The sequence below is a fragment of the Pseudomaricurvus sp. ABR4_320 genome (assembly GCF_056159445.1).
In genome coordinates this window covers 172032-397641 of record NZ_JBSWVF010000006.1, presented here as the reverse complement: position 1 = coordinate 397641, position 225610 = coordinate 172032, and the positions used below count along the sequence as shown (strand labels likewise).

The window sequence follows — 225610 nt, the reverse complement described above, 5'->3', positions numbered from 1 at the left end:
CCCCCCTCCCCTCTTCTCCTTCCCCCTCCCCCCCCCCCCCCCCCCCCCCCCCCCCCCCCCCCCCCCCCCCCCCCCCCCCCCCCCCCCGCTACCGGCATGAAAGATGACGACTTTCATAAGCCCATCATTGCCATTGCCAACTCGTTCACACAATTCGTACCCGGTCACGTCCACCTGAAAGACCTTGGACAAATGGTTGCCCGAGAGATCGAAAGTGCCGGCGGAGTTGCCAAAGAATTCAATACCATTGCCGTTGATGACGGCATCGCCATGGGGCATGACGGCATGCTCTACAGCCTTCCCTCAAGAGATATTATTGCTGACTCCGTCGAATATATGGTGAATGCTCACTGTGCCGACGCTCTGGTGTGTATTTCGAACTGCGACAAAATCACCCCCGGAATGTTGATGGCTGCGATGCGACTCAATATTCCCGTCGTTTTTGTCTCTGGCGGGCCAATGGAAGCCGGCAAGACCAAGCTTTCAGAAAATAAGCTGGATTTAATTGATGCCATGGTGGTCGCCGCGGACGACAGTTATACCGACGAACAAGTCAGTGAGATTGAGCGCAGTGCCTGCCCGACATGTGGATCCTGTTCCGGCATGTTTACCGCCAATTCAATGAATTGCCTGACCGAAGCACTGGGCTTATCACTACCCGGAAACGGCACCGTCGTCGCAACCCATTCCGATCGCAAAGAGCTGTTTTTGCGGGCGGGTCGATTGATTGTCGATTTGGCGAAACGCTATTACGAGCAAGACGATGACAGTGTGCTGCCAAGAAATATCGGCGGCTATAAAGCGTTCGAAAACAGCATGTCGCTCGATATTGCCATGGGTGGTTCGACCAATACGATTCTACACCTGCTCGCCATCGCCCAGGAAGCTGAGCTCGATTTTACGTTAAAAGATATCGACCGCTTGTCACGTAAAGTACCTCAGCTCTGCAAAGTCGCCCCGAATACCCAAAAATACCATATTGAGGATGTTCACCGCGCAGGCGGCATTATGGGCATTTTAGGCGAGCTGGACCGCGCAGGCCTTTTGCATATCGATGTTCCGACCGTGCATAGCGCAACCCTTGGCGAGGCGCTCGATACCTGGGATATCGTCCGATCATCGGATGAAACGGTTCAGGAGTTCTATCGCGCCGGGCCGGCCGGCATTCCAACCCAAGTTGCTTTCAGCCAGTCTACACGCTGGCCGTCACTCGATGGAGATCGCGCAGAGGGCTGTATTCGTTCTCTTGAACACGCCTTTAGCAAAGACGGCGGACTTGCGATCCTTTACGGCAATCTTGCGCAAGATGGCTGTGTCGTCAAAACCGCAGGGGTTGATGACTCTATCCTGGTATTCGAAGGCAATGCCCATGTAACAGAATCCCAAGATGAAGCTGTAGCCAACATTCTCGAAGACAAGGTTAAAGCGGAAGACGTTGTCATCGTCCGCTACGAAGGGCCAAGAGGTGGACCTGGTATGCAGGAGATGCTTTACCCAACGTCATACCTGAAATCTAAAGGCTTGGGGAAAGCCTGCGCGTTGCTGACTGACGGACGCTTTTCAGGAGGAACCTCAGGTCTTTCAATCGGCCATGCGTCCCCCGAAGCTGCGGCTGGCGGAATCATAGGGCTGGTACAGCAGGGTGATAAAATTCGCATCGATATTCCCAATCGCTCTATCGAGCTTTTGGTGGGCGACGACGAGCTGACTGAACGCAGACGAATTCAAGATGAGAAAGGCTGGAAACCAGAAAAACCTCGCCCTCGTAGAGTTAGTGCGGCACTCAAAGCCTACGCAATGCTAGCCACCAGTGCAGACAAGGGAGCGGTTCGCGATCTATCTAAACTTGATTAATCAAGAAGCTAGATTGCCTCCACCAATAAAAAACCCCCGAGATCGGAGATTTCGGGGGTTTTTTATTATGAACAAACAGAAATAAATATGCTCTAAAAGCGCTTAGCTTTTCAATGCATCCTCTCTCTGTTTTTCATTCTTAGCAAAGTCGATCCACTGCAAGGCGAACTTCTTACTACGCTCATCCTTTGCAGCCTTTTCGAAGGCTTCAATCGCCGCATCGTAATTACGCAGGTTGACATTCGCCATGCCTAACACGATCTGCAACTGATCAGGACGCTTGATTTTGCCACGCTTGTTTGCCTGAGTACCTGCTTCAATAGCTTTCTCATTTTGATCGCTATCCAAATACACACCGGCAAGACGAGCATACAAGTTACCGTCTTCAGCTTTTGACGCAGCCTGCTCCATATAGGGAATAGACTTCTTGACGTTCTGTGCCAAGCGCCACGCTGTTGCTAAGGTTTCCAGGTTTTTCGAAGTCTTTTCAATTTGACCCGACTCAATGCCTTTCTCAAGTACCTTGGCTGACTTATAAGGTACTTCTTTTCCGAGATACAGATAAGCGAGGTTAAGAAGCTCTTTCTCATCCGAAAGCCCCCCCATCAAGTAAACAGTCTCCATGCTGTAAAGCTGCTTACTTTCTTCCTCAACCGCTCCGTACAAACCTGCCAACTGCTTCCAGTAGGTTGTTTTAGGATAATGACGAATCATCTTAATAAGAATTTCGATAACCGTCTGGTTATCGCCCTTCTCATAATAAACAGCCCGTTGCAAAGAATACCAGTTCTCTTTAGGAACCTTATCCTTGCTCTCGTACTGCTCAACAGCGATGTCGATGTTCTCCATCGCTTTATCCATATCACCTAACTGGTAGTAACCTTGAGCCAGTAGAACGTATGCATCAGACCCTTTGATCGGCTGAAGCTCCATCCAACGTTCAAGGTAACCAACGGCACCTTTGTAGTCTTCCTGCACAAACAACAGCTGCGCCAAGGTATAAAGCGTGCCAAGCTCTAAGGCTTCACTAAGCTCTTCTTCCTCGAGCAGCATTTTGTAGTAGCGAATCGCCTCGTCATAATTCTCGAGGGAGTAATACACCCAGCCAAAATAGTTGTATAAATTGGCCTTTTCATAACTGGTATATTTTTCAGCCTTGCTACTTTCCAGCTTCTTAAGAACTTCCAACGCCGTAGGCCACTCATTTGCATCAGTGGCTTCCTGCACATCGGCAAAGTCCTTAAAGACATTCTGGCGCAGTGAATAGGTCTTCTTGGTTTTGTATTTTGGTGCCGCCTGCTCTTCTTCATCTTGAGCATAGGCTTTGCTAACAAAACCGGTGATGCCAGCACCTTCCAACGCCTGCCCCAGAAATACCGGGGACAGACCTAGAGGAATGGCGACCAGAGAGCGACCAATTATCCGTGTTAAAAAGGAGTTTGTTTTGCTCATCAGCTTCACCTCTTATTCAGCGATCGCAAAGGTAATCTTATTGCGAACACCTGGCACTTCCACTGCCTCACCATCGATCACTCGTGGCTTGTACTTAAACTTGAGAGCAGCTTTCTCGGCAGCGCTGTTGAAAATGGTTGAAGGCGACAGATTTCCGTTGCGACCGGCCATACCTTCAACGGTAACCGGATCACGAACTGACCCGTTCGTCGTCACAGTAAATTCAACAATCGCGTAACCTTCTATGCCTCGACTCAACGCACGAGATGGATATTGTGGTTGAACCTTAACGATTGGCAGATATTCACCATCCGATCCAAGATTAATCCCGCCCACGTTAATGTCTGGCTTGGCTCTGGGCGCCGCCATGTTAATCGAATCAGGATTAACATCCGGCTGCTCAAACTCAGGCTCAGGCATGTCTGGTGGTGGCTGCTCTGGCTCTTCAGGCTTATCAGGTTTTTGCGTTTCGTACTGGGTTTCAATCTCACGCTGAGGCATAAGAATGTCTGCAACTTTACGCTCTTCTGCCTCTTCCGGCGCTTTGGTATTCGCTGCAATCAATAATTGCATGAGAAACACCAAAGCGAACGTTGTAGCCGCAGCCAGTACACCGGCTAATAAGACTCTTGCTACACTCATAACGTTTTATTTCTTCTCGGTTGAGACGGAGACGTCAGTGACACCCGCTTCCCTTGCGGCTTCCGCCACTTTGGTCAGCGTTTCGATATCAGCTTCGTCATCAGCCTGAATCACAACAGCACCTTTAGGGTTCTCTGCAAACAGTCTCTCGATATTGCCTTTCACCGCGCGGATATCCACGCGGTTTTTGTCAATCCAGACTTCATTGTTTGCATTTACCGCGACCAAGATGTTGGCATTCTTTTTCAAGATTGCCGTGGTGGCTTCAGGTCGATTTACTTCGATACCGGTTTCCTTAATAAAGGACGCCGTGACGATAAAGAAAATCAACATAATGAAGACCACGTCCAACATTGGCGTAAGGTCTATCGTATTCTGATCATTCTCCGCCGAACTACTTTTTCTAGCCATAGTACTTTCTCAAAATCTCAGGTTAGGTCAGTCAGTTCGAGCTTTAATGGTCCATTGTCAAATGATCAGCCAACAACTGGTTTTCGCGCTCTGCAGTACGAGTAACGTAAGTGTTACCAAATACTCCAGAAAGAGCAGCAACCATGCCCGCCATAGTTGGAATGGTTGCTTTCGAAACCCCTCCAGCCATCGCTTTAGCATCGCCACCACCGGTAAGCGCTAAAACAGTAAAGACGTCAATCATTCCAGTAACCGTGCCCAGAAGACCAAACAGCGGGGCAAGAGCAACCAGGGTCGCAATCATGTCCATGTTGACACTGACTTTCTCGGAAACCCGAGAAATCAGTGCCTGACGGACTTTGTGTGCGCCCCAGGATTTACGCTCGGGCCGTGCCTCCCACGTATCCAACGCGCCTTGAACTTCTTTTTTGAGGCCACTGTGAAAGTACCAGATTCGCTCAAAAATCAGAGTCCACATCACGAATGTCAACGCAGCGATGAGGTACAGCACCATCCCGCCCTGGTCCATAAAGGCCACAACAGCAGCGAGCGCGTCCATCAATGCCAACATTCGAATTCTCCTATTACTTGCCGGACTCGACGTTTTCGGCTACGAGACCCGCAGACTGTTCGTCAAGAATATGGAGAACACGCTTGGCGCGACCGTTCACTACGGTATGCAAAAGCACGGTAGGAATCGCAACAACCAGACCCAATACTGTCGTTACAAGAGCACCAGAAATACCGCCAGCCATCGCTTTCGGGTCACCGGCACCAAAGATCGTGATCGCCTGGAAGGTAATGATCATACCGGTAACGGTACCAAGCAGACCCAGCAGGGGAGCAACCATTGAGATAATTTTCAACAGATTCAGACCCGACTCAATGGCTGGACGCTCTTTAAGGACAGCCTCTTCAAGCTTGAGCTCGAGAGATTCGCCATCGAGACCACGGTTATCTTCCGCAACTTTCAATACACGACCCAAGGGGTTGTTGGTATTGGCAGAGCTGGATTTCAACTGAGAAGAAACCTTGGCGCTGATTGTTGTCAGAACAATGAATCTCCACAGAGCCAGCAAGATGGCGAAGACACCGACACCGGTAATGATGTAACCGACGATGCCGCCCTGATGCCAACGTTCAACCAAAGAAGGACTGTTAATCAACGCAGCCAGGAAAGAGCCGCCACTTGGTCCGGTAGGGTCGATACCAACTTTAGTAAAGCCATCGGTTGCTGACTGCAGCTGTGATGCGGCAGACAACAGGCTGGAGGAAGGCTGACGAGTCAACTCTGCCATTTTTTCGTTTGAAGGCAGAAATTCAAGGTACTTACCGTCAGACAACAACTGGAAGTTACCGATACGTACGACGTCTTGAGGCGTTTGCTCACCGTTGGGCTTAACAACGGTACCGCTAAACTTGACGATTTTACCGCCCTCAATAGTCTCGCGCTGAATCTCGTACCAAAGACGCTCAATTTCTTCGATGGTTGGCAAACGAGTGTTGCTGTTCATCTTGTCGATCAGCTGGTCTAAGAATTCTGCACGACCAGGATATTGAGCAGAAACAATAGAGGTTGCCAAATTGGTACGCAAATCACCCGCTGTGGAGGTCAGGTGGCCAAAGAGTTCTTTCAGTGAACCCAGACGCTCCTGGTATTGTTTGCGTTTTGCTTCAACTTCCAACTCTTGATCAGCGTAAGTTTGCTCCAGCTCTTCAGAGCGAGCTTCTTCATCGGCTTTGGTTTGCTGAGCCTGATTCAACAATTCTTGCTGATTCGCTTTTTGCTGAATAAATTCAGCTTCACGCTGACGGTGCTCTGCAGTCTCTGCAACCTTGCTTTGCTTGACCATGTCCAGCAATTGGTCGAGAGATTTTGCTTGATCCGCGTCCTGAGCAAAAACATTCAAGCTGCCGCCTAGGCCCAATGCAGCGGCAATAACGACATTACGGATTGTACTAGATTTCATTGAGCAGCCTCCGGCGCCGGAATCGGCATATTCATAACTTCAATGGACGCTTGTTTCTTGGCGATGCGCAAACCTTTAAGAATCGCGCTGCGGTATTCACCAGAGTCCAATTCGGTCCAAGTGCGTGCTTTCTGATCCCAAACACCAGACATTTCAGTGTCTTTAGTCTGATACATCAAAGCAACACGTCCGACACGCAAAACATTGACTTCACGTTCTTGACCGCCGATTTCCAGAGTGTCTTCGTAAGCGTCGATCTTACGGCCATACTCAGACTCAATTTTGTACGCTTCCAATACCTGACGGAATTTCTCAGCGACAGAAATGTCCGAACGCTCCTGACTATTTCTCAACATTTCCAAACGCTCTTCACGCTCGTCCATGTGAAAGGGAACATCCAGCGCGACAAACTGCTGAAGCGCATCCAGCATCTTTAGAATCATTGGCTGAATCTGACGCTCGATGACGGTGACATTTTCGATGGATTCTTCAAGATCATTGATAACTTCCAGCTGACCAGCGATTTGCTTTTCAAGCTGAGAGTTATAAATACGGAGACCTTCGATTTGCTTGTTAACGACTTTAAAGTCATTAAGAAGGCTGGTGGTTTGCTCGGCGATGTTATCGATTTTTTCTTGCGAGTCTTGTGCAATTTTAACTTTTTCTTCGCCAACCTTAAAAATTGCGTCTAAGGTTGGATCTGCTTGGACTGCACTTGTAAAAAGCACACCAGCAGAAAGCGCCGTGGACACAGCCACAGCCAACAGTCGCTGCTTCTTCATAAATCCCCCGAATGGGTACAATCAATAAATCAAAATATTTATTGCGGTTTGTTGTTAAAAACGCATCCCGCTATATCTAGACTTTTGTCGAATAACGACAGTCAGAGATTCGCAATTTAATACTAGGGACCACAAACATTCAACGGTTAATCTGCCTTCCACCCGCCTCCTTCAAAGGTCTATAACGAAAAGTAACAGACCGAACGAACTCCCTGAGTCAAAAAGTAACACGACTCAGAGAGAGGCGAATTCAGGAATTTACACTCCTTTCAGACACATTCTCCGCTCGCGCAATCTCACCAACAATAACCCTATTGGTGAGGTTTACGCACCCTGTCCAAGGTAACAAAGGAGTAAGCGAGACCGCTGTCGCGATCAACCTCATCCTTTCGACTGACTTCCTGCCATTCCTCCGGATCTAGATCCGGGAAGCTGGCATCCCCAGTGAAATCGTCGTGAACCTCAGTCAGGTAAATGCGATTAGCAAGAGGTAGACCGGAATGATAAATCTGCGTGCCACCGATGATCATAATCTCGTTTGCGCCAGATTTTCCCGCCTCTGAAATCGCATCACAAAGGTTACTGACCACAACAACGCCTGAGTTGTTCCAATTGGGTTGTCGAGTAAGTACGTAATTAACTCTTCCTTTCAAGGGAAACCCTATGGACTCAAACGTATTGCGCCCCATGATCACGGGCTTCCCCATAGTCACCCGTTTAAAATACCGCAAATCCTCGGGCAGACGCCACGGCAGCTGGTTGTCACAACCAATAATTCCGTTGTCAGCCCGCGCCACGATCAAGGCTACGCGAGGCCCGGCTGGTGCAGACATTAGACAGCCACCGGCGCAACAATACCGGGATGAGGGTCGTATCCTTCCAGTACAAAATCATCAAACTGATATTCGTAAATGGAGTCTGGTAGACGACGAATTTGAAGCTCCGGCAAAGGACGAGGCGAGCGAGCTAATTGTCGCTCAACTTGCTCGTAATGATTTGAATAAATATGAGTGTCACCTGTCGTGACTATGATCTCAGCAGGCCGAAGGCCACATTGTTGTGCCAACATATGGGTCAAAAGCGCCAAGCTTGCTGTATTATAGGGCAGACCTAAAAAGGTGTCCGAACTGCGAATATACAATTGCGCCGATAATTCACCATCTGCGACGTAAAATTGATATAAAAGGTGACAAGGAGGCAGTGCCATGCGCCCCGCCTCGACATTTTCCTGAGGCGACATGGATTCATCTGGAAGATACTCAACGTTCCAACCATGAAACAGAATTCTTCGGCTGTCAGGTTTATGTTTGAGGCAGTTCACCACGTAATCAATCTGGTTTACTGAGCCACCGTCTGCAGTGGGCCAATCGGTCCACTGCTTGCCGTAAATCGGACCCAGATCGCCGCTAGATGTTGCCCACTCATCCCAAATGGACACCCCGTGTTCATTGAGCCATCTGACATTTGTATCGCCGTTGAGAAACCAAATCAGCTCATTAACGATACTCTTAAAATGCATTTTCTTTGTCGTCAGAAGCGGAAATCCATCCCGCAGATCATGACGAAACTGCCGAACAAAAACGCTCCGGGTTCCCGTACCAGTGCGATCAGACTTTTCCTTACCGTTCGCATATACATCCTGCAAAAGTTCCAGATACTGTTTCAATCGTTGCTCCCGGGTTGTGTAACACGCGCATCATTTTGGTGCGGATGTTTGTAGGCTAAAACCAGTAAAATGGCACCAAGAAGGATCATCGGTAAAGAAAGTAATTGGCCACGAGTTAACCAGCCGAGGGCGTCAAATCCTATGTGAGCATCTGGCTCACGGAAGAACTCAACACCAAAACGGAAGGCACCGTAGAGAAGTAGGAATAATCCACTAACCGCTTTACTGGGGCGCGGCCGAGATGAAAACAAATAGAGAATGGCAAACAATAGCAGCCCCTCAAAAAAGGCCTGATACAGCTGCGAAGGGTGACGCGGAATTTGCAAAGGATCCTTAGGGAATATCATTGCCCAGGGTACATCTGCGGCACGTCCCCAAAGCTCCTGGCCGATAAAGTTCCCAAGCCGGCCAAAGCCCAAGCCAAGAGGCACCAGAGGAGCCACAAAATCGGTAACCGCGAAGAAGCGAATTCGATTCCTCCACGCGAATAACCACATCGCGAAAATAACACCGAGCATGCCGCCATGGAATGACATCCCACCTTCCCAGACTCGGAACAGCCAGAGAGGATCCTCTACAAAGCGGTCCGCCTGGTAAAAGAAGACATAACCAAGTCGACCGCCCAGCACGACGCCCAGCGCACCATAGACGACGAGATCTTCTATTTGCTCTTGACGGACAGGCGAATCCGGACGCCGACAACGCCACATTGCCAAACCCCAGGCGGCGGCAAAGGCCAGCAAGTACATAATGCCGTACCAATGAACCTCTAATGGGCCAAGGGTTTTCCCCAAAACCTCAAACGGCCCAAGACTAAATGCAATAGGATCAATCGTTGGATAAGTAACCATAACTCCCGACACAAAGTTTTGCAGACGCGCCAAACGTCATCTGCATAATTGATTCATTGTAAATAAGGACCTACTTGCCTCGATTTCTTAGGAAGCCCCTGATTGACCTATAAGCGTAATCACGCCACTGACCAACAATTCTGATGCAATTACCAGCATAATGATCGCGAAAGCCCGCTGTAATTTTTCGCCAGGCAATTTATGAGCGAGTTGAGCGCCAAGTCTCGAGGTGGGGACACTGCAGATCAACATACCCAATGCAGCAGGTAAAAAGACGAAACCGACGGCGCCCTCTGGCAACCCCTCACGCCCCCACCCCTGATAGATGTACGCCATGCTACCAGAAATTGCCAGAGGCAAACCAAGCGCCGCCCCCGTCGCCACAGCTCGGGCCATGGGTGTTCCAAATGATCTCAAAAACGGTACCGTCATCGCACCACCGCCAACGCCGAAGAGAGACGAAATTGCCCCGATAACAACTGCCACGGATGACAACACCCAGGCACTGATCGCTCGGGCCTGGCCGGCCGGGATGGTAAATAACATTTTTAACGCAATGGCGATCAGAAAGATGGCGAAGGCAATCCTCAGCTCAACCCCATTTAAGAAAACGGCAATCTTTCCCCCAAGCGCAGCGCCAATAACAACACCTGGTACAAGCCATTTCAGTAAAGGCCACTCGACAGCATGCTTCTGCCAATGGGTCCAGGTTGCCATTGAAGCCGTAAAAACGATACAGGCCAGAGATGTTCCGATCGCGAGGTGGGTGGACACCTCAGAACCGACACCAATGATGCCGAAAGTATAAATCAGCGCAGGGACCATGATGACCCCTCCACCGAGCCCAAACAGCCCTGCAATTAACCCGGCGATGACGCCGACCATGGCAAAAATAAGAAAAAGGGAAAGCAAAATGACGTTATCCGGCGATATCTACTGCGGGCCCGCATTATGCCCCGTCTCCCAACCAAACACTAGGGAGCTCGGCCAATGGCGCCCTCCCTCTGAAAACCTGTCTTTTTGTGGTAACAGGTTGATGATTCAATCCATTCAATTCAATGCATTGATCATAATATCGCCATGTGCTTAATTTTCGCGGCTCTTCACCAACACCCAGATTTCCCTCTGATCATCGCAGCCAATCGAGACGAGTATTTTTCGCGCCCAACCTTGTCTGCTCACTATTGGCCAGATAAACCTGGTGTATTCGCAGGGAGAGACCTGCAGGCAGGCGGGACATGGATGGGAGTCAACCATGAAGGAAGATTTGGCGCTGTTACTAATTTCCGAGAATCACGTCGCCCTCCGCTTAGATCATCCTCTCGGGGCGAACTTATATTGCCTTACCTATCAATGAAACGCGACCTGGCGACAGCCAGTGCAGATATTCAACTCAATGCAACACAGTACGCTGGCTTTAATCTTATTCTCGGTGATGCCAACCATCTACAATGGTTTTGCAATCGAAATCCGAACAATGGCTGGGCACCCATTTCACCCGGTATCGTGGGTCTAAGCAACGGTCTCATGGACGCCCCTTGGGCGAAAATTCAGCGTGGCAAGATGGAAATTATCCAGCTACTAACCGGCAACCGCTTGAGCCTTGATGAGCTAGCAGACAGTTTATGGACAGTATTATCCGACAGGAAGAAAGCCGAGCTACATCAATTGCCAAATACGGGTGTTGACCTGATGACGGAATGGAAGCTGTCACCCAGATTTATTTCTATGGGGCGCTATGGAACGCGCTCGTCAACACTGGTATTTTTCGACACCAATAACGAAATTACCTTTATCGAACGAGAATACAACGCTAAAGGCGAGCCTATAGATCAACGCCGTCAACAAATTACTTCGACGTCTTTGTTGAGCGCAATCCCAGCAACCGCGTAAAGCCACCTTTCTCCATAAACTCTTCCAGGCAACGGTTTACGGACTCGGCATCTTCCTGCAACATCACCTCGGCGAGGACTTCTTCAGCCTGCTCGAGAGTGACACCACGAATGACTTTTTTAACCTTCGGCAAATTCGTGGCGTTCATCGACAAGACATCAAATCCCATGGCCATTAACAGGACGGCTGCGGCCGGATCGCCGGCCAACTCACCACAAATCCCGACGCTTGCGCCCTGACTGTGACCATCCCGAACGATTTGATTAAGGGCCCGCAACACTGCGGGATGATATGCTTGGTAGAGATCGGCGACACGTGGATTATTGCGATCAACCGCAAGTAAGTACTGTGTTAAATCATTACTGCCCACCGAGAGAAAATCCGAACGCGCGGCGATTTCGCGGGCCTGATACACGGCAGCGGGAACTTCGATCATTACGCCGATTGGGGGTAGCTCTAACTTATAACCTTCTTCAGATAACTCGTGATAAGCGCGATAAATCAAACTTTTTGCCGCTTCGAGTTCAGATATGCTCGCCACCATCGGCAACATAATCCGCATATTGTTCAAATGCTCACTGGCTTTAAGCATCGCCCTAACCTGACCGAGAAAAATCTCTGGATGATCCAGGGTAATTCGAATCCCTCGCCAGCCGAGAAACGGATTCTGCTCTTCAATAGGAAAATACGGCAGGGATTTATCACCGCCGATATCAAGCGTACGCATGGTTACGGTGTGAGGTGCAAAGGCCTCTAACTGCTCCCGGTAAATCAGACGCTGCTCTTCCTCACTGGGGAAACGATCACGTAATAGAAAAGGAATTTCTGTGCGGTAAAGGCCAACACCTTCTGCGCCACGTTCCAAAGAGCGTACCACGTCCGCAAGCAGCCCAGTATTAACCCAGAGCGGGACTCGATGCTTATCCGGAGTTTCACAGGGCAGATCCCGAAGAGCTTCGAGCCCCTTAACCAGCTCTTGCTCTTCGGCGCGAATACCATCGTACTGTCGCCGTAGGTTTGGACCGGGATCGGTATAAATCGCACCCCGATAGCCGTCTACGATAACCTCGCGCCCTTCTAACTGTATAAAAGGAAGATCGACTGCGCCCATAACAGTGGGCAACCCCATAGCTCGAGCAAGAATTGCAACATGAGAATTGCCCGACCCCTGCACAGATACCAATCCCACCAAACTGTCCCGGGGGATCTCTCCCAGCATTGAAGCGGTTAATTCCTCACCGACAAGAACGGCATTTTTAGGGAAAACACGGCTCTTCTGGTTAGATTCCTGCAAATATGCCAATACGCGGCGCCCCAAATCCCGCACATCGGCTGCCCGCTCTCGCAGGTAAGCATCGCTCATACTGCTGAAGTTGCGCTCGTGTTCGAGAATCACTTCACTCCAGGCGTAAGCGGCACCCAATCCCTGGCGAATTCGCTCAGTTACTTCGCCACCGAGCGACGCGTCATCCAACATGGCGATATAGGCATCAAAAAGAGCACGCTCTTGGGCATTTAGACGCGATTCCAGATTTTCGCTCAAGGCACGGACGTCGTCCCGGGCCTTACTCAGGCAGTCATTGAAGAAATCCAGCTCAATATCAACATTGTCACAGGTTTGATACGGCACACCGCGAAGATCTGCAGCTGGAGAAACGACAACAGCCTTCCCAATAGCGACACCTGGAGCGCCAGCGACTCCTCGAAAACGGGCCTCCTGAGCATTGCGACCCATGCGCTTCAATGCGCCCGTCGCCTCCGCGTGAGCGATCACGCCTGAGAGCTGGGCAGAGGTAGTTACCAGAAAAGCCTCTTCACCCTCATCAAACTTACGGCGCTCAATTTGCTGAATAACGAGCACCCCCAGCACCTCTCGCTGATGGATGATCGGAACGCCGAGAAAAGAACTGTAGCGCTCTTCTCCCGTGGCTTCGAAATATTGATAATTAGGATGGTCCATTGCCCGTTCAAGGTTTATGGGCTCTTCTCTCAGAGCAACCATCCCCACCAGACCTTCACCTGCAGCCAGACTGACCTGCCCGACTGACGTGTCATTGAGTCCGTCGGTGGCCATCAAAAGAAAATTACCTTGCCCATCCCTCAAATAGACGGAACAGACATTGGTTTTCATAACAATTTTGACCCGGTGCACAATAATGTTCAGTGCCGCCGGTAGATCCCGCGCTGAATTGACTTCCTGAACTAAGCTGCGCAGAGAATTAAGCATTAGACGCGCTATCCCCCGTACTGCCTCCAAGTTGCCAATGGCGGTTTTCATGATCGCTGTGAGTTGGCGCAAGTTCACGCATTGCGCGCCGATAAACATCCCGCTTAAATGCCACCACTTTATCCAGCGGATACCAATAACTGACCCAACGCCAACGATCGAATTCCGCAGGGCCGCCGTTACTCAAGCAGATCTCTGATTCATCTGACAGCAGCTGTAACAAAAACCATTTTTGCTTTTGACCGATACACAAAGGAGAGGAACCATGGCGCAGGAGCCGCTTCGGAAGCCGATAGTGTAACCACCCTCGAGTACAGGCAAGAATTGAAACGTCGCGCTTGTTTAAGCCGACCTCTTCTTTCAGCTCCCGAAACAACGCTTGTTGCGGGCTTTCATTTTTCTGGATACCCCCCTGAGGAAACTGCCAGGCATTCTGACCACCAATACGACGCGCCCAGAACACCTGTCCGCGGGTATTGGTCAGCACAATGCCGACGTTGGGTCTGAAACCATCAGGATCAATCACCAAAGCACTCCAGAATTATCTTTCTTGCTGCCTGCTCTAGCCGATCATTGTTCCACACTCTCGGAAAGTTCATCAATGCAGGCAAGGACTTACAAGCTATATACCACAGATCTCGCTTTTGTGTGACTCCTTCGTAACACTTTCCCGGCATCTGGGTTATCCTACAACGGAATTTCTGGCATCTGGAGCAATATACCCTTGAGTCTCGCGATTTTTGACCTGGATAACACCTTGATCGGTGGTGATAGTGACCACGGCTGGGGTGAATTTATGGTCACCCATGGACTGGTTGATGCAGAAGCCTACCGTAAGGCAAACGACCAATTCTACCGGGACTATGAAAATGGCCAGCTAGATCTACAAGCGTATTTGGAGTTTTCTCTTGCCCCTTTGGCCGCCCACTCAATGGAAGACCTTCTGTCCTACCGAAACCAGTTCTTAGAGGAAGTTATTAGTCCTTTAATCCTGCCAAAAGCGATAGATCTACTGAAAAAACACAAAAATGAAGGTGATTACCTTTTAATCATCACCTCTACCAACGATTTCATCACGACCCCTATAGCTGAAAAATTGGGTGTAGATCACCTTCTGGCAACACAGACAGAGCTCACGGATAATCGCTATACTGGGCGAATCACTGGCACACCTTGTTTTCGCGAAGGAAAGATAGAAAGATTGGAAAGCTGGTTAAAAGACGCTGAACACTATGGCTATCGTGGGACCAACAGCGGCGCAACCTTCTATAGCGATTCAATCAATGACTTACCTCTTCTCGACTGGGTAGATAACCCAATTGCTGTGGATCCAGATCCGCAGCTGGAGAGCGTTGCCATCGAAAAAGGCTGGCCGGTTATTAGTCTGCGATAATTTTGAGTTATGTGGCGAAGACTCTGGATAACGTCGATCCTTTTTACCCTGGGCGCCTGTACGCCCCCATCTGGGGAATCTCCATCCCCAGAAAACCTTCGCAGCGGCGTTCCGGGAAATCAACCCCCCCCTAAACAGACGGCTCACCCCAGCCACGCCGGCGACTACCCCTGGCACTATAGCGTTAGCGCGGCAGAACAGCTGGTCAACGCAAGCGAAAACCTTCACGAAACCATTGTGTCCTTTTTGCAGCGACCGAGTGGTGCTGGTCTAAACAGCGCTCGCAATGCCTGGCACCGAACCCACAACGAGCTACTGCAGCTTTATCCACTGTTCTATGCGGGCAGGCACAATCCTCAAATCGTACGACAGATTCCCGGTTATTTTTTCCTCTTAGAGCAGTGGCCAGTATCACCGGGCTACTTAGACGCCTTTGGCATCTATACCCACAGCGGCATCATCAATGATCTTACGCTACCAATGAATGCTGCAACCTTGCGGGAACAACACGGACTGACAGACAGCAGTGAAGTTGTCCTGGGTCTTCATGGCATGGAGTATTTGCTCTGGGGAGAAGACAGCAATCGAGGCGCTGAGGACTTTATACCCCCCGAGCTTACACCTGCGCAGAAGCAGGCCGAACTCTCCATTGTAGACCTTCCCGCCAGCCGCCGAAGTACAGCATTACACCTGCAATCAGAGCTTTTGTTAAACGACGCCAAACAACTCGAAGAGCGTATGACGCAACCTGGCAGCACCATGGTGTCCGAGTATCAGTCCCTGGGGAACAATAGTCAGGTCGAATTCTGGCGCGGCGGCCTGGTCGCTCTTTTACAGGATATGGTCGCCGGAGATGACACAGAGCACCAACCTTTCGCAGGTCATTTGGGTGACCTGCGAGCAAGACAAAGGGACTCACTGCAACATCTCCTGTTTGTCCCCCCAACAACCGCGGAACCTTCAACCTTAGGTCAGGCTCTATTAACCGCTGACGAACTGCAACGAGTCGCCCGTCATTTGTCAAAGGCTAAAGTTGCTTTGGAAAATACGCCTAGTTCCGATTTGCAGCCTCCCCCCCAGGCTTACCGAGATGCACTTGCCGAAATTATTTTGATATTGGATCCACTGGCAACATCAATCAATTCGAGAGAAGAGGGCCTTTAAATAGTCCGTCTCCGGAATTGCTGGGTGAATTGGATGATCTGCGCCCTGACCACCACGAGCAATCCACTGCATCGAACGCTGAGATTTATGTCCACAGGCTGCGACTATGTCGCCCAGTCGCTCATTGGGCAAGTGCATGGAACAAGATGCAGAAACCAATACGCCGCCCGGTGCGACGAGCCGAATACCAAGATCATTAATATGCCGATAGGCCGCCTCCCCCTTCTTTTGATCTTTACGGCGCTTAATAAACGCCGGAGGATCCAGAATGACAATATCAAACTGGCGCCCTTCTGCCGCGAGTTCTTTTAAACAATCTACAGCCTTCCCAACCTTAAAAGTCACTCGATCAGCAACACCTTGAGCCGAGGCATTCTCAGCGGCAACATCGAGCGCCAAGCCAGAGGCGTCAATCAGAGTAACGTCACGGGCGCCAGCAGATGCCGCCTGCAGACCCCAACCGCCAAAATAACTGAAAACATCGAGAACTCTGGCTCCCTGAGATAAACCTTGGACACGTCGGCGATTATCACGGTGATCATAAAACCACCCAGTCTTTTGACCTTCGAGTAGCGGGATCTGAAAGTAAGTACCATTTTCGACCAACGCAATTCGATCCGGCAGCTCGCCAATCACTTCATTGTATTCTTCCATACCCTCCAATTGGCGGGAGCTGTGATCGTTGCGCAAAACGATCGCCCGAGGCGCCAGCACAGCCTGCAGTGCATCTATAATCACTGACTTACGATTTTCCATACCGACAGTAGAAATTTGGACGGAAAGGTAATCACCGTAGCGATCGACGACCAAACCCGGCAGGCCGTCACTGTCACCATAAATTAACCGATAACACGATTTTTCATAGCAGCGCTCCCGCCAGGATAGCGCACTCAATATGCGCGCCTGCAGCCATTCAGGCGAGAAACGATCTTCGTCGTTACGGCTCAACAACCTTGCACAGATCAAGTTATTTGGGCTGACCAGGGCGACACCAAAAGTCATCCCGCCAGCCCCTTGGACCAATACTTGGCCACCGGCCTCCATCCCTTTTAAAGGAGAGCGCTCTACGTCCACCTCGTTGGAATAGATCCAAGGGTGTCCACGCCTCAACCGAAAATCTGCTTTGGGCTTTATGTAAAGAACGGGAAGTTCCGAAGCTGGCATGTTTTTCATCCAATCGAGCAAAATCTAAAAATTATCGTTGAATAGGAGGTCCGAGAACCCGGACTTCACCTAAACTCAAGTCTATGTGGCTGCGCCTCTGGTGCCATCATAAATGGTGATCACCACAGACCAGCAACAGCGACGAAAAGCAGTTCTTTGTCGGATACACAATAGATACCCGCTCGCTACAAAGCGTTGCCAATGGATTATCGGATTGAGTATGAGCGAACTCGAACACGACAACATCAGCCGTCTACTGCAAGGTATAACCATTCCACCTCAACCACAGATTCTGGTTGACTTGCAGATGGAACAAATGCAGCCGGATTGCGACATTGCCGCTATGGCAAAATTGATCAGTCAGGACGCGGGCTTATCGGGAAGCATTCTAAAAATCATCAATTCAGCCGCTTTTGGTATGCGCAGCCAAGTCACTTCAATTCTACAGGGCGTCAACTTACTGGGCATCAATTCTGTTATAAATTTGGTAAATGCAGTGTCAATCAAAGGCGAATTGTCTGATGGCGATATCGTCGCTCTCGGAAAGTTCTGGGATAGCTCAATGGAAGTGGCACTGGTCGCGTCGTTTCTCGCCAAGCAAATTCAGCTGGACAGCCCGGATGAGGCCTACACCTTAGGACTCTTCCACAATTGTGGCGTGCCGTTACTTATGAAGCGATTCGAGCACTATTTGGATGTGCTGCAAAAAGCCTATCAAACGGATTCAGATCGCCTTGTCGACCTCGAAAACGAAACGTTCAAAACCAATCATGCGGTTATTGGCTATTACGTCTGCAAATCGTGGAAACTGCCAGATTATATTTGTCGGGCCGTACATGATCATCACTCACTGGATCGCGCATTTATCGATAAGGATACAGCGACTCGCAAGCACAATTTGATTGCCGTGCTCAAAATGGCAGAGCACATTTGCGCCTTACCACACTACCTTGGAGAAAGTGAAGCCGACTGGGAATGGGAAAAGCATGGAGAAATGCTCCTCTTCCATTTTGGTCTCAGCGACTACGACTTTGCGAATCTACAAACTCAAGTCAATGAACAAGGTCTTGGCATGAGCTAGTCCGCCAACCACTTCTCGGAGGAATTGGCCCTTACGCGCGCGCGACCCACAAACTCTGATCGATCCTGTCTGGATAGGCATCGAGCGCCATCTCGATAGTACGATCAAAAACCGCCGGAAACGTGGACTCAACCTCATCCAAAACCGCGAAGAGCTGATGGCCTGCTGAGACAACCGGCAGAGGATGGCGAAATCGCCGCTCTATAGATCCGAGAACATCGATAACCCGGTCTCGGCTTCCGTAACTTGCCAGTAGATCATTGCGAGATGCATGACTGAGGAAACTCTGAGCGGATGGAGGCAACACCGAATAATGTTCAGTGCCAAAGTGGTAAAACCTGGCCGTAAATGCATCTAAGGGCATCGTACAATAATCGCCCCAATGGCGACTGAGAAAATGATCCAACAGCAAATCGGTCACAATTCCGCCGACGCGTTTCTCAGCGGCGGACAAGTACTTTTTTACGTCTTGCAATTCAGGTAGGGCGTCGACCTGCTGATCCAGCAAACGATGAAGTTTGATCCCTTCTATAACTCCATCAGACCAGTTTTCATAGTGTTCATGCTGCGAGCTCTGCAACGGACCTTTGACAAAATCGCCGAGGAAGCCCCCCAACTGCCAGTCCAGCTGGGCGCCTGAAACATACAAATGCCCAAGAAAATTCACGAACCTGTAACCGCCTATTGGCAGCACATATACTGACCGTAGTAATTATCCAGATAATCTTCAAAATCCACCTGCGGAGAGGCCTCCAAATCCCTCTGCTTTTGCAGAGACTCTTCAGCGGATTTCGCCATAGCTTCAAACCGATCTCGAGGCAAAGGACAACCATGAAAATGGCGGCTGTGAGCAAGGGACTGGTGAAGTGCAAACTCGAAAAAGGTCTCATTGGTGGAACGCATATCAGCGAGAATACGGGCCGATGGCGTCAATTCAGGATGACTCAGCTTTTCTTTCTGGGCCTTAAGCGCCGATGAAAAGTCACGGGTGTTATGACTGGCATCCAGAGCACAAGCGACACACGACATTTCGTCAAGCAAGGCATTGCCCCATTGAAACAGTGACTGCTCCCCGACGGCACTGAGCAATCTCACCTCAGGGTCTCGCCCGTAGTTCACCACCCGGCGTTGATTTTCCAGGGCTCGGAAATACTTATCCGCGTCGGTTTTGGGGCTCTCACTCAACAAGCAGTACACCAAAAACACATCCATAAAATGGATCTGTTCAGCCGTAATGCCAAGGGGCTCATAGGGATTGATATCCACACAGCGAACCTCGACATAATCGACACCACGCTCGAAAAGCGCATTCAGCGCTGTCTCACCCGATTCACTGGCCCTCTTGGGTCTAATAGTTGAATAGAATTCGTTTTCAATCTGCAAGAGACTGGTGTTCAACTGTTGATAATCACCATTAGCGTCCCGCAAACCCTTGCGTACATAATCTTCATGGGGCTGTGTGATGGCAGAGCAGAGTGTCTGAACATAGCTATCGAGATCGTTGTAAGACACAACCAAGGACGACTGAGCGTTACTCTGGTAACCAAGATCTCCCATACGCAAAGAGGTCGCATGGGGCAGATAAGAACTCAGCCCGCCTTCATCGAAAGCGAGCAGACTGTGACTTCGCCCCTTTACAAAGCTGGAACACACCGCTGGAGACGCGCCGAAGAAATATAGCAGCAACCAGAAGTAGCGACGGAAATTACGAATTAGATCAAAATATCGCCGGTTCTTATAATCCTGCAGTGTTTCCGCTACCGCCTCTCGGGAAAACCAGTACTCCCAAAATTCATCATTAATCGAAAAATTGTAGTGAATACCCGCAATGGTTTGCATGGCTCTGCCATAACGAACGCCCAGCCCTTCACGATAAATGGTTTTCATCTTGCCGGGGTTAGACGTGCCATAACGACCAACCGGAATTTCCGCGTCTGCACCTAACAAACAAGGCATGCTTGCTCCCCAGAGGAACTCGCCGTTCAGATTTTCATAGGTGTACCGATGAATATCTTCCAGCTCCTGCAGTAACTGTCTGACACTACTGACTGGTTGAGTGATGAATTCCAGTAAAGACTCACTGTAATCGGTCGTGATCGCTGAATGAGTCAGCGCTGAACCGAGTGAAGGCGGGTGAGGCGTCTGTGCCAGATGCCCCTCTGAGGTGACACGTAAACTTTCTTTTTCCAGCCCTCGAGTGAGGTGAAGAAGGGACTGATTGGCGGATTCCTGCAGAACCGCCAGGCGAGCACTCAATATTGACACAGCAGGCTTCCGTACAGTGGGTAACGAAGAGTTAGCGGCGCCAGTGTACTCGAGTGGGCAGGAGACCACCAGCGACAGCGGCCATCCCCCACCGGGCAAATCGCCTTTACAGGCGCTTGCCTTTATTGCGCTTTTTACCGGCTTCCGCAAAGAGAGCCGCCATGGTCGGCGCGGCCGCTGGCTGCTGGTTATTGCGGCCCCGTCCACCACCATTTCCATTCGCGCGGCCTGCTCCGGCGCGAGGAGGACGCCCTGACTGAGCCTGACCGGATGCTCCGGCCGCAGGCAACTCATCGGACAATCTCATCGTGAGAGCGATACGTTTGCGCGCCGCATCCACCTCCAAGACTTTGACCTTAACGATATCGCCGGCTTTAACCACTTCTCTCGGATCTTTTACAAACTTGTCCGAAAGCGCGGAAATATGGACCAAACCATCTTGATGCACACCAATATCAACAAATGCGCCAAAGTTCGTCACATTGGTAACAGCCCCCTCCAGAATCATCCCCGGTTTCAGGTCAGCCAGAGTCTCAACGCCGTCTTTGAACTGAGCATTGCGGAATTCCGGACGCGGATCTCGGCCCGGCTTGTCCAATTCAGAAAGGATGTCAGTCACGGTTGGGAGTCCGAAACGATCATTGACAAAATCTGTCGGCTTTAAGGATTTTAAGAAGTAGGTGTCACCTATAAACCCTTTGACCTCGCGCCCACTGCGCTGAGCGATTTCCTGCACCACATCATAAGATTCAGGGTGTACCGCAGACGCATCAAGAGGGTTGTCCCCATTGGCAATTCGCAGGAAGCCCGCGGCCTGCTCAAAAGCTTTGGCACCTAACCGCGGAACCTTCTTGAGATCTTCACGACTGCGAAACACACCATCGCGGTCACGCATTTCCACCAAATTCGATGCAATAGACTGATTCAAACCGGATACAGCGGCCAATAATGGTACGGAGGCGGAGTTCACCTCCACGCCCACTGCGTTTACACAGTCTTCCAAAACGGCATCGAGTGTTTTTGCCAACTGAGTCTGAGAGACGTCGTGCTGATATTGGCCGACACCAATGGCTTTGGGCTCAATTTTAACCAGCTCAGCCAAAGGATCCTGTAGGCGACGCGCAATAGATACCGCACTTCGAATCGTGGCGTCCAAGTCTGGAAACTCTCGAGCAGCCACTTCTGATGCGGAATAGACAGAGGCCCCAGCCTCGCTGACCATAACCCTCTGCGCGTTGATATCAGCATTTGCTTTTAGAACATCTGCGACAAATCGATCCGTCTCGCGGGAGGCTGTACCATTGCCAATGGCGATTAGCTGAACGTTGTACTTGCGGCAAAGCTGAGCGACGACCGCTTCTGCCTCCTGCACTCGCCCCTTGGCGACCGTAGGATAGATTACCGTGTGCTCAAGCAACTTACCCGTTGCATCGACAACGGCGACCTTACAACCCGTCCTCAAACCAGGATCGATCCCCATGGTGATCTTCTGCCCCGCCGGTGCGGCCAGCAACAGGTCCTTAAGGTTACTGGCAAAGACACCAATCGCCCCCGCCTCTGCACGCTCGCGCAATTCCGTTAGCAGATCCGTCTCCAAGTGGGGCAAGAGCTTGATTTTCCAGGTCCATCGCACAACTTCATTCAGCCACGTATCAGCGGGGCGTCCTGCATTCGACACTTGCCAAAACTGGGCGACGATTGCCTCACAGGGGTGGCCAGCAGATTTTTGCGCACCTTCCGCCAGCTCGTCTTCAAGCTTAACTTCAACAGAGAGAAAACCCTCCGTACGACCCCGAAAAATCGCTAGGGCTCGATGAGACGGCACTTTGCTGAGCGGCTCAGAAAATTCAAAATAGTCTCGAAATTTAGCCCCCTCATCCTCTTTTCCCTCAAGGATACGAGTGACCAACACACCGTCTTTTTGCATCATGTCACGCAATCGACCTAATAGTGCTGACGCCTCACTGAAACGCTCCATCAGGATGAACTTGGCGCCATCCAAAGCGGACTTAAGGTCAATTATCTTCTGGCTTTCTTCGGATTCGACCCAGGCATCGCCGCCAACCATGTAGCGCGCTGCTTCTTGCGCGGGATCGAGAGTAGGATCGGCGAGCAAGGCATCAGCCAGAGGCTCGAGCCCAGCTTCTCTGGCGATCTGCCCTTTCGTGCGCCTCTTTGGCTTGTACGGCAGGTAGAGATCTTCGAGCTGGGTCTTTGTTTCAGCACTTCGAATATCCGCCTCAAGAACATCTGTCAACTTGCCCTGGTCGGCAATGGACTTCAGCACAACCTCTCGGCGCTGCTCCAAATCGCGAAGGTAACCCAACCGCTCCTCCAGCTGACGCATCTGTGAATCGTCGAGACCACCTGTGACTTCTTTTCGATAACGGGTGATAAAGGGAACCGTCGAACCTTCATCAAGAAGGCCGACAGCTGCCGACACTTGTTGTTCTTTGATCTGTAGTTCGTCAGCTATTCTTGCGGCAATGCTCATCATGTTGGGAAAAATTTCTCGCTAAATAGATATGATCGGGATAATGGTAGCGGAGGGCTCCAGGGTACAGAAGCGGGAATTATGCAGATAACCCCACAATTAAAACAGTCTTGTCAGATAGGGAAATTCTGTGCTTTGGTGGAGAACGATGCGCTCGCCCCGCGACCGTCTATACGCCCCGAGAATTTGCGTACCTTGGGATGAAGCGAACGTTTCCGCACCTAAGACCAGAAAGAATAGACAGAGTTTTGCGAATTGAACAAATATATCCCGTTATTTAGGGACTGTCGAAACAACCATCACTGAGAGGAGGCACGCTCTGCATCCGAATCCTTCGGAAAAAGCTCCGCAAATCTCGCTCTATCAGCGTCGTATTTATCGCTTATTTCATCGTACTGCTGCTGTCGCGACTCGGCCAGTTCACGAGTGCGCTTAAGCTCTTCCTCAAGCGCAGCCAGAGAGTCGAGTATATTCTGGGGAATTTGACGACCGGCTCGCTCAAAGCCAGCGGCCCTTGCCTGCTCCTCACCAATTTGAGCTTTGAGGGAATTCATATTACCTTCAAGCGCCGTCATGTTGGATTGCAACTGCACCAGCTTACGATGTTTAGCAACCTCAATGTCTTCGATACTGCTATAACGGCGTCTGAGTTCAATATCTCTCTGTCGAGCCCGCTCTTGAGCCGCCCTCTCCTCCGCCAAACGGTTTGCCTCTGCTTCAGACAGAGCCGGAGCGACGTCTTTGATCACATAACCGCTTGGCGTAATAACCTGATAACCCTTTTGAGCCTGGCCGGGCGGCAATTGCGCGTTGATCACTAACAGCCCCTCAGCATTGACATAGCGAAAGTACTTGAGACCTTTATAGCCCGTATCATCCGCCGCGAACACGCCAGCCGCCGCCAGCAAAGAGAGACTTCCCCCCCACAGAAGCTGTAAAAATATCTGACGCATTCCAACTCGCAAGATCTACCACCCGGTCATATCCAATGGATAACAGCGCCGAAATTGGTCTTGGCACCATTACCCCCATCAAATCCTATTCGATGCCATAGGTCGACCTATACGTCGCTATGGCTTTAATCAATTCGGCACTGTCGCCCTTTTCTTTAAGAAACGACATGATATGTTCCAGTTTAACGATACTGACGACCGGAATACCGTACTGCTCCTCAATTTCTTGAATTGCTGAGCTTTTTCCCTGCCCCCTTTCCTGCCTATCAAGCCCAATTAGAACAGCTGCGGGAACGGCGCCGCTATCGTTTAATATAGTCATTACTTCGCGAACTGCTGTGCCTGCAGTAATAACATCGTCAACAATAACCACCTTGCCTTCGAGTGGTGCACCAATAAGGACGCCTTTTTCGCCGTGATCCTTGGCCTCTTTACGGTTAAAGCAAACCGGAGTATTGCGTTCAAAGCTGTTGGCCAGCGCAACAGCGACCGAAGTGGCGAGAGGGATTCCTTTATAAGCTGGGCCAAACATCATGTCGAAATCGACTCCAGATGCCATGAGTGCTGAGGCATAATAATTGCCCAGGCAAGCCAATGACTGCCCATCTTGGAACTTGCCTGCGTTAAAGAAGTAAGGACTGACCCGTCCAGACTTAAGCGTAAAGGCACCAAAACCCAATGCCTCTTTTTCTAACGCCAATTGAATAAAATCGCGCTGATATTGTTCCATAATTAATTACCTACTTTTTTCACAAAGCCCGTTTATTTAATATTGGCATGAAATGTGTATTTCTACGAACTCCGTTAGCCCGAAAACTGGGGAAAATAACGATAATCGCAGGGTACGAAAGACTGGCCGGTTGGCATTGATCCCATAAATATGACCAGTTAGCTAATTTTTATGACAAAAAGCGAACCAGCTCGGGTATTATAAAAGTCTGTTTATTAAGGGACCAACATGCGAATTATCAGTCTTAGCGTCGATGGTATTCATCTGGCAGCTCAACGCGGTTTATATGAGTGGCTCGCGGAACAGGACGCCGACATCATCTGCCTTCAGGATCTCAGAGCCCTGGAGTACGAACTGGATGGGGACCCTTTCCAGTTGGATGGTTATTTCGCCTACTTTTTCGACAGCGGCCAACAACACTTCAATGGCGTCGGTATCTATACCCGCAAGCAACCCAAGGCACTGATTTTTGGGCTTGGCTTCAGCAGCGGCATCGATATGGAAGGTCGCTATCTCCAGGCGGATTTTGATCAAATCAGTATCGGCTCACTGTTGGCGCCAGCCATATCGGCTGACAGTAAGGATCCAGAACACGATCAAGAAAAAAAGCTGCAGTTTTTCGATGATTTTCAAGCGCACCTCGACAAAATCACTCGCAAACGTCGGGATTTCATCTTCTGTGGTAATTGGGCTATGGCCCATAAACGCGTTGATGTGCAGAACTGGCAGAACAATGACAGCGTTCCCGGTTTTCTTCCCCACGAACAACAGTGGATGAATCAGCTATTTACCCAGGTTGGTTACGCCGATGCATTTCGTATCGGAAACACTGACACAGACGAATTTAGCTGGTGGCCAAGCGGTATTGTGGGCGAGGGTGACGGATGGCGTACGGATTACCAAGTGGTTTCAGAGAGCCTAGCCAGCCGGGTAGAGTATGCAACGACCTATAAAAGCAAACACTTCTCAAGCCATTTGCCTGTCATCATAGATTACGATCTGGAAGTTTAATCATCAGATCTCTGCAAATTTACGGTGGGGAAACGTGAGCTCAACACACCCACCGGTCAACATTCACCGCTAATTGTGCTGTTGTAACAATCAAATAAATCAGGGAATTCGGATCACTACACCCATAAACTGACGGGCATGAAGGCGGGCATTTCGGATGGAAGTCGTTGGCAGACCGAAAACTTGGACGTCCGTCCGCCAACAGCGATCTTTTAACGTTTACTGAACAGCTTCCACCATGTGATCAACGGCTGCTTTGACTTCATCGTCAGAACAATCCATGCATAAGCCTTTCGCTGGCATAGCATTAAAGCCGTTCAACGCGTGGGTATAAAGCGTCTCCACACCTTGCTCAACCCGGGGGCCCCATGCTGCGGCATCACCAAATTTCGGCGCACCCGCGGCACCCGTGCCATGGCAGGTAACACAGGTGGCATCGTACACTGCGGTTCCACTGCGCGGCTCGGAAGGGCCTGCAGCAACTGGCGCTGCGGCACAATCATCACCGGACATACAGGAGTCTCCAACCGGGGCCAACCGGTCTTCCAGCGTACTCTCAGAGAAGGCTGCTGCAGTCAGGCCGCAAGCGGCGAGTGTCAGAGTTACCGACAGGGTACGCTTGATTTTTCTATTCACATTATGAAACACGGTTATTTCCCTCTTGTAGAAAGTCAAAGCCCGACTTATAAGCGCCGCGCATTATAGCGAAAAAAACCCCGTGAAAAAAATGGATTATCGTCGCATTTGTTGTCAGAAATCAGGACAATGTCCACCAATTATCATCAGCAGACGATCTTTCTCTCAGTGAATTTTCATGATTCAGCGGGTCAATATCCCAATCTTCGCGTCAATCACCATGACTCAAATTATTAGATGCATCAATCTAACCTCATGACGAACACCTTTGACCTTAGCAAATCTGTCGCTGTCAGCGAGCTTGAACCCTTTGCTCGAGGAGGGAATAGGCTCTGTTTTGTACATCCAGACTACCCGTCTCTTTGCATTAAAATCCGCCGACCGGACTTCCCCCTTGAAGAATTGAGACGCAAAAAAGGCTTTCCAAAATCACTGAAACCGCTGATTTTCTTCGATGACAACCGGGAAGAATACTTGGTTTTACAACGTATCGCCCAGCGTTGGGGTGATCGAGGGTTTGCTCACATTAGCCGCTGCTACGGCTATATCCCAACAGATTCGGGTCGAGGACTGGTACTTGAACTGATAAAGGACGCTGATCAGAGGATTTCACGTTCGCTGAAACAACACCTTTGGGAGGAGGGGCGCAGCCCTTCATTCGAACGCGCATTTGACGAATTTTGCGATTACTGGGCCGCCGAGGCGATCCCCTCAAGAAACCTACTGTTACATAACATTGTTGCCCAAAGAGACAAGCACAGCGATGTCACCCGGCTGGTGGTGATTGATGGACTGGGAAACCAAGGTTTAGTCCCCGAAAAATTGCTACCAAGCTATTACTGGCGTCGTAAAGCGCTGCGCAAAATTGAACTGTTACGCCACCACCTGGAAATCTACTGGCAGGAATGCCAACAGGGAAAAACGCCCAGTCATGTAGGCAGACTTCTCCACGACGGCTCAACCCCACAGCAGTGACAATATATATTATCATTAATAAAAACTAAAAATCCTGCCCAGCAAGCTCATCCTAGGAAACTAAAAAATATATAAAATTTATTGACTTAAGTAGTCAGTAAAAGAAAATTCTTTGCGCAAAAAACCCTCTCGAAATATGCCCCCCGCGTAAAGGAGCCTATGCGTGAATATAAAAAAGTTATCGCTGATTTGCCTGTCACTTTTACTGTTAACACTTCCTTGTTTTGCACAATCCCGGCTACAACCCGCGCTTCTGATTATTGGCGCCTCTTTTGCCAAAGGCACGACCCCTTTTAATGACAATCTTGACGCCCCTCTCGGAGGAAGTTCCGTGAATTTCGGCAGCTACCTCTCGCTCGGAGATGCATTGGTAAAAAGCTGGCTGCTCAATGGCTTTTTGATCAATGAAGCTCAGGCCGGCGCAACGACCTTTGATCGGCTAAGTTGCTACCTCGGAGAGACATGCGGCCCAGCCTATTACGAAGGCTATGAAAAACAATTAACAAAAGCCCTAAGTAGAGTCGCAATGCCATCCTCGAATGGAAGCTCACCCGACTTCAACAGCGAGTATGTGTACGTTAGCCTACCCAATGACTGCCTCCACTCTGACGCCTTCGGCGTACCACAGAGCATCGCTGAGCCCTGCTCCTACGAAGAGTTAGACGCCATCGGTGCCCGCATCGTCGCTATTGGGCAGCAAATTTCCAGCCTCGGGCTTATCCCAGTACTGCCCCTCTTCCCATCCTGGGAAAGTTTTGACACTGAACTGGCAAAAACCTATTTCAATTTTTCTTTTGTCATTGACCGTGACAGTTTTATTTACCTTCGTAGGTCTTATGAGCGTCAATTACGGCAAGCACTGCCTGATGCTCTTATTGTAGATACCTGGGGCGCCGGCTTTAGGCATATTGGCGACGGTCTTCATCCATCTCCCAACTCTGTTAAAGTTGCGGCAAACCGAATCGCCAGCGCCATTCTTTATGATAAATTTCGGCGCACTTTCCATCATGATTAACCTTTAATGTGACAGATCACTCAGTCACGAGTCAGCGCTGACATCTACCATCTCCTTTTGAACTTTTTTAAGAAATGTAAACTCAAAGGAAGCGTCAACAAATTGACGATACCTTTGTCGATTTATCGGACAATCGTTACTGCGGCAATTGCTACCAAGGCAGTAATTACATTCTTATTTTCAATGGGAGAGTCCCGATGGCCAGGGATAATGCTGGCCAGCAACAACGCATTTACGCGTTGGACTGGCTGCGCAGTGGCGCGTTTATTTTGCTGTTGTTCTTTCACAGTGCCTTACTTTTTACCCCTTATGGATGGCATCTATCGCTCGATACTTTGCCATCCATTGAAGGTTTTGTTGAATTTTGTCGCCCGTGGCGCATGCCTCTGATCTTCCTCGTCTCTGGCGCAGCACTATCCTTTTCATTTCAACGGCGAGGCGCCTGGGCATTCGGCATACAAACCCTCAAGCGGCTTTTACCGCCACTTATCTTTGGAATGTTCGTGTTGATTCCTCCGGTTTTGTACATTGAAAACCTTGATGGCAATCGAGAAATCACCTTTTGGCAATCCTATAAGGTGTATCTGCAGAATTTTGCACACGGTGACTTCCGCTGGTTGCATCTATGGTATTTGGGATACTTACTGGCCGCATGCGGCGTAGCTACCGTAGCCTGGACGCTGCTTGCGGGGCCTATGCAGAAAATTCGCGACTACCAAGTAGGCTCCAGTATTCCGAGCTATCTGTTATTGATTGGAATGTCTTTACCTATCGTTATCGCTGAAGCCAGCTTGCGCCCCCACTTCCCAATTCAACGCAACTTTTTTTCCGACATTGCCTCTCTGGCCACCTTCTTTATCGTTTTTACCTATGGCGCAACCTTGATTCGGAATCGCTCCGTTCTGGCGCTAATGGCCAAATATGTTTGGCATAGTTTGGTGCTTGGTTGTCTTTTCTATGTCCTGTCCGTCAGAATCAGCAGTCAATTTCAGTATGGACTCGAAGCGATCAACCTGTGGATGTGGATATTGTTTTTCACTGGTTTGACTTATCGCTACTGCAATCGTCAGAACCGATGGATCGAGTCGTTTAACAATATCGTGTTTCCGTTTTATCTGATCCACCAATTGATCATTCTGATCGTTGCCTATCTTCTCTCCGATGTTTTCAATCATTGGTGGCTTTATATCTCGATCGTTGGGCTATCTTTCGTCCTTTCGGTAATGCTCGTCAAACTCACCTTTAGCCCGGCAACCATGATTCATTCACTGGTTGGGATGCAAAAGGCTTAATTTTCCGTGTGCGCGAATGGTCACCAATTTTGATTGGTGACCGGGCATCCTTAGAAAGTACCATTTGAAAAATAGCCCGCCCGAGAGGGTGGAGTGAGCGCATTATGCGAAGCACAGCTTCGCGCGAACGAAACGCCAGCAATCTATGATTGATGGCAGGGAATCCGAACAAGGGCTCATGACGAAGGAGTGGCCCGCCCGAGAGGATTCGAACCTCTGACCTCAGCCTCCGGAGGGCTGCGCTCTATCCAGCTGAGCTACGGGCGGTCAATTAAGACACTCAGATTTCCCATCCGGATAGAGCGCTTGCGCTCCCCCTTCGGGGACCGGTCCTGAATCGCAGATTCAGGCCGTTTCGCCGGGCGAAAGCAGTGCTTTCGCATCTCCGGCTCCACCCAGCTGAGCTACGGGCGGTCAATTAAGACACTCAGATTTCCCATCCGGATAGAGCGCTTGCGCTCCCCCTTCGGGGACCGGTCCTGAATCGCAGATTCAGGCCGTTTCGCCGGCGAAAGCAGTGCTTTCGCATCTCCGGCTCCACCCAGCTGAGCTACGGGCGGTCAATTAAGACACTCAGATTTCCCATCCGGATAGAGCGCTTGCGCTCCCCCTTCGAGGACCGGTCCTGAATCACAGATTCAGGCCGTTTCGCCGGGCGAAAGCAGTGCTTTCGCATCTCCGGCTCCACCCAGCTGAGCTAACGAGGTGGCATTCAATCAGCTCCACGACCTGAGATTCAGAATCTAGCGTCGCTCGCCTATAAACGAGGCGGCAATCATACTGACTCTGCCAGACGGAGTCCATCCCAAGCGCAAAAACGCACACGTAATTTATCGACAGTAATGTTAGCGGCTACAGCAGAAGGACCTACACTTATTGAAAAACCCCTTCAAATGAATGGTTGGTGCCATTGTATGAACACCCATGGCTCAGAAATATATGTTCTGGCAGCAAAAATTGCATCACATCTGCACTTTGCCACCAAAGTTGCGGAGAATCTGTCATTGACCGCAAAAAATGCTCACGCCGTCAGCGCTAGGGCTGGTCAGCAAGCTTCGGGTTTCCGAGCGATCACCAGCTATATCGAAGATCTCGCTGCGTCGACTATTTCTCAGGCAAAGCGCATAAACATAAATGCAATTGAAATTTCTCGCTTGGCAACTACGCGCGAGCATTTGCTTAAAGCGTACCGCTATTTTCATCAGACTCAACATTCTGCTGCGGACGCGCCTTTTTTAAGCTCTTTAGATACGCCAATCAGTCGCACATCAAAGGAGCTCAGTGATCTGGAAGGAGATTTCAAAAGCCGCCTATGGCAGCTGGAACAATTGCTGGAAGAAACTCAACAGCAGATTCGCGCCGCCGATATTATCTCCAGCACCTCCAAAGTGGAGGCATCCCAAGCGGGTGCTTTTAAGCCTCAACTGGAAGTGATCGCAGAAAATATTGCCGATTCAGCCAGCAGTATCAAGAAACACCTTTACCAGGCTCATCGATTGCTTCTCGACGTAACCGTCGCGCTTCAAACCACAGGAAGAACCTCATGAAAGTCCACAAGCTCGCGTCAAACTCCAGAACACAATGGTTGATGTTTGGACGGGACCCTGGCAAAGCGGAAAAAATAATTGATACCAATCAATACTTACTTAGAGCGGGCGACAAAGCTCTTTTAATGGATCCAGGTGGGGTGGAAATTTTTGCCCCAATGCTTGCTGCGATTTTGCGAGAAATCAGCCTCGATGAAATCAGTTACCTATTCGCGTCTCACCAAGACCCGGATATTATCTCGTCACTGGGACTATGGGATCACACACTTCCCAAAGCGAAACTTTACGCACCTTGGCTATGGGAGGGTTTCATTCGCCACTTTGGCATGAATAACATCACCTATGAACCCATCCCGGATGCTGGTGGCACCATCAGCCTTAACGGTATCGATATCACCATGGTTCCAGCACATTATCTGCATTCGTCGGGCAACTTCCACATTTATGATCCCCACGCAAAGGTATTGATGAGTGGTGACGTCGGAGCAGCCTTGGAAGATCAAACAGCGCCTTTAGCCGTTGAAGAATTTTCAGAACACATTCCCAGAATGAAGAAGTTCCATCAGCGTTGGATGCCTTCAAACGACGCCAAAAACGATTGGGTGCAACGAGTACGACAGCTGGATATTGACATTATGGCGCCGCAACATGGCCGTATTTTTACTGGCGACAATATTGATCGATTCCTCGACTGGTTTGAAGCACTGGACGTCGGCACAGCTATTTCTTAGGTAGGGCGTGCACCGGTTACCAAAATCAGCTTTAAGCCAGTAGCCTGCCATATAGCCGGCAGGCCCTACCGAAACTCAACGGTTTAGGACGGCAAAAGCATCCCGAGTTAAATTTTCTGTACCAGAACTTGTGACACAAATGTTGTCTTCAATCCGAATACCACCGAATCCCATTAACGCTTCAATCTGAAACCAATCAACCAGTTTCGCATCTCCGTTACTGCGCAGTTTATTCAACAACGCTGGGATAAAATACAGACCTGGCTCAATCGTAAATACCATATTCTCTTCAATTGGCCGAGTGAGGCGGAGGTAAGGATGCTGATTGGGCGGAGGTAGCTCACTGCCATCCGTTGACTGCATCCAGCCACCTCGATCGTGCACCTGCAAACCCAGCAAGTGCCCTAATCCGTGAGGAAAAAAGAAGCTCGTCAATCCCCTCTCAGTTGCCACATCGGCCGAACACAACAACAGCTTCTGTGCGACAAGAAGCTCTGCCAACAAGCGATGGCAACGCAGATGGAGATCCAAGTAATTTTTGAAGCGAGGAATTTCTTCAATAACCTGCAACTGAAGCTTTTCCATTCCTGCGACGAGTTCAGTGAATAAGCCACTCTCACGAGCATAAGTTCGGCTAATATCAGCGGCATAACCGCCACAACCAAACCCCGCATCTATAAGAAAACTTCGAGATTCCTTAGGCGCCTGAAGCTGTTTTTCTGTGTAGTGAAGAATTGCACCGTGATCGTTCAGCGCGATAATATTGCCATAGGGAAGATGCTCTTCCAACGTTCCCGCAGCTTGCAGATAAGCCAAGTGAATCTGAAATTCAGAAGCCCCATCGTAAAACGCATTTTTTGCTGCGATATGACCAAGTGCCGCCCGACAAGACGCGAGCCTTAAACAGGCGAGCTCATATCGCCCTTTAAAGGCGCGTCGATAGTCCAGCTCACTGAGTAATTGCTCCGGCTGAACATCCGCATGCTCGAGAGGACAATCGGTCGGCTGACCAATAAATGCAATCGCTTTGGCCGCCAAATCTTTAAGCAACCGGGACGCCAAATGGTCAGGGTCGCTAAACACAACCACATCAAATGTATCGCAAATAACGACGTCATCAAGCGGGTTAACCTTGTGCCAAATATCTTCCGGACAAAAGTAAAACAGTCGAGGCTTCTCATCCTCGACACCGATCCAAAGTAGGCACCGGGGGCGATCGAGAATGGGTACCCAAGCTTTAAAATAGGGATTAACTCTAAATGGATAACTGTTATCGTCACGATAGGCATACAGGTCAGAACCCGCGCTGATCAACAATCCATCATAGCCGCAACCCGAAATCAGCCCGGTGGTAGTTTCGAACAGTTTTGCGACATGCTCTCTGTAATCAGACTCCAGGCCTCCAGGAATGCCTGCCAATGTTACCTCTTGTGTCATACGTTTAACTCCGATGGTCTCACCCCCGACTGTTGGCTGCCATGCCGAGGCAGTGATTGTGCGCTATGCGAGCACTCAAAAAGGCCTGCAGCCCCGTTACCCTTAGATTACGTAGACGAATAATGCACCCTTCCCCGCCAGACATTCTCTGAATCTTACCGTCCAACCTCGCTACAAGGCAGGTGAAAGTTCGCCACAAACTACCCGACCATCAGGAAAAGTGATACAACTAGCCAAAGGGCACCTCTATAAATAGTGGTTTTGGGATTCTGGCAAGAAAGGACTGAGCGAGCAAAGCCTTGATACCATCAGGATTCAAAGGGTGTATTTTTAAAGATGCCCTTCAGGCAACGGGAAAAACGGAGTTACAATGTCGACATCACTATCACCCTCGCAATTGCGTGAAAGAATTCGTCAAGGTGAACATACGGGACATACCTCGGGCTATTGCGAAGGTTACGTGCAATGCAATTTGGCGATACTTCCCCAAGACTGGGCGGCGGAATTTCTACAATTTTGCCACTTTAACCCCAAACCATGCCCTCTGGTTGCCATGTCGCAAACACCTGGAGACCCGCTAATCCCTGGGGTTGCCGAGCAGTTCGATGTACGTTCTGACCTGCCATCTTACCGAATTTGGCACAATGGCGAATGCGTTGATGAAGTCACCGATATTCACGCAGCCTGGCGAGATGACCTAGTAACCTTCCTTATAGGTTGCTCATTTTCCTTCGAGGAAGCCTTGCTGGCGGATGGTTTGGAAATTCGTAATATTTCTGAAAACAGAAACGTTCCGATGTACGATACCTCCATTAACTGTACCCCTGCGGGTCGCATAAACGCCAATATGGTTGTCAGTATGCGCCCCTTCAAGCCAGCCGATGCGATACGGATGATTCAAATTTGTTCACGATTTCCAGAAGTGCACGGCGCGCCCGTACACTTTGGTGATCCGTCAGCCATCGGAATCAGGGATATTCAGGAACCGGATTACGGCGAAGCGGTAACCATTAATACCGGTGAATATCCGGTGTTCACTGCCTGCGGAGTCACGCCACAGGCTGCCATTCGAGCCGCAAAACCTCCATTTAGCATCACCCACAGCCCAGGCTGCATGGCAGTGACAGACATCCCAAACAGCAAACTGTCAGTTTTCTAGCGTTAATTAAGAGGTACAATTCCCAATGACGTTGCTATTAAATTGTGATCTTGGCGAAAGTTTTGGCAACTGGAAGATGGGACTTGACGCTGAAGCAATGCCGCATATTGATCTGGCTAACATTGCTTGTGGATTTCACGCGGGCGATCCCCTGGTCATGCAAAAAACGCTGACATTGGCAGCGCAACATCACGTCACCATAGGTGCCCATCCGGCGTATCCTGACTTAGTTGGCTTTGGCCGCCGCTCAATGACTTGCTCCACAGATGAGCTTTCTGCCCTTTTGCTGTATCAGATATCATCCCTAGACGGCATGGCCCAATCCATGGGTTTGCAAGTGGACTATGTCAAACCTCACGGAGCTCTTTATAACGATATGATGGCAGATGCGACGATTCGCGCCACAGTCATGGCTGCAGTCGCCTCCTATCACCGACCCGTAAAGCTTATGTTGCTCGCCACCAAAGAAAGCGAAATCCATCAGCAAGAGGCGTCTAATCTTGGACTCAATTGCTTGTTCGAAGCCTTTGCAGATCGGCGTTATGACGAACAAGGCATGCTTGTCTCCCGCCGACGTGCTGCTGCCGTTCTCAATCGAGAACAGACACTCGAACAAGTGCAAAATCTGGCTAAGAATCAGGCCGTAACAAATATTGCGGGGCAACAGCAATACTTTCCAAAGGTTGACACACTTTGCGTTCACGGCGATAACATCGATGCCGTCCAGGCCATTAAAGACATACGACACATACTTAGAACATGAAAATTGTACCCGCCGGTGAAAACTCACTGATGATTTACCTGGCAGACGAAGCCTCGTCTGCAATCTTCGATATTCTGCAGAGCTTTGTTTCAGAAATTCAAAAAACGCTGGGCGACGGCCTTATCGATGTCGTGCCATCTTATGCATCCGTACTGGTGATTTACGCCGCAGATCAGCTTTCAGCGGCTGACTTGATGACAAAATTGCAGCGCGCTTATGAACAGGCGCAGACAATATCATCCGAACGACCATCACAGGTCATCGAACTACCCGTGTACTACGGTGAAGACGTAGGTATTGATCTCGAACGCGTATCTTCCCACTCTGGCCTGAAAACAGAAGCTGTCATCGAACTGCATCAAATGCAGGAATATCGTGTCTATGCCATTGGCTTTGCACCAGGCTTTGCTTATCTCGGCAAGCTGGATCCCAAGATTGCAACACCGCGGTTAGCCACACCACGCAAACAAGTCGCTCAAGGTGCTGTCGCCATCGCCGATCGACAGACTGCTGTCTACCCCGCGCCGTCCCCGGGTGGATGGAACATTATAGGTCGCTGCCCAACACCACTCTTTGATCCCAAAACACCTCCCCATATGCCGGTTCAAGTTGGCGATCGGGTACGCTTTTTTGCCATTGATCAGCAGGAATTTTTACGTCTTGGAGGACATCTTTGAGCTTTGAAATACTCAATCCCGGCATGCTAACCCTACTTCAGGATGGCGGTCGTTACGGATATCACAAACTGGGACTCACCACCGGAGGCCCCATGGACAGGGACGCCTTCCACTGGGCCGATCAATTGGTTGGCAATGAAGAGGAATCCTGCCAGCTGGAAATGACCATTGGCGGACTCAAATTGCTGGCGCACAAGCCATCATGTATCGCAATCACTGGCGCCAACGCGCCTTGCCGCATCAACGGCGAGAATGTCCCACAATGGAGCACGCTGCAGCTAAACAGCGGCGATATTCTGGATATTGGTTACGCACGAAACGGCTGCCGCCTGTATCTTGCCGTTTCTGGAGGCTTTCAGATTGCCCCCCAATTTGGCAGTTGCTCAACCGTCATTCGTGAAGGACTCGGCGGCCTTGATGGTGGCCCGATTCAAAAAGGCGATATCTTGGAAACCCTGGAGAGCAGTCACCAAACGTGTTTTCGTCTACCCAAAGAACAAATCCCCAAATACAGCAATTGGGTTACTCTGCGCGTATTGGCGGGCTATCAGTACGATGAATTCAATAGTGCCACTCGCGATCTTTTTTTTCAGTCCACCTATACAGTCGGCGAACTCTGTGATCGTATGGGTTATCGATTACAAGGTGAAAAAATTCATACGCCAAGCAAAACGTTTCTCTCCGAAGGAATCTGCTTTGGCGCGATTCAAATACCACCGGATGGCCAACCCATAGTCCTGTTAAACGATCGCCAAACAATTGGTGGCTACCCCAAAATTGGCAGCGTACTGTCACTTGATGCAAACCTCTTAGCACAGCTGACAGCGGGGGGACGCGTCAACTTTGCACTGATTGATCAATTGGCCGCAGAGAAAGCACTGCGCTTCTCTCGGCAACGACGCCAATCAACGCGCTTGGATGTGATTACCGATTAAATTCAAGGAACAAGTCTTGCTTTGTTATAACGGGTAATCGCCGGAATCTGCAACGACCGGACAAAAACTATGGCTGTCAGCTTATAGCCAGGATAGAAATTCACGTTGGAGAGAAACCACATCATGAGCAGCAGCAATGAACACGCCAGCCGCTATAAAGATCTGCTCGAACTCAGTGGTACGATCGAAGACCTCTTGGTGTGTCGCAACTTAAGGGGAATGCAGACGCTGCAACGAACCCTGGAAGCGGGATACTGCTTACGCACAGCGCAAAAATTGCTTGCCTGCGATGATCAGATACTAATCGCCACTGGATTTCCCGTCGGTAATACCCAGGAAACCGATGGTCCAGCGGGGGCTATTGCTCTGTCTGACGCCCTACAAACTCTGGAGAAATCGGTACAGATTGTCTGTGAAGATCCATTAGCCAGCCTGCTGGCAACTCAACACCCCGTCACTCGCTTGGCAACCGACCACAACGACTGCACAGCCTCACTACAGAAGCTTTCGCCCGGATTAATCATTGCCATTGAACGTCCGGGAGCTGCAGCCGATGGCAACTACTACAACATGCGGGGCGAACAGATATCTGACCGGGTTGCCCCAATCGACACCTATTTCAGCGGGTTCTGCGGAGATAAGCTTGCCATCGGCGATGGCGGCAACGAGGTCGGTATGGGTCGGGCGGCATCTTCCCTGGCTCTATTGGACATCGTTCCCGCGGCCACCAGTTGCGATGAACTTCTGGTTGCAGACGTCTCAAACTGGGGATGTTTCGGCATTATTGCGATGCTCGAAGCTCTAACCGCACAGCCTCTTCTACAGGATATTCGGCACGTGGAAGTCCTTAACTGGCTAGCGGCTCAAGGCATTGTCGATGGCGTCACTCGGCAAGCAGAACCAACAGAGGATGGGTTTAGCGCTGAGGCCAGCCAAGAACTATTAGATGAACTGAAACGTCTTTTGAATATATTTTTTAACATTACCTAGAGTCAACAACATATTACCAGGGCCAACGCCCCCTAACCATGTCACAATTACCATACCGGATAACGAATGGATCGGTAATCCGGAGTGTTTAGCCCGTTAAGTTGGAGAGGCGACATGCAACAGGTTTTTCTGAACGACCGTTTTTTGCCCGCCGCAGAAGCACGTATCTCACCAATGGACCGAGGTTTCCTGTTTGGCGACGGCATCTACGAAGTAATTCCATCGTACAGCGGGAAGATGGTGGGATTTGCTTATCATATTGAACGCCTGCAACAAGGCCTGGATGCCATTGGCATTCCTTTGCAATGGAAGCCAGAACACTGGTTCGACATTTTTCAAACATTACTGTCGGAACACACGACCACTAACGTCGGAATTTATTTACAGGTGACTCGCGGTACTGATGACAACCGCTACCATGCATTTCCAAAGGGAATTCTGCCCACCGTTTTTGCCTATACCTTTCCAATCAGCGACCCTCCGATAGCAGACATCGAAAAGGTAAAAACCTATCGTGTTAACACAGAGCAGGATCGCCGCTGGCGCCGCTGTAATATCAAATCAGTATCCCTGCTCGGCAATGTTTTACATTTTCAGTCCGGATATGCTCAAGGGTTAAATGAAACACTGCTGTACAATGAACAACAAGAGCTGACGGAAGCCAGTGCATGCAACGCCTTTATCGTGACAAATGGCAGGGTTATCACTCCACCGCTCGATCACCAGCTGCTACCCGGAGTTACTCGACGAATCGTTCTTGAGGCTCTAAATCATTTTGGCGAGATCTCCGTTGAGGAGCGGCCAATACCCATGGCAGAGGCACTCGCTGCGGACGAAGTCTGGATCACCAGCTCCAGCAAAGAGATCGCTCCTGTCGTCGCCATTGACGGTAAGCCGGTAGGCACAGGCAAACCCGGACCTGTCTGGCTCGCGGCTCAGCAGCAATACACTCAATACAAATTCGATGTCTGATCTATGACCCGCCCAGCTCAAGCCATTATCGATCTGGCCGCTCTACGCCACAATTACCGCTTGGCCCAACAACTCGCACCCCATAGCGATACGCTCGCGGTCGTGAAAGCCAATGCGTATGGACACGGAGCCGTTGCGGCTGCAAAAACGCTTGAACCCACAGCACCGGCTTTTGCTGTCGCAAGCTTCGAAGAGGCGATGGAGTTACGGGAGTCGGGAATCCATAAACCCATTATGCTTCTTGAAGGACCGTTTTCTCCGGAAGAAGTTAAAACAGCAGCCCAGTTGGATTTTTGGTTATTACTGCATTCTGAAGAACAAGTTAACTGGGTTTTACATCGTGACAAGTCCAGCAATCAGCAGCTCGCTGTCTGGCTGAAAGTTGATTCCGGCATGCATAGACTGGGATTGTCGGGCGAATCCCTCGTTCGCGCCTACCAAAAACTAAGCCAAGCGGCCGACATTCGACAGCCGATGGTACTAGCGACCCACTTTGCCGAAGCGGATGTCCCTGCCAGCAATTTTACCAGTCGTCAGCTGGAGCAATTTCATCTCGAAACAGGCCGCTTTCAGTGCCCCTGCAGCCTCGCAAATTCCGCCGGGGTTCTCGCACATCCTCAATCCCACGGCAACTTCAATCGGCCCGGGATCATGCTTTACGGCAGCTCACCCTTCTCCTCTCCTCATCCAAATGCGGCCAAATTAAAGCCTGTGATGACTCTGACAACCGAAGTGATCGCTGTTCATCAGGTTGCTCGAGGTGAAACCGTTGGCTATGGAAGAGCATGGACGGCACGTAACGACTCCACCATTGCCACTCTGGCTATAGGCTACGGGGATGGCTACCCAAGACTGACCCCTAACGGCACACCTGTATTAATAGAAGGTCAACGCGCCGCTCTGGCAGGTCGTGTTTCCATGGATATGATTACCGTCGATATCACAGGACTCGACAATATCCATATTGGATCAAAAGCAATTTTATGGGGTAATGGGCTTGATGTTAATCACATCGCTGAACTGTGCGGCACTCTGGGCTACGAATTGTTGACGCGAATGCCTTTAAGAGCCCCTCGACGCTACATCAATCAGGATTGACGTGGAAGCAAGTTCGCAGAATTTGAATAAAAGGACGACGGCAAATGGCGAGAGAACACCGCAACTGACGGGCAGTGACAGGCTATTCCAGGGTTGTTCCCTGCTGCAATTCAGAACGAGGTTTGGGATCACTGGCAAAAGCTTCGTTGAAATCAAGGGTACTGACAAAAACTCCCAGCGTAAAAACCAAAGTAACGATGGTTATCACGTCGAACTTCATGCGCTGCCTAGCCCCTTTCCTTGCCATATAATATCGCGAATTGGCTGGTAGACGCTTGACGCCAAAAGTTTCCAACCCCATTTCTCCACCAGTTTACCCAAAAATATTCTAGGCGCCAGCTTTTTGACGTTTTCAAGGAAAAGTCATTGAGAAATGCGCCCCATTCCAGGTGATGGATAACCGTCAGCTAACAAAAAATCTACCAGCCATTTCTACCAAATAGAAATAAGCCAATGATCTGTAAGTGAAATTTCTGAAACGGCAGACGGAAATTAAGTAAAACGTTGAAATGCCTCGTATCGCCTGAGCTCACAGAGGGGAAGAATTGGCGACAAGGCAGCGAGTTAGACCGGCAAGTGACGCGAACCTCTATCAGCGAGGCGACAAAATAACGTCACCTCGCCATGAGGCGGCCTTGTCATCCAAGAAAGAACTGATAGGCTTCGTTATCCGTTTCGTCCCAATAACGATAACCGAGTGTGTCGAGATAACCGTTCACTTGCTCGAGCTGCTCTTCAGCCAATTGCATGCCCACCAACACCCGGCCATAAGCCGCGCCGTGGTTGCGGTAGTGGAACATGGAAATATTCCAGCGCCCGGCAAAATGGGAGAGAAACTGATAGAGCGCGCCAGGCCGTTCGGGAAACTCAAATCGATAGACTCGCTCATCGGAAACCCCAGCCGCGTGCCCTCCAACCATGTGTCGGATATGCAGTTTCGCCATTTCGTTGTCGGTCATATCAACAACGGAATACCCTTTTTCTCTTAACTCCTGCAAGAGGTTGTTACGGTCTTCGGGGGCGGGTGCCACTTGGACACCGACAAATATCCGCGCCTCATCACGATCCGCGTAGCGATAATTAAATTCGGTGATATTGCGTTTACCCAGATCTTTACAGAAGGTCCGATAGGCGCCCGGCTTTTCAGGAATAGTCACCGCCAGAATCGCCTCTCGCTTTTCCCCGGTTTCAGTTCTTTCCGAAATGTACCTTAGCCGATCAAAGTTGGTGTTCGCACCGCTATCAATAGCGATCAACGTCTGACCTTCGCATCCCTGCTCGGCAACATATTTTTTCAAGCCTGCTAAGGCCAAGGCACCCGCTGGCTCAGCGATCGAGCGAGTATCTTCGAAAATATCTTTTATGGCCGCACACATTTCATCAGAGTTGGCAGTGATAACGCCGTCTACCGTGTCCTTCAGCACCCGATAGGTCTCTTTACCAATTTGGGCGACGGCAACGCCGTCGGCAAAAATGCCCACTTCCGGCAAGGTCACACGCTCAGACGCTTCTAAGGCTGCCTTAAGGCAGGCCGCGTCTTCTGGCTCTACCGCAAAGACTTTCGTCTGAGGACGCACATACTTTATGTAGGCCGCCACACCAGCACACAAGCCACCACCACCAACAGGTACAAAGACGGCATCAATGTGCGCAGGATGCTGGCGCAGAATTTCCATGCCAATGGTACCTTGCCCTGCGATGACATCCGGATCATCGTAAGCATGGATATAGGTCAGCCCTTTTTCTTCGACAAGTGCGGCCGCGTGCGCATAGGCTTCATCATATACATCTCCATGCAAAATCACCTTCGCACCGTGGCGTCGAACCGCATCCACCTTAATAGCAGGGGTCGTGCGCGGCATGACAATAATCGCTTTCACCCCCATTCGGGCGGCAGACAGCGCCAGGCCTTGTGCGTGATTACCTGCAGAAGCGGCAATAACCCCGGCTTTCAGTTGATCCTCGGGCAGTTGCCGCAGCTTGTTGTAGGCGCCGCGAATTTTGAAAGAAAAGACCGGTTGCAGATCTTCGCGCTTAAGCAGCACCTGATTTCCCAGGCGAGTGGAGAGATAGTGAGCGGCGTCGAGAGGTGTCTCTATCGCCACATCATAGATACGGGCATCGAGGATGCGTTTGATGTAAGACTCTGGCATGACAGAAATAACAGCTGGAGGGTGAACAGTGAGGGCGCCATAGTAAAGCATTGCCACCGACTCGGCTATCGAAGTCCCCTCTAGCACCGTATAATTGCCGCCCTTTAACATTGCACGGCAGGGAACTGGCCAAACGAGGAGACTTCCATGAACCAGGATCAGCTTAAACAAGCGGTTGCCCAGGCGGCAGTGGACTATATTCTTCCCAAATTGGAGAGCGAATCCATCGTCGGCGTCGGCACCGGTTCTACCGCCAATCTGTTCATTGATGCGCTTGCCCAGCACAAGGGCCTGTTCGACGGCGCTGTCGCCAGTTCAGAAGCCTCTGCTGAGCGCCTGAAAAGCCACGGGATTCCCGTTTACGATTTAAACAGTGTCGACGCTCTCGAGGTTTATGTCGATGGTGCCGACGAAACCAATGCCCACCTCTGCTTAATAAAAGGCGGCGGAGCGGCATTAACCCGCGAAAAAATCGTTGCCGCGGTCGCGCGCGAATTCATCTGTATCGCCGATGAATCAAAATGGGTGGACATTCTGGGCAACTTCCCCCTTCCTGTGGAAGTCATCCCCATGGCCAGATCCCACGTGGCCCGAGAGCTGGTCAAGCTAGGCGGAGACCCGGTGTATCGCGAGGGCTGTGTGACCGACAACGGCAATCAGATCATTGATGTTCACAATCTCAAGATTACACAGCCCCGCCATTTAGAATCTGACATCAATCAGATTACTGGAGTGGTAACCAACGGCCTGTTTGCCAACCGCCCCGCGGATGTTCTACTTCTCGGTAAAACCAGTGGCGTAGAGACCCTCTTCGCGCCCAAGTAGTATTGCCATAGCGAGCACGAAGAGGCATCTACGAGAAGACCCAGCGGCCGTCAGGGGACTCAGAGGACCTGAGTCTCCACCTCTAACAGGTCTTTTAATACCACCTTCAGTTGATCACCAGAGCTGATGGGACCAACGCCGGCAGGTGTTCCCGATAGAACCACATCACCTGGGTTTAAGGTAAAGTAGCGAGAGATGTAGCTGAGTAACTCAAGCACGGGTGTCAGCATATCCCCGGAGTGACCGTCCTGCTGCAATGACTCGTTACGCCACAATTGCAGCTGAAGCTGTGTCAGATCAGCCCCCGCCGGCAAGGTGACAAAAGGCGTCAAAGGACAACTGCCATCGAACGCCTTGGCCATTTCCCATGGATGCCCTTTCTCCTTCAGCGCAGACTGTAGGTCGCGCAAGGTGAGATCAAAACCGATTCCAACCCCGGCGATCACCTCCCGGCACGCCTCAGGCGCAGCTTGTTTGAGCTCCGAGCCAATCAGGAAAGCAATCTCGGTTTCGATATGACAGGATCCTTGGTCAGAGGGCACCGTAAAACCCGGCGCCAAAGGCACCAACGCGGTAGCCGGCTTCATAAAGAGCAGAGGAGCATCCGGCACCGGGTTATTCAATTCTTTCGCATGGGCGGCGTAATTGCGCCCGATACAAACGACCTTGCCGGTCGGCAAGTCGGCACTGGTAATCCCCTGCGGGGTTTTTAACTGATGACGATAGGTCAAAGCTGATCTCCTGCTGAAGCATATAGCCGCAATATCACCATTCCTGCCAAAGGATATAATCCCGTGGCGAATGAAGGTCGCTGGCTGTGCTATCATAGCGCGCTTTCGCGCCCAGCTGCATCGTAGCGGGGCAATTAACTCCCCAGATTTCGGTTGTAGCGAGGCCTGCAGCACCATGATGTCCAAAGTGTCTTTTGACAAAAACAAGATCCGCTTCCTGTTATTGGAAGGTATCCATGAATCCGCCGTACAAAGCCTACAGGCTGCCGGCTATCACAATGTCGAACTTCTGAAGACTTCGCTGCCGGAAGAAGAGCTGATTGAGAAAATTAACTCTGCCCACTTCCTGGGCATACGCTCCCGCACTCAGGTTACTCGCAAGGTGCTTGAGAACGCCCCGCGCCTGCTGGCGATTGGTTGTTTTTGCATAGGAACCAACCAAGTCGATCTGGAAGCGGCACAAGAACACGGTGTTGCCGTTTTCAATGCCCCTTACTCCAACACTCGCTCAGTTGCCGAGCTGGTTATCGCGGAAGCCATCTTATTGTTGCGGGGCATCCCTCAGAAAAATGCCTCTTGCCACAAAGGTGGCTGGATGAAATCCGCAGAAGGCAGCTACGAAGCCAGAGGAAAAATTCTCGGCATTGTCGGGTACGGATCCATTGGTACACAGGTCAGCGTTTTGGCTGAATCGCTAGGCATGGAAGTTATCTTCTTTGATGTCATGTCGAAACTGCCACTGGGCAATGCGACTCAAGTTAAGACACTGAGTGAACTCTTAAATCGCTCAGATGTGGTCTCTCTCCATGTGCCACAAACCCCCAGCACAAAGAACCTCATTGGTACGGCTCAAATCCGCCGCATGAAAAAAGGGGCGATTTTACTGAACGCGTCACGAGGCAACGTCGTCGATATTGACGCTCTTGCGGAAGCCTTGAAAGCTGGCGACCTTGCCGGCGCAGCCATCGACGTATTTCCCGTGGAGCCACGTGGTAATAATGAGGAATTCGAATCCCCCTTACGCGGTTTGGATAACACCCTATTGACGCCCCATGTCGGTGGCTCAACCATGGAAGCCCAGGAGAATATCGGCGTCGAAGTCTCAGAAAAACTGATTCGTTACTCCGACAACGGCACTACGACCTCCTGCGTCAACTTTCCAGAGGTCGCCCTACCAGAGCACACACAGGCCCACCGGTTGCTGCATGTCCATCGCAACATTCCGGGAATTCTTAGCAAGATCAACCATGTGTTTTCCGACAACGATATCAACATTGCCGCGCAATACCTGCAAACACGAGAAAGCGTCGGCTACGTGGTTATTGATATCGATGCAGAATACAGCGAGGTTGCTCTCGAAAAACTCAAGAGTATTGAAGGCACAATACGCTGCCGCGTTCTCTTCTGAGCCATCCTGAAGTTACGATGTCTGAACCGCTCTTGGAAATTGTCAACGCCAGTGCTTGCCGCGGCGAGCACCGGGTCTTCGATCGTTTAAATTTATGTATCGAGCAGGGTGAGAGGGTCGCGATTCTCGGCCCAAATGGCGCGGGAAAATCAACGCTGCTGAAATTGCTGAGTCGTGATATCTACCCCTTGGTGCGCGAGGGCAGTTTCGTCAAAATCCTTGGGGATGAGCGGGTCAGCGTTCAGCATTTGCGACAGCACATTGGTTTGGTATCCCACGATTTTCAAGCCAAGTATCTGCCGATCACCACTGGTTTCGATGTTGTTCTGTCCGGCTTGAGAGGTACAATTGGAACGCTCTACAGCGACCCGGCAACCGAGTCAGAAATCGAGCGCGTCGAAGCATTACTGGAACGTCTGCATGTGATGCACCTGAAAGATCGCATGTTTCATCATCTCTCCACCGGGCAACAACGGCGTCTAATACTGGCCAGGGCACTGGTACACAATCCCGCCAGCCTGATACTCGATGAACCCACCAGCGGTCTCGATTTGCAGGGCTCCTTTCAACTGCTAAAAGATCTCCGTGCGCAAGCCGCCTCTGGCACGGCGCTGCTGTTGGCCACTCACCACATCCATGAAGTGATTCCTGAAATCGATCGAGTCATTCTTCTGCAAGATGGCGTGATCCTGGCGGATGGCCCGAAAAAGGAAATGCTCACCGCCGATAAAATCAGTGAGCTTTACCAAACTGACGTTCATATCATCGAGCAAGACGGCTATTATCAAGCCCTCCCAGCTAACTGAAACTCCATCTGGGCTTCCTAACACAGCTCGGCACCTGGCTGTCAGACATTCACCAAAGGTAGAAACCCGTGCTGGAAACGTTTCTTCGTGTTGTCGGGATTATTTTCCCGGTGTTTGCCTGTGCGATTTTGGGCATGGCCTATTGCCGTAAATTTCGGCCAGACATGTCGACGATTAATCGTATGAATCTCGACGTCTTTAGCCCCCTACTCATCTTCTGGGCGCTGGTCGATAAACCTTTCAACATGCTCTCTTATACCGGGCTCTGCATTGGCGCCGCCGCTGTCATTCTCGGGCCTGGGTTGCTCTTGTGGCCAATCTGTCGCGCCAAAAGCATTAATATCAAAACGTTCCTTCCTCCCATGATGTTCAATAACTCAGGAAACATGGGGTTGCCGCTATTGATATTCGCATTTGGCGATACTGCCTTACAGCCCGCTGTCGTGATGCTGATTGTCGGTATGCTTTTACAGTTCACGGTCGGTGTATTTATGCTTGATCGCCGAGTGAATCTAATAGAAATGCTGAAAAACCCGATTCTGATCGCCACGATGGCAGGGCTTAGTCTCAATGGTTTGGGTGTTCAGCTGCCGTCGCCGATTAATAACACCATAGAGATGCTCGGGCAGGTTGCCATCCCCTTGTTACTATTTTCTTTAGGCGCCCGACTCCTTGAAGTCGATTTGGGGGATTGGCGTCTCGGAACATTCGGAGCCGTAGCCGGCCCCGCTGCCGGAATCATCAGCGCTTTATTGGCACTTGCGTTTATTGAACTAACGCCGCTGGAGACGTCAATGTTACTGGTCTTCGCCGCCCTTCCGCCCGCCGTCTTTAATTTACTGTTAGCAGAGCAGTTTAATCAGCAGCCAGATCGAGTAGCAAGTATTGTCATGCTAGGCAACTTGGCCAGCCTGCTCATAATTCCTGCTACTCTTTGGTTCACATTACCCTAATTGCCGCTAACTTAGCGATTCCACTTAGGCCTTTAAAGCCTCTTCAACCGCATGGATTACTCGCTCATCATCCGGGGCGATATCTGGCGCGAAACGGGCCACGATTGCACCATCTTTACCAATCAGAAATTTTTCGAAATTCCACATCACATCTGTGTCACTGGCAGGCGCCAACCCGTAGCTTTTCAGCTTTTCCAAAAACGCCCCATCGTCATTGCGGATAGATTGCGGCTGCTGCTCAGTGAGCGCTTGATAAAGCGGATGCTGGTCATCACCTGTAACGGAGATTTTTTGCGCCATAGGGAATTTGACACCAAAGTTTGCTGTACAAAAACTGGCAATTTCTTCGTTACTGCCAGGCTCCTGTCCCGCAAAATTATTCGCAGGAAAACCCAATACAACCAAACCCTGATCCTGATACTTTTCGTAAATGGCTTCGAGAGCCTCATACTGCGGCGTAAGACCACATTTTGAAGCCACATTGACTGCGAGGACGACGGATCCAGAAAATTTACCCAGACTCGCAGGGCTTCCATCCATCATCGTAAATGAAATGTCGGAAAGTGTGGTCATTACAGGCTCCTAAAATTACATGAGTGACAATCGAGGGATACGGGCCAATGAGCCTAACGGACTATCTTCTCCACAGGCAATGACAAATGACAATTGGTATTGCAATCAGCGGCCCATACGCCCTTCCAGCCATCTGCACAACGATAGAATTTGCAGAGCAGATTTGCACTGGCGCCCTTGGCGGGTTTGTTACTTTGGCGTGGATCAATGAGCAAGGTAACGCTGAGTACCTTTGCGGCCAGCGCGGTGGTATATCCGCATTGATAGGTAAAATTGAAGCTCGCCAAGCGCAATGGTGGACTCGCCCCTCAATAACAAGGGCAGCCCTAATCACCAGCGGCCCAGACCGGCCAGAGCCCTTGGCTCAATTCCTTACCACCGGAAATAAAGGTGAATTGGTTACCGGCCATAGAATGCCACACAAAGGCGCACCAGGAGCTCTGCCACTCAACCAGCAGCTATTAATATTACTGCGGCAAGGCCTCTCAGCCGCAGAATCTATCCCTAAAATCCTGTCGGCCAATCCCACTTTGGATGCCGGACTCATTGCGCTGGACCGCGATGGAAACATTGCCCTTGGCAATACCCTCCGAGTGGCTCACCGCAAAGATATAGGTAGCTGCCACCGTTGTTTTAGTTGGCACCACGGCGACGCTTCAATAGAGGTCCAAATTGGACTTCTTCATAACGCCCTTCACCCACATTCGGGATTGGCGGAATTGCTGGGCCAATATGCCCAAAATCTTATTCTCGACCACGCAGCACCAGTAATGACCCTGAAGTGCGAGGCAGGTATTCCTGTAACGATAGGAGACATTGACGCTGTCCATTGCGATGGAATTGACGGGAAGATATTACTCATCGAAACCACAAGCCCGGAACTGATGCAAAATCAAGAGACAATTGAATGCGCTCTACTCGGCCCTGAAGCAAAGGTTTTACTGGGAAAACATACTATTGGCACAATGCTCGATGGACCCTTCTCCGTTGTAACTCGAAAGCGCTTAATTCGTTTTGACGGTGCAGAAACTGGAAAACTGACTTATAGACCTGGTATTACTCTCCAACACGTACCAATTGACAGCACTATGTCGCCTAAATGACACCAATATCGTCATATGCATCACAAAGACCCAATAAACGTCAGTCGCAAAAATCAACTCGCAATTTAATTGGGCTCTGCGTAGGATGGTGACAATTTGCTGTCAAAACCTAAGTAATTCCAAACACATATCATTTTTTTAGAGCAACTGCTGATGTCAAATATCGTCGCTCAGAAGAGGCTTGCCTGTTACGCCGCGTTTTCCAAACTGCGCTGGCTAAATTATCGCAATAAAATATTTCTGGTGACTTTTTTAGGGATTCACCTCCCGCTCATCTGTCTGATTGCTTATCAGATTTCAATTCAATCCATCACCTCAAGAGAACACGTGATCATTCTCGGGGTGATTCTCGCAGCGACGTTGATCGGTACGGCTACAACCCTATTGATCATCCACCATTTACTACGACCGGTAACAGCGACCACTGAAGCACTTCAGCATTTTATGGATGCGGGTCAACTAGATCACCTTCCAACCGACTTCAACGACGAAGCCGGAAAATTGATGGCGATTACTCAACTCTCCCTTGAAAAACTCGACCGTTTGCTTAAAGAACTGACGCAAGTCGATACCGTCACAGGTTTATCTACACGAGACTTTTTTCTTCAGGGCATCAATTCACGATTGAAAAGCACCCCAGATCGTGACGAATGTGCCGCACTGGTGGTCGTTCGTATCGCGAATTATTTCGACTTGGTATCATCCGATGGCCAGCAGGCAACCAACAGCAATCTGCGAAATCTCGCCTTTGACTTTGAATATCGCCTGGGGCGCCATTCTCTTGCAGGCTATCTCGGCAATGGCGTTTTTGCGTGCTTTTTCTCCTACCCTCAAGAAGAGTTAAAGTTGCGGCGTGATGTCAGTGAGCTTCTCGATGAACTCTGCCTACAGGATGAAATTCGTGAAACTCTGACACTAAGAGCAGGAATCTCGCTCTTTCCGGAACACAGTGACTCTCCCGAACAACTACTCGACTACGCAGTCGCAGCCGCAGCTTCGGCGGAACGCCGCAGTGATCCTGTCGTTTTTTCTCCTCGCGATCGAGAGTTTATACAACGACGTCTACAGCTTGGCCTGGATCTCCACAAAGCGTTAATGAAAAGTGAGTTAATGCTGTTTTTCCAGCCGGTTATCGATATTCATAAAGGACGCATTATCGGCGCCGAAGCCCTCATCCGCTGGCGCCACCCCGAGAAAGGGTTGATATCGCCCACCAATTTTATTCCTCATTCCGAACACAGCGGACAAATAGATAACATTGGTTTCTGGGTTTTGCACCGCGCCTGCGAACAAATTTCTGTTTGGAGTTCAATGGGCTATGAGCTCAAGATAGCCGTCAACCTTTCCGCTCACCAGCTTAAGAATGAACGCCTGCTCAGTTACATTAAAGACATGGTCGAACGCTACCACCTGCGGCCAGGCATGCTGGAATTGGAGCTTACTGAAACCGCTGCTCTCGACAGTGCGGCACATGCGCTGCAGCTAATTACCGAGCTCGACAAACTCGGCATCAATGCCTCAGTCGATGATTTGGGTACAGGTTTTGGCGGCCTTGATTACTTGAGATTATTTCCAAAACTGAATTTTAAGATCGATCGCTCATTCGTGAAAAATCTGCAGGAAAACCACAACCATTTCATTCTGTGTAAGACGTTACTCGCCTTAGGGAACAGTCTTGGATGTAATGTCACGGCGGAAGGGGTAGAAACAGAAAGAGAATTCCACACTCTGCGAGAACAAGGCTGCAACCTTTATCAGGGGTATTGGTTTTCCGAACCTATCCCCGCCGATGAATTTACCCTGCTGCTGCAGGATGCCAATTTAGCTGAACGCCTACAAAACCTGCAAACACTCACCATGGCCGCACCCGGTGATACTCGCCACTGATGCTCCAGTCTCTTTTCGTCTACGGCACACTTAGAGACCCGGAACTGCAAAAACACTTATTCGGAAAGAGCTTACGCGCCACTCCAGCGATTTTATATCACTGGAAGCTGTATGAATGCCTGCGTGATGGCTACCTTTTTATCAAGCCTTGCCGCAATCAGAAGGTTGTAGGCGACATAATCGAATTGACATGCCAACAACTCTCTACGGCTGATGCCTGGGAACTCGTTCCCTACTATCAGCGAGAACGTGTTCGCCCCACTACACACACGAATAACGTCCTTCGATGTTGGGGCTACTCGCGGCGCAATGCCCGAGGAAAATCCATAACCACCTCAAAAGACTACCTTGAACAGCAGTTTCAAAACTGGCAAAAGTTACCGGAAATGCGCCAGCATCGACTCGCCCAACGCTTGCTACCGGCAGAACGACAGCCAGCATCTTGACAAACGCTATTTCCGCTGAATTATTTTCGTAACGCGATTTCCCTTTATGCGCCGTGTTGCGCACAATAGAGCTGTTCACGGGGAGGTGTGATGATATGGCCACGAATATCAAGGTTAACTTTGACAACAGTTTTTACCGACTGGGTGAAGTCTTTTACTCCGAGCAACACCCCGCCCATGTCAGGTCTCCAAGCCTCATCACCCTAAATACCTCTTTAGCAGAGGCTCTCAACCTGAATCTACAACAGGCAAGCGATGATGACATTGCCGCCGTATTTTCCGGAAATACCATTCTACCCGGCAGCCAACCACTGGCCGCGGTATACGCAGGCCATCAATTCGGCCAGTGGAACCCGCAACTAGGCGATGGGCGCGCCATTTTACTCGGAGAAGTGATTGATCCAGATGGCCAACGCTTTGATATACAGCTGAAAGGATCAGGGGAAACCCCCTACTCCCGCATGGGTGATGGATTGGCGCCTCTTGGACCCGTTCTCAGGGAATACCTGGTCAGTGAAGCCATGGCGGCACTCGGAGTTCCAACGACTCGCAGTCTCGCGGCAGTAACCACGGGAGAACGAGTGGTACGCGATCGCGTCTACCCAGCGGCAATACTCACTCGAATTGCCAGCAGTCATATTCGTATCGGCAGCTTCCAATTTTTCGCATCTCGACAGAATAGCGATGCGGTAAAGCAATTGGCCGATCACGTGATTGCCAGGCATTACCCAACGGCAATCGAAAGCGGTAATCCTTACAAAGCTCTACTTGAAAACTTGATCAGCAAACAGGCAAAACTAATTGCGCAGTGGCAATCGCTTGGTTTTATTCACGGAGTGATGAACACAGACAATATGCTCGTCAGCGGAGAAACCATTGATTACGGCCCCTGTGCGTTTCTAGACGATTACGATCCCGACAAAAAATTCAGCTCTATCGACCACCACGGACGCTATCGATATCGCAATCAGCCTGGCATTGGACATTGGAACCTGGCTTGGATGGCGCAGGTGCTGCTGCCACTTTTATCTGATAACGAAGCCGAGGCGATAAAAATCGCTGAAGCAGCGCTTGACGGGTTTCTCAGTGAGTTTCAGCAGGAATACAACCAGCGGATGACGGCGAAAATCGGACTTTCAAGTAGCGATACGAGTACTGCCTTGGTCACTGAATTATTGGAAAGCATGGCACAAGAAAAAATGGACTTTACCCTGACATTTCGCCGCCTTGCTGAATTACTTCGCGAAGACAGCAATTCCGCTCTAGCCGACATCTCCCCACTGCCTACAGCTCTAAACCCATGGCTGGACACCTGGAAGGATCAGCTGAAAATGCTGAACGTGCCGCTACAAACTATCAGCGACCGCATGCTGTCAATCAATCCCATCTATATACCACGCAATCATCTGGTTGAAGAAGCGATCACTATTGCGTACGACCAAAAATCCTACCAAGCGTTTTTTGAGTTACTGGATCGCATCACACATCCCTTTGAATGGCGCGATGACGCTCTGAAATACGCGCGACCGCCCACCCGTGACGAAGAAGTTCTCGCCACCTTTTGCGGAACGTGAAGAACCCTTGACCGAGAGCTATATATCACTTCTCGAAGAAGTCAGGCACTGTCGACTGTGTGAAGTTCATCTGCCTCTTGGGCCTCGACCAGTTATTCAGTTTCACCCGGATGCTCAGATTCTAATTGCTGGTCAGGCACCCGGTAGAAAAGTCCATGAGACGGGTATTCCGTTTAATGACCCCAGCGGTGATCGACTTCGACAGTGGCTAAATCTATCGAAAGAAGTATTCTACGACCCCACAAAAATTGCACTTGTACCCATGGGGTTTTGTTTTCCGGGAACCGCAAGCGGGGGAGATTTACCACCCAGACCGGAATGTGCAACGACTTGGCGCCATCGCTTATTGAAGCACCTTCCCAACCTTCGGTTAACATTACCAGTGGGCCGATATGCCGTTGATTACCATCTCGGAAAAAGTCGCGAGAGTCTGGCTAACCGCATCCAAAAAAGCCGATCGTTATGGAACACCTGTATTCCGATGCCTCATCCCAGCCCGCGAAATATTCGCTGGTTTAAAAACAACCCATGGTTTGAGGAAAATTTAGTTCCAATCGCACAACAACGCGTGCATGAATTGCTTTCAACAGACCAATATTTTTCTTAATAAAGCCGAAAGGCTAAACAGCTTTCGATTGTGTGTAGATGCCAAAAAGAAATCTTGGAAGTATAAACATCAGAATTAATGCGGCGGCATAAACAATCACCTGTACAACACTTGGGCTGGCTTCATAACCAATTAGTGCATAAAGAATTTGACCAGCAATTGAATCTTCAGAGACAAGCCAAGAGGTATTCCAGGCAATCGCCCCGGAAGGAATCCAATCCGCCTGAATAAGATTACGTAACGCTTGCAACGTAAATCCCGCCCCCATGATTGCTAACATCAACAAAAATAGTCTACAGCGAACTTCTCTTCCGACTGAAACCAATACAAAGTAGCAAATAGCGATGGTACTCACTCCTAGACCGACTCCAATGACAGACCCTGCCAGCACACTGACTCTATAGCTATCAACGTGAAATATTCCGCTCCAATATACCAACAACTCCGCCCCTTCATGACTAATAATGAGAGCCGTTGACGCTGCGAAAATCAAATTTAGCGAAAATATCCGATGATACTGCAAGACAATGAGCGTTCGAATGGCTAAGAGAAAGACAAACAAGAAAACTAAAATTAATCCGTTTATTACTTCTTGACCGACACCATTAAACCAATTCGAAATTGTCTCCAGATTGAAAGCATACGCGACCGCCATAACAAGACCAAGTAGCAAGCCAGGAAAGAGCCAGTGCTTATGATGGTGAATGTGATGGGTTAACCCAAGTAAAACACCCAATAAAAATGACGCTTCAAGGGCTTCCCTTAAAACAACGATGACACTTGCCGTTAACATGAAATGACCATAACGCCTAGCGTTGCAATTTGGTATGACAAACGAAAACTACCTAGCGACCATTTTTCCCTGAGCAGTTTTTGGATTAAACTCTCCAAAAAATGAATATTCTCCTGGCATCAACGGTCCAATAAAAATTGTAATTTTTCCTTCACCTACCACCACCTTTTCTCTGTTTAATTCGTAACTTTCAAATTCTTCTGGCGTTGTATCACGATTTAAAACAATCAGCTTAAACTTAACTCCTGCAGGAACCTCCAATGTACTTGGCTCAAACAGATGGTTAATGATTTCTATTTTGTAGATTGGCTGTTCTGCCCACAGATGCTGACTAAAAGTCGATAGTGTGAGAACACAGACGAATTCTATACATCGAAATTTCAGTCTCAAGATTCCTTCTCCGGAAGGCTGCCACGATAGCTTGCAGGAAAGGACACCTGAACAACAAAAACAGTTTTAGAATCTTCGAGAGATTGCTTGCGAAAATGTATATCTCCTCGATGCAAATCGATAACGTGCTTTACGATAGCTAGCCCTAATCCACATCCAAACTCTGACGACGCATGTCTGTCGCCTCCAACGCGATAGAAACGGTCAAAAACCCTTCCATAATCACTCTCAGGAATTCCATCACCGTCATCAACGACATTTAAAATAATATGATTTCTATTTTGACTAAGAGTGAGTTTGATATCCCCGCCAGCAGGAGAATATTTATGTGCATTCACCAAAAGATTACTGATCATAGCCTGCAGCATATAGCGATTGCCAAAAATTGGCGCGCAGGGCGAGGCTTGCAACTCAATATTCTGGCGCTTGCTTTCAAGGCTGGGATAAATATCACTCACCGCTTCCTGACAAAGCGCCTCAAGGTCAACACCTTCACGAAAAAACTCACTCGTATCGGGATTGGTTCGATAAAGAATGAGAACCTGCTCAACCAAATGTTCAAGCCGATCCAAATCGGTATTGAGAATACTAAGTGCGTGCGTAAGCTCTGGATAATTATTATTGATATTATATACGTGAACCTTTAATGCGCTGATGGGGGTTCTCAGCTCATGTGCGGCATCAGCGGCAAAGTTTTTCTCTCTTTGAAATGCCATCTCTAACCGCTGAAAGAGTCGATTAATTGCGAGCAGTACGGGTTCCAGTTCTTCAGGCAAGGTCTCATAGATCAAGGGTTGTAAATCATCAGGCTGTCGACTACGAAGATCTGACGCCAATCGGGTCAAAACCGACAATCCGTTTCCAATAACCCACCAAATAAATAATGCCGCAATAGGCAGAGAAATGATAACGGGTAATATCGACTCTAGAATGATGTTTTCTGCGAGTTGGTAACGAACATCTGCGCGTTCTCCAACCAAAATCCAGATCCCTTCTTGTGGTTTGTGGTGGACACGAATCCGCCAACGATATTGACGATGATTTTCAAAATAATAACCTTCTTTTAATGGCGCCAATGGCGTAATAATACCTTCGGTACCGAGAATAAGATCATCGTGCTCTCCCCAGATTTGAAAGATCAGATCTGCTTTTTGAAATCGAGTTATTTTATCGAAGGCTCTTAGATCACGAACAATATCATTAGAATCGATCAAATCATCCAAAAGATAGGTAATGGCTTCTAGCTTTTTGTCGAACAGATCTTCAGCCAGGGCAATACTTGATCGGTACCCGTGCAATGAAGCCAAAAACGTTGTGAGAGTCATCACAGATAGCACTGCAACAACGAGAAAAACACGTATCGATTTCACGGCTTCTTAATTGTGTATCCCACGCCGCGAATCGTTTTAATAAACGTCGTACCAAACTTCTTTCGCAACTGGTGAATGTGTACCTCTAGCGCATTGCTTGAGACTTCGTCGCCCCAGTTGTAGAGCCTTCCCTCAAGCTTTTCACGGGTCATCACTCTACCAGGATTTTCCATTAAGGTTTTCAATAGCGCATACTCACGCCTGGGTAATTCTAATTGCTCGCCATTGAATTCAACGACCTGCGATTCTGTATCCAGAATGACGTTACCGATCTGAATCGTATTGGTTGTTTGCTTACTCAAATGGCGGGCTATTACACGCAGACGAGCAATGAGTTCTGGGATGGCAAAGGGTTTAGACAGATAATCATCAGCACCTAGATTAAGCCCTTTAACGCGATCATCAAGTTCTGAACGAGCCGTCAAGATCAAAACAGGTAAGGTACTTCTTGCTTGACGCAAAACTTCAAAACCATCCATATCCGGTAATCCCAGATCCAGAATCATCATGTCGGGCGGATCCGTTTTTATGACATGCAACGCATCCCCACCTCTGGTAACGTGATGCAAATCAAATCCCGCTTGAGCGAGCGCCAAGTTTAAACCGTCGGCTAATGATCGATCGTCCTCAACGAGTATGATACGCAAGAGAATTTTCCTGAATTATCCGGATTAAAGGCGAAGGATTTCCCGCCTGATCTTGTAAATAGAATACGCATACAAATTCTACATTTCACTGACTTTTTTCCAACCGGCCAAGCTTCACAGATAACGAACTCGTATATGCGAAGTCTCCGCGTTATTCCATTTTCTCGCGCATATCATCCATCAACTCACTTTATTCCTGGTTTAAGTTGGATATCATTTCGTTTTCAAATTTCTTCTATAGGGATTTGCAAAATTCTAGCGCGAAAAACTTAAGATTCTCTTAGCGACATCCCACCTCTTAAGGCGCTAAGAATTAGCTCTTACTGGTATACTGATATTATTTTCGCCAGGACAGAAACAGTGACGCTTTTCAGACCATGTATCGACCTGCACCAAGGCCAGGTAAAGCAGATTGTCGGTGGCTCCTTAACCGATGATGGAGCGACAACCAATTTTATCAGCCAGCGATCTGCCGATTATTATGCAGACCTATACCGGCAAAATGATCTGCAAGGAGGGCATGTTATTGCGTTAGGACCCGGCAATCAGGAACAGCTTTATAAGGCACTCAAGGCTTGGCCAAACGGGCTTCAGGTCGGCGGGGGAGTTAATGGGAACAATGCCGCTCAGTATCTGGATGCCGGCGCTTCTCACGTTATCGTGACATCCTTCCTGTTCGAGGATGGAGAGTTTTCCTGGACACGCCTACACCAATTGACCAACCAAGTTGGCAAAGACCGGTTAGTACTCGACCTTAGTTGTCGCCGCTCAGACACCGGATGGAACATTGCAACCAATCGCTGGCAGACTATCACTCAATTAGCCGTAACCCCAGATACCCTGGCTCAGCTGGCCGACCACTGTGATGAATTTTTAATTCATGCCGCCGATGTTGAAGGCTTGCAACAAGGTATAGACGCAGATTTGGTAACACTTCTTGGGGAGCATAGCCCAATACCGGTCACCTATGCGGGCGGGGCGAGGAATTTGGCTGACTTAGAATCTGTTGAACAGCTTTCTTCTGGACGCGTCGATTTGACGATCGGAAGTGCGCTGGATATTTTTGGCGGAAAGGGAATTACTCTACAAGAGTGTATTGAGTGGAATCGACAGCGAGGATAATCGTTTTTCCTCGCTGCCAATCACAATAGTTATTCGTCGAAGGGGTGGCGCAATACGATGGTTTCTACGCGATCCGGGCCAGTGGAAATGATATCAACGGGCGCCCCGGTCAATTCTTCCAACCGCTTAACGTAGGCTTTGGCCTGTTCTGGCAATTCATCCCAAGTACGCATGCCGACAGTGCTTTCTGACCAGCCGGGCATGGTTTCGTAAACTGGATTGACCAGCTCCCAACCCTCTGCATCGTAAGGCATTTCCATAGGGTCGCCATCTTCGTCGGCATAACCGGTACAGATTTTTACCTCTTCTAAACCGTCCAGAACATCAAGTTTGGTGAGACACAGACCAGAGATACTATTAATACGTACCGCATGACGCACAGCTACCGCATCAAACCATCCTGTACGACGCTGACGACCTGTCGTCGCACCGAACTCATGCCCCTTCTCTCCCAGGTGGCGGCCGATTTCACAGGCCAATTCCGTCGGGAAAGGACCGGAGCCAACACGAGTGGTATACGCTTTGGTAATCCCAAGCACGTAATCCAGATAGAGAGGGCCAAACCCAGAACCGGTCGCTGTGCCACCGGCAGTAGTATTTGATGACGTCACAAACGGATAAGTGCCGTGATCAATATCCAGCAAGGAACCCTGGGCACCTTCAAACAGAATGCTTTCACCAGCCTCACGGCGGTTGTGCAAAATACTGCTGACATCTGCAACCGTCGGACGCAGCTCCTCGCCCATCGCGAGGGACTCGTCGAGCAGCTTTTGATAATCCACCGCGTCGGCTTTGTAGTAATTAGTCAAAACAAAGTTGTGGTAATCGAGAATTTCCCGCAGCTTGGTAGCGAAACGCTCAGGGTACATCAAATCACCAAGACGCAGACCGCGACGTGCCACTTTGTCTTCATAGGCCGGGCCGATACCCCGCCCTGTCGTGCCTATCTTGCCCGCGCCACGCGCTTGTTCGCGTGCCTGATCAAGTGCTGCGTGATACGAAAGAATCAGAGGGCAGGCAGGGGAAATACGTAAACGCTCCCGAACGGGAACCCCTTTGGCTTCCAGCTCAGCGACCTCTTTGAGCAGCGCATCTGGCGCCAACACGACACCATTACCAATTAGGCAGGTGACCTCTGGACGTAAAATGCCCGAAGGAATCAAATGCAAAACCGTCTTCTTACCATCGATCACCAGCGTGTGACCGGCGTTGTGTCCGCCCTGAAAACGAATAACCAGTGACACTTGATCTGTTAGTAGATCAACGATTTTACCTTTGCCTTCGTCACCCCACTGGGTGCCTAAGATCACAACGTTCTTGCCCATGGCTTCAATTACTCTCTCTAAAAAAACTGTCTACACCGGCACCACCTGATACTTACCTTCGATAAGTACCAGTTGGCGTTGACACTGCAACTCGGAGTCCGACGCATCCTGTCCCGGAAACCCGCAAACGACTATTTCACCAGCAGAGCGCAGTTGCTCTATGACTGGCCACTGCCCCTCGTCCTCAGACGCAGGTGCAAATATTCTCGGTACCGGGGCAGATTGCTCCGGCAGAAGCGACTCAATGGCTCGTAAATCGACGTCAAAACCTGTCGCTGATCGCGACCGGCCAAAGACCTCGCCGACATGGTCGTAACGACCACCATTGGCAACCGCAGCACCATAGCCAGGAGCAAAGGCCGCAAAGACAATTCCCGTGTGGTAGTGATAACCCCTAAGCTCACAGAGATCCAGGAAAATATTCGCCTCTGGGTAGCGGCCGATAACAGCGTTGGCGACCTGCTCCAGAGTATCAATCGCTTTGGCGACCTTGTCTGGGGCCTGCTCCAAACTCTGGCGCGCTTCGGTTAAAACCTCAATCCCGCCGGACAACTTGGGCAGTTTTGAAAACATAGTCCGCCAGGGCTCAGATACCTCATTGTCCTCCAACCACTGGCGAATATCAGCGGCGGCTTTTGCCTGCAACAAATCAAATAACTGTTGTTCCTGTTCCTCGCTAAATCCGGCGGCAGCCGCGAGACTGCGAAAAATCTCGACATGCCCCAGATCGATATTCAGTTGAGCCAGGCCGCAGGATCGTAGTGAGGCAAGAAATAACGATAACACCTCTATATCCGCAGTGACACCGGCCTCTCCAAACAGCTCGACACCTACCTTGATCGGCGATCGGGTAGCAAGAGGAAATTTCGGCTTGGTATGCAGAATATGGCCGGCATAACAGAGTCTCGTAGGACCGTTGCGGCGCAAACTGTGAGCATCGATACGAGCGACTTGGGAAGTGATGTCCGCACGGATACCTAAACTTCTTCCCGAGAGCTGATCGGTGACTTTGAACGTCATCAAATCAACGTCTTCACCCATACCAATCAACAGGGAGTCGGTATATTCCATTAGAGGAGGAATAATAAGCTCATAGCCCCAGGACTTATGGAGATCTGTGAGCCCTCTGCGCAGAGATTCAATACGGCGAGCTTTTTCGGGCAGAATGTCTTCAAAGCCGTCGGGCAGCAGCCATCGGTCAACGTTAGTCATAATCTAAAAAGGTAGCAATCGAACTTGCCCCCACCCGGACACGGGCATCAGGCTCAAAAACCGACGGACGTTCTCCCAACGGCTACATTCGCTTGCGATCTGTCATTCAATGGATGAGATAAAGTAATCCGGCGCCAAGCACCATGCAGGCCAGCCCCATGAGACGCAATTGTCGATCATCGACCGAGCCTAGCGTCATTACCAGTTTGCGCCAACGCTGGGGATACAGGAATGGAATGATACCCTCAATGACCAGCATCAGACAGAAGGCTATACCAATTTCTTCCCACATAGACCGTCACGCAGACCTTTGCCTGCAAGACTCTCCTCGCAGACACAAAAAAGCCGGACCACTCGTCCGGCTAAGTAATTTTACCACCATCTGCGACAGGGTAGAACCTGCCGCACAAGATTGTTACCAATTAGCGTTAGTTCGCTTCGTTACCGCCCTTACTATTATTGAGGTAGCGGAAGAACTCACTTTCAGGCTGTAGCAAAATGACGTCATTCTTACTCTTAAAGGAGTTTTTATAGGCAGTTAAGCTGCGCATAAACGAGTAAAACTCCGGGTTTTTCGTATAGGCACTGGAGTAAATCGCGGCGGCTTTCGCATCACCTTCACCGCGCAGTAGCTCAGCATCTCGGTAGGCTTCCGCCTCAATGATGGTCTGCTGGCGGTCAGCATCTGCACGAATCACTTCTGCTTGTTCTTTACCTTTCGAGCGGTGTTCCCGCGCTTCGCGCTCACGCTCGGTCGTCATCCGATCAAAAACAGACTGACTTACCTGCTCAGGAAGATCGATACGCTTAACACGGATATCAACTAAGCGAATGCCATAGCGATCCATCGTCAGCTTATTCAGGTTCTCCGTTAGATCAACCATGAGCTGGTCCCGCTCACCGCTGATGACCTCTTGCAGAGAGCGCTGTGCAAACTGGTTACGCAAGCCTTCGTTGATACGCTGAGCCAACAACTGTTCAGCACGCATCTCTTCGCCGTTGGTTGCCGTGTAGTAAGCGCCCACTTTTTCGATGCGCCATTTGGCATAAGAGTCGACGATCATACCCTTCTTCTCAACCGTGAGATAACGTTGAGGTTTGGAATCCAACGTGAGTACACGGCTATCGAACTTCAGAACTTCATGTACAAAAGGTATTTTGGCGTGCAGGCCTTTACGCAAGTCATCATTGACCAGCTGACCGAACTTCAAGAGTACACCACGCTCAGTTTCTTTAATGATGTACAGCGAGTTCGACGCGATCAGAACCGCGACCAGAGCGCCGATGATGAACACAAACATTTTATTGTTCATTACCGGACCTCCCTACGACGAGTTGCATTGATCGCATCACGGCGAATTTGATCACTGACACGATCGGCAATTTCACTGATCACTTCCGGAGAAACCTCTTCTGAACGCATAGTTGTCGCACCACTGCTGGACATCAGCTTATCCAACGGCAAGTACATCATGTTGTTGCCACCCTCAACATCCAGCAAGACCTTGGAACTCTGACCGAGCACCTGCTCGACAGTATCCAAGTACAAACGCTCACGGGTCACATCGGGAGATTTTTCATACTCGCCTAAGAGCTGCTCAAAGCGTTTCGCCTCACCCTCGGCTTTTGCGACTACCTGTTCACGATAGGCGTTCGCCTCTTCGATGACACGCTGAGCACGTCCGCGAGCTTCGGGAATAATTCCGTTTGAGTAAGCTTCCGCTTCATTCTTCAGACGCTCTTCATCTTCACGGGCACGGTTAACATCGTCAAATGCAGCCTGAACTTCCTGCGGCGGCGACGTATTTTCAACGTTTACGGCACTGACTTCGATGCCCGCCTGATAAGAATCAACGTATGCCTGTAAACGCTCCTGAACATCGTAGGCAATACGTTCACGACCTTCGGTTAACACTTCGTGCATTTCTGAAGAGCCAACCACATGTCGCAGCGCACTGTCAGTGGCCTGTGACAAGGAACGCTCTGGATCACGAACCTGCAGAACAAATGAACGTGCGTCGCTTATACGATACTGCACGGACATATTGACGTTAACGATATTGAGATCTTGAGTAAGCATCTCTGCTTCTGTGCTGTGCAGACGCAATTTGGTGACGTTTACCGAGGTTACTTCATCAATCAGCGGAGCATTCCAATGTAACCCAGGATTCTTGGTTTCCTTATACTCACCAAGGCGTAAAACAACAGCACGCTCCTGTTCGTTCACCTGATATATACCAAAAAGGGCATAGACAATCAGCGCGACGATAGCGACGAATCCCAGACCAGCAAAGGACATTCCGCTACCACCCGAAGAAGATCCACCACCGCTCTTGCCGGAGCCGAAGATTCCTTTCATGCGTTCCTGAAATTTTTTCAGCGCCTCATCCAGATCCGGAGGCCCATCATTATTTCCTTTATTGCCCCCCCAGGGGTCTTGATTGTTTCCACCCGGTTCGTTCCAGGCCATATTGTAAACTCCGCGTCTTTTATAAATTGAGCCGGCAGGGCCAAAGGTCTGATCTCAGACCCAAGTGTAGGCGAATTCTAGCAAAGCCCCCCGAATTGTTAAGATACTTTCCGCTGCTGAACTGGAGATTTAAAAAGAAATTGCTAGGGACAAAGAAAACAAATCGCTATCAGAGCTCAAATATTGTGCGATTGCTGCCAGTGAAGGGAATCGAAAACCAGATTCTCCTGACTAAGAATCTGCAACAGGTCCGTTTTTTCAATATCGAGAGCCAAAACAATTTCACCATTGTCAGCAAACTCTTCGTGCGTGACTGCTTGACGATCATAAAGCCGTGCCCGTAAGCGAGACTGCGCAGGTTCCAGGTACAGAGTATCACGAATACGCTGCGATCCCAGTAACTCTGAAACGGCGTCGTAGATTAGCTCCAACCCCTGTGAACGATGCGCGGATACCCAAACCGCCAGCGGCCTGCCATCATCATCCCGGTCAATTCTCGGCTTCATATCATCCAAGAGATCAATCTTGTTATAAATTTTAAGCTGAGGAATATCCGCCGCGCCGATTTCACCAAGTACCGAATCCACCTGCTCAATGTTCCGGTGCCGTTCTTCATCCGCCGCATCGATCACGTGCAGGAGCAACTCCGAGCTTGACGCTTCTTCCAGGGTCGCACGAAACGCTTCAACCAAACGGTGCGGCAAATGACTGATGAAACCAACCGTATCGGCCAAAACTGCAGCCCCCAGCCCCTGCACGCGAATTCGTCGCATCGTGGGATCCAGCGTGGCGAACAACTGATCTTCAGCAAATACAGAGGCATCGGTGATAGCATTGAAAAGCGTCGACTTCCCAGCATTGGTGTAACCCACCAACGACAAGGTCGGCAGCTGAGCGCGACGCCGAGCTCTACGGCCCTGCTCACGCTGGCTGCGAACTTTTTCCAAGCGCTTCTCAATGGATCGAATACGTACCCGCAGCAATCGGCGGTCTGTCTCCAACTGAGTTTCCCCTGGACCTCGCAGGCCAATACCACCTTTCTGTCGCTCAAGGTGAGTCCAGCCACGCACCAGGCGCGTCGACATATGCTGCAGCTGGGCCAACTCAACTTGTAACTTACCTTCGTGAGTGCGAGCTCTTTGGGCGAAGATATCCAGAATCAAGCCAGTGCGATCCAACACGCGGCAATTAAGCTCTGCTTCCAGATTGCGTTCCTGACTCGGACTTAGATTGTGGTTGAAGATCACCAGCTCTGCGTTGTGAGCATTGACGCTGACCTTCAATTCTTCAAGTTTGCCAGCCCCGATAAAATACCTGGGCTGGGGCGAAGAACACTTGGCACGAACAAAATCGACGGGATCCCCACCTGCGGATAAGACCAGCAGCTCGAATTCTCGGGGATCTTCAGATTCTTGACTATTGTATATGTCCAGGTGAACCAGAATAGCGGATTCACCGGATTTTGGACGTTCAAAAAACAACGAGTAACCTCAGATTAACTATCCGAGTCGTCGCCATCGCCTGCCTGTGGGTTGAGCATTGGAACCCGAACGGCGCGGGAAGGCACAACTGTCGATATCGCATGCTTGTAGACCATCTGACTGACAGTGTTTTTCAACAACACGACAAATTGGTCGAAAGACTCAATCTGACCCTGCAGCTTGATACCATTTACCAGATAGATGGATACTGGAATACGTTCCTTGCGCAGAACGTTAAGATAAGGGTCTTGTAAACTATGCCCTTTTGACATGTTTATTCTCCTATTTAAAGAATCGCGAAATAAAACTGTTGCAGACGCCCTTTACAGTCCCCCATTCCGACGCCTACACAATGCATTGGTTCCTGAGCCAGTGCAAATTCCTGACCATATTCCAGTCACCTCGATCCTTTTTATTATAAGGTCCTTTTTCCTAAAAAGATCAAGATTTCGTCCAGAACGGCAACTTTTTTTCGCTCCCGGCCTGCTGGGCTGTCCCAAAAGAACGTTTCTGCGCCATTCCACTTACGCAGCCACGTCAATTGTCGCTTAGCGAGTTGCCTTGTCGCGGCAATTCCTCGTTCGCGTAATTCCTCTTCGGGGAACTCACCATGAAGGAACTGCCAAACCTGACGATAGCCCACTGATCGAATCGCCGGCAGGCTCTCATGCAAATCACCGCGTGATTGCAAAGCTGCCACTTCATCAATGAAACCAGCAGACAGCATAGCATTAAAACGCTCAGCAATGCGCTTATGAAGAAGCGATCTTTCCTGCCAACCAAGTGCCAATTGCACCAGATTAAAGCGCTTTTCGAAGTCCTGCCCTGTTTCAGCTTGATGCTGCCGGTTGCGTAGCTCTGTCACGGTATGGCGGCTGTGAATACAAATTTCAAGAGCACGAGCAATTCGGTGTGAGTGATTTGGGTGGATTTTAGCCGCCACGTCCGGATCTAAGGCTTGCAGCCATTGGTGTAATGCAGGCCAGCCCTCGCGTTCCGCCCGAGCTTCGATCTCGGCCCGAAACTCCGGCTGCGCCGCAGGCATATCCGCCAAGCCTTCTTTGAGTGCTTTGAAATACATCATCGTTCCCCCCACCAGCAGGGGAATTCGCCCTTGTTCATGAATGGACGTAATTGCCTCCATAGCATCTGAGCAAAAATCAGCGGCAGAATAACTCTCTGAGGGGTCGCGAATATCCAGGAGTCGGTGAGGCGCTTCGAGCAACTCCGCGGCAGAGGGTTTGGCAGCACCGATGTTCAAGCCGCGATACACCAGAGCAGAGTCAACGCTGATAATGTCCACCGGCATGTGATGACGCAACGACATGGCGATGTCGGTTTTCCCGGAAGCCGTCGGCCCCATAAGAAAAATAACCGGCGGCCGTCGCTGTCCGGCCTCCGACTCGGAACCATCCATCACTGGCCTCGCAAGAAAAGCTTGTCCAACTCATCCATGGACTGCAGAGTCCAAGTTGGTCGGCCGTGGTTACATTGACCACTGCGTTCCGTCATTTCCATGTCTCGCAACAGCGCATTCATCTCTGTGATCGTTAAGCGCCGGTTAGCACGCACAGAGCCATGACACGCCATGGTGGCCAGAATTTCATTGATATTTTCTTCGATACGCTTACTGTTGCCATATTCCAGCAGATCCGCCAACACGTCACGAACCAACTGCTCGGGATCGCTTCGACTCAGTAATGTGGGCACTTGCCGCAACGACAGACTTTCCGGTCCCGCCCGCCTTACTTCGAATCCCAGCTGAGAAAAAATATCTGCATAACTTTCCAAACAGTCCGCCTCACGCTCGCTGACGGCAATCGATACAGGCACCAATAACGGCTGCGCCTGCAAACGCCGCTCCTGCATCGCCATCTTAAGTCGCTCATAGGTAATCCGTTCATGGGCGGCGTGCATATCGACCACGATCAATCCATCGCGGTTTTCTGCCAGAATATAGACACCCTTGAGCTGCGCGATGGCATACCCCAAAGGTGGCACCTCCTCATCTTCGCTTGCCGCCGGCATTTGCACGGGTCTAGCTGAGCCGATACCGCCACTCCCGTAGAGTGCAGAATATGCCGGCGCCATTTGCTGGACAGAACCGGCTGACGGGGGTGCCGACGACTGGAAGCTCATGCGCTCCTGCTCGCGAATGATTGGCGCAAACGTGCTGCTTCTAGCCACGCTATCACTCTGGCCAGATGTTCCGTATGGGCCTTCAGGGGACATCGACAAATTTTGGTTGGGCGACAAAGCCCCTTCAGCACCCACCTCTTCCACTTCAGGCCGCACATCCGCCAGAACCCGGTGCAAGGTTCGGAATAGGAAATCATGGACTGTGCGCCCATCCCGAAAACGCACTTCGTGCTTGGTTGGGTGAACGTTCACATCCACCAGACCGGGATCCAATTCCAGATAAAGAACATAAGCGGGATGGCGGCCATGGAACAACACATCCTGATAGGCTTGGCGAATGGCATGAGTCACTAGCTTATCCCTCACCGCGCGCCCATTCACATAAAAATGCTGTAGATCCGCCTGACTGCGTGAAAAAGTTGGCAAGGCCACCCATCCACTGAGTTTGAGCCCGGTGTGTTCGGTATCTACGTGCACGACATTTTCAATAAACGTCGGCCCACAGACCTGAGCAACCCTCCGCTCCTGCTCCAACTGAGTCGCCGCTGGAGACCAGTTATGAACCACACGACCATTGTGACGTAACTGGAACCCCACACCGAAATGCGCGAGAGCCAAGCGCCTCACAACGTCTTCGATGCGATTGAATTCCGTTTTTTCAGTGCGTAAAAACTTGCGTCTGGCAGGGGTATTAAAAAACAGGTCGCGCACCTCGATGGTCGTTCCCTGAGGGTGAGCAGCTGGTCGAATATCCGCCTGCATATCCCGCCCTTCCGTGGTGGCGCACCAGCCCATAGCGCCATCGCTGTCGTTACTGGTTAACGTGAGACGCGAGACGGAGGAAATACTCGCCAGAGCCTCGCCACGAAACCCCAGCGTAGCTACCGCTTCAAGATCATCTAATTGATAGATTTTGCTCGTTGCGTGACGGCTCAGCGCCAGCGGTAAATCTTCAGATCCGATTCCACAGCCGTCGTCCCGCAATCGGATTGTCTTGACACCACCACGTTCGATATCAATATCGAGACGTCGAGCGCCAGCATCGAGGCTGTTTTCCAGCAGCTCTTTGACAACAGATGCCGGCCGCTCGACCACTTCTCCGGCAGCGATTTGGTTAGCCAAACGCGGGCTAAGTAATTTTATCTTTGACATGAAACCTGAAGCGGAGCCTTTATGACGCCGGAATAAGCAGCCTCTGACCTACGCGGATGGTGCTGCTGCTTAATTGATTAAGTTGTTGGATCTGTTTGACGCTGACATCGTATTGTTGTGCGATGCCGCTGAGTGTATCACCCCTGGCAGTAATATGCGTACGACTGCCTCCTGCGGTCGGCAACTGCGCGGTCGGGGACAGCGTCCTGCCACCATTTTTTACCCACGCGACGTAAGTCCCTGCCGGTGGAACTCGCTCAAAATGCGTTTTTATCCCCTCGACCAGTGACTTTGCCAGTTTGCGCCGGTAGGCCGAGCTGTTAAGTCTTGCCGCTTCGTCCGGGTTGGAAATAAAGCCGGTTTCCACAAGAATGCTGGGCACATCCGGCGATTTCAGAACGGCGAAGCCAGCTTGTTCCACACGACTGCGATGCAATTTTGCAATCCCGCCCATGGATTTCAAAACGTCCTCTCCCACCTGCAGGCTCGACGCAAGCGTTGCTGTCATCGACAAATCAACCAGCACCCCCTGCAAGACGACGTCTTTATCGCCTAAGGAAACCCCGCCAACACCACCAATCAAATCGGCTTCATTTTCCTGCTCAGCCAAGAAGCGAGCCATTTCACTGGTTGCCCCATGACGCGACAACGCAAACACCGAGGCACCTTTCGCCTGCGGACTGGTAAAAGCATCTGCATGAATAGAGACAAACAAATCCGCCCGCTTACGTCGGGCGATATTACGTCTTTCACGCAGAGGAATGTAATAGTCCCCGGTTCGAACCAGCTCGGCTTTATAGCCTTTTTCTCGATTGACCAGCGTCGCCAGCTCCTTGGCGATGGACATGACAACGTCTTTTTCGCGCAGACGCCGCGATCCAAACTTTGGACCCAAGGCCCCAGGATCCTCACCTCCATGACCCGCATCAATGGCGATCACAATATCTCGCTGACCACTGTCTAGCGTCACAACCTCCCGAGCGGGGGCGGTTTTCGCCACTGCCCCCTTATCGTACAAATCGACAACCAGGCGATCATTCATTTCCCCGTGCTTTGCCAAGAAGAAGCTCTTGGGCCTGACATCCGCGCGCAAATCGAGCACAACACGCAAGTCAGATCCGTTCCTTACACCGCTGCGCACGGCAGATACCGGGGTATTATCCAGCGGAAGGCCTGCCAGTTTGGTTACCAAATTTGCCTTTTTAAGGTCGAGAACGAGACGACTGGGATTATCGAGAGAAAACATGTGATGCTGAATCGGGCCATCCAAATCGAACACCAGGCGCGTGTGATCTGGCGCACGCCATAAACGCACACTGTCGACATCGACGGCCTGGGCCACTGAGCCGACGAGCATTAAGCACAGCAGCGACAAAAACGACCAAAATTTTTGAGAGGTCAACTGATTGTGAATAGTCTGTGTAGATGACATGCCTGATATTACGCCTTACTGCCTTTTTGTAAGCGGATTCAATTCCCGAAAAAACCTGTCTATATATTAACCATCGTCAACTTTTACCAAACACGCAAATCCTTGTCACGCTAGCCAAATGATTCCGACAAATGCTGCTGCATAATCGGAAGCACCCTGTCACCGACAGGAGTTCCACTTTCAACTCTCAGAATCCGGCATACATCATCGCCTATGGTTTGCGGTGCCAAATGCACGGTCAAATCAGGCTCAGGAAGAAAACCACTGCCGCGATCTGGCCATTCCACGAGACAAATGGCACTGCCCTCAAAATAGTCACGGATTCCGATATACTCCAACTCTTCGGGATCCCCCAATCGATAAAGGTCGAAGTGGTAAACCGTTCGACGGACGAAATCATAAGGTTCGACGAGAGTATAGGTCGGAGATTTAACGGGACCTGAATGACCGAAGGCTTGCAGCAGTCCACAACAAAAGGTCGTCTTGCCCGCACCGAGGTTTCCCTGCAAAAAAACAGTGGCACCAGAATCATCAGGCAAACTGTTGCCAAGACAGTACCCGGCAGTAATGGTGGCGCGTTCATCATTGAGTCGACGTTCTAGGGACATCTCTTCACCCACAGTGGTTCAGTATCTGCTGCAAAGGTCCAAATAGATCGGTGGCTAGCATACCCCTCTGCCCAGACTCTGCAGCGACTCGATCAGCGGCCGCGCCGTGAACCGCCGCTCCCAGGCGGGACGCCAGGTTTGGCTCCAACCCTTGAGCCATTAAACCGCCGATAATGCCACTCAGCACATCGCCCATGCCGCCTGTGGCCATTCCAGGGTTACCGGTCACATTGACACTCACTCCCTGCTCCCCGGCGATCAGGGTTCCAGCACCTTTGAGCAGCACGTTGCCCCGGTATCTCTTCTGCAATTCAATCGCAGCAGAAAACCGATCACGCGAGATATCTTCAGTTGATTGATTCAACAGCCGAGCAGCCTCTCCCGGATGCGGAGTCAATACCCAATCATCTCGCAGCAGGCTGTCTTTATCTGTGAGCGCGGCAAATAGGTTTAAGCCATCCGCATCGACCACCATTGGCTTTTTGGAACGCAATACCGCCATAAGCAACTGCTCTGACCAACTGCTGCGACCAAGTCCTGGTCCGATAACGACAACAGAGGCTTTATCCAACAAGGGCTGCAGCTCTTGGCTTCGAGAGACACCCAGACACATCACTTCAGGGCGACGCACCAGCATAGCGGTGACGTGCTCCTGCCGAGTTGCCACGGACACCAGGCCTGCGCCGGCTCTCGCTGCCGCCTCTGCCGCCATCATTGCCGCACCGCCGAAGCCATGATCACCGCCAACCACCAGGACATGGCCAAAATCACCTTTATGCGCGTCGGCGTGTCGCTGTGGAAATTCCTCTAATAAATCGAAGAGATCATTTCGAGTGACTCCGTGCTGCGCTGCAGCCTGCAATAGATGAGCAGGCACACCAAGATCTGCATAAACCAAATCGCCACAGCAGGCGGGACCTCGCCCCGTAAACAGCCCTCGCTTCAGCCCGATAAAGCTCACGGTAACCTGCGCCGTTACGGCCACCCCCAGCTCAATCCCCGTATCGGCACACAGACCAGAGGGTATATCCACCGCAAGCACGGGTAAGCCAGAGCGGTTTAACGCTTCGATGACGGTGCGATACGCTGGCCTGACCTCGCCTTGTAATCCCGTGCCTAACAGGGCGTCTACAACAATACCACGCAGGCGTACCCCTTCGGCATAAGGCTGCATAACAACCCCTTCCTGGCGGGCAAATCCATAAGCCAACGCGGCATCACCTCGTAAAGACTCTGGGTCACTCAAGAAAACCACATTGACGGGCAAGCGCCGCTGCGCTGCCAGTCCGGCGATGATGTATCCATCACCAGCATTATTACCCGCGCCGCACAACACTGTGATTTCTTCCACGGAACCCCAGCGCTGAATCAGTTCCTCCAAGGCGGCGCGACCGGCACGCTTCATCAGCACAATGCCAGGTATTCCCTCCTCCTCGATCGCGGAACGATCCATTTCGCGCACCTGTTCAGCGGTGAACAGAGCATCGGGCAGCGCACTGGCGCTAGAGGTTGTTTCCAGAGAAGTCATCAGGTAGGCTCGGTCAAAATCTGTGCAGCGGAATTATACGTAAGTCTCCAGCGAGTCATACCCCTTTGTTTCGCTTGAAGTAATTGTTTCTCTGCTGACGAAGGTTCATCCATCACGACCATAAAAGACACGCCCGTGCTACCCGAATCCTCTCCCTGGTCAGCGAACTTTCTGGACGCTCTTTGGCAAGACATTCAACGCTGGAGCCGTGAACTCGGCTTTCAACAAGTTGGTATAAGCGATGGCAATCTGGATAGCGAGCGGGAGCGGCTCGAATACTGGCTGGACCAGGGCTATCAGGGAGACATGCTGTGGCTCGGCGAGCACATCGAAAAGCGTCTGCAGCCGCCACTTTTAGTGCCCGATTGCAAACGGGTGATCTCACTGCGCATGGATTATCTGCCAGAAGACACGCGCCAAATCGAAGTTTTGAAATCGCCCTCCAAGGCGTATATTTCGCGCTATGCTCTGGGAAGAGACTACCACCGACTGATACGCAAGCGACTGGCAAAGCTGGCTCAGCAGATTGAGCAGGCGGCACTGAAAGAAGCTGCAGGTTGTGACATTCAGCAGAGGCCTTTCGTTGACAGCGCACCGGTATTGGAGCGCCCCTTGGCGGAAAAAGCCGGCCTCGGCTGGATTGGCAAGCACACTCTCCTGCTGCACCCTAAAGCTGGCAGCTGGTTTTTCCTCGGTGAAGTAATGACGAACCTTCCTCTGCCGCTCACGGAAACACCGCTGATCAACCGATGCGGTGAATGCGTCGCTTGCTTGAAAATTTGTCCAACCGACGCCTTTCCGCGCCCCTATGAATTGGATGCCCGTCGTTGTATTTCCTATCTGACCATCGAAAACAAAGGCCCGATTCCTGAAGAATTTCGCGAGCCTATAGGCAATCGTGTATTCGGCTGCGACGACTGCCAGGCGATCTGTCCGTGGAACCGTTACGCCTCCCCAACCCAGGAGTCAGATTTTTCGCCACGCCACCAACTCGACTCCAGCGAACTGTCATCACTGTTTCTCTGGAGCGAAGACGAATTCCTCCGCTACACAGAAGGCTCAGCCATACGCCGAGTTGGTCACGAACGCTGGCTGCGAAATCTCGCCATCGGGCTTGGCAACGCTCCCACCAGTGAGGATGCCATAGACGCCTTGAATCAACGTCGCGAGCACCCGTCAGAGCTTGTGCGCGAACATGTCGAGTGGGCGCTCAACCAACAGTCCACCCCAAACCGTAAACGGCGTCGTAAACTGCGCCGCACGCATTCCGTATCCAACTCAGGAGATTCTCGTGCCCCCTAGTCCACATTGGCGCGAAGCCTTTGACATTAAAATACCCACAAGCCGCCATCCAGACATCAGACGATTGAAACAACAAACCCCGAAAGCTCAACTGCATGGCGGCAAAGTCTGGAACGCCAGCCTGGTTCTCATGGATTACCTGGAAGAATTTCCCTTTTCCGCAGATGCCCACATTCTCGAAATCGGCTGTGGCTGGGGTACGGCCTCGGTTTACTGCGCCACACAAGGCGCCGCAAGAATAGTGGCGCTGGATGCAGATGCCGCTGTGCTACCTTACCTGGATGTGCAGGCGGCAATGAATGACGTGGAGATTGATTCCATCGCCATGGATATCGCCGACTTAACGGTTGAACAGCTGGAGATGTTTGACCTCATCATCGGCACGGACATCTGTTTTTGGCCGGAACAAGAAACCCTGCTGGAAAATCTGATCGACAAAGCTCTGCAGGCCAAGGTTCCTAGGTTGGTCTTTACGGATCCCGGACGCCCGAACTTTCGCAACCTTGTTGAAAGAATCAGCCCTCACCTAAACTGTCGCTTCACTGACTGGAGTGTGCCTGCGCCTCACAATTGCTGGGGACTTGTGCTGGATATCAGCGCAGGCGCAGAAGAAATGTTACTTGCAACTACGGCCGAATAAACGTCGCGCGATAGTGTTTGAGCTCAGCAATCGAATCGCGGATGTCATCCAGCGCCAAGTGACTGCTGGTTTTTGAAAAGCCTTCCAGCACGGTCGGCTTCCAGCGACGAGCGAGCTCTTTCAAGGTGCTCACGTCCAAATTACGATAATGGAAAAAGGCTTCTAGGTCGGGCATGTATCTCGCCAGAAAGCGGCGATCCTGACAGATGGAATTGCCGCACATGGGCGATTTCCCTTTGGGCACCCAATGGCGTAAGAACTCCAGAGTATCTCGCTCCGCCTTACCGGTATCGACATCACTGGAGAGTACTCGAGACGTCAACCCTGAATTGCCGTGTTGGTTAGTGTTCCATTCGTCCATAGCCTGCATCCGCGCTTCGCTTTGGCGAATTGCGTAGACCGGCCCTTCTGCCAAGGTGTTTAACTGTGCGTCTGTTACAATTGTGGCAATTTCAATAATGACATCGTGCTCGGGAGAGAGCCCTGTCATTTCCAGATCAATCCAAATCAGATTGTCTTCCTTTATTGTTTTGCTGCTCATAGGCTCCCTTTCCACTAAAATGTCGTCATCATCTACTCTCTATCATAGCGCCATGCCGACCATAAACCCATGCTTACCTCACTATGAGTAAACGCAAACTCACTCGCCGTCAGGCTTGGCGAATCCAAAAGATCCAGGATGAACGCCGCCGCCGGGCTGAAAAGCAACAAGCGACCGACGTCGATTTGCCAGAAGACGCGACCTTAGGTGAAGAACAAACCGGCGTGGTCATCTCTCATTTTGGCACACAAGTAGAAGTCGAAGCCGTTACGCTGGAAAATAATCGGATAGTCGGGCGTCAGGGCAAGGCCCACCGCTGTCATTTGCGAGCAAACCTTGGCGGAGTCGTGACCGGAGACCGAGTCAGTTGGCGCGCCGGCCAACCCATTGGCGTCATCGAAGCCGTTCTCCCTCGCGACTCCCAACTGTCACGACCGGATCCCTATGGCGATATGAAAACCATCGCCGCCAACATCGATCACATTTATATCGTGATCGCCGCCTACCCAGAACCTGTTTCACATTGGCTGGACCGCTACCTGGTCGCCGCTGAAACTCTCGGAATTGCCTGTACCATAGTGCTGAATAAAACGGATCGAATCACCGTCGACAATCGACCGGTTCTTTCTGCAATGTGCGAACAATATCGTTCGCTGGGCTATCCCTGGTTAAGCATTTCCGCCAAAACCAGTACAGGTATGGCCGAATTGGAAAAACAGCTGGAGGGATCAACCAATATTTTTGTCGGACAGTCTGGCGTAGGGAAATCGTCGCTGATCGCGAAACTGTTGCCGGATGAAGAATTGCGAATTGGAGAAGTCTCCGAAGCGACACAAAAAGGCACCCACACAACAACGGCAGCAAGACTTTATCATTTCGCGGGCGGAGGCAGCTTGATTGATTCACCCGGAATTCGAGAGTTCGGCCTCTGGCATATGAACAAAGATCAGGTTTTGGAAGGCTTTCGTGAGTTCAGGAACCATCTGGGACTCTGTAAATTCAGAGATTGCGCCCATGAATCTGATCCTGGCTGCGCTATTCAACAAGCACTAACTGACGGTAAAATTTCCAGGAACAGATACGAAAGCTATTGCCGGATTCTAGATTCCATTGTTGAAAAATAGTGCAAAAAAATAGGCCGCCGCCCAAAGCGACAGCCTACTTACATTCAAAAAAATGAACGGCTTTTTTAGGTTAGAAGGTATAAGCGACACCGATGGAGTAGTAATCGATGTCGACGTCAATATCATCTAGATCAAACATTTCATACTCTGCTCTGACCGCAAAGGATCCTAATTGAACTTTTGCGCCTACACCATACGCGGGATCTGTTCCTGAATCGGATGTATCCGCTTCAAAGCTTGAAACGTCACTGTCCCAATCGATAACACCGACCTTACCGAAAAGACCTACCGGTCCGATATTAAACCCAGCCAGACCAAAGACTGACAATGCGTCTGCATCTAGTGATATGGTTCCCAACTCACCGAAGGACTGCTCTTGTGATCCAAAATCAACGTAGCCAGCTTCAACAGCCAGGTCGATCATAGGCAAAAGACCAAGATTAAAACCGACAAACCCCTTCCACGCCGTATCGTCATCACTGAAATCTATATCGTCAAAATTATCGATATCTGGGTTGCTATCGTTATAATCGACGTCAGCATTACCAAATGACCCCCCGACATACAAACCAGTATCTTTCCCCGCCATCGCATAAAACGGAGTTCCAGCCAAGGCACAAGCCAACACCAACCCTTGTAATTTTTTCATAATTAACATCTCCCTAGATAAAATTTGCAATTTTTTATGCCGGGTCTACCGATATCCCTGAGATAAAGAGCAGCACTGGCAGGCTTTATGACATTGAAATTGTTAAAACGCCAAAGGCTCTTTGATCACGGAGCAAAAATGAAACCACCTTTGGAAAAACGTTGATATTCGCTGAGAGCGTACCCATATTACGCTGAATCTATTACCTATTAAGACACCATTTAGATCAATTTGATTCCGTCAAAAAGATTGGAGCCTTAAAAATTAATAAGTAACGCACGAATAAAATGAGTGAAGTGGCATCGTATTGACCATGTTGTTTTTACTCGCGACACACAGCGGCCAATTTGTTAGGACGGACAAAACATCACAGAGGGAAGCTGGCGTTTAATGCTGCAATAGAGGTTATAGATATTTATGGTAAAGTTTTCATTACTCGACCTCTGCCCGGTGGCAGAAGGCAGCTCTTTTAGCGACACCTTTGCAAAATCACGAGAACTGGCTCAACACGCGGAAGCCTGGGGCTATCATCGCTACTGGCTTGCGGAACACCACAATATGCCCGGTATCGCCAGTGCGGCAACATCCGTGGTAATTGGTAATATCGCAGAAGCAACACATTCTATTCGAGTCGGTTCCGGCGGCGTCATGCTACCGAACCACTCGCCACTGGCCATTGCCGAGCAGTTCGGCACCTTAGCGGCATTGTACCCAAACCGAATTGATCTCGGACTTGGGCGCGCGCCCGGCACCGATGGCGCAACGTCACGGGCATTGCGTAGAGACGCAATGTTGGCAGCAGAAAATTTTCCTGACGATGTTAGAGAACTCTTAGCGCTCTTGGGCGATGCCAAGCCCGGACAACAAATCACTGCGGTTCCTGGCGTCGGCTCTCTCGTACCCGTCTGGATATTAGGTTCAAGCACATTCGGTGCGCGCTTGGCGGCAGAATACGGCTTACCCTATGCGTTCGCCTCGCATTTCGCGCCTGCAGATCTGACCGCAGCCCTCAGAATTTACAGAGAATATTTCAAGCCATCACCTTACCTGCAGAAACCATATGTGATGCTCGGCTTTACCATTATCGCAGCAGATTCTGATGCCGAGGCAAACTATTTGGCCAGCTCGATGATGCAGTCTTTTGTACAATTACGACGCGGCAAACCCGGCAAGCTACAAGCTCCTATAGAAAATTTTCAGGACACCCTGAGCCCTTCGGAACAACATATGTTGCGCAGTGTTTTTCAATGTTCAGCAATTGGCGGAATAGACAGTGTCAAACATGGCGTACAACAATTTTTAGACACCACTCAAGCTGACGAACTCATGATTACCGGCAGCGTCTTTGAACACAAAAGAAGATTGAATTCTTTTCAGATGGCAGCAGACATATGTAATAGCCTTGTTGATAGGCAGGAACTATGAACGCCAGTAAACTGCTGTAAACAATACAAAAATTGTCAACAGTTCGAGCCGTCCTAATAACATGGCTACGGCCAGAATCCATTTTGCGCTATCCGGCAATGGCGCAAAATTTCCCGCTGGACCAATGATCTCACCCAAACCCGGACCAACATTTGTCAATGCGGTTGCAGCGCCTGTAAATGCAGTTAGAAAATCCACACCAATTGCCGCCAATATTAATGTTGTTGCGGCCAGTGTAAGGAAAAACAAAAATGAAAAAGCAATTGCCGACGCAATAATGTCCGATTGCACCGTCTTACCATTAAACTGAATCGCGTAAATCCCACGGGGGTGCATTAACTTGCGGAACTGTTCGGTTAAAAAATAAAACGACAATTGAAAACGAAATATTTTCATGCCTCCGCTGGTGGAGCCAGAACACCCCCCAATAAACGTCACCATAAAAAAGAGCGCGATACTGAACTGCCCCCACAATGTGTAATCTGCAGAAGCGTAGCCTGTCGTTGTAATCACCGATGCAATGTTAAACGCAGCTTGGGTTAATGCCGTAAATACTGGCATTTCTCCAGACATCACCAAGTCGATCGTCAGCAGCAACACAATGCCAATGACGATTAACAAAAATCCTTTGACCTGTTCATCATTAAAACTATTGCGATTTCTGTAGACAAGAATTCGTAGAAAATAGGTAAATGGCATACCGCCAATCAACATAAATATCGTCGCGATCCAAAGAATTGCACTGTTAAAGCGTCCCATGGAACTATCGTCGGTCGCGTATCCTCCGGTCGACACCGTTGTCATCGCGTGGTTAATTGCATCGAAGATCGTCATACCGGCGACCCAATAACAGGTAGCGCACAACACCGTCATGGAAAAATAGATAGCCAGTAGAGAGCGAGCAAGCGATTGAATTCTCGGCATAGATTTGTCGGACCAATCCGACGATTCCGTTTTAAAGAGCCGCATGCCACCAACGCGCAAAAACGGTAGAATCGCAACCGCCATACCAATAACGCCAAGTCCGCCAATCCACTGCAACAATGAGCGCCAAAGCAACACGCTACGAGGCTTATCTTGGAGACCTGAGATGACTGTAGACCCTGTCGTCGTGATCCCCGAAACTGATTCAAACACCGCGTCGGTGATGCCAAGATCCAAATTACAGAGAAAAAGAGGAACCGCACCAATCACTGACAGTAATACCCACCCACTGGTGGTTAACAGATAGAGCTGTCGCGAACTGAGAGAAAAATCAATCGGTCGCAGAAAAACGACCAATAGCAAGCCCAAGGAAACGGTGATTTCCGTCGAGAGAAGAAACGGTCGAAATTCTGGGTCGTGATGTAATCCCGCGTATACTGTGGGGATCAACATCAACACGGCCATCATCAGGCACAACAGACCACAAATATAAAAAACCGGATTGTAGATCCTTAACATGTCATAAAAATCCGACACCGGGAAACCCAGTCCCCCACTTACGAACGCCTACTGAAGGCTCTCACGCCAAGAGTAAGCAAATACCAGCAGCGCGATAGTAACCTATTCAGCCGTCTGCCGCCCCTTCTCACCGTGCATTCCCTCTCTTCAACCGTTAGGATAGCGCCCGAAACGATAGCGCGAACGTTCAGGATTTCTGACGTAAGGCCATTGCATTGCGCCGATGGTTCAATGCAAAGCCTCCGCCATAAGCATCGGTCGAAAAACGTGCTTTAGGTAGCCTCAATGAAGGCGACTATCATGTTTCAAATACTCTCAAGAACTCACTGAGGTCAACTGTGAAAAGACTATGTGTGTATTGCGGCTCGAGCAGCGGCCGCAATCCTCTCTACCAAGAGGCGGCTAAATCGCTGGCTAAGGCCTGTCTGCAGCAGGACTTGGGCCTGATCTACGGCGGTGCTCGTGTGGGTCTGATGGGTACTCTGGCCGACACTTTGCTGGCAGGCGGGGGCCAGATCATCGGGATCATTCCCAAGTCGCTGCAGGAAAAGGAAATAGCACACACCGAACTCACTCGCCTGGAAATTGTCGATTCTATGCACGAGCGCAAAGCTCGAATGGAAGAGCTGGCAGATGGATTCATCGCGCTCCCTGGCGGCATGGGCACCCTTGATGAAATGTTCGAAATTCTGACCTGGGCGCAACTTGGGCTCCATCAAAAGCCTTGTGGATTGCTCAATATCAATCACTATTTCGATGGCCTGATCAATTTTCTCGATCACAGCGTAGAAGAGGGGTTTGTTCGGGCTGAGCATAAAGAGTATTTGCTGGTCGAGAGCCAGCCAGAGAGGCTGCTCGAGCGCATGCAGTCGTTCTCACCCCCAAATGTCACCAAATGGATTGGACGAAAAGAAATATGAGAGAAGGTCACCGCTCTGGTCGCCTATCAGGCGCTACCGTCTTAGGGCTCGGGTTAATCATTGGATTGGGCATCTTAGGCTGGCTGCTAGGAAACGCCGCATTATCAGTGAAATCCCTCGAGCGCAGTGTCACCGTGAAAGGACTGGCAGAGCGCGAAGTCAATGCCAACATCGTAATTTGGCCAATCCAATTTAATGCCGCCAGCAATAATCTGACAGAGCTCTACAAAGTGCTGGATGACCAGCGGACGGAAATTGAGGCTTTCCTAAGATCAGAAGGGATAACCGCCGAGGAAATATCTTCCGCCTCGCCATCGATTACCGACAAATCTGCTCAGCAATACGGCGGAGGCTCGCGGGCAGAATTTCGGTATACCGGCTCGCAAATCGTTACGGTTTACTCTCGGGAGGTGGCCAAAACCAGAGCTGTCATGGGCAAGCTGCCGGATTTAGGTAAACAGGGAATTGTGTTCAGCGGCAACGATTATTCCGCCCAAACTCAATATCTATTTACCGAACTCAACACCATCAAACCTCAGATGGTTGAAGAAGCTACACGCAATGCGCGGGAAGTAGCACAAAAATTTGCGGCTGATTCGGACAGCAAATTGGGGAAAATTCGCCGAGCCTCTCAAGGACAGTTCAGTATTACTAACCGAGATTCCAGCAACCCTCAAATCAAACAGGTTCGCGTCGTCTCAACCATCGAATACTACTTGTCTGATTGAACGAGATTAACTCTGACGTTCGAACATAACTTGCCCGCAAGACTGGCAATCGGTAACGTGGCCGATTACAGCCGCCATCGGATTATTGGAGTTGTCCATGACTTTGCCGCTTTTACTGGAATCAGAAGAACTTTTTAACGCACTTGAATCAGGCATCAAAGGCGACCTGCTCATTGTCGATCTCTGCAATCCACAGATCTTTCAGAAAGGTCATTTACCCGACGCGGTACATGTATCTCCACAGCAGTTGGTCGGTGGCGCACCGCCAGCTCCCGGAAAAATCGCACCTCTCGACAGCTTGGAGGTTTTGTTTAACTACCTCGGCCTGAAAGAAGATACCCATGTTGTCGTTTACGACGACGAAGGCGGTGGTTGGGCGGGTCGCTTTATCTGGACCTTGGATGCCATCGGCCATTCCCACTACTCGTATTTAAACGGCGGAATACGTGCTTGGCATGACGCGGGCCTACCGCTTAGCCAAACAACAACACGACGCGAGCCTGTCGTCAGAGCATTAACGCTTAATCGAGATGTTGTTGTCGAAGCAGAGGATATCATTGGCTGGCTGGAAAAAGAGAACTTTGTCGTCTGGGACGCACGCACACCGGAGGAATATCGGGGTGACAAAGTACTGGCGGAGAGAGGCGGCCATATCCCGGGGGCGATTAACTGCGAATGGACATCGATGATGGATCCAAACCGCGCCTTGCGCATTCGTGAAGACGCTCAAATTAAACTGCGGGAACTAGGATTTGATCGCAATCAATTGATTGTTACCCACTGCCAAAGCCATCATCGCTCTGGTTTTACCTACCTTTTAGGAAAAATCCTCGGGTTTAATATTCGCGGATACCACGGCTCCTGGAGCGAATGGGGCAACCGGCCTGACACGCCTGTTGAGCGCTAATACATCAGAGACCTATTGTCGGAAACACCATGAAAACCCAACTCTTTATCTGGCTGCAATATGTGCTGCCACAACACCTGCTGTCCCGCGTAACGGGATATCTCGCCAACTCTCGACAAAGCTGGGTTAAAAAAACGTTTATTCACTGGTTCGCCAAACGATATCGCGTAGATATGAGCGAAGCGGTGGAAGAAAATCTGGACGCCTACCCAACCTTTAATGATTTTTTTACTCGTGCAATAAAGCCGCAACTGCGTCCTGTTACGCCCGGAGAAAGCGTCATTTGTTCGCCCGCGGATGGCGTTGTGAGCCAAGCCGGGAACATTTCCAAAGGGCGGATTTTTCAGGCTAAAGGACACGACTATAGCTTGTCGGACTTACTGGGCGGATCGGCAAATACCGCTGAAGATTTCGATGAAGGAAAATTCGCGGTCATTTACCTCTCACCCAAAGATTATCACCGAGTTCATATGCCTGCCACGGGGACTCTTAGGTCTATGACTTACGTGCCGGGCAAGCTGTTTTCTGTGAACGAAGCGACCACCCGCCATGTACCCTCATTATTTGCCCGCAATGAGCGCCTGGTATGTATCTTTGATACCGCCCATGGTCCGATGGCAGTTATTTTAGTCGGCGCGATGATCGTCGCAGGCATCGAAACAGTATGGGCAGGTCAGGTAGCTCCCGCATCGGGACAAATCCGAAAAACCGTTTACGGGCAAACGGGAGAAGAAAAGCCGAAGCTACTCAAAGGCGATGAGATGGGACGCTTCAAACTCGGCTCAACTGTCGTTGTTCTGTTTGGTAAGGATCAAATGCAATGGCTGAACTCTGTTTATTCAGGCTGTGCGCTTAAAATGGGAGAAACCATCGGCAACAGCACCCACTGAATTACGCAGCGGATAGCGATGACAGTGCCGTGGAAACTGGATCGTCAGCCACGGCTCTGATAGCACGGCTAATCCCGTCGCAGGAATGAGAAGAACCCCTTTTTCTTGGGTTTGGTTTCTGCAAAGAAGGCATCCCGGACTTTGGCGATGTCTAAATTGTAATGGCCCGCTTCGAGATCCTGAGTAATCTCAATTTTCGCAACTTCCTTTATGGTCTTCTTACCGGAATCGATCAACGCCTGTTTCTCACGATCATCGGCGGCTAAATCCAATAGCACGGGTTTGGGCAACGGCTGTTTATTTCCGTCCAACAGGATGATGACTTTGGGCTTAAGCCGCCGCTCAAAGTTCTGCTCGACCACCACCGCGACCTGGCCGGTACTCAGAGCAACGCAGGTGCCCGTTGGATAAAGCCCAATCGCTCGAATAAACTCGACGACCAACTCTTCTTGAAATTCGGTATCACGGATTTCATACAGCTTGGCAACGGCTTTGGAAGATGGCAAAGGATGGGAGCTGCCACGCGGATAGGTAATTTCATCATAGTAGGTGACGATACCTGCAATTTTCGCCAACAGAGGAATTTTATCGCCCTTCAACTGCTGTAAATAACCGCTGCCATCCACACGTTCCCGATGATTTTTGACGATAGAAACCACTCGCGGATCTGTTCCAGGTATTCCGCGAAGCATTTCAGCGCCATATTCGACAAACCGAAAATACTCCAACTGCTGCTCGCGAGATAAACCGATGTCGTAGCGAAGATCTTCAGATAATCGTAGACGACCAATGTCCTTCAATAGCACGCCCATCGTCAGAATCTGAAGATCTTTTACATTCAGTCCAATATGTCGACCTAAAAGGTTTGCCCATACAGCGCAACGCAGATCATGGCCATAAACATGATCGTCCTTGTCCTTGACTCGCGCCAGCCAAGAGAATGCGTCAGGGTTACGCAGGACACTGTCAACGATACCGGCACTCACCGGTTTGACATCTTCCATCGCCAGCGCACCCGTTTTTTGCATCGTGCTGATCAGCGACTCTAGTCGTTGTAGACAGTCCGTTTGCAACTGTTTGGCAGAGGTCATTTCCTCTTTAACTGGCGTCTTAGGTGGGTATTGGTCACGCTTGATAACGAGAGGGGCAACTAATGGCGCCGCATTGGAAACAGTTTCTCCAGCCCGAGGAACTTTTAGACTGGCGCCTTGAAGAGGATTCACTACCAGCGGCCTGGAGCCTTTGTTAACGTCTATATATACGAATTCGCAATGCATACGCAGCTGGCGAATCTCTTCGAGATTTCGAATATAAAATCCCTGTACCGGAAAAGGCGTCTGAGTCCAGGGGCGATCCAGCCCAGACACAAACATTCCAGTGGTCAGCTCATTTACACTCAGCTTGAATTGTTTTGCAGTCAAAACGCTTGTCTCGCGATCTCAATCCAGTTGTCGGGAACGTCGACGCCGTCATGGGTCTGGCTCCATTCCGTGTCGAAGACTGTCCCATATAGACATTCAAGAGCCTATACACGGATACGCCTCCTAAAGGATGAGTATAGTCGTGAAAACAAACTTCGAGAGACCCCGCGAACGGGGTTTAATCATCAAGCGCTGTGATATGAGGGAGACAGCTCGTGAACGGCATCAAAAAACGCTTTCACATTGTCAGGCTTGATATCAGGAGTGATCCCGTGCCCCAAATTGAAGACATGGCCACTGCCATATCCATAGTCTTCGAGAATTCGGCCAACCTCCGCCTGAATCACGTCGGGACGGGCGCTGAGTACGGCAGGATCCATGTTTCCTTGCAGGGCCACTCTCGCACCGACTCTTCGCCGCGCTTGGGCCAAATCTGTGGTCCAATCCAAGCCCAGGGCGGTGGCGCCGGTATCTGCCAATACTTCCAGCCATTGACCACCACCTTTGGTGAACACAATAACGGGTATACGTCGACCTTCGTGCTCTCGAATCAGGCCTTCAACAATTTGCGCCATCGGCAGCAATGAAAACTCACGAAAGGCGCGATGACTGAGCACACCACCCCAGCTATCAAATATCTGAACCGCTTGCGCGCCAGCGAGAATCTGATGGTTGAGATAATCGGTTACCGCAGTGGCTAGCTTTGACAGCAGGAGGTGCAAAGCTTCCGGCTCGTTATAGAGCATGGTTTTCGTACGGCGATAATCTTTGGAGGCGCCGCCTTCGATCATATATGTGGCCAGGGTCCATGGACTGCCACTAAAGCCAATCAGAGGTACACGTCCATTGAGCTCACGCCGAATCAAGCGCACGGCATCCATGACATAACCGAGATCTTTCTGAGCATCAAACGAAGGCAATGCTTCAATGTCAGCAAGGCTGCGTAACGGTTTGCGAAACTTTGGGCCCTCGCCAGTTTCGAAATACAGTCCGAGCCCAAGCGCATCAGGGATAGTCAATATATCCGAAAATAAAATGGCCGCATCGATGTCATAGCGATCCAGAGGTTGCAGCGTAACTTCACACGCCATTTCCGGATTCTGACAGAGACTCATAAAATCTCCGGCACGCTCTCGCGTCGCCCGGTATTCAGGCAGATAACGCCCGGCTTGGCGCATCATCCAGACAGGGGTGACATCAACAGGTTGTTTTAACAGCGCCCGCAGAAATCGATCGTTTTTTAATGAGCTCATGCACGGCCTTTTTATCAATAGAACGAGAAACCGAGGGACCAATTTACCATTTTAGGATCCCGGCTAATGGGGCGAGGAGTTTAGTACGAATTAGATCGGAAGCCAAAACCCAAACCTGATCCAGAGCAATTAACTCTCTGGAAAGTCGTTTCCACTGACGTGAAAAAGGCTCCACGAAGGAGCCTTTTCGACGCATGGGACGTTACTGCGATGCATCAGATATCCAGGTAGTCCATGATACCTTCTGCCGCTTTTCGGCCTTCCCAAATGGCGGTTACAACCAAATCAGAGCCCCTTACCATGTCGCCTCCAGCAAACACTTTTGGGTTGGAGGTTTGGTACTGAAACTCCTGTTCAGCCGGGGCCTCAACGCCACCCCAATCATTGATCTCGATGTTGTGATCCTCAAACCACTCCGCAGGGCTCGGACGGAAACCAAACGCGATCAATACAACATCTGCTGGCAAAATTTCTTCACTGCCCGGCACAGGCTCGGGACGGCGGCGGCCATTTTCATCGGGATCACCGAGACGGGTAGTAATAACTTTTACACCTTCAACCTTGCCATCGCCGACAATTTCGATAGGTTGACGATTGAAAAGGAATTGCACACCTTCCTCTTTGGCGTTTGCCACTTCGCGGCGAGAGCCAGGCATGTTTTCCTCATCACGGCGATAGGCGCAGGTCACAGTGGCTGCCTGCTGGCGAATCGACGTCCGGTTACAGTCCATGGCTGTATCGCCACCACCGAGTACAACCACTCGCTTACCAGCAACACTGATAAATTCTTCCGGGCTCTTTTCAAACCCCAGATTGCGATTAACATTGGAAATCAGGAACGGCAACGCGTCGTAAACACCCGATAAATCCTCGCCTGGAAATCCACCCTTCATGTAATTATAGGTTCCCATACCCATGAAGACCGCATCGTAGTCCGCCAGAATCTCTTGCATAGAGATATCTTTACCGACTTCTACGTTTAGGCGAAACTCGACACCCATCTCAGAGAAAATCTCACGGCGGCGTGACATCACCGTCTTTTCCAGCTTGAACTCGGGAATTCCAAACGTCAGCAAGCCGCCAATCTCAGGATAACGATCAAACACCACCGGTTTGACCCCATTGCGAACTAACACATCAGCACACCCCAGCCCAGCCGGACCAGCGCCGATAACCGCTACTTTTTTATCCGTCCAGACGACCTCTGACATATCTGGGCGCCAACCCAGAGCGAATGCGGTATCCGTAATGTATTTCTCGGCGTTACCAATGGTCACTGCGCCAAACCCATCGTTTAGCGTGCAAGCACCTTCACACAAGCGATCTTGAGGGCACACTCGACCACACACTTCCGGCAAGGAGTTGGTTTGATGGCTGAGCGACGCAGCCTCAAAAATATTCCCCTCGGAAATCAGCTTCAACCAATCGGGTATAAAGTTATGTACTGGACACTTCCATTCACAGTAGGGGTTACCACACGCCAGGCAACGATGTGACTGATTGCGGACCTGATCCTGAGAAAAGGTTTCGTAAATTTCGACAAATTGCGTCTTACGCATGTCGATGGGTTTTTTAGTCGGATCCTCACGGGATACATCTAAAAACTGAAAATTATTGTCGAGTCTGTCGGCCATAAATACGTTCTCTCGATTCATTCAATGTCGCTAGGAGGGGCTTATTCGCCCCGCTGCTTCACATGCTCTAGCAGCTGCTCCAATTCAGCGGCTTTGGGTTTTACCAACCAGAACCTGCCGACGTAATCGGTGAAGTTTTCCAGTAATTCTTTACCCCAGGCACTATCGGTTTCGGCGACAAATTCCGCAATGATATTGCGCAAGTGATGCCGATGAGCCTCCAAAGACTCCCGATGAATGCGGTGAATCTCAATCAACTCGTGGTTGTATTTGTCCACGAAGGTGTTGCTCTGGTCGAGGACATAGGCAAACCCGCCGGTCATACCAGCCCCAAAATTCACGCCCACTTTGCCAAGCACCGTAACGATGCCCCCTGTCATATACTCACAACAGTGGTCACCAGCACCTTCTACGACAACTTGAGCACCTGAATTACGGACCGCACAGCGCTCACCCGCTTTTCCAGCTGCGAAAAGCTTACCGCCCGTCGCGCCGTAAAGACAGGTGTTACCCATAATGCTAGTTTCTTGGGACTTAAACTCTGACTCTTTGGGTGGACGGATGACAATTTTGCCTCCAGCCATACCCTTACCAACATAATCGTTTGCGTCCCCTTCCAGGTAAAGTTCCAGGCCACCCGCATTCCAAACGCCAAAACTCTGCCCGGCGATACCCGTCAAATCAACTCGTATTGGGGCGTCAGCCATTCCCTGATTACCATAGCGCTTGGCAATTTCACCGCTCAGGCGAGCACCAATAGAGCGATCGCAATTGGTAATGTGAAAATTAAATTGTCCGCCTTGCTTAGCTTCAATCGCAGGAAGTATTGCCTCGACCATTCGCTCAGCGCATTCGCCCTTATCGTAGGGTACATTGCGTGATACGGCACAGGTCTGAGGCTTACTTTCCAGCAAACTGTCAGAGTGAATAACCGGAGACAGATCTAACTTACTTTGCTTGATGGTGGCGCCGGTAATTGGCGACAAGAGATCGACACGACCGACCAACTCATCGATGGTGCGCACACCCATCCGAGCCATCCATTCACGGGTTTCCTGAGCAACAAATTTAAAGAAATTCATCGCCATTTCTACGGTGCCGATGTAGTGATCATCCCGAAGTCGCTGCTGCTGGGTCGCAACACCGGTTGCACAGTTGTTCAAATGGCAGATACGGAGATACTTACATCCCAGTGAAACCATCGGCGCGGTGCCGAAACCAAAGCTCTCCGCACCGAGAATGGCTGCCTTGACGACATCCAGACCAGTCTTAAGTCCGCCGTCAGTCTGCACGCGCACTTTATCTCGCAGATCATTGGCCCGCAGGGTTTGATGTGTCTCACTCAAACCCAACTCCCAAGGCGAGCCGGCATAACGGATAGACGTCAGCGGACTGGCAGCGGTACCACCATCGTAACCCGAAATAGTGATGAGATCTGCGTAGGCCTTCGCCACACCGGCGGCAATCGTGCCAACACCTGGCCGCGAGACCAACTTGACCGAAACTAACGCTTCAGGATTGACCTGCTTGAGGTCGTAAATAAGCTGTGCCAAATCCTCGATCGAGTAAATATCATGATGAGGCGGCGGCGAAATCAATGTAACACCGGGGACCGAATAGCGCAGGCGAGCGATCAACTCATTGACTTTACCACCAGGTAACTGACCGCCTTCTCCAGGCTTAGCTCCCTGGGCGACCTTGATCTGCAAGACTTCAGCATTCACCAGATAGTGCGGCGTAACACCAAATCGACCGGACGCGATCTGCTTAATTTTGGATACTTTATTGGTGCCAAAACGGGCAGGATCTTCACCACCCTCGCCACTGTTGGAACGACCACCAAGCGTATTCATAGCTTCAGCGAGCGCTTCATGAGCCTCAGGTGACAATGCACCGAGGGACATCGCCGCCGAGTCAAAGCGACGCACGATAGACTCCATGGGCTCAACGTCGTCGATACTGATTGGCTTTATGTCGTCGCGCAGCTCCAGTAAGTCCCGTAGGGTTGCTGCAGGGCGATCATTTACCAACTGGGCATAATCTCGCCAAGCCGAGTAGTCCCCACCTTTCACAGCTTTCTGCAACGCCTGCACCACATCAGGATTGAAGGCGTGATACTCCTCACCGTGGACATACTTCAGTAAACCGCCTTGGGCAATCGGCTTACGCGATTTCCAGGCGACTGCCGCCAATGCTTTTTGGTCCGTCTCCAGCTCCTCAAATCCAGCGCCTTTGATGCGACTGGATGTCCCGGCGAAGCAGAGATCGATTACGTCTTCGTTAAGTCCGATCGCCTCGAACAACTGGGCGCCACGATATGACGCAACAGTCGAAATCCCCATCTTGGACAAGATTTTCATCAAGCCTTTGTTGATGGACTTGCGGTAATTATTAAACGCGGTCGTTGCATCCAACAGCAACTCGCCGGTTTCGATCATTTCTGTAAGAATCTGATAGCTGAGATAAGGATAAACGGCCGTTGCGCCATAACCGATCAACGTCGCAACCTGATGCGCGTCTCGCGCAGTACCACTGGCGATCAGGATGTTCGCGTCACAGCGCAACCCCTCCGCGGTCAATCGATGATGCACGGCACCAACAGCTAACAAGCCATGTATTGGCAACAAACCTTCGTTGATCTCACGATCGGTGAGGACAATTTGCACCTTTCCACTGCGAACTGCCGACACTGAGTCGTCAGTGAGTTTGGTAATCGCCTGCTGCAAAGACATGGCAGCAGGGTCGTAATTCAGATCAAACTCCTGAACTTCGTAACCGTCGTCATGGCAGTCCAGTAATGACTGGAACTTGGCCGGAGACAGGACAGGAGAGGTGAGGATTATACGCTTAGCGTGCTCTGGTGTTTGATCAAACAATGAGCGCTCGCGACCAACACAGGTTTCCAGGGACATAACGATCGCTTCACGCAGAGGATCGATCGGAGGATTTGTCACCTGAGCAAATTGCTGCCTGAAATAATCGTAAAGGCAGCGCCCCTGCCGAGACAGAACCGCCATAGGTGTATCATCACCCATAGAACCAACTGCTTCCTGACCACTTTCGGCCATTGGCCTCAAGACCTGATCCCGCTCCTCATAGGACACCTGGAAAAGCTTTAGGAAGACTTTGAGCTCTTCCCGGGAAAGCACGGAATCGGTTTGCTCCAGCTTAAAAGTGCTCTCCAGGCGCATCGCCTGCTCGCGCAACCATTTCTTGTACGGATTGCCAGCCTTGAGCATCTGATCCACATCACTGGTGTGGTAGAGCTTGCCGTCCTGCGTATCGACAGAAAGAATTTGACCAGGGCCAAGGCGACCCTTAGCGACCACATCGGCAGGATCGTAGCTGTAAGTGCCAATTTCAGAAGCGACGGTGATAAAACCATCTTTTGTAATTACCCAGCGCGAAGGCCGTAGCCCATTGCGGTCTAGAGTACATACCGCGTAACGTCCGTCGGTGATAACCAATCCTGCTGGGCCATCCCACGGTTCGACATGCATGGAATTGTATTCGTAGAACGCACGCAGGTCCGGATCCATCAACTCCATGTTGTTCCAAGCCGGCGGCACCAACATGCGCACAGCCCGATGCAGCTCCATTCCACCGGTCAGCAGGACTTCCAACATGTTATCGAGACTGGACGAATCCGAACCCGTACGATTAACCAGCGGGGTAACTTCGCTGAGATTTGGCAGAAGTTCACTCTGGAATTTCGGAGTGCGCGCCACTGACCAATTCCGATTCCCCATCACAGTGTTAATTTCACCGTTATGGGCCAACATGCGAAATGGCTGAGCCAGAGGCCAGCGGGGCATGGTGTTGGTAGAAAAACGCTGATGGAAGACACAGATGGCCGTTTCCAACGCCGGATCGGCCAGATCAGGGAAGAACTGCGGTAGATCCACGGGCATCATCAGGCCCTTGTAGGAAATTACCGTCGAGCTAAGACTGCCGACATAAAAACTGGGATCGTCTTCCAGACGCTTTTCCGCCTTGCGCCGCGCCATGAACAGGGCTGCGCAAAGCTGCTGCTGCGTCATTTCAACAGCGGGTTCGATAAAGACGTGATAAAACGACGGCAACGTTGCCAGGGCAATTGGGCCAAGACAATCTTTGTTTGTAGGAACGACCCGCCAACCTGAGACTTTGAGCTGTTGACCAGCCATCTCCTCTTCGAAGACCGCTTGCGCAGCCTCTGCTGCTGCCGCCTTACGCGACAACATGATCGAGCCGATACCGTAATTGGCTCCGAGATCAAGATCTAAATCCTGCTTGGCCACTTTGCGCAGAAACGTGTCCGGCTTCTGCATGAGCAAACCACAGCCGTCGCCGGTTTTGCCATCTGCGGCAATACCGCCCCGGTGGGTCATACAAGTTAATGATTCAATGGCTGTTTCCAGCAACCGGTGGCTGGTATCGCCCTGCAGATGAGCGATTAGCCCAAAACCACAGTTATCTTTGAACTCATCAAGCTGATAGAGGCCTGTGCTCATACGCGGTCTCTCAAACAAAGGTAGTAAAATTTATATGGCGTTTGCTTCAGGAAAATCGCCCAGTTGCGGTCGACAAGTACGCAAATTTCGCCTTACCAGACAAAAAAGCCCCTAACGAAATGAGGGGCTCCTTTGAAGATTGGACAAAAAATACTACCCGCTCGACGCCCTCTACGCAAGGCAAAGGCCTGCCGGGGACGTCTGGCGAGAGACTCTATGCTGCTCAGAATCTACTCAGAATCCCCCCTTCCGGCAGTATCAGCCTGGGGCTTTTTTACCTGCTTTTGCAGATTCTCAGCCAGTCGTAACCACGGCTTCATACCACGCTGCGAATCTGGCAAATCGGCCATCTTTTGGCGCGCTTCAGAGAAGCCGTCAAAAGGCCCAGCCAACACCAAAAACCAGCTTCGGTCCTGTTTCGACAAATCGAGAATTCGCAACTTATCACGGTTATCCTGCGCGACTCGAAACTCTTCTGCATCCCCCTGATAGCGACCCGCCAGAATCTGAATGAAGTAGCTACCTGCCGGAATCTCGTGAAGTTCGGCGGGACTAATTATCGAATCCTGGACCTCAGCGGTCGTGCGTTTCGCCTCTGCTAAAGGCTTCGAGCCAGTCGCGGCGGGCGCAAGTTTCGCAGGGTTCGCGCTCGCTGGCAATAATACCTCAGTTGAACGAGATTCAGACGACGGTTTTTCGACACTTTCGTCGGAGACACTGGCCGGTGAGCTTTCTCTCCGTTCAGGCTCGCTCGCCATGGCTTGCGAGGGCTTGCCAACAGCATCGAATCCTTGCTCAGTGCCCGCAATATTGTCAGTGTCTCTTGAGGCGCTTGCGGCATCGTCTATGCCATTAATATCAGAGGCATTCTCCGTTATGACTCTGGTTTTCTCTGCCTGTAATTGCTCTTCTAGCAGCTTCTGTTCCAGCATCTCAACGTCTGAAGCCCCAACCGATGCCGATAAAGCACTATTTTCTTCCGCTGTCCGTGGCAGATACTGTTCCAAGTCAGCGAGCATATGCTCTTCTGGCAAAGCTTTGGTAGAAATCTCTTCCAGCAGTGGCTGATCCGGACGATCTTCAGTCCAAAATGGTTCACCCACCTCCGAATTGGAGTTTACCGCACTAAGAACGGGCACATCGGAAATCTGGCCAGCAGCGTCAGAATCGTATAGCTGCTGAACGACCAGTACCGCGACCAGCCCGGCGATCGTCAATAGTGACGCGCCAAGTGCCGAATTGCGATTCAAAACCTTTCGCCAGGGAATAGACCCGGCACTTTCACAAACAGCATCCCAATAACACGACAAAAATTCAGAAACGTCAGCCAATTCCCCAGCGGGCTCCGAGCGCCCCTCCGCCCTAATCAAAGGTCTACGCTTCGGAGATTTATAGTCATCAAGTAGACGCGACTCTGAAACGTCCACAGCGACATAATTTTCAAGCCAATTCCAAGGCAATGCGGCCGCGGCTGTGGTAATTAAATCACGCCGGCGGTGCAAATCGCCCAGGAGCAACAACTTTAACCCGGGCCGATCTACACGCCACTCGTCACCTACCTCGGCCTTTTGTAGAGACCAGCATCCGGTAAAGGCACGAACGATCCGATTCAGGTTTTCGTCATTTAGGCAATGCGCATCCTCCACAATAATCAGACGCCAGTCTGAAATGAGCGAAACGGAGCATTCTGACTCTTGAGACGCCGAGGCAGACGCAAGCCCTTCTTGGGTTACCAATAACTCGGCCAGAGCGACAGCGGCAGGTGCCGACTGAGTGCCTTGAATTTCAGTGATTTGCCACCCGGCAGCGGAGGCCTCATCACGCACCCGATCAGTCAAAGACTGCCGTTGCAGCGTGTCGCTCTCGGCAAACACGAGCAGCGGTGCGCCAAAGTTGACGAGCTGCATCAATTCATCAAGCGTTTTGCTCGAGACACCCGATGTAAAAGACTCTGGCGGAGTCCGCTCATCCCGCAGATTGTCCACAGTCAAATAATCACTGAAAGATGGAGAGACGCCCACAGTCATAATTCTGCAGGCTGAGAAAATGGAATGGATGCCATGGCAAACCTTTTGATTAAGGTATTCACCAAGGCAGTATAGTAGACCCTGCCTCTTGCCAAGGCAGAAAACGTCAATTAATCGTCAGATGTTGCCGGAAGAGTTGCCAAAAGGCATTGCATATCAAACTCAGAGGTCGCCACCGCAATGCCCAAGCCTTTTAAAAGCACCAGACGTAGACGCCCATCGAGCACCTTTTTGTCAACCGCCATAAGCTCAAGAAAATCCGCCTGAGCCATTCCCGCCGGTGGAGCAGTGGGCAATCTGCTGCGTTCGAGCAAGCGACATGTCCGATCCAACAGAGATGGCTCAACCCAACCCAATTTAACAGAAAGATCCACGGCCATAGCCATTCCCGCCGCAACAGCCTCGCCGTGCAACCATTCGCCGTAGCCTTCGTGTGTTTCAATCGCATGGCCAAAGGTGTGGCCGAGATTTAAAATGGCACGAATACCGCCTTCACGCTCATCTCTGGCGACAACATTAGCCTTACTGGCGCAAGAACGCTGAATGGCGAATGTCATCGCGGCGCTATCTTTTGCCATAAGCGCATCTAAGTTATCTTCGAGCCATATAAAAAATTCTGCATCGCAAATGAGGCCATATTTAATAACCTCCGCAACGCCAGCACTGAACTCTCGATCAGGTAAATTGGCCAACACTTCAGTGTCAATAATCACCGCCTTGGGCTGGTAAAATGCGCCAATCATGTTTTTGCCGAGCGGATGGTTAACACCGGTTTTTCCACCAACAGAAGAGTCAACCTGGGAGAGCAACGTGGTAGGAATTTGGATAAAATCAACGCCGCGTTGATAACTCGCAGCGGCATAGCCGGCCATATCACCAACAACCCCCCCTCCCAATGCAATAACCGTCGTGGTTCGGTTGTGGCCGTTGGCGAGCAACCCATCGTAGACCTGCATAAGCTTGGCAAGGGTTTTGTGGCTTTCACCATCAGGCAAAATCACCGTCGTAACCTGGTAGTCAGCGAGAGATTGCCTCAGCATATCGCCGAATAAGGGGTCTACGGTTTCATTGGTCACAATACATACTTGGCGCCCGCGAATGTATGGCGCAAGCAGATTCGTGTCGCCCAACAAATGCTGGCCAATAAAGATTGGATAGCTTCGATCGCCAAGTTCAACGGTCAGTGTTTGCATTTTGGTATCTCTCTCACCACAAGCCATTTTCGAAGGGTGGAAGTCTACCACGTCACACCAGGGGAAACTTAAACCCGGACTGGGTGCGCCATTAACTGGAGGAGCTGACGGACTGCGGCGTCAAATAGTCTACGATTTGGAGAGCAATCGCTTTAGGTCCTCTACGACCGGTGGGCACGGTGACGTTTGCCACTTCGCGATAAAGAGGGTCGCGCTCCGCAAACAGGTGCCGAATTCGCTCTTCAGGATTTTCAACCTGCAACAGAGGCCTTTTCTTGTCTTTCTGCGTACGTTCCACCAATTGCTTTAGAGTTGCCGTCAGGTAAATAACAGGCACATCGCCCTTTAAGAGATCGCGATTTTCAGGTCGAGTTACGATACCGCCACCAGTAGCGATAACGCCTTCCGGCCCTTGGAGTAATTCACGTAATACAGCGGTCTCGCGTTGCCGAAAGCCCTCTTCGCCCTCAACATCGAATATCCACGGGATATCCGCGCCAGAACGCTGCTCAATAATGCGGTCGCTGTCGTAGAAAGGAACTTTAAGAATATTGGAAAGGACTTTGCCGATAGTGGACTTGCCGGCCCCCATTGGGCCGACAAGTACGACATTTGGATACATAGATTTTAGTGGTTAAGTTTTTCCGCCAGAATACGTGGAGTGATGAAGATCAGCAATTCGCGCTTCGTCTCACTGTTTACGTTCTGTCTGAACGCCCTGCCAATGTACGGCAAATCACCCAAAAACGGAACTTTTGTTTCGCTGACGATTTGCTCTGTCTGGAAAATGCCACCCAAAACCACAGTTTGACCGTCTTCAACCAACACCTGGGTTTCCAATTCCGTCGTGTCGATTGATGGAACTCCCTCGAAGATCTCTCCGACAGAATCCTGATTCACCAAAAGATCCATGATGATATGGTTATCTGGTGTGATCTGCGGCGTCACTTCCAGTTTCAGCAAGGCCTCCTGGAATGAGGTTGAGCTTGCTCCCGAAGATGTCGCTTCCTGATAGGGGATCTCAGTACCCGACTGGATATGAGCCACCTGCTTGTCGCCAGTGATCACTTTTGGCTGCGACACCAATTCCGCGTGACCCGCACTGGCAAGCGCGGAGAGCTCCATACCCAGCAGGATATTGTCGCTCAATACACTCAACGCGAAGCTTCCCGCGGGATTGGCGACCCCCAAATCGACAGCCAGGTTTTCATCAATGTCTGTCGTTCCACCGTTCAAAAAGAAGTCAGCAGGAGTACCTGGATCACTATCCAGGGATTCGTAAGAACCCGCGAATTCGACCACAGAGTTCCCAGGAGTGTCTATTCCAGCAACCCCCCATTTCACACCAAGCTCTTCATCGAAGTCGGTATTCGCAATGACGATACGAGCCTCGATCATGACCTGACGAATGGGAATATCGACCTGCTCGATTAATTTACGAAATTCCGCAATTTTCTCTGCGGTATCCGTGAGAATGATGCTGTTGGTACGGGCATCGACAATAGCAGAGCCGCGCTCCGACAAAATGCTCTTCGTACTGTTGCCATCACCACTACCGCCGAACCCGCCGCCATTACCGCTGCCGTTTTCGTCGGAATCAAACAGTTTGAACAGCTCTTCCGCGTTGGCGTAACGAACGCGAACATATTCGGTATAGAGCGGAGCCAGTTCCTGCAACTGCTTCTGGGTTTCCAGCTCCTGACGCTCACGCTCAGCGATTTCGGCCGCGGGCGCAACCATCAACACATTGCCCACTTGACGCTTATCAAGCCCCTTGGTTTTTAAAACCAAATCAAGCGCCTGATCCCAAGGTACGCTATCCAAACGCAGGGTAATGTTGCCGGTTACCGTATCACTCGCCACCAAGTTGAGGCCGGTAAAATCAGCGATCAACTGCAGCACGGAGCGAACTTCGATATCCTGAAAGTTGAGAGAGAGCTTTTCACCAGAAAACGCAAAAGCTTTGCGGCGCTCTTCCACTTGCTGTTTGGTCAGAGGCTTTACGCTAACAACGTATGTGTTATCCGTCTGATAGGCTAGGTAGTCGTAATCACCGTTCGCCTGAATCTCCAGTTGCGTATCCGCACCCACCTGCCTAGCGTTAACCATCGATACTGGCGTCGCAAAATCAACGACATCCAGAGCACGCTGGAGACTTCCAGGTAGATCCGTATTTAAAAAGGTGATGTGAATATTGCCGGAACGTTGGTCGACGTCGATATCTACCGCAGACTGACTCAAGTCAACGATCACTTTACCTTCGCCTTCCTCACCTCTGCGGAAATCGATATTACGAATTTCCTCATCTGCCGCGGCAACAGACTGGCTTGCATTAGATTTCGCCGAAGGCCGACTGGCCTTACTGGTTGTCGCAACGCCACCACTGCTTGCGCTTCCCACTTCAATTACTAGGGCATCACCCTGTTCTCGAGTGGAATATGCTGCCAGTTTATCCAGATTCAACACCAGTCTTGTCTTATCTGAAGTACTTAATATAACGGCAGACTTTGCGTTCTCAAATGACAACGGAAATTTCGTCTTCGCCAGATTACTGTCGACATCATCAAAGTCGAGAACAATCCGAGCTGGATCATCGATCGTATAACCCGTATGCTTATCCGGTAGGCTATCGAAATCCAGACGAACTTCAAAACGATCTCCCGGTAATTCCGCAAAGCGAATATCTTCCAGGGCAGCGGCAAACAGGGAACCGGACTGAGCGGTTAATCCAAGGCCCGCAGCAATTGCGACTCCAAGCAGTCGAGTCTTTAGACGCGCACGAATCATGTTAATTATTCCTTCTCCGCTAATTGTAGGACCTGTGGACGTTCAACCCAACCTTGAGAACCATTTGGAACGATCTCGATAATCTCGATCTGGAAAGGTGAGGTCGCCACAATGCGTCCGTGATTCTTACCTAAGTAGTTACCGTCAGTGACCCTGTGAATGCCACCCTGACCGTCATCAATCAAAGCCCAGGTAATTCCGCCACGAGCTAAGGTACCAACCATTCTTAGCCCAGTAAGATTAAAACCTTCTAAAAATTCGCGCTCCCGATTTGTATCCGGTTTTACATCGGACGCCCGGGATACCACCATGTCTTCGACCTGCTCCACCGGGGGATCGAATGGACTGCGCATAGTCATCGCGCTATATGTGAAATTTTGATATGGGACGAACGGCGGCAAAGGCTCAATATGACCGGACGGTTTCTCTTTTGTCGTCTGCATATATTCGACCAGATCCTGATGATCTCTCGCTGCACAGCCGCCGAGCACCAGGACTGCAGCCAGCAAGCTGACACTTCTATTCAATGACATCTCTTACTGCTCCCTGCTGACATAGCGGTAAGTTTTGGCAAGAATGGTCATATCCAACGTACCACTATCTTTAGATTTGCGAATTTCGTAATCATGTAAAGTTACGATTCGTGGCATACCTGCCACGCCGCTGACAAACGTTCCGAAATCGTGGTAGGGGCCAGTAACTTCAATGGAAATAGGCAGCTCTATATAGAACTCCTGCTTTTGTTCTGGACGCAGCTCGATCTTGTTGATTGCCAAGCCACTTTCAGTGCCTTTTTCATCAATATCTTCGAGTAAACCTGGAACCTCAGTATCGCTAGGCAATTGTTCAAGCAAGGCGCCAAACGAATGTTCCATTTCAACCATTTGCTCTCGGTAAGCATCTAGATTTGCAGCTTGAAACGCTTTAGTTTTAAACGTATCTCGAAGTGTTTGCTCTTCTTGCTGCACTCTATCAAATTTCACATTGAGATCTTTGATGAAGAAGTAGTAACCGCCACCCACCAGAATTGCGCAGACAATAATGCACAATGTGATTTTTCCAGCGATCGGCCAAACTCCGATTCGAGACCAGTCGATGTCATTAACATCGAAGTTGTTCAGCTGGTCCATGACATCCTGCATAGCCATCCTTAACCCCTCCCTCCAGCTTGGGCGACTCGGCCGTCGACTTCATCGTCGCTCTCTACCGGCTTAATCGTGCCAAACGTCATCGTAAATTCACTGGCAGCATCGCCATACTTAGGTGCAGCTTTCACCGACTTTAAATTCGGAGAAGTAAACCATTCTGAAGAATCCAAGTTACGCATAAACGACGACACTCGAACGTTAGACTCAGTGACACCCTCCAGAGAAATTGTTTCACCCGTCCGCTTTAGGGTCGTTAGGTAAACGCCTTCAGGTACAGCACGCGCCAACTCATCGAAATAGCGAACAATGACTGGTCTCTCACCTTGCAACCCTTGAATGACCTGCATCCGTGAGAGCAATTCTGCGCGTCGCTTTTTCAACTCTCGAATCTCTGCAACCTTTTCTTCCAATTGCGCGATTTCTTTAGTGAGAAGCTGGTTACGTGTTTCTTGATACTCGATCGAAGAGTTGATCATGGTCATCCAAACATAAACCGATAAAACGGTTAACATTCCAATGCCACCCAGGACCGTTAGGAACTCTTTCTGTTTCTCGCGGCGATATTCGTCGCGCCAAGGAAGAAGGTTAATCTTTGCCATCAGTCGAAACTCCGCATTGCCAATCCGGCAGCAATCATTAGGGCCGGCGCATCGTTAGCCAATGCGACGGAATTAACTTTGGGAGCCACGCTCATGTTGGCAAAGGGATTGGCGAGCGTTACGGGTGTTCCCAACTTTTCAGCCAAGACGTCGGTCAGGCCAGGCAGAGAAGCCGTTCCCCCTGCGATAATGACTTGATCAACATCGTTGTATTGACTTGATGAAAAGAAGAACTGTAGCGAGCGGGTCACCTGTTGCACGACGGCATAGCGGAATGGTTCCAATACTTCGGATTCATAATCCTCAGGCAAGCCACCCTGCTTTTTTGCAATACCGGCTTCTTCTTCCGATAAACCATAACGACGCTGAATTTCTTCGGTGAGCTGCTTGCCACCAAACAATTGCTCGCGGGTATATACCGTGCGACCATCAACCAGAACACTCAAAGTGGTCATGGTCGCGCCAATGTCGACAATTGCAACTACTTGATCACGCTGCTCTTCAAATTGTTCGTTGATTAACGCGAAAGCTCTTTCGACAGCGTAAGCCTCAATGTCCACAACCTTTGGGTTCAGCTCTGCCAATTCCAACGCTGAAACTCGCATATCCACATTTTCACGTCGACAAGCGGCCAGGAGGACATTGACCTGCTCAGGATTGACCTCTGAGACACCCTGAACCTCAAAATCCAGAGCAACCTCTTCTAGCGGGAAGGGAATATACTGATCGGCTTCAAGAGAGATCTGGGTTTCCAGAACGTCGTCGTTGAGCCCCGAAGGCATTTCAATGAGTTTCGTAATCACCGATGAGCCTGCAACAGCAATCGATGTTTCCTTCAGTTTGGTCTTAGCCAAACCAATGGTCGATCGAATAGCTTCACCTACGACTTCAACATCGGTAATATTCTTCTCTACCACACTACCGGGGGGCAGCGGCTTGACCGCATAAGATTCAACACGGTAACCGTCGCCTTGGCGGCTCAATTCCAACACCTTAATCGATGAAGAACTGATATCCAGTCCCAAAACCGGTTTGGCTTTACGCTCTAAGAAACCTAGAATTCCCATTTTGCTTTCAATATCCACTTGTTAGATGCAACTTTGCTTGTGCATCCAAATCCAATTACGCTTAAGGAAGCCCCAACACTGCCGCGGAAATTTCCACTGCCACTGACGGTGCTAACCGAGCGACTCCTGCCCTGCTATACGGACATCCATGACTTTCACAAAAAAGGTTCTCAAATTCGTGCTCTGGCTTTCCTTTGCCGGGGCCTGTTCAGTCCTTCTTCTTGCTTCTGGCATCTATCTATACCTTAGTCCGAAATTGCCGGAAGTGGAGTCACTGCGACAAATAAAATTACAGACCCCATTGCGCATTTTTTCCAGTGATAACCAACTCATTGGTGAATTTGGAGAAAAACGTCGCAATCCGATTGCGATTGAGGACACACCCCAATTGTTTATCGATGCCATCCTTGCCGCAGAGGACGACCGTTTCTATTCCCATTCTGGCGTGGATATCAAAGGACTTCTGCGAGCCGCTTCACAATTGGTACAAAGCGGCCAGATTCAGACGGGAGGCAGCACAATCACCATGCAGGTGGCGCGTAATTTCTTCTTAACGCGCAGGCAAACTTTTAGCCGAAAGTTTAATGAGATTCTGCTGGCCTTGCAGATTGAAAAAGAGATCAGCAAGGAAGATATTCTCGAACTTTATGTCAATAAAATTTACTTGGGCAATCGGGCTTATGGTGTCGAAGCGGCGGCACAGGTCTACTATGGAAAGCCGATTAGAGAGTTAAATTTGGCACAATTGGCAATGATTGCAGGCCTTCCAAAGGCACCTTCGACATTCAACCCGATCGTCAATCCGAGCAGAGCGCTTATTCGACGAGACTGGATTCTTGGGCGCATGCTCACACTTGGATATATCGGCGACGCCGAATACCGTAGTGCTTTGGCCGAACCCGTCACAGCGAGCTATCACGGCTCTCGCCTCCAACTCTACGCGCCCTACGCAGCGGAAATGGCTCGGCGTGAAGCGGTAGCCATACTCGGCTCGTCAGCCTATACAGATGGTTACAACGTCTACACCACCGTTGATTCCAAGCTTCAATCAGTCGGTCAACAAGCCGTTGTAGACGGTTTAATGACCTACGATAAACGCCATGGCTATCGAGGCCCGGAGGGCAACTTGTTAGGTGAGTCCCCGGAGGATGAGAATTTAGCTTCAACACCTAAAGAGCCAGCACCTGATTCCGCTACCATCTCCCCGGAACCACCCATTGAAGAATGGCAACAGACGCTAAAATCGTTCAAATCCATTGCTGGATTGAAAGCAGCCGCAATCACTCATGTCGAAGAAAAGACCGTTGAATTCATTTTGGATGATGGAACTCGTGGCCGCCTGGAATGGGACGACGGCCTCAGCGACGCGCGCCCGTATATATCAGAAAGTCGGCGTGGAACACCGCCGGAATCTGCGCCAGATTTTCTCAAATTGGGAGATGTTATCCGCGTCAGCAACCACGAAGACGGCTGGAAGCTTAGCCAGATTCCCGATGCCCAAGCGGCGTTGATCTCACTCGACCCCAAAGATGGCGCCATTCGAACTATCGTAGGTGGTCTGGACTTTAGTCAGAGCCACTTCAACCGCGCGCTCCAGGCTGAACGTCAACCTGGCTCCAATTTCAAGCCGTTTGTCTATACCGCCGCGCTGGAGAACGGCTTAACTCCTGCCACCATCATTAACGATGCGCCCATTGTCCTGAATGATGCGTCTCTCGAAGGTACCTGGCGACCAGAAAATGCCAGCGGGCGCTTCTTCGGGCCAACGCGCCTAAGACAAGCACTGTACCTGTCCCGCAACTTAGTATCGATCAGGGTATTACGACGCATTGGGATTGCCACTGCAATCGAGGGAATGCACCGCTTCGGATTTGACGAAAGCAAGCTACCTAGGGACCTGTCGCTCGCGCTCGGCAGTGCGACTCTTACCCCGATTCAAGTTGCAACAGGCTATGCGGTATTCGCCAACGGTGGCTACCAGGTCAAACCCTACATTCTTACCCGCATCGAGGATGTTCGCGGAGAGAACATCTATCAAGCCAAGCCAGCGACCGTCTGTGAAAGCTGCGAAAAATCAGACGCTGAGGAGAACACACAGCAGCCAGACAATAGCCAAGCAGACATGGATATTTCTGACCTGGAAGCAGCACTGATGGAGGAACTCTCGACATCGGACCCAGCCCCCGAAGAAGAACCCCTTCCTGAGGCTCCTCGAGTCATTTCTCCTGAAATAGCCTACCTGGTTGATGATATGCTTCGCGATGTCATACGACGCGGAACAGGACGCAAAGCCAGGGTGCTTGAGCGCGATGACCTCGCAGGTAAAACCGGCACAACCAATGGCCCCACAGATGCATGGTTTTCAGGCTACAACCCAAATTTGGTCACTACAACCTGGCTCGGGTTTGACCAAAACTCCCCACTGGGTCGCAGAGAATACGGTGGCACCTCAGCGCTACCTATTTGGATCGACTTTATGAGAGTTGCACTCGATGGTGTCGCTGAAAAGCCGCGCGTGCTACCCGACGGCCTCGCCAGTGTCCGCATCGACCCGGCAACCGGTAAACGCGCCAACGCAAGCAATCCAGACGCCATTTTTGAATTGTTTTTAGTGGATACCATCCCCCCCTTCGAAGACAGCGATGAACCCGTCGACCTACAAGGTGACGACGACAGCTCAGGAAGCGATGAGGAGCCGATTACAGAAGAGCTGTTTTAGTGTCGAGCGGTGCGCCGGCGTTCGGCGCGCAGCCCACCGAAGCAAGAATCAATATCCAGTTTCGGACAAATAAAGAGCCAAAAAAATGCCCCAATCCAAAGGATTGAGGCATCTTCTTTTCCACGCATTTTTTGCTAGCAGCAACCTCTATCCATCAGGCTGCTACAGAGCGAATACTGTCGTTCGAACGCTTTTTACTTTCCGCCGATACGACGACCAAAACGCTTCTTGAACTTATCAACACGACCACCAGTGCTGGCTTGCTTCTGCTTACCGGTGTAAAAAGGATGACAATTGGAGCATACGTCCAAGTGGATCTCTTTACCCAGGGTCGAGCCAGTCTCAATGACATTACCGCAGCTGCAGGTTGCCTTGAGCGGGCCATAATTAGGATGAATATCTGCTTTCATTTCGGGATGCCTCAGTGTATTTTGTGCCGCCACCAAGTCTGATGAATAAATCATTTGCTTGGCACCGCACCACATTTCTGTTGATCGGGCTAAAATTAAGAGGCGGCATACTACCAGAATTTTTCTCAGTAGCAAGCAACTCTTGACAAGCACCGCAACACCGGACCGCCGCCAGCACTTTGGCGACCAAGCGGCTTCTAACCCTTCAGCTACACAACCATATTTTTATTGTGCCGGATTCCAAGAACCAGACAGATTCCAATGTATTTTTAGTGCTGGCCCTGCCGACACCGCTGAATCGCACATTTGATTACCTGCCGCCAGAAAATTACTCCACAGAATTACCAATGGGCATCCGTGTCCGAGTCAGCTTTGGTCGGCAAGAACTGATCGGGGTTCTCATCGATATCCGTGGCTCCACAGACGTTCCAACAGCCAAACTTAAGCGGGCGACCGAAATCCTGGATAAGGCACCCGTACTGCGGTCAGATCTACTCACCCTCGCCCACTGGGCTTCACAATATTACCATCACCCCATCGGCGAGGTGATTGGCGCTATGTTACCTACAGCGCTTCGTCGAGGCGACTCATCGCTACCAGAACCACAAAAGGCCTGGCGCCTAACCATTGACGAATACGATTTCACGTCGAAAAGAGCCCCACGACAACAAGAGATACTCGAGTATTTTCACTCAGCACGTCGCAAGGGCCAATTGACCATCCCCAATGAGGACTTCAGAGCCCAAGCGTTTAGCGCTGCGGCGATCAAAGCGTTGCGGCATAAAGGGGCTATAGAGCCGTGTTTTGTTCCTTACAGCCCACCTAGCCGGTCGACCTCTGTGCTTGCAGAGGAGCCTTTGTCCCTGAATGATGAACAACAACTTGCCATAAACGATATTGAAGATCAGCGTTTCAAGGCTTATTTGCTCGACGGGGCTACTGGCAGTGGAAAAACAGAAGTCTATCTGCAAGCAATCTCTCGATGCCTTGAAAAGGGTCTTCAAGCACTGATCTTAATACCTGAAATTGGCTTGACACCCCAAACCGTAGATCGTTTTCGGCGGCGCTTTCATCGCCCCATTGCGGTTATCCATTCCGGTCTCAATGACAACGAGCGTAAAAATGCCTGGCTCAGTGCAAGTCGGGGTGACGTCGATATCGTTATCGGCACTCGCTCCGCCATTTTCACCCCACTGCCACAGCCGGGTATTATCATTCTGGATGAAGAACACGACCTCAGCTTTAAGCAGCAGGACAGCTTTCGCTACTCCGCCCGGGAACTGGCTCTTATACGCGCGCGAGACCTGAATATCCCCCTACTATTGGGTTCAGCCACACCGTCTTTGGAAACCCTGTGGAATTGCCAGAATAAACGCTACCATCACCTCATACTAACGCAGCGAGCTGGCACGGCCAGCCAGCCCGACGTGGAATTGATCGACCTGCAACAATTTCCTGCGACGGAAGGCATTGCTGAACCCGTTTTAGTCGAATTGGAATCGTGTCTCAGGCGAGGTGAACAGGCGCTTGTTTTTATCAATCGACGAGGCTATGCGCCCACTCTGATGTGCCGCCAATGTGCCTGGATTTGGCAGTGCCCCCACTGTGACGCTCGCCTTACCATGCACACTCGCCCGCGTCACCTACATTGCCACCACTGCGACTATCGTGAGCCGCTACCACGCCAGTGCGGCCGTTGCCAAAGTGAGCAGTTGGAACCCGTCGGCCAGGGCACTGAGCGCGCGGAAGCGTTTTTGCGCGACCACTTCAGTCAATTTCCGGTTTTGAGAGTCGACAGCAACTCCATGTCCCGCAAAGACGCCATGCAACAACTGGTAAAGCAAATCAATCACGGCGACGCCACAGTACTGGTTGGCACTCAAATGTTGGCAAAAGGGCACCATTTTCCCAAGGTCACCTGCGTGGCCATCATCGACGCCGACAGTGGCTTATTCAGTACCGATTTCCGAGGCCCGGAACGATTGGCGCAACTGCTGGTCCAGGTAGCAGGTAGAGCCGGGCGTTCCGATCGAAAAGGTAAGGTTCTGATCCAGACACACTTTCCGGAACACCCCTTGTTTTCAACCCTTCTCAATGAGGGTTACAGTAGCTTTGCCACCAAGGAGCTCGAGACTCGGCGCGCCAGCGACACCCCCCCTTTCTGCTACCTGGCACTTCTTAGAGCAGAATCGGGTGACCACGGTAAAGCGGCACGATTTCTGTCAATGGCTCGTCAGATTGGCGAATCACTGCTACCTTGCAATCAACGAGTGTCATTTCTTGGACCACTGCCAGCGCCGATGGAAAAACGCAACGGCCGCTATCGATACCAGCTACAATTTGCCAGTCCACACAGGGCAGCGCTGCATCGATTACTGGACCAATTGTTACACCAGTTATACCAGCAAGCTCCGAACAGTCGAGACCTTCGCTGGTCCATCGATATAGAACCACAGGATATGAGCTAAGGCCTGTAAGTTAGTCAAATGACAAGAGATTTTGCCAGGAAGCCTGCGGCAAAGCGCGCCGCAACACGCCCCAATAAAAGAGTGACCAAAAATGCCCCAGCCCACTCGTCTGGGAAATGGCTATGGTTTTTTTCCGGCACCCTGAGCGGTGCATTTTTGATGTTTTTGGTCTGGCTGTCAGGCGTTATGCCTCCAGCGCCCTCCTCAATCCCGACCGCTGAACCGATTCTGGAGCCGGCGCAAGCTTCGCAGATGCCGAAACCCCGATTCGATTTCTATCAGCTGCTCAAGGAGAGCGAGATTTCCGTCGAGCCTCCGCCGGAAAAATCAAGCTCAACCAAGCCGGATGAGGAATACATTCTTCAGGTCGGCTCCTTCAAACGCAGTACCGATGCCGATCGAATGCGCGCCGAATTGATTTTGCTCAACCTAAATGCGCAGGTTGAGGAGGTCAAAGTTCGCACCGGCGAAACATGGCATCGCGTCTTGGTAGGCCCCTACACATCAAGCTCAAAAGTGGCCAAAGCACGAAGCATTCTAGTTAGCAAAGACATCAATCCTCTGTTGCTCAAACGCAAAAAGCAGTCCGGATGATAGGAGTCGAGTCTCCAGACTTGAAACCATAGACTTAGCCCCAACTTCCTCCTTTCCAGTAGACGAGGAAACAGCATCATGGAACAGTATCGCGGGACGACGATTTTGTCTGTCCGCCGCAATGGTAAAGTTGTCATAGGCGGCGATGGGCAGGTCTCAATGGGTAATACCGTCATGAAAGGTAACGCCCGCAAAGTTCGCCGACTCTATCGCGATCAGGTATTGGCTGGCTTTGCAGGTGGCACTGCCGATGCCTTTACACTCTTCGAGCGCTTCGAAGCGAAATTGGAATCCCACAGTGGGCAATTGGTCCGCGCCGCCGTTGAATTGGCGAAAGACTGGCGTACCGACCGTGCTCTGCGCCGCCTTGAGGCTCTACTTGCCGTAGCTGACAAAAACGCCTCGCTGATTATTACAGGCAACGGTGATGTTATTCAGCCAGAACAAGACCTCATCGCCATTGGCTCCGGCGGCCCCTTCGCGCAATCCGCCGCACGCGCTTTGCTGGAAAACACCGAATTAAGCGCTCGCGAGATCGTAGAAAAGGGTCTCTCCATCGCCGGTGACATCTGCGTATACACCAACCACAATCACACCATTGAAGAACTGGACAGCGCGGCTTCTACCAGCGTGATCTAAGCGGCAACGACGCCCCTCCAGAACCAGAGCCTTAGTGAAAGAAGAATTATTATGTCCGAGATGACTCCCAGAGAAATTGTTCACGAACTCGACAAACACATTGTTGGCCAATCCGAAGCGAAACGCGCCGTGGCCATTGCCCTTCGTAATCGCTGGCGCCGAGCTCAGCTGGAAGAAATGATGCGGATGGAAATCACGCCGAAAAACATCCTCATGATTGGACCAACAGGGGTTGGTAAAACCGAAATCGCGCGACGCCTGGCGAAACTTGCCAATGCACCTTTCATAAAGGTCGAGGCGACGAAATTCACCGAAGTTGGCTATGTAGGACGCGATGTTGAGTCTATTGTCCGCGATCTTGTCGACAGTTCGATCAAAATGCTGCGTGAACAGGAGATGCGAAAAGTCGAACATCGCGCATCTGATGCTGCCGAGGAGCGCATTTTGGACGCGCTTCTGCCACCAGCCAGAGACGCCGAGGGCAATCGCAACAACGCTGCCGAGTCGGGAACACGCCAAGTGTTTCGCAAAAAATTACGTGAAGGCGAGCTCGACGATAAAGAAATCGACATTGAAGTGGCGTCAACTCCCGTCGGTGTAGAGATCATGGCGCCTCCTGGCATGGAGGACATGACAAATCAGTTGCAGAACATGTTTTCCTCCATGTCATCGAAGAAAACCAAAAGCTCACGTATGACGGTCAAACAGGCTTTTGCCAAAATTCGTGAGGAAGAGGCTGCGCGCTTAGTCAATGAAGAGGATTTAAAAAGTCGCGCTATCGAGCTTGCTGAACAGCACGGTATCGTCTTCATCGATGAGATCGATAAAGTCGCCAAGCGGGCCGAAACCTCTGGAGCAGACGTTTCCCGCGAAGGCGTGCAAAGGGATCTATTACCTCTCATCGAAGGGTGTACGGTAAGCACCAAGCACGGCATGATCAAAACCGATCATATTCTGTTTATTGCCAGTGGTGCCTTCCACCTGACCAAGCCGTCGGATTTGATTCCTGAACTCCAGGGTCGCCTGCCTATCCGGGTGGAATTACAGGCGTTGACGCCGGACGATTTTGAGAGGATTCTGACAGAACCTAGCGCCTCACTGACCGAGCAGCAAATCGCTTTGTTGGGAACCGAGGGTACACAACTGCAATTTACGGCGGAGGGCATACGCCGTATCGCTGAAACCGCTTACGAAGTGAACGAGCGCACGGAAAACATAGGTGCCCGACGGTTGCACACCATCATGGAACGCCTGCTGGAAGAGGTCTCTTTCAGCGCTGCCGACGGCGAAGCCAGTGATGCCATTACCATTGACGCCGACTATGTCGATCAACATCTGAATGAGCTCGCACAAAATGTGGATTTGAGCCGCTTCATTCTCTAACGCGTGAACTTTGCCGATGGAACGCCCGACCCGCATTCAATTGCGCCGTAAAAGTAAAACACTGGAACTGACCTACGGAGACAGTGTTTTTTCGCTTGGCGCCGAATTGTTGCGAGTTCACTCCCCATCGGCAGAAGTCCAGGGACATGGGCCAGGTCAGGCACAACTCCAATTCGGCAAGCGCCTGGTAGGCATCGAAAAGCTTGTGCCCGCTGGAAATTATGGCCTGCGAATCCACTTCGACGATGGCCATGATTCGGGCATTTATTCTTGGAGCTATTTGTACAAACTGGGCGCCAACCAAGACCATCTGATGGCCGACTACGAGAAGGCTCTCTTCCAGGCGGGACTCTCCCGAGATCCAGATACTCAAGTTTTGCGACTCTAATTTGTCACCAACTTAACGCAATCATCTGCTGAGCCACAGCTTGTGCTGGCAAGTACCGCCGCGACCGGTACAATAACGCCACTCGAGGAGATGCTCTATGAATGATTCCAACGAATCGCCCAAGACAACCCATTTTGGTTACCAGCAGGTTGCCGCAGAAGAAAAAGCCGGACGGGTTGCCGACGTTTTCCACTCCGTAGCCGCCAAATATGATGTGATGAATGATCTGATGTCCGGAGGCATTCACCGCCTCTGGAAACGATTTACCATCGAATTGTCTGGAGTGCGACCAGGGCATTGCGTGCTGGATATCGCTGGAGGTACTGGCGACCTCAGTCGCAGCTTTTCACGCCTGGTGGGCCCCAAAGGCCGCGTGATCCTCGCCGACATTAATGATTCCATGCTCAAAGTCGGGCGCGACAAACTGACCGATCAAGGTTATGTCGATAACCTCAGCTATGCCCTCGCCGATGCTCAATTCCTGCCATTTGCCGACAACTCTTTCGACTGTATCAGTATTGCCTTTGGACTGCGCAACGTAACGGACAAAGACAAAGCGCTGGAATCCATGTTGCGGACCCTTAAACCTGGCGGACGTCTATTGGTGCTAGAGTTTTCAAAGCCTGCAAATCCGCTGCTCAGCAAAGCCTACGATACCTACTCATTTAAAGTATTGCCGACTATGGGCAAACTGGTCGCCAATGATTCTGAGAGCTATCAGTACTTGGCGGAATCCATCCGCATGCATCCAGACCAGGAAACGTTGAAAACGATGATGGATACCGCTGGGTTTGCCAACTGCAGATATCACAACCTGACCGGGGGCATTGTCGCTCTCCACACCGGTATTAAACCCTGAACCATGCCATCGACTGTAACATCTGCTGCGGGAATTGCTCTGGAAGCTGCCTTTAATCAGCTACTGACGCTCGACCCTGCCAGTTCTCATCGAGCCGCGGCGCTTGAAGGAAAGAACCTTCAGATATCAATCACTGATATGGACCTCACCGCAGAGCTGCTGTTTGGAAACCGCCAAGTGCATATTCATATTGGCAAAGACGGTGCTGACGCCACTGCCAGCCTGAAAGGCAGCAGTCTCAATCTGTTGCGGCTGTCGAGCAACTCAACGTCGTCTTTTGTCGAAAACGACATTGAAGTACACGGTGACACAGGCTTTCTCACTGAGGTTCAGCAATTATTAACCGATTTGGATCCGGATTGGGAAGCCCTGCTTGCTCGCGCTGTTGGCGATATTGCCAGCCATCAGGTTGGCAACTTAGTCAGAGCGAATTGGCGCTGGGCTGCAAACCGAGGCAGAGAGCTTTCCCGGTTAACAAGCGATTTTTTAACCGAAGAACTCAGGGCAATCCCTTCAGCGTATGAAGTGAAAGATTTCTGTCAGCAAGTCGATGAGCTTCGACTGGACAGTGATCGACTGTCGCAGAGAATTGCCAAACTTCAGCAGCGCGCCAACCCACAACCTTAACTGCACTTTTTGCTATCGAGCCGATCTTGTACCCACTGTTCCGCTTCTTTCGCATTCTGCTTCTTTGCCTACGCTACCGGCTGGACGAGTTTGCACCACTCAACAAACGCAAACGTCGACTCTTAAATGCCCTCTGTCGACCTTGGGGTTCAACCGAACGCCCCCGGGGAGAACGTCTGCGCTATTGCTTAGAAAATCTCGGGCCAGTCTTTGTCAAATTTGGCCAACTGCTTTCCACCCGCCCAGACCTGATTCCGCCCGATATCGTCGCTGAACTCAGCTATCTCCAGGACCGGGTGACACCGTTTAGTGAGGAGGAGTGCCAGACCATTATTGAACAGGCCCTGGGGCAGCCAGTCTCGGAGCTGTTTGCCAGCTTTGATCGCAGCCCCCTGGCGTCGGCATCAGTCGCACAGGTTCATGCCGCCCAGCTGAAAGATGGAAAGGACGTCGTGGTGAAAGTTCTCCGACCCGGCATCGGCGATGTAATCGAACAGGATATCGCCCTTATGTATCTGCTCGCTCGCCTTGCCCAGAAACTCTTTCGGGATGGCTGGCGCCTGCGCCCAGTAGAAGTCGTTGCAGAATACGAGCACACCATTCTAGACGAGCTCAATTTACAACGTGAAGCAGGCAACGCATCTCAGTTGCGGCGCAACTTCAACAACTCCCCCATGCTCTATGTCCCAGAAGTCTACTGGGATTACACTCGCCGTAACGTAATGGTCATGGAGCGCATATATGGTATCCCCGTTACTGATATTGACGCACTGGAAGCCCAGAATACCAACATGAAGCTCCTCGCGGAGCGCGGAGTAGAAATCTTTTTTACCCAGGTATTTGAGCACAATTTTTTTCACGCAGACATGCATCCTGGGAATATTTTTGTTTCGCATAATCACCCTCAGAGGCCACAGTACATTGCTGTTGACATGGCAATTGTTGGCACCTTGTCAGATTCTGACCTCTTTTATATGGCCCGGAATCTCCTTGCCATTTTTCAGCGGGATTATCGCTTGGTGGCGGAGCTGCATATTCAAAGCGGCTGGGTTCCACCGGAAACCTCAATTGGAGAGTTTGAAGCCGCTATCCGCACGGTATGCGAGCCGGTCTTTGAAAAACCCATCAGCGAGATTTCCTTTGGTATGGTGCTGATTACTCTCTTTCAGACAGCACGTCGCTTCAATATGCAGGTGCAACCTCAGCTGGTGTTGCTACAGAAGACGCTGCTGAATATTGAGGGCCTTGGACGACAGCTTTATCCGGAACTGGATTTATGGAAAACCGCCTTTCCCTTTTTAGAACGGTGGATCCAAGAGAGGTACAAGCCAACAAATTTGGTCAAAGAGCTGAAACGATATGCGCCGGAGATCCTAGAACAAGCGCCTCACCTTCCCCAACATTTGGCGCTACTGGTAGAACAGCTTCACGTTCGCAGCCAAAAGCGGCCAGACGCGTCGCCTTCCAAAGGCGCCGTGAAGTCGGGATCAAACGGTGCGGCGGCGCTACTTGCGGTAGCGGCGGTGGTGACATCTGGGCTTGCTAACGGCGTCGCGGTAGAGGATATTCCGGCATCCGCCTGGGTACTGCTGGTTGCCGCTGTATGGGTTTGGAAAGGTCGCCGACAGTGAACAAAAAAGCAACAATCACATACTATTAGCACTATTTATACGTTAGAATCTGGCGTTTTTTGACGATTGAGCTAGGAACATGCCGACATCCTCCGACGACTTTCTCAATGCGGTCAAGTGGACTGCAGATGGCTTGGTAGCAGCCATCGCCCAAGACGCAGAATCAGGAGTCGTACTGATGATGGCCTGGATGAACCGCGAATCACTGGCCTTGAGCGTACAGGAAGGACGAGCAATTTACTGGTCTCGCTCCCGCTCACAATTGTGGCGCAAAGGCGAAAGCTCTGGCAATGTACAGAAAATCGTCGATATCCGACTTGATTGTGACGGAGACGTCATTTTGCTGAAAGTGGAGCAAATCGGTGGGATTGCCTGTCACACAGGGAGAGAGTCCTGCTTCTATCGGGCATTGGAAGAGAGCCAATGGCACATCAAAGACGCCGTGCTGAAAACACCCGAAGAGCTTTACGGCGAGAAGTCCAACGACTGACCGCCGAGCGAGAGAGGAAACCGATTTGATGACAGGAACTGCACACCAGACGCTTACGGCCCTGACAGCAATACTGGAAGAGCGTAAAAAAGCCGCTGACCCAGAGTCGTCCTATGTTGCCAGCCTGCACCACAAAGGGCTCAATAAGATTCTGGAAAAAGTCGGTGAAGAGTCCGTAGAGACCATTATTGCGGCAAAGGACTCAGTACACAGCGGTGAGACCAAAGCCCTGGTGGGAGAAACTGCCGATCTTTGGTTTCACACCTTGGTGATGTTGTCGCACTTGAATCTAAGTGCCGACGATGTCCTTGAAGAGTTAGCCCGGCGTTTCGGCGTTTCCGGGCATGACGAAAAAGCTGCTCGCAGCACAAAATGAATATCTGCTGATCTGGTGGTACCAGCGACCGCCTATCAGCTTGACATAGCAACACACTGAAAATTGAGTGAATTCTGGAGAATACCATGGGCCTTGGCGGAATCAGCATCTGGCAATTAGTTATCATCCTTTTGATCGTCGTCATGTTGTTTGGCACCAAACGCTTGCGCAGCTTGGGCGGCGATTTGGGCGGCGCGATCAAAGGCTTCAAGAAAGCCATGAACGATGACAAAGATCAGGAGAAAGTCGGCCACGACAAAGAGGAGAAACCTGCCGATCACGTCATTGAAGGCAAAACAGAGACCGCAGACAACCACAAGTAAACGGCCGTGTTTGATATCGGATTTTTCGAGCTGATGCTCATAGCCATCGTGGGCCTTCTGGTTATTGGCCCCGAACGGCTGCCCGAAACCCTGCGCACCCTGGCACTTTGGTGGGGTCGGCTGAAGCGAGCTGTCCACAATACCCGCTCCGAGTTTGAACAACATATCGGTGCGGACGATATCCGGCGTCAGCTTCATAACGAAGAAATCATGCGCCAATTGAATGATACCCGCCAATCTCTCAAAGGGATTGAGAGCGATGTCAATCGGGAAATCAACAAAGCAGAAAAAGCGCTCGATGATTCTCCAGCTAATAAGCCGGAAGCCCCAAAAGCTGAATTACCTGCTGACACTGAACAATCTGTATCCAAGTGAATCCTGAATCATGAATTCATCCTCTGCTCCGCACGATCAGGAAATGTCGCTTGTGCAGCACCTGACCGAACTGCGTGACCGACTTCTGAGAGTTGTTATTTTTGTGGCGTTGGTCTTCGCCTGTTTATTTTATTTCTCAGCAGAAATATACGACTACGTGTCGTCGCCGCTACAAAAGTTTCTGCCGGAAAGCAGCACCATGATTGCGACAGAAGTGGCGTCGCCTTTCCTGACACCGTTTAAATTGACGTTTTTCGTCGCCATCTTTTTCTCGATGCCCTTCATTCTGTATCAGATCTGGGGCTTTCTATCTCCGGCGCTCTACGATAAGGAACGTCAGCTGGCAGTTCCGATCTTACTGACCAGTATCATTCTCTTTTATGCCGGAATCGCGTTCGCCTACTACGTGGTTTTTCCACTGATTTTCGCCTTCTTCACCAGTGTCGGACCGGCGAACGTCACAGTCATGACAGATATCAGCAGTTATCTGGATTTTGTGCTGAAGTTGTTTTTTGCCTTCGGCATCGCGTTTGAGATCCCAATCGCGGCAATTATTCTTATCGTTGCGGGCGTAATTTCTGCAGATGACCTCGCCCGTAAACGCCCCTACATCATTGTCACTTGTTTCGTCTTTGGAATGCTGCTGACACCGCCAGATGTCGTCTCACAATCCCTGCTTGCCGTTCCTATGTGGATTCTATTCGAGTTTGGTGTGATTTTTGGTCGCGTGCTGACCCGCAAGCGAGCAGAAGCTCAAGACGAAGAAGCAGATCGCGCCTGATTCAGACGCGACTTAAGCTTCTAGCAAGAAGGTTACGGGGCCATCATTCACTAAGGACACTTGCATATCCGCACCGAAACGCCCGGTTTCGGTGTGAATGCCCAATAGACGCATGTGTTCTATAAAAGCCTCGTATAAGGCTTCAGCTTGTTCTGGCGCTGCCGCTTGAGAAAACCCCGGCCTGAGACCTTTGCGAGTATCTGCCGCCAACGTAAATTGAGAAATGACCAGCAAATCGCCATTTATATCGGCGAGACTCAGGTTCATTCGGCCTTCAGCGTCAGGAAATATTCGATACGCAGCGACTTTTTTTGCCAGCTTAGCGACGCTGTCGACATCGTCGTTTCGCTCAACCCCCAACAGCAGCAAAATTCCTCGTTGAGCCTGGCCAACTTGCTCGCCATCAACATGTACGCTGGCGGAACAGATCCGCTGTATTAACCCCTTCAAAATTGATTAATCCAACCCAACGATAAAGTACCGTGCTTAAGCCCTGGTCGGATATTCATCGGCGAAACGACGGGCCATTTCCTGTGTCGCTCGTACCAAGGCATCAACAATTCCAGGCTCTTTTGATGAATGTCCCGCGTCACGGATGATTTGTAACTCTGAATCCGCCCAACGCTTATGCAACTGATAGGCATTGTCCAACGGGCAAATGATGTCATAGCGGCCATGGACTATAATTCCAGGAATCCCCTCCAGACGCGAAGCATTTGCCAACAATTGGTCAGGTGTCAGATAACTGTCATTCATGAAGTAATGGCATTCGATACGCGCCAAAGACAAGGCCAGATGAGGGTCCGAGAACGCATCTACCACATCGTTATTCGGCCGCAAAGTGGCACATTTTGCCTCCCAAATTGACCAAGCTTTAGCGCAAGCCATCTTGGCCAGCTCATTGGGTCCAGTCAATCGATCATAATAGGCTTTTAGCAGATTGCCGCGCTCTGCTTCCGGAATCGGGTGAACAAACTCTTCCCAATAATCAGGAAAGATCAAACTGGCTCCATGTTGGTAAAACCACTGAATCTCGACTGGACGGCAGAGAAAAATTCCGCGCAAAATCAGAGCCATAACCCGCTCAGGATAGGTTTGCGCGTAGACCAAACTGAGCGTGGAGCCCCAAGAACCACCAAACAATAGCCACCGGTCAACGCCCACGAGTTCACGAATTTTCTCGATATCGGCGACCAAATGAGGTGTTGTATTAAACGCCAGTTCGGCATGGGGTAGAGATCGTCCTGAACCACGCTGATCAAACAGGACAATATGATAGGCCTCGGGATCAAAAAAACAGCGGTCCTGTTTGCCGCAACCTGCGCCGGGGCCTCCGTGAATAAACAATACCGGGATGCCCTCTGGATTCCCCGACTGTTCCACATAAATCGTGTGGCCATCGCCAACATCTAACATATGGGTTTTGAAAGGTTTGATATCCGGATAAAGCGTATGCACCTTGCCCCCTTAGCGAATGCTGGACGTGTTATGAAACGACTGCCGCTGCGACTATAGCCTGCCAGCGACACCACTTTCAATTGTCTCTATTCGACAATCTTGAGATTGTGGCTTTCGCTTCAAATAACTTCCTCTCTACTTCATTATTTTAGTGTATGTGTCGCATTGGGGATAACCGAATTTGACCCATGAGTTGATCTGAACCCTAGAAACTTCGGTAACCGAAAAACAATCGACAGAAATCTGTCGATGGCATCAGAAATAACATTTATATTGCCGCCTCTGCCCGTATTTCGGCACCTCAAAGACTCAAAGCTCTCTAAATTTCTAACTGTACACCGCTAGGTGCTTTGTCTGAGTCGTGATGTTCAGGCAGACAAACCATCAGTTGAGCTTTGTTCATTTGTAATTGGTCTATTAAATAACTGCGAAACACACTACTACGAGTTTCCCCGAGCGACTGCAGGCGTTTACTGAGTTCCGCATCACTTAGAACAGGCTGATCTACTGGCGCTGATTTTTGCTCAGTATCACCATCCTTTGCCTCTTTAGATGCCGCCTGCTGCTTTTGCTGCTGCTCTGCATCCCACTGAGCTTTTACCGCAGCCGCATCGGCTAAATTGGTAGAACCACACACCCGCAGTTTGAGAGACTCCTTGGACTTGAGCATGTCAGCAATCTTCTCACCGTATTCTCTGGCGTCCGTATTAAGCTGGGCGTCGCCGTCATTGAAGACAACGGGATCCAGTCGCACCTTAGTCATTTGATCACCAGCGAACTTAGCCACTGAAATCATGGTCGAATAGGGCTGTAACAAATACCCCAGCATGCTGACGGTGGCTTTTTTCATAGCTCCACCCAGAGCTTTATTGATCACTTGACTCAAATTGACGTTGGGATCATTTAATGGTCCATTTACAGGCACCTGTAAACGAATTTGATTTTCTTTGTCACGTATTAAGTCCAAGGCCTGATCCAAGGGCATCGTCAGTTCGTTGGCAAATTTAACCGTTTTATTTTCATTGGTGGGACGCAGGCTTAACTGGTCGATAAAAATATCATTGGTGAGATTTAGAATCTGATCTTCAACTTTGATCTTTGAATCGACATCCAGCGTGCCTGCTTCCAAAGCATATCCAATCGTAGACTGACTAAAACCACTGGCACGTAAAACCTGAAAATCATCCAGTTTAAGCGTGAGATCTGCCGCCTGAGTCAAAGCTGTAAATTGACCGTCTATCGCTAATCCTGCATCGTCTTTTAAACCGATGTCCGCATGAAGGTTCGCAGGTTGATCTTTATTCAGGCGCAGATCCGTAATTTCAAATTCGCGAAACGCCAGTGTTTCCACCAATTCTGGTGACACACTTTGATCAGCAAACCCAAGGCTAACTTCTGGACCAATGGCAAAACGTCCAATCGTGACATCAGGCATGTCCGTCGTGCCAGCAACGTTCTCACCAGCGCTGGTTACTGGAGCTGGTGACTCCGGTGTAGATTCTGGCGCATCAACTTGCTCGGCAGGGACTTCTTGAGCAGCCTCTGGCGCTGGCTCTTCACCAGAAGCCAGCGCGGCCAATTGAGGGGTATTACCATCGCGATCGCGGATAAATTCGATCTTAGCCCAGGGAATACGAATACTCTCGATGATCGCCGCCAATGCTTGATCTTCGGTCGGCACATTCACTTGAATTTTCTCAATATCAAGGCGGGCGTCTTGGAGCAATCCCGGCAAAGCCTCCGTCGAGGAGGGCAAAGCGTTGACACCATTGAGTGAAATCGAATCAATGGATACGGCGTTAGCAACACTCAAACCGTCTGGGTGAATCCCTTTAACGTCAAGCTCATCAAAACTGGCCAACACAGCACCGACATCGCTGTGCACAGAAAACTGTGTCAATGCTAAATCAGCCGTTAGCTGCTCAATCCATTCGTGCCCAAACACCAGATCCTTTTTAGTAAACAAAGACAGCTGTTGCAACTGTATCTGATAATCGGGAACATTAACCCAAAGGTCTTCCAACCCTATCGTTGTATCTCCCGCTAACGTCCAAGCTTCCTCGCTCTGCGAGACTCGAGTCTCGGACGTCAAAGAAAGCCCTACTCGCATTTCTAAGCCCGCATCTGGCAAAGTGAGAGATTGGAGTTTGAGCTGCCCAGTAATTTGTCCGCTATCACCATCACGGGTATTGATGTTTGCGAGATTCAGGTTTTCCAACAGTAAGTCAGCCCCGACTGCCGGCGTCGTCAATTGCGTATGAATATCAGCGAGAGTGACCTGCGATATGGCAATCTGCCACAACTCGCCTTCGGAGGATGCCTCTTCCTCAGGTTCCGGTTCGTCTGCGGACTCCGTGGAAATACCATTTACCGTGACGATCCCATCGGCATCTTGCACAACAGCCACATCGATACCACGTAGCTGAACATTTTCAATATGGATTAGGTGCTTGGTAAGATCCCAAAGGTTCACCTTTACCTCGAAGAGATCCGCATTAAAAGGCGCTCCCCCCTTCTCAAAATGAACACCTGCACCTGAAACCAATCCCGTGTAGGGGTTAATCCACAGGTCCTCCACCTTGACGACGGTGACACCACGATCTTCGAGAAATTTTTTTACGGCGAATTTGACGGCCTGACTGGTGATAAGTGGCAGACCGATGAGAAGCAGAAAGAATACACCGGCAATAGACAGCAGGATTTTTTTCTTCATGGACAAGCTCAGGTTCCTTCTGGCTTTATGAAAACAGCAGTCTACTCACATTGCGGGATTGAAGCACCCACAATCGGCACTTATATCTAAGATCAGGCAAACTGTGGTGTTTGCTCCTGGTGAAAACGGCGCTCCGAACAAAGATGTCGATACCAACGCTGCTCTTCCCACAGCTGCAATGAATCTCCAAGAGCAATCAGTTGACAGGTATCCAACAAGCCACACCGGCGAATGATTGATCCAGGTAACGGCAACTGCCCATCCGGGCTGATATCCAAGAGAACTGCGGATTGACGACGTTCGTTCGACCACTTTAGAAAGTCATAGTCACTCTGACAGCGACGCCGATTCTCTTCAAAGTAAGCTTTCCAGCCCGCCTCCGTATATATGCCCAAAAAACAAGCACGCTCATCTGCGGCCACCATGACCGATGATGAAATTTGCTGCTGCAACACAGCCGGAATCGTTAAGCTCCCATCCGCATCCAGCGAAAGACGAAAACTACCTGACAAACCTTTGTCCATGGATTGAGTCCAAACCTATATCTAGAAAGAGAATCTGCCATCGCTACCCAGCGCGGCGGGGGCGCAATAATAACGGATTCCTCTGAAACTTAAATGACAAATTGATCAAATATCAGACACAAAGCACGGAAATGGCACAGTCATTTTCTTTTAGGCAAGGTTTCACAGGATAACCAGCGACTAACGGTCTCGAATACCGGTCGTCGAAATCTCAGGCTTTCGTTCATCAGGTGATGATGTGCCCCTGGAATCCAGGTGAGAGTATGATTCGGAAATAAGCGGGCAAGACGAGGCAGATTGTATCGATAATCAACGGTCGTATCCAAATCACCTTGAACAATCCACACCGGAGCTGTCTGAGGCGCTGCGGTATTGACCACATCAATCCAATGGCTCATTGCCCGCACCCAGTCAAATGGGGTTAGTGCTGGCTGAAATGGATCTTTTTTTTGGATAAAGTCCAGAAATTCCAAATCGTGGCTGCCCAAGGTGAACTTTCTAGGAATTGAATCCTGAAGTCGCTGCAGAACAGGAAACACCCAACGCTGCCAACCCCATTGATGTGATCTCACCAAGGGCGCCAACAGCAGGAAATCGCTCAGAAGCCGGGGCTCAGTTTCTGACACACAATAATTCATCAACACGGCTGCGCCAGTACTCTGTCCAATCGCCCGCCATGGTTGCCCACCCATGTCCTTTGCGCTCTGCAAAAGCTCTGCTAACACGTCACGATATTGATCAAACGAATCGATGTGCGCTCGTTTTCCACTGCTCAACCCATGCCCCGGCAAATCAAAGGCGATCACATTCCACCCCTGATTAAGCAGCCATTGAATCATGTGCCGCAGCAGCCCCATATGGTCTGTGTAACCATGTACCAACCATACCGTTCCCAGAGACTCAGGTTGGCGCCATGTCTGGCAGGCAATGTCGAAATCACCGGCGGATACGCGCCCCATTTGATGGGTTAAGGGTGAACTCCGAGAGCAAAAATGCAGTTTGTAATGATCGAGATAAGCCTGTGCAACAGGTGTTTCTAGAAACGCTTCTGAATGGGTTAATCCCAGCGTTATCTCGGGCAGTTGTTCAGACAGCGCGCCGATGTCCGCTGAAGAAAAAGCCATTCAGTATGTCCAAAAAAGACGACGCGCATAGCACGTCGTCCCTGTTTATCATTGAGAAAAGAGTCAACGACAGATCTCGCTGACACAGTCTTAACAGTGAGACCTTTTACCCCCGAAGCTGCTCAGGAACAAGAGGCCTGATAGATTGACTCTACCGCCCTCTCGAGGTCAGCATTAAACGTATCATCATGTTGATGTACAGAAAGTCCTTCCGTTAAGGCCCGCGAAAAACTCGCAATTACGCCATGATTCTCGGCAACTTTGGCATTTGCCTCTTCACGAGTATAGCCACCCGAGAGCGCGACAACCTTAAGGACATTGAGATGATCGACATACCGGCGATAGAAATCAGCCTCTTCTGGTAGCGTCAATTTCAACATGATCTGCTCAGAGCCTCTCAGCGCATCCAGATGTTCGGACAACTCCGCTCTGAGAATCTCTTCGGCAGCCGCCTTCTCCGGGCTGTTAATGTCAACTTCCGGCTCGATGATTGGAACCAATCCAGCAGCCATGATCTGCTGCGCAACCTCAAACTGCTGGGAGACAATCGCCGCAATACCCTTATTGTTAGCCAACTTGATCACGGATCGCATTTTCGTACCGAATATTGGTTGCGCTCTCGCTTTATTCAAAAGGTCCGGCAATTGCGGCATCGGCTTCATCAATTGCACGCCTTCAGCCTCTTCCATCAGCCCTTTATCGACTTTTAAAAAGGGCACCACGTGTTTTTCATCCCATAGAAAGCGTGCGGAGTTCACCCCCGCAATATCGCGATCTAATGTATTTTCAAACAAAATGGCGCCGAGGACCCGCTGACCATCAAAGGACGGGCTCGTGATGATACGAACCCGCATGGCGTGCACGGCATCAAACATTTCCGTCTCATTGGAATAGCTGCTTTCATCTATACCATAGAGTTTCAACGCCTTTGGCGTACTGCCACCGCTTTGATCAAGCGCTGCCAGAAAACCAGATGCTGTGCGTATTTTGTCTAGCTGTTCGTCAAATGTGCTCATGCTGTTACCTATTTGGTTGAAGCTCCCGCACACCTTAGACAGAGGCTAAAATCGACTCATTCTCCGCGAGTTTCGAGCATTGCAACAGCCGGCAGAACTTTGCCTTCTACATATTCCAGAAAGGCACCACCACCGGTTGAAATGTAAGATACTTTTTCAGCGATTCCGTATTTGTCCACAGCGGCTAAGGTGTCACCACCACCAGCGATAGAAAACCCTGCGCTATCAGCAATGGCTTTCGACAGAGATTCCGTACCTGCACCAAACTGGTCGAATTCGAAAACGCCAACGGGACCGTTCCAGATGATGGTTTTCGCATCGGCAAGAATCTTGGCGAGCTGAGAGGAAGCGTCGGGACCAATATCAAAGATCATGTCATCTTCCGCAACAACATCAGCCGATTTCAGCTCCGCCGGGGCGGTCTCAGAGAATTCCTTACCGGTCACTACGTCCGCAGGAAGAGGAATATCACATTTTTCCATTAACGCTTTGGCATTCGGAATCAGATCTTTTTCGTAGAGCGACTTACCAACCGGCTTGCCCGCAGCCGCCAGGAAGGTATTGGCTATCCCGCCCCCCACGATCAATTGATCGACTTTATCAGATAGAGTTTCCAGCACGGTCAACTTGGTAGAAACTTTGGATCCACCCACAATCGCCACCATGGGACGAGCCGGAGCCGCAAGGGCTTTTTCCAGAGCATCCAACTCAGCGGCTAAAAGTGGCCCAGCACAGGCGACAGGTGCAAACTTAGCAACACCATGCGTTGATGCCTGAGCCCGGTGCGCCGTACCAAAAGCATCCATGACGAAAACGTCACAGAGCTCAGCGTAAGCCTTGGATAAGTCTTCAGCGTCTTTTTTCTCACCCGCATTAAAACGAACGTTTTCCAGCAGCACGACATCACCGGCTGCCACCTCAAAACCATCGCGCCAAGACTTGATGACTGGAATTGTCTTACCCAGAAGCTCTCCCATGTGGTCAGCAACGGGCGCCACCGAAAACTCATCGCTGTATTCGCCTTCGGTAGGACGTCCAAGATGAGACATCAAAATGACCTTCGCACCGGCATCCAATGCAAGCTTCACAGTTGGTAGCGCTGCGCGGATGCGAGCGTCACTGGTGACCTTGCCATTTTTTACGGGAACATTGAGGTCCTCACGGATCAATACCCGCTTACCGGACAGATCCAGATCCTTCATCAATTTAATGGGCATGCGTTACTCCTATTTTCTTCCTTTAGGGGGGAGGGAATTCGGTATCATCAAGCGGCGCCAGGCCAATGCAACATCCAACATCCGGTTGGCGAATCCCCATTCATTATCAAACCACGTCAGTACTTTTACGAGCCTGCCGCCAGCAACACGAGTCTGACCGGCATCAATGACGCCAGAATGTCGATCGTGATTAAAATCACAGGACGCCAGCAACTCTTCGGTATATCCTAAAACACCATCGAATTGACATTCTGCGGCATTCGCTAACGCTCGATTAACCTCTACAGTGCCAACATCTTTCTTCACAACTACCGATAAATCAATAGCGGAAACATTGGCGATCGGAATCCGCATAGCTTGAGCTTCCACGCGGTTTTTCAATTCCGGCAAAAAACGCTCAATCCCCCGAGCCAACCCGGTGTCTACAGGAATCATTGAATTGATCGCCGAACGGGTTTTTCGAAGATCCGTGTGATGGTAGGCGTCAATGACCGGCTGATCATTCATTGCTGAATGCAGTGTGGTGATGACAACACTATCAACGCCAAAGGCATCGTCGAGGGCCTTGAGAACGGGAACACAACAGTTCGTCGTGCAGGACGCGTTGGAAACTATGCGATTTTCAGCGTTTAGAAGATGGTGATTAAACCCGAAGATAACAGTGGCATCGACATCAGCTTCTGCAGGCTGGGAAAACAGCAAATGCCGGGCGCCTTGCCGCAAATGCTGTTCGGCAGTTTCCCGGTCAGAGAAAGATCCTGAGCATTCGAGCAGTAAATCGATACCCAGATCCTGCCACGGTAGCCGATCAACACGAGTTTCGTGAAGCAATTGGACGGGTGCGCCATCAATGATCAATTGCTCACCGACGACATCGACACGGCCACGAAAGCGGCCGTGAGTAGAATCATATTTTGTCAGATGGCCGATGGTGCGAGCATCGGCCAACTCGTTGATGGCGATTAGCTGCAGCTCCTGCTGCAGCCCCGCCTCAAACAGAGACCGCAGCACACTGCGGCCAATCCTTCCGTAGCCGTTAATGGCTACCCGTAACGGATTAATCAATCATATCCTCTACAACAGCGACGACATTCTCCGGTGTAAAGCCAAAGTGCTCCATTAGCTGACCGCCAGGGCCGGATTCACCGAAAGTGCTGATGCCAACGTTTCTTCCATCTAGCCCAGTAAAACGACACCAGTAATCCGGATGTGCAGCCTCAATCGCTACCCGTGCACGAATACTGGATGGCAATACGGCTTCCCGGTAGTCTGCGTCCTGGCGTTGAAACACTTCAGCACAAGGCATGGACACCACGCGTGCAGCGATGTTCCGAGCCGCCAACTGCTGCTGAGCCTGACGAGCGACTTCAACTTCCGACCCGGTCGCAATCAGGATCACAGCCGGCTCGCCATCGCAATCACTCAGAATGTAGCCACCACGAGCAATATCGCTGACCTGCTGGGTAGTGCGCGATTGGTGGGCTAAATTCTGACGAGAGAAAATAAGCGCGCTCGGACCATCACTGCGCTCAATCGCAAATTTCCAACAAACGGCGCTTTCCACGGCGTCACAAGGCCGCCAAGTATCCAAATTGGGGGTGGAACGTAGGCTGGTTAATTGCTCAACAGGCTGGTGAGTCGGACCGTCCTCGCCAAGACCGATGGAGTCGTGGGTGTAGACAAAGATACTGCGAATCCCCATTAGCGACGCCATACGTACCGCGTTGCGGGCATACTCCATAAACATCAGGAATGTCGCACCGTAATTGACGAAGCCGCCGTGCAGAGCGATGCCATTCATCGCGGCACTCATGCCGAATTCACGCACACCGTAATACAGATAGTTGCCCGAGGCATCTTCCGCAGAAATGGGCTTAGAGCCCTTCCAAATTGTCAAGTTAGAGCCAGCCAGATCCGCAGAGCCGCCCAACAACTCCGGCAACAAGGGGCCAAACGCATTCAGTGTATTTTGCGACGCCTTGCGTGACGCAATGGTTACCCCCTCTTCCTGACAGGCGGCAATGTAGGCATCTGCCTGCTGGGAAAAATCTGCGGGGAGGTCACCAGAGGTACGTCTCTCAAACTCAGCAGCCAATTCAGGATAGGCCTGGCGATAGTCATTAAAACGGCTCTGCCAAGCAGCTTCTGCATCCGCGCCGCTGCGCTTAGCATCCCACCCTTGGTAGATTTCATTGGGAATGACAAATGGCTCGTGCTTCCAGTTCAATGTATCCCTGACCAGAGAGACTTCATCACCGCCAAGCGGTGCACCATGACAAGACTCTTTCCCTTGCTTGTTAGGCGAACCAAAGCCAATAACAGTTTTGCAACAAATCAGTGTAGGACGGGCATTATCTGAGCGCGCTTCTTCGATAGCAGTCTTGATCGCATTACGATCATGGCCATCAACACCCGCAATAACTTGCCAGCCATAGCTTTCGAAACGACCTGGCGTATCATCGGTAAACCAACCCCGCACTTCACCATCAATCGAAATGCCGTTGTCATCATAGAAAACGACCAGTTTGCCGAGTCCCAAAGTCCCAGCCAGTGAAGCGGCTTCGTGAGAAATACCCTCCATCAGACAACCATCACCGGCAAATACGTAAGTGAAATGATCGACGGGCTTGTACTGATCACGATTAAACTGGCCCGCCAGAGTTTTTTCGGCAATGGCCATACCCACGGCATTCGCCAAGCCCTGCCCTAATGGTCCGGTCGTGGTCTCGACCCCAGGAGTAATATGGCACTCGGGATGACCTGCCGTCTTGGACCCTAACTGACGAAAATTTTTCAGATCTTCTAGAGACAGATCATAGCCAGTGAGATGTAACAAAGAATAAATCAGCATGGAGCCGTGGCCGTTGGACAGTACGAAACGATCGCGATCCGCCCATGCAGGATTGGTTGGGTTGTGTTTCAGGTAGTCATTCCAGAGGACTTCGGCGATATCTGCCATGCCCATGGGCGCGCCGGGGTGTCCACTGTTGGCTTGCTGGACGGCGTCCATACTGAGGGCGCGGATGGCGTTGGCAAGTTCGGTACGAGATGTCATTGACACAGGTCTCCTTGGGCGGCGCAGGCATTTTGGGGGCAACTGCTCCGGTTTCAGGCCCTACCGGGCCCCGAAAAATGGGGCGGTATTTTCTCTTATGCGTTGACAGCCGTAAAGGAGAATTGATGAAAAAATGATCCGTCATATGGGATGAACCCTTTGGTCCACCCCAAAAAAGAAACGTTTACCTTCTTTTTGGCCGCTCTCAGTAGTGGCGAGTATGATCCGAGTCGTTTTCCTCTATGGACATACCGAAGGTCGCATTGTCGAGATAATCGGCATCCGTGTCCGAGGCCAGCTTGATTAATAGGCGAAGATCATTTGGAGAATCCGCCCGTGTGAGAGCCTCTTCGTAGGTTATCTGACCGGCATTGTAGAGATCGAACAAGCCCTGATCGAACGTCTGCATACCGTTCTCGGTCGATTTTTTCATCAACTCCTTGAGATCAGCGACCTTGCCCTTCCGAATCATATCTGACGCTAATGGTGTATTTAACAGAATCTCCAAACAGGCGCGGCGCCCCTTACCATCAGGGGTAGGAATTAGCTGCTGAGCAATAATCGCTTTTAAGTTCAACGACAAATCCATCCACAATTGGTTGTGTCTGTCTGCGGGAAAGAAATGGATGATCCTATCTAACGCCTGGTTAGCGTTGTTTGCGTGTAAGGTACAGAGACACAGGTGTCCAGTCTCAGCAAAGGCAATCGCGTGTTCCATGGTCTCGCGACTGCGCACCTCCCCAATCAAAATAACGTCTGGTGCTTGCCGAAGCGTGTTTTTTAGAGCCACCTCAAAGGATTCTGTATCAATCCCCACTTCCCGCTGAGTGACAATACAGCCTTGGTGCTGATGAATAAATTCGATCGGATCCTCAATAGAAATAATGTGGCCTTTCGAATTTTTATTACGATGTCCAACCATGGATGCTAGCGATGTCGACTTACCCGTTCCAGTGGCACCCACAAACATCACCAAGCCGCGATTTGTCATCGCCAGGTCTTTAATGATTGGGGGTAAACCCAATCCATCTACCGTGGGGATAGTGGTTTCAATACGCCGCAGTACCATACCGGCGAGATTACGCTGATAGAACGCGCTGCAACGGAATCGGCCTATGCCTCGTGCGCTAAGAGCAAAATTGAGCTCCCGCTGCGCTTTAAATTCGTGACGCTGGCGCTCGTTCATGACACTGAGCACCATTTCTCGGGCCTTTTCCGGAGTAAGGGCCGTTGTCGTCGCCGGTGTCACCCGTCCGTGGACCTTAATTGAAGGCGGTACCCCGGCTGTGATGAACAGATCCGAAGCCCCTTGTTCGACCATCATGGCCAACAGACGATCAAATTCCATAACTTTATCCGCCGTTTACGCTCAAAGACCCAGTGTCTTTTAGAAGTTGTCAGGCATTTTGGCTTTTTCCCGAGCCACTTCACGGGTCACAATGCGCCGAGCAACCAAGTCAGCAAGACACTGATCCATTGTTTGCATGCCGATAGAAGCACCGGTTTGAATTGCCGAATACATCTGCGCAACCTTGTCTTCTCTAATCAGATTTCGAATGGCTGCGGTACCACGCATGATCTCGTGGGCAGCAACCCGACCTCCACCGGTTTTCTTCAAGAGAGTTTGTGAAATCACCGCTTGCAGAGATTCCGACAGCATGGAGCGAACCATCGCCTTTTCATTGGCTGGGAATACATCCACAACCCGGTCAATGGTCTTGGCTGCGGAGGTGGTGTGCAGGGTTCCAAACACCAAGTGGCCGGTTTCCGCGGCAGTGAGTGCCAGACGGATGGTTTCCAAATCACGCATCTCACCGACGAGAATAATGTCCGGGTCTTCCCGCAGCGCTGAGCGCAAGGCTTCGGCGAATCCGAGAGTGTCTCGATGCACTTCCCGCTGGTTCACCAAACACTTTTTGGACTCATGTACAAATTCGATTGGATCCTCAATGGTGAGAATGTGTTCGTACTTGTGGTCGTTGATGTAATCCATCATCGCCGCCAGGGTTGTCGACTTACCGCTACCGGTTGGCCCAGTGACCAATACCAGTCCTCTCGGTACGGCAGAAATATCTCGAAAAACCTGGCCCATCCCCAGCTCTTCCATGGTTAACACCTTGGAAGGAATGGTCCGGAAGACCGCGCCGGCACCGCGATTGTGGTTGAATGCATTCACACGAAAGCGGGCGACACCTGGCACCTCGAAAGAAAAATCCGTCTCCAGAAACTCTTCGTAGTCTTTTCGTTGCTTGTCATTCATGATCTCGTAGATCAGACTATGCACCTGCTTGTGGTCCATAGGTGGCAGATTGATGCGACGCACGTCGCCATCGACACGAATCATGGGAGGCAAGCCCGCGGAAAGATGCAGGTCCGAAGCACCTTGTTTGGCGCTAAAGGCCAGGAGTTCCGTAATATCCATTTCAAACCTCAATTTAGCGTGGACCGGGTTATCAGGTGCCAGTGACTGGCCCTTGGTCATTTAAGTATATGCACAATATCGAAATGCGCTTGCAGGCCGTGCGGACACGCATCACAAAAGCGGCAGACCGTTGTGGCCGCAGCCCAGAATCCGTTCGACTGCTGGCGGTGAGTAAGACACGTCCGGCTGAAGATTTAGAAATCGCCTATCGCGCTGGCCAAACCTGTTTCGGCGAGAATTACTTGCAGGAGGCCCTGACCAAACAGCAGGCCTTGGAAGATCTCGATATCGAGTGGCATTTCATCGGTCCCATTCAATCCAAAAAAACCCGCGCCATTGCTGAAAATTTCAGCTGGGTGCACAGTGTAGACCGACTGAAAATCGCCGAACGACTGAACGAACAGAGGCCAATGCATTTACCCCCTCTGAATATCTGCGTTCAGGTCAATCTGGACGATGAGGAAAGCAAGTCAGGTACGTCCCTGGCTGCGTTGCCCGAGCTCCTGTACCAGATTTCCGAGCTACCGGCATTGCACCTTCGGGGTCTGATGGCAATCCCCGCACCGCGTGATTCCTTTGATCAGCAATACCTGGCCTTGCAGCCACTGCAAAACGCCTTGCTCGAGATTCGTCAGAAGATCCCCACCCTGGACACCCTATCCATGGGAATGTCGGGAGATCTCGAGGCCGCTGTCGCGGCTGGCGCTACCATAGTTCGCATTGGCACCGATATCTTCGGTGCTCGCAATAGTCACCCTTAGAGGAATATTGTCAGTGAATCCCAAAGTTCATTTCGTTGGTGCCGGTAATATGGCGGCCAGCATCATTCGTGGCCTGATCGCTCATGGCTTCGAGGTTGCCAACCTGACAGCGTCAGATCCAAGTGCCGATAATTTGGAGAGACTCGCCGGGGAACTCAGCATTCAAACCAGCACAGAAAACGGCCAGTTTGCGCGCAGTGCCGACGTCGTCGTATTGGCGGTGAAACCCCAGGTGCTGGAAGCTGTATGCCGCGATCTGCTGGCGAGCCTCAATCATCAGCCCTTGATCATCTCCATTGCAGCGGGAATCGACGTTCGCAGCCTGGAATTATGGCTCGGAGATAACCTGCCAATTGTCCGCTGTATGCCCAATACTCCAGCCCAGCTCAGTTGTGGAGCTGCAGGCCTTTACGGTAACCACAATACGACAGCCGCTCAGAAAGAAATCGCCACCGCAATTTTAGAAGCGGTTGGCAGCGTCCAATGGCTGTCGGAAGAATCATTGCTGGATGCCGTCACTGCGGTGTCCGGCAGCGGTCCCGCCTACTATTTTTTATTCATGGAAGCTATGATCGACGCCGGCGTGGCTTTGGGACTGGATAAAGAATGCGCTACTGAGCTTACTCTGCAGACTGCACTAGGAGCCGCTAAACTGGCTTTAGCAAGTAACGATGAAGTCTCTGAGCTGAGACGGCAGGTGACGTCTCCGAATGGCACCACAGAAAGAGCCATTAATGCCTTTGAGGAAGATAAGTTGCGAAAAATCGTCGCCCATGCGATGACTGCCTGCGCGGAGAGATCACAGGAACTAAGCCGCGAGCTTGGCGCACCCGAGTCCCAATAAAATCGTACCGAACTCACATATTTTCACAGATGCGGTGCATCTGAGACTGGATTACAGGAGCTTTATCTATGGGACCACTTGCGGAAATCGGTCTCCTTATCATTCAAACACTCGGCTCACTCTACCTGCTGATTGTTATACTGCGTTTTTTGCTGCAGCTCGCCCGTGCAGATTTTTACAACCCTCTTTCACAGTTTGCTGTTAAAGCCACCAACCCGCTGCTGATCCCGATCCGCCGCATCATTCCAGGAATCTATGGCATAGATATCGCCTCCCTGGTGTTAGCGCTACTGATCCAATTTTTGATTATTGAATTGAGTTCCTTGGTGGTCGGCATCGGCTTCCTGAATCCCGTTCAGGTTCTTGTATGGTCCTTTGTTGGAATTTTGTCGCTGACCGTGGACATCTTCTTTTGGTCACTTCTGATTATGGTCATCGTCAGCTGGATCGCGCCTCACAGTGATAACCCGGCCTTGGCTCTGGTTCGTCAGCTTGTCGAACCCATCACTACGCCTTTCCGCAAACTCTTACCCGATATGGGCGGACTCGATATTTCTCCCATTTTCGCTTTTTTAGCGCTTAATATTGTCCGAGTTTTAATTCAGCACCTTGCAGTCGCCACCGGCATCAACGGTGTCTTTTCTCGATTGATCGTGGGGCTTTGACCGAGACACGCGTCCCGGCTGAATCCTCCCAATGGCGCCAAGCCAAACTTGGCGCCTCAAACAACGATAACACCCATGTCATTTGAATTTTCCCAGGCGTCGGTCGGCGTAGTAACACCCCAGACCTTCCACTTTGATGAACCTCTCCCCTTGGCAAATGGCCGAGTACTGCAGCAATACGATCTGACCGTAGAAACCTACGGCCAGCTCAATGCGAACCGCAGCAATGGGATTCTGATTTGTCATGCCCTGTCAGGGCATCATCATGCCGCAGGACTTCACTCAGAGGAAGATCGTAAACCCGGTTGGTGGGATGCCTACATCGGCCCCGGCAAACCCATTGATACCAATGTGTTTTTCGTGGTTTCTCTGAATAATTTGGGTGGCTGTCACGGCTCGACCGGACCTGCATCGATAAACCCTGAAACCGGCAAACCTTGGGGAAAGGATTTCCCCACCCTCCGAGTTCGGGATTGGGTAAATTCTCAGGCCAGACTTGCCGACCGGCTCGGTATCGAGCAGTGGGCCGCCGTCATTGGCGGCAGTCTCGGTGGAATGCAAGCGATGCGCTGGGCACTCGAATATCCGGACCGCCTGCGTCACTGTGTGGTTATTGCTTCCGCGATGAAGCTATCGGCTCAAAATATTGCCTTTAACGAAACCGCCCGCCACGCCATTATTTCGGACCCTGACTATCGACAAGGGGACTACCTGAATGAGCGGGTCTATCCCAAAGGGGGACTCTCCGTAGCTCGAATGATCGGCCACATCACATATCTGTCTGATGACGGCATGGGCCAGAAATTTGGTCGCGAGATTCGCTCGGGCAGTTTCGAGCTGGGGCAGGAAGAGCCCGTTGAATTTCAAATAGAGAGCTATCTGCGCTATCAGGGCAGCGTATTTTCCGAGAGCTTTGACGCCAATACGTATATTTTAATGACGCGAGCGCTGGATTACTTCGATCTTGCGCGGGACTACGGCGACGATCCAGTGGCAGCGTTTCGTACAGCAAAATGCCGGTTTTTGGTTGTGTCCTTCACCACGGATTGGCGCTTTGCGCCCGAGCGTTCGCGTGAAATTGTTAATGCCCTGGTAGGTGCCGATCGCCCCGTCAGCTATGCAGAAGTTGAATCCAACTACGGTCACGACGCCTTTTTAATTCCTATCGAACGATACTACCAGATATTTCAGGCCTACCTAGCTGGGGTAGCGAGAGAAAACGGGGGCGTCCGATGACTCTGCGTATCGACTTAGACATCATTCAAGCCTGGATCCCCAGTGGCAGCCGGGTCCTCGATCTCGCCTGTGGTGATGGCACACTGCTGCAAAACCTGCGGGACCATAAACACGTCACCGGTTACGGCTTGGAAATTGATCCAACTCAGATCACCCAGTGTATCAGTAAAGGATTGAACGTCATCGAACAGAATCTGGACAGAGGTCTGGATAACTTTGACGATAACAGCTTTGACGCCGTGGTTATGACCCAGGCGCTACAAACCATGCAAGCGCCGGATCGAGTGCTGCGGGATATGTTGCGCGTTGGCAATGAGTGCATTGTCACTTTTCCCAACTTTGGACACTGGAAAGCCCGTTGGCAACTGTTAGCAGCAGGTCGTATGCCCGTATCCGACTTGCTCCCATATGAATGGTACAACACGCCCAACATCCACTTTTGCACCTTTAAGGACTTCGAAGTATTGTGCGGCGAATTGGATATCACGATCCTGCATCGTCAGGTGGTCGCAGAACAGGGCATCGGGCGCTTTATGAAAGACTATCGACCGAACCTGTTTGGCGAAACGGCCATTTACCATCTGTGTAAACGTGTAGGATAGAAAGTGATGTCAGCACCGGCCCTATCATCAGCCAATTTTGATTCTTGGAACTGGCGCAAGTCATTCAATGCCATAAGCGCGTTACTGACTTTATTTCTGTTCAACACAGCGGTCCATGCCGCCGAAGAAGACGCCAATCCTATTACCGAATTCGGTGACTTCAGAGTTGTACACACCATTTTTAACAGCAGCTTCATAACGGAAGATATCGCCAAAACTTACGGTATTGTGAGAGGCAAAGACCGCGCGCTGATTAATATTTCCCTGGTCAAGCAACAGGATGATGGCAGTTTTACCCTAGGCCTGCCCGTATCGATCAGTGGCAGCGCCGTAAATTTGATGCAACAAAAACAGGTGTTGGATTTTTTACCCATTGAAGAACAAAACGCCCACTACTACCTCGCAGAGGTGCGCTTCTTAGACAAGGAAATTATTCGCTTTGACATTGAAGTCACCTTCGAAGGGCAGAGCTTTCCAGTATCCTTCACCAAAAAACTCTACCACGAGTAATCATTATGCCGACTCATAAAATTGTTCTCGCCAGCGGCAATCAGGGCAAACTTAAAGAGCTTCAATCACTCCTGGGCGGCCTCTCTGTCGAACTGGTAACCCAGAGCGAACTGGAAATCGAGGGCGCAGAAGAAACCGGTTTGAGCTTTGTAGAAAACGCCATCCTCAAAGCCCGGCACGCAAGCCGAGCTAGCGGACTTGCAGCTATTGCCGACGATTCAGGGCTGGAGGTGACCGCACTCCACGGTCGCCCGGGCATCTACTCTGCTCGTTTCGCGGAAGGTACTAACGACGATCAGGACGCCGCCAATAATCGCAAGCTACTTGGTCAGATGGAGGGCTTAACCACCATGGACAGGGACGCCAGGTTTCGGTGCGTCCTCGTTTATCTACGCCACTGGGAAGATCCGTCCCCAGTGATTTGCCAAGGCAGCTGGGAAGGTCGAATTCTCCACCAACCTCAGGGCGAGGGCGGCTTTGGTTACGACCCATTATTTTACGTCTCTGGGAATGATTGTAGCGCTGCTGAATTGTCTGCTGAAGACAAAAACCGACTGAGCCATCGTGGCCAGGCACTGCAACTTTTGCTCAACGAGCTGCGTCCGATTTATAACGCCGAGTGAAAACGTCCCGCCCTGCCCAACAAGGGGATCTGCCTCCCCTTGCACTCTACTTGCATATTCCCTGGTGCGTGCGTAAATGCCCCTATTGCGACTTTAACTCTCATGAAAACCAGGGCGCGTTGCCAGAGCAAGAGTATGTCGACGCTGTCACTCGCGATTTACACGCCAGCCTCCATCAAGTTCAGGGACGCAAACTCAGCTCCATATTTATTGGGGGCGGTACACCGAGCCTGTTCTCAGACAAGGCAATTGCTGCCATGCTGGCTCTGTTTCAGGATGAAATTGGGTTTACAAGTGATATAGAAATCACGCTTGAGGCTAACCCAGGAACCGCTGAACAGAGTCGATTCAGCGGCTATCGGGCCGCTGGTGTAAACCGACTGTCAATCGGCGTGCAGAGTTTCAGCGATCCTCTGCTGGAACAACTGGGTCGAATTCACCAGTCGCAAGATGCCATCAATGCCGTTGCTATGGCGCGCGCGGCCGGGTTCGACAATATCAACATCGATCTCATGCACGGGCTACCGCAACAATCGCTTTCGATGGCCCTATCGGACCTGAATCAGGCCATCACTCTCGCACCTGAGCATCTGTCCTGGTATCAGTTAACCATTGAGCCAAACACACGTTTCTACTCCCAGCCACCCGTTCTGCCCGAAGAGGAACAGCTCGCAGATATCCTCGATTACGGCACGGCCCGACTTTCTGAAGCGGGATATCATCAGTATGAAATTTCGGCTTACGCGAGAGACAATCGAAAGTCGCAACACAACCTGAACTACTGGCAATTCGGTGATTACCTGGGGCTCGGTGCCGGCGCCCATGGCAAATGGAGCCATTGGGATGATGCGCAGTTGCTAATCCATCGAGAACATAAAACCCGCCAACCTACCGATTATCTGAAGCCCTTGACCGCACCAAAAAGCCATCAGCAACGTATTCTCGGGAAAGAACTGCGCTTTGAGTTTATGTTGAACGCCCTGAGGCTGGTCGACGGCGTTAGTTCCGAACTCTACAGCGCCAGAACCGGCGCCCCAATTGACAGCTTGATGCCGGAATGGCAGGAGCTGCAAGAGCGCCAACTTATGGTCAAAGACCCTACCCGTATTGCGACAACAGACTTGGGTTTACGCTTCCTAAACGATGTACAGAGCCACTTTTTAGTCGATTGATTCCTTATTTTCACACACGACCACAGCACTTCAGCGCGCAAAAGAAGGACGCCTGACGGAACTTAATATGAGGCACTCCGGTGTAACTATCTTGTGTGAACATACCACTCTGATTATCATCCACCTTTAATTATGCAAACGCCTGCCGGCAAACAGCACCTCGACGACTTTTATCCAAGGGAGATTTCTATGAGCGAAAGCATAACCCACGTCACTGATGCGACTTTTGAGTCCGAAGTCCTCGGTGCCGGTACTCCAGTACTGGTTGATTTCTGGGCAGAGTGGTGTGGTCCCTGCAAAATGATCGCTCCCATTCTCGATGAACTGGCTGATGACTACGAAGGCAAGATTAAATTCTGCAAGATGGACGTCGATGCCAATCGGGACACACCGTCAAAATTCAACATTCGCGGCATTCCGACCCTCATCATTTTTCAAAACGGCAATGCCGAAGCAACCAAGGTTGGCGCGTTATCCCGCACTCAACTGGTTGAATTTTTAGACAGCTGCCTGTAATTCAGCTCGACGTTGCGATGGCTGATAATCAGCGTTTTGTAAAAAACGGTTGCAAACTATCGGCCATCTCTTTATAGTCTTTTAAAACCTTCCCATATTGGTTTTGCACGGAGTTTATTTTTAGCTATACTCCGTTTATCTATAAGGTTATTGATCACTACACTGCACAGAACAAAAAAGCAGATCGAGCGATCAAATCAACTCCAAAGCCTTCCAGCCTTACTTTCTAAGTTAATTGGTCTTTACTAAAACCATTAATATTTAGTCCTTTGGAAAGCTCCAAGTTTAAGTTGGTTATCCTTAGTACCTTTTTCTTCATCTGCAGCAGTGGTCTATTGAATCAAGGTGTATAGAACCCGTCCTTCGAAAAAATCCGTTACTGGTGTCTCCGACTTTTTGGAAGATACCGTCGATTCTCCTGTTGAGCCGACCCCCGCCGAAAATTATATGAACCTGACCGATCTGAAAACTAAACCCATCGAAGACCTGATTGCCATTGCAAAAGAAATGGGCATGGAGAACCTGGCCCGTTCCCGCAAGCAGGATATTATTTTCAACATTCTCAAACGCCACGCGAAAAGCGGTGAGGATATCTACGGCGACGGCGTCCTGGAAATTTTACAGGATGGCTTTGGGTTTTTACGCTCCGCAGACAGCTCCTATTTGGCTGGACCTGATGACATCTATGTCTCACCAAGCCAAATTCGACGCTTCAATCTGCGTACCGGCGATACCATAGAGGGCAAAATTCGCCCCCCCAAAGATGGTGAACGCTATTTCGCGATGCTCAAAGTTAACCAGATTAACTTTGATAAACCGGAAAGCTCGAAAAACAAGATTCTTTTTGAAAACCTTACCCCGCTATTTCCCAATGAACGCATTGTTCTGGAAGCAGGCAACGGTTCAACGGAAGACTTGACCGGCAGGATCATCGATCTGATCGCGCCCATCGGCAAGGGACAACGCGGCTTGATTGTTGCGCCACCCAAAGCTGGTAAAACCATCATGATGCAAAATATTGCGCAGGCAATTACGCGCAATAACCCAGAGTGTCATCTGATTGTTCTGCTGATTGATGAGCGCCCGGAAGAAGTCACCGAGATGCAACGTTCCGTACGCGGTGAAGTGGTTGCCTCAACCTTTGATGAGCCACCTTCTCGCCACGTTCAAGTCGCTGAAATGGTTATTGAAAAAGCCAAGCGTCTGGTCGAACACAAAAAAGACGTGGTTATTCTGCTGGACTCCATTACCCGACTGGCCCGAGCTTACAACACCATTGTCCCGTCCTCGGGTAAGGTGCTTACGGGTGGTGTTGACGCGCACGCGTTGGAACGCCCCAAGCGCTTTTTCGGTGCCGCGAGAAATATCGAAGAAGGCGGAAGCCTTTCCATTGTTGCCACTGCCCTGGTTGAAACCGGCTCTAAGATGGATGAAGTCATCTATGAAGAGTTTAAAGGTACGGGTAACCAGGAACTGCACCTGGACCGCAAGATCGCTGAAAAACGTGTCTACCCCGCCATCAACATCCGTCGCTCCGGAACACGTCGCGAAGATCTGTTGATGCGCGAAGACGAGCTGCAGCGCGTCTGGATTCTGCGCAAGCTTCTCCACGATATGGAGGATATCAATGCCACGGAGTTCCTGGTCGACAAGCTCAAAGATCACAAGACCAACGATGAATTCTTCCTCTCTATGAAGAGGAAGTAGCCGCCACTCGAAAGCGGAAAAAGTTAACGATTTTGGGCGCTTTTTCCGGCGAAATCATCTGCATCGACTACACTGAGGTATACAAGATTCCTTCAATGTAACTGGCTCGCAGATGAACATCCTGATATGTGACGATTCCGGCATGGCACGCAAACAAATGGTTCGCGCGCTGCCGGCACAGATGATGGAAAACGTTCGTTTCGCCGAAAATGGCCAGTTGGCTATCGAAGCTCTCGAAAAAGAAGCTTTTGACATACTGCTGCTCGATCTGACCATGCCTATCATGGATGGCTACCAGACGCTGGAAGCCATGCGCGAACGTCAGATCGAATGCCTGACCTTTGTTGTCTCTGCAGATATTCAGCCACTGGCCCAAAAGCGAACCAAAGAGCTGGGCGCCGCAGCCTTTCTCACCAAGCCCGTAGACCCAACACTTCTGGCTGAAACATTTCAGCAATTTGGTCTGTTGGCCTCCGCGAGCTTGGAAGCGGAAGACGAATCCCGTAAAACGTCTCTGGAAAGCGCCGCAACCGATAACGAAGAACTCACCCCAGAAGCCTGCCTGAGAGAGGTTGCCAACATCGCGATGGGGCAAGCTGCCGATAAGCTAGCCTGTCTGCTCGGAACCTTCATCACCATCCCCATCCCGAAAGTTGCTGTGTTAACCCAGGGAGAGCTGGCCATGACCCTGTCGTCCCTCGCCAGTGGACAGCACATCGCAGTCTGCCAGGGGTTTGTCGGCAAGGGAATGGGCGCAGAAGCCCTACTCAGCACGGACCTCAATGGGCGCAACGGTTTGCAGAAGCTGATGCGCGAGATGGATAACTATTTTGGCAAAGAAAACATCGGCGCCGTCTTAGATGCCGCAGCCATTCTTACTGGGGCCTTCTTAACCGGCATTGGGCAAACCCTCGACCTGGAATTCAGTAAAGGTCCACCTGTATACATTTGGGAACATCACTTCCGAGCAAATGATTGGCAAACTCGCCTACAGAACACCTCTGATACCCTTTCAATCGAGATCCCCTACCAGTTTTCTGACCAAGGCTTCGTATGCGACCTGCTGCTACTGTTTCCCGACAAAGCCGGTGACTTTATTCTCGACCGAGCCACCTATTTGATCGACGGGGAATCCTAATGATGGAGTTACGTGATCTTCATTGGTTGATGAACCTGCTGACCCATATGGATGTGGGGATTGCCGTATTTGATTTGAGCGGCGAAGTTCTGGTGTGGAACAGCTTCATGGAAAACCATTCGGGCTTCAGCTCCACGGAAATTAAAGACCACACATCACTGTTTGATACCTTCCCCACTCTCAAAGAACCCTGGATCATGGGGAAAATGCAGTCGGCTCTAATGCTCGACAACGAAGTGTTCATCAGCTGGGAGCAAATTCCTCACCTGTTTGATTTTGCTGCCTACCGGCCGGTCACCGGTGGCTCAGAGAAGATGTACCAAAACATCACCATCAAAGCGATCAAAGATCCCAATGGATCATCAAATCTGGTTGCTCTGATGGTCTATGACGTTACGGATATTGCCGTTAACCGTCTGGCACTTCAGCAAGCGAACGAAGAGCTGGCCAAACTATCGAAAACAGATCCTCTGACCAAGCTCAACAATCGCGGCTATTGGCAAGAAAAGCTGGAAGAGGCCGTTCGACTAAATACTCGCTATGGCACCATCTACAGCCTGATCATGTTCGACATTGATCACTTTAAAAAGATCAACGATACCTATGGCCACCAGGCCGGCGATCTCGTGATCAAACAGGTGGCAGCTATTGCCCGCGAGTCGGCGCGCGCTACCGATATCGTCGGTCGCTATGGAGGTGAGGAATTCGGCATTATACTGCCAGAAACGGATGGGCGTTCCGGCTGCATACTAGCCGAGCGTATTCGCACTGGCGTAGAAGGCTCCCACGTCATCTATGGCGAGCAACAAATCAAGGTCACGATCAGCCTTGGAATCTGTGAACTCGCCCCCCCAGTCGGTACCGAAACTGCTTGGCTGGAAGCGGCCGACCAAGCCCTCTATTCCGCCAAACACGGCGGTCGCAATCAATCTAAACTGGCCGAATTTCCAGATAACCCCAAATAATCTTCGTAAGATCCATTTTATTGCTGGCTAGCCACGTCCCGCGCAGGTTGTGGCATAACCGTCGCCCATTTCCTACAATGGCGCTCCCGCCAGCGACAAGGCCATTGCATGAAATACCGCAGCCTCAGAGATTTTATTGACCTTCTAGAGGGCCGAGGCCTCCTCCAGCGAATTCGCCATCCGGTGTCACCCCATTTGGCCATGACGGAAATTTGCGACCGTACACTGCGAGCTGAAGGCCCTGCGCTTCTGTTTGAAAACCCGATCGGTCACAAGATTCCAGTCCTTGCCAATCTCTTTGGAACACCTGAGCGCGTTGCTTTAGGCATGGGACAGGAGAGTGTGCAGGCACTGCGGGAAGTCGGCAGTTTACTGGCATTCCTGAAAGAACCCGAACCACCGGCGGGCTTGCGTGATGCTTGGAGCAAAATGCCAATATTCAAGCAGGTGTTGAATATGAGCCCCAAGCTGGTCGACAAGGCGCCAGCACAAAGCGTCGTTCACCAAGGCGAGCAGGTTGACCTAACAACACTGCCTATTCAAACCTGCTGGCCAGGCGACGCTGCACCGCTGGTAACCTGGCCGTTGGTAATTACTCGAGGTCCCAACAAGAAACGCCAGAATTTGGGTATTTATCGTATGCAATTGATCGGCAAAAACCGATTGATTATGCGATGGTTATCGCACCGCGGCGGCGCTTTGGATTTCAGAGAATTCCAACTGCAGAATCCCGGCAAACCCTATCCGGTATCTGTCGCACTTGGGGCTGATCCCGCCACGATCTTAGGTGCGGTAACACCAGTGCCAGATAGCCTGAGCGAATATGCGTTTGCCGGATTGCTAAGAGGCAACAAGACGGAGGTTGTCACTTCTCTGACGAACGATTTACAAGTACCAGCATCTGCCGAAATCGTCCTGGAGGGGCATATTTATCCGGATGATCTCGCAGATGAAGGCCCCTTTGGCGATCACACGGGTTATTACAATGAAGTGGATCGCTTCCCGGTATTTACTGTGGAGACAATTACCCATCGACGCGATCCCATTTACCACAGCACCTATACGGGTAGGCCGCCCGATGAACCCGCCGTCTTGGGCCTTGCACTCAATGAAGTGTTCATTCCTCTCCTGCAAAAGCAGTTTCCCGAGATCGTAGACTTTTACTTACCTCCAGAAGGATGCTCCTATCGCCTTGCCGTCGTCACCATGAAAAAACAATATCCGGGTCATGCCAAACGGGTGATGATGGGCGTCTGGTCTTTCTTGCGGCAGTTTATGTACACGAAGTTTGTGATCGTCACAGATGACGATGTCAACGCCAGAGATTGGAAGGACGTTATCTGGGCAATAACCACACGTATGGACCCAACCCGCGATACCGTACTGATCGACAATACGCCAATCGATTATCTCGATTTTGCCTCACCCATCAGCGGGCTCGGCTCTAAAATGGGCCTCGATGCCACCCATAAATGGACTGGGGAAACTGATCGCGAATGGGGAGTTCCTATCGCGATGGATGCAGACGTCAAAGCAGAAGTTGACGCGATATGGCCAGAGCTGGGTATCACCTTACCCTAGATCTTGCTGCCTTACTTAAGCTTGCCGCCGAGGGCCTTGCTTGAGTAAGGCTTAAAATGGCGAGAAATTACGCAATAAGATCGCGATCCAAACATAAGCAGTGAAGCATAGCGCCACCAACACCGCTGCAGAACCCAGATCTTTAGCGCGACCACTGAGCTCGTGGTATTCAGGGCCAATACGGTCGATGGCCGCTTCAATGGCGGTATTGAGTAATTCTATGGTCACCACAAGCACCAAGGCACCAATCAAAGCAATTCGCTCAAGGGTCGAAACATCCAGCCAAAATGCCAGCGGCACCAAAATGACTGACGCCACGACTTCCTGCCGGAAAGCCGCCTCGTTACGCCAGGCCATACTAAAGCCATTCACGCTGTAGCCTAAGGCATTAATGAGCCTTGTCAGGCCCTTTTTACCCTTTAGTTGGGAAGCATCCATCCGCATTGCGCCTATAAAAGCTTGAACTCTATCAATGTGCACCGTTCGAACCTTGCGCCCTTTTTAGCCACATTCGATGACATTATTGTGACGAGACGTCAGAAAAGCGTGAAAGCTCGAACGGTGAATTGGACTCAACTCGGTAACGGCAGTTCCGGAAGATCGCTTGCCGTCAATTGCAGCCCCTTTTGATAATAGATCATGCTCTTATCATGCTCCCCTAAACTCGCTGCCAGCCGGGCCGTTTCCGCATAGGTTTCCGGCAACGCCTTCGCATTCAAACTGCTTTCAAAATAATCTCTCGCTTTGTCCCACAATTGATTACGCAATGCCAACCGGCCAGCAGTGAGAAGCAATGGCGCGTCATCAGGGTGATCCTTCAACCAAGCTTCAGCGGTTTGAAGCTGCTGCTGTGGATTTTCCGTTGCCAATCGACCGTAGAGCAATACCATGCCGCTGTGCCAATCCTTCGGCAGATTTCGGCGAATGGCCTGTTCAGCTGTGGCTATATCTCCACTGTCAGCCAGGGCGGTCACATACGCCAGGGCGATATCCGGATCCCGCTGCCAGGACTTGGGAATCCGCTTCCAAACCTGTTGTACCGAACCATCGGTGCGGGTTTGCTCGGCGTAGTCCAACAGATGAATATATACCTGTTTCGAAAGCTGATTGAGTTCGTCTTCCGTGACTCGCGGCTGCTGCTTCAGCATCGGCAAAATCGTTTCCAGCCCCGCCCAATCCTGCAACTGCAGATACACTTGTTTCAACATATCCAGTACGACCGCATTCCTGGGAGCGACTTTGCGAGCCCTCTCCAGTGAAGCGGCACACTGCTCATACTTCTTAGCGGCAAATTGCATCTGTGCCTGACTGAGCAATATCGCTAACTCAGCCTCTGGAGCCTGCTGCTCAGCTTTGCGCAACAACTCACCCGCCTGCTGGGCATCGCCCATTTCGTAAGCACTGTGCGCAGCACCAAGATAATTTACCAAAGGCGCGGGCGAACGCGCGGCAGATTTGTTCAACAATTGCAGAGACTGCCGCCAGTTTCCCTCAAAGTAATGAATAAAACCTTTCGCCATCTGTTGCTGAGCCCGGGCATCGGAACCTGCAACCAAACGTACCACCTGCCGTCCAACCGTTTTGACACTGCCTCGCAAAATTCCGTAAGCCAGCCAGCCCGTTAAGGCCAATACAAAAAGTACGATCAGCAAAAACCAGAGATTAAATTCAACGGATGTGTTGCCCACTGAAATCAGCAGGTATCCAGGGGTGGACGCCGCCATTCGATAAAACCAAGCACCGCCGATAAGACATAGAACAAATAGGAAAAACAGCTTTTTCATGGTGTTTCCCCTATTGCTGACCAGCGTCTAGCTGAGGTTTGCCAGCCTCACTGTCCAGCAGGTGGAGCCTGGCCACATAGCTTTCCAGTGACTTTAACGAACCGCTGATGTCTGGCATATCCTCCGCGACAGGCTCGCGAGCCAGAACCTCCAACTCTTGAGCGATGCGTTGTGCTTCGGGCCGCTCAGCGAAATATTCACGCAACAATTCCACCGCCTCACCCAAACTCGCATGGAAAATTTTCTGCTCACCACGCAGCAGGGCTAACTGCCCCTGTTCGAGGTTAAAGCGAATATTCTGGCGCAGATAGCTGGCACTGTCCGGCGGCAACAGAGGTTCGATCGGTTGATCGTGACGCTGAATCCGAACTTGATCGTTAAACGTGTTCATCGCGGACTGAAAACGCTGTTTGAGGCGGCCCCATACACTGTCGCTATTCGCTTCAGCTTCGGTGGTCGGGGTCTCTTGCGTAGTGATTGTCATTTTGGGTGGACTCATCGGCAACGCCAGCACTTGCTCTGCCAGGGCAGAAAGCTGCAAATAGAGGCCACTGCGATCAACTTCCGGCGCTAATTTAAGCGCGGCAATATCTCTTGAAAGCTGCTTTCTGACGGCGAAGAGGTCGATATCGTCAATCTCCACCATGATGTTATCTGCTGCCACCAGTAGGGCCAAAGCACCTTGCGGGCCGCGTTCCAATAAGATCCGGTGATTGGCGAGCCGCACCAGATATTCCGCCTCGGCAAGTAACCAGTCGTCCCGGTTTGTGGTGGAAAGTTGCTGTAACCTGCGGCTGTGGGCCTCTACCCGGGAATCCAGTTGATCCACACCGTCCTGAAATTGGTTCAACTCACCCTGCTGTTGTTGCTCGCGAGAGCGCAGGTCGTTGAGAACGCTGGTCAAATTGGACTGAGCAGTTTCCAATCGCCGGATCTCCTCTTCAGCCGCCGCCACCTGTTGCGATTGCTGGGCTTGCAACTGGCGCTGCTCTTCCATCCACATCCAGCCGAAATAGCCTGCAACACCCAGGGCGCCACAAAAGATCAACAGAAGCAAAAAGGAAAAGATAAATTTGAGCACACCGCCTTTTTTCGCCGCAACAGGAGGCGGCGGCGTATCAGCCTTAGCGTTTGCAGCGGCCTCGATATTGTCTGTCGAAGGGCTTTCCAGACTGTCCGATGTTGATGACTTCTCGCCGAGAGCCTCGGCTTCATTATCGGATGCCGTCACAGCGGGTACTGTCAGCTCACTGTCAGCATTAGCTTTTGCATCCTGCTCCTCAGACTCATCCGCCTTAGGATTTTGCAGCAGGGGTTCATCGACGTCAGACTTTGACGAATTTGACTCGACCTCGACACTGCCTGAAGACGCCACCGTTTCAATAGAAGATTCCTTCACCGATGCCTTAGGGCCCTGACCGATGGACTCATCACTGCCGGATGATTCAGTCGCTTCCGTCGGTGTCGATTTATCGCGAGGATCGTTACTCATTCACACTCCAGTCTGTGTTTTACGCCAGTTTAGTAACGCAGCCAGCATAGTTTGGTCAGCGGCACTGTCAGCAATGATAATCTGATTAAAGTTTGCCTCTCGAGCCTGATCGGCAACCCGCTTACCGGGCGTTAAGATAGGTCGTTTGGTAATATTTGCAAGTGTACTTATAGCTTGAAGGTTACTTTCTGCATGGCAGAGGGCCACCAGATTCGCCAAAGTTTCACCACTGTAGACAGTCGCAACATCGCCTGGACGCCCCCAATGAATATCTTTCAACCCGGCACTTGCCTCCGCTGGCAATAAGCGCTCGTAAAGTTCAAGGTAATCCACCTCGGCGCCGCGGCACAGCAAAGTATCACCCAATAAGGTGCGGCCACCTCTCCCCCGACAAATCAATACCCGCTTGCCGGATACTTGCTTTAAAGAGGGCTGAGCCAAGAGCGCCTCGCTGTTCATCGCTGCACCAGCCCCTATTGCCTGAATACCGGCCGTCTGCAGAGCCCTGGTGGTCGCCTCTCCAACGCCGAAGGTGACCACGTTAGACGGCCAACTTACAGCGTGAGCGCTCATCACTGACAGGCAATTAACGACGGCATTTTGACTGACAAACAGCGCGATGTCGTAGTCGCCCAATGTCGGCATTATCACCTTAGACAGGGGTTGGATTTCCAGCAGTGGCACAGTACAAGCCTCCGCACCAACCCGCTGCAACATATCAACAAAGTGTTGAGCTTGGTGCCGAGGCCGGGTAACCAATACCCGCAACCCCTCTAAAGGCAACTTAGTCGAGTTTGACATCATCGCCGTAGACTTGTCTCAGAATACGATCCGCCCCCATTGCCAGTAGGCGCTCAGCGATGTCGATACCTAATGCTTCGCTATCTGCAAGAGACGCTCGCCCCTGAGCTTCAATCAACCCGGAACCATCTGGCCATCCCACTAGCCCCCGCAACCATAGTTGGTCCTGTTCCTCAACCGCGTAGCAGCCGATTGGCACCTGACATCCGCCTTGCAAACGGCGATTCAACGCCCTCTCAGCCAGTACCTGCCGGGCCGTTTTAATACAGTGCAGAGGCGCTAAAAGTTCGGCAATACGCTCATCCCCTGTACGGGTTTCAATACCAACAGCACCCTGTCCCCCCGCAGGAAGGCAGGTTTCCGGTGCCAACCTCTCACGAATTCTCGACGCCATATCCAATCGCAGCAATCCCGCGCTAGCGAGGATAATGGCATCGTATTCACCATCATCGAGTTTACTCAATCGAGTGTTGACGTTACCGCGCAAAAATTTAACTTGAATATCTGGCCGTCGATTCAACAATTGGCACTGACGACGCAGACTGGATGTCCCCACAATGGCTCCCGCTGGCAGATCATCAAAAGTCTGATAGGTATTGGATACGAAGGCGTCGCGGGGATCTTCGCGGGGGCAGATAATACTGAGCCCAAGACCGTCAGGAAATTCCATCGGCACATCTTTCATAGAGTGCACTGCAATGTCTGCCGAGTTTTCCAATAAAGCGGTTTCAAGCTCTTTGACAAACAGACCTTTACCGCCAACTTTTGCCAAGGGCACATCGAGAATTCGATCGCCGCGGCTGGTCATGGGAACCAGCTCAACCGTGAGATCGGGGTGATAACGCTGCAGTTCACTGCGGACATATTCAGCCTGCCATAGCGCCAGAGCACTTTGACGGGTGGCGATGCGAAGAAGCTGGGTCATTGGGGGTTTTCTGCTGCCATTCTGATTTCGGAGGCGGATCACAAAGATATCCACCCCCTGCGAGGGGCGAATCATAGCAGACGCCAAAGGCGAACGCAGGTTTTGGATCAGTTAAACGGAATGATTTCCCGCAAGCTGCCCAATTGGCGACGACTGATTTGTGGACGTAACTCAGAAGAGCGCAACTCGGCGCTGAATCCACCGCGGTCGCGCACAATACCCACAATTTGGTCGACGGCTACAAGAGCATTGCGATGGATGCGAATGAATCGATTTCCGAGTGCCGCCTCCAGCTCTTTCAGGGAATCACTGATCAAATTCTCACCATCCTTGTGAACGACAGTGACGTATTTTTGGTCAGCTAAAAAAAGATAGACATCGTCTACGGCTATCAATTTTGTGCCCGTATGAGTGCGCGCAACGATATGACCTTTGGCTTTGGTCGGCGACGCTTCCAGCGTCTGCATTTGAGCGCGATTGATTTGACCAGCACGCTGTAGCGCGAGCACCAGCTTTTCCTTGCGTACGGGTTTGAGCAGGTAATCACTCGCACTGGCGCTAAACGCCTCCAGCGCATATTGATCGTAAGCCGTACAAAATATTACGGCCGGAGACTGCTCAGATTCCGCCAAGCGACGCCCTGTTTCCAGGCCATCCAAGCCTGGCATTTGTACATCCAACAAGACCACGTCAGGCTTCAACTCTCGGGCGAGGTGTAAGGCACTGAGCCCATCTGCAGCCTCTCCAACAACGCGCACATGTGCCACGTCCTCAAGCAGACGCTGCAGGCGCTCCCTCGCAAGGGCTTCATCATCCACGAGTAATATATCCATCATACTCTACAGGATAGCTGAATTTAACGACAAACCCCTGGCCGACCCGCCCGGCGTGAAACAGGGCCTGCCTTCCGTATATCGCCTGCAATCGCGAACGGATATTATCCAGTGCCATACCGTTTCCAGCAGAAATATTCGACTCAGCATTCTCAGCGACCGGATTCTCAACCACCACCTCGAGCCGGGGCGAGGGCTCCTGACTCAGGGATAGGCAGAGACGAAGAACACCACCATTGGTCATTTGCGAGAGGCCATGTGCGATGGCATTCTCCGCCAGGGGTTGCAGAATTAAACGAGGCATAGGAATCGCGTCTATGTGTGTTTGCAACGCCGGCGATACCTGCCAATCGATCTGTAAACGATCACCCAGGCGTAATTTTTCGATCGATAAATATTGCTCGCACAATGCCCTCTCATCCGCCAGTGTCACCATTCCAGGCTTAGCAAGACTTGCCCGAAAGACATCGCAGAGATCTTCAATAACCTCTTCTGCCAACTGCGGTCGCGAGCTCACCAGGCTGGCAATGGTATTTAACGTGTTGAAAAGAAAATGAGGATGGATTCTGGCCTGCAAGGCATCAATTCGGGCCATCATCTCTGCCTGCTCGCGATTGCGTAATTGTTGACTCAAATACAAATAACGCAATACGACAGCGGCAATCAGCGTTGCCAACAACAAATCAACGATCAATTCCCGCTTGGAACCCACCGCACCTCCACCAACGACCATGTGCCCTCCTACGATACAGACACCGGCGACGCCAATAACCAGCACAAACACCAACGAGCCCGCCAGCATTGGATTCAGAACAGACAGGCGATAACGCAGAGGGCAGAGTACGCAAGCACTGAGAAGAACAATCCACTGCACCAGTACCGAATGCAAGCCGAGAACTTCCCAAAAACCCTGTACATAAGGCAGTCGCGCCAAGGTCAGCAGTAGCGCCAACAGTTCCCCGAGAAGCAACAGCAGCAAAACGGCTTGCATGTGACAGAGGTTGGGCAGAAAGGCTGGACTGCTTTTAAACGGCTCTCTATTCGAGACATTCTTTCTGGTACTGCCCTTGAGTTTCGCCTCGACCATCCCCTGTACTCGTCTGATTCACTAACAGCTATAATAGTCGGCTTTCCGCAACCGGGACTGTTCCCCAAGCCAGAGACAGGTCATGACAACCAGTAAAGATACCAACCAACAATGGGGTGGGCGTTTTAGCGAATCCACCGACGCGTTTGTGCAGCGCTTTACCGCTTCCGTGCAATTCGACCAGCGCCTCTACCGCCATGACATCCAAGGTTCCATCGCCCACGCCACCATGCTGGCCAGAGCGGGTGTTATCACCGAAGAAGAATGCCAAACCATCATCGGTGGCTTGCAGTCAGTTCAGTCTGATATCGAGAACGGAAACTTCAACTGGTCGATACCACTGGAAGACGTTCATATGAACGTGGAATCCGCCCTGGTCGACAAAATCGGGAGTGTCGGCAAAAAGCTGCACACAGGACGCTCTAGAAACGATCAGGTAGCGACCGATATTCGCCTCTGGTTGCGGGATGAAATCGATGGCATCAGCACCGAACTCACGCGTCTCCAAACGGGAGTGGTGGCATTGGCGAAGCAGGAAAATGCGACCATCATGCCGGGATTCACACATTTGCAGACAGCCCAACCGGTTACCTTTGGACACCACCTATTGGCATGGAATGAAATGTTGGAACGGGACTTTGGGCGCCTGAATGACTGTCGGCAACGCCTTAACCAGTCCCCGTTGGGTGCTGCAGCGCTCGCCGGCACCACCTATCCCATCGATCGAGAATTGACGGCGCGACTGCTGGGATTCGAACACCCCACCCGCAATAGCCTGGACTCGGTTTCCGATCGTGATTTCGCCATTGAATTCTGTGGCTTCGCCAGCATACTGCTCACACACATGTCACGTATGTCGGAGGAGCTCGTCCTCTGGACCTCGGCACAGTTCGACTTTATCGAGCTACCTGACCGTTTCTGTACTGGCTCGTCGATCATGCCTCAGAAGAAAAACCCGGATGTGCCTGAATTGGTCAGAGGAAAAACTGGGCGGGTTAACGGCCATCTGATCAGCCTGCTAACGCTGATGAAATCCCAACCCCTGGCTTACAACAAAGACAATCAAGAAGACAAAGAGCCCCTATTCGACGCTGTTGATACCGTAAAGGGTTGCCTGCGTGCCTTCGCAGATATGATTCCCGCCATCCGAGCCAAAGCCGACAATATGCGTGCAGCCGCCAGCCGCGGTTACTCCACCGCGACGGACTTGGCCGATTACCTGGTACGTAAAGGGATACCTTTCCGAGATGCCCACGAGATCGTTGGCAAATCGGTCGCCCATGCCATCAGCCAGAATTGTGATCTGGCTGATCTGGATCTGGCGACACTGCAGACCTTTTCTCAAACCATTGAGAGCGACATCTACGACTTCCTGACCTTGGAAGGCTCCGTCGCCGCACGAAATCACCTCGGCGGTACAGCGCCAGAGCAGGTATTACGCGCGGCAGAGGCTGCCGCTCTGCTACTTCAGACTCGTAGCCGCTAAGTCTTTTTCGCGGGCCGATGGCCCGCGATTCCTTCAGCAACTCTCTCAGACTCGACTAAACTAAATAAGCCTGCTGCCCTGCTTGTTTTTTATCAACGACGGGCAAATTTCCCTCAAGAGTCAAATGTATTCGCGATGCCACCTGCTGCCACACGGAGTTCCGTCGACCCGCTGAATCTGGATCGCCGACAGCTCCTGGATTTGCGCCAGAGGTTTCTCGATGTGAACGCTCAACGACTTGAGCGTACGCGACAAAGCCTGCAATCCCGGCAAGCCCAGCTTGTGGATATGCTGCCCTTGTTCTTTCATGTCAATCATCCCTCACTACCCGGCTATGTTGCAGCAGACACACCGGCAGGACTCAACGCCTACAAGCCTGAGCCACGGGTATTAGCGACCGCACGTCGAGTCTTCCGCAGCTTCCGCTATCAGCCTCACACCGCAAGACACCAATCGATTCATGCGTTGTTTGTGATGGGCAGCATCGGCACCATTGGACAAAGCCGCAGCAGTGATCTGGATATCTGGGTATGTCACGGATCTGAACTGACCCCATCCCAACGTCAGGGATTGGAAACAAAATGCCAGCGCATCAGCCTTTGGGCTAAAACATACAGCCTGGATATCTGCTTCTTTCCAATGGATGCCGAGAAATTCAGACAAGGCGAGACTCTCGCTCTATCCAGCGAATCCAGTGGCAGCGTCCAACACGGCCTGTTGCTCGATGAATTCTATCGCAGCGCAGTCTGGCTCGCTGGCCGCTACCCCCTGTGGTGGTTCATACCCGCAGCGGCAGAAGCTGACTACGATCGCTATCGCGAAGAACTGCTCGGCAAACTCTTCTTCCGGCCGACGGAAACCATCGATTTTGGCGCCCCTAGAGTACCACCGGAGGAATTTGTTACCGCAGCCATTTGGCAGTTGTACAAGGGTATTCACTCCCCCTACAAATCCGTCTTAAAGCTGCTGCTCCTCGAAGCCTATGCGGCCAGTTACCCTACGACGCAACTGCTATGCAATCGTTTTAAAGCCCAGGTTGAGGCGGGAATTACCGATTTAGAGCAACTGGACCCCTATTTGAGCGTCTACGCATTGCTGTCGGACTATCTGGCTTTGCAGGGTCAGCAAAGGCGCCTTGAAATTGTTCGACGCTGCTTCTACTTCAAAGTCGATAAGCCGCTCAGTCGTCGTTCCAAAGCGGTTCCAGCCTCTTGGCAGCAACAATGTTTGACAGACTTGGTCACCAGCTGGGGATGGACGAAACAGCATTTGGCACGTCTCGATAATCGTCGCGATTGGCGGGCAAATCAGGTAAGTGACGAGCGAAATTTACTCGTCAAAGAGCTCCTACACAGTTATCGCGCCCTCAAAGGCTTTGTTCGCCATAATCCATCGACTCAAAAACACCTCCAAAACGATCTAGCCGTATTGGGCAACCAGCTGCAAGCTGCGTTCAAACGCAAAGCGGGCAAAATAGAACTGATCAATCCCGACATTTCACCCTCACTGGAAGCACCGGCACTGGAATTTGTCGGTCGCCGTAACGACACCAGCAAGCGGCGTTGGCGGGTTATCGCGAGTGACTCAGGCAATTCCGAAGGCCCTCCACTGAAAATGGCAACCAGCCCTGTCGAACTTTTGGTGTGGTCCTACAATAACGGCATATTCACAAGTCGAACCCACGCCTGGCTGTCTGCACCAGGACAGCCTCGCTTGAGGTTGGATGGCTTCTACAAAGCCTTGCGCAACTGGACACCCATGCCGTTGGAGGATCCGACACAAGAAGTATTTGCTGAGCCCGCTCAGCCGCGACATGTGTTGATTGCCGTCAATTTACTGGATGCCGGCCCCGGCTATCAGGGCGGCTCGCAATTGCAGCTGGACCCATTCAACAATACCGAGCAAACATCGGAGCCGCTGCGAGATATCCATCTGATCATTCGCAACAGTTGGAATGAAACCTACATTATCAACAGCTCCGACAAGCCCATCGCCAGCTTGCCGGAGCGTCTTCTCAGACTGATTGATCAATCGGGAGACGCCTCACTGACCATTGGCATCTATGTCCGACCATCGCCACAGTCGGCATTGCTGCAAGAACGGCTGGAAAAACTGATAAAGGATTTGAGCAAAGCGCGCCTATTGTCGCGGCAAGGGCAAGATTGCCTTTTCATGCTGCGCTATCAGGGTACCTACTGGGCCTGGCAATTGGAAAACACCCTATCCCTCATCTCGTGCACAACCGAAAGCGACCTTCTGAAGTACCTGGAAAAGCCACGAGAAACCCCTCGAACCTTTATTCTCGATCGCACCAGTATGCACCGACATCCGCTGTGGCCACTGTCGCGCCAACCGATCCACGACAGTGTTCGCGTCGCCTATCTCCCCCAACGAGAGAGTGCCTGGTTACTGGTGGCCGATGGCAACAACAGCATCTTTAGCACCCAGGTTCCCTTTTACAAAGAAGCCAACCTCCTTAGGCCTCTGCATCAATTTATTCGACATCACCTGCAACAAGCCCAAACACAAGAAGAGATTGAACTCCATTTTGGGGTTCAACCGATACAATTCTTGCGGCTGTCCCGCAATCCAAGAACGAAAGAGTTCGATACAGAAAGAAGGCCCGTGAGCCGGGAAATCCGCAACATTGGCCTATTTGATTTTCGAGTAAGCCTACGAGACCTCAGTTTGGAACCGTCAAGTATTGCCATCGACATCGATGATCAACATTTCGATGGAAAAGAACTGGCTACAAATCTCTTCGCGATTGTTGCAGAGGTTGTAATGGCGCACCGTAAAAGCGGCAGTCGCTACGGATGCCAGATCACGGCAATGGACTTTTGCAATACCGAGCCTACAACCGCCTCCTTCTCGCAACCAGGATTGATAAAAGCACTACGTCTGCGTTACCGCCTTGAGCAAAAAATCAATAACGCTATGCGTACCCTCTGACCAGCAAAGGTGACTCTTTCAACGCGTTACCAACCTCAAACGAGGCCGACGCTGGTATGCACATAGCCTCGACCGCTATACTAGGCGGCTTTTACTTTGAGCCACTCCACACGATAGAGGGATCAGATGCGCAATCTCTTGCGACACCTAATTCTGGCCTGCGGGCTGGGTCTAGCCATATGTTCGTTAAATGGCTGTGGCCAGTATGGCCCTCTTTACCTTCCGGACGAAAATCCCGAAGAGTCAACAAGTACTGCCTCTGGCAATAGTGAGTGACGACCATCTGCGATCATAATTATGACTAAATTTCCCCACATCTCTGAACGCCAAGGCGAGATGTACATTGAAGACTGCTCACTCCAGCAGCTTGGTGAACAATACGGCACGCCTCTGTATGTCTATAGCCATAGCGCGTTAACGGCGGCCTTCGACGCCTATAAACAAGCACTTAATGGGCCGGACGACCTTGTTTGTTATGCCGTTAAAGCCAATAGCAATTTAGCGCTGTTGAATCTTCTTGCACGGCGAGGTGCCGGGTTTGATATCGTCTCTCAAGGTGAACTCGAGCGAGTCATCCGTGCAGGCGGAGATCCGGCCAAGGTGGTTTTCTCCGGCGTGGGGAAAACGCCATCAGAAATGCAACGAGCTCTTGAAGTGGGCGTTCGTTGCTTCAATGTAGAATCCGCTGCAGAGCTGGACTTACTGGCAGAAATCGCCGAAAACGAAGGTAAAGTGGCTCCGATTTCTTTTCGAGTCAATCCAGACGTCGACGCGAAGACCCATCCTTACATTTCGACCGGGCTAAAAGAGAACAAATTTGGCATAGAATTCGACCGAGCGCTGGACCTTTATAAAGAAGCAGCGGCAAAGCCATCTTTGCAAGTCGTTGGTATGGACTGCCATATCGGCTCCCAACTGACACAACTGACCCCCTTCCTCGATGCCCTCGATCGCATGCTGGCCCTCGTGGACCAGCTCGACGAGCTTGGCATTCACTTACAACATCTGGACTTGGGTGGAGGCCTGGGTGTCGCTTACGCGGATGAAACACCGCCTGCCCCCTCCGTCTATATCGAAAAAGTAAGAGAAAAATTAGCCCAGCGCAATCTGGGCGTCATCGTCGAGCCGGGTCGCTCCATATGTGCGCAAGCTGGTGTGCTTTTGACGAAAGTTCTTTACTTGAAACCAACTGAACACAAGAACTTCGCGATCATAGATGCCGCAATGAACGATAATCTGCGCCCGTCCCTGTACAGCGCCTGGCAGGAGTTTCGTTGTGTAAAACCATCGGCAACCGCTGCTCAAGATTGGGATCTGGTCGGCCCCGTGTGTGAAACAGGCGATTTTCTGGCCAAAGAAAGATCACTAGCTCTCAACTCTGGTGATTACCTGGCTATGATGTCCGCGGGCGCCTACGGCTTTACAATGGCGTCAAATTACAACACCCGGGCAAGAGCTGCGGAAGTAATGGTTGACGGCTCCAGTGCCCATCTGATTCGCGAGCGGGAAACCTTCGAGCAGCTGATTCAGGGTGAGCACCTCTTACCGCTGGAGGAATGAAGCGGTGAGAATGCGCTTTACTAAAATGCACGGACTCGGAAACGATTTCGTGATGATTGACGGTGTCAGCCAGAAAATTAAGCTCAACGAAGCCAAATTAAAATTTTTGGCTGACCGCCGCTTTGGTATTGGCTGTGATCAGATTCTGTTAGTCGAAGCACCTCGCAGTGCCGAAGCCGACTTTCGCTACCGAATTTTCAATGCCGATGGCTCGGAGGTCGAAAACTGTGGCAATGGCGCACGTTGCTTCGCCAGATTTGTTTCAGAACGAAAGCTCACTGGCAAACAAATTATCACTGTAGAAACGGCTGGCGGCAATCTTGTACTAAAATTATTAAAAAATGGTGATGTCGAAGTTGATATGGGTAAGCCGCAATTAGAGCCGGCGCAAATACCTTTTCATGCTACGGATCGGGCGCCCTTCTATTCCATTTCGCTTGATGACCGCAGCTTGGAGATAGGCGCTGTCTCCATGGGAAATCCACACGCCGTATTGTTAGTCGATGATGTCGCTACCTGTCCATTAGAAGTGGATGGGCCACGCCTGGAGAAACATCACACATTTCCCAATCGAGTCAATGTGGGATTTATGGAAGTGGTAACAAAAACCGAAATCCGCCTGCGTGTTTTTGAAAGAGGTGTGGGCGAAACCTTGGCGTGTGGAACCGGAGCCTGTGCCGCGGTCGTAGCCGGTCGCCTGCGGGGGCTTCTCGATGAAAAGGTCAGCGTGCATTTGCCCGGCGGACAACTTTCGATCTCCTGGCCAGGCGAGGGAGAAAATGTCACTATGGCCGGCCCAGCAACCACGGTATATCACGGTCAAATCAAGGTTTAAGGCCAGAAGCAAACGAGATAGCCAACATGACAAAGAATCGGAACGAGCGCCAAGCAACCCCAGTAACACCTGAGCAGGTTGCAGATTACCTTCGCGCCAATCCCGATTTTTTTGTCCAACAGCCTTCATTGTTGATGGACCTGCGCATCCCACATAATTCCGGTAAAGCCGTATCCCTTCTCGAAAAACAAATCGCTGTGATGCGCGAAAGCAATACGGACCTGCGCCATCGTCTCGATAAATTGATGCGTAACGCACGAGAAAGCAGTGCTCTGTATGAAAAAACCCGTCGCTTGGTTCTGGCGCTTATCATTAGCGACAGCCTCGATGAAATGATCGATGCTCTGCTTTACAGCTTGAAGCACGATTTCAAAATCGAATTCGCCACATTAATTCTTCTTGGAAATCCAGCAGCAGAAGTTCCACCTGGCGTCAGAGTTCTCGCACCTGAAGAAGCTCGCGGAAAATACAAGCGGCTGCTCGGAAGGAAAAAAATATTCTGCGGCAAGCCATCGAAAGCCGAGATGAGCTTTCTCTTTGAAGAATATGCCAGCGAAGTCAATTCCGCCGCTTTGGTCCCTTTAAATTCAGGCGAGCCTCTGGGAAAACTGGCTGTTGCCAGTAAAGATGCCAGCCGCTATCAGAGTGACATGGACACCTTATTTCTGGAATTTATCGGCGATGTTCTCAGCCGCCAGATTCCGTTGAAATCTGACAGCTTATTAGTCACAAACCATTAACTCATTCGGGATAGATATCGAAGCCCCCAATCATATGGATCGGCTGGTGTAATTATTCGATGGCTTTTTTGGCGGGTCTGCGGTCACATTTGGATCAACGGCCTCGATTTTTCCACCGCCGGCGAGAAACGCCTCAATATCAGCCTTCAGTTGATCTCTCTCTTGCTTTCGTGACGCCACGGAATGATCTTCCGGCGATTTATTTACCATACGGTATGATTCGTCATTACTCATGATCTGGAGCCTATACACTTTCCGTAAAACGCTAGTTTTCAGTGACTTACGTGACTGAATGGGTTGACGGAATAGTTATAGACCAGCATTTCAAGACCTTGCCAGTCAGAAAGGGGCAATTGCTTAGTTTAATTTGCACTAAATCGGCTAATAATTAACCAGTTCAGTTATTACAGGAAGATCTAAGAAGGACAGCGGAGATGACAAAAATCTCGAAATCTTTGAAAAACCAGCTTGAGCATTCTAATTATAGCAATTAAAAAGAGAAGGGATCCTTAAAAAGGCACCTTCTCCGCCAAAAGCCGTCTTGATAAAAAACAAAGAGAAAGCACGAGCCGACCGAGGGGAACTTTGGTTTCCGCCTATTGACAAGGAAAAACCAGCCCCCGGAATTACGCCAACATTTGACGCTGACTAAACAGCGTCGGATCCCGTTTCGCCGGTTCTGATTCGGACGATATTCTCAACCGGGACGATAAATATTTTGCCGTCGCCAATCTTTCCAGTCTGAGCAGCTTTTGAAATTGCTTCAATACACTGATCAACGCGATCAGACTCAACAACCGCCTCAATTTTAACCTTGGGCAGGTAATCAACGACGTATTCGGCGCCACGATACAATTCTGTGTGACCTTTCTGTCGCCCAAAGCCTTTAACTTCTGTGACTGTCATGCCTTGAACGCCAGCCTCTGATAACGCTGTTCTAACTTCTTCGAGCTTGAAGGGTTTAATGATTGCGGTAATTAATTTCATCGAAGTTTCCTGTCGCGTGATGTTCTATTTTTATCGTTATAAATTCTGTGCCAAATATTCGGGCGATAACTGCACCATTGCCAAAGGGGTAAATCCCCTCTCCCGCAACCTGCGCTAGATTACACCGAAGCATCGCAAAAATCATCTCAAAGCTGTGCGACCAAATGAAGACAACACCCATAAAAAAACCCGGCACGAGGCCGGGTTTTTCGCCAAACAAGAACAGATAGATCAGCTGTTTTTGGTGAATTCAGGATAAGCTTCCATACCGCATTCTGCGATATCGACACCGTCGAATTCTTCCTCTTCGGAAACTCTCAGTCCCATGACCACTTTCAAGATCATCCAGACAACGAGACTTACAACAAACACCCAAACAAAGATGGTCAGAGCACCAATAATTTGCCCGGAGAAAGTGGAAGCATCATTAGTGAATGGAACCAACAGCAAGCCCAACAGACCCACAACACCGTGAACAGAGATAGCACCGACAGGGTCATCGATTTTCATCTTGTCGAGGGTGAGGATGGCAAAGACCACCAGAATACCACCCAGACCACCGAAGATAGTCGCCTGTAGCGGAGAAGGTGTCGACGGCTCAGCGGTAATCGCAACCAGACCCGCCAAAGCGCCGTTCAACGCCATGGTAAGGTCCGCCTTACCAAACAAAATACGAGCAACAATCAAAGAGGCAATTAGACCACCGGCCGCTGCAGCATTGGTATTCAGAAATACAATCGCAACACTGTTGGCGCTTTCTACACTGGCAGTTGCCAAAACAGAACCACCGTTAAAGCCGAACCAGCCCATCCACAGAATGAAAGCACCTAAAGTCGCCAGAGGCAGATTGGCACCAGGAATAGCGATAACTTCTCCATTCGGGCCGTATTTGCCTTTACGAGGTCCAAGTAACAACACGCCAGCCAGCGCCGCAGCCGCACCCGCCATATGCACAATGCCAGAACCCGCGAAGTCAGAAAAGCCAAGATCGCCCAAGGTATACATACCGAATACAGAATTGCCGCCCCAAGTCCAGGAGCCTTCCATTGGATAAATAAAGCCCGTCATGACAACAGCGAAAGCCAAAAATGCCCAAAGCTTCATTCTTTCAGCGACGGCGCCAGAGACAATAGACATGGCTGTCGCAACAAAGACCACCTGGAAATAAAAGTCAGCGGAAGGTGCGTAAGTTGCAGGCTCTTCAGCGCCAGCAACACCATCAGCAACAATACCACTTAGGAACAAGTCACCGCCGTACATGATGGCGTAGCCACACACCAGATACATCGTACAGGCGACAGCGTAAAGAGTGACGTTTTTGGTCAGAATTTCAGTCGTGTTTTTCGCGCGGACGAGACCAGATTCCAGCATGGCAAAGCCAGCCGCCATCCACATAACCAGTGCGCCGGACACCAAGAAATAAAATGTGTCCAATGCGTACTGCAATTCGAAAATAGAATTTTCCATTGCTTGTTTCTCCAGGAGGATCTTTAAATTTTTTACAGAGCGTCTTCGCCGGTTTCACCGGTTCTAATGCGGACGACCTGTTCCAACGCAGAAACGAAAATCTTTCCGTCTCCAATTTTGCCGCTGTGCGCAGCCTTACTGATTGCTTCGACGACAGAATCAACCTGGTCATCACTGACAGCGACTTCCAGCTTGGTTTTGGGCAGAAAATCAACCACGTATTCAGCCCCCCGATAGAGTTCGGTATGTCCTTTCTGCCGACCAAAGCCTTTAACTTCTGTGACAGTGATTCCCTGAACTCCGATTTCAGACAGGCTTTCGCGAACCGCGTCCAACATAAAGGGTTTAATAATTGCTGTTACCAGTTTCATCGGATTACTCCTTCGAGGTTAAATGTGTGGCCCTGAGAAAAAAGCCCGAAGGATGGCTCCGGGCTCTTATTCACTGCTCTGGGCAGCACGTGTTTTACATATCAATTGGCAGACTGTAAGAAACAACGAATTTTAAATCGTCGTTACCATCACCGTCCTCTCGCAATGCATTTGGCTCATCTTGATCGACGATAAATTGGCTTAATGTAAACGCAAGGTTATCGTTATAGGCATAGCTGATGTCCAAGTGCACCGGATCACCACCATCGTCGCTATAGTCATGCATGCCTAGAGTGGCGGAGAATGAACCCATCTCGCCACTCAGTGAATAATATTCGTAACCGCTACCACCGGCGACGTTGTCGTAGTAAGAAAAGCTGATCGGGCCTGCGCCCACAGTCAGAATAACTTCTGAGAATTCAAAGAAATCTGTCTCTCCACCCGTTGGATAAACATAATTCCAAACACTCAAATCAACTGTGACGCCCCCCATTTCCATGCCATAACCCGCATAGAGATCATATTCAGTACCGGCTAAAGAATCGCCAGAGGATCCCCAAATACCCCCATAGGCACCACCTTCACTGACGGTGATATCTCCAGAAACGGCGGGTGTACCACTGCCAAGATCATAACCACGCCACAAGTAGGTGCTAGCTACAGCGGCAGACGCTGACACTTCGGCCATTACCGATGGCGCCGCAATAATCATTCCGGAAGCCAGGGCAACTGCTGAGGCCAATTGGGTCATTTTTTTCATGGGTTTTCCTCTCAACTCATAGTCCATGTGGATTTAGAATATATGGCCGATGTTAACTCGACGCTTTTAGTGTAATTTTTCGTTCGGACACCTTAGCAGGTTGCTTGCCATAATTTTCTAACACAAATAAATCAATAACTTAGCGCTAAAATGCACTAGTTTGCACCACTGAGTTAAAATGAATATTACGACATTGCACCATCCTAGCACCGAAAATTGGCGAGCCCGCTAAAATGCGCACCAATATGATGCAAACAAGCTTTTTTAACACAATTTTCCGGTGCCTTTCATCAGAATATCCAAATACAGGGAGATTGAGAAAAACACCATGATTGACACTCTAATTAACAAACTGGCCAGCGACTTAAAATCACTGACCGCAGACAAATTTCCCGCCATTCCGGAAGCGCAGCTCAAGGCACTGCTCGAAGCACGATTGCGGGATCTTAATCTGGTAACTCGAGAAGAATTTGATGCTCAGGCTGCGGTACTAAAGCGCACGCGAATGGCTCTTGAAGCTCTGGAAAAACAGGTCCGAGCACTGGAAACAAATAGCGGTTCAAAAGCAGAATAAACACCACGCTTTTTACCGAATCTTCTGACAAGAAGGCATCAGTACTGGCTTTTCATACCGTCCTGCAGGCGACATCTGACGTCAAGAGCCCTATGCTCCCAATGCTCTGTAACTGACGTTTAAAGGGATTTGTGATGGCGCTGGCAAAGCTCTATACCAGAGCCAATATTGGTATCGACGCTCCTCTCGTCACCGTAGAGGTTCACTTAACCAACGGCTTGCCCGCGCTGAATATCGTGGGAATGGCCGAGACTGCGGTCAAAGAGAGCAAAGAAAGGGTCCGCAGTGCACTATTAAGTAGCGGCTACGAATTTCCTGCACGAAGAATAACCATTAACCTCGCGCCAGCGGACCTTCCCAAAACGGGAACCCAATTCGATCTTGCCATTGCCCTGGGCATTCTCGCCGCGTCAGGACAACTTCCTACTGAACATTTGCAGCAGGTTGAATTCCTGGGAGAGCTGTCTCTATCTGGCGAATTGCGAAGTGTTAACGGTGTGCTACCAGCCGCTCTCGCGTGCAGCACTGCCGAACGGCGTTTGGTATGCCCCTCAGAAAACATCGATGAAGCGTGTCTAGCCCCGGACATAAAATTGATACCGGCGAACTCGTTACTCAGCTTATGCCAGCAGATCGCCAACCCCACAGAGCCTCTGGAGCATATGGTTGTTTCGCAGCCGATTCCTTTGGCCATTCCAGTAGATAGCTCTGATATGCGTGATGTCAGAGGGCAACAACAAGCGAAGCGCGCGCTGGAAATTGCCGCAGCGGGGGGCCATCACGCGCTCCTTTACGGCCCCCCAGGAACCGGCAAATCCATGCTCGCGAGCCGAGTAACCAGCTTACTTCCGCCTTTAACACCGGCAGAGGCGATAGAAGTCGCCGCGCTGCGATCCATCCACAGTCACCATTCCATCACAGGCTATCCTGGGCGCCCCTATATTTCGCCCCATCATAGTGCATCTGCCGTATCACTCGTGGGAGGAGGCAGTTATCCCAAACCTGGTGAAATTTCATTGGCACATAATGGTGTGTTGTTTCTCGATGAGTTGCCGGAATTCAGTCGCGCCACCCTGGAAGGATTACGCCAACCCTTGGAATCCGGTGTCGTACGCCTGTCCCGCGCGAACCTTCAAGTCGAGTTCCCAGCCCGCTTCCAGTTAATTGCCGCCATGAACCCTTGCCCCTGCGGCTATCTAGGGGCCGGCGCCTCGGCCAATGATAATCCTTGTCGCTGTACACCAGACCAAATACAGCGCTACCGGCAACGTCTCTCCGGGCCGATCGTGGATCGTATCGATATTCAAGTGCCTGTTCCGCCATTACCCAGCGGCGACCTGTTCAAAGCACCTGACGGAGAACACTCTGCTGACATTCGAGAGCGCGTCGCAGTATCTAGAAACAGACAATTACAACGCCAGGGAAAACTCAACGCACAACTTTCCAGCGCCGAACTTGAAGAAATCTGCCCACTCATCAGACCGCATCAACAACTCTTAGAGCAGGCGGTTTCGAGACTGGGCCTATCAGCACGCGCGCTGCACAAAATCATTAAGGTGGCTCGCTCCATCGCAGATCTGACCGAGTCTGAAGATTTACAGAAGAATCATTTGCTGGAAGCCATTGGCTATCGACGCCTGGACCGCCGCAACTCCTGAGAGCTAAATTAACCACGGGAATGCTTTTCCAGAAAATACAAGACTCGACTTACTCGATGGCTTTTGCAATCATTTTCCCCCGCGCAGAATGTGAACTACATTAGGGTCTGCGGACAGAGATTCAGCGACTTGTCATTGCTTCGCCATCCTCCCGGGACTAAAAGCACATTGATATTCCCGTGTGGTTGCCTTTACACCACACCTTCACAACTCCGAATGACTCATGGCCAAGCTCAATAATCGCCAACACGAGGCGGTGCATTATATTGACGGACCCTGCCTGGTATTGGCGGGCGCCGGCAGCGGCAAAACCAGCGTGATCACCCGCAAAATTGCCTATCTCATCGAATCCTGCGACATGCCGGCCAAGCATATTGCCGCGGTGACCTTCACCAACAAAGCTGCGCGCGAGATGAAAGAGCGTGTTGGGCAATTGGTCAAAGGTAAAAACAGCCGCGGCCTGATCGTTTCAACCTTCCACAATTTAGGCCTGAATCTGCTGCGTAAGGAGCTGAAAAACTTACCTTTGAAAGACGGCTTTTCCATCTTCGATGCGGAGGACAGCCGCAGCCTCATGAAAGAGCTGATGCTGCGCGACGGTGATGCCGATGGCGATCTCCTCGATATCGCCCAGCATCAGATCTCACGCTGGAAAAACGATATGTTGCTTCCCGCCGCAGCCTTAAGTCGCGCAGCGAGCGAGGGTGAAGCCAGTATTGCGAGATTGTACGAGCATTATGATACGGCGCTCAGAGCTTACAATGCGGTCGATTTTGACGACCTGATTCTTATGCCGGTCGTACTCTTGAGGGACAACAGAGACGTTCTGGAGCGCTGGCAAAAGAAAATCCGTTACCTGCTTGTTGATGAGTACCAAGATACCAACTCCAGCCAGTACGAACTCGTGCGCACGATCGTTGGCGGACGCGCGGGGCTCACCGTGGTGGGCGATGATGACCAGTCCATCTACGCCTGGCGTGGTGCACAGCCTGAAAATATGGCGCTGTTGCAAAATGATTTCCCAAATCTGAACGTGATCAAGCTCGAACAGAACTATCGCTCGACAGCCAGGGTACTCAAATGCGCCAACCATCTGATTGCCAACAATCCCCACGTTTTCGATAAGGCACTCTGGAGTGACATGGGCCTCGGCGAGCCTATTAAAGTGATTCGCTGTGCCAACGAAGATGCAGAAGCGGAACGCGTCGCCACCGAGATTTTCTCTCAGCACCACAGTCGCTCAGCCCGATTTAAAGAGTTTGCCATTCTCTATCGAGGTAATTTTCAATCCAGGCTGGTTGAACTCAAGCTGCAGCAAATGCAGATTCCCTACAGCATCAACGGAGGTTCGTCCTTTTTCGGCAAAACCGAAGTCAAAGATCTCATCGCTTACCTGCGCTTGTTGGTTAACCCAGAAGATGACAACGCATTTCTGCGAGTGGTCAATACGCCTCGTCGACAGATTGGCACTTCGACGCTCCAAACCCTGGGTCAATACGCCTCCGACCGAGGTATATCCATGTTGCCCGCCTGTGATGAGCTCGGTCTGCAAAGCCGTATACCAGAAAAAAACTTAGTGCGCTTACGACAATTTGCCGGATGGATCGAGAAGGTTTCCGAGCACTGCCGATCAGCTACACCGTTAGCGGCAGTGCGAGAAATGCTGGATGAAATGGATTACCGCGGTTGGCTGGAGCAAAACTCTTCCAGCGTTCGTATGGCAGAGAAACGTTGGGAAAACATCGAGTACTTATTAACCTCGATCCAGACAACCATGGAAAAAAGTGACGAGGACGATGAAGACAAGCTTGCCGGGGCCCTCAGCAAATTGATGTTGAGAGACCTACTGGAACGTCAATCCGAAGAAGAGGACGATCTGGATCAGGTACAAATGATGACGCTGCACGCCGCAAAGGGACTTGAATTCCCCTATGTCTTTATGATCGGAATGGAAGAGGAATTGCTTCCCCATCGAACCAGCATTGAAGAAGGCAATATTGAAGAAGAGCGGCGCCTAACATATGTGGGCATCACTCGTGCCAAGAAAGTGCTACACATGACGCTGGCCAACAAACGCAAACAATATGGTGAAATCATGGAAACCACTCCCAGCCGCTTCCTCGAAGAACTGCCAGCGGAAGATGTTGAGCGGGAAGGCTTCGGTTCCGACAGTCCGCAGGTCAATCAAGACCGGGGTCGACAAACTCTAGACAGCCTGTTAAACAGCCTTTGAGACGACGCCAACGACATACCCGTATCAGGATATTATTTTGAAAAAGATCATCGTAACCACCTCCGCTCTAATTGCCACCACCCTGCTTGCGACAAATGCACTAGCTCAACAAGCCGGCGTCGCTGACGACGGCCGCGAGATCATTCTCAAGGAAGACGGCACCTGGGAGTATAAAAGCAAGGATAAATTTGTCACCCTGGAAGATGGCAGCCGCGTACGTCTGAAAGAAGACGGCTCTTGGGAATACGATGGCAACGCCCCAGAGGTTAAACCAGAACAGATACGCACCAGCTCTCTGGATGTACGCCTTGGCGAATCATCTATGGAATATTACAAAGAGAAGCTTAATAAAAGCACTCGCTACCAAGCTCAAACACATTTCAAACTGGAGATCGCTGTCTCCCAACATGCTAAAGCGCCCGTTGATTTAAAGCTTGGCCATTTTAATTTGATTCAGGTCTCCGACAGTCGCGACGAGACCTACCCAGTCGTCGATATTTCTCCCCAGCCAAAAACGTTAAAACCGGGAGAAACTGCATCCTTAAAGATGACCGTAAAAGGTGCCCCCGCTGGATTGCTGGCAATGGGAGTAAAGTACATGGAAGTGGATATTGATAAATCGGTTTTTAATACAGAAGACAACCTGCACTTTCGCAAAAGTATGGACGATATTCCACTCAACTCCGTCGACAAGCCACTCGAATAGCCTTACATCTCTTCGGTGACTCTGCTGCCAGCGTGCTATTGCCTGGCAGCAACCGCTTCTCGACTTAACAGAAAGTCCATAATGCCCGGTAGGGACTCCAATCCCTCATGCAATGTGGATGCATCTTGATCCTTCGCAGCCCGATCGATGGCTGACACAATTTCCAACATTGGCCCCCGACAGAATAGCCTTGCTGTGCCTAAAAGTTTATGTGCGCTTTGTGCCACACTTTCCCAACTGTCCTGCGCCAAAGCCGTGCTGATTTCATCCATGAGCTTGACGAGCTCAGCGACCACTTCCGACGTTTTAATACCTCGAGGGGCCTCAATTCGGTTTGCGTCTTGAGTCAACGGAAACTCACTGCCTATGACCGTTCGCTCGCCACCCGGTGCCCGCGCTTCTCGATCATCAATAAGGCCTTGAATTTTATCCACAGACAAGGGTTTGTAGAGAATCGCACGAACGCCCGCCGCGCACAGTGCCTCTTCTTCCGAACCAGTGACATTGGCTGTTAATGCATAAACACGCAATGCTGGTTGCAACTCATGAAGAGCTGGCGCCAAACTTACGCCATCCATCCCAGGCATGTGGACATCCATAAGCGCAAAATCAAAAGTCTTGCTCTGAGCCTCCTTCAAAGCCATCTCGCCATCGGGTACCGATGTCACATCCAGATCAAATTCTTTCAGCTGAAGTTCGATCAAGCGGCGGCTCAACTGGTCATCCTCGACCACGAGTACGCTACAGGAGGCTGGCAACTCTAAATTTGTCGGCAGGCGCTCTAGCGGCTCAGGCTCTGGTCGAGCATCAGTGCGCTCAACCATGACTTTCACAGTGATGGCCACGCCCTGACCAACATCGCTTTCCAACTGAATATCACCGTTCATACTACGTGCCAGTCGATAGGCGATCGACAATCCCAGTCCACTGCCACCAAATCGTCGAGAAATATCGTCCTCAGCCTGAACAAAAGGCTTAAAGAGTTGGTGCTGTTTATCTTTCGGAATTCCTATACCGGTATCGATAACCTGAATTTGCAGCTGCGCTTTGTGCGTGCTCTGGTAACACGCTGTCGCCCGCAATTTTACGTAACCGTGGTAGGTAAACTTGATCGCGTTACTGAGCAGATTAGAAATAATTTGCGCCAACCGGACTTCGTCCCCTAATACCCAACCAGGGACACTGGTATCGATTTTACAACGCAGATCCAATCCTTTTGCCCGCGCTGCAGGAGCCTGCATTGCCGTGACATTTTTCAGGCAGCTACGTAGATCAAAGGGTAACTTTTCAAGTTTGACGTCCTCTTCTTCAAGGCGAATAAAATCGAGAATATCGTCAATCGTCGTCAGTAATACTTTAGATGCTTGAGTGAGTACATCGCTGTACTCATTGCGCTGAGACTCTGTTGCCGAGTTCTTCATCAAGTTAAGGTAACCAATGATGGAAGACAGTGGTGTTCGCAACTCATGACTCATACGCGCAAGAAATAGTGCCTTCGCTTTACCCGCTGATTCAGCGCGCTGGATAGCTTCTTCCAGAGCTTTATTTTTCATTTCCAACTGTGAAAGTGTTTGCAACAGCTCTTGGGTGGCCTTTTCCACTTTCAATTGCAAACTTTCTTTTGACTGCTCAACCTGAGCCGCCATTTCGTTAATACCCAACTCCAGCTTCAGCAACTCACCGCGGCCAGAAGGACTGGTCCGAGCATTCATATTCCCCTGCCGAATATCTTTGACGACGCGGGAGAGATTGACGATCGGGCGGGTAATGCCATTCGCGAGATAGATCGCCAGAACACCAGCAACCAAAGCGGCAATGATGGTAATCCAGAGACCATCTTTCAGCATCTTTTGCTGCAAGCTGGCCAACTGTGCAGTATCGAAAGTAAATGCCAATCGCCCGATTAACGTCTGTGAGCCACTGCTGTCGTTTTCCCCCCACTCTGGATTGCTACCGACGTCAATTTCTCGCAGATAGATATCTTTTTGAAACGGCATTCGATCACGAATGTTGTAGCAATGTTCATCGTTTTGAATACAGGCAAGTACAGCTGCGGCATCCGATGGGTCACCCGCCACCGCCAACATGCGGGCATCGGAATCGACAAACACCAACGCTGTGGCCACCCCCATATGATTGAGCTGATCTTCAGCAAATTGACTCAGCTTGACATTGTCTCCGGCAGCTACAGACAGCTCACTGGCGACGGCCAGATAATCAGCATAGCGATTGGCAAGGTTTTCCATCTCAAGTCGAGCGTCATCGATACGCGCGCTAATAAAAACATAACCCAACACGCCGGCGAGCAAAAACAACGGCAGCTGAGTGATTGCAAGAACTCTGAGTCGTATGCCCTGATCCATCAGGAGTTCTCCTGCTGATGCAAGTCTGACTCCAGGTCTCTTTCCGAAGGTAGTGTTACGCGCAAATGTTTACTGACTTCACGATTAACAAAGACGACGAAGAACCGTGGGAACGCTGGCGGAGGCAGAGCCATTGCCGCCGCTTTAAAGAAATCCTGCACGATCATACTCGCATGTAATGCGAGGTCCGCAGGGCGCGACACCACCCCCGCTAGCGCACCAGCACGAACATATTCTTCGGAAAACCCCAGTAAAGGTTTATTGAATTGGTAACTTAAATAAATGCACCACTTGGCCGTATTGCGGTTAAAGCTGTTTTTTCCCGGAATGGCAAGCACGAGATCGACAGATTTAAAGAGCGCTCGAATCGTTGCAAGGGGATTTTCATTCGGCGTGAGAGGCTGACTGGTATAGTGGATGCCCAACCGATCTGCCGACAGTTGCAGTTGATCCACCAGGGGTTTGGAATCCGGGTCGTACACTGTTCCGACTGAACCCAGAGAGGGCAGAATGAGATTTGCCAAACGCAATTGCCGCTCCGGCGGCTGATCCATAAAGATTGCGCCAAGTAGGCCATTCGCTAACCGTTCGGCAGCTTTAGGAAATTTGGCCACAATCTCAGCGAATGTCGTTGAGGGGATAAGAACACTCAGCACCGGAGCCTCTATGTCCGCCGTTACCAATTTCTCTGTGGCGACGGATCCAACGGCTATCCACAGTTCCGGCCGGCGATCTTCAGCAATACGACTTTCTAGCCTGGGATCCCAACTGGAGGCCAGCTCATTTGTTACAAAAAACTCTTCCCCAAGCAATGCCTCCAATGCGGTGTAAGTACTTTCATAGATTTCTTCATTGCCACTGAGCAGCACTCGTATACTGCGCTTGTCGCCAACCACGTCCGCTGGATTGGCGAGCAGAGGAAAGGCGCAACACAAGCACAACAAAAGCGGCGCAATAACTGGCGCTATTTTCATTCCATTGACGCTCACTGCCGACCAGGGCTCTCTGAATCCATTATGAGCCTCTCTTCTTATCAGTAGTTATCAGGGCCATGAATAACTGACGGAAATAAAGGTCCGCCGATTAATCTCATTTCCGGCCTGATATTCGATGTAACCATCGTCGAGCAAATTTTGCAAACTCAACGCGACGTCTAAGCGACTCCCCCCCACGTTCCAGCTTCTGGCCAAATTGATATCAATTCGATCATGTGTTTCCACGCGACTCGCATTCTGCCAGTTGATGTATTCCATGTAGTGATAATACGCTCCAAATCGCCAGTTTTCTGCGAAATGATACCCAAACAGCAGACTGCCAGAATGTTGTGGAACGCTCGTTGGATCGTGCTGGCGACGGTATGGCGGCGAAAACGTTCTACGATCGATATTACCCTCGGCCTCCAGAAAAGCGTATGAGGCCCTAATCCAGGCGTCCGCCGTCATCTTCCAGGTTGCCTGAGCCTCAAGACCGGATACTGTCCAGTCTGAATTGTTCGCGTAGACTCGTACCCGATCATTAAAGACTGCACCATCACCTTCGACACCATCTACATTGAAACTTGGGCAGTAGGCTGCCGTCACTCTCAAAAGCTCTGGATCACCAGTATTGTCTGCAGCGCAATCTCCGTAGCGGGTATCAAACTTTGAGATCTCATCTTCAACGTCTTCACGAAACAACTTAACGTCTAGAGATAAGTCACCGTCTTGCCAATAGCCTAGATATCCCAGCTCAATGGTATCAGTGCGTTCAGAGCCATTATCAGGGTCGGACTTTTGCACCAAATCGGCGACGCCACCGTCTTCAAAACGAATCACCCAGTTCATATCAGAATCCAGTAATGACGGCTGACGATAAGCGCGAGTCACACTGGTTCGAACATGGTGTTGCTCATTGAAATGATAATTTAACGCCAATCGTGGAGACACCTCAGGATCCAGGCCATCCTTTTTCTCTACCATAAATCCCGCGTTGATTTCGGTACTCAAGGTAGGGGACCACTGGACATTGCCAAACAGGTAATAGAGTTCTGAATCCACCTCTCCGCCATCAATGTAGCGCGAGCCTTCAAGATAGTCTCGACGGAAACCCAACCCCCAAATCGCCTGCCATTCATCAAACGTATAATGATGTTCAAATTCTGCATCGGCTACGGAAAAATCCCGCTGTCCTTCATTCAGTTCCAATTGCTGCTCACCACCCAGCAATTGCAGGTAGGCCTCTACTTGGCTGGGAAAATACTCTGCAATGATGTCCGACAGATTCACCTTGTTAGAGCTTTCGAAATTGTAATCTGTGTATGAGACCCGCACTTTTACCTGTTGATTTTCGGTAGAGGTTTGCCAGCTTCCGTTCAGCCAACTGGCCCGTCGCTCTTCATCAACAAATTCATCCGGGTGGTCCGTATCACCGATACCAATTTCACCGCCACTGGACCCCACCTCAAGCTCCAGACTGCTGGTCAGCGACGGAGTGTAAACGCCACTGACCACCAAGTGTCCAATATTGACGTCATCGTCAAACTTGCTAAAACCATCGTTTTGTTTGTGCGCTGCGCGAACGAGGATATCGGTATTACCAACGGTAAACTGCTGGCGGCCATTGATATTGCGTGTACCAATACCTCCAGCAGTTGCGTTCACCGAGCCGCCAGCTTCTTTTACTGGATTACGAGTGACAATATTGATAGCTCCCATAATGGCATTCGAGCCATAAGCAGGCACATTGCCGCCCCGGATCACTTCGATGTGATCTACATCTTCAGGCAATACACCGATGGACTCCCAAGCGACGGAAGATTTCTGCGGCAGGTAGACAGAGCGGCCATTAACTCGAACTTCCAGGCGGTGGGGGTCGCGATCACTGAACCCATGAGCAGTCACTCCAAACGTACCGCCATTGGAGTAAAATGCTTGAAATCCAGGCACCAGGTTGAAAACTTCAGCTAAATTCAACACCCCCTGCGCTTCAATCATTTCCCGAGTGATCACGGTGACAGAAGACGGAGCACTAGTAATGTTCTGCTCCTGTCGTGTTGCAAAAACGACCTTGGGGATATCCCCCATCCAGGCCTGTTCAGAGATATCATAACCTTGGACCACCGCCGTTGGCGCCAGCCCTGCCGCCAACGCCACGGAGTAACTCTTTTGCAGAAAGCACCGGTGCCGTCTCTCTGCTACCCCCTTTTTCCTCACTTCAGTCTCGCCTCATTCGTTTTCGTTTAACGCTTAGCTCTCAAAGGCCCAGTGCTGCTTTTTGCATCGCCTGAATGTCAATATTTCCTTTGCGAGCCATAGCTAACATCGCCAAAAACTGTTCTTCCGTGAAGGGTTCTCTTTCTGCCGTTCCCTGAATTTCAATAATGCCGCCCGAATCATCCATAACGATGTTCATGTCAGTCTCTGCGGTCGAATCTTCACTGTAGTCCAAATCCAGTAAAACGCTGCCCTCACAGATTCCGACAGAAACGGACGATATTCCGCGCTGAAGGGGTTCCCCGGAACATTCGCCGCGGGCTTTTAGGTGCTCTATCGCATCCGCTAATGCAACCCAGGCGCCGCTAATGGAAGCCGTGCGAGTACCACCATCGGCTTGAATCACATCGCAATCCAGACGGATGGTGACTTCACCCAGCTGATCTAAGTCAACTGCTGCTCGTAAAGAGCGCCCAATAAGACGTTGAATTTCGACGGTACGCCCGGTCTGCTTACCCCGCGCCGCCTCTCGGTCAGTGCGACTGCCGGTCGCCCTTGGCAACATGCCGTATTCAGCGGTAATCCAGCCGCGCCCCTCTCCACGCATAAATCGCGGCACACCTTCTTCGACGCTGGCGGTACAGATCACCTTGGTTGAACCGTAAGAAACCAGCACAGAACCTTCCGCATGCGCGGTGAAGCTGCGTTGAAATGTGATCGCTCGAAGCTCATCTGGCTTACGCCCCAATAACCTTTGCATAACCTACCCTTATCGTCCGACTAGCCGGCTGGATGCCGATGTCAAAAGTGCCATTATACCCATAACTCTGACGAAGCCTGTGTTACCATGCTGAGCTATTCTAAAAATTGACATGCCACGGAATCCGTATATGCCTCGCAGTATGACCGGCTTTGCCCGGCTCGAGAAAACCCTTGCCCAGGGCACCCTGGTATGGGAATTACGCAGCGTAAACCACCGCTACCTCGAATTGCAGTTCCGACTGCCGGACACTCTGCGAGAACTGGAACCTGGATTGCGCGAAAAACTTCGCAAAAATCTGGTGCGAGGGAAAGTTGAAGCCATTCTCGCCTGGCTGCCCGATAAAGGCAGCGCCCCTCAGGGATTGCAGCTGGACACCAATCTGGTCGCCGAACTTGCCGCCGCACTGGACGCAGTGACCAGTACATTGAAAAACCCGGCAAAGGTAGATCCGGTGCAGGTGCTGAGGTGGCCCGGCGTTATTCGCGACAACGAACTCGATCGCGAATTGCTGCTGAAAGAAGCGTCCGCCCTGTTCGACGCCGTCCTGCAAGAATTGATCGCCCATCGTCAGCGCGAGGGCACTCAGCTCATGGGGGTCATTGAAGAAAAAGTCGTCGCCATTAGCGAATCCGTCGCCGACATTCGACTACAGCTGCCGAGCATACTCCTTCAACAGCGCCAGCGGTTAGTGGACAAACTCAATACGCTCGCAATGGAAGTTGATCAAAACCGATTGGAGCAGGAACTGCTTTATATCACTCAAAAGGCGGACATTGCCGAAGAGTTGGATCGCATCGATACGCACCTGGGAGAGGTTCGCCACACGCTGAAACAAAAAGGCGGTATCGGTCGGCGCCTGGACTTTCTGATGCAGGAACTTAACCGAGAGGCTAATACTCTGTCTTCCAAGTCAATTGTTTCTGAAACCAGCCTCGCCGCAGTACAACTCAAAGTACTGATCGAACAAATGCGAGAGCAGATTCAGAATATTGAATAAGGCGATACCTAGTTAGAGGCCTTCCCCTCTACCCAATCGATCAGTAGATCCGCCAAAATTTGTGGCTGCTCCAGAGGAATCATATGGCCGCAATGGTCAATCCATCGCAAAACACTGCCTGAAATGGTGTCAGCGACTTCTTTAACTTCCTCCGAAGAGCGCAGCTTATCCTCTGGAGAGCCAATGACCAGCGTCGGGCATTGGATGCTTGCAGCCGGGACTCCACTACGCCGCAGACCCGACTGACGTGCAAACGACTCGTAACCCAAGCGCTGACTCATCGCTCGAATCTGCTCAATCAATTCTGTATCTTGAGAGCGACTTGAATGCAGTGAAGGTGCAACGGTGCGCCGACTGAGACCTCTGAAGGTCGAGGCAGACATAGCCTGCACCGCCCGCCGCTTTTCTTCTGCCTGACGTTCAGTGTCTTCACGCAAAGAACTCGCGATAATCACCAAGGATTCAACTCTATCGGGAAAGTCCGCCGCTATTTGACGGGCAATATACCCACCCAAAGAGAAACCAACCAAAATAAAGCGCTGCGGCGCCTGGTCGACAATACGCCTGGCCATTGCCGGGATAGTATCGCCTTGCAAGCTTGCCCGGGTCAGTATCCAGCTTGCCGGCAAGAAGGCTTCCAACGCATCCCACATGGCCCCATCGAGCATAAAACCGGGAACCAGTAAAAGGTTCGTCGTACGTGTAGTCATTCCATCACCAAAAACATCAGAGCCTGTAACATCTTTGGCGCACCATAACGGGTGTTCTTGTCGAGATAAAGACGCACAAAATCGCGACAACCCGATCCTCCAGTATCGCTGCTAAAAGAATTGAGCAAAGACTGATCATTTTTTCGTCATAGTTTGCCTAATGGGGCGCAATCTCCGCTATATTCATTTACACTACGCGACCCCAAAAAATCAGCCGTGCGATGGACTCTCAAAAGGATCCCGTCGCCCGATCGTCGGAAATCTATGCAAAATCGCGGCACGTTATATACCGTTTCAGCCCCCTCAGGGGCAGGCAAAACCAGCTTGGTAAATGCTGTGGTGGAATCCATGTCAAATGTGAGGGTCTCTGTCTCCCACACCACCAGACCAAAAAGACCCGGCGAGACGGACGGCGTCAATTATCATTTTGTCGACGCCGAGCAATTCGCCACGATGGTTGAATCCGGCGATTTCCTGGAGCACGCCGAAGTCTTCGGCAACTGCTACGGCACCTCGACACACTGGGTTAACGAACACCTGGACAACGGCGAAGACGTTATTCTCGAAATCGATTGGCAAGGTGCTCAGCAGGTTCGTTCGCAACTGCCCGATACCATTAGCATCTTTATTCTGCCGCCGTCGCTGCAATCGCTTGAAACACGACTCACCGGCCGAGGACAGGACGACTCTTCTATCATTGCGGCTCGCATGGAAGAAGCCATCAGTGAAATGTCCCACTTTGGCGAAGCCCATTTCCTGGTTATCAATGATGTTTTTAGTGAAGCGGTCCTGGACTTACAGTCGATTTTGCGCAGTCAGCGTCTGGAACTGGCCGCGCAGCAACGCCTCAACAAAACACTCCTTGAAAATCTCTTGTCCAGACCTAACTAAATAGATAGACTGACAAGCTTTTCCTAAAATATGAGCATGTGTTGGCGAATTATTGAAAATTCACTGACTAAACCCGGAAATTCTGACGATTAAGTGTCTCCGTCTGCAAGGCGTTCCAAAGATTTTCGTGGGTAGATTAACCTTTTTATCTGGAAGCATTTTCTTATGGCAAGAATTACCGTTGAAGATTGTCTCGACCACGTAGCCAACCGTTTTGAACTGGTATTGGTTGGCAGCAAACGCGCCCGACAGATCGCCACCGGCGGCAAAGATCCAATGGTCCCAATTGAAAATGACAAACCTACCGTACTTGCGCTGCGTGAGATTGAAGAAGGTCTCATCGACGCCAGCATCCTGACTCAAAAAGAAGAGCCTGAATCATTCAACGATATGCTGATCGACAACTCTGCCCTGGAGATGTAATCGGCTGGCACCGACGCGCCGGGCATCGGGGATCCACAACCCGGCGCAGCCAGTGCCACCGTAAACCCAACTGATGCAAACACTGGAATCCCTCAGCCACCGGCTTTCTTCCTATCTGGATTCCCAGCAGATCAATCGCGTCAAACGCGCCTACTACTATGCCGAACAGGCCCATGAAGGCCAGAAAAGGCGTAGTGGCGAACCTTATGTAAGCCATCCCCTGGAAGTAGCCAATATCCTGGCAGGTATGCACATGGACCATCAGAGCCTGATGGCCGCCATGCTGCACGACGTTATTGAAGACACCAACATCAGTAAAGAGGCCCTGACGGAGCAGTTTGGTGAATCCGTTGCAGAGCTGGTAGATGGAGTCAGTAAGCTCACCCAATTTGAGTTTGAAGACCAGGCCCAGAAGCAGGCAGAGAATTTTCAGAAAATGGCTTTGGCGATGGCCAAGGACATTCGAGTCATCTTGGTGAAGCTCGCTGATCGACTTCACAATATGCGCACCCTGGGTAGCCTTGCTCCAGCAAAGCGACGCCGCATCGCGAAAGAAACCTTAGAGATCTACGCACCTATTGCCCAAAGACTGGGCATGAACAATCTCCGTCTTGAGCTAGAGAATCGCGGTTTTGCGGCGATGCATCCACTAAGAAGTGAGCGCTTACAAACTGCACTCAAAGCGGCAAGAGGCAATCGCAAAGAACTGGTAGAGAAAATTCAGAATGCGATCGAGTTTCGATTAGAAAGGGAAAATATCAGCGCCCTGGTCATCGGACGAGAAAAGCACCTCTACAGCATCTATCAAAAGATGCGCGCCAAAAAGAAATCTTTCAAAGAGATCATGGATGTCTATGCATTTCGAATCGTTGTCGAAAATGTAGACACTTGTTACCGGGTGCTCGGCGCAGTTCACAATCTGTACAAGCCTGTCATTCGAGAATTTAAAGACTACATTGCCATCCCAAAAGCCAATGGCTACCAATCACTGCACACGGTTTTGGTTGGCATGCATGGTGTCCCTATCGAGGTGCAGATTCGCACCAAAGAAATGGATGAAATGGCGAATTCAGGCATTGCCGCTCACTGGCTGTACAAATCTGATGGCAGTGAAGAAGTCGCGTCTGGCAGTCGTGCCAGAGCCCGTCAATGGATCCAGGGTCTGCTGGAGATGCAACAGCGAGCGGGAGATTCTCTCGAATTTATTGAAAACGTAAAAATCGACCTGTTTCCAGACGAAGTCTATGTTTTCACCCCTAAAGGTGAAATTGTGGAGTTGCCCGCCAGCGCGACACCGGTGGATTTTGCTTATGCCGTGCACACAGACATTGGCAACCATTGCGTGGCCTGTCGTATCAATGATCGATTGGCTCCCCTTTCTCAGGTCTTACAAAGCGGCCAAAAGGTCAAAATACTCACCTCTCCTGGCGCCCAGCCAAACCCGTCCTGGTTGAATTTTGTCACCTCAGGCAAGGCTCGCAGCGCGATTCGCCATTTCCTAAAAAATCAGCGCCATCATGAATCGATCGAGCTGGGTAAACGGTTGTTTTCCCGTTCACTGCACGAAATTGGTCTCGACTTTAACAAACTGACCGATGACCAGATCGAGGAACTGATCGCCGCGGCCGGCGCGCCCTCGCTAGACGCGATATTAGAGGAGATTGGCCTTGGCAATCGAAATTCCCACGCCTTATCCAATCTTCTGGTCGATACCAGCGAAACGGAAACCCGAGGCGCTAGCATTTATGCGCCGCTGGTCATCAGCAATGCTGAGGGCCTCGTCATTAACTTTGCCCGCTGCTGCCGCCCCATACCCGGCGATCCGATTATTGGCCATGTCAGTGCTGGCAAGGGATTGGTGATCCACAGAGACACCTGCCGCAATATCGCCGATGTACGAGACAATCCGGAAAAAATCAGCAGCGTGCGCTGGGCTCCGGATATTAGCGGGGAATTTCTGGCAGAAATCCGGGTTGAAGTTGAGTCAGAAAGAGGCATTATTGCATCTCTGGCGACGCGTATCGCAGAACTCAAAGGTAATATCGAACAGGTAAACGTTGATGAGCGCGACGCACACAACAGTGTGATCAAGTTTACTCTGGGGGTCGCCAATCGTGTTCACTTGGCCACCATTATGCGGAGGCTGAGATCTGTTCCCTCTGTGATTCGCATTATTCGTAGTAAAAGCTAACTTGGAAGACCATTATGACCAACAAGGCCATCATCAGCACCCCGAATGCTCCAGCGGCAATCGGCACCTATTCTCAAGCCGTAAAGGTCAACAATACCACCTATATTTCCGGACAAATTCCATTAGTTCCGGAAACCATGGAAATGGTATCTGACGATTTTGTTGAACAAGCACACCAAGTCTTCAAAAATTTGCAGGCGGTCTGCAACGCAGCCGGCGGCGATCTGAAAGACATCGTGAAACTGACGATCTTTATGCAGGACCTGTCAAACTTCCCACTGGTTAACGAAGTGATGGGCCAATATTTCGAAGAGCCTTATCCCGCTCGTGCAGCCGTCGGCATTAAAGAGCTTCCAAAAGCGGCGCAAATTGAAGCTGACGCCATTATGGTCATCTAAACCGGCTCACGCTACTGAGCAGGTACTCTTTATTCTGTAACCTGCTCGACAATCTTCTGAACCGGAAAAATACAGGTAAACGTAGACCCTTTCCCCTTGCGACTACGGATATTCAAACGACCGCCATGACGTAAGAGCACGTGCTTAACGATGGCCAGGCCCAATCCGGTACCTCCCGTTGACGTCGCACGACTGTCGTCGACGCGATAAAAGCGCTCCGTAAGCCGGGGCAAATGGACCGGATCAATACCATCACCGCGATCTTTGATCATTACCATAAGCCCTTGGGGATGCTTGCGCACGGTTACGGTAATTTCGCTCTCTGCCGGAGTGTATTTGACCGCATTAAAAACCAGATTTGAAAACGCACTTTGCAGCTCTTTTTCATTCCCCAAAAGTACAATATCTTCATTGCATTTGTAGCGAAATTCATGGTTTTTGTCAGCTGACAGGAGTGTTGCATCGGCAATAATCTGCTCCAACATCGGCGTCAGAGGAACAGATCGATGACGCGGAAGACTTTCATTGGTTTCCAGTTTAGAAAGCTCGATCAGATCCTGAATAAGATTGGTCATGCGCGTGCACTGACCGTCCATTTGATCGACCGCCTTCGCCCATTTTTCGGGCATATCCGGACTCATGGCGAGCGTCCCGACGTAACCTCGAATCACTGTCAGAGGGGTACGCAATTCATGAGACACATTGGCAACAAAGTCTTTGCGCATTTGTTCCAACTTAAAGATACGGGAGATATCCCGCACGACCACCAATGTCTCACCTTTACCAAACCGCGTTACCTGATATTGCAGCCGAGCACCGTTTGAATTTGGAGACGGCATATCAATGGGCTCAACGAAATCCCCGGCGTGCATATAGCGGACAAATTCAGGATGACGGATAAAGTTTAACAGTGGACTGCCAGTATCTGGACGACGCAAACCTAGCATTTGCCGCGCGGTCTCGTTAAACCATTCAATCGTATCGTTGTTACTGAGCAGGATAACACCATCGGGCAGGGCTGCGGCGGTGCGCTGTACTCGCTCAATTGTTGCCAAAAGTTGCAGACGTTCTCTTTGCTGCTCGCGGCGTAATTTGGCAATGAGATAAAAGATATCATCCCATAGCCCACTGGCTTGAGGCTGCCGCCCCGACGCACGATCAATCAACCAATGGTGCAGATTACGTAGATTCCAGAGCGTCCAGATAAAGTAAACCAGCATCCCCAGAAATAAGGAGCTGAGTAGGTAACCCGAGGCAAGTCCGAACAACAAGCAGAGCGTGAACAGTAAAATCAGCCGTGTGACTTCACTGGCGATGCCCTTACCCAGGCTGCGCTCACTACTGCCCGGTTCGGATGAGGTATTGTGAATCGGTGTAATACGAGGTCCAGCGTCCAAATCAGGTTTCTTTTGCAGCAACTTTCAACGAAAAGCGGTAACCGGCGCCACGTACCGTTTGTACAAACCGGTCGTGATCATCCAGCTGCAGAGCTTTGCGCAACCGGCGAATATGTACATCAACCGTACGCTCTTCAACATACACATTGCCACCCCAGACATGGTCCAGCAATTGGCTGCGAGTGTACACCCGTTCCTGATGCGTAAGAAAAAATTCCAATAAACGATATTCTGTCGGCCCCATCTGCACCGGTTCTTCATTGATGGTGACCCGATGGCTGATTGGGTCGAGCACCAGACCTTCCACACTGATCGGGACCGCTTCAGTCTGGTCGGTACGCCTCAGTACTGCTTTCAGACGAGCGACAAGCTCTCTGGGGGAAAAGGGCTTGGTGATGTAATCATCGGCACCAACTTCAAGGCCCTGAACTTTGTTGTCCTCATCGCTTTTGGCAGTCAGCATGATGACTGGAATTGCAGAGGTGACCTCTTCGCGACGCAATCGACGCGCCAACTCAATACCACTGGTACCTGGTAGCATCCAATCCAAAAGGATCAAATCCGGCTTACGATCAACAATAATGCTGTGTGCTGATTGTGCATCAGCGGCCTCCAGACAATGGTAGTCTGCCATTTCCAGTGCGACCCGCAACATGTCACGAATTGGGGCTTCGTCGTCAACAACCAGAATGGTTTTCTGGGGCATGTTTCCTGCCTCTGTAAAAATAAGTTGCCGCCATTAAATAACCTTTTGATTAAATTTTTGTTACAACTTTAAGTCAGGTATTGCATGACGGCAAAGACTGTTTCACCAGAGCCAGTAAAAGTCAGCAAGGATTCCGGCAAATATGACGCCACCCACCCAATTATTGTTGAGAAATGCAGTGAAACACGCCTTGCGCTCACGAAACTGTATTAGATACTGCTGATAAACAAACAAAGCGAGAACGACCACCAGGCTCGATTCGTAGATCCAACCCAGATCAAAGCGTTCTCCGACCAGCTTCATGGCAAATATAAACAGCACTTGCAAAATAGCTGTGATAGCGCGATCCGCCTCACCAAATAAAATGGCGGTCGACTTAATGCCGATTTTTAGATCATCCTCACGATCTACCATGGCATAGAAAGTATCGTAGATTACCGTCCAGATAACCGCCGCAACGAATAACAACCAGATGGCGCTGTCGAGGTAGCCTCTCTGGGCCGCAAAGGCCATGGGAATTCCCCAGGAGAAGGCCGCTCCGAGTACCAATTGGGGTAAATGTGTGTGACGTTTTGCAAACGGGTAACAAGCCGCCAACAACAGAGCTGGAACTGACAAAGCAATCGTTAGAACATTCGTAAACAGCACCAGAATGAAAGAGATCAGTACCAGAATCGTAAACAAGCTCAATGCCTGTCGCGGGCTGACTCGTTTCTGGGCCATGGGCCTGTGCTGGGTCCGCTCGACCGCGCCGTCAAAATTGCGATCGGCGTAGTCATTGATAACGCAACCCGCAGCTCGCATAAGCGTGACACCGACAACAAAAATGACGATCAACACGGGATCAGGATGCCCTGAACCAGCAATCCACAAAGACCAGAGTGTCGGCCACAGCAACAACAATGTGCCGATCGGTCGATCAAAACGCATCAATTGCCAATAGTCGCGCCAACCGGGAGATGGAGTTTCCATGTGAGCCGAGGCCAGATTTTTCATAATGATGGAATGTTATCGGGAGTTTCTACGGGTCAATGCTGCGACAGATCAAGGATAGATGCGGAATTTTTGCCAATTACGCTTTATCCTGAGGACAGCAATTGATTAAAGTCTGCGAACAATAACAAAAGCCGAAACTTTACGGGAGCAGTTATGCACAAAAGTGATATTGTAAACGCGGTAGCCGACCGGACCGACCTAAGCACCACCAAAGCCTCAGATGTGGTGTTTGCCATTTTAGAAGAAATAACCAGCGCTCTGAGTCGCAAAGACTCCGTAACTCTGGTAGGTTTTGGCAGCTTTTCAACTCGAGAGCGAGCTGCCCGCACCGGTCGCAGTCCCTCAACGGGAGAAAGTATCGCAATACCAGCCTCCACATCTGTCGTCTTTAAGCCAGGGAAAGCCCTCAAAGACGCAGTCAATCCCACCTGAATTCAATAATTGATAACCCCAAGAGCCGTTTGAATGAGTCTGACATCCCGAATATTAATTGCCATGCTGGCCGGCGTAATCGTCGGCATCCTACTGAATGTTCTGTTCGGCGGAGCCGAGCAGGGATTGGGTGGTTGGCTGAATGAATTCCTGGTCATGGGGTTGTTCGATGGCGTCGGACAAATTTTTGTTAAATCCCTGAAACTGTTGGTTGTACCCCTGGTGTTTGTATCTCTGGTCTGCGGTGCCAGTGGCCTGGGTGCTAATTCCCGCATGGGTGCCATGGCGGGCAAAACTCTGGGGCTGTACCTGTGCACCACAGCGATCGCTATTTCCATCGCTCTGTTTCTTGGTACGGTCATTCAACCAGGCACAGGAATCGGACTTGGCGAAGCCACCACCTTTGAAGCGGGAGACGCTCCATCACTCAAGCAAGTTATCGTAAATATTTTTCCTAGCAACCCCTTCGAGGCAATGGCTGAAGGCAATATGCTGCAAGTTATTGTCTTTGCCTTGCTGACCGGCGTCGCCGTCGCTCACGCCGGCAAATCCGGGGAACGGATTCGCAGTTGGTTTGAAGACATCAACGAAGTCATCATGAATATGGTGAATTTCCTGATGAATCTCGCCCCTTACGGGGTCTTTTGTCTGTTGGCCAAATTATTTGCCGGTCTAGGCGCCAGTGCCATTTTGGAGCTGAGTCTCTACTTTGGCACCGTCGTTGCTGCGCTCTTCCTGCACTGTTTCGGTGTCTATTCTCTGTTCCTGAAAGCACTGGCACGAGTCAGCGTGAAAGCCTTCTTCCGGCAGATCAAACCTGTACTCGCCTTTGGCTTCAGTACATCTTCCAGCAGTGCCACCTTACCGGTCACCATGCGAGTCGCCGAGGAAAAGCTGGGTGTCGACAAACGTATCGCCTCTTTTACCGTGCCGCTCGGCGCAACCATCAATATGGATGGTACGGCAATCATGCAGGGGGTGGCGACGGCGTTTATTTCTCAGGCATACCAAATTGACATCAGTCTGACCGGGTATCTGATGGTCATTTTAACGGCGACTCTGGCGTCGGTAGGAACGGCGGGTGTACCGGGTGTAGGGCTGATTACTCTGGCGATGGTGCTGCAGCAAGTGGGTCTACCGGTTGAAGGTATCGCCTTGATTATCGGTGTTGATCGGCTTTTGGATATGATGCGCACTGCGGTTAACCTCGCCGGCGATTCCATGGTCTCCGTCATGGTCGCCAAAAGCGAAAAAGCGTGGAACCGCGCAGTATACGAAACCGAAGCGCCACTGGTTGCAGATAGTGACTTGCATCCAACCGAACACGGCAGAGATAAGAGCCTCTACTGACGTAACATCCATCGAGGCTCACAGAGGGGGTCCCTGGACTCAGGGATCTCCCGATCATCAGTCTCTGGCCGCTGCTGCCTGACAGACTTGATCACCATAATAATTATCGTTGAAGTTGCAGACGATTGGCATCGCCTTTGGACCCGCAATCCACTGGATTAACATGGACTCTTTCATGACCTTTCTGATATAGCGCATTTCAATTTCCTCGACTTGGTTAATAGGTAAAAGAAATGTATATCCCTTCTGCGATCGACAACAGCTTTAAAAACAGAAGAACATGATCAGTTTTTCAGAACTTCAACCCTTTACTTATTCGCTATTTTCGCCGGCAGCCGGAGAAAGTGTCAGCGCCAGCTGTTGTCGAAAAAGCTTCCCAAGAAGAATCAGATCATTTGCGCCCGCATAGTTCAGACGCGAAATTAGCGCTATTTTGCGGTGGGGGCCAGGTTCTGCCAATTCGATCAATCGGAATTCCTGACTACCACCTGTCAGCTGGTCCACAGCCATTTCAGGTACAAAGGTTGACCCCAATCCTCCAGCCACCATTTGCAATAATGTGTACAAACTGGCACCTGAGAGAGAACGGTTAACGCCTGCCGGCTGAAACTTACACGCAGCAAGAGCATGGTCTTTCAGACAGTGGCCGTCTTGCAACATCAGTAGGGGCTGGTCTTGCAAGACATCACTGGAAAGACGCTTGTACTCAGCCAGTTCGCTGTCTGGATACGTGACTAAAAGGAAGTTTTCCTGCCAGAACTCAAAAGCGTGTAATCCGGACAAGCCGTAGGGTAACGCAAGAACCGCGGTATCCAACTCCCCAGACCTCACCTTCTCCACCAGCACATGGCTTTGATCTTCTACAATACGCATCTCCAGATCGGGATAACAGCGGCGAACTTCCGGCAGAACCTTGGGTAACAAGTAAGGCCCAATTGTGGGAATCACACCCAATGACATCGGGAAGGAAAGCGGCTCTCGCTCCGCTCTCGAGAACAAATAAAGATCGTCTACCCGCAACTTGATGTCGCGGGCTCGTTCCAAAAACCGCTCTCCAGCGGAGGTAATCAAGACTCGCTTGTTATCTCTTTCAAAAATCTGGAACCCCAACTGATTTTCCAACTCAGCAATGGCTGTACTGAGTGCCGACTGGGATACAGAACTCTCATCAGCCGCCTTTTTAAAATGTTTGGTCTTCTCAACCGCCAGGGCATAGGTCAATTGTTTTAATGTAATCACTTGTTTACGTTCTAAAAAATAGATTGATAGATAAATTTAAATTCACTTTAACAGAAGTATCAAGTCCCTTATTATGGCTCCACTGCTTAAGAGCAGACAGTAAAACGATTTTTTCAGACCAATTTAATGGAGATATTGAAATGGCGATTATTAACAGCCCAATCCCTGAATTTAAAGCGGAAGCGTTCAAAGACGGTGAATTCGTTACTGTCACCACTGACGACGTAAAGGGCAAGTGGTCTATTTTCATCTTCTATCCGGCGGACTTCACTTTCGTATGTCCTACCGAACTGGAAGATATGGCCAAGTTCTATGACGAATTCCAAAAACTGGGCGTCGAAGTCTACTCTGTATCTACTGACACTCATTTCACTCACAAAGCTTGGCACGACACATCTGAAGCCATTGGCAAGATCAAGTACCCAATGATCGGCGATCCTACTGGCCGTATCACTCGTGGCTTCGGCGTTATGATTGAAGAAGATGGTCTGGCACTGCGCGGTACTTTCCTGGCTGACCCAGATGGCATCATCAAAGTTGCTGAAATCCACGACTTGGGTATCGGCCGCTCTGCGAAAGATATGTTGCGCAAGGTCAAAGCAGCTCAGTACGTCGCTACTCATGATGGCGAAGTATGTCCTGCAGCTTGGGAAGAAGGTCAAGCGACTCTGACTCCAAGCCTGGATCTCGTCGGCAAAATCTAAAAACTGGTCTGAAGTTCGGGAGCCGCTACGGCTCCTGTCCGGAAGTTAGGAGGTGACACATGTTAAGTAATGACATTATTAATGCTCTCAAAAGCTACACGGAAAACATGCAGAATGATGTAACTTTTGTTCTGCAGACTGGTGATCACGAGAAGCGCGCTGAACTGGTTGAATTCCTTGAGGGCGTTGCTTCCGTGACTGACCGGATTCAACTGGTAGAGCGCGACGATGATCGTCTGCGCAGCCCCATCAGCTTCCTGTTGGAAGTCGATGGTGAGTTCAACGGGATTACCTTTTCGGGCATTCCGTCAGGACATGAATTTAATTCGTTGATTCTTGCGGTTCTGCAGTCGTCCGGTACAGCACTGAAGCTGGATGAGGGAATCCAGAATGCGATCAAGAACGTCAGCGAGAAACTCAAGTTTGATGTCTACGTCAGCTTGAGCTGCCACAATTGCCCGGACGTCGTCCAGGCACTGAATCAATTTGCGATCGTAAACCCGAATATCGAAACAGAAATGATCGATGGCGGTTTGTTCCAGCAGTTGATTGAAGACAACAACATTCAGGGCGTTCCTACCGTCTTCCTAAACGGTGAAGTCTTCGCCAATGGCAAGATCGACACCGCGAAGCTATTGGAAAAATTGGAAGAGAAGTACCCAGGCGTACTGTCAGCCGCGCCAGCTGAATCTCTGCCTTTGCAAGACGTGACTGTTATTGGCGGCGGGCCTGCTGGGGTTGGCGCAGCCATCTATGCCGCACGCAAAGGGTTGAACGTCACTTTGATTGCTGATCGCATTGGTGGCCAAGTCAAAGACACCATGGGCATCGAGAATTTGATTTCCGTCCCTTACACCACAGGTCCGGAGCTGTCAGGTAAGCTGGCTCATCATTTGGATGAGTATCCCATCACCAAGCGCGAACACTTGAAAGTGTCTGAAGTGATTGCCAGCGAAGACGCCAGCGCCCCGAAAACCGTGGTGCTAAGTTCCGGCGAGAAGATCGATACCAAAACGCTGATTGTCGCGACTGGCGCCAACTGGCGAGAGTTGGGTGTCCCTGGCGAGAAAGAGAATATCGGCAATGGTGTGGCCTACTGCCCGCACTGTGACGGTCCCTTCTTTAAAGGCAAAGATGTCGCTGTGATCGGTGGCGGAAACTCAGGTATAGAAGCCGCGCTGGATCTCGCCGGAATTGTAAAGTCGGTTACAGTTTTCGAGTTCCTGCCGCAATTGAAAGCGGATAAAGTGATCGTCGATCAAGCTTTGAAGCGTGACAACATCACCATCAAAACCAACGTCGCTACAAAAGAGATTGTGGCTGATAACGGCAAAGTCGCCGCCATCGCTTACGAAGACCGGGAATCCGGTGAAGTGAAAAGCGATCAGTTGGACGGTGTCTTCGTCCAAATTGGATTGGTGCCCAACAGTAGCTTTCTGAACGGTGTGGTGGAGACGACCCGATTTGGTGAAGTCATCATCAACGAACGCTGTGAGACCAGCGTGCCAGGCATTTTCGCCTGTGGCGACGTTACCACCGTTCCTTACAAGCAGATTGTTATCGCAATGGGTGAGGGAGCAAAAGCATCGCTTAGTGCCTTCGACTACTTAATGCGTCAAGGTTAAGCGTCGAAAATGCTAAAGGGGGCTGATAAAGCCCCCTTTTTTTGACACTTTCAAGTACCCGATTTAATTAGCCTGCCAGCTGCCGGGCAATATTATTGAGTTCTTCGGACGACTCCATTACCGTTTCAATCACTCCTCGGGCTTTTTCTGGATTCAGATGCAAGGTTTTAAAGCATTCATCAGTGACAGGTTCCTCCGGCCCGAAACCAATGCCTTGTTCTCGCAAAAGGCGTCTGGCGACATGCAGCAATGTGGCGTAAATGCCGTGATCATCCGAGGTCCGCGGTTGCATATTATGGAAACGTAAGGCGTACACCACTTCTTCCGGCATATGCCAGCATTCCATCAACCAACTGGCCAGCTGATCTCTGGTGACACCCAGAACATGTGTCTCAATCAGATAATGGGGCACATGAGTATTTACCTGCGCAAACTTTTCAATGGTGACGAAATGCGGAGGAAAGACTTCCGCGAGGATAAGCCAACCAAAATTGTGAAGCAGGCCTGACAGGTAGGACATACCAAACCCGGGGCGGAACTCACGCGGTACCGCTGTTACCAAGCCTTCCACCGCCGCGGCCATAAAAACGGATTGTTCCCAATAGGGCGTCACGCCACTGGATTCATCAGGAATTTTTAATGTTCGTCCCAATGATAAACCCAGTGACAGGTTCAGCACCATGTCGAACCCCAGTACACGCACGATAGCGTCATGGATCGAGCGGATTTTCCCTGGTGCTGAATAATAGGGAGAAGCCGCCCAGCTGACCACTTGGGCTGCCAGGCTCGGGTCCAGTTCGACAATTTCTGCAAGATCACTGACATCCGCTTGAGGATCGACCCGCAGCTTGATGATCTTCTGGGCAGTGTTAGGCAGAGGTGGAAACTCGAGCGTGTCTTCAAGGCGCTGCTTAATTCTTAGAGACGTGAAGGATTTTACAGCACTGAAGATTTTTTCCTCATCGTTTTCCAGCTGCTCGTACTTTTCCTGCAAGCCTTTTAATGGCACGCCAAACTCACGGATATCGACCCCGTTGGCCATATGCGTAAAGCTCTGCTGATCCATCTTCAGAATATCTTCCGCGCCGGAATCCAGAAGTACAGATTCCTGTTCAAACAGACGCTTCTCGACCAATGTAGGCATGCCACCCAATTTAGGCAGCGCTGGAACCGACTTTAAAAAATATTTAGCGTAGAGCTTTGTGAGGTCATTAGGTTTTAACGGCCTTAAGTTTCTGGCCAATAACTGATTGACCTGATTGATATCGATAAGACAGTCCGCTGGAAAAATGACCTGCAAAGGACCTTGCTTATCCTGCAGAATCATCGAACGCGCCAGCGTCGAACCTTTGAGAATCGGTTTGTGAGTAGCGACGGCTTCCGGTTCCGGTGAATAAAAAACCGAGTAAGCAACCGTTTGGTTATCAAGCATCGTTTTGACGCTGGCAGGTACGGCCAAAATCTTTCTCCTAGAGCTGCGAATAGCGTTGCGGCAATCTGCGCCAATCTCTTCAAAGTCTAGTCCACCTGTGTCAAAGCTCAATTTATAGGCGGAGAAAGCTTCGCTGCTGGTTTGAAAATGAGAACCGTACCGAAAATCAGGCTCCTGCGTAAACAGAACGGCGGCCAATCCATCGCTCAATCAGCGCTTCAGCCATCGCTGGCGTATCCATTTGCAGGCGACGGGCGCTGTGTTGAACCTGCTGGAGCATATGCCCATCACGCTGCAGATCTGCTAAGCGGAAGCTGACCTCTCCCGTCTGACGTGTGCCGAGAAACTCTCCAGGACCTCGCAATTCCAGATCTCGCTCAGCAATCACAAAACCGTCGGTCGTTTCACGCATTGCCGCCAACCGTTCCTGACCGATTCGTGACAAGGGTGGGTTATAGAGCAAGACACAGAAGCTTTCTTGCGAGCCGCGACCGACCCGGCCACGCAACTGGTGCAGCTGGGCCAACCCTAAGCGCTCACTGTTTTCGATCACCATAAGTGTTGCATTGGGAACATCGACGCCCACTTCGATGACTGTCGTTGCGACCAACAGCTGAATATCGCCCCCACGAAAGCTGGCCATAGTCGCGTCCTTATCCGATGTCTTCATGCGCCCATGAATAAGCGCCACAGAGATTTCCGGCAACTCTTCACGGAGTTGCTCGGCCAATTCCTCAGCTGCCTGGGCTTCGATCTGCTCAGATTCTTCAATCAACGTACACACCCAATAGACCTGTCGGCCTTCCTCACAGACAGCAGCGACACGCTGTAACAATGCCTCGCGTCGCTGTTGACTCATAACCGTGGTGACTACGGGTGTCCGCCCTGGGGGCAGTTCATCGATGATGGAAGCATCCAGATCCGCGTAGAGGCTCATCGCCAAGGTCCTAGGAATTGGCGTAGCGGTCATAATCAATTGGTGACAATGCAAGCCCGGAGGGCACTTTTCCCGCAATGCCAAGCGCTGGTGAACGCCAAACCGATGCTGCTCGTCAATGACGCACAAAGCCAACGATTGAAAAGCAACATCATCTTGAATGAGTGCATGGGTACCTGCGACAAACTGGCACTTGCCATTAGCGAGGCGCTCACAGACCCGCTCTTTCTCGCTGGCTTTGAGACTGCCACTCAACCATTCCACCGAGATTCCGAGCGGCTCCAACCACCCCTGCAAGTTGATATAGTGTTGGCGCGCTAACAGCTCGGTTGGCGCCATCAAGGCCGCCTGACGCCCCGCACCAACCGCCTGCAAAATGGCCGCGGCAGCCACGACCGTTTTACCGGCTCCCACATCGCCCTGTACCAAGCGCAACATCGGTGAAGGTGCCTGTAAGTTAACACCCACTTCTTCGATTGCTCTTTTCTGAGCGCCGGTTAGGGTAAAACCCAACTGATGACAAAAGCGCTTGAACAAAGCGTCATCCCACGCCAGGGCAGCCGCTGATTGCTGCTCTCTCTGACGTCGGGTTTTGAGTGTGCTGAGATGGTGGGCCATCAGCTCTTCAAAGATGAGCGCCTGTTGCACGGGGTGTTCCCGCTCCACCAGTAGCGACAATTGAGCATGGGCAGGTGGATGGTGCAAATAGGCCAATCGAGAGGCGATCGATTCTCGACCATAGGGGTGATACTCAGGGCCGCAGAGTTCGGGCAAACTGACGTCGTTTAGGTGATCAAGCGCGGTCTCCACCAAAGCCCGTAGCTTTTGTTGAGTCACGCCGTCTGTCGCGCCATAAATTGGTGTTAATCGACCTTCGAGGGGAAGCGGGTGCTCACTCTTATCGGCATCCAGGTAATCAATTTCCGGATGGTAGAATTCCAAGCCAGTGACGCCTCTCCTCGCCTCACCGTAACAGCGTAACCGCAACCCCGGCTGCAATCGCTGTTGAATCGCTTTCGAAAAATAGTAAAACCGCAAAGTAACGGTTCCAGTCGTATCTTTGATCCGACATTGCAAACTCCGGCGGCGACCGAAGACGACATCCGTTTTTACCACTTCCCCTTCGATGACCACGTTGTCGTTTGGTCGCAATTGACCGAGGGGCGTAATACGGGTTCGATCCTGGTAGCGCAGCGGTAGGTGCAACAACAAATCAGCAATGGTGTAGATATGCAACCGTGCCAGCTTTTCTGCCAGCTTTGGACCAACGCCTTTGAGTGTTTCAATCGACCGGTTAGCCAGAAGCTGTGAACTACCTACCATGTCACCTCCAGTATGTCTGACCCTGTCTCAATCACCGATACGACATTGATTGATGGCTCGACGAAGCACATCAACCGCTTTAAAGCGAGGGTAACTGGCGCGCCAGGCAAGAGCTACCGTACGCCTGGGTGCCGGGTCGAGAAAAGCGCGGGTTACCAGGACATCCGGCCCATAGTAGGAGGAATTGGCGGCTGACATGGGCAATATGGTGATACCTAAACCAGAGGCAACCATGTGTCGCAAAGTATCCAGAGAGCTGCCCTCGGCAGCAACACGAGCTGGATTATGGTGGTCCAACCCCGTCTGTAAGGTGGGGCAAACAGCCATGACCTGTTCACGGAAACAATGCCCTTCGCCCAGCAATAAAACGTCTTGTCCCAAAAGGTCATCCGGATGGACACACTCAAGCTCCGCCAGCGGATGACGACGATGCATCAACACAACGAAGGGTTCATCATACAGTGGCTGAGTAACAACATCTGGCTCCGTGAATGGCAGTGAAACGACGATAACATCAAGGTCGCCATTGCGAAGTTTTTGTCGCAAAGTAGCGGTATAACCTTCTTCGACGTATAAAGGCATGCCCGGCGCAATTTTTTGCAATTCAGGGATGAAGTGGGGGAAGAGAAAAGGCCCGATGGTAAAGATCGCACCAACATTCAAGGGACTGCTGAGCTGATCTTTGCCCGCCGATGCTATTTCTTTGATGACACTGGTTTGTTCGAGCACCAATTGAGCCTGAGCGATAACTTTTTCTCCCAGTGGAGTCGCTTGTACTCGGCTCTTGGATCGCTCAAACAAGGCGACCCCTAACTCTTCTTCCAGCTTTTTGACCGCAATACTCAGAGTCGGTTGGGAGACGTAGCAGCGCTCTGCTGCATGCCCGAAATGCTGCTCTTGCGCCAGAGTGACGATATAGCGAAGCTCGGTTAGTGTCATCGGTTAGGCTCAATGAATTATGTTTAAGCACCATTTTGGCACATTGTTCACATAGTAGAAAACTATTGATTACTTAGTGATTAATAGATAATCAATTTAGGCATCAGACAATCATGAATCCAACTGCCGAAAGTGCCGCCCCAAGAATTTTACTGATCGGATGTGGCGATATCGCGCACCGATTAAGCCAAAAAGTTGCCTCTGCAACCTTCTGGGGCGTAAGGCGTAAGCCACCACACACCAATAATCGCATTCACTATCTGATCGCAGATGCGACCGATCTGAACTCCCTATCCGCCGTAATACCGGAAGACATTGACTACCTTGTTATCACCATGACACCCAGTGAACGCAGCGATACAGGCTATCGTCGAGCTTACGTGGACACAGTGACAAACCTGATAGAAATCGCACAATTGGAAACCGTGAGTCGCGTGTTTTTCGCATCCAGCACCAGTGTTTATGGACAAAATTCTGGCGAATGGGTCGATGAAAACAGTCAGACGACGCCCGTATCCTTTACTGGGGAACGGTTACTCGAGGCGGAACAAACGCTTCTTGATTCTCCATTATCCAGCACCATTGTGAGATTCTCGGGTATCTATGGTCCGGGCCGCTTAAGACTGCTACAGCAAGCAATCACCGGCCATGAAAAGGACTCAGATAACTGTACCTACAGCAACCGAATTCACAGCGAAGACTGTGCCTCGGTGCTCGCGCACTTAATCGACATGGACCAACGCGGTCAATCTGTTGCATCCTGTTATCTCGCCAGCGACAAGATGCCAGTCCCTCTCGCACTGGTAAAACAGTGGTTACGAACGAACGGCAGTCCTGCTCAGGATTTTGAGCAAAAACTGGCGCAGGAAGTGCATCGCACTAGTTCTTCCAACGCTCGGGAGCCCCGTTTCAACAAGCGCTGCTGTAACCAACGACTTGTTGATTCCGGCTACCAATTTATCCATCCTGATTTTCGATCCGGGTATCGGGAATTGATGAAAACCAACAGCGGTTAAAATAGCGATTGTCTTGCTCTATGATTCAATTCAGATTTATCGATTCTATTAACCAAATCGACGACAAACAGTGGGATGCCCTCTGGCAGACAGATTATCCCTTTGTTCAACACCGCTTTCTCAAAGCCCTGGAAGACAGCGGATGTACGATCGCAGATACCGGCTGGCAGCCATTCCATCTACTGATGGAAGACGACAGTCAGCTGATAGGGATTCTACCGCTCTTTCAGAAAACTCATTCTTACGGCGAATATGTCTTTGACTGGGGCTGGGCCGATGCATGGCATCGACACGGACTCGATTATTACCCCAAACTCCTGAATGCCATACCCTTTACCCCAGCGACCGGACCTAGAGTCGCCATTGCGGATGGAGTAGATCAGGAACTATGTGTAGAACAACTGACAAGCTTCTTGGCTGACTACTGCCAGCAGCAAGGTATCAGTGGTTGGCACAGCCTGTTCCTAAAGGAAGATAAGGCGCAACGGCTTGCGTATATGGGACACATGACCCGTATCGGCTGCCAATTTCACTGGCAGAATAGAAACTACAACGCCTTCGATGATTTTCTTGCGGAATTTAATTCCCGCAAGCGCAAGAATCTTCGTAAAGAACGGGAACAGGTATACAAAGCGGGCGTTACGCTGCAACGCTTGACCGGCGTGGACATTACGCCAACCCACTGGGACAGATTTTACCGGTTTTACCACTACACCTATCTAAAACGCAGTGGCGGCAGCGGTTATTTAAATCGGGAATTTTTCCACCAGCTGGCCGACGCTATGGCAGATCAACTGCTTATGGTCACCGCTGAACTGAACGGGCGTTTCATTGCCGCAGCACTGTGTTTCTTTGACAGCGACCAGCTGTATGGACGCTACTGGGGGTGTGAAGAGGAAATACCTGGTTTGCACTTTGAAGCCTGTTATTACCAAGGCATTGAGTTTGCCATCGAACAAGGACTCAAGCGGTTTGATCCTGGAGCCCAAGGCGAACACAAAATACAGCGAGGTTTTGAACCCACCTTAACCTACTCCAGTCACCACATCAGCGACCCTCGTTTTGCGGTAGCGATTGCTGACTTTCTTGACCAGGAAACGGAAGGGATCACCGCTTACGCGGAAGAATGCTCAGGCTATCTACCCTTTCGCAAAGCAGATGCTTGATGCTACCCCTTATTATTGCCCGGTAAATCACTGACGCTCAAAAACCAGACAGCGGTTGTTGGCCGGCATAGCAATATCATTCTGCAAAGACAGACCCACCGCCTCCAACTGAGCACACACGGCTTCAAAGTCACGAATACCTCTGTGAGGCACCTGCTCTTTTAACCAAGCATCAAATTCCCGATTGCTTTCACTGGTAAAATTACCGTTGTAATTGAATGGGCCGTAGACCACCAAACATCCGCCTGGTTTTAGTACGTCAGGCAAACGTGCAAAAAAGTGCAGATCTTCTTCCCAAGACATAATGTGCAGAGTATTTGCGGTAAAAACACCGTCAACATGAATGTCAGGCCAATGAGGTTGAGCAACATTTAACGCCAGTGGTGGTTGAAGATTGGCGCCATCGTAGATCGACTGCCAGCCCAAAATTCCAGGGTGATTTTCCGGTAGATCGCTTGTTAACCACTCTACGTTCGGTAAGTTTGCTGCAAAATGCACAGCGTGCTGACCAGTACCACTGCCGATTTCCAGAATCCGGGATGCCTTTTTAAAGGCAACTTTCAAGACCTGTAAGATGGGCTCTTTATTATTTTCACAGGCCTGAGAAAACGGTAGTTGGTCCATGCTGGCTCACTCCCTCAATTAAATGGCTAACTATTTTAGCCAGAAGCCAGCCACAACGATAGAAACTACACCATCAACGAACTTTGGCCACAAACTTAGACAGAGCTTCAAATTTCTCGGGATCGTTATCCACGAAGCGAATCTTCATTTTTATGATCTGGGTGTCCACGTGATTTTCGCCCGCCTCAATCGCGCTGAGATATCCGTTCACCCTCGCTACCTGACCGTCATCCAGCTCAATGTCCACCACGGCCTGTTCAAACAGTGATGGGAGCACATCGGGACGTGGCACCAAGCCACTAATCTCCTGAAGAGACACCCCTCGAACGACATAATTGCAATCCAAGTTTGCAAAACGAATACGTGCTTGGGTTTTCGCACTCTTCGCAGGTTTTCGGGACGCTGCTGCCTTCCCTCCAGCAGGTTTAGACGTAGCTTTCGCGTTACCCGGGTTTACCAGGGCTGAAAAGTCTGCCGCAACTGCAGATTTTGCCGCCGCTTTAGGTTTAGGCTTCGCTTTACCCGCACCGCCAGTCAAAACGTCAACCGAAGCAAACGCCACATCTTTACCGCTACTGGCAGAACTTAAACTCGTCTTTGGTGCTTTGCCGATTTTCTTAAGTTGTTTAGCGGTTTTCTTAAGCAACTCATCAGAGGTAAAGGGTTTAGTGATGAAATCAGACACGCCCGACTTGATTGCAGCGACCACATGCTCCCGATCTCCTCGGCTGGTCACCATAATAAAAGGCGTCTCTTTGAAGGCCTCCTGGCCGCGAATCCAACGCAAAAATTCTTCGCCACTCAGCCCTGGCATCTCCCAGTCACTGAGAATCACGTCGACTCGCTGCTTCTTCAGCTGCGCAATCCCTTTTTTACCATCGGTAGCCTCGTAAACCTCACAGCCAGGTATTCGCTCCCGGAGCTGCTTCTTAACCATGTCTCTGATGAAAGTCGCGTCATCAACGACCAGGAAACGTATCGCCATAAAACATCACTCACTTGAACTCCCCAAAGCCTAGTTCAAAATTCCCTCCTTTGCGGCACCGTTGAGCAACGGTTTTTGGTGGGCGTTTTTCCCTAAAAATGGAAAATTGTGGTATTCGGCAACAGATTTGTGGTGCTTTTTGCCCCGAAGCGTGGAAAATAGTGGCGATGAAATTTAGGGTCCATTTTATTTTTCAAAAATTCGGCTATTCTCTTTCTTTCAACAAGGCTCATACATTCAACTAAGACAGCAGGCACAGAGCATAGGGAAGAATCATGGTGGACAAAAATCAGCCTAACTCCTTGGCAATCATCAGCCTGATTAACGCACACGCCACTGAATTGAACGCAGAGAGCCAACGATTCCAATTGGGGCTCTGGCTCAAACAGCAGGGGATGATTTTCTCAGATGACGTAGAGTCGCCTTCAGTGACTAATCTGCACGGCAATATCTCCGCCTTAGAAAGCCGCTTAAAAATGCAATCGTGTCAACTCGTTCTGATGTGGCGCTTGAGCTGTCTGGATATCGGCCTACCGGGAGCGCTTCGCTGCCTTAAAGGCCTCAATCAAAAGGGAATTCGGTTGGTCGCCGCAGGCGATGGGCTGGATATTCAACCTCAAAACAATGATTCAATAACAACGCTTTATGACAGCCTATTGTCTCTAGACAACAGCTTTCGTAGCCAGCGCCAGCAACGAGGCATTGCCAGCGCATCAGCCGAGGGGAAATATCGCGGGCGGCAACGTGGAACCACGAAAGCCAAACCCGTTAAAGCCAAGAAGTTGAAATTACAAGGCTACAGCTTGGCGGAAATTGCAGAAGCCCTGGGGGTAACCGAACGTACCGTGCGCAACTATTTGCGCAGCTGAAGCAATCCGGTCAGCTCTCTCGCCGAGTAAAGACCCATTGGGTGTCCGTCGACAAGGTTTCGTCGAACCCATAGCCTCCATCCGAAAATGTCTTCAGCTGATCGGCAGACTCCAATCTATTGCGAATGGCAAAAGCCGCCATCATGCCCCGCGCTTTTTTTGCGAAGAAGCTGATCACCCGATACTGGCCATTTTTCCAATCTTTGAATACTGGCGTTATGACCTTGCCGTCTAGAGCCTTGGGTTGGACCGATTTAAAATATTCTTGAGATGCGAGATTTACCAACTCATTACTTTTCAGCTTATTGAGCTGTTTGTTCAAGCCCTCTGTCAGTAATTCTCCCCAAAACTGATAGAGATCTTTACCGCGACTGTTCTCAAACTTCGTTCCCATTTCCAGGCGATAGGCCTGCATCAAGTCCAATGGCCGCAACAATCCGTAGAGCCCAGACAAAATACGCAAGTGATCCTGTGCAAAAGCGAAATCGTCGGCACTAAACTCATAGGCCTGTAAGCCGCTATAAACATCCCCATTAAATGCCAAAACAGCGGGCCGAGCGTTTTTTGGTGTGAAAGGGAGACTCCACTGTTGGTAACGGTCGTAGTTCAGCAACCCTAGCTTGTCGCTTATGCCCATCAAGGCAGACACGTCCTGTGGTGCGAGAGTTCGTAATTGTTCCATGAGGGCCTCCGCATCACCGAGATATTCCGGTGTTGACCGACGTTTGGTCGGCAGAGGTGTTTCATAATCCAAGTTTTTTGCCGGTGACAATACAATTAACATATACAACTCATTTCAATAAAAATGCAGGCCTCTGACTGGAAAGACAAAACCCGCTCACCCATAAGTAGACGCTACTCAGGTTGTAAAATCTCTTGCCACCAATTTAATGGTGTCTCACCATCCGTGGGATCGTATACATTACCGTACATCCAAAAAACATCGTCACTGACGACGCCGTTTAAAATTTTTTCAATGGTCTGGAAGCCACAGCTGACATGAATGCTGTACACCAGCATTCGCGGTGTTTCGATATCCAACTGAGCACCAAGTTTTTCCAAGGGTGGACTTAACTCGTCGACAAGCTCACTACTGTCATCGCGGCAAAATACCCGAATCGACAAGTTGCCGCTGCGCTGCAGTATTTCAAACTGGCCCGTGTCTGTATCGAGGCGAATAACATCGCCACTGGCGAGGCCTTTGACGAAAGCCGGTGAATTGACCAGCTCACAACTGTTGTCCTCGTTAATTCGGACCCTGAGACGTTCAGCCACTGGTTGACCGTCTGCACCGGTTCCGGCGAACAATTCGATCACCTGTAACGCTGACATGACCACTACTCCCGATTCAATATCCGTAAAAGGTGGGCAAGTATACGTCAACTGGATGGATACTGCAGTTTACTCGACGGCTTATCAACTGCCAGGCGCCAGTCGACAAACATAAAACCCCAGTTCCTGCCGTCGTCTGACACATTCACGATTCACATTATCACAGGATTGCGCCCATCCTGGCGCGGAAGGCTTTTTTTGCAGGCAGGCTTCCTGCATTTGCGAGAGATCGTAGTCATTCATCCTCCTCAGTCGATCATCTCGCTGACACGCTGTCAGAGCGAAAACTAACGGAAGAGTGAACCAAAACGTTTTTAGAAAGGGATAGTCTTTCATCAGAACTCATCAACTGTCGCTGGAAAGAACTATAACTCGAAGGGAAACACCGAGACCAGCAACCGACGGTCACTGGTCTCCGTCGGGCGATCAGCTGTCGTCTTCTTCCAGCTTGCGCTGAATTTCCTTGACGCTGACATGGCGTACATCAAATCCTTTAACAAGATAGATGATATGCTCACAAATGTTACGAGCATGATCGCCAATGCGTTCCAACGAACGCAACGCCCAAATGATATTCATAACTCGGGATATCGAACGGGGATCTTCCATCATATAGGTCGCCAATTCTCGCATGGCAGACTTATATTCCTGATCGACGCGTTTGTCCTCTTTGGCCACACTGAGCGCTAAACCAACATCAAAACGAGCAAAGGCATCCAGGGTGTTGATGACCATTTGATGCACGATGGATCCAATGTGGCGTAATTCCACATAACCTCTGGGAGACTCACCGATTTCTCCAAGGTGTATTGCCATCTTAGCAACCTTGTGAGCTTCATCTCCCATGCGCTCAAGGTCACGGGTAATACGGGCAACAGAAAGTACCATACGCAAATCAGAGGCCGCAGGCTGGCGACGGGCTAACACCAGAGTACAATGCTCATCGAGACGAAGTTCCCGCTCATCCACTTCAGGCTCATAGTCAATGACGCTCTCAGCCAGCTCAGTATCGGCTTGAGTCACTGCATTGACGGAATTGATGATCTGTTGTTCAACCAGACCACCCATTTCCAGAAGCTCTGTCTTTAATGCCTCAAGATCAGCGTTGAACTGACCGGAGTAGTGATGATCGAGATGCAGTTTATCCATTAATTGTAATCCTGCGGGATAGTTGTCTGAGTCGGTAAGCGATTCCGGTTAACCAAAACGGCCAGTAATATAGGCTTCCGTCAACTCGTGATCTGGATTGGTAAATACCTTCTCAGTTTCGTTGACTTCGATCAAATTGCCAAGATGAAAATACGCGGTCCGGTCAGAAACCCGTGCCGCCTGTTGCATCGAATGGGTCACAATGGCAATCGTGTAGTTTTCGCTTAATTCAGCAATCAATTCTTCAATTTTTGCAGTCGCGATAGGGTCGAGCGCTGAACAGGGTTCGTCCATCAAAATAACTTCCGGACTTACCGCGATGGTTCTGGCAATACACAATCGTTGCTGCTGACCGCCGGACAACCCGGTACCAGGCGAGTGCAATCGATCTTTCACCTCATTCCACAAACCCGCCTTTTGCAGGCTGGACTCGACGATTTCATCCAGCTCGGTGCGATGACTGACCAAGCCGTGAATACGAGGACCATAGGCGACATTATCATAAATACTTTTGGGAAATGGGTTCGGCTTCTGGAAGACCATACCTACCCTTGCTCGCAATGGCACAACATCCAACTTTGGATCGTAGATGTCGTCATTTTCCAACTTAAGCGATCCCTGCACACGGCAGATCTCAATGGTGTCATTCATACGATTCAAGCAACGCAGAAACGTCGACTTACCACAGCCAGAAGGGCCGATCATCGCCACCACTTCACCGTGACCAATGTCGAGGCCGACATCAAATATCGCCTGTTTGTCGCCGTAAAAAACATCCACATTACGCATGGACATTTTAGCGTTCTCACAAAAAGGAATACCGACCGTTTGAGTTGTTGACGATTTATCGACCGGAGGTATCGTACCAGTCGCAGATGTCTCTGCGGTTACGCCTGATTTCGCAGACTCAGCAATTACATCCATTGATTCACCTTTCATAGTTCTGGGCTCGCTTACCAACGGCGCTCAAGCCGTCGGCGCAGCAGAACCGCAAGAGTATTCATTATGACGAGAAAACCCAGCAGGACCATAATTGCCGCCGACGTTTTCTCTACAAACGCGCGCTCTGGGCTGTCCGCCCACAAATAAATTTGTACCGGCAATACCGTAGCAGGATCCGTGATGCCACCAGGTACATCCACGATAAACGCAACCATTCCAATCATCAGCAAAGGAGCGGTTTCTCCCAGCGCCTGCGCCATGCCGATGATCGCACCGGTCAACATGCCCGGCATAGCCAACGGCAAAACATGATGCATGATAACCTGCATTTTAGACGCTCCGATGCCTAACGCCGCTTCTCGAATCGACGGAGGTACGGCTTTGATCGCTGCACGACTGGAAATAATGATTGTCGGCAATGTCATCAAGGTCAGAACAAATCCTCCTACGAGAGGAATGGACCTTGGCATGCTGAAAAAGTTGATAAAAATGGCAAGGCCCAAAAGACCGAAAATAATGGACGGTACGGCCGCCAGATTATTGATATTGACTTCAATAAAATCAGTTAAGCGGTTTTTCTGGGCATATTCTTCGAGATAAACAGCAGCGGCAACGCCAATGGGGAAAGAGAAGGCAAATGTCACCAATAGCGTGAATAATGACCCCATGATTGCACCGCGGATACCGGCCTGTTCAGGTTCCCGCGAGTCCCCCGCCTGAAAGAAATGCGCATTAAATTTCTTATCGACCTCACCCGAGGCAATGAGATCTTCGATCCAGGAGACTTGCTGCTCAGTGAATCTCCCTTTATAGGCCGATTCCGCATCACCTTTCCGACTTTTGACATAGGTATCATAGTCATCATCAGCCATAACCCAAACACTGACGGTTTTATCGAGCATGTCCTGATTTTCTTCAACCATCTCAGCAAGCTGATAACCGGCACCACTGCTGACAATACCATTCAGTGCACGCTTATCTCTGCGACCAGTGACCTCAGGAAAACGCTCTCTTAGAGCTTGTTTGATCGCTCCTTGAAAATCCGCCAGACGACGCTCTTCGGGGTTGTGAACGTTAGCAACGCCCAGAGCCTCCGACGTCAATGGAATATCCAGCTTGATATAAGTCTGGAAAAACCCACCGCTGCCTTTACCGATAATGTCACTGAATAAAAATACCAGGCACAGTAATCCAAAGATGACGGAAGCCATGCCATAAAATCGAAAGCGACGCTCCTTACGATAGCGTTTAGCAAGGTTGCGATTGACCAGCTCTATGGTCGATGGATTCTTGGCGTCTGAGTGGCCGGATGAGGGCTTATTCATATTGCTCTCTGTATTTCTTAACGACGTGCAGGGCGACGTAATTCAACGCCAGAGTGGTTACAAACAACATCAACCCTAAGGCAAAGGCTGACAGAGTCTTAGGACTGTCAAACTCCTGATCTCCAACCAACAGTGTCACAATCTGAACAGTGACTGTCGTGACGGACTCCAATGGATTCGCCGTCAAATTGGCCGCAAGTCCCGCAGCCATAACCACAATCATGGTTTCTCCAATCGCGCGGCTCGCCGCCAGGAGTACCCCTCCGACAATCCCGGGAAGGGCCGCCGGCATGATCACTCTTTTGATCGTTTCAGAGCGGGTAGCGCCAAGACCATAGGAACCATCCCTCAAGGATTGAGGTACAGCATTGATAACGTCATCGGATAAAGAGGACACAAAGGGAATGATCATCACCCCCATCACCAAACCAGCAGCCAGAGCACTCTCAGAAGAAACACCCACTTGCATGCCCAGCAATTCAAAGGTCCAGGTGCCGCCATCTCGAATTAAAGGCGCAATCGTCAGGGCGGCAAAAAAACCGTAAACCACGGTCGGAATACCCGCCAACACCTCCAACAGAGGTTTAACAATTGATCGCAGACGCGGACTGGCATACTCCGATAAATAAATCGCCGACATCAGCCCAGTCGGTACTGCGACCAACAGAGCAATAAATGAAATCAACAGGGTTCCAACAAACAGAGGAACTGCACCAAACGCTCCGGAACCTCCCACTTGGTCAGCCCGTATGGCCATCTGAGGGCTCCACTGCAATCCAAACAGAAATTCCGTCACTGGAACGCTGCGGAAAAACATTAACGACTCAAATATCACCGAAAAGACAATACCAACGGTGGTCAGAATCGCCAAACTGGCGCAACTGAGCAAAATAAAGCGGAACGCCTTTTCTACACTCAACCTGGCACGGGTTTCTGGCTTAATACGCATCCAGGCTAGCGCGGTTAGCAGCACACAGCTCGATAACCCCGCCACAGCAAGAATACGACCACTTAGGCTTTCCAGAAATTTCAATTCTGCGGCGGCTTCTGCCATATAGTCGGGAGTGCCGGCTCCCAGTGTATGTCCTTCAGCAAGGTTCTTTATCTGATTGAGGATAAGCCCCTGTTCCGACTGACTTAGGCTATGTACGGAATCCGGCAACGACCGCAAAACAAAGCTATCGATGACACTGCCATCGAACATCACCCACAGAGCAACCAGAATCAGCGCTGGCACACCACACCATAGTGCGGTTAATACACCGTAGTAAAACGGCAATGAGTTGAGATTACGGTAGCCGCCTCGACTGGTATCAGCGAGTGCGACCGAACGCTGGCGACCGAGAAAGAAAGCAACTGCGATCAAAACCGCAATCGTCAGCAATAAAGTGGATGTGTTCATATGACAGAGTTCTGTCTCTAAAGAAAAAAATAGCCCGGAATCATCGGGCTATTAACGGCGTTTAGTCAAATCAGGCGGTCTCGCCGCCCGATTGATTACATTTCCAGGTTTTTCAGCGACTTGACGTCAGCAACCACTTTGGCACGGACTTCGTCACCAAGTGGAATCATGCCTTTTTCACTGAGATACCCTTCTTCACCGAAAGATCTTTCGCTGGTGAATTCAGCCAGGAATTCGGTAATGCCGGGGATTGTACCAATATGCTCCTTCTTGACATAGAAGTAGAGCGGACGAGATACCGGATAACTGCCATCGGCGATGGATTCAAAGGTAGGCTCTTGACCTTCAACGAGTGAGCCTTGAATCTTGTCAACGTTCTGATCCAGGAAGCTGAAACCAAAAATGCCCAGTGCATTTTTGTTAGCACCCAACTTTTGTACGATGAGATTATCGTTTTCACCGGCCTCGATATAAGAACCGTCTTCCCGTACCGTCAGACAAGCCGACTTAAACTTGTCCTTATCCGAATCTTCCAGAGCTTCTACCCACTCATAGCTGGTGCAGCCAGCTTCCAATACCAGCTCCTGAAAGGCGTCGCGGGTACCCGAGGTTGGCGGTGGTCCCAAAACTTCAATTTTGGTCGCGGGCAGTGCTGGATTAACGTCCTTCCAGGTCTTGTAGGGATTCTCTACAAAGGATTCAGAACCGTCTGGATTAGGAACAACTTTAGCCAGAGCCAGATAGAGATCCTTACGCGTCAGTTCCAACTGTTCAGACGCGACGGAATTACCGATAACAATACCGTCATAACCAATCAGAACTTCAACAATGTTTTTGACACCATTGGACTGACAAGTATCGAATTCGGACTTTTTAATACGGCGAGAGGCATTGGTGATATCTGGAGAGGTAATACCGACACCATCACAAAAGAGTTTCATACCACCACCGGAGCCGGTGGACTCAATCTTTGGCGTTTTGAAATCTGTGGTTTTACCAAACCGCTCTGCGACAACGGTCGAGAACGGGTAGACTGTGGATGAACCCACAATGCTGATGTAGTCACGGGCTGCAGATACTGCCTGAGCACCCATAGCTGACGCTGCCAAAGTGGCAATCACTAATGCTTTTTTCATTTATCCTCCTGAGCCCGAAAGGGTAAAACCGACCAGGTTGGCTCGTGTCACCTAGCAAACGGGATCGATGCTAGGTTCGTTCGGTGACAATATTATGAATCTTATATGACAGAATTATGACAAGCGATAACTGTCTCGTACATGTCAGAAGGGTCGGTTTTTAGGCCGTTTAGTTATACTATCGGCTGGCAATCAAAAGAATAATTGGACTGGGCTGCTTTGTCTCTTAATTGTATCCGTCAACTCACCGTTTGGTTGGACAACATCAATCTGAAAATAGGAAACGGATTGCGTTGGTTGTGCGTTGCAATGATGCTTATTTCAAGCTCAATCGTTTTATTGAGATATTCATTTTCCATTGGCAGTATAGCGCTTCAGGAATCCCTGGGGTATATCCATGGGATGTTTTTTATGGGCGGTCTAGGCTACGCGCTACAGACCGACAGTCATGTGCGCGTCGACCCCTTTTATCGACGCTGGTCTCCAAGAACACAAGCCTGGATAAATTGTTGCGGTACCCTGTTCTTTTTACTGCCTTTTAGTGGCTTCATCATCTTCTCAAGTTGGAATTTCGTTCACGCGGCCTGGCTCGTTCGAGAAGCCTCCCCCAACGCCAATGGCCTGCCAATTGTTTATCTCGCCAAAACACTGATTCCAATAACGGGACTGCTGCTCTTTGTTCAGGGTATCGCCGAGCTTTTGAAAAACACTCTCACCATCGTGATACGGAATAACGACTAATGGGTGGTTATCTGGCGCTACTCATGTTTATAGCCGTCTGTTGTGTGTTGTTGGCCGGCTACCCTGTCGCATTTACCCTTGGTGGTGTTGCGCTTATCACTGCGGCTCTAGGAATTCTTGTTGGCGCATTTGACGCCAATCTCCTCTTTGCGCTACCCGACCGCATCTACGGCACGATGAACAGCTATACCTTGATTGCAGTGCCTCTGTTTATTCTCATGGGCAACATTCTGGAGCGCTCACGTTTGGCAGAAAAGCTGCTTCGCGATATGGCCCTTATCTGTATCAGGCTGCCTGCAGGACTGGGCATCTCCGTCGTATTAGTCGGCGTACTTTTAGCAGCCTGCACTGGCATTGTTGGCGCCACCGTCATCACCATGGGGCTAATCAGTCTGCCAACCCTGTTACAGAATGGATATAAACCCTCATTGGCCGCTGGCACTATCTGCGCGACGGGGACTTTGGGTCAGATTATTCCTCCCTCTATCGCACTGGTGCTTCTGGGGGATGTTCTCTCAATTGCCTACCAGCAGGCACAGCTGCGCCTCGGCATCTTCAATCCACAACCTGTCTCCGTGGGTGATTTGTTTATCGGAGCCATCATTCCTGGATTGCTGCTGGTTTTTCTCTATGTGATTTACCTGCTCTACGCAGCAGGCAATCCAACAACAGAATCCTGTCAGACTTCTGAGATCAGTGAGCGCCCAAGTATTCGCGAGCTTCTTACCGATCTTGCTCCGCCCATACTTCTGATCGTTTTGGTCTTGGGTTCGATCATTGCCGGCGCAGCTACACCGACTGAAGCGGCGGGCATTGGCGCTCTTGGTGCCTTCCTGATGGCAGTGAGCAAAGGTTCAATGTCACTGGAGGCGCTCGCCGAAGTCTGTAGATCAACCCTCAGAATTACCGCTATGGTATTCGCCATACTATTGGGTGCTTCGTTATTCTCTCTCGTTTTCCGTGGACTTGGTGGCGAGCACTATATTTTTCAGCTATTTGAGCAGCTACCTGGCGGTCGGCTAACAGCCCTATTCGTTGTCATGCTGCTCATTTTTTTATTGGGGTTTATTCTCGATTTTATTGAAATCACCTTTGTGGTAATTCCAATCGTTGGTCCGGTACTTCTACAGATGGGAATTGATCCTATTTGGCTTGGCATCATGATTGCGCTAAACCTGCAAACATCATTCTTAACCCCACCGTTTGGCTTCGCTCTATTCTATTTGCGAGGCGTCGCCCCAGATAGCGTTTCATCTGGCGATATATTCCGTGGCGTCGTTCCTTTTATTATGATCCAATTAACACTTATGTTGGCGCTGGCAGTCTGGCCGGGTTTAGTTACCTGGTTACCACAGTTCCTACATTGATCCGCTTGATGAGGAAAAATAGTGATAGACGAATATCAAGATATGGATGTAGACCCAACCCCAACCGGTGAATTAATGAGCCAAACCCTGGTCATGCCCACCGCAACCAATAACTGGGGGGATGTCTACGGCGGTTGGCTAATGAGTCAGATGGACCTCGCTGGTTCTATGAAAGCTTCCAGTATTGCAAAAGGCCGCGTAACAACCGTTGCCGCTGGCAGCATGGTGTTCTTGCATCCCGTACCTATGGGTTCAACGGTATGCTGTTATGCAGAAATCGTAGAGGTTGGACGTTCATCGGTCAAAATTCTGGTCGATGTTTGGTTAAAACCACCCACCGCTAAGGACATGCAGAAACTGACAGAAAGCGAATTCGTATTTGTTGCGATCGATGATAACGGCAGAACTCGCCCCATTAACCGAGCTAACTTGAATCGTTAATGAAGAGAGTCTGAAGCGGTTTCCCGAAATTGGTAATATGCCGCTTCTGAAAGGCTATGGTATTGAGCGGCGCTGTCCTGAAACGATTGATAGGACTGATACACCCTTTCAAAATCTGGATTACGTGCAGCCTCTTCGCGGTAAATTTGCTGTGCTATTTTTTCCAGGCCTGACAGAACGCTGTCAGGTAACCGTTGAATGCTCACTTGATATCGGTCTTTCAATTCCTGCAAAGCGGCATGGTTTCTGGCAGTGTATTCATCCAACATATTCTGATTGGTCGCACGCGCCGCCGCTGCCACAATTGAGCGCAAATCCTCTGGTAAGGCGTTATAGGCGTCGAGGTTAAAAATAAATTCCAGCATGGGCCCAGGTTCCTGCCAACCTGGGTAATAGTAATAGTCTGCGACCTCTTGAAGCCCGAAAGCAAGATCGTTATAGGGACCAACCCATTCTGTCGCTTCAATAACCCCCGTTTGCAGAGACGTGTAAATCTCGCCCCCCGGTATATTAACGGATGTTCCCCCGGCACGATTCCACACTTCTCCACCCAGACCAGGGATACGCATCTTTAACCCTTTGATGTCGTCGAGGGACTTTATTTCCCGGTTAAACCAACCAGCCATTTGCACCCCCGTACTGCCTCCGGCAAACGGAATCACATTAAAGGGTTGATAGATGTCTCGCCATAGTTCCAAACCACCACCAAACTGCAACCATCCGTTCATTTCCTGAACATTCATCCCGAACGGAATGGTTGTAAAAAACTGAGTCGCAGAGTTTTTGCCTTTCCAATAATAAGCCGCGCCATGACCCGCCTGGACCGTCCCGGAAGATACCGCATCGAAAACCCCTAAGGCAGGAACCAATTCTCCGGCTCCATACACGTCGATGTTGAGACGTCCACCACTCATTTCGCGAACGCGATTCGCAAAATATTCTGGCGCAGAACCTAATCCGGGAAAATTTTTCGGCCAAGTTGTTACTAATCGCCAGTGCACTGTCTCAGATATCGGCGAACCCTGCTCTGTTGCGCTACTCTTAGATTGGACATGTTTTGAACTAAATCCCACCAACAGCCAAAATAAACCACTGACGGCAAAAAGAAGCAGAAGTATGACCAGCGATTTAACATCGATTGACGTTTTATTGGTGGAATCCATGGCTTTTCTGTTTTTATAAACGAAGGGTTTTCCAGTCTCTGTTTAGCTCAATCTTTTACCTAAACGTTACTAGAGTTATGATCAGACACCTTCAAGATTCGCTAGGCGCAAAATTAATTCCTTCGTACCCACTTCGTCAAAATTGACTTTTACCGTGGCGTTGTGATCATTTCCCTGGAAGCGGAGAATTTTCCCCTCACCAAATTTTTTGTGTCGCACACGCTGCCCCAAATAAAACCCGGTATCGTCACCATGATCACTGATTTCGGGTGTTGCACGTCTCCCCTCTCTCTGCAAGCTCACCGGCCGAGTCACGGTATTCTTCACGCGAACTTCATTGACTAATTCCGGCGGAATTTCACGAACAAACCTGGAGAGTGGATTATACGTCTCGCGACCATGCAGTCGTCGACACTCCGCATAGGTAATCACCAACTGCGACATAGCACGAGTAATACCGACGTAACAGAGTCGACGTTCTTCCTCAAGACGATCCGGATCTTCAGCGGACATGCTGTGAGGAAATAAATTTTCTTCCGCTCCAGCCAAAAAAACCAATGGAAATTCCAGTCCCTTAGCCGAATGCAAGGTCATCATTTGGACAGCGTCTTCATACTCATCAGCTTGAGTATCCCCAGCATCCAGAGCCGCAGTTTCGAGAAAGCTCTCCAGAATTGGCGCTCCGGCTTCATCCGGCTCAAACGCTCGGCAAGCATTCACCAATTCTTCAAGGTTTTCGATTCGCGCCTGACCTTTTTCACCTTTCTCCGCTTTATGAAAATCATAAAGTCCTGTTTTATGGATAACATCTTCGACGAGTTGTCCGAGTTCCATGCCGACGCTCTTCTCAGCGAGACCATCGATCAGCAAGACAAAACTGCCTAGCGCGGTTTTTGCCCGACCTGACATACTACCTTTGCTGATCAGTCCTTGAGCGGCCGACCAAAGTGAAATGCCCTGCTCCCTCGCTACTTCGCGGATACCATCCAGAGTTTTGGCACCAATCCCCCGCGTAGGAACATTAATAACCCGCTCGAATGCTGGATCATCATTACGATTTACCAACAGTCTTAAATAAGCCAGGGCATTGCGAATTTCCAGGCGCTCATAAAACCTCTGTCCCCCGTAAATTCGATAGGGAACGCCTTGGCGTAACAGAGCTTCTTCTAATACTCTGGATTGCGCATTGGATCGATACAAGACAGCACACTGCTGACGCTGATTGCCAGCCTGCGCCCACTGTTCAATGCGATCAACAATGAACCTCGCCTCATCCTGCTCGTTGAAACCGGCATAGAGGTCGATGGATTTACCTTTGTCCCCATCGGTACGCAGTGTTTTTCCCAAGCGCCCCGTGTTGTTTTCGATGACAGCGTTAGCGGCATCAAGAATCGTCGCCGTAGAGCGATAATTTTGCTCCAGTCGAGTCGTTTGAGTCTGCGCGAAATCCAATTCGAACCGCTGAATATTTTCGATCTTGGCGCCTCGCCAGCCATAGATAGACTGGTCATCATCACCTACTGCGGTAACACGACAACGATCACCGGCGAGAACCCTTAGCCACGCATACTGAATGGTATTGGTATCCTGAAATTCATCAACGAGAATAAATGGAAAACGCGACTGGTAATGAGCAAGTAATTCAGCGTCGTTTAGCCAGAGTTCATGGGATCTTAGTAACAGCTCTCCAAAATCCACGAGGCCACTACGCTGACAAACCGCCTCATACTCTTTATACAGCTCAGCGAGAGTTGCTGTGTAAAGATCCCCGCCTGGTTCAATATACGCGGCACGCAGCCCTTCATCTTTTCTGGAGTTGATAAACCACTGGGTCTGGCGGGCAGGCCATTTTTTTTCGTCCAACCCCTGCTGAGCGGTAATTCTTTTAATTAACCGAAGCTGGTCGTCGCTGTCTAGAATCTGGAAATTCTGCGGTAATTTCGCCTCCAGCCAATGGCGTTTCAATAAACGATGGGCAATTCCGTGAAAGGTTCCTACCCACAGGCCACTGGCATGGAAATCCAATAATTCTTCAAGCCTACCACGCATTTCGCGAGCGGCCTTATTGGTAAAGGTAACCGCCATTATAGAATAGGGTGATACCTTCTCGACCTGGACTAACCAGGCAATACGGTGGACCAGCACACGGGTTTTCCCGCTACCGGCTCCTGCCAGAATCAGTTGATTGGCAGCGGAAGCTGTAACGGCTTCTCGCTGGGCTTCATTGAGATGATTAAGAATAGTCGACACGTCCATGGCGACAGTTTACACCAGAAGCCAGGAATACTGGTTATCTATTTAGTAGTCGTCGTACAACTCTGTGACCGTTACAGCCAGCCGCGCTTTTTGAATAGGGTCAATAAGGAGATGGTCACGCCAGCCATAACACTGAGCAACACAAAATATCCATAGGGTTTATGGAGCTCTGGCATATTGTCGAAGTTCATTCCATACAGGCCCGCCAGAAAACTCAAGGGTACAAAGATCGCTGTAATGACCGTTAATATCTTCATGGTCTGATTCAATTGATGCGAGGTAATGGAAAGATAGCCTTCTATCAAGTCGCCACAGAGTTCATAGAACATATGACCCAAACTGCACAAACGCTCGCAACGTTCATGTAGATTTTGAATAGAATGCTGGATCTCTCCGCTTTGATCATCAATGAACGGATATTGATCTTCTCTTAATTGTGCGCCAATGCGCTCGTGGTAATTGAAAATTCGATTGAGTTTTCGTAAACGTGACCGGTAAGCGACCATATCCCGCAACTGGTCATCGCTGCCGATATCCCCTTGCAATGAATCTTCGATATCACTCAACGTTTCTTCAAAACCAATGAGGTTTTCAAGGTATGCATCCAAAGAGTAATGCATGATCTCAATCGCCAATTCTGCAGGTGTTTTGAGAATCTTTGCCAACGTATCTCCCGCGGACATCCAATGTTCAATGCTGTGGGATCTGGCCTTGTGGCGACTGATTAAAATTCGATCACCAACAAACAGAGAAATATCCAGTGGTGTGACATCTAACTGTCCGTTGACCTTGGCAATTCCTCGGTAGAGAATCAATGTGTAATTATCAAAAGATTCGATTTTTGGCGGCCGACGCTCTTTTCGGGATTGTTCAATGGCGACTTGGTGACAACCCAACTTCTTGAGTAGACGAATTTCCGCATTGCTGGTTTCAGACTCAATATCGACCCATAAAAACGCTTCCTCACTGGTCTGCCACGAGGCTATAAGTTCCTTCCCTCCCGATAGACATTCCCCATTTCCACTAATCAATACTGTACGAATCATGGGAAGCCATTATTCGACCGTGACAGACTTTGCCAAATTTCTTGGCTGATCCACATCCGTGCCTTTCAATACTGCTGCATGATAAGCCAATAATTGAAGGGGTATGGTAAAGAGTATGGGTACTAAGCTCTCGGGAGCATGAGGAAAATTCAATACCTGGGTATTGGTATCATTTTGAAAGCCTGATTCTTCATCAGCAAACACAAATAACTTCCCACCCCGAGCTTTTACTTCCTGCAGGTTAGATCTTAATTTTTCCAGCAGTTCATTGCTGGGCGCTACGGCAATAACGGGCATCTCAGAATCAACTAAAGCCAACGGGCCATGTTTGAGCTCGCCCGCTGGATAGGCTTCTGCATGGATATAGGAGATTTCTTTAAGCTTTAACGCCCCTTCCATAGCAACAGGAAATTCGACCCCCCGCCCGAGGTAGAGTGCATGACGCTTATCTGAAAAGGCTTCACTCATTTTTTCAATGGCAATATCCATTGCCAAATAGCGACGAATGAGATCTGGCAACTGGGACAGAGCCGACACCATTTCCGTTTCACGCGCTTCGTCAATTTCCGCTCGGCGCCCAAGTGCAATAACCAAAAGCTGGAGTGCAACTAACTGAGTGGTAAACGCTTTCGTGGAGGCAACACCAATTTCCCTCCCGGCCTGAGTCAACAGACTCAAGGTGGACGCCCTAACCAATGAGCTGTTTGCAACGTTACATATCGCCAAACTGGCGAGATAACCCAAATCCTTACTGTAGTTCAAAGCCGACATGGTATCGGCTGTTTCTCCGGATTGAGAAATTGTGACAAACAAGGTGTTCGGCAGTACAACGCTCTTGCGATAGCGGTATTCACTGGCGATTTCCACTGAACACGGTATTCCCGCCCAATCCTCAAACCAATATTTGGCAATTAAACCGGCGTGATAACTGGTACCACAGGCAACAATTTGAACAGCGCTGACTCGATCAAATACGTCAGACGCTTCACTGCCAAAACAGGCTTCCAGCAAATGGGTTTTTGAAATACGACCTTGCAGAGTTGCCCTGATCACTTTTTCCTGCTCAAAAATTTCTTTGAGCATGAAATGTCGAAAGTGCCCCTTATCAGAAGATTCTTCAGCATCACTGAGCAACTGTACACTGCGGGTGACCCGTGTCCCATTCGCATCGACTACCTTGTAACTGTCGCCTGAAATTTGAGCTGCATCGCCTTCTTCAAGATAAATAAAACGATCGGTTACCTGGCGTAAGGCAAGAGGATCAGAGGCGATGAAGTTCTCTTCGATACCAACTCCTAACACCAGCGGACTTCCCTTTCTGGCACAGACAACCTTTCCCTTTTCGCGACTGCTCACAACACCCAGTGCGTAGGCGCCAGTTAAGCGTGCTGTAGACTTTAGGAAAGCCGCAAAGAGATCATTCTCTTCTTCGAAGTAAAAGTGAATAAGATGCGCAACAACTTCCGTATCGGTTTCGGAAACGAAGGAATAACCTGCAGATTCCAGTTCACTTCGCAGCTCTTGATGATTTTCGATGATACCGTTGTGGACGACGGCAATGTGATCTGAGGTATGCGGGTGTGCATTGATCTCCGTTGGTACACCGTGGGTAGCCCAACGCGTATGCGCTATCCCTGTACGACCGCTGGGATCCAGATCCTCGGTCTTGGCGGTAAGGGCGGCTACTTTTCCAACGGCTTTTGCCACCTGGACTTCCGCCCCTACCAGCGTGGCAATGCCCGCAGAATCATACCCGCGATACTCCAGACGCTTGAGCCCTTCTATCAGGATTGGAATGACATTACGCTGTGCTACCGCACCAACAATTCCGCACATAAAATACCCGCTCTCATTGACGCACTCTGCCGCTGAACTTGGCAGTCTACTGTTTTTCTTTTTTGGTCGGCCGTTGCCAGGTCGAAATTTCAACCTGCCGCCCTCTGGCAACTCCGAGATTGCCATCCGAGACATCTTTGGTAATGGTAGAACCAGCCCCAATCGTCGCGTCCGACCCGACAGTCACCGGCGCTACCAAACTGGTATTCGAGCCAATAAACGCCCGATCGCCTATCCGAGTTTTAGACTTGTTAACACCATCATAGTTGCAAGTGATTGTTCCTGCCCCTACGTTGACGTCCCGACCAATCTCGGCATCGCCGATATAGGTAAGGTGATTCACCTTACTTCCGGGTCCGATAACAGATTTCTTCGTTTCGACAAAATTGCCGAGCTTTGCGTTGTCGGCCAGTTTGGTTCCAGGCCTAACTCGTGCAAAAGGACCAACATCACAGCTTTCTTCGATGACAGAATCATCGATGATGGAATTGGCTTTAATATGGCTATTCCGTCCAATCGATGCATTCCGGATGATGCAATTTGGCTCGATAGTTACTCCGTCCGCTAGAACGACCTCGCCTTCAAAAAGGCAGTTGATGTCGATAGAAACGTCTATCCCACAATGCAATTGACCTCGACAGTCAAACCGCTGTGGATCACTGATTACGACCCCTTGATCCAGAAACGATCTCGCCATTTTGAATTGGAACCGTCTCTCCAAATCTGCTAACTGAGCGCGACTATTGATACCTTGAATTTCGTATTCTGAAAGACAAGTTTCCGAAACAATGGCAATATCTTCCTCATGCGCCATTGCAACAATATCCGTGAGATAGTATTCCTGCTGAGCATTATCGGCTGACAGGGCTGGCAACCAGCGCTGCAGATCATCACTCCGCATCAACATAATGCCGGTGTTGATCTCACAGATCTGTTTCTGTTCGGGATTGGCATCTTTTTCTTCAACAATCCCGATAATTTTTCCTTCATCGCGCAGTATTCTACCGTACCCCTTTGCATCGGCTAACTCAGCGGTCAGTAGACAAAAGCGGGCGTTTTGCGCGAGCATCGCTGTAAGGGTTTTTGGACTCAGTAAAGGAACGTCCCCGTAAAGAACCAGAACCCGACTGCCAGACTGCATTAATGGCAGCGCTTGCGCGACGGCATCTCCTGTGCCTGACACCTTTTCCTGCACAACAAATCGTACATCCGGCGCAGCGAAATCCTCAGAGATTTGCTGATGTTCCGGACCGATTACGAGGGTAATAACATCTGGATTTAGCTGTCGAGCGGTCGAGAGAACATGTTCCAGTAATGGCTTACCCGCCAGCTTATGAAGGACTTTTGGCAGCTTGGACTTCATCCGCGTCCCTTTTCCCGCCGCCAATATAACAATCTCAAGCATAGTCGTTTCCATTACAAAAGAGTGAGTTTAAAAACGAAAAAAGGGTAGCATATTGCTACCCTTTCTACCGTTGGAACAAGAGGAGAGTATAATCAGCTCTTATTCCGACGTATTGCCTGGATCGTACGCAGTCTGGCTGCGGCCTCGGCTAATTGAGCCGACGCTCTTACATAATCAATTTCGCTGTTTTGATTAGCCAGAGCTTGTTCAGCTTCGCGCTTAGCTTCCAAGGCAGCAGCTTCGTCCATATCATGGGCGCGCAGCGCAGTATCTGCCAACACGGAAACGACATGAGGCTGAACTTCTAAATAGCCGCCAGAGACATAGTATATCTCTGTCGTTCCATCGGTCTTAATTAACCGAATTGGCCCAGGTTGCAAGGATGTCAGCAGAGGTGCATGACCATAAGCCACACCAACGTCCCCTTCTGTACCGGCAGCGATAACCATCTCTACCAATCCAGAAAAGATCTCTTCCTCGGCACTGACAATATCACAGTGAACTGTCATAGCCATAATAGTGCTCCTCTTCACCGATGTCGGCAAATCGCAGACATCGGCAGGTGGTTAAGCTTGAAGATTCAAAGAGAATAATCAGAGCTTTTTGGCTTTCTCGACAGCTTCGTCAATAGAGCCAACCATGTAGAACGCCTGTTCAGGCAGATCATCATAATCACCGTTAAGAATCGAGCTAAAGCCAGACAGGGTATCTTTCAAAGATACATACTTACCTGGTGATCCTGTGAAGACTTCCGCAACATGGAAAGGCTGGGACAGGAAACGCTCAATCTTACGAGCACGGGATACAGTGAGCTTGTCTTCTTCAGATAGTTCATCCATACCAAGAATCGCGATGATGTCCTTCAATTCTTTGTAACGCTGGAGAACTGTTTGAACGCCACGGGCAATCCCATAGTGCTCTTCACCAATAATCAATGGATCCAGCTGACGAGAGGTGGAGTCCAAAGGATCAATCGCGGGATAAATACCTTTTGCGGCAATATCACGACTCAGTACAACCGTTGAGTCCAAGTGCGCAAAGGTGGTTGCCGGAGATGGATCCGTCAAGTCATCCGCAGGTACATAAACTGCCTGAACAGAGGTAATAGAACCCGTCTTGGTGGAAGTAATACGTTCCTGAAGCACACCCATCTCTTCCGCCAGAGTTGGCTGATAACCTACCGCCGATGGCATACGACCCAGAAGTGCAGATACTTCAGTTCCCGCCAGCGTATAACGATAGATGTTATCGACGAAGAGCAGTACGTCACGACCTTCATCACGGAATTTCTCCGCCATGGTCAAACCTGTCAATGCGACACGCAGACGGTTACCCGGTGGCTCATTCATCTGACCGTAAACCATGGCAACCTTGTCCAGTACGTTGGACTCTTCCATCTCATAGTAGAAGTCGTTACCTTCACGAGTCCGCTCACCCACACCGGCAAATACAGACAAACCGCTGTGCTCTTTCGCGATGTTGTTGATCAACTCCATCATGTTTACGGTCTTACCAACACCCGCACCACCGAAGAGACCAACCTTACCACCCTTAGCGAAAGGACAGACCAAGTCGATTACTTTAATACCTGTTTCAAGAAGTTCCGCTGACGGTGCCAGTTCGTCGTAAGCAGGAGCTTTACGATGGATGGCACTTCGATCTTTCTCACCGATAGGACCGGCTTCGTCAATGGGGTTTCCCAAAACATCCATGATGCGACCCAAAGTCTCTGTACCTACAGGCACTGAGATAGGAGCATTGGTGTTTTCTACCGCGAGACCACGACTGATACCTTCAGAGGAGCCCATGGCAATTGCCCGAACCACTCCATCACCCAACTGCTGCTGAACTTCAAGAGTCAGATCTTTTTGACTGACTTTCAGCGCATCATAGATGTTAGGTACCGAATCCCGAGGAAACTCCACGTCGATGACGGCACCGATAATTTGCACGATACGTCCGCTGCTCATTTTCAATTCCTCAATATTTTAAAAAACTTTTCCGACTGACTCACTGAAGCAGAAATTAGACTGCGGCCGCGCCACTGACAATTTCCGAAAGCTCCTGGGTAATCGCAGCCTGTCTGGCCTTGTTATAAACCAGTTCCAGGTCATCGATAAGATCACCAGCGTTGTCGGTTGCATTTTTCATGGCGATCATCCGCGCTGCCATTTCACATGCTCCGTTCTCAACAACGGCCTGATAAACCTGCGATTCGATGTAGCGAGTCAGTAAACCTTCCAGCAATTCTTTAGCTTCCGGCTCGTAGAGGTAATCCCACTGATGCTTCAGTTTGCTATCCTCATCCGGGAGCAGCGGTAATAACTGCTGTACGTAGGGTTGTTGAGTCATCGTATTAACGAACTCATTACCCACCAAATAAAGCCGGTCTACCTTGCTCTCTGCGTAGCTGTCTAACATGATTTTGACACTACCAATTAAGCTTTCGACCGTCGGTGCTTCACCCAGATCACGTACTGCCGCGACAACATTACCGCCGTAGCTTTTAAAAAATGCAGCAGCTTTCGCACCGATTAAGCACAAGTCAATCTGCACACCTTGTGCGCTCAATTCGCGCATGGAGGCAATTGCCTTCTTAAACAGGTTTATATTCAAACCGCCACACAGACCGCGATCTGTTGAGACGAGAATAAACCCTGCTCGCTTCAACTCCCGTTCTTCCATAAACAGGTGCTTGTATTCGGGGTTGGCATTGGCAATATGCCCCACCACGTCCCGAATACGTTGAGCGTAAGGCTTGCCCACTTCCATACGATCCTGAGCTTTACGCATTTTACTCGCAGCAACCATTTCCATTGCGCTGGTAATTTTCTGCGTGTTTTTAATGCTCGATATCTGTGATCGAATTTCCTTTCCGCTAGCCATAATTAACTCTCGAATTTATCCAGTAAACACAAACGTTATTTCAGAGTTTCTCGCTCTTACCAAGTTTGAGTTGACTTGAATTTCTCCAGAGCCGCTTTAAAGCCAGACTCGATTTCGTCGTTGTAATTACCGGTATCGTTGACCTTACCCATAAGATCAGCATGTTCGGAATTCATGTACGACAGGAGTGAAGATTCGAAATCACCAATCTTGGCCACTTCTACATCTTTCAAGAAACCTTCGTTGGCGGCATAAAGAATAACGCCCATCTCAGCGATGCTGAGTGGTGTGTATTGCTTCTGCTTCATCAATTCGGTAACACGCTCACCGTGATCCAACTGAGACTTGGTCGCTTCATCAAGATCAGAGGCAAACTGGGAGAACGCCGCCAGTTCACGATACTGAGCCAGAGCAGTACGAATACCACCGGAAAGCTTCTTGATGACTTTAGTCTGCGCAGAACCACCTACCCGAGATACGGAAATACCGGCGTTCATTGCTGGACGAATACCAGCGTTAAACAGATCCGACTCAAGGAAGATCTGGCCATCGGTAATGGAAATTACGTTGGTCGGTACGAACGCAGAAACGTCACCCGCCTGAGTTTCAATGATTGGCAGAGCGGTCAGAGAACCCGTTTGGCCCGTCACTTCACCGTTGGTGAACTTTTCGACATAATCTGCATTAACTCGAGATGCGCGTTCCAACAAGCGAGAGTGCAAGTAGAAAACGTCACCAGGATAAGCTTCACGACCGGGCGGACGCTTCAACAGCAGGGAGATCTGACGATACGCCCAAGCCTGCTTGGTCAAGTCATCGTGTACGATGAGTGCATCTTGCCCGCGGTCACGGAAGTACTCACCCATTGTGGTACCAGCGAAAGGTGCCAAAAATTGCATAGACGCTGGATCTGATGCGGTAGCCGCAACAACGATGGTGTGATCCATCGCACCGTGCTCTTCCAGTTTACGCACAACCGCGGCAATAGAAGATGCTTTTTGACCAACAGCAACATAGATACACTTAATGCCTGTACCTTTCTGGTTGATGATCGCATCAACGGCAATCGCGGTTTTCCCAGTCTGACGGTCACCGATAATCAGCTCACGCTGACCACGACCAACTGGAACCATCGCATCTACCGATTTCAGACCAAATTGAACGGGCTGATCAACGGATTTACGGGCGATTACCCCAGGTGCAATCTTTTCGATCGCATCGGTCATGCTTGCGCCAATGGGACCTTTACCATCGATTGGATTACCCAGTGCATCAACGACGCGACCGAGCAGTTCATTACCGACAGGAACTTCAAGGATACGGCCAGTACACTTACACGTTTGGCCTTCAGCGATCGACTGATAATCACCCAGGATTACCGCACCGACACTATCTCTCTCCAGGTTGAGCGCGAGGCCGTAGACGCCGCCCTCAAATTCAATCATTTCACCATACATTACGTCCTGGAGGCCGTGAATGCGGATAATACCGTCGGTGACTGAAACTACTGTACCTTCATTTTGCGCTTTCGCGGTTACATCTAACCCTTCGATGCGCTGCTTGATGATGTCACTGATTTCGGAAGGATTCAGTTGCTGCATGCTCTGTTCCTCAATTCCCTGCCGGCCGAACCGGCATTAGGAGTTCATGGCTTCGGCGAGTTTCGCTAAGCGACCTCTAACCGAACCGTCAATTACTGTGTCGCCAGCCCGGATTACCGCTCCACCCAAAAGACTCTGATCTGTCGTCGTTGTCAGCACAATTTCGCGATTAAGTTTCGCCGTCAATGCTGAAACAAGACTTTGCTGAGTCTCTTGAGGTAGTTCGTATGCGGAAATTAATTCCACATCCACTGAGCGTTCACGCTGAGCTTTAAGTTCTTCGAAGATTTGCTGAATCTGTGGGAGTAGACCAAGTCGATGGTTCTCAGACAGAACGCCAATCAGATTGACTGCCTGGTTGCTGAGTTCACCGGAAAACAGCGCAGTGAACTGTTGAGCTTTCTGCTCCGCAGTCAGTGCTGGGGTCGAAATCAATTCGACCACTTTGTCCTGTGACGCTACAGTTGCCATGTTTACCAACATGGCTGACCAGCCAGCGAGATCCCCAGAACTTTCAGCCGCCTGAAAAGCAGCTTTCGCATAGGGCCTGGCAAGAGTCGTTAATTCGGCCATTTGCCACCTCTCTTATAGTTCAGCAGCTAATTGACCGACGATCTGATTACTGGCATTTGCATCGATGGTCGAACCGAGAATTTTCTCTGCACCAGCGACAGCGAGTACGGCAACCTTGCTGCGGAGTTCTTCCTTAGCACGATTGATTTCCTGCTCGATCTGGGCTTCAGCCGCGTCTTTCATACGCTGGCCTTCGACAACTGCCTGATCTTTGGCTTCCTCGACGATCTGGCTGGCACGCTTGTTCGCTTGCTCGATAATTGCGGCAGCCTCTTCTTTGGCTTCACGCAATTGTTGAGTTGCTTTTTTCTGTGCCAGTTCCAGGTCTTTGTCAGCGCGATCAGCAGCTTCAAGACCATCTGCAATCTTCTTCTCGCGCTCTGCCATAACAGACGTTAGCGCGGGCCAGACAAACTTCATGCAAAACCATACGAAGAATGCAAATGAGATTGTCTGTCCGATTAAAGTGAGATTGATATTCACACCGCCACCTCTTTGTGTTTAACGGAAAGTTAGCAAAGGGTGTAAATAATCAGCCTGCCAGCCCGGGTGCAACAACGAAGATGAGGTACATACCGATACCCACACCGATCATAGGAACCGCATCGAGCAGACCTGCCATTAAGAACATCTTGCCCTGCAGAGCTGGACCTTGTTCTGGCTGACGAGCTGATCCTTCCAACAGCTTGCCGCCCAGAGTACCAAAGCCGATCGCAGTACCCAGAGCTCCCAGACCGATCAACAGTGCGCTAGCAACGTAAACTAAACCAAGTGCTTCCATTTTCTTCTCCAAGTTTTCAAGTTTTAAAGTTTAAGAAGTCGTTTTATTAATGCTGCTCTTCAACATCGTGAGCCATCCCCATGTACACGGTTGTCAATACCATGAACACGAAGGCCTGCAGTGTAATAACCAGAATGTGGAATATCGCCCATCCCAGCTGCAGGATACCGCCCCCTACACCAGCAATTAAACCGGCCGAATAAAGCAGAGCAATCAAGATAAAGATCATTTCCCCTGCGTAGAGATTTCCGAAAAGTCGCAGCCCTAACGAAATTGGCTTTGCGATCAACCCTACCAATTCAAGGAAAAGGTTAAACGGAATCATCACAGGATGGTGGAATGGATGTAGCGCCAATTCTTTGGCAAAACCCTTCAACCCTTTATTCTTGATACTGAAGAAAATCATCAGCAAAAAGACGCCGATAGCCATACCTAATGTGGCGTTAGGGTCTGTGGTTGGCACCACTTTAAAAAACAGATGCGGATCGCCAGTGACAACCTGGGCACCGAGCGGTAACCAGTCAATTGGGACCAAATCCATTAAATTCATCAAGAACACCCAACAAAATATGGTTAACGCCATCGGCGCAATCATCTTGTTGGTGTGATGAAAGGTGTCTTTGACAACACCGTCAACAAATTCAACGACGAGCTCTACAAAACTCTGAAAACCGGATGGAACACCGGTCGTCGCATTTTTTGCCGCTCGAGAAAAGAAAAAAGAAAACACCAGTCCAAGAATTAAAGACCAGCCTATTGTGTCCAGGTGTACTGCCCAGAAACCCATTGCCGCAGCTTCTTCGGAACTGTGAGCCAGTGTCCAAGTCGCCTGCTGCAGGACTTCTCCGTCCTCCCTCACGTAACCTGCAGGCAATTTACCATACGCCATATTTTGCAGGTGGTGTTGAATGTAACCTGTTTGTGTGAGTTCCTCGCTTGCCATAAGTATCAAGCACCTTCAGTTTTAAAAAGTCGTGAAAAGCCACTGCGTGACAGCAGCCTTTCAGGACTCTTCAAAAATCAGCATGGAAATAATTGTTATCCAATTTAGCGTATGACGCGTGGCGTCACTAACAATTGCAGGATCAACATTCCAATGTAACCGGCAAATACGCCACCGGCGCGCACCTCTTCAGAACCGGCGAAGACGCAGCCAAAGCCCACCATGGTCAGGATAAATTTACCGGTCTCCCCCCGATAAAAACCCTGCAAAATCTGAGGACTTGAACTGACACCCCGATAGCGAAATGCATATACAGCAAAAAGGAGATGGGTAGCGACGGCGATAAGCCCACCCGAGAGTACAGATATCGCCAGCGTTATGTCGACGATCCAGACAACGGCAACTGCACAAAGAAGCAGAACCAATTGAATGACAGTAATCTTGTAGTATGGTGGTCTTTTGATGCTAACCACTGATATTGCTCTGGCGGTATCCGTCAGAGTTCCCCCTTCGAATGGTTTTCACAATTCGTAATATCAGTAAATTTCATCCCCAAAAGCGACGCGAATTATAGGGTCTTGCAATCTGGGGATCAACTCAAACGATGGTCGTAAAGCATTCCTTCGTTGTGCGATTTATCATTGCCGCACTTTTGCTGTTTTAATCACGCATAGGATCATAGCCCATATGCGCTAGTATCCCGTCCAATTCATCAAGGCTGTTATAATTTAAGACCATCTTACCTTTGCCCTTCGCATTGTAACTGATTGCCACAGGCACGCCGATTTTTTCTGACAGGCGCTCTTGTAGTTTTAAGACATCGCCTCCAATTTCAGGCTGGGTCTCAGCTTCAGGCTGGGCCTGTTGGATCTTTCGAACCAGAGCCTCCGTTTGACGCACTGACAGGCCTTTACCGACCACGACACTCGCCGCTTCACGTTGCTCACGCCCTTCAAGAGCAAGTAAGGCACGGGCGTGTCCCATCTCTAGATCACCATGTTCCAACATGGTTTTGACCTCATCGGTCAAAGACATCAGACGCAGTAGATTGGTAATTGTCGTCCGGGACTTGCCGACGGCGGCAGCGACTTCCTGATGGGTCAACTCAAACTCATCTTGCAGGCGTTTCAGCGCAAACGCCTCCTCCATCGGATTGAGATCCTCCCTTTGGATATTCTCAATCAACGCCATGGCGATGGCAGCATCGTCCGTAACGTCTCGTACAACACAAGGAATGTCTTGCAGACCGGCAAGCTGGGTCGCACGCCAGCGGCGTTCGCCCGCTATGATTTCATACTTCTCAGCGGAAATCGGACGCACAACGATAGGCTGCATTACGCCCTGAGCTCGAATCGAATCAGCGAGCTCCTGCAACGCTTCCTGATTCATATCGCGACGCGGTTGATACTTACCGCGCTGAATCAGATCTACCGGCAAGTTGACCAATCGGTCCCCGTCACGCGGCTGACTGACATCAACACCACCTTTGGGTTCAGTCGTGGTAGTAGATGATGCTGGCTGAGATTTTGTGGCTGTGGCTGATGCACTACTGCCCAGTAATGCGTCTAGCCCACGACCAAGACCTTTGCGCTTTGTTGCCATGGCTGTTTTAGTAATCTATTTAGAGGCGAATATCTGGCGGCGCGGTTACGCTTCCGCCGCTTGCTGTTTTTCGGCGGCTTCATTGCGCCGCAGTATCTCTCCGGCCAACGCCAGATAAGCCACAGCCCCTTTCGACTGGCGGTCATAGACCAGCGCAGGCTGGCCAAAGCTGGGAGCCTCTGCCAGGCGAACATTCCTTGGGATACAGGTTCGATACAGTCGATCACCAAAAAAATTTGATAACTGCTCGGAAACATCGTTTGTGAGGCTGTTGCGAGGATCGTACATCGTCCGCAAGATGCCCTCGATCTGTAGTGCCGGATTAGATACCGATTGTATTTGCTCTACGGTATTCACCAAAGCCGATAACCCCTCCAGAGCATAGTACTCGCACTGCATAGGGATAATAACGCCATCACAGGCCACCAGACCGTTGATGGTCAGCATATTCAGAGAAGGTGGACAATCTACGATCACATAGTCAAAGCGATCGGATAGAGTGTCGAGCGCTTGGCGAAGTCGTTGATCACGATCGTCAAGTTCGAGCAGCTCAACCTCTGCGGCGGTTAAATCCTGGTTAGCAGGTAGCACCTGAAAATCGCCAGATTCTGAGTAGGATAACCCCTCCTCTGCGCTACACTCCCCAACTAAGACATCAAAAACCGAGCGCTCTAACGCGGCTTTGTCGATCCCGGAGCCCATGGTGGCATTGCCCTGAGGATCCAGATCCACAAGCAGCACGCGACGCTTGGTGGCCGCCAGTGATGCGGCGAGGTTGACGCTGGTTGTCGTTTTACCAACGCCACCTTTCTGGTTGGCTACGGCGTATTTTTTGGTCAAAAGAAAATCCTGCCAATTATGATGTGATCAGATACTCAAAACGATGAGGTGTCGCTGTGCTTCGACACCAGGTACTGAAATCGGTTGAACCTGTACTACGGTAAAGTCCCGCGCCAGGACATTCAACTCTTCTTCCGGAACCAGCCCTTTCATGGCGTAGATACGGGCGCCGGATTGCCCAAGATGGCGTGAATACGCAAGTATATCCGGCAAACTGGCAAAAGCTCTACAGATGATAGCGTCAAACTGCGGCTCTGGGTGAAAATTTTCCGCCCTTAGATTTACCACTTCGACGTTTTCCAGGGACAATTCTGAACGAACTTGATGTAAAAAACGCGTTTTTTTGCCATTGCTGTCGAGCAATGTGAAATGGCAATCGGGATTCAAAATCGCCAGGGGTATGCCAGGTAGCCCCCCGCCGCTGCCCACGTCGACAAAGCGATGATCCTGCAAATAAGGTGAAACGCTGATCGAATCCAACAAATGCAAGGCGACCATATCCGCAGGATCACGAATCGCGGATAAATTATACGCTCGATTCCACTTGATCATTAACGACAGATACTGCATTAGCAATTGTAACTGGGTATCGCTTAACTCAAGAGACAGAGCCTCGGCACCCCACTGCAGTTTTTCCAGCAGTTTACTGTCAGTCGATACCGTATTCACGCGTTACTGCGTCCTAACAGCCCTGATTTTTTTAGATAGATCAGCAACAAGGATACCGCAGCCGGGGTAACCCCCTGTATTCTCGAAGCCCGGGCCAAAGTGTCTGGTCGCTGCGCATCGAGCTTCTGCTTAACTTCGTTGGACAGACCGTCGATGTCTGCAAAATTCAGTGTCTCGGGGATTTTAGTATCCTCGTAGCGTTTCAAGCGCTCAATTTCATCCTGTTGTCGTTGAATATAACCAGAATATTTGGCTTCTATAGCAACCTGCTCGGAAACCGATTCATCAACCTGCGCAGTCTCTTCCAATGACGCGATATCTTCAACCGTCAGTTCGGGCCGCTTAAGGAGTTCATACAAATTATACTCACGGGCTAACGGTGCGGGTAACTTTGATTCGAGCTTGGCTGCGCGCTCCGTCCTCGGCTGAACCCAGGTTTCCTTCATGCGTTCGAGCTCTCTCGCAATCGCTTCACGCTTTTCGGAAAACGCACGCCAACGTTCCTCTCCAACCAATCCAAGATGCCTGCCCTGCTCAGTCAATCTTAGATCCGCGTTATCTTCCCGTAACAACAATCGATATTCTGCACGGCTGGTAAACATGCGATAAGGCTCTGAAGCGCCCATGGTAATCAGATCATCAACGAGAACCCCGAGATAGGACTCATCACGCCGAGGACACCATGCGGCCTCACCTCGGGCGGCAAGAGCGGCATTGGCGCCCGCCAGCAATCCCTGAGCACCCGCCTCTTCGTAACCGGTTGTACCGTTGATTTGACCCGCGAAATAGAGACCTTTGAGATGTCGGTTTTCCAAACTGTACAAAAGCTCTTGTGGGTTAAAGAAGTCGTATTCGATGGCATACCCTGGGCGTGTAATGTGGGCATTTTCCAGACCTCGAATAGATCGGACTAAATCCAGCTGAACATCGAAAGGCAAACTGGTGGATATACCATTTGGGTAAAGTTCGTTCGTGGTAAGCCCCTCAGGTTCAATAAAAATCTGATGAGAATTTTTATCGGCAAAACGATGAACTTTATCCTCAATTGAGGGGCAGTAACGGGGACCTACACCATCGATAACCCCAGTGTACATGGGTGAACGATCCAATCCGGCGAAGATAATGTCGTGGGTACGCTCATTGGTATGTGTGATATAGCAATTAATTTGGGTGGGATGCTCATCTCGCGATCCCATATAGGACATCACCGGAGTAGGTGTATCTCCGGGTTGCGCCTGCATGGCAGAAAAATCAACACTACGAGCGTCAATTCTCGGAGGTGTTCCGGTTTTCAATCGTGAAACCGACAGAGGAAGCGCTCTCAGTCGTTCTGCAAGCGCATTCGCAGGGGGATCACCGGCACGGCCTCCTGCGTAGTTGTCTAAGCCTATATGTATTAACCCACCGAGAAAGGTTCCAACCGTTAAAACGACGGTTGGAGCATAAAATTTTAATCCCATTTGGGTGACAACACCGGAAATACGATCTTTGCCCCCATCGTTTTCTACGATGACATCCGTAACCGGCTGCTGAAAGATGTCGAGACCAGGCTGGTTTTCCAATGTCGCGCGGATAGCCGACCGATATAAGGCTCTATCTGCCTGAGCTCTGGTTGCTCTCACTGCAGGGCCTTTACGAGCGTTTAAGACCCGAAATTGAATTCCCGCACTATCTGTCGCTCGGGCCATAGCACCATCTAGGGCATCGATTTCCTTTACCAAATGACTTTTACCAATGCCACCGATGGCTGGATTACAGCTCATCTGGCCCAAGGTTTCGATATTGTGAGTCAACAATAAGGTTCGAGCGCCCATTCTAGCAGAGGCCAAGCAGGCTTCAGTACCTGCATGACCACCACCCACCACGATGACATCGTAGCTCTCTGGAAACTTCATAGCTGTGACTCTTTAAAAGAAGAATAGGGGGAGTAAGGAAATTTAGGTCGCCGATTATATAGAAGCTGAAAAATTGTTCAAAATGTCAGCAATCTAATTCAATAAAAATACAAAATATAAATATATGAAAGATTTATGTTTTTTATTTTTGTTGTTGTTTAATAGAGAGTGAAAAACTGTGTATAACCTTATTTTCCCTTTTCAATTCAAATGGTTATTAAGATGATAAGTGGGTGTCAATCTCGCTTATAAGTGGTCTTAAAAACTGAGGGTAAGCGTTAGATGAAAATGTGGATAAGTCACTCACGCAGGTGGAACTCGCGTTATCCACATTTTTTTTAGCAGTTAACTCGCTGTTTTTACCAGGTTTCTTCACATGTGAGACGGTTCGAGTGGGCAAATCAACGAAAAATGAAGAAGTTCGGGGATAAACTTGTGAATAAATGTGGATAACCCATTGATGTCTTGGGTAAAAGGGGAGGGTTGGTTATATTTTAGACAGTTTGGGATGTTGATTTTGGCCAGATTTGCCGGTGGTTATTCACAGTGGAAATACGGTCGTTTGCTGTATAGCAAGGCGTTCGGCGGCGAATAATCTCTATGATTTAACAAAAAATGAGTGAGAAGCTATGCAGTCGGAACTTATTTACCGATGCAAAAATTCGAAAATATTTCGCCGAGGAGGTCATCGGATGAGAACTCTCCGGTGATTTCTCCTAGGACTTGGTGGGCTTGGCGTAGATCTTCCGCCAGTAGCTCTCCAGCGCCGCTACCAAGCAGTTGAGCACGACCAATCAATAATAACTCGGAGGCCCGAGAGAGGGCATCTAAATGGCGTTGGCGGGCAATGAAGCCATCCTCGCCGGTATTTTGATAGCCTGCGATGTCTTTTAAGTGCTCTTTGAGGTCTTTGAGACCGCTTTCGGTCGCAACGGAAAGCGCTAGGGTGGTTGCGGCTGAAATATGGGGCTGCGGGCCAATTGGTAGGTGGCTTAGATCCGCTTTATTGAGAACCAGGGTCCAATCGCGCTGATCAGGTATCGTTAACCCAAATTCCGCAAATTCCTGTTCTGGATCGGGATTGGGATTGGTGGCACTGTCAACGAGAAGCAGAACGTGATCAGCGCGTTCAAATTCTTTTCTGGCGCGTTCGATGCCAATTATTTCGACGGTATCTGATGACTGTCGGAGTCCAGCAGTATCAATGATATGTATCGGTAGACCGTCGATGACTATTTGTTCTCGTAGGATATCCCGGGTCGTACCCTCGATCGGTGTTACGATCGCACTGTCGCGGCCGGTTAACGCGTTGAGTAGACTCGATTTACCCGCGTTAGGCCGCCCGATAATAATGACATGAATGCCTTCTCTCAGCAGAGAGCCCTGCTGTGCCTGGTTTTGAATGTGAGACAACTTATCAATTATGTTGTCCAGTCGTTCGACGACGAGGCCATCCGCCAGAAAATCGATTTCTTCTTCAGGAAAGTCGATTGCGGCTTCAACATAGACCCTTAGTGCTACAAGTGATTCGCAGAGGTGTCGAATCTCTGTGGCGAATTTGCCTTCTAAGGAGTGGAGGGCGCTTTTCGCTGCCTGTAATGAGGATGCCTCAATAAGATCCGCGATCGCTTCAGCTTGGGTGAGGTCGAGCTTGCCATTTAAAAACGCTCGTTCCGAGAACTCACCGGGCCGGGCGTGGCGGGCGCCAGAATGAAATGTCTGCTGTAGAAGATGGTTGAGGATAACAGGGCCGCCGTGTCCCTGAAGTTCCAAAACGTCTTCGCCAGTGAAAGAATTGGGGGCGGGGAACCAAAGAGCAATGCCCTGATCGAGGGTCTCTCCCTCGATGTCAAAAAACGGTGTGTATAACGCTTCCCTTGGTGGGAGTTCGCGCTTCAACAGAGCTCGCGCAATATCCGCTGCCTTCGATCCAGAAATTCGAACAATGCCAACACCACCCTGACCGGGTGGTGTTGCAATGGCGGCAATGGTCTCAGTGCTATGAAAGCTCATGCCTAGCTTCCAGTTCTGTCGGTATTACGCGTTACTGGCTTCAATCTGCCGAGTAATAATGTACTGCTGCAGAATGGAGAGTGTGTTGTTGACGACCCAGTAGAGCACCAAGCCAGCTGGGAACCACATAAACATAAACGTAAATACGATCGGCAACATTTGCATGATGCGAGCTTGAGTCGGATCTGGCGGCGTAGGATTAAGTTTCTGCTGGATAAACATAGTGACACCCATAATAACCGGCAGAATGTAAAGTGGGTCTTTTACCGAGAGGTCCGAGATCCAGCCAAGGAATGGGGTATGGCGCAGTTCGACACTTTCCATTAATACCCAGTATAGAGAAATAAATACTGGCATCTGTACAATGATGGGTAGGCAACCACTGAGTGGATTGATTTTCTCCTTGCTATAAAGCTTCATCATCTCTTGGGACATACGCTGACGATCATCGCCGTATAGCTCTTTCATCCGCTGAAGTTCAGGCCCAAATTTGCGCATCTTCGCCATCGAGCGATAGCTGGTCGCGGAGAGATGAAAAAATGCCAATTTAATAATGACGGTAAGGGCGATGATGGACCAACCCCAGCTGCCTAAAATGCCATGGATAAAATCCAGCAGATGGAAAAGGGGCTTGGCAATCCACCAGAGCCAGCCGTAATCAACGGTCAAATCGAGGTAGGGAGAAATTTCTTCCAGTCGATTGATGTCTTTAGGGCCTGCATAAAAAGACGCAGTAAGACTGCCTTCCTGGCCTGGAGCTACGGTGACAGCAGGGGAAGTGAAGCCAAAGAGATAGGTTCCTTCTTGGCCACGACGTAGATTGAAATGGTTCTCCATGCCTTGATCGGGCACCCAGGCACTGAGGAAGTAGTGCTGAACCATGGCGACCCAACCACCCTCGAGAGAGGTTTTGAATCCATTGGATTCATCGAGGTCTTTAAAATCGACCTTTTTGTAATTTTCGTCAGGTGTCGTGATCGCTGCGCCAAGATAAGGGCGCATACCAAAACCTTCGACTTTTACAGGGTCGTGGCTATCTCGTTTGATTTGGCCAAAAAGATTGGCTTTCCAGGGTTCACTGCCGCCGTTGTTGACCAGGTAGGACATCTTAACCAGGTGGTCACCGCGGTAAAACGTATAGCGCTTGGTTAATTTCACATCGCCTTGTTGCAAGGTCAGATCGACATTCAATTCGTTGCTGTCATCCGACATGGTGTAGTTGGTCTGAGCACTGCTAAACAGAGGTCTACCATCAGCGGTGTCGGTGGCGTTTTGGCCAATCAACCCACTTTGAGCAACATAGGTGGTTGATTGAGTGCGATTGAGAAGAATCAACGGAGCATTTGGATCGTCTATTTCAGCCAGGTAGTCCAGTAGGGCTACCTTGACCAGATCACCGCCACGTGGATCTATATAAATAGAAAAAACATCGGTGGTCACTTGAATCAATGAACCAGAGGCAGTTTCGGACGTTGTATCCGGGGCCGTACTGGTTGCGGCGTCATTGGATGCGACGCTCGGCAGATCACTCTGGTTCAGAGATGAATCAGCAACGGCAGGCGGTGCATCCGGTATTGCTGTGGTTAGAGTGGTTTCCTGAGATTGAACAGGTGCATTTCTGTCTTGAAATTCAGTCCACTGATTGATCAACATGAGCGATACAAGGGCGATCGCACCGATCAGTATATATCGTTGCCAGTCCATTTATTTCCGTCTTTTAAATAGTTTGAATCTGAAGTCTGGTTTGGACGCGCTAGTTTGCCCGTAATCTTCCACAAGATCGACTCCACCAGGGTGCCAGGGATGACATTTACATAGGCGTTGGCCTGCCATCCAGGAGCCTTTTAGGAAACCGTGAGTTGAAATCGCCTCTTCAGCGTAATTAGAACAACTGGGATAAAATCGGCACTGCTGACCAAGCCAAGGGCTTGCGAGGTAACGATAAGTGCGAATCAGGAAAATAGCGATGATTTTCACGATGGATTCCCAGAGTAATTTTAGAGCGACGGGCGCCGAACTTTGCGCAGCAACTTTGGCCAGCTGCTGTCGATCATTTCTCTGAGCTTGGACCTGTCGGAATCTGCCAGTCCGCGTCTTGCTAGAAAAACAATATCCATTTCCGTCAATTCCTGTTGCCAGTGCCGGAAGGATTCTCTCACGATTCGTTTTACAAAATTACGTTGTGACGCATTGCGGATATTTTTTTTTGCCACGACTAAGCCCAGGCGAGCAGGACTTCCAGGATTGTGCCTGGCCAATATCAAAAAACGCTGATGAGAA

At 50.4% G+C, this 225610-nt stretch carries 211 protein-coding genes, 1 tRNA gene and 1 pseudogene (1 of these 213 running past the window's edge); 88 read left to right on the top strand and 125 right to left on the bottom strand.

The annotated features are described in order from the left end of the window. Positions 1-87: 87 nt before the first annotated feature. Positions 88-1854 (top strand): annotated as a pseudogene (gene ilvD / locus ACXAFR_RS15225) (dihydroxy-acid dehydratase); the annotation flags it as partial. A gap of 102 nt (positions 1855-1956) precedes the next feature. Here ilvD and ACXAFR_RS15220 read toward each other — a convergent pair. The 10 genes from ACXAFR_RS15220 to ACXAFR_RS15175 all read right to left on the bottom strand — a co-directional run bounded on the left by ACXAFR_RS15220 (position 1957) and on the right by ACXAFR_RS15175 (position 10540). Next, entirely contained in the window at positions 1957-3306 is a 1350-nt protein-coding gene (locus ACXAFR_RS15220; protein WP_475178367.1) for a tetratricopeptide repeat protein, read from the bottom strand. 12 nt (positions 3307-3318) lie between these two features. Next, positions 3319-3948 carry an energy transducer TonB gene (locus ACXAFR_RS15215; protein WP_475178366.1) on the bottom strand — a complete coding sequence of 210 codons (630 nt, stop codon included), beginning with the start codon at positions 3946-3948 and terminating at the stop codon, positions 3319-3321. A 6-nt stretch (positions 3949-3954) separates the two neighbouring features. After that, the gene (locus ACXAFR_RS15210) at positions 3955-4359 is read right to left on the bottom strand and encodes an ExbD/TolR family protein (protein WP_475178364.1); all 405 of its coding nucleotides are present in this window, start codon (positions 4357-4359) and stop codon (positions 3955-3957) included. Positions 4360-4402: 43 nt separating this feature from the next. Further along, on the bottom strand, positions 4403-4930 hold the full coding sequence (locus ACXAFR_RS15205) for a MotA/TolQ/ExbB proton channel family protein (protein ID WP_475178362.1): 528 nt from the start codon (positions 4928-4930) through the stop codon (positions 4403-4405). Positions 4931-4943: 13 nt separating this feature from the next. Beyond that, positions 4944-6329, bottom strand: a complete 1386-nt coding sequence (locus tag ACXAFR_RS15200; RefSeq protein WP_475178361.1) for a MotA/TolQ/ExbB proton channel family protein — start codon at positions 6327-6329, stop codon at positions 4944-4946. Next, positions 6326-7111 carry a DUF3450 domain-containing protein gene (locus tag ACXAFR_RS15195; RefSeq protein ID WP_475178358.1) on the bottom strand — a complete coding sequence of 262 codons (786 nt, stop codon included), beginning with the start codon at positions 7109-7111 and terminating at the stop codon, positions 6326-6328. Before ACXAFR_RS15195 ends, ACXAFR_RS15200 begins: the two co-directional genes overlap by 4 nt. A 311-nt stretch (positions 7112-7422) precedes the next feature. Next, positions 7423-7944, bottom strand: a complete 522-nt coding sequence (locus tag ACXAFR_RS15190) for a dihydrofolate reductase (RefSeq protein ID WP_475178357.1) — start codon at positions 7942-7944, stop codon at positions 7423-7425. Next, the gene (locus ACXAFR_RS15185) at positions 7944-8777 is read right to left on the bottom strand and encodes a thymidylate synthase (RefSeq protein WP_475178354.1); all 834 of its coding nucleotides are present in this window, start codon (positions 8775-8777) and stop codon (positions 7944-7946) included. The genes ACXAFR_RS15190 and ACXAFR_RS15185 overlap by 1 nt, the downstream gene beginning before the upstream one ends. Next, positions 8774-9628 (bottom strand): prolipoprotein diacylglyceryl transferase, encoded by an 855-nt coding sequence (gene lgt / locus ACXAFR_RS15180; RefSeq protein WP_475178352.1) that lies wholly within the window; start codon positions 9626-9628, stop codon positions 8774-8776. The genes ACXAFR_RS15185 and lgt overlap by 4 nt, the downstream gene beginning before the upstream one ends. 87 nt (positions 9629-9715) lie before the next feature. Further along, entirely contained in the window at positions 9716-10540 is an 825-nt protein-coding gene (locus tag ACXAFR_RS15175) for a sulfite exporter TauE/SafE family protein (protein WP_475178350.1), read from the bottom strand. Positions 10541-10708: 168 nt separating this feature from the next. On the opposite strand from ACXAFR_RS15175, the gene ACXAFR_RS15170 reads away from it, so the two are divergent. Continuing rightward, positions 10709-11521 (top strand): NRDE family protein, encoded by an 813-nt coding sequence (locus ACXAFR_RS15170; RefSeq protein ID WP_475178347.1) that lies wholly within the window; start codon positions 10709-10711, stop codon positions 11519-11521. Here the strand turns inward: ACXAFR_RS15170 and ptsP are convergent. Both ptsP and rppH read right to left on the bottom strand, forming a co-directional pair. Next, the gene (ptsP, locus tag ACXAFR_RS15165) at positions 11478-13748 is read right to left on the bottom strand and encodes a phosphoenolpyruvate--protein phosphotransferase (protein ID WP_475178346.1); all 2271 of its coding nucleotides are present in this window, start codon (positions 13746-13748) and stop codon (positions 11478-11480) included. The two genes, ACXAFR_RS15170 and ptsP, sit on opposite strands and share 44 nt — an antisense overlap. Then, a complete protein-coding gene (gene rppH / locus ACXAFR_RS15160) occupies positions 13741-14274 on the bottom strand; it encodes an RNA pyrophosphohydrolase (RefSeq protein ID WP_475178343.1) in 534 nt (177 codons plus the stop codon). Before rppH ends, ptsP begins: the two co-directional genes overlap by 8 nt. A gap of 198 nt (positions 14275-14472) precedes the next feature. Between rppH and ACXAFR_RS15155 the strand changes: the two genes are divergently transcribed. Next, positions 14473-15141 (top strand): histidinol-phosphatase, encoded by a 669-nt coding sequence (locus ACXAFR_RS15155; protein WP_475178342.1) that lies wholly within the window; start codon positions 14473-14475, stop codon positions 15139-15141. Positions 15142-15150: 9 nt separating this feature from the next. Beyond that, positions 15151-16305, top strand: a complete 1155-nt coding sequence (locus ACXAFR_RS15150; RefSeq protein WP_475178340.1) for an imelysin family protein — start codon at positions 15151-15153, stop codon at positions 16303-16305. Here the strand turns inward: ACXAFR_RS15150 and ACXAFR_RS15145 are convergent. Further along, positions 16276-17469 (bottom strand): class I SAM-dependent rRNA methyltransferase, encoded by a 1194-nt coding sequence (locus tag ACXAFR_RS15145; protein ID WP_475178337.1) that lies wholly within the window; start codon positions 17467-17469, stop codon positions 16276-16278. The genes ACXAFR_RS15150 and ACXAFR_RS15145 overlap by 30 nt on opposite strands. Positions 17470-17689: 220 nt before the next feature. Here ACXAFR_RS15145 and ACXAFR_RS15140 point away from each other — a divergent pair, with 220 nt between their 5' ends. Continuing rightward, on the top strand, positions 17690-18550 hold the full coding sequence (locus tag ACXAFR_RS15140; RefSeq protein ID WP_475178334.1) for an HDOD domain-containing protein: 861 nt from the start codon (positions 17690-17692) through the stop codon (positions 18548-18550). A gap of 31 nt (positions 18551-18581) precedes the next feature. Here ACXAFR_RS15140 and ACXAFR_RS15135 read toward each other — a convergent pair whose 3' ends face one another. The 5 genes from ACXAFR_RS15135 to pyrE form a co-directional block, all read right to left on the bottom strand. Beyond that, a complete protein-coding gene (locus ACXAFR_RS15135; protein WP_475178331.1) occupies positions 18582-19217 on the bottom strand; it encodes an acyl carrier protein phosphodiesterase in 636 nt (211 codons plus the stop codon). Between the two features lie 14 nt (positions 19218-19231). Further along, entirely contained in the window at positions 19232-20815 is a 1584-nt protein-coding gene (gshA, locus tag ACXAFR_RS15130) for a glutamate--cysteine ligase (RefSeq protein ID WP_475178328.1), read from the bottom strand. 106 nt (positions 20816-20921) lie between these two features. Beyond that, positions 20922-23312, bottom strand: a complete 2391-nt coding sequence (locus ACXAFR_RS15125; protein WP_475178327.1) for a Tex family protein — start codon at positions 23310-23312, stop codon at positions 20922-20924. Between the two features lie 296 nt (positions 23313-23608). Then, a complete protein-coding gene (locus ACXAFR_RS15120) occupies positions 23609-24262 on the bottom strand; it encodes a hypothetical protein (protein ID WP_475178325.1) in 654 nt (217 codons plus the stop codon). Positions 24263-24347: 85 nt separating this feature from the next. Beyond that, the gene (pyrE, locus tag ACXAFR_RS15115) at positions 24348-24992 is read right to left on the bottom strand and encodes an orotate phosphoribosyltransferase (RefSeq protein WP_475178324.1); all 645 of its coding nucleotides are present in this window, start codon (positions 24990-24992) and stop codon (positions 24348-24350) included. Between the two features lie 228 nt (positions 24993-25220). Here pyrE and ACXAFR_RS15110 point away from each other — a divergent pair, with 228 nt between their 5' ends. Next, a complete protein-coding gene (locus tag ACXAFR_RS15110) occupies positions 25221-26003 on the top strand; it encodes an exodeoxyribonuclease III (protein ID WP_475178323.1) in 783 nt (260 codons plus the stop codon). Between the two features lie 219 nt (positions 26004-26222). Here ACXAFR_RS15110 and ACXAFR_RS15105 read toward each other — a convergent pair whose 3' ends face one another. Continuing rightward, a complete protein-coding gene (locus ACXAFR_RS15105; RefSeq protein WP_475178321.1) occupies positions 26223-26651 on the bottom strand; it encodes a c-type cytochrome in 429 nt (142 codons plus the stop codon). Positions 26652-26876: 225 nt separating this feature from the next. On the opposite strand from ACXAFR_RS15105, the gene ACXAFR_RS15100 reads away from it, so the two are divergent. The 3 genes from ACXAFR_RS15100 to ACXAFR_RS15090 all read left to right on the top strand — a co-directional run bounded on the left by ACXAFR_RS15100 (position 26877) and on the right by ACXAFR_RS15090 (position 29921). Continuing rightward, entirely contained in the window at positions 26877-27614 is a 738-nt protein-coding gene (locus ACXAFR_RS15100) for a YrbL family protein (protein ID WP_475178319.1), read from the top strand. A gap of 163 nt (positions 27615-27777) precedes the next feature. Continuing rightward, positions 27778-28629 (top strand): hypothetical protein, encoded by an 852-nt coding sequence (locus ACXAFR_RS15095; RefSeq protein ID WP_475178318.1) that lies wholly within the window; start codon positions 27778-27780, stop codon positions 28627-28629. Between the two features lie 197 nt (positions 28630-28826). After that, positions 28827-29921, top strand: coding sequence for an acyltransferase family protein (locus ACXAFR_RS15090; RefSeq protein WP_475178317.1), 1095 nt, complete (start codon positions 28827-28829; stop codon positions 29919-29921). A gap of 190 nt (positions 29922-30111) precedes the next feature. On the opposite strand, the gene ACXAFR_RS15085 is transcribed toward ACXAFR_RS15090, so the two are convergent. Further along, a tRNA-Arg gene (locus ACXAFR_RS15085) sits at positions 30112-30188 on the bottom strand. Between the two features lie 647 nt (positions 30189-30835). Between ACXAFR_RS15085 and ACXAFR_RS15080 the strand changes: the two genes are divergently transcribed. Together ACXAFR_RS15080 and ACXAFR_RS15075 are read left to right on the top strand one after the other, a co-directional pair. Further along, positions 30836-31468, top strand: a complete 633-nt coding sequence (locus ACXAFR_RS15080) for a hypothetical protein (protein ID WP_475178314.1) — start codon at positions 30836-30838, stop codon at positions 31466-31468. Continuing rightward, on the top strand, positions 31465-32199 hold the full coding sequence (locus ACXAFR_RS15075) for an oxygen-binding di-iron domain-containing protein (protein WP_475178311.1): 735 nt from the start codon (positions 31465-31467) through the stop codon (positions 32197-32199). The genes ACXAFR_RS15080 and ACXAFR_RS15075 overlap by 4 nt, the downstream gene beginning before the upstream one ends. Positions 32200-32274: 75 nt before the next feature. Here the strand turns inward: ACXAFR_RS15075 and pepQ are convergent, their stop codons facing one another. Further along, complete coding sequence (gene pepQ / locus ACXAFR_RS15070) at positions 32275-33636, bottom strand: Xaa-Pro dipeptidase (protein WP_475178309.1); 1362 nt, start codon at positions 33634-33636, stop codon at positions 32275-32277. 370 nt (positions 33637-34006) lie between these two features. Here pepQ and ACXAFR_RS15065 point away from each other — a divergent pair, with 370 nt between their 5' ends. The 7 genes from ACXAFR_RS15065 (at position 34007) to alr (ending at position 40230) form a co-directional block, all read left to right on the top strand. Next, positions 34007-34795 (top strand): putative hydro-lyase, encoded by a 789-nt coding sequence (locus ACXAFR_RS15065; protein ID WP_475178307.1) that lies wholly within the window; start codon positions 34007-34009, stop codon positions 34793-34795. Between the two features lie 25 nt (positions 34796-34820). Next, positions 34821-35558: a 5-oxoprolinase subunit PxpA gene (locus tag ACXAFR_RS15060; protein WP_475178305.1), complete on the top strand. Its 738-nt coding sequence runs from the start codon at positions 34821-34823 to the stop codon at positions 35556-35558. Beyond that, entirely contained in the window at positions 35555-36235 is a 681-nt protein-coding gene (pxpB, locus tag ACXAFR_RS15055; RefSeq protein WP_475178302.1) for a 5-oxoprolinase subunit PxpB, read from the top strand. Before ACXAFR_RS15060 ends, pxpB begins: the two co-directional genes overlap by 4 nt. Next, entirely contained in the window at positions 36232-37170 is a 939-nt protein-coding gene (locus tag ACXAFR_RS15050) for a 5-oxoprolinase subunit C family protein (protein WP_475178298.1), read from the top strand. Before pxpB ends, ACXAFR_RS15050 begins: the two co-directional genes overlap by 4 nt. Before the next feature lie 123 nt (positions 37171-37293). Next, positions 37294-38160: a glutamate cyclase domain-containing protein gene (locus tag ACXAFR_RS15045; protein WP_475178297.1), complete on the top strand. Its 867-nt coding sequence runs from the start codon at positions 37294-37296 to the stop codon at positions 38158-38160. A 114-nt stretch (positions 38161-38274) separates the two neighbouring features. After that, positions 38275-39132 carry an aminotransferase class IV gene (locus ACXAFR_RS15040; protein ID WP_475178295.1) on the top strand — a complete coding sequence of 286 codons (858 nt, stop codon included), beginning with the start codon at positions 38275-38277 and terminating at the stop codon, positions 39130-39132. A 3-nt stretch (positions 39133-39135) separates the two neighbouring features. After that, on the top strand, positions 39136-40230 hold the full coding sequence (alr, locus tag ACXAFR_RS15035; RefSeq protein ID WP_475178293.1) for an alanine racemase: 1095 nt from the start codon (positions 39136-39138) through the stop codon (positions 40228-40230). 82 nt (positions 40231-40312) lie between these two features. Here the strand turns inward: alr and ACXAFR_RS15030 are convergent, their stop codons facing one another. Both ACXAFR_RS15030 and ilvA read right to left on the bottom strand, forming a co-directional pair. After that, on the bottom strand, positions 40313-40450 hold the full coding sequence (locus ACXAFR_RS15030; RefSeq protein WP_475178292.1) for a hypothetical protein: 138 nt from the start codon (positions 40448-40450) through the stop codon (positions 40313-40315). Between the two features lie 418 nt (positions 40451-40868). Continuing rightward, positions 40869-42383 (bottom strand): threonine ammonia-lyase, biosynthetic, encoded by a 1515-nt coding sequence (ilvA, locus tag ACXAFR_RS15025; RefSeq protein WP_475178402.1) that lies wholly within the window; start codon positions 42381-42383, stop codon positions 40869-40871. A gap of 147 nt (positions 42384-42530) precedes the next feature. Here ilvA and rpiA point away from each other — a divergent pair, with 147 nt between their 5' ends. Continuing rightward, positions 42531-43208, top strand: a complete 678-nt coding sequence (gene rpiA / locus ACXAFR_RS15020; RefSeq protein ID WP_475178290.1) for a ribose-5-phosphate isomerase RpiA — start codon at positions 42531-42533, stop codon at positions 43206-43208. Positions 43209-43267: 59 nt separating this feature from the next. On the opposite strand, the gene ACXAFR_RS15015 is transcribed toward rpiA, so the two are convergent. Beyond that, positions 43268-43939, bottom strand: a complete 672-nt coding sequence (locus ACXAFR_RS15015; protein WP_475178287.1) for a fumarylacetoacetate hydrolase family protein — start codon at positions 43937-43939, stop codon at positions 43268-43270. Positions 43940-44117: 178 nt separating this feature from the next. Here ACXAFR_RS15015 and serA point away from each other — a divergent pair, with 178 nt between their 5' ends. The 3 genes from serA to ACXAFR_RS15000 all read left to right on the top strand — a co-directional run bounded on the left by serA (position 44118) and on the right by ACXAFR_RS15000 (position 47106). Then, positions 44118-45347, top strand: a complete 1230-nt coding sequence (gene serA / locus ACXAFR_RS15010; protein ID WP_475178400.1) for a phosphoglycerate dehydrogenase — start codon at positions 44118-44120, stop codon at positions 45345-45347. A gap of 17 nt (positions 45348-45364) precedes the next feature. Continuing rightward, positions 45365-46153 (top strand): ABC transporter ATP-binding protein, encoded by a 789-nt coding sequence (locus tag ACXAFR_RS15005; RefSeq protein WP_475178284.1) that lies wholly within the window; start codon positions 45365-45367, stop codon positions 46151-46153. A 68-nt stretch (positions 46154-46221) separates the two neighbouring features. Beyond that, positions 46222-47106: an AEC family transporter gene (locus ACXAFR_RS15000; RefSeq protein WP_475178282.1), complete on the top strand. Its 885-nt coding sequence runs from the start codon at positions 46222-46224 to the stop codon at positions 47104-47106. 24 nt (positions 47107-47130) lie between these two features. Here the strand turns inward: ACXAFR_RS15000 and ACXAFR_RS14995 are convergent, their stop codons facing one another. Then, positions 47131-47679, bottom strand: coding sequence for a glutathione peroxidase (locus ACXAFR_RS14995; protein ID WP_475178280.1), 549 nt, complete (start codon positions 47677-47679; stop codon positions 47131-47133). Between the two features lie 86 nt (positions 47680-47765). Between ACXAFR_RS14995 and ACXAFR_RS14990 the strand changes: the two genes are divergently transcribed. From ACXAFR_RS14990 to ACXAFR_RS14970, 5 genes are all read left to right on the top strand, one after another. Continuing rightward, positions 47766-48782 (top strand): DUF6963 family protein, encoded by a 1017-nt coding sequence (locus ACXAFR_RS14990; RefSeq protein WP_475178278.1) that lies wholly within the window; start codon positions 47766-47768, stop codon positions 48780-48782. A 153-nt stretch (positions 48783-48935) separates the two neighbouring features. Further along, complete coding sequence (locus ACXAFR_RS14985) at positions 48936-50669, top strand: bifunctional diguanylate cyclase/phosphodiesterase (protein WP_475178275.1); 1734 nt, start codon at positions 48936-48938, stop codon at positions 50667-50669. Beyond that, positions 50669-51115: a gamma-glutamylcyclotransferase family protein gene (locus ACXAFR_RS14980; RefSeq protein WP_475178274.1), complete on the top strand. Its 447-nt coding sequence runs from the start codon at positions 50669-50671 to the stop codon at positions 51113-51115. The genes ACXAFR_RS14985 and ACXAFR_RS14980 overlap by 1 nt, the downstream gene beginning before the upstream one ends. A gap of 95 nt (positions 51116-51210) precedes the next feature. Further along, on the top strand, positions 51211-52689 hold the full coding sequence (locus tag ACXAFR_RS14975) for a protein adenylyltransferase SelO (RefSeq protein WP_475178272.1): 1479 nt from the start codon (positions 51211-51213) through the stop codon (positions 52687-52689). Positions 52690-52696: 7 nt separating this feature from the next. Beyond that, entirely contained in the window at positions 52697-53296 is a 600-nt protein-coding gene (locus ACXAFR_RS14970; protein ID WP_475178270.1) for a uracil-DNA glycosylase family protein, read from the top strand. 13 nt (positions 53297-53309) lie between these two features. Here the strand turns inward: ACXAFR_RS14970 and ACXAFR_RS14965 are convergent, their stop codons facing one another. The 4 genes from ACXAFR_RS14965 to ACXAFR_RS14950 are packed head-to-tail and all read right to left on the bottom strand — an operon-like array spanning position 53310 to position 56496. Next, positions 53310-54089, bottom strand: a complete 780-nt coding sequence (locus ACXAFR_RS14965; RefSeq protein ID WP_475178268.1) for an FTR1 family protein — start codon at positions 54087-54089, stop codon at positions 53310-53312. A gap of 48 nt (positions 54090-54137) precedes the next feature. Continuing rightward, the gene (locus ACXAFR_RS14960) at positions 54138-54479 is read right to left on the bottom strand and encodes a cupredoxin domain-containing protein (RefSeq protein WP_475178266.1); all 342 of its coding nucleotides are present in this window, start codon (positions 54477-54479) and stop codon (positions 54138-54140) included. Beyond that, positions 54476-55804: an ATP-binding protein gene (locus ACXAFR_RS14955; RefSeq protein WP_475178397.1), complete on the bottom strand. Its 1329-nt coding sequence runs from the start codon at positions 55802-55804 to the stop codon at positions 54476-54478. Before ACXAFR_RS14955 ends, ACXAFR_RS14960 begins: the two co-directional genes overlap by 4 nt. 41 nt (positions 55805-55845) lie before the next feature. Beyond that, the gene (locus ACXAFR_RS14950; protein ID WP_475178264.1) at positions 55846-56496 is read right to left on the bottom strand and encodes a response regulator; all 651 of its coding nucleotides are present in this window, start codon (positions 56494-56496) and stop codon (positions 55846-55848) included. A gap of 360 nt (positions 56497-56856) precedes the next feature. On the opposite strand from ACXAFR_RS14950, the gene hisA reads away from it, so the two are divergent. Further along, a complete protein-coding gene (gene hisA, locus ACXAFR_RS14945; protein ID WP_475178262.1) occupies positions 56857-57618 on the top strand; it encodes a phosphoribosylformimino-5-aminoimidazole carboxamide ribotide isomerase in 762 nt (253 codons plus the stop codon). A gap of 29 nt (positions 57619-57647) precedes the next feature. On the opposite strand, the gene ACXAFR_RS14940 is transcribed toward hisA, so the two are convergent. The 12 genes from ACXAFR_RS14940 to ACXAFR_RS14885 form a co-directional block, all read right to left on the bottom strand. Beyond that, positions 57648-58943, bottom strand: a complete 1296-nt coding sequence (locus tag ACXAFR_RS14940) for an adenylosuccinate synthase (RefSeq protein WP_475178260.1) — start codon at positions 58941-58943, stop codon at positions 57648-57650. 30 nt (positions 58944-58973) lie between these two features. Next, positions 58974-60155: an ATP phosphoribosyltransferase regulatory subunit gene (locus ACXAFR_RS14935; protein WP_475178258.1), complete on the bottom strand. Its 1182-nt coding sequence runs from the start codon at positions 60153-60155 to the stop codon at positions 58974-58976. A gap of 106 nt (positions 60156-60261) precedes the next feature. Then, the gene (locus ACXAFR_RS14930; RefSeq protein ID WP_475178256.1) at positions 60262-60447 is read right to left on the bottom strand and encodes a DUF2065 domain-containing protein; all 186 of its coding nucleotides are present in this window, start codon (positions 60445-60447) and stop codon (positions 60262-60264) included. A 136-nt stretch (positions 60448-60583) separates the two neighbouring features. Beyond that, on the bottom strand, positions 60584-61468 hold the full coding sequence (gene hflC / locus ACXAFR_RS14925) for a protease modulator HflC (protein WP_475178255.1): 885 nt from the start codon (positions 61466-61468) through the stop codon (positions 60584-60586). Further along, positions 61468-62625 (bottom strand): FtsH protease activity modulator HflK, encoded by a 1158-nt coding sequence (gene hflK / locus ACXAFR_RS14920; protein WP_475178253.1) that lies wholly within the window; start codon positions 62623-62625, stop codon positions 61468-61470. The genes hflC and hflK overlap by 1 nt, the downstream gene beginning before the upstream one ends. A 176-nt stretch (positions 62626-62801) precedes the next feature. Further along, a complete protein-coding gene (gene hflX, locus ACXAFR_RS14915; RefSeq protein WP_475178252.1) occupies positions 62802-64106 on the bottom strand; it encodes a ribosome rescue GTPase HflX in 1305 nt (434 codons plus the stop codon). Positions 64107-64120: 14 nt separating this feature from the next. Next, complete coding sequence (gene hfq, locus ACXAFR_RS14910; protein WP_475178250.1) at positions 64121-64378, bottom strand: RNA chaperone Hfq; 258 nt, start codon at positions 64376-64378, stop codon at positions 64121-64123. Between the two features lie 143 nt (positions 64379-64521). Continuing rightward, positions 64522-65523, bottom strand: coding sequence for a tRNA (adenosine(37)-N6)-dimethylallyltransferase MiaA (gene miaA / locus ACXAFR_RS14905; RefSeq protein ID WP_475178249.1), 1002 nt, complete (start codon positions 65521-65523; stop codon positions 64522-64524). Beyond that, positions 65523-67397, bottom strand: coding sequence for a DNA mismatch repair endonuclease MutL (mutL, locus tag ACXAFR_RS14900; RefSeq protein ID WP_475178248.1), 1875 nt, complete (start codon positions 67395-67397; stop codon positions 65523-65525). The genes miaA and mutL overlap by 1 nt, the downstream gene beginning before the upstream one ends. Before the next feature lie 19 nt (positions 67398-67416). Beyond that, on the bottom strand, positions 67417-68829 hold the full coding sequence (locus ACXAFR_RS14895; RefSeq protein WP_475178246.1) for an N-acetylmuramoyl-L-alanine amidase: 1413 nt from the start codon (positions 68827-68829) through the stop codon (positions 67417-67419). A gap of 110 nt (positions 68830-68939) precedes the next feature. After that, entirely contained in the window at positions 68940-69437 is a 498-nt protein-coding gene (tsaE, locus tag ACXAFR_RS14890; RefSeq protein ID WP_475178244.1) for a tRNA (adenosine(37)-N6)-threonylcarbamoyltransferase complex ATPase subunit type 1 TsaE, read from the bottom strand. Positions 69438-69441: 4 nt separating this feature from the next. Beyond that, positions 69442-70965: an NAD(P)H-hydrate dehydratase gene (locus ACXAFR_RS14885; RefSeq protein WP_475178242.1), complete on the bottom strand. Its 1524-nt coding sequence runs from the start codon at positions 70963-70965 to the stop codon at positions 69442-69444. 135 nt (positions 70966-71100) lie between these two features. Here ACXAFR_RS14885 and queG point away from each other — a divergent pair, with 135 nt between their 5' ends. Both queG and ACXAFR_RS14875 read left to right on the top strand, forming a co-directional pair. Next, positions 71101-72267, top strand: a complete 1167-nt coding sequence (gene queG, locus ACXAFR_RS14880) for a tRNA epoxyqueuosine(34) reductase QueG (protein ID WP_475178238.1) — start codon at positions 71101-71103, stop codon at positions 72265-72267. After that, complete coding sequence (locus ACXAFR_RS14875; RefSeq protein ID WP_475178237.1) at positions 72257-72907, top strand: class I SAM-dependent methyltransferase; 651 nt, start codon at positions 72257-72259, stop codon at positions 72905-72907. Before queG ends, ACXAFR_RS14875 begins: the two co-directional genes overlap by 11 nt. On the opposite strand, the gene orn is transcribed toward ACXAFR_RS14875, so the two are convergent. Beyond that, the gene (gene orn / locus ACXAFR_RS14870) at positions 72894-73448 is read right to left on the bottom strand and encodes an oligoribonuclease (protein WP_475178234.1); all 555 of its coding nucleotides are present in this window, start codon (positions 73446-73448) and stop codon (positions 72894-72896) included. The genes ACXAFR_RS14875 and orn overlap by 14 nt on opposite strands. Before the next feature lie 83 nt (positions 73449-73531). On the opposite strand from orn, the gene rsgA reads away from it, so the two are divergent. Further along, a complete protein-coding gene (gene rsgA / locus ACXAFR_RS14865; RefSeq protein ID WP_475178233.1) occupies positions 73532-74572 on the top strand; it encodes a small ribosomal subunit biogenesis GTPase RsgA in 1041 nt (346 codons plus the stop codon). Between the two features lie 70 nt (positions 74573-74642). On the opposite strand, the gene ACXAFR_RS14860 is transcribed toward rsgA, so the two are convergent. Beyond that, a complete protein-coding gene (locus tag ACXAFR_RS14860) occupies positions 74643-75221 on the bottom strand; it encodes an outer membrane beta-barrel protein (protein WP_475178232.1) in 579 nt (192 codons plus the stop codon). 417 nt (positions 75222-75638) lie between these two features. On the opposite strand from ACXAFR_RS14860, the gene ACXAFR_RS14855 reads away from it, so the two are divergent. Continuing rightward, positions 75639-76646, top strand: coding sequence for an LLM class flavin-dependent oxidoreductase (locus ACXAFR_RS14855; RefSeq protein ID WP_475178230.1), 1008 nt, complete (start codon positions 75639-75641; stop codon positions 76644-76646). Here the strand turns inward: ACXAFR_RS14855 and ACXAFR_RS14850 are convergent. Continuing rightward, positions 76641-78089: a TrkH family potassium uptake protein gene (locus tag ACXAFR_RS14850; RefSeq protein ID WP_475178227.1), complete on the bottom strand. Its 1449-nt coding sequence runs from the start codon at positions 78087-78089 to the stop codon at positions 76641-76643. The genes ACXAFR_RS14855 and ACXAFR_RS14850 overlap by 6 nt on opposite strands. A gap of 338 nt (positions 78090-78427) precedes the next feature. Between ACXAFR_RS14850 and ACXAFR_RS14845 the strand changes: the two genes are divergently transcribed. From ACXAFR_RS14845 to asd, 4 genes are all read left to right on the top strand, one after another. Next, positions 78428-79009 (top strand): LOG family protein, encoded by a 582-nt coding sequence (locus ACXAFR_RS14845; protein ID WP_475178224.1) that lies wholly within the window; start codon positions 78428-78430, stop codon positions 79007-79009. Further along, positions 79006-79737 (top strand): SIMPL domain-containing protein, encoded by a 732-nt coding sequence (locus ACXAFR_RS14840; protein ID WP_475178222.1) that lies wholly within the window; start codon positions 79006-79008, stop codon positions 79735-79737. The genes ACXAFR_RS14845 and ACXAFR_RS14840 overlap by 4 nt, the downstream gene beginning before the upstream one ends. A 97-nt stretch (positions 79738-79834) precedes the next feature. After that, positions 79835-80644: a rhodanese-like domain-containing protein gene (locus tag ACXAFR_RS14835; protein WP_475178221.1), complete on the top strand. Its 810-nt coding sequence runs from the start codon at positions 79835-79837 to the stop codon at positions 80642-80644. Between the two features lie 29 nt (positions 80645-80673). Next, positions 80674-81534, top strand: a complete 861-nt coding sequence (gene asd / locus ACXAFR_RS14830) for an archaetidylserine decarboxylase (protein WP_475178219.1) — start codon at positions 80674-80676, stop codon at positions 81532-81534. Between the two features lie 68 nt (positions 81535-81602). Here the strand turns inward: asd and ACXAFR_RS14825 are convergent, their stop codons facing one another. The 12 genes from ACXAFR_RS14825 to ACXAFR_RS14770 form a co-directional block, all read right to left on the bottom strand. After that, positions 81603-82955 carry an HD-GYP domain-containing protein gene (locus ACXAFR_RS14825; RefSeq protein ID WP_475178217.1) on the bottom strand — a complete coding sequence of 451 codons (1353 nt, stop codon included), beginning with the start codon at positions 82953-82955 and terminating at the stop codon, positions 81603-81605. Between the two features lie 185 nt (positions 82956-83140). Further along, positions 83141-84208: a uroporphyrinogen decarboxylase gene (gene hemE / locus ACXAFR_RS14820; RefSeq protein ID WP_475178216.1), complete on the bottom strand. Its 1068-nt coding sequence runs from the start codon at positions 84206-84208 to the stop codon at positions 83141-83143. Between the two features lie 215 nt (positions 84209-84423). Then, positions 84424-85842 (bottom strand): FAD-dependent oxidoreductase, encoded by a 1419-nt coding sequence (locus tag ACXAFR_RS14815; protein WP_475178214.1) that lies wholly within the window; start codon positions 85840-85842, stop codon positions 84424-84426. Positions 85843-85883: 41 nt separating this feature from the next. Beyond that, positions 85884-90335 carry a glutamate synthase large subunit gene (gene gltB / locus ACXAFR_RS14810; RefSeq protein ID WP_475178212.1) on the bottom strand — a complete coding sequence of 1484 codons (4452 nt, stop codon included), beginning with the start codon at positions 90333-90335 and terminating at the stop codon, positions 85884-85886. Positions 90336-90565: 230 nt separating this feature from the next. Then, positions 90566-92362, bottom strand: coding sequence for an SPOR domain-containing protein (locus tag ACXAFR_RS14805; RefSeq protein ID WP_475178211.1), 1797 nt, complete (start codon positions 92360-92362; stop codon positions 90566-90568). Positions 92363-92472: 110 nt separating this feature from the next. Beyond that, positions 92473-93555: a 3-dehydroquinate synthase gene (aroB, locus tag ACXAFR_RS14800; RefSeq protein WP_475178209.1), complete on the bottom strand. Its 1083-nt coding sequence runs from the start codon at positions 93553-93555 to the stop codon at positions 92473-92475. Positions 93556-93646: 91 nt separating this feature from the next. Further along, entirely contained in the window at positions 93647-94177 is a 531-nt protein-coding gene (gene aroK / locus ACXAFR_RS14795; RefSeq protein ID WP_475178207.1) for a shikimate kinase AroK, read from the bottom strand. 5 nt (positions 94178-94182) lie between these two features. After that, positions 94183-96342: a type IV pilus secretin PilQ gene (locus tag ACXAFR_RS14790; protein ID WP_475178205.1), complete on the bottom strand. Its 2160-nt coding sequence runs from the start codon at positions 96340-96342 to the stop codon at positions 94183-94185. A 5-nt stretch (positions 96343-96347) separates the two neighbouring features. Beyond that, a complete protein-coding gene (locus ACXAFR_RS14785; protein ID WP_475178204.1) occupies positions 96348-96875 on the bottom strand; it encodes a pilus assembly protein PilP in 528 nt (175 codons plus the stop codon). Between the two features lie 3 nt (positions 96876-96878). Further along, positions 96879-97490, bottom strand: a complete 612-nt coding sequence (locus tag ACXAFR_RS14780; protein ID WP_475178202.1) for a type IV pilus inner membrane component PilO — start codon at positions 97488-97490, stop codon at positions 96879-96881. 2 nt (positions 97491-97492) lie between these two features. Continuing rightward, positions 97493-98089 (bottom strand): PilN domain-containing protein, encoded by a 597-nt coding sequence (locus ACXAFR_RS14775; RefSeq protein ID WP_475178200.1) that lies wholly within the window; start codon positions 98087-98089, stop codon positions 97493-97495. Beyond that, complete coding sequence (locus tag ACXAFR_RS14770; protein WP_475178197.1) at positions 98089-99156, bottom strand: pilus assembly protein PilM; 1068 nt, start codon at positions 99154-99156, stop codon at positions 98089-98091. The genes ACXAFR_RS14775 and ACXAFR_RS14770 overlap by 1 nt, the downstream gene beginning before the upstream one ends. 148 nt (positions 99157-99304) lie before the next feature. On the opposite strand from ACXAFR_RS14770, the gene ACXAFR_RS14765 reads away from it, so the two are divergent. After that, positions 99305-101875: a penicillin-binding protein 1A gene (locus ACXAFR_RS14765; protein ID WP_475178196.1), complete on the top strand. Its 2571-nt coding sequence runs from the start codon at positions 99305-99307 to the stop codon at positions 101873-101875. Positions 101876-102069: 194 nt separating this feature from the next. On the opposite strand, the gene rpmE is transcribed toward ACXAFR_RS14765, so the two are convergent. Continuing rightward, positions 102070-102285, bottom strand: a complete 216-nt coding sequence (rpmE, locus tag ACXAFR_RS14760; RefSeq protein ID WP_475178395.1) for a 50S ribosomal protein L31 — start codon at positions 102283-102285, stop codon at positions 102070-102072. Positions 102286-102515: 230 nt separating this feature from the next. Here rpmE and ACXAFR_RS14755 point away from each other — a divergent pair, with 230 nt between their 5' ends. The 13 genes from ACXAFR_RS14755 (at position 102516) to tatC (ending at position 113219) form a co-directional block, all read left to right on the top strand. After that, positions 102516-104753: a primosomal protein N' gene (locus ACXAFR_RS14755; protein ID WP_475178194.1), complete on the top strand. Its 2238-nt coding sequence runs from the start codon at positions 102516-102518 to the stop codon at positions 104751-104753. An 18-nt stretch (positions 104754-104771) separates the two neighbouring features. Beyond that, positions 104772-105347, top strand: a complete 576-nt coding sequence (locus ACXAFR_RS14750) for an SPOR domain-containing protein (protein ID WP_475178191.1) — start codon at positions 104772-104774, stop codon at positions 105345-105347. Positions 105348-105425: 78 nt separating this feature from the next. Continuing rightward, entirely contained in the window at positions 105426-105986 is a 561-nt protein-coding gene (hslV, locus tag ACXAFR_RS14745; protein WP_475178188.1) for an ATP-dependent protease subunit HslV, read from the top strand. Between the two features lie 51 nt (positions 105987-106037). After that, complete coding sequence (gene hslU, locus ACXAFR_RS14740) at positions 106038-107369, top strand: ATP-dependent protease ATPase subunit HslU (RefSeq protein ID WP_475178185.1); 1332 nt, start codon at positions 106038-106040, stop codon at positions 107367-107369. 16 nt (positions 107370-107385) lie between these two features. Continuing rightward, entirely contained in the window at positions 107386-107757 is a 372-nt protein-coding gene (locus ACXAFR_RS14735; protein ID WP_475178182.1) for a gamma-butyrobetaine hydroxylase family protein, read from the top strand. Between the two features lie 97 nt (positions 107758-107854). Then, a complete protein-coding gene (ubiE, locus tag ACXAFR_RS14730; protein ID WP_475178180.1) occupies positions 107855-108616 on the top strand; it encodes a bifunctional demethylmenaquinone methyltransferase/2-methoxy-6-polyprenyl-1,4-benzoquinol methylase UbiE in 762 nt (253 codons plus the stop codon). A gap of 3 nt (positions 108617-108619) precedes the next feature. After that, positions 108620-109243, top strand: a complete 624-nt coding sequence (locus ACXAFR_RS14725; protein ID WP_475178178.1) for a ubiquinone biosynthesis accessory factor UbiJ — start codon at positions 108620-108622, stop codon at positions 109241-109243. A gap of 26 nt (positions 109244-109269) precedes the next feature. Beyond that, positions 109270-110874, top strand: coding sequence for a ubiquinone biosynthesis regulatory protein kinase UbiB (gene ubiB, locus ACXAFR_RS14720; RefSeq protein WP_475178174.1), 1605 nt, complete (start codon positions 109270-109272; stop codon positions 110872-110874). Positions 110875-110953: 79 nt separating this feature from the next. Beyond that, positions 110954-111364, top strand: a complete 411-nt coding sequence (gene hisI, locus ACXAFR_RS14715) for a phosphoribosyl-AMP cyclohydrolase (protein WP_475178173.1) — start codon at positions 110954-110956, stop codon at positions 111362-111364. Between the two features lie 28 nt (positions 111365-111392). Further along, the gene (locus ACXAFR_RS14710; protein ID WP_475178170.1) at positions 111393-111740 is read left to right on the top strand and encodes a phosphoribosyl-ATP diphosphatase; all 348 of its coding nucleotides are present in this window, start codon (positions 111393-111395) and stop codon (positions 111738-111740) included. 86 nt (positions 111741-111826) lie between these two features. Next, positions 111827-112063 (top strand): twin-arginine translocase TatA/TatE family subunit, encoded by a 237-nt coding sequence (gene tatA, locus ACXAFR_RS14705; protein WP_475178169.1) that lies wholly within the window; start codon positions 111827-111829, stop codon positions 112061-112063. 6 nt (positions 112064-112069) lie between these two features. Further along, entirely contained in the window at positions 112070-112438 is a 369-nt protein-coding gene (gene tatB / locus ACXAFR_RS14700) for a Sec-independent protein translocase protein TatB (protein WP_475178168.1), read from the top strand. 10 nt (positions 112439-112448) lie between these two features. Beyond that, a complete protein-coding gene (tatC, locus tag ACXAFR_RS14695; RefSeq protein WP_475178166.1) occupies positions 112449-113219 on the top strand; it encodes a twin-arginine translocase subunit TatC in 771 nt (256 codons plus the stop codon). Between the two features lie 12 nt (positions 113220-113231). On the opposite strand, the gene dtd is transcribed toward tatC, so the two are convergent. The 11 genes from dtd to ACXAFR_RS14640 form a co-directional block, all read right to left on the bottom strand. Beyond that, positions 113232-113669 carry a D-aminoacyl-tRNA deacylase gene (gene dtd / locus ACXAFR_RS14690; protein ID WP_475178164.1) on the bottom strand — a complete coding sequence of 146 codons (438 nt, stop codon included), beginning with the start codon at positions 113667-113669 and terminating at the stop codon, positions 113232-113234. 36 nt (positions 113670-113705) lie between these two features. Continuing rightward, positions 113706-114677, bottom strand: coding sequence for a prolyl aminopeptidase (gene pip / locus ACXAFR_RS14685; protein WP_475178163.1), 972 nt, complete (start codon positions 114675-114677; stop codon positions 113706-113708). A gap of 319 nt (positions 114678-114996) precedes the next feature. Further along, entirely contained in the window at positions 114997-117390 is a 2394-nt protein-coding gene (locus ACXAFR_RS14680) for a DUF748 domain-containing protein (RefSeq protein ID WP_475178162.1), read from the bottom strand. A 92-nt stretch (positions 117391-117482) separates the two neighbouring features. Beyond that, complete coding sequence (locus ACXAFR_RS14675; protein ID WP_475178160.1) at positions 117483-117914, bottom strand: division/cell wall cluster transcriptional repressor MraZ; 432 nt, start codon at positions 117912-117914, stop codon at positions 117483-117485. A gap of 140 nt (positions 117915-118054) precedes the next feature. Continuing rightward, the gene (locus tag ACXAFR_RS14670) at positions 118055-119038 is read right to left on the bottom strand and encodes an alpha/beta hydrolase (RefSeq protein ID WP_475178158.1); all 984 of its coding nucleotides are present in this window, start codon (positions 119036-119038) and stop codon (positions 118055-118057) included. A gap of 122 nt (positions 119039-119160) precedes the next feature. Continuing rightward, the gene (locus ACXAFR_RS14665) at positions 119161-120054 is read right to left on the bottom strand and encodes a fructose bisphosphate aldolase (protein WP_475178155.1); all 894 of its coding nucleotides are present in this window, start codon (positions 120052-120054) and stop codon (positions 119161-119163) included. Between the two features lie 56 nt (positions 120055-120110). Next, positions 120111-121271 carry a phosphoglycerate kinase gene (locus ACXAFR_RS14660; RefSeq protein ID WP_475178153.1) on the bottom strand — a complete coding sequence of 387 codons (1161 nt, stop codon included), beginning with the start codon at positions 121269-121271 and terminating at the stop codon, positions 120111-120113. A gap of 9 nt (positions 121272-121280) precedes the next feature. Continuing rightward, positions 121281-122336, bottom strand: a complete 1056-nt coding sequence (locus ACXAFR_RS14655; protein ID WP_475178151.1) for a glyceraldehyde 3-phosphate dehydrogenase NAD-binding domain-containing protein — start codon at positions 122334-122336, stop codon at positions 121281-121283. Further along, a complete protein-coding gene (gene tkt, locus ACXAFR_RS14650; RefSeq protein WP_475178149.1) occupies positions 122329-124326 on the bottom strand; it encodes a transketolase in 1998 nt (665 codons plus the stop codon). Before tkt ends, ACXAFR_RS14655 begins: the two co-directional genes overlap by 8 nt. 205 nt (positions 124327-124531) lie before the next feature. After that, positions 124532-125674, bottom strand: a complete 1143-nt coding sequence (locus ACXAFR_RS14645) for a PilT/PilU family type 4a pilus ATPase (RefSeq protein ID WP_475178148.1) — start codon at positions 125672-125674, stop codon at positions 124532-124534. Positions 125675-125713: 39 nt separating this feature from the next. Then, positions 125714-126748, bottom strand: coding sequence for a type IV pilus twitching motility protein PilT (locus ACXAFR_RS14640; RefSeq protein ID WP_475178393.1), 1035 nt, complete (start codon positions 126746-126748; stop codon positions 125714-125716). A gap of 68 nt (positions 126749-126816) precedes the next feature. Between ACXAFR_RS14640 and ACXAFR_RS14635 the strand changes: the two genes are divergently transcribed. From ACXAFR_RS14635 to ubiD, 13 genes are all read left to right on the top strand, one after another. Continuing rightward, the gene (locus tag ACXAFR_RS14635) at positions 126817-127509 is read left to right on the top strand and encodes a YggS family pyridoxal phosphate-dependent enzyme (RefSeq protein ID WP_475178147.1); all 693 of its coding nucleotides are present in this window, start codon (positions 126817-126819) and stop codon (positions 127507-127509) included. A 13-nt stretch (positions 127510-127522) separates the two neighbouring features. Continuing rightward, positions 127523-128353: a pyrroline-5-carboxylate reductase gene (gene proC / locus ACXAFR_RS14630; RefSeq protein WP_475178144.1), complete on the top strand. Its 831-nt coding sequence runs from the start codon at positions 127523-127525 to the stop codon at positions 128351-128353. A 68-nt stretch (positions 128354-128421) separates the two neighbouring features. Beyond that, positions 128422-129018, top strand: coding sequence for a YggT family protein (locus tag ACXAFR_RS14625; RefSeq protein WP_475178143.1), 597 nt, complete (start codon positions 128422-128424; stop codon positions 129016-129018). Positions 129019-129093: 75 nt separating this feature from the next. After that, positions 129094-130254, top strand: coding sequence for a homoserine O-succinyltransferase MetX (gene metX / locus ACXAFR_RS14620; protein WP_475178140.1), 1161 nt, complete (start codon positions 129094-129096; stop codon positions 130252-130254). 2 nt (positions 130255-130256) lie between these two features. Beyond that, positions 130257-130856, top strand: coding sequence for a methionine biosynthesis protein MetW (gene metW / locus ACXAFR_RS14615; RefSeq protein WP_475178392.1), 600 nt, complete (start codon positions 130257-130259; stop codon positions 130854-130856). A 6-nt stretch (positions 130857-130862) separates the two neighbouring features. Next, a complete protein-coding gene (locus ACXAFR_RS14610; RefSeq protein ID WP_475178139.1) occupies positions 130863-131366 on the top strand; it encodes a DUF4426 domain-containing protein in 504 nt (167 codons plus the stop codon). A 5-nt stretch (positions 131367-131371) separates the two neighbouring features. Continuing rightward, positions 131372-131989: an RdgB/HAM1 family non-canonical purine NTP pyrophosphatase gene (gene rdgB / locus ACXAFR_RS14605; protein ID WP_475178138.1), complete on the top strand. Its 618-nt coding sequence runs from the start codon at positions 131372-131374 to the stop codon at positions 131987-131989. Then, the gene (gene hemW, locus ACXAFR_RS14600; protein WP_475178134.1) at positions 131986-133161 is read left to right on the top strand and encodes a radical SAM family heme chaperone HemW; all 1176 of its coding nucleotides are present in this window, start codon (positions 131986-131988) and stop codon (positions 133159-133161) included. The genes rdgB and hemW overlap by 4 nt, the downstream gene beginning before the upstream one ends. 189 nt (positions 133162-133350) lie before the next feature. Further along, positions 133351-133677 (top strand): thioredoxin TrxA, encoded by a 327-nt coding sequence (gene trxA / locus ACXAFR_RS14595; RefSeq protein WP_475178132.1) that lies wholly within the window; start codon positions 133351-133353, stop codon positions 133675-133677. 447 nt (positions 133678-134124) lie between these two features. Further along, entirely contained in the window at positions 134125-135384 is a 1260-nt protein-coding gene (rho, locus tag ACXAFR_RS14590; RefSeq protein ID WP_475178389.1) for a transcription termination factor Rho, read from the top strand. A 112-nt stretch (positions 135385-135496) separates the two neighbouring features. Beyond that, a complete protein-coding gene (locus ACXAFR_RS14585) occupies positions 135497-136522 on the top strand; it encodes a response regulator (RefSeq protein WP_475178131.1) in 1026 nt (341 codons plus the stop codon). Then, a complete protein-coding gene (locus tag ACXAFR_RS14580) occupies positions 136522-137487 on the top strand; it encodes a sensor domain-containing diguanylate cyclase (protein WP_475178130.1) in 966 nt (321 codons plus the stop codon). The genes ACXAFR_RS14585 and ACXAFR_RS14580 overlap by 1 nt, the downstream gene beginning before the upstream one ends. 108 nt (positions 137488-137595) lie before the next feature. Next, positions 137596-139068, top strand: coding sequence for a 4-hydroxy-3-polyprenylbenzoate decarboxylase (ubiD, locus tag ACXAFR_RS14575; protein WP_475178128.1), 1473 nt, complete (start codon positions 137596-137598; stop codon positions 139066-139068). A 51-nt stretch (positions 139069-139119) separates the two neighbouring features. On the opposite strand, the gene ACXAFR_RS14570 is transcribed toward ubiD, so the two are convergent. The 7 genes from ACXAFR_RS14570 to ACXAFR_RS14540 all read right to left on the bottom strand — a co-directional run bounded on the left by ACXAFR_RS14570 (position 139120) and on the right by ACXAFR_RS14540 (position 145990). Then, on the bottom strand, positions 139120-139506 hold the full coding sequence (locus ACXAFR_RS14570; protein ID WP_475178126.1) for a diacylglycerol kinase: 387 nt from the start codon (positions 139504-139506) through the stop codon (positions 139120-139122). A 134-nt stretch (positions 139507-139640) separates the two neighbouring features. Continuing rightward, positions 139641-140852, bottom strand: a complete 1212-nt coding sequence (locus ACXAFR_RS14565) for a heme biosynthesis HemY N-terminal domain-containing protein (RefSeq protein ID WP_475178125.1) — start codon at positions 140850-140852, stop codon at positions 139641-139643. A gap of 10 nt (positions 140853-140862) precedes the next feature. Beyond that, positions 140863-142344, bottom strand: a complete 1482-nt coding sequence (locus ACXAFR_RS14560; protein WP_475178123.1) for a uroporphyrinogen-III C-methyltransferase — start codon at positions 142342-142344, stop codon at positions 140863-140865. Next, entirely contained in the window at positions 142345-143148 is an 804-nt protein-coding gene (locus tag ACXAFR_RS14555; RefSeq protein ID WP_475178121.1) for a uroporphyrinogen-III synthase, read from the bottom strand. It lies immediately after the preceding gene. Further along, positions 143129-144070 carry a hydroxymethylbilane synthase gene (gene hemC / locus ACXAFR_RS14550; protein ID WP_475178120.1) on the bottom strand — a complete coding sequence of 314 codons (942 nt, stop codon included), beginning with the start codon at positions 144068-144070 and terminating at the stop codon, positions 143129-143131. Before hemC ends, ACXAFR_RS14555 begins: the two co-directional genes overlap by 20 nt. A gap of 107 nt (positions 144071-144177) precedes the next feature. Next, on the bottom strand, positions 144178-144888 hold the full coding sequence (locus ACXAFR_RS14545) for a LytR/AlgR family response regulator transcription factor (protein ID WP_475178118.1): 711 nt from the start codon (positions 144886-144888) through the stop codon (positions 144178-144180). Further along, on the bottom strand, positions 144881-145990 hold the full coding sequence (locus ACXAFR_RS14540) for a sensor histidine kinase (protein WP_475178116.1): 1110 nt from the start codon (positions 145988-145990) through the stop codon (positions 144881-144883). The genes ACXAFR_RS14545 and ACXAFR_RS14540 overlap by 8 nt, the downstream gene beginning before the upstream one ends. Before the next feature lie 82 nt (positions 145991-146072). On the opposite strand from ACXAFR_RS14540, the gene argH reads away from it, so the two are divergent. From argH to ACXAFR_RS14510, 6 genes are all read left to right on the top strand, one after another. After that, a complete protein-coding gene (argH, locus tag ACXAFR_RS14535; RefSeq protein ID WP_475178115.1) occupies positions 146073-147476 on the top strand; it encodes an argininosuccinate lyase in 1404 nt (467 codons plus the stop codon). 135 nt (positions 147477-147611) lie between these two features. After that, on the top strand, positions 147612-150428 hold the full coding sequence (locus ACXAFR_RS14530; RefSeq protein WP_475178112.1) for a class I adenylate cyclase: 2817 nt from the start codon (positions 147612-147614) through the stop codon (positions 150426-150428). A gap of 126 nt (positions 150429-150554) precedes the next feature. After that, a complete protein-coding gene (lptM, locus tag ACXAFR_RS14525) occupies positions 150555-150704 on the top strand; it encodes an LPS translocon maturation chaperone LptM (protein ID WP_475178109.1) in 150 nt (49 codons plus the stop codon). 21 nt (positions 150705-150725) lie between these two features. After that, positions 150726-151988: a diaminopimelate decarboxylase gene (gene lysA / locus ACXAFR_RS14520; RefSeq protein WP_475178106.1), complete on the top strand. Its 1263-nt coding sequence runs from the start codon at positions 150726-150728 to the stop codon at positions 151986-151988. Positions 151989-151992: 4 nt separating this feature from the next. Then, positions 151993-152823, top strand: a complete 831-nt coding sequence (gene dapF, locus ACXAFR_RS14515) for a diaminopimelate epimerase (protein ID WP_475178104.1) — start codon at positions 151993-151995, stop codon at positions 152821-152823. Positions 152824-152849: 26 nt separating this feature from the next. Further along, a complete protein-coding gene (locus ACXAFR_RS14510) occupies positions 152850-153563 on the top strand; it encodes a DUF484 family protein (protein ID WP_475178103.1) in 714 nt (237 codons plus the stop codon). A gap of 30 nt (positions 153564-153593) precedes the next feature. Here the strand turns inward: ACXAFR_RS14510 and ACXAFR_RS14505 are convergent, their stop codons facing one another. The 5 genes from ACXAFR_RS14505 to ACXAFR_RS14485 form a co-directional block, all read right to left on the bottom strand. Continuing rightward, a complete protein-coding gene (locus tag ACXAFR_RS14505) occupies positions 153594-153797 on the bottom strand; it encodes a hypothetical protein (RefSeq protein WP_475178101.1) in 204 nt (67 codons plus the stop codon). 414 nt (positions 153798-154211) lie between these two features. Continuing rightward, the gene (locus ACXAFR_RS14500; protein ID WP_475178100.1) at positions 154212-154550 is read right to left on the bottom strand and encodes a P-II family nitrogen regulator; all 339 of its coding nucleotides are present in this window, start codon (positions 154548-154550) and stop codon (positions 154212-154214) included. A 231-nt stretch (positions 154551-154781) separates the two neighbouring features. Next, positions 154782-156017 carry an ammonium transporter gene (locus ACXAFR_RS14495; RefSeq protein WP_475178097.1) on the bottom strand — a complete coding sequence of 412 codons (1236 nt, stop codon included), beginning with the start codon at positions 156015-156017 and terminating at the stop codon, positions 154782-154784. A 32-nt stretch (positions 156018-156049) separates the two neighbouring features. Beyond that, positions 156050-156388 (bottom strand): P-II family nitrogen regulator, encoded by a 339-nt coding sequence (glnK, locus tag ACXAFR_RS14490; RefSeq protein WP_475178096.1) that lies wholly within the window; start codon positions 156386-156388, stop codon positions 156050-156052. Between the two features lie 94 nt (positions 156389-156482). After that, a complete protein-coding gene (locus ACXAFR_RS14485) occupies positions 156483-157148 on the bottom strand; it encodes a TorF family putative porin (RefSeq protein ID WP_475178095.1) in 666 nt (221 codons plus the stop codon). Between the two features lie 328 nt (positions 157149-157476). Between ACXAFR_RS14485 and ACXAFR_RS14480 the strand changes: the two genes are divergently transcribed. The 4 genes from ACXAFR_RS14480 to ACXAFR_RS14465 all read left to right on the top strand — a co-directional run bounded on the left by ACXAFR_RS14480 (position 157477) and on the right by ACXAFR_RS14465 (position 162319). After that, entirely contained in the window at positions 157477-157722 is a 246-nt protein-coding gene (locus ACXAFR_RS14480) for an accessory factor UbiK family protein (RefSeq protein ID WP_475178092.1), read from the top strand. Positions 157723-157856: 134 nt separating this feature from the next. Continuing rightward, complete coding sequence (locus tag ACXAFR_RS14475) at positions 157857-159380, top strand: YifB family Mg chelatase-like AAA ATPase (RefSeq protein ID WP_475178091.1); 1524 nt, start codon at positions 157857-157859, stop codon at positions 159378-159380. 223 nt (positions 159381-159603) lie between these two features. Continuing rightward, positions 159604-161613: a DNA helicase Rep gene (rep, locus tag ACXAFR_RS14470; RefSeq protein ID WP_475178088.1), complete on the top strand. Its 2010-nt coding sequence runs from the start codon at positions 159604-159606 to the stop codon at positions 161611-161613. Between the two features lie 37 nt (positions 161614-161650). Then, positions 161651-162319 carry a hypothetical protein gene (locus ACXAFR_RS14465; protein WP_475178086.1) on the top strand — a complete coding sequence of 223 codons (669 nt, stop codon included), beginning with the start codon at positions 161651-161653 and terminating at the stop codon, positions 162317-162319. A 35-nt stretch (positions 162320-162354) separates the two neighbouring features. Here the strand turns inward: ACXAFR_RS14465 and ACXAFR_RS14460 are convergent, their stop codons facing one another. The 4 genes from ACXAFR_RS14460 to rph form a co-directional block, all read right to left on the bottom strand. Next, entirely contained in the window at positions 162355-164682 is a 2328-nt protein-coding gene (locus ACXAFR_RS14460) for an ATP-binding protein (RefSeq protein WP_475178084.1), read from the bottom strand. Beyond that, on the bottom strand, positions 164682-165656 hold the full coding sequence (locus tag ACXAFR_RS14455) for an ABC transporter substrate-binding protein (protein WP_475178083.1): 975 nt from the start codon (positions 165654-165656) through the stop codon (positions 164682-164684). The genes ACXAFR_RS14460 and ACXAFR_RS14455 overlap by 1 nt, the downstream gene beginning before the upstream one ends. Before the next feature lie 69 nt (positions 165657-165725). Then, positions 165726-167813 (bottom strand): TonB-dependent receptor plug domain-containing protein, encoded by a 2088-nt coding sequence (locus tag ACXAFR_RS14450; protein ID WP_475178081.1) that lies wholly within the window; start codon positions 167811-167813, stop codon positions 165726-165728. A 100-nt stretch (positions 167814-167913) separates the two neighbouring features. Continuing rightward, entirely contained in the window at positions 167914-168633 is a 720-nt protein-coding gene (gene rph / locus ACXAFR_RS14445; protein WP_475178079.1) for a ribonuclease PH, read from the bottom strand. A gap of 130 nt (positions 168634-168763) precedes the next feature. Here rph and ACXAFR_RS14440 point away from each other — a divergent pair, with 130 nt between their 5' ends. Continuing rightward, on the top strand, positions 168764-169633 hold the full coding sequence (locus tag ACXAFR_RS14440; protein ID WP_475178077.1) for a YicC/YloC family endoribonuclease: 870 nt from the start codon (positions 168764-168766) through the stop codon (positions 169631-169633). 8 nt (positions 169634-169641) lie between these two features. On the opposite strand, the gene ACXAFR_RS14435 is transcribed toward ACXAFR_RS14440, so the two are convergent. Further along, positions 169642-170343 (bottom strand): alpha/beta fold hydrolase, encoded by a 702-nt coding sequence (locus ACXAFR_RS14435; protein WP_475178075.1) that lies wholly within the window; start codon positions 170341-170343, stop codon positions 169642-169644. Positions 170344-170607: 264 nt separating this feature from the next. On the opposite strand from ACXAFR_RS14435, the gene gmk reads away from it, so the two are divergent. The 4 genes from gmk (at position 170608) to ACXAFR_RS14415 (ending at position 174246) form a co-directional block, all read left to right on the top strand. After that, positions 170608-171234 carry a guanylate kinase gene (gene gmk / locus ACXAFR_RS14430; protein ID WP_475178073.1) on the top strand — a complete coding sequence of 209 codons (627 nt, stop codon included), beginning with the start codon at positions 170608-170610 and terminating at the stop codon, positions 171232-171234. Between the two features lie 165 nt (positions 171235-171399). Next, positions 171400-171657 carry a DNA-directed RNA polymerase subunit omega gene (rpoZ, locus tag ACXAFR_RS14425; protein ID WP_475178071.1) on the top strand — a complete coding sequence of 86 codons (258 nt, stop codon included), beginning with the start codon at positions 171400-171402 and terminating at the stop codon, positions 171655-171657. Positions 171658-171730: 73 nt separating this feature from the next. Further along, positions 171731-173848, top strand: a complete 2118-nt coding sequence (spoT, locus tag ACXAFR_RS14420) for a bifunctional GTP diphosphokinase/guanosine-3',5'-bis pyrophosphate 3'-pyrophosphohydrolase (protein ID WP_475178070.1) — start codon at positions 171731-171733, stop codon at positions 173846-173848. Between the two features lie 14 nt (positions 173849-173862). Continuing rightward, a complete protein-coding gene (locus tag ACXAFR_RS14415) occupies positions 173863-174246 on the top strand; it encodes a RidA family protein (RefSeq protein ID WP_475178067.1) in 384 nt (127 codons plus the stop codon). A 29-nt stretch (positions 174247-174275) separates the two neighbouring features. Here ACXAFR_RS14415 and phoR read toward each other — a convergent pair whose 3' ends face one another. The 3 genes from phoR to ubiA all read right to left on the bottom strand — a co-directional run bounded on the left by phoR (position 174276) and on the right by ubiA (position 177321). Continuing rightward, the gene (phoR, locus tag ACXAFR_RS14410) at positions 174276-175643 is read right to left on the bottom strand and encodes a phosphate regulon sensor histidine kinase PhoR (protein WP_475178066.1); all 1368 of its coding nucleotides are present in this window, start codon (positions 175641-175643) and stop codon (positions 174276-174278) included. 1 nt (position 175644) lies between these two features. After that, complete coding sequence (gene phoB / locus ACXAFR_RS14405) at positions 175645-176349, bottom strand: phosphate regulon transcriptional regulator PhoB (RefSeq protein ID WP_475178065.1); 705 nt, start codon at positions 176347-176349, stop codon at positions 175645-175647. A gap of 102 nt (positions 176350-176451) precedes the next feature. Then, positions 176452-177321 carry a 4-hydroxybenzoate octaprenyltransferase gene (gene ubiA / locus ACXAFR_RS14400; RefSeq protein ID WP_475178063.1) on the bottom strand — a complete coding sequence of 290 codons (870 nt, stop codon included), beginning with the start codon at positions 177319-177321 and terminating at the stop codon, positions 176452-176454. A 177-nt stretch (positions 177322-177498) separates the two neighbouring features. Here ubiA and ACXAFR_RS14395 point away from each other — a divergent pair, with 177 nt between their 5' ends. Continuing rightward, positions 177499-177777, top strand: a complete 279-nt coding sequence (locus ACXAFR_RS14395; protein WP_475178061.1) for an HU family DNA-binding protein — start codon at positions 177499-177501, stop codon at positions 177775-177777. A gap of 33 nt (positions 177778-177810) precedes the next feature. Continuing rightward, on the top strand, positions 177811-179127 hold the full coding sequence (locus tag ACXAFR_RS14390) for a dicarboxylate/amino acid:cation symporter (RefSeq protein WP_475178059.1): 1317 nt from the start codon (positions 177811-177813) through the stop codon (positions 179125-179127). Between the two features lie 57 nt (positions 179128-179184). Here the strand turns inward: ACXAFR_RS14390 and ACXAFR_RS14385 are convergent, their stop codons facing one another. Both ACXAFR_RS14385 and ACXAFR_RS14380 read right to left on the bottom strand, forming a co-directional pair. Beyond that, the gene (locus tag ACXAFR_RS14385) at positions 179185-179325 is read right to left on the bottom strand and encodes a hypothetical protein (RefSeq protein WP_475178058.1); all 141 of its coding nucleotides are present in this window, start codon (positions 179323-179325) and stop codon (positions 179185-179187) included. A gap of 114 nt (positions 179326-179439) precedes the next feature. After that, on the bottom strand, positions 179440-180366 hold the full coding sequence (locus ACXAFR_RS14380; protein WP_475178057.1) for a hydrogen peroxide-inducible genes activator: 927 nt from the start codon (positions 180364-180366) through the stop codon (positions 179440-179442). A 134-nt stretch (positions 180367-180500) separates the two neighbouring features. Between ACXAFR_RS14380 and ahpC the strand changes: the two genes are divergently transcribed. Beyond that, positions 180501-181070: an alkyl hydroperoxide reductase subunit C gene (gene ahpC, locus ACXAFR_RS14375; protein WP_475178387.1), complete on the top strand. Its 570-nt coding sequence runs from the start codon at positions 180501-180503 to the stop codon at positions 181068-181070. A gap of 59 nt (positions 181071-181129) precedes the next feature. Then, positions 181130-182695 carry an alkyl hydroperoxide reductase subunit F gene (ahpF, locus tag ACXAFR_RS14370; RefSeq protein WP_475178054.1) on the top strand — a complete coding sequence of 522 codons (1566 nt, stop codon included), beginning with the start codon at positions 181130-181132 and terminating at the stop codon, positions 182693-182695. A gap of 67 nt (positions 182696-182762) precedes the next feature. Here the strand turns inward: ahpF and ACXAFR_RS14365 are convergent, their stop codons facing one another. The 3 genes from ACXAFR_RS14365 to ACXAFR_RS14355 all read right to left on the bottom strand — a co-directional run bounded on the left by ACXAFR_RS14365 (position 182763) and on the right by ACXAFR_RS14355 (position 187326). Then, positions 182763-184154, bottom strand: coding sequence for an HDOD domain-containing protein (locus tag ACXAFR_RS14365; RefSeq protein WP_475178053.1), 1392 nt, complete (start codon positions 184152-184154; stop codon positions 182763-182765). A gap of 139 nt (positions 184155-184293) precedes the next feature. Next, positions 184294-186387: an ATP-dependent DNA helicase RecG gene (recG, locus tag ACXAFR_RS14360; RefSeq protein ID WP_475178051.1), complete on the bottom strand. Its 2094-nt coding sequence runs from the start codon at positions 186385-186387 to the stop codon at positions 184294-184296. Between the two features lie 27 nt (positions 186388-186414). After that, a complete protein-coding gene (locus tag ACXAFR_RS14355) occupies positions 186415-187326 on the bottom strand; it encodes a hydrogen peroxide-inducible genes activator (RefSeq protein WP_475178049.1) in 912 nt (303 codons plus the stop codon). A gap of 113 nt (positions 187327-187439) precedes the next feature. On the opposite strand from ACXAFR_RS14355, the gene ACXAFR_RS14350 reads away from it, so the two are divergent. Continuing rightward, positions 187440-188342 carry an NAD-dependent epimerase/dehydratase family protein gene (locus ACXAFR_RS14350; protein WP_475178048.1) on the top strand — a complete coding sequence of 301 codons (903 nt, stop codon included), beginning with the start codon at positions 187440-187442 and terminating at the stop codon, positions 188340-188342. 20 nt (positions 188343-188362) lie between these two features. After that, complete coding sequence (locus ACXAFR_RS14345) at positions 188363-189508, top strand: GNAT family N-acetyltransferase (RefSeq protein WP_475178046.1); 1146 nt, start codon at positions 188363-188365, stop codon at positions 189506-189508. Between the two features lie 27 nt (positions 189509-189535). Here ACXAFR_RS14345 and ACXAFR_RS14340 read toward each other — a convergent pair whose 3' ends face one another. Both ACXAFR_RS14340 and ACXAFR_RS14335 read right to left on the bottom strand, forming a co-directional pair. Then, positions 189536-190132 (bottom strand): DUF938 domain-containing protein, encoded by a 597-nt coding sequence (locus ACXAFR_RS14340; RefSeq protein ID WP_475178045.1) that lies wholly within the window; start codon positions 190130-190132, stop codon positions 189536-189538. A gap of 73 nt (positions 190133-190205) precedes the next feature. Then, positions 190206-191117: a response regulator gene (locus ACXAFR_RS14335; RefSeq protein ID WP_475178044.1), complete on the bottom strand. Its 912-nt coding sequence runs from the start codon at positions 191115-191117 to the stop codon at positions 190206-190208. Between the two features lie 275 nt (positions 191118-191392). Here ACXAFR_RS14335 and ACXAFR_RS14330 point away from each other — a divergent pair, with 275 nt between their 5' ends. Further along, positions 191393-191986: a recombinase family protein gene (locus ACXAFR_RS14330; RefSeq protein ID WP_475178042.1), complete on the top strand. Its 594-nt coding sequence runs from the start codon at positions 191393-191395 to the stop codon at positions 191984-191986. 10 nt (positions 191987-191996) lie between these two features. Here the strand turns inward: ACXAFR_RS14330 and yaaA are convergent, their stop codons facing one another. From yaaA to ACXAFR_RS14290, 8 genes are all read right to left on the bottom strand, one after another. Then, positions 191997-192770, bottom strand: coding sequence for a peroxide stress protein YaaA (gene yaaA, locus ACXAFR_RS14325; protein WP_475178041.1), 774 nt, complete (start codon positions 192768-192770; stop codon positions 191997-191999). A gap of 71 nt (positions 192771-192841) precedes the next feature. Then, positions 192842-193318: a DUF4265 domain-containing protein gene (locus tag ACXAFR_RS14320; protein WP_475178038.1), complete on the bottom strand. Its 477-nt coding sequence runs from the start codon at positions 193316-193318 to the stop codon at positions 192842-192844. Between the two features lie 84 nt (positions 193319-193402). Continuing rightward, entirely contained in the window at positions 193403-193654 is a 252-nt protein-coding gene (locus ACXAFR_RS14315) for a hypothetical protein (protein ID WP_475178036.1), read from the bottom strand. A gap of 90 nt (positions 193655-193744) precedes the next feature. Beyond that, positions 193745-194467 (bottom strand): phosphate signaling complex protein PhoU, encoded by a 723-nt coding sequence (phoU, locus tag ACXAFR_RS14310; protein WP_475178035.1) that lies wholly within the window; start codon positions 194465-194467, stop codon positions 193745-193747. A 48-nt stretch (positions 194468-194515) separates the two neighbouring features. Beyond that, positions 194516-195391 carry a phosphate ABC transporter ATP-binding protein PstB gene (gene pstB, locus ACXAFR_RS14305; RefSeq protein WP_475178033.1) on the bottom strand — a complete coding sequence of 292 codons (876 nt, stop codon included), beginning with the start codon at positions 195389-195391 and terminating at the stop codon, positions 194516-194518. A gap of 29 nt (positions 195392-195420) precedes the next feature. After that, entirely contained in the window at positions 195421-196734 is a 1314-nt protein-coding gene (gene pstA, locus ACXAFR_RS14300) for a phosphate ABC transporter permease PstA (RefSeq protein ID WP_475178031.1), read from the bottom strand. Continuing rightward, positions 196727-198136 (bottom strand): phosphate ABC transporter permease subunit PstC, encoded by a 1410-nt coding sequence (gene pstC / locus ACXAFR_RS14295; RefSeq protein ID WP_475178029.1) that lies wholly within the window; start codon positions 198134-198136, stop codon positions 196727-196729. Before pstC ends, pstA begins: the two co-directional genes overlap by 8 nt. Before the next feature lie 95 nt (positions 198137-198231). Further along, positions 198232-199272, bottom strand: coding sequence for a substrate-binding domain-containing protein (locus ACXAFR_RS14290; RefSeq protein ID WP_475178028.1), 1041 nt, complete (start codon positions 199270-199272; stop codon positions 198232-198234). A 219-nt stretch (positions 199273-199491) separates the two neighbouring features. Here ACXAFR_RS14290 and ACXAFR_RS14285 point away from each other — a divergent pair, with 219 nt between their 5' ends. Genes ACXAFR_RS14285 through ACXAFR_RS14275 form a run of 3 tightly spaced genes read left to right on the top strand, consistent with a single transcriptional unit; the run spans position 199492 to position 201821 of the window. Beyond that, a complete protein-coding gene (locus ACXAFR_RS14285; protein ID WP_475178024.1) occupies positions 199492-200013 on the top strand; it encodes a TRAP transporter small permease subunit in 522 nt (173 codons plus the stop codon). Next, the gene (locus ACXAFR_RS14280) at positions 200013-201380 is read left to right on the top strand and encodes a TRAP transporter large permease (RefSeq protein WP_475178022.1); all 1368 of its coding nucleotides are present in this window, start codon (positions 200013-200015) and stop codon (positions 201378-201380) included. The genes ACXAFR_RS14285 and ACXAFR_RS14280 overlap by 1 nt, the downstream gene beginning before the upstream one ends. Before the next feature lie 42 nt (positions 201381-201422). Further along, positions 201423-201821, top strand: a complete 399-nt coding sequence (locus ACXAFR_RS14275) for an acyl-CoA thioesterase (protein WP_475178386.1) — start codon at positions 201423-201425, stop codon at positions 201819-201821. Here ACXAFR_RS14275 and ACXAFR_RS14270 read toward each other — a convergent pair. From ACXAFR_RS14270 to rnpA, 22 genes are all read right to left on the bottom strand, one after another. Then, positions 201818-202984, bottom strand: a complete 1167-nt coding sequence (locus ACXAFR_RS14270) for a TRAP transporter substrate-binding protein (protein WP_475178018.1) — start codon at positions 202982-202984, stop codon at positions 201818-201820. The two genes, ACXAFR_RS14275 and ACXAFR_RS14270, sit on opposite strands and share 4 nt — an antisense overlap. A gap of 81 nt (positions 202985-203065) precedes the next feature. Then, on the bottom strand, positions 203066-205240 hold the full coding sequence (gene uvrD, locus ACXAFR_RS14265) for a DNA helicase II (RefSeq protein WP_475178017.1): 2175 nt from the start codon (positions 205238-205240) through the stop codon (positions 203066-203068). Between the two features lie 71 nt (positions 205241-205311). After that, positions 205312-206286, bottom strand: a complete 975-nt coding sequence (locus tag ACXAFR_RS14260) for a magnesium transporter CorA family protein (protein ID WP_475178016.1) — start codon at positions 206284-206286, stop codon at positions 205312-205314. A 9-nt stretch (positions 206287-206295) separates the two neighbouring features. Beyond that, positions 206296-208122, bottom strand: coding sequence for a glutamine--fructose-6-phosphate transaminase (isomerizing) (gene glmS / locus ACXAFR_RS14255; protein ID WP_475178014.1), 1827 nt, complete (start codon positions 208120-208122; stop codon positions 206296-206298). A gap of 46 nt (positions 208123-208168) precedes the next feature. Further along, entirely contained in the window at positions 208169-209527 is a 1359-nt protein-coding gene (gene glmU / locus ACXAFR_RS14250) for a bifunctional UDP-N-acetylglucosamine diphosphorylase/glucosamine-1-phosphate N-acetyltransferase GlmU (RefSeq protein ID WP_475178010.1), read from the bottom strand. Positions 209528-209619: 92 nt separating this feature from the next. After that, positions 209620-210042: a F0F1 ATP synthase subunit epsilon gene (locus ACXAFR_RS14245; RefSeq protein ID WP_475178008.1), complete on the bottom strand. Its 423-nt coding sequence runs from the start codon at positions 210040-210042 to the stop codon at positions 209620-209622. Between the two features lie 78 nt (positions 210043-210120). Further along, on the bottom strand, positions 210121-211497 hold the full coding sequence (atpD, locus tag ACXAFR_RS14240) for a F0F1 ATP synthase subunit beta (protein ID WP_475178006.1): 1377 nt from the start codon (positions 211495-211497) through the stop codon (positions 210121-210123). Between the two features lie 55 nt (positions 211498-211552). Beyond that, positions 211553-212413: a F0F1 ATP synthase subunit gamma gene (gene atpG / locus ACXAFR_RS14235; protein WP_475178003.1), complete on the bottom strand. Its 861-nt coding sequence runs from the start codon at positions 212411-212413 to the stop codon at positions 211553-211555. A gap of 56 nt (positions 212414-212469) precedes the next feature. Then, positions 212470-214014 carry a F0F1 ATP synthase subunit alpha gene (gene atpA, locus ACXAFR_RS14230; protein ID WP_475178001.1) on the bottom strand — a complete coding sequence of 515 codons (1545 nt, stop codon included), beginning with the start codon at positions 214012-214014 and terminating at the stop codon, positions 212470-212472. Positions 214015-214050: 36 nt separating this feature from the next. Then, positions 214051-214587: a F0F1 ATP synthase subunit delta gene (locus ACXAFR_RS14225; RefSeq protein ID WP_475177999.1), complete on the bottom strand. Its 537-nt coding sequence runs from the start codon at positions 214585-214587 to the stop codon at positions 214051-214053. A gap of 12 nt (positions 214588-214599) precedes the next feature. Further along, on the bottom strand, positions 214600-215070 hold the full coding sequence (locus tag ACXAFR_RS14220; protein ID WP_475177998.1) for a F0F1 ATP synthase subunit B: 471 nt from the start codon (positions 215068-215070) through the stop codon (positions 214600-214602). 49 nt (positions 215071-215119) lie between these two features. After that, positions 215120-215368, bottom strand: coding sequence for a F0F1 ATP synthase subunit C (atpE, locus tag ACXAFR_RS14215; protein WP_166989094.1), 249 nt, complete (start codon positions 215366-215368; stop codon positions 215120-215122). A 46-nt stretch (positions 215369-215414) separates the two neighbouring features. Next, on the bottom strand, positions 215415-216311 hold the full coding sequence (gene atpB / locus ACXAFR_RS14210; RefSeq protein ID WP_475177995.1) for a F0F1 ATP synthase subunit A: 897 nt from the start codon (positions 216309-216311) through the stop codon (positions 215415-215417). Between the two features lie 104 nt (positions 216312-216415). After that, positions 216416-216784, bottom strand: a complete 369-nt coding sequence (locus ACXAFR_RS14205; RefSeq protein ID WP_475177993.1) for an ATP synthase subunit I — start codon at positions 216782-216784, stop codon at positions 216416-216418. 187 nt (positions 216785-216971) lie between these two features. Then, complete coding sequence (locus ACXAFR_RS14200) at positions 216972-217913, bottom strand: ParB/RepB/Spo0J family partition protein (RefSeq protein ID WP_475177989.1); 942 nt, start codon at positions 217911-217913, stop codon at positions 216972-216974. Positions 217914-217958: 45 nt separating this feature from the next. Next, on the bottom strand, positions 217959-218753 hold the full coding sequence (locus tag ACXAFR_RS14195; protein ID WP_475177987.1) for a ParA family protein: 795 nt from the start codon (positions 218751-218753) through the stop codon (positions 217959-217961). Positions 218754-218780: 27 nt separating this feature from the next. Continuing rightward, complete coding sequence (gene rsmG / locus ACXAFR_RS14190; protein ID WP_475177985.1) at positions 218781-219422, bottom strand: 16S rRNA (guanine(527)-N(7))-methyltransferase RsmG; 642 nt, start codon at positions 219420-219422, stop codon at positions 218781-218783. Then, positions 219419-221317 carry a tRNA uridine-5-carboxymethylaminomethyl(34) synthesis enzyme MnmG gene (mnmG, locus tag ACXAFR_RS14185; protein ID WP_475177982.1) on the bottom strand — a complete coding sequence of 633 codons (1899 nt, stop codon included), beginning with the start codon at positions 221315-221317 and terminating at the stop codon, positions 219419-219421. Before mnmG ends, rsmG begins: the two co-directional genes overlap by 4 nt. 642 nt (positions 221318-221959) lie before the next feature. Continuing rightward, the gene (gene mnmE, locus ACXAFR_RS14180; RefSeq protein WP_475177981.1) at positions 221960-223330 is read right to left on the bottom strand and encodes a tRNA uridine-5-carboxymethylaminomethyl(34) synthesis GTPase MnmE; all 1371 of its coding nucleotides are present in this window, start codon (positions 223328-223330) and stop codon (positions 221960-221962) included. A 24-nt stretch (positions 223331-223354) separates the two neighbouring features. After that, positions 223355-225034 (bottom strand): membrane protein insertase YidC, encoded by a 1680-nt coding sequence (gene yidC / locus ACXAFR_RS14175; protein WP_475177979.1) that lies wholly within the window; start codon positions 225032-225034, stop codon positions 223355-223357. After that, complete coding sequence (gene yidD, locus ACXAFR_RS14170) at positions 225035-225307, bottom strand: membrane protein insertion efficiency factor YidD (RefSeq protein WP_475177978.1); 273 nt, start codon at positions 225305-225307, stop codon at positions 225035-225037. A gap of 20 nt (positions 225308-225327) precedes the next feature. Beyond that, on the bottom strand, positions 225328-225610 hold the 3' portion of the coding sequence (gene rnpA / locus ACXAFR_RS14165; RefSeq protein WP_475177976.1) for a ribonuclease P protein component. The gene runs 125 nt beyond the window's last position; the window shows 283 of its 408 coding nt (coding positions 126-408); its start codon lies beyond the right edge, outside the window — the gene reads right to left on this strand; it ends in the stop codon at positions 225328-225330.

Coding starts and splice junctions, on each gene's coding strand:
- ACXAFR_RS15220 (WP_475178367.1), bottom strand. CDS start 3,306: ATGAGCAAAACAAACTCCTTTTTAACACGGATAATTGGTCGCTCTCTG.
- ACXAFR_RS15215 (WP_475178366.1), bottom strand. CDS start 3,948: ATGAGTGTAGCAAGAGTCTTATTAGCCGGTGTACTGGCTGCGGCTACA.
- ACXAFR_RS15210 (WP_475178364.1), bottom strand. CDS start 4,359: ATGGCTAGAAAAAGTAGTTCGGCGGAGAATGATCAGAATACGATAGAC.
- ACXAFR_RS15205 (WP_475178362.1), bottom strand. CDS start 4,930: ATGTTGGCATTGATGGACGCGCTCGCTGCTGTTGTGGCCTTTATGGAC.
- ACXAFR_RS15200 (WP_475178361.1), bottom strand. CDS start 6,329: ATGAAATCTAGTACAATCCGTAATGTCGTTATTGCCGCTGCATTGGGC.
- ACXAFR_RS15195 (WP_475178358.1), bottom strand. CDS start 7,111: ATGAAGAAGCAGCGACTGTTGGCTGTGGCTGTGTCCACGGCGCTTTCT.
- ACXAFR_RS15190 (WP_475178357.1), bottom strand. CDS start 7,944: ATGTCTGCACCAGCCGGGCCTCGCGTAGCCTTGATCGTGGCGCGGGCT.
- lgt (WP_475178352.1), bottom strand. CDS start 9,628: ATGGTTACTTATCCAACGATTGATCCTATTGCATTTAGTCTTGGGCCG.
- ACXAFR_RS15170 (WP_475178347.1), top strand. CDS start 10,709: ATGTGCTTAATTTTCGCGGCTCTTCACCAACACCCAGATTTCCCTCTG.
- ptsP (WP_475178346.1), bottom strand. CDS start 13,748: ATGCTTAATTCTCTGCGCAGCTTAGTTCAGGAAGTCAATTCAGCGCGG.
- ACXAFR_RS15150 (WP_475178340.1), top strand. CDS start 15,151: ATGTGGCGAAGACTCTGGATAACGTCGATCCTTTTTACCCTGGGCGCC.
- ACXAFR_RS15145 (WP_475178337.1), bottom strand. CDS start 17,469: ATGCCAGCTTCGGAACTTCCCGTTCTTTACATAAAGCCCAAAGCAGAT.
- ACXAFR_RS15140 (WP_475178334.1), top strand. CDS start 17,690: ATGAGCGAACTCGAACACGACAACATCAGCCGTCTACTGCAAGGTATA.
- ACXAFR_RS15125 (WP_475178327.1), bottom strand. CDS start 23,312: ATGATGAGCATTGCCGCAAGAATAGCTGACGAACTACAGATCAAAGAA.
- ACXAFR_RS15120 (WP_475178325.1), bottom strand. CDS start 24,262: ATGCGTCAGATATTTTTACAGCTTCTGTGGGGGGGAAGTCTCTCTTTG.
- pyrE (WP_475178324.1), bottom strand. CDS start 24,992: ATGGAACAATATCAGCGCGATTTTATTCAATTGGCGTTAGAAAAAGAG.
- ACXAFR_RS15110 (WP_475178323.1), top strand. CDS start 25,221: ATGCGAATTATCAGTCTTAGCGTCGATGGTATTCATCTGGCAGCTCAA.
- ACXAFR_RS15100 (WP_475178319.1), top strand. CDS start 26,877: ATGCATCAATCTAACCTCATGACGAACACCTTTGACCTTAGCAAATCT.
- ACXAFR_RS15090 (WP_475178317.1), top strand. CDS start 28,827: ATGGCCAGGGATAATGCTGGCCAGCAACAACGCATTTACGCGTTGGAC.
- ACXAFR_RS15080 (WP_475178314.1), top strand. CDS start 30,836: ATGAACACCCATGGCTCAGAAATATATGTTCTGGCAGCAAAAATTGCA.
- ACXAFR_RS15075 (WP_475178311.1), top strand. CDS start 31,465: ATGAAAGTCCACAAGCTCGCGTCAAACTCCAGAACACAATGGTTGATG.
- pepQ (WP_475178309.1), bottom strand. CDS start 33,636: ATGACACAAGAGGTAACATTGGCAGGCATTCCTGGAGGCCTGGAGTCT.
- ACXAFR_RS15065 (WP_475178307.1), top strand. CDS start 34,007: ATGTCGACATCACTATCACCCTCGCAATTGCGTGAAAGAATTCGTCAA.
- ACXAFR_RS15060 (WP_475178305.1), top strand. CDS start 34,821: ATGACGTTGCTATTAAATTGTGATCTTGGCGAAAGTTTTGGCAACTGG.
- pxpB (WP_475178302.1), top strand. CDS start 35,555: ATGAAAATTGTACCCGCCGGTGAAAACTCACTGATGATTTACCTGGCA.
- ACXAFR_RS15045 (WP_475178297.1), top strand. CDS start 37,294: ATGAGCAGCAGCAATGAACACGCCAGCCGCTATAAAGATCTGCTCGAA.
- ACXAFR_RS15040 (WP_475178295.1), top strand. CDS start 38,275: ATGCAACAGGTTTTTCTGAACGACCGTTTTTTGCCCGCCGCAGAAGCA.
- alr (WP_475178293.1), top strand. CDS start 39,136: ATGACCCGCCCAGCTCAAGCCATTATCGATCTGGCCGCTCTACGCCAC.
- ACXAFR_RS15030 (WP_475178292.1), bottom strand. CDS start 40,450: ATGAAGTTCGACGTGATAACCATCGTTACTTTGGTTTTTACGCTGGGA.
- ilvA (WP_475178402.1), bottom strand. CDS start 42,383: ATGCCAGAGTCTTACATCAAACGCATCCTCGATGCCCGTATCTATGAT.
- rpiA (WP_475178290.1), top strand. CDS start 42,531: ATGAACCAGGATCAGCTTAAACAAGCGGTTGCCCAGGCGGCAGTGGAC.
- serA (WP_475178400.1), top strand. CDS start 44,118: ATGTCCAAAGTGTCTTTTGACAAAAACAAGATCCGCTTCCTGTTATTG.
- ACXAFR_RS15005 (WP_475178284.1), top strand. CDS start 45,365: ATGTCTGAACCGCTCTTGGAAATTGTCAACGCCAGTGCTTGCCGCGGC.
- ACXAFR_RS14995 (WP_475178280.1), bottom strand. CDS start 47,679: ATGACCACACTTTCCGACATTTCATTTACGATGATGGATGGAAGCCCT.
- ACXAFR_RS14990 (WP_475178278.1), top strand. CDS start 47,766: ATGACAATTGGTATTGCAATCAGCGGCCCATACGCCCTTCCAGCCATC.
- ACXAFR_RS14985 (WP_475178275.1), top strand. CDS start 48,936: ATGTCAAATATCGTCGCTCAGAAGAGGCTTGCCTGTTACGCCGCGTTT.
- ACXAFR_RS14980 (WP_475178274.1), top strand. CDS start 50,669: ATGCTCCAGTCTCTTTTCGTCTACGGCACACTTAGAGACCCGGAACTG.
- ACXAFR_RS14975 (WP_475178272.1), top strand. CDS start 51,211: ATGGCCACGAATATCAAGGTTAACTTTGACAACAGTTTTTACCGACTG.
- ACXAFR_RS14965 (WP_475178268.1), bottom strand. CDS start 54,089: ATGTTAACGGCAAGTGTCATCGTTGTTTTAAGGGAAGCCCTTGAAGCG.
- ACXAFR_RS14955 (WP_475178397.1), bottom strand. CDS start 55,804: ATGACTCTCACAACGTTTTTGGCTTCATTGCACGGGTACCGATCAAGT.
- ACXAFR_RS14940 (WP_475178260.1), bottom strand. CDS start 58,943: ATGGGCAAGAACGTTGTGATCTTAGGCACCCAGTGGGGTGACGAAGGC.
- ACXAFR_RS14935 (WP_475178258.1), bottom strand. CDS start 60,155: ATGACTAACGTTGACCGATGGCTGCTGCCCGACGGCTTTGAAGACATT.
- ACXAFR_RS14930 (WP_475178256.1), bottom strand. CDS start 60,447: ATGTGGGAAGAAATTGGTATAGCCTTCTGTCTGATGCTGGTCATTGAG.
- hflC (WP_475178255.1), bottom strand. CDS start 61,468: ATGAACAATAAAATGTTTGTGTTCATCATCGGCGCTCTGGTCGCGGTT.
- hflK (WP_475178253.1), bottom strand. CDS start 62,625: ATGGCCTGGAACGAACCGGGTGGAAACAATCAAGACCCCTGGGGGGGC.
- hfq (WP_475178250.1), bottom strand. CDS start 64,378: ATGTCAAAAGGGCATAGTTTACAAGACCCTTATCTTAACGTTCTGCGC.
- miaA (WP_475178249.1), bottom strand. CDS start 65,523: ATGGATGGTTCCGAGTCGGAGGCCGGACAGCGACGGCCGCCGGTTATT.
- mutL (WP_475178248.1), bottom strand. CDS start 67,397: ATGTCAAAGATAAAATTACTTAGCCCGCGTTTGGCTAACCAAATCGCT.
- ACXAFR_RS14895 (WP_475178246.1), bottom strand. CDS start 68,829: ATGTCATCTACACAGACTATTCACAATCAGTTGACCTCTCAAAAATTT.
- tsaE (WP_475178244.1), bottom strand. CDS start 69,437: ATGTCCCTAGAACGTCGACTCAATGATGAACGCGCCACCATTACTGCC.
- ACXAFR_RS14885 (WP_475178242.1), bottom strand. CDS start 70,965: ATGACTTCTCTGGAAACAACCTCTAGCGCCAGTGCGCTGCCCGATGCT.
- orn (WP_475178234.1), bottom strand. CDS start 73,448: ATGAGCAGCAAAACAATAAAGGAAGACAATCTGATTTGGATTGATCTG.
- rsgA (WP_475178233.1), top strand. CDS start 73,532: ATGAGTAAACGCAAACTCACTCGCCGTCAGGCTTGGCGAATCCAAAAG.
- ACXAFR_RS14860 (WP_475178232.1), bottom strand. CDS start 75,221: ATGAAAAAATTACAAGGGTTGGTGTTGGCTTGTGCCTTGGCTGGAACT.
- ACXAFR_RS14855 (WP_475178230.1), top strand. CDS start 75,639: ATGGTAAAGTTTTCATTACTCGACCTCTGCCCGGTGGCAGAAGGCAGC.
- ACXAFR_RS14850 (WP_475178227.1), bottom strand. CDS start 78,089: ATGTTAAGGATCTACAATCCGGTTTTTTATATTTGTGGTCTGTTGTGC.
- ACXAFR_RS14840 (WP_475178222.1), top strand. CDS start 79,006: ATGAGAGAAGGTCACCGCTCTGGTCGCCTATCAGGCGCTACCGTCTTA.
- ACXAFR_RS14835 (WP_475178221.1), top strand. CDS start 79,835: ATGACTTTGCCGCTTTTACTGGAATCAGAAGAACTTTTTAACGCACTT.
- asd (WP_475178219.1), top strand. CDS start 80,674: ATGAAAACCCAACTCTTTATCTGGCTGCAATATGTGCTGCCACAACAC.
- hemE (WP_475178216.1), bottom strand. CDS start 84,208: ATGAGCTCATTAAAAAACGATCGATTTCTGCGGGCGCTGTTAAAACAA.
- ACXAFR_RS14815 (WP_475178214.1), bottom strand. CDS start 85,842: ATGGCCGACAGACTCGACAATAATTTTCAGTTTTTAGATGTATCCCGT.
- gltB (WP_475178212.1), bottom strand. CDS start 90,335: ATGAGCACAGGCCTCTATCAGCTTGATGAGTTCAAAGATAACTGTGGT.
- ACXAFR_RS14805 (WP_475178211.1), bottom strand. CDS start 92,362: ATGACTGTGGGCGTCTCTCCATCTTTCAGTGATTATTTGACTGTGGAC.
- aroB (WP_475178209.1), bottom strand. CDS start 93,555: ATGCAAACACTGACCGTTGAACTTGGCGATCGAAGCTATCCAATCTTT.
- aroK (WP_475178207.1), bottom strand. CDS start 94,177: ATGTATCCAAATGTCGTACTTGTCGGCCCAATGGGGGCCGGCAAGTCC.
- ACXAFR_RS14790 (WP_475178205.1), bottom strand. CDS start 96,342: ATGATTCGTGCGCGTCTAAAGACTCGACTGCTTGGAGTCGCAATTGCT.
- ACXAFR_RS14785 (WP_475178204.1), bottom strand. CDS start 96,875: ATGTCATTGAATAGAAGTGTCAGCTTGCTGGCTGCAGTCCTGGTGCTC.
- ACXAFR_RS14780 (WP_475178202.1), bottom strand. CDS start 97,490: ATGGCTATGCAGGATGTCATGGACCAGCTGAACAACTTCGATGTTAAT.
- ACXAFR_RS14775 (WP_475178200.1), bottom strand. CDS start 98,089: ATGGCAAAGATTAACCTTCTTCCTTGGCGCGACGAATATCGCCGCGAG.
- ACXAFR_RS14770 (WP_475178197.1), bottom strand. CDS start 99,156: ATGGGAATTCTAGGTTTCTTAGAGCGTAAAGCCAAACCGGTTTTGGGA.
- ACXAFR_RS14765 (WP_475178196.1), top strand. CDS start 99,305: ATGACTTTCACAAAAAAGGTTCTCAAATTCGTGCTCTGGCTTTCCTTT.
- rpmE (WP_475178395.1), bottom strand. CDS start 102,285: ATGAAAGCAGATATTCATCCTAATTATGGCCCGCTCAAGGCAACCTGC.
- ACXAFR_RS14750 (WP_475178191.1), top strand. CDS start 104,772: ATGACAAGAGATTTTGCCAGGAAGCCTGCGGCAAAGCGCGCCGCAACA.
- hslV (WP_475178188.1), top strand. CDS start 105,426: ATGGAACAGTATCGCGGGACGACGATTTTGTCTGTCCGCCGCAATGGT.
- hslU (WP_475178185.1), top strand. CDS start 106,038: ATGTCCGAGATGACTCCCAGAGAAATTGTTCACGAACTCGACAAACAC.
- ACXAFR_RS14735 (WP_475178182.1), top strand. CDS start 107,386: ATGGAACGCCCGACCCGCATTCAATTGCGCCGTAAAAGTAAAACACTG.
- ubiE (WP_475178180.1), top strand. CDS start 107,855: ATGAATGATTCCAACGAATCGCCCAAGACAACCCATTTTGGTTACCAG.
- ACXAFR_RS14725 (WP_475178178.1), top strand. CDS start 108,620: ATGCCATCGACTGTAACATCTGCTGCGGGAATTGCTCTGGAAGCTGCC.
- hisI (WP_475178173.1), top strand. CDS start 110,954: ATGCCGACATCCTCCGACGACTTTCTCAATGCGGTCAAGTGGACTGCA.
- ACXAFR_RS14710 (WP_475178170.1), top strand. CDS start 111,393: ATGACAGGAACTGCACACCAGACGCTTACGGCCCTGACAGCAATACTG.
- tatA (WP_475178169.1), top strand. CDS start 111,827: ATGGGCCTTGGCGGAATCAGCATCTGGCAATTAGTTATCATCCTTTTG.
- tatC (WP_475178166.1), top strand. CDS start 112,449: ATGAATTCATCCTCTGCTCCGCACGATCAGGAAATGTCGCTTGTGCAG.
- ACXAFR_RS14680 (WP_475178162.1), bottom strand. CDS start 117,390: ATGAAGAAAAAAATCCTGCTGTCTATTGCCGGTGTATTCTTTCTGCTT.
- ACXAFR_RS14675 (WP_475178160.1), bottom strand. CDS start 117,914: ATGGACAAAGGTTTGTCAGGTAGTTTTCGTCTTTCGCTGGATGCGGAT.
- ACXAFR_RS14670 (WP_475178158.1), bottom strand. CDS start 119,038: ATGGCTTTTTCTTCAGCGGACATCGGCGCGCTGTCTGAACAACTGCCC.
- ACXAFR_RS14665 (WP_475178155.1), bottom strand. CDS start 120,054: ATGAGCACATTTGACGAACAGCTAGACAAAATACGCACAGCATCTGGT.
- ACXAFR_RS14660 (WP_475178153.1), bottom strand. CDS start 121,271: ATGCCCATTAAATTGATGAAGGATCTGGATCTGTCCGGTAAGCGGGTA.
- tkt (WP_475178149.1), bottom strand. CDS start 124,326: ATGACATCTCGTACCGAACTTGCCAACGCCATCCGCGCCCTCAGTATG.
- ACXAFR_RS14645 (WP_475178148.1), bottom strand. CDS start 125,674: ATGGAATTTGATCGTCTGTTGGCCATGATGGTCGAACAAGGGGCTTCG.
- ACXAFR_RS14640 (WP_475178393.1), bottom strand. CDS start 126,748: ATGGATATTACGGAACTCCTGGCCTTTAGCGCCAAACAAGGTGCTTCG.
- ACXAFR_RS14635 (WP_475178147.1), top strand. CDS start 126,817: ATGCACAATATCGAAATGCGCTTGCAGGCCGTGCGGACACGCATCACA.
- ACXAFR_RS14625 (WP_475178143.1), top strand. CDS start 128,422: ATGGGACCACTTGCGGAAATCGGTCTCCTTATCATTCAAACACTCGGC.
- metX (WP_475178140.1), top strand. CDS start 129,094: ATGTCATTTGAATTTTCCCAGGCGTCGGTCGGCGTAGTAACACCCCAG.
- ACXAFR_RS14610 (WP_475178139.1), top strand. CDS start 130,863: ATGTCAGCACCGGCCCTATCATCAGCCAATTTTGATTCTTGGAACTGG.
- rdgB (WP_475178138.1), top strand. CDS start 131,372: ATGCCGACTCATAAAATTGTTCTCGCCAGCGGCAATCAGGGCAAACTT.
- trxA (WP_475178132.1), top strand. CDS start 133,351: ATGAGCGAAAGCATAACCCACGTCACTGATGCGACTTTTGAGTCCGAA.
- rho (WP_475178389.1), top strand. CDS start 134,125: ATGAACCTGACCGATCTGAAAACTAAACCCATCGAAGACCTGATTGCC.
- ACXAFR_RS14585 (WP_475178131.1), top strand. CDS start 135,497: ATGAACATCCTGATATGTGACGATTCCGGCATGGCACGCAAACAAATG.
- ACXAFR_RS14580 (WP_475178130.1), top strand. CDS start 136,522: ATGATGGAGTTACGTGATCTTCATTGGTTGATGAACCTGCTGACCCAT.
- ubiD (WP_475178128.1), top strand. CDS start 137,596: ATGAAATACCGCAGCCTCAGAGATTTTATTGACCTTCTAGAGGGCCGA.
- ACXAFR_RS14570 (WP_475178126.1), bottom strand. CDS start 139,506: ATGGATGCTTCCCAACTAAAGGGTAAAAAGGGCCTGACAAGGCTCATT.
- ACXAFR_RS14565 (WP_475178125.1), bottom strand. CDS start 140,852: ATGAAAAAGCTGTTTTTCCTATTTGTTCTATGTCTTATCGGCGGTGCT.
- ACXAFR_RS14560 (WP_475178123.1), bottom strand. CDS start 142,344: ATGAGTAACGATCCTCGCGATAAATCGACACCGACGGAAGCGACTGAA.
- ACXAFR_RS14555 (WP_475178121.1), bottom strand. CDS start 143,148: ATGATGTCAAACTCGACTAAGTTGCCTTTAGAGGGGTTGCGGGTATTG.
- hemC (WP_475178120.1), bottom strand. CDS start 144,070: ATGACCCAGCTTCTTCGCATCGCCACCCGTCAAAGTGCTCTGGCGCTA.
- ACXAFR_RS14540 (WP_475178116.1), bottom strand. CDS start 145,990: ATGGTCGAGGCGAAACTCAAGGGCAGTACCAGAAAGAATGTCTCGAAT.
- argH (WP_475178115.1), top strand. CDS start 146,073: ATGACAACCAGTAAAGATACCAACCAACAATGGGGTGGGCGTTTTAGC.
- ACXAFR_RS14530 (WP_475178112.1), top strand. CDS start 147,612: ATGCCACCTGCTGCCACACGGAGTTCCGTCGACCCGCTGAATCTGGAT.
- lptM (WP_475178109.1), top strand. CDS start 150,555: ATGCGCAATCTCTTGCGACACCTAATTCTGGCCTGCGGGCTGGGTCTA.
- lysA (WP_475178106.1), top strand. CDS start 150,726: ATGACTAAATTTCCCCACATCTCTGAACGCCAAGGCGAGATGTACATT.
- ACXAFR_RS14510 (WP_475178103.1), top strand. CDS start 152,850: ATGACAAAGAATCGGAACGAGCGCCAAGCAACCCCAGTAACACCTGAG.
- ACXAFR_RS14505 (WP_475178101.1), bottom strand. CDS start 153,797: ATGAGTAATGACGAATCATACCGTATGGTAAATAAATCGCCGGAAGAT.
- ACXAFR_RS14500 (WP_475178100.1), bottom strand. CDS start 154,550: ATGAAATTAATTACCGCAATCATTAAACCCTTCAAGCTCGAAGAAGTT.
- ACXAFR_RS14495 (WP_475178097.1), bottom strand. CDS start 156,017: ATGGAAAATTCTATTTTCGAATTGCAGTACGCATTGGACACATTTTAT.
- glnK (WP_475178096.1), bottom strand. CDS start 156,388: ATGAAACTGGTAACAGCAATTATTAAACCCTTTATGTTGGACGCGGTT.
- ACXAFR_RS14485 (WP_475178095.1), bottom strand. CDS start 157,148: ATGAAAAAAATGACCCAATTGGCCTCAGCAGTTGCCCTGGCTTCCGGA.
- ACXAFR_RS14480 (WP_475178092.1), top strand. CDS start 157,477: ATGATTGACACTCTAATTAACAAACTGGCCAGCGACTTAAAATCACTG.
- ACXAFR_RS14475 (WP_475178091.1), top strand. CDS start 157,857: ATGGCGCTGGCAAAGCTCTATACCAGAGCCAATATTGGTATCGACGCT.
- rep (WP_475178088.1), top strand. CDS start 159,604: ATGGCCAAGCTCAATAATCGCCAACACGAGGCGGTGCATTATATTGAC.
- ACXAFR_RS14460 (WP_475178084.1), bottom strand. CDS start 164,682: ATGGATCAGGGCATACGACTCAGAGTTCTTGCAATCACTCAGCTGCCG.
- ACXAFR_RS14455 (WP_475178083.1), bottom strand. CDS start 165,656: ATGAAAATAGCGCCAGTTATTGCGCCGCTTTTGTTGTGCTTGTGTTGC.
- rph (WP_475178079.1), bottom strand. CDS start 168,633: ATGCAAAGGTTATTGGGGCGTAAGCCAGATGAGCTTCGAGCGATCACA.
- ACXAFR_RS14440 (WP_475178077.1), top strand. CDS start 168,764: ATGCCTCGCAGTATGACCGGCTTTGCCCGGCTCGAGAAAACCCTTGCC.
- ACXAFR_RS14435 (WP_475178075.1), bottom strand. CDS start 170,343: ATGACTACACGTACGACGAACCTTTTACTGGTTCCCGGTTTTATGCTC.
- gmk (WP_475178073.1), top strand. CDS start 170,608: ATGCAAAATCGCGGCACGTTATATACCGTTTCAGCCCCCTCAGGGGCA.
- rpoZ (WP_475178071.1), top strand. CDS start 171,400: ATGGCAAGAATTACCGTTGAAGATTGTCTCGACCACGTAGCCAACCGT.
- spoT (WP_475178070.1), top strand. CDS start 171,731: ATGCAAACACTGGAATCCCTCAGCCACCGGCTTTCTTCCTATCTGGAT.
- ACXAFR_RS14415 (WP_475178067.1), top strand. CDS start 173,863: ATGACCAACAAGGCCATCATCAGCACCCCGAATGCTCCAGCGGCAATC.
- phoB (WP_475178065.1), bottom strand. CDS start 176,349: ATGCCCCAGAAAACCATTCTGGTTGTTGACGACGAAGCCCCAATTCGT.
- ubiA (WP_475178063.1), bottom strand. CDS start 177,321: ATGGAAACTCCATCTCCCGGTTGGCGCGACTATTGGCAATTGATGCGT.
- ACXAFR_RS14395 (WP_475178061.1), top strand. CDS start 177,499: ATGCACAAAAGTGATATTGTAAACGCGGTAGCCGACCGGACCGACCTA.
- ACXAFR_RS14390 (WP_475178059.1), top strand. CDS start 177,811: ATGAGTCTGACATCCCGAATATTAATTGCCATGCTGGCCGGCGTAATC.
- ACXAFR_RS14385 (WP_475178058.1), bottom strand. CDS start 179,325: ATGCGCTATATCAGAAAGGTCATGAAAGAGTCCATGTTAATCCAGTGG.
- ahpF (WP_475178054.1), top strand. CDS start 181,130: ATGTTAAGTAATGACATTATTAATGCTCTCAAAAGCTACACGGAAAAC.
- recG (WP_475178051.1), bottom strand. CDS start 186,387: ATGGTAGGTAGTTCACAGCTTCTGGCTAACCGGTCGATTGAAACACTC.
- ACXAFR_RS14355 (WP_475178049.1), bottom strand. CDS start 187,326: ATGACACTAACCGAGCTTCGCTATATCGTCACTCTGGCGCAAGAGCAG.
- ACXAFR_RS14350 (WP_475178048.1), top strand. CDS start 187,440: ATGAATCCAACTGCCGAAAGTGCCGCCCCAAGAATTTTACTGATCGGA.
- ACXAFR_RS14345 (WP_475178046.1), top strand. CDS start 188,363: ATGATTCAATTCAGATTTATCGATTCTATTAACCAAATCGACGACAAA.
- ACXAFR_RS14340 (WP_475178045.1), bottom strand. CDS start 190,132: ATGGACCAACTACCGTTTTCTCAGGCCTGTGAAAATAATAAAGAGCCC.
- ACXAFR_RS14335 (WP_475178044.1), bottom strand. CDS start 191,117: ATGGCGATACGTTTCCTGGTCGTTGATGACGCGACTTTCATCAGAGAC.
- ACXAFR_RS14330 (WP_475178042.1), top strand. CDS start 191,393: ATGGTGGACAAAAATCAGCCTAACTCCTTGGCAATCATCAGCCTGATT.
- yaaA (WP_475178041.1), bottom strand. CDS start 192,770: ATGTTAATTGTATTGTCACCGGCAAAAAACTTGGATTATGAAACACCT.
- ACXAFR_RS14320 (WP_475178038.1), bottom strand. CDS start 193,318: ATGTCAGCGTTACAGGTGATCGAATTGTTCGCCGGAACCGGTGCAGAC.
- ACXAFR_RS14315 (WP_475178036.1), bottom strand. CDS start 193,654: ATGAAAGACTATCCCTTTCTAAAAACGTTTTGGTTCACTCTTCCGTTA.
- phoU (WP_475178035.1), bottom strand. CDS start 194,467: ATGGATAAACTGCATCTCGATCATCACTACTCCGGTCAGTTCAACGCT.
- pstB (WP_475178033.1), bottom strand. CDS start 195,391: ATGGATGTAATTGCTGAGTCTGCGAAATCAGGCGTAACCGCAGAGACA.
- pstA (WP_475178031.1), bottom strand. CDS start 196,734: ATGAATAAGCCCTCATCCGGCCACTCAGACGCCAAGAATCCATCGACC.
- pstC (WP_475178029.1), bottom strand. CDS start 198,136: ATGAACACATCCACTTTATTGCTGACGATTGCGGTTTTGATCGCAGTT.
- ACXAFR_RS14290 (WP_475178028.1), bottom strand. CDS start 199,272: ATGAAAAAAGCATTAGTGATTGCCACTTTGGCAGCGTCAGCTATGGGT.
- ACXAFR_RS14280 (WP_475178022.1), top strand. CDS start 200,013: ATGGGTGGTTATCTGGCGCTACTCATGTTTATAGCCGTCTGTTGTGTG.
- ACXAFR_RS14275 (WP_475178386.1), top strand. CDS start 201,423: ATGGATGTAGACCCAACCCCAACCGGTGAATTAATGAGCCAAACCCTG.
- ACXAFR_RS14270 (WP_475178018.1), bottom strand. CDS start 202,984: ATGGATTCCACCAATAAAACGTCAATCGATGTTAAATCGCTGGTCATA.
- uvrD (WP_475178017.1), bottom strand. CDS start 205,240: ATGGACGTGTCGACTATTCTTAATCATCTCAATGAAGCCCAGCGAGAA.
- ACXAFR_RS14260 (WP_475178016.1), bottom strand. CDS start 206,286: ATGATTCGTACAGTATTGATTAGTGGAAATGGGGAATGTCTATCGGGA.
- glmS (WP_475178014.1), bottom strand. CDS start 208,122: ATGTGCGGAATTGTTGGTGCGGTAGCACAGCGTAATGTCATTCCAATC.
- glmU (WP_475178010.1), bottom strand. CDS start 209,527: ATGCTTGAGATTGTTATATTGGCGGCGGGAAAAGGGACGCGGATGAAG.
- ACXAFR_RS14245 (WP_475178008.1), bottom strand. CDS start 210,042: ATGGCTATGACAGTTCACTGTGATATTGTCAGTGCCGAGGAAGAGATC.
- atpD (WP_475178006.1), bottom strand. CDS start 211,497: ATGAGCAGCGGACGTATCGTGCAAATTATCGGTGCCGTCATCGACGTG.
- atpG (WP_475178003.1), bottom strand. CDS start 212,413: ATGGCTAGCGGAAAGGAAATTCGATCACAGATATCGAGCATTAAAAAC.
- atpA (WP_475178001.1), bottom strand. CDS start 214,014: ATGCAGCAACTGAATCCTTCCGAAATCAGTGACATCATCAAGCAGCGC.
- ACXAFR_RS14225 (WP_475177999.1), bottom strand. CDS start 214,587: ATGGCCGAATTAACGACTCTTGCCAGGCCCTATGCGAAAGCTGCTTTT.
- atpE (WP_166989094.1), bottom strand. CDS start 215,368: ATGGAAGCACTTGGTTTAGTTTACGTTGCTAGCGCACTGTTGATCGGT.
- atpB (WP_475177995.1), bottom strand. CDS start 216,311: ATGGCAAGCGAGGAACTCACACAAACAGGTTACATTCAACACCACCTG.
- ACXAFR_RS14200 (WP_475177989.1), bottom strand. CDS start 217,913: ATGGCAACAAAGCGCAAAGGTCTTGGTCGTGGGCTAGACGCATTACTG.
- mnmG (WP_475177982.1), bottom strand. CDS start 221,317: ATGAAGTTTCCAGAGAGCTACGATGTCATCGTGGTGGGTGGTGGTCAT.
- mnmE (WP_475177981.1), bottom strand. CDS start 223,330: ATGAGCTTTCATAGCACTGAGACCATTGCCGCCATTGCAACACCACCC.
- yidC (WP_475177979.1), bottom strand. CDS start 225,034: ATGGACTGGCAACGATATATACTGATCGGTGCGATCGCCCTTGTATCG.